The following is a 229,131-nucleotide window of genomic DNA, read 5'->3' as shown; positions in this document are numbered from 1 at the left end:
GTGAACTTGTCCATCTTCTTGCGCAGCAGCATCGCGTTGGTGCAGAGGAACACGTACTTCCTCTTCGCCACCAACTGCCGCACGATCTCATCGATCTGAGGGTGCATCAGCGGCTCGCCGCCCGCGATGGAGACCATCGGCGCGCCGGACTCCAGGACGGCGCCGACGGCCTGGGCGACCGGCATGCGCTGCTTGAGCACGCCCGCCGGGTGCTGGATCTTTCCGCATCCCTCGCATTTGAGGTTGCAGGCGAAAAGCGGCTCCAGTTCGACAATGAGCGGGAACTTGTCCCGCCTGCGGATCTTCTGTTCAGCGAGATAAGTCGCCACCTTGATGGACTGGCGAAGCGGCATGGCCATCTGGCTCACCTCCGAGGGAGCAGCAAAGAACGGTGCCATTCGAAAAATGCGGGAAGGACGGCACGAAGGACACGGAAAGCCGATAGTCCACCGCGCACCGTGCCGATCCGGACGAGTTCATGTTCTGGAGCGTCCACGACCACTCGGACGGCCGCAACCGGGCGCGGCCCGGCGGCCCGCGCCGTGCGCAGCGTGGCGGCCGACTCCATGTCGACGGCGACCGCGCCGGTGGCGAGCAGGTCGCCGCGTTCGTGGCCGCGTACGACGTGGTCGGAGCCGGTGAGCGGCCCGGTGTGCACGGTCCGCCCGGGCACCGCCTTCACCAGCTCCTTGACCAGCAGCTCCGTACCGGTGCACGGCGTGTGGCCCAGGGCGTCGCGGGTCTCCTCCGCGACGACCAGGTCGCCGGGGTGCATGCCGGGGGCGAGCCCGGCACAGAACCCGGTGGCGAGCACGGCCGCGTCGCGCAGGGCCGGCCCGCCGAGGGCGCGGGCCATGGCCCGCTCGGCGGCCCGGGGGCCCATGCCGGTGCGCAGCACGGTCACCGGGGACCGCGCGTCGCCCCGGCCGCCGGTGCGCAGCGCCAGGTGCTCGATGCCCAGGGCGCAGGCGACGAGCAGCGGCGCTCCGGCCGGCGGGCGGGCCGCCGGGCTCGCGGTCATCAGCCCCCCTCGGTGACGGGGGCGGCGCCCGGGGTGGAGAAGGGTTCGCCGTGGACGTACCGGCCGAGCGCGGTCAGCGGGAAGACCTGCCGGTACAGGTGGTAATTGATCGAGAAGTCCCAGGGGAAGCCGGTGCCGGTGAAGTACGGCTCCTCCCAGGTGCCGTCCGCCGTCTGGGTCTGCGCCAGATAGGCGACGCCCCGCTCGACGGCGGCGCTGTCCCGGCGCCCCGCCGCGAGGAGCGCCATCAGCGCCCAGCCGGTCTGGGAGGCGGTGGAGGCGCCGTGGCCCTTCCACTCCTCGTGCCGGTAGGAGCGCAGGTCCTCGCCCCAGCCGCCGTCCTCGTTCTGCACGGATTCGAGCCAGGTGACGGCGCGGCGGATCGCGGGGTGCGAGGCGGGCATCCCGGCGGCGATCAGCGCGGGCACCACGGAGCCCGTCCCGTATACGTAGTTGACGCCCCAGCGGCCGAACCAGGCGCCGTTCGCCTCCTGTTCGGCGAGGAGCCAGTCGATGCCGCGCCGGGTGCGCGGGTCGCCGGTCATGCCCTCGACGGCCAGCATCTCGACGACGTGCCCGGTGACGTCGGCGGACGGCGGGTCGATGACCTCACCGAAGTCGCAGAACGGCAGCCGGTTGGGGAACGGGCTGGTGTTGTCGACGTCGAAGGCGCCCCACGCCCCGTTCTTCGACTGCATGCCGAGGTTCCAGCGCACGCCGCGCTCGATGGCCTTCTCCACGCGCGCCCGGTCGGGGTGCGCGACGCGGCGCAGGGCGAGGACGACCTCGGCGGTGTCGTCGATGTCGGGGTAGTTGTCGTTGTGGAACTCGAAGGCCCAGCCGCCCGGTTCGAGCGCGGGCTTGCGCACGGACCAGTCGCCGGGCCGGTCGATCTGCTCGTCGAGCATCCAGCCTGCGGCCTTGACGAGCGCCGGGTGGTCGGCGGGCAGCCCGGCGTCGGCGAGCGCGATGGTGGCGAGGCACGTGTCCCACACCGGCGACTGGCACGCCTCGATCATGCGGGCGCCGTCCTCGCGCCATACGGCGAAGCGGTCCAGGGACTCCAACCCGGCCTTGAGCACCGGGTGTTCGAGGTCGTAGCCGAGCAGGTGCAGGGCGATGACCGAGTAGACGGCGGGGGGCTGGATGCCGCCCCAGCAGCCGTCGTTCTCCTGCCGCTCGATGATCCAGCGGGCGGCCGCGTTCATCGCGGCCTTGCGCAATCTCTTCGGGGCCACCTTGTGATAGCCGTGCATGACCTTGTCGAGCCGCTGGAACGCGCCGTCCCAACTGGCCACCCGCGCAAGGGGCTTGGCCGGGTCGGGGTCGCGCGGGTCGGTGTGCAGCTCGTCGAGCGGGAAGGGCGCGGGGCGCACCGGCCGCTTGGCGGAGACGACGGTGAGCGGCACGATGGTCTGCCGGGCCCAGCAGCCGAAGTCGTAGATGTTGAGCGGCGCCCACTTCGGGAACCAGATCAGCTCGGGCGGCAGTTCGGGCAGGTCCTCCCACTTCCACCAGCCGAACAGCGCGAGCCAGATCCGGGTGAAGACGCGGCTCGCGGCGATGCCGCCCCGCTCCCGGACCCAGGCGGCGGCGCGGGCCATGTGCGGGGCGTCGGGGGCGTCGCCGGCCAGCCGCAGGGCGACGTACGCCTCGATGGTGGTGGACAGTTCGCCGGGGCCGCCGTAGAAGGTGGCCCAGGTGCCGTCCTCGCGCTGCTCGCCGCGGATGAACAGGGCCGCCGCATCGGTGGTGGCCTTGTCGCGGATGCCCAGGAACTGGCGGAGCAGCAGGTCTTCGGCGTCCATCGTCACGTTCGTGTCGAGGTCGCCCTTCCACCAGCCCTGCGGGTCCTGCCGGGCCAGCAGGAAGTCGGTGGCGCGCTGTATGGCGCGGGTGGCGGCGTCGCGTGCGCGTGTCCCGGCCGCCTCGGGGGTCGTGTCGGTCGGTGGGGCAGTGGTGGCCGAGGTCGCCTCGGGAGCGGGGGCTCCGGTGCTTCCGTCGGTCGTCGCTGTCATGGCTATCCCTTCATGCAGTGGTTCATCTCTGCTGGGTAACCGTCGGCCGATGCCCTGGCGGGACATCGGCCGGCGACTGCGAGTCATATGCGGCCGATAGTGATCATCTCTTTCGTACGACGACGAAGTCGGCGAGCGCCGCGAACTGGGCGCGCACCGGTGCGGGCATCCGGACGGAGTCCAGGGCTTCGAGGGCGATCGTGTGCTGGCGGCGGGCCTCATCGGCGGTCCACTCGCGCCCGCCGGCCTCCTCGATGAGGGCGGCGCGGGCGGCGAAGTCGGCCTCGGTGAAGGCGTCGAAGTCGGTGGCCTTGGCGTCGGCGGCGAGGATCTCGCCGAGCCGCTCGGAGGCCGCGCCGCCGGCGCCGAGCGCGGCGACGACGGGCAGCGACTTCTTGCGCTGGCGCAGGTCGCTCCAGGTCTGCTTGCCGGTGGCGTCGGGGTCGCCCCAGATGCCGAGCAGGTCGTCGACGGCCTGGAAGGCGAGGCCGAGGTGGTAGCCGTAGCGCTCAAGGGCGTCGGCGGTGACGTCGTCGGCGCCGCCGAGTACCGCGCCGATGGAGGAGGCGCAGGCGAGCAGGGCGCCCGTCTTGTTGCCCTCCATCTCCAGGCACTCCTCGACGCTGACGCGCTCGCGGTGCTCGTAGGAGATGTCCTGGGCCTGGCCGTCGATCAGGGCGCGGCTCGCGGTGGTCAGGCGGCGGGTGGCGCGGCCCGCGTCGACGGTCTCCAGCTCCAGCAGCACCTCGTTGGCGAGGGCGAACAGGGCGTCGCCGACGAGGATCGCCTGCGCGGGCCCGTGCACCTTCCACACGGTGTCGCGGTGGCGGCGCTGCTCGTCGCCGTCCATGAGGTCGTCGTGCAGGAGCGAGAAGTTGTGGACGAGTTCGACGGCGACCGCGCCGGGCACGCCGACCTCGGGGGCGGCGCCCGCGGCCTGCGCGGAGAGCACGGCGAGCGCGGGGCGCACGGCCTTGCCGCCGTCGCCGGCGGAGGGCTTGCCGTCGGCGTCGATCCAGCCGAAGTGGTAGGCGGCGACGGTGTCCATCGGCGGCGCGAGACGGTCCACGGCCGCCTTCAGCTCCGGGGTGGCCAGCGTGCGGCCGCGCTCCAGAAGCGCGGTCACGTCCACCGCGTCGGCAGCCTCTTGGGCCGAGGGCACAGGTGGCACAGTCTCTCCTTGTTGTACGGATGTCGCTGGTTGCGCGGGGAAGACGCTCACGCCGCCTCCCGGAACAGATGGCCGCGGGGACGGCCGAGCGCGTCGAGCGCCGCGTCCGCGGCGCTGACCCCGCTGCGCACCGCGCCCTCCATGGTCGCGGGCCACCCGGTGGCGGTCCACGCGCCGGCCAGGTAGAGGCCGGGTGCCTTGGTGCGGGCGGTGGGCCGCAGGGCGCCGACGCCGGGGGTGGGCGCGAAGGTCGCGGTCCGCTCCCGGGTGACGAAGAAGTCGTGGATCTCGGCGCCGCGCGCGGCGGGCAGCAGCCGCTCCAGTTCGGGCAGGTAGCGCTCGCGCAGGGCGGCGACGGGCGCGTCGATGTCGTCCTGGGCGGCGGACTGCGAGACCGCGAGGTACTGAGCGGCGCCGCGCGCTCCGGCCGGGCCGTCGAGCAGGCCGGAGGCGTCGGTGCGGTCGAAGACCCACTGCACGGGCGAGCCGATCGCGGCGAAGAAGGGCTGCCTCAGCACCTTGCGGCCGTAGACGACGTGCAGGTTGAGGATGGGGGCGGTGTCGATGCCGAGCAGCCGGTCCGGCTCGTCGAGCGCGCCGTCCGGGAGCAGGTCGTGGGCCTCGCGCTGGGGTACGGCGAGGACGACGGTGTCGGCGTTCAGTTCCTGGCCGAAAGTGTCGCCTCCCTCGGGAACCCGTACGGTCCAACGTCCGTTCTCGGTACGGGAGATGGAGGTGACGCGTGTACGGAGTCCGATGCGCACGCCCGCGGAGTCGAGCGCCTTGCGGGCCAGGGTGTCGTGGAGTTCACCGAGGGGCGCCCGCGCCCAGCCGATGTCGGCGGCGCCCGGGTCGGAGAGCAGCCCGGTCTTGAACACCATGGCGGCGAGGGCGAGGGACGCCTCACCGGCGACCGCGTTCAGGGTGGCCACGCCGACCAGGTCCCACAGCGCCTCGACGGCACGCGGCGACTGGCCGTGCTCGGCGAGCCAGGAGCCGAAGTCGCGCCGGTCGAGCGCGGGGTCGTCGAGGTCGAGCCCCTTGAGCGCGAGGGCGGCCCGGCCGACCTTGGCGCGCTCGGCGAGCGAGAGGTGCGGGTAGGTGGCGAGGCTCTTGGCCAGGTGCAGGGGTACGGGCAGCGCGGTGCGGCGCAGGCGGCCGAGGCGGTGGCGTCCGGCGTCGAGGACGGGCACGTCGAGACGTTCCTGCAGCGGGGCGAGCGCGGTCGCGTCGATCCGGTCGAGGAACCAGCGGTAGGCGGTGCAGCAGCGCAGATAGACGTGCTGGCCGTTGTCGACGGTGAGGTCGCCGCGCCGGAAGGAGAAGGCGAGGCCGCCGAGGCGGGGCCGGCCCTCCAGGAGGGTGACGTCCATGCCGCCGTCGGCGAGGGCGAGCGCGGCGGTCACGCCGGCGATGCCGCCGCCGACGACCACGGCGGTGCGCCGCTCCCCGGTCCCGGTGTGCTGCCCGCCGACCGACTCGGCCGCGGTGGTGGTGCCGCTCATGCGCCCGCCTCCTCAAGCGTGCCGGTGGTGCCCGCGGTCCGCGTGGACCGGTGCGCGCCGGGGGCGAGGGTCCCGCGCGCGGCCGTCGCCTGCTGGGACGCCGCGCCGGGGCGCGGGGTTGCCCGCCGCGTCGCGTGCGTCGCCGTACCGGCGTGGGGGGTGGTGCGCATCAGGCACGCCTCCTGAGGGCGGTGCGGGAGACGGTGCGCGCGTCGAGGCCGGACAGGCCGCGCACGGCGACGTACGCCTTCTCGTGTCCGGGCAGCGAGACCCGGCCGCGCAGCACGGCCTCGGGTTCGCGCTCGATACGGTCGAGCAGGCGCCGGTAGATACCGGCCATGGCGGCGACGCAGGCGCCGGAGCGGCGGTCCAGCATGGGCAGCAGCCGGTAGCCCTCGGCGAACAGGGCGCGGGCGCGGCGCACCTCGAAGTGGACGAGCCCGTCGAAGTCGGAGCCGGCCGGCGGCACGGCCGCGTCGAACCCGGCGGAGCAGCCGAACTTGGCGAGGTCGTCGGCGGGCAGGTAGGTGCGCCCGTCGGCGGCGTCCTCGCGCACGTCGCGCAGGATGTTGGTGAGCTGGAGGGCGAGGCCGAGGGTGTCGGCGTACTCGGCGGCGCGCTCGGCGCCCCGCGCGCCGGGCTCGGTGCCGAAGACGCCGAGCGAGACACGGCCGATGGCCCCGGCGACGCACCGGCAGTACACCTTCAGCTCGTCCCAGGTCTCGTACGTCTGGCCGCGCAGGTCCATGAGGACGCCGTCGATCAGTTCGTCGAGCCCGCCGAGCGGGATGGGGAAGCGGTGGGAGGCGTGCGCGAGCGCGACGGCCACCGGGTCGGTGTCGTCCTCGGCGACGTCGCCGTCGCGGATGCGGCCGAGCAGCGCCCGGGTCTCCCCGAGCCGCTCGGCCTTGACGTCGGGCGCCAGCGTGCCGTCGCCGATGTCGTCGACGCGACGCGAGAACGCGTAGATCGCCGACATGGCCCGGCGCTTCGCGGTCGGCAACAGACGGATGCCGTAGGCGAAGTTACGGGCCTGCTGGCCGGTGACGGTCTCGCAGTAGCTGTATGCGGCGAGCACCGGTGCCGACACCTGCTGGTCCAACTCCACGGTCTTGCTCACCCCTCTCCTCGCAGAGTCGCTCCCACCTCGCGCAGCAGCCGGAGCTTGGTGGGTCTGGGCGGTCCAGGTAGCACGTCGTAGGTGACGGCGGTGATCGCGTGGACCGCCGCCTTCCCCCCTGACACGAACCCCGCGAGCAGCAGCTTCAGCCTGCCGGGGACGCTACCCACGAGGGGGGTGCCTTCATTCAGCAGCGCCAGGGCGCGTTCGGCCTCGTACGCGACCAGGGCGCGCACCGACGCGCCGGCGTGCGGCCGGGCGAGGTCCGCTTCCTGGACGTGGAACCTCTTCATGTCCTCGGCCGGCAGATAGATCCGGTCGTGGCCGAGGTCCTCGGCCACGTCCTGGAGGTGTTCGACGACCTGGAGCCCGGTGCAGACGGCGTCGGACAGGCGCACGCGCTCGGGGGTCGTGGTGCCGGTGATGGCGAGGACGAGGCGGCCCACGGGGTTCGCGGACAGCTCGCAGTAGGCGAGGAGGTCGTCCCAGGTCTCGTAGCGGGTGACGAGCTGGTCCTGCCGGTTGGCCGCGATCAGCCCGAGGAACGGCCCGGGGGTCAGTGAGCGGCGGCGGACGGTGGGCTGGAGGGCGCGCAGCAGGGGGTGGCGGGGCGTGGAGTCGAAGACGCGGCGCAGGTCTTCCTCGAAGGCGTCGAGCATGACGAGCCGGTCCTCGGCCTGCGCGGGGGCGACGCCGAGGTGGCGGGCGTCGGCGCCGCCGGGGGCGAGGTCGCCGTCGCCGATGTCGTCGACGAGCCGGGCGAAGCCGTAGACGGCCATCAGGTCCTCGCGCCAGGCGCGGGGCAGGAAGAACGGGGCCACCGGGAAGTTCTCGGCGGCCGCCTTGTCGAGGGTGGCGCCGCCCGCCTCGGGCGAGGGCGCGCCGTCCGTTGCCGTCACCGGGTGCGGCCCGCTTCCGCGACGACGGCAGGGGCCTCGTGGACCTGGGGCGTTTCCGTAGCCATTGCCGTCACGTCTCCCGTTCTACACTGCGGACCCAATACATCCTATTTCGGACACGCCGCCCGGCCGTCCGCGCCGCCGCCCCTCCCCCATCGGGCCGGGGTATCGCGCATTATCGCCCTACTTGCCGCGATTAAGCACCGGTACAGCTTACGTTGTACAACGACGCCCGCCACGGCGGGGTGTTCGGCAGATCACAACAACACACCGATTGGCGTCAAGATTCCTTCGGGGCAAGGAAGTTGACCCGCCCTTGACCGTGATCGCCCGACCGCGACGCCCAAGTAGTTGGCGAGTACAGGTATACCGGAGGCCCCACCGGTCCGACACCGGTGGGGCCTCACGAACGGCTCGCGCGGGAGCGGGGCTACTTGCCCGTGAACTTCTCGTACTCCTTGAGCACCTCGTCCGTCGGGCCGTCCATCCGCAGCTCGCCGCGCTCCAGCCACAGCACGCGGTCGCAGGTGTCGCGGATCGACTTGTTGTTGTGGCTGACCAGGAAGACCGTGCCGGCCTCCTTGCGCAGCTCGCGGATGCGGGCCTCGGAGCGCTTCTGGAACTTGCGGTCACCCGTGGCGAGCGCCTCGTCGATCATCAGCACGTCGTGGTCCTTGGCCGCCGCGATGGAGAACCGCAGCCGGGCCGCCATGCCGGAGGAGTACGTGCGCATCGGCAGGGTGATGAAGTCGCCCTTCTCGTTGATGCCGGAGAAGTCGACGATGTCCTGGTAGCGCGAGCGGATCTGCTCACGGGACATGCCCATGGCGAGACCGCCGAGGATGACGTTGCGCTCGCCCGTCAGGTCGTTCATCAGGGCCGCGTTCACGCCGAGCAGCGAGGGCTGGCCGTCGGTGTAGACCTTGCCCCGCTCGGCGGGCAGCAGGCCGGCGATGGCCCGCAGCAGCGTCGACTTGCCCGAGCCGTTCGACCCGATCAGGCCGATGGCCTCGCCCCGGTACGCGGTGAACGAGACGCCCCGCACGGCGTGCACCTTGCGCACCCCGCGCTCCTCGCCCCGCTTGACGATGCGGCTGAGCGCGGCGGTGGCACTGCCCTTGCCGGTCCTGGCGCCGTTCACCCGGTAGACGATGTGCAGCTCGTCGGCGATCACCGTGGGGACACGGGCGCCGCTCTTGTCGAGATCAGCCACGGCCGTAGCGCTCCTCGGACTTCCAGAAGTAGACGAAGCCGCCGACGGCGACCAGGACGGCCCAGCCGAGCGCCACCAGCCAGACGTGCGGAGGCAGGTTGGAGGACCCGTAGCCGTCGATGAGCGCGAAGCGCATCAGGTCCATGTAGATCGCCGCCGGGTTCCACTGGAGGATGTCCGAGATCCACTCCGAGCGGCCCTTGAGCATGATCGGGATGGAGAACATGACGCCGGACGCGTACATCCACGTACGCATCACGAACGGCATGAGCTGCGCGAGGTCCGGGGTCTTCGAGCCGGCCCGCGCCATGATCAGCGCGAGGCCCGTGTTGAAGAAGAACTGCAGCACGAGCACCGGGATGATCAACAGCCACGACAGCCCCGGGTAACTGCCGAACGCGCACGCCACGACGAACAGCACGATCATCGAGAACAGCAGCTGCTGGAGCTGCTGGAGCGCGAAGGAGATGGGCAGCGACGCGCGCGGGAAGTGCAGCGCGCGCACCAGGCCGAGGTTGCCGGAGATGGCCCGCACGCCCGCCATCACCGAGGACTGCGTGAAGGTGAAGACGAAGACACCGGTGACCAGGAAGGGGATGTAGACCTCCCTCCCCATGCCCCGGTCGGCGCCCAGGATCAGGCCGAAGATCAGGTAGTAGACCAGCGCGTTCAGCAGGGGCGTGGCGACCTGCCAGACCTGGCCGAGCTTGGCCTGGCTGTACTGGGCGGTCAGCTTCGCCTGCGAGAACGCGATGATGAAGTGCCGCCGGCCCCAGAGCTGGCGCACGTACTCCGCAAGGCCGGGCCGCGCCCCGCTGACGGACAGGCCGTACTTGGCGGCGAGCTCGGACGGGGACAGTCCGTCGTCGGGCGACGGGGCCGCGCTCACCGCGACACCGCCGTCATGCGTTGTCTCACTCACAAGGGGAACTTTCGTCTTCAAAAGCGCTGCCTGGTCGGGCACGGGAACGAGCCAGGGACCGGGGTCGGGCCGGTGCTCGCAGGCATGAGCTTGTCAGATGACAGGAGGTCGGCCCAGTCGGGTCAGGCGCCACACCGTACGCCACTTCATGGGACGCCGCGGGCCGCAGGGCGTCGTCCACCCTTCCTTGAAACCGCCGAGCCACGCCTTCAGGGCCGGGCCCGAGGGACGGCGCACCAGCGTCAGCAGCACCCACACCCCCAGGTACAGGGGGATGAGCGGCGCGGGCAGGTTGCGGCGCGCGAGCCAGACCCGATTGCGGGCCACCATGCGGTGGTAGACCGCGTGCCGGGAGGGCGCCGTCGTCGGGTGGTGCAGCACCATGTCCGCGCGGTAGTCGATCATCCAGCCCGCGTCCAGGGCGCGCCAGGCCAGGTCCGTCTCCTCGTGCGCGTAGAAGAACGCGTCGGGCAGCGGGCCGACCTCGGCGATGACCCGGGTGCGCACGGCGTTCGCGCCGCCGAGGAAGGTCGTCACGCGCGAGGAGCGCATCGGGTCGGCGGCGCGCAGCCTCGGCACGTGCCGGCGCTGCGTCTCGCCCGTGTCGGGGTCGGCGATGCGGAAGCTGATGATGCCCAGCTCCGGGTCGTCGGCGAACGCGTCCCGGCACTTCTGCGCGGTGTCCGTCAGCGGCAGCAGGCCGTCGTCGTCCAGGAACAGCAGGATGTCGACCTCGCACCCGGAGGGGCCGAACGCCTCGATGCCGACGTTGCGGCCGCCCGGGATGCCGAGGTTCTCCGGCAGCTCGACGGTGCGTACGCCCTCGGGCACGTCCGGCACCGGGGAGCCGTTGCCGACGACGACGACCTCGACCGGGTCGCCCTCCTGCTTGGCGACGGAGTCGAGCAGCGCCCGCAGCTCCGCGGGGCGGTTGCCCATGGTGATGACGACGGCGCCGACCTTCGCCGGCCTGTGCTCGGTACTCACTTCAGCCTGCTCGACGCGAGGATGGACACGAGGTGGAGCAGCGTCTGCAAGAGCGCGATCCCGGCGAGTACGGCGACGCCGAGCCGCGTGAAGAACAGATCGCCGCGGATCTGGTCGACGACGGCGAGGACCAGGATGAGCAGCGTCGCCTCGATGCCGAGGATCAGCCGGTGGAACTTGAGGGCGGCGGCGGCCCGGCGCGCGAACGCCATGCCGGATGAGCGCATCTCGGCGGCCGCCTCCTTGACCTGCTCGCGGCCGGTCTGCGCGCGGGCCACGCCGACCAGGTCCGTCTCGGACTTGATCAGGATGGCGCCGAGCGCGGCGAGCGTGCCGAGGAAGGCCCACAGCCAGTCGATACGGCCCGTACCCCACAGGTCGGCGGCGCGCAGGCCGAAGCCCACGAGGACGGCGGCGTCGGTGAGGTACGCGCCGACGCGGTCCATCCACACGCCGGCCAGTGAGTACTGCTTGCGCCAGCGCGCGATCTCCCCGTCGACGCAGTCGAGCAGCAGATACAGCTGGACGGCGACGACCCCGAGGACCGCGCCCCACACGCCCGGGACGAGCAGCGCCGGGGCGGCGAGGACACCGCAGACGGTCATCAGGTAGGTCAGCTGGTTGGGCGTGACCTTGGTGTTCACCAGATGGCGGTCCACACGCAGCGAGATCTCGCGCATGTAGAGGCGGCCCATCCAGTGCTCACCGCTCCTGCGGTCCTTCACCCCGGCGGGGTGGACGACCGGGCGGAGCTCAGCTACCGATGGCTTTTGCATAGTCGGCGTAGGCGTCCCTGATCTGGTCGGTGGACAGGTCGAGATGTTCGAGGATCGTGTAGCGGCCCGGACGGGTCTGCGGAGCGAACTCCACGACCTTGACGAACTCGTCCACGCTGAAGCCGATCTCCTGCGGGGTCACGGGCAGCCCGTGGCGGCGCAGCACCTCGGCCATGAACAGCGACTCCTCGTGGGCGCCGCGCAGGTGCATGGCGAAGGCCGCGCCGAGCCCGCACTGCTCGCCGTGGCTGGCGGCGCGCTTGGGGTACAGGAGGTCGAAGGCGTGGTTGATCTCGTGGCAGGCGCCGGAGGCGGGCCGCGAGTCGCCGGAGACGGACATGGCGATGCCGGTGAGGACCAGGCCCTCGGCGAGCACCTGGAGGAAGCCGTCGTCGCCGACGCCGCCGGGGTGGCGCAGCACGGCCTCGCCGGCCTGGCGGGCCATGGCCGCGGCGAGCCCGTCGATGTCCTCGCCGCGCTCGCGGGCGGCCAGCTCCCAGTCCGCGATGGCGGAGATGTTGGAGAGCGCGTCGCCGATGCCGGAGCGCACGAAGCGGACCGGTGCCTCACGGATGATGTCGAGGTCGATGACGACGGCGATCGGGTTCGGTACGCCGTAGCTGCCGCGGCCCGCGTCGTTGTCGAGGGTGGCGACGGGCGAGCACAGGCCGTCGTGCGACAGGTTCGTCGCGACGGCGACCAGCGGCAGGCCCACGCGCGCCGCGGCGAACTTGGCGCAGTCGATGATCTTGCCGCCGCCGAGCCCGACGATGGCGTCGTAGCGCCCCGCCTTCTTGACGTCGTCGGCCAGCTTGATCGCGTCGTCGAGGGTGCCGCCGCCGACCTCGAACCAGTCGGCGCGGGGCAGCGAGGGCTCCAGACGGGAGCGCAGGGCGGCGCCCGAGCCACCGCTGATGGCGATGGCCAGGCGCCCCTGGGACGACGAGATCCGCTGGTCGGCGAGGACACCGGCCAGGTCGTTCAGCGCCCCCGGCCGGATGTCGACGACGACCGGCGAGGGGATGAGCCTCGTCAGTACTGGCACGCGATCTCCCGGGCCTTGGCCAGATCGTCGTGGTTGTCGATCTCGACCCACGAGACATCGCCGATGGGGGCGACGTCGACCTTGAAGCCGCGGTTGACCAGCTCCTGGTAGCCGTCCTCGTAGTAGAGCTGCGGGTCGCGCTCGTACGTGGCCTTCAGGGCGTCGGCCAGCTCGTCGGCGGCCTCGCCCTCGATGAGGGTCACGCCGATGTACTCGCCGGTGGCCTCGGCCGGGTCCATGAGCTTGGTGATGCGCTGGACGCCCTTGGCGGGGTCGACGACGACCTTCATCTCCTCCTCGCCCAGCTCCTTGACGGTGTCGAGCGCGAGGATGATCTTCTTGCCGTCGCCGCGGGCGGCGAGCAGCGTCTTCTCGACGGAGACGGGGTGCACGGTGTCGCCGTTGGCGAGGATCACCGAGTGCTTGATCGCGTCACGGCCGCACCACAGCGAGTAGGCGTTGTTCCACTTCTCGGCGACGTCGTTCTCGATGAGCGTCAGCTTCAGGCCGTACTTGGCCTCCAGGGCCGCCTTGCGCTCGTACACGACCTCCTTGCGGTAGCCGACGATGATGCCGACCTCCGACAGGCCGATCTCGGCGAAGTTCTTGAGGGTGAGGTCGAGGACGGAGAGCTCGTTCTCGGTTCCCTCGCCCGCCACGGGAACGAGTGCCTTGGGCAGCGTTTCGGTGTACGGGCGGAGCCGACTGCCGGCGCCGGCGGCCAGGACGAGGCCGATCATGCGGGTTCTCCTTCATCGTGTACGGCGGGTGCTCCAGCAGAGACCCAGAAGCGGATGCTCTCGACGAGCACCACGAGTGCCACGAACACGGCGAGCGCCGTGAGCGCGAGCGTGAAATCTGTGGGGGCGAGCAGCGCGGCCAGCACCGTGACCACCAGCGTCCTGCCGTCGTGCCCGCCGATCGTCCGCACCAGCCACCGCGGCGGTGCCCCGGTGCCGCCGCGGATGCGGTACACCGTGTCGTAGTGATGGTAGGCGACCGCGGCGACGAGTCCGAAGGCCGCGGGAAGGGCACCGGAGACGTCGGAGCGGGCGGCGAGGACGAGCACGGTGAGGTACTCGGCGGCCCGGAAGAACGGCGGAACGAGCCAGTCCAGGGCGCCCTTGAGGGGGCGGGCGACGGCGAGCCCCGACGTGACGCAGTAGACGGCGGCGGCGACGACGGTCCACGGTCCGCGCACGTCCGTGAGAGCACTCACAGTGACGACCGCCACGCCGCCGAGGGCCGCGAGGACGGGCGCCGCGGCGGTCCGGCCGACGCGGCTGACCGCCCCGGCGAGCGGTCCGGTGTCCGCGAGGTCGGCGAGCGCGCGGGCGGCCCGGTCGGTGCGGTGGGCGCGGCGGGTCAGCGAGCGCAGGACGCGGCCGGCGGTGGTGTAGCAGGCGGCGAGGGCGCAGCCGACGAGCAGCACGTAGAAGGTGATGCGGGGCGTGGTGCAGGCGGTGAGGACCGCGATCAGGGCCCAGCGCTCGCCGATGGGCAGCACGATCATGCGGCGCACCCAGACCGTCCAGCCGACGCTGTCGAGCTTGTCGGAGAGGGCGGCGGTGGGGCTGGTGTTGGCGGTGGCGTCGTGGTTCGCCTCGTTGAAGGAGAAGTCCACGACGTGCCGGCAGGTCTGGAGCACCATGGCGCCGAGCGCGAGGGCCCACACGTCGTCGCCGTCGGCGCGGGCGGCGCCGAGAGCGAGGCCCGCGTAGTAGGCGTACTCCTTGGCGCGGTCGAAGGTGGCGTCGAGCCAGGCGCCGAGCGTCGAGTACTGCAGGGAGTAGCGGGCGAGCTGCCCGTCCGTGCAGTCGAGGACGAAGGAGGCGATGAGCAGGACGCCCGCGGCGATGAAGCCGGGGCGGGTGCCGGTGGCGGCGCAGCCCGCCGCGATCAGCGCGGTGAGCAGGGACGCGGTGGTGACCTGGTTCGGGGTCAGTCCGCGCCGGGCGCACCAGCGGGCGATGTAGCGCGAGTACGGGCTGATGAAGTGCGTGGTGAAGAAGCCGTCGCGGGCCTTGACCGCGGTGCGCAGCCGGATCGCCTCGTCGTCGACGGCGGCGACGCGCTGGCGGGCCTCGTTGCGGGCCTGCGGGTCTGCGGGCACGGCGGCGACGAGTTCGCCGAGGTCGGGGCGGTGCACACCGGTGCCGGACGCCTCAAGGGCGCCGGCCGCGCCGTCGGCGTGGCCACCGGCCTGGGCGAGCGCGCCGCGCAGTGCCGTACGGGCCTCGGGCTGGGCGGTGACGGCTCCGGTGATCGCCGCGAGGGGGAAGCGGGGGTCGGTGAGGCCGAGGCGCAGGGCGTGGACGTGGCCCACGAAGGCGGCGTCGACGACCGCGACCCGCTGGTCCGCGGGGACGCCGGCGAGCAGCGTCCCGGCGTCCGCCGGCTCGGGGGCGTACCGCACGTCGAAGCCGAGCGCCCGCAGGTCGCCCTCGAGGGACGACCCGGGCACCGGCTGACCGGTGACGATGGCGGTCGACAGACGAACTCACTCCTTGGGTGCCGGCGCGAGCGCGCCGTGCTCGGTGCATGGTGAAGTGCCCCTGACCCTCGGCTGGCGGGGTCGGCCGGGCGGCATGTCGGCAGAGGCTATCGGATGCGCAGAAGCGGGCGTTCACCGCCCGTTCACGGCCCGATCGACCGCCCGCCCCACGCGCGGCGGGGGCCTGCGGCCGGGTGGATCGCGCGCTCATCATTGTCGATCAAGGGGCCGGGCCACAAACCCGAGGCGGCCGGTGCAGGGCTTACGACCGGCTTAGGGTGGTGCGTCATGACATGGCTGATCACCGGCGGAGCCGGGTACATCGGGGCACATGTGGCGCGCGCGATGGCGGGCGCCGGCGAGCGCGTCGTCGTCCTCGACGACGTGACGTCGGGGGTGCCGGAGCGGCTGCCCGAGGACGTGCCCCTGGTGCGGGGTTCGGCGCTGGACGCGGAGCTGGTGCGCCGGGTGTGCGCGGAGCACGCGGTGAGCGGGGTCGTGCACCTGGCCGCGCACAAGCAGGTCGGTGAGTCGGTGGAGCGGCCCGAGCTGTACTACCGGGAGAACGTGGGCGGCCTCGCCACGCTCCTGGAGACGGTCGCGGACGCGGGCGTGCGCCGGTTCGTGTTCTCGTCGTCGGCGGCCGTGTACGGCGATCCGGCCGCCGAGCTGATCACGGAGTCGACGCCGTGCGCCCCGGTGAACCCGTACGGCGAGACGAAGCTGGCCGGTGAGTGGCTGGTACGGGCGGCGGGCCGGGCGCACGGCATGGCGACGGCGTGCCTGCGCTACTTCAACGTGGCGGGCGCCGCGGCCCCGGAGCTGGCGGACATCGGCGTCTACAACATCATCCCGATGGTCTTCGACCGGCTCACCCGGGGCGAGGCCCCCCGGATCTTCGGGGACGACTATCCGACGCCGGACGGCACGTGCGTACGGGACTACGTGCACGTCGCCGATCTCGCCGAGGCGCACCTCGCCGCGGCCCGCAGGCTGTCCGCGCCGGACGCGGCCGGTGATCTGACGCTCAACATCGGCACCGGCCGGGGCGCCTCGGTGCGGGAGCTGATCGACGTGATCACCGAGGTCACGGGGACGGAGCTGCGGGCGGTCGTCGAGCCGCGCCGCCCGGGGGACGCGCCGCGCGCGGTGGGGTCCTCGGAGCTGGCCGCGAAGGAGCTGGGCTGGACGGCGTCGCGCGGGGTACGGGAGATGGTCGAGACGGCGTGGGCGGGCTGGTGTCTGCGGCATCCGCAGGCGGCTCGACAGTCCGGACCGGCGCTCTGACCTGCGTACTTCCGGCGTGACGTTTCCGCAGGTCAGGGCAATGACAACGGTGTTCAGTGCAGTGTTTGCATATACCCCCCACCCGTAGTTCACTGTGATCGCCGCCCGGCCTCGGGCGGCGGGGCGAGCGATGCGGAGGGCGGTTGCGATGGGCGTCGGGCACAGCCACGACCATGGGCAGGGACCGACGACCGGGACCGCGGCGGCGGCACACCGCGGGCGGCTGCGCATCGCGCTGTCGATCACCTTGACGGTGATGGTGGTGGAGATCGTCGGCGGCATCGTGGCCGACTCGCTCGCCCTGGTGGCCGACGCGGCGCACATGGCGACGGACGCGCTCGGGCTCGCCATGGCGCTGCTCGCCATCCACTTCGCCAACCGTCCGGCCAGCGAGCAGCGCACGTTCGGCTACGCCCGCGCGGAGATCCTCGCGGCGCTCGCCAACTGCCTGCTGCTGCTCGGCGTGGGCGGCTATGTGCTGTACGAGGCGATCCAGCGGTTCATGGAGCCGGCCGAGACGGCGGGCGGACTGACGATCATCTACGGTCTGATCGGCCTGGTGGCGAACATGATCTCGCTGTCGCTGCTGGTCAAGGGGCAGCAGGAGAGCCTGAACGTGCGCGGCGCGTTCCTGGAGGTGGCGGCCGACGCGCTCGGGTCGCTGGCGGTGCTGATCTCCGCGGTGATCATCCTGACGACGGGCTGGCAGGCCGCCGACCCCATCGCCTCGATCCTGATCGGCCTGATGATCGTGCCCCGTACGGTGAAGCTGCTGCGCGAGACGCTGAACGTGCTGCTGGAGTCGGCGCCGAAGGGCGTGGACATGGCGCAGGTGCGGGCGCACATCCTGGCGCTGCCCGGCGTGGAGGACGTACATGACCTGCACGCGTGGACGATCACCTCGGGGATGCCGGTGCTGTCGGCGCATGTCGTGGTGACGCCGGAGGCGCTGAGCACCATCGGCAACGAGAAGATGCTGCACGAGTTGCAGGGCTGCCTCGGCGATCACTTCGACGTGGAGCACTGCACGTTCCAGCTGGAGCCGAGCGGACACGCTGAGCACGAGGCGAAGCTCTGCCACTGAGGGCTCCCGGATGAGGGCTGCCGGATGAAGGCTGCCGGACGAGGGCTCGTGAGGGCTCCCAAACGGCCCCGCTCGCGGCCCTGACGGGCGGTCGGTGGCCTTGCGTGATACTTTGGCCAGGATTTCGAGGAGGTGGGTCGATGACTGTCGTCGCGGTGAACGCTGCCCTGCGCAGCGACAGGTACGTCCCCACCGTTCCTCGGGCCCTTCACGGCTGATCCGCGCCGCACGCCCGCGTGCCGCGCCCCGCCGGGGCCCCGCATCGAAGGCATCGAGTTGACCGACTCCCGCACCACCTCTCTGTCCCGCCGCTGGCCGACCCGCCCCGAGGCACCCGGTGACCGCGCCGCCGTGCACGCGGTGAACGCCGCCGCGTTCGAGACCGAGGCCGAGGCCGACCTCGTGGACGCCCTGCGCGCCGACCCGGACGCCTGGCTGGAGGGCCTGTCCCACGTGGCCCTGGCCCCCGACGGCAGCGTCGCGGCGCACGCACTGATCACCCGCTGCACGGTGGACGGCGCCCCCGCCGCCGCCCTCGCGCCCGTCGCCGTACTCCCGGACCATCAGCGTCAGGGGGCGGGCGGCGCCGTCGTGCGCGCCGTCCTGGACGCCGCGCGCCGGTCCGGGGAACACCTCGTACTGGTGCTCGGACATCCCGCGTACTACCCGAGGTTCGGCTTCGTACCGGCGTCGGCGTACGGCATCAGAGCCCCGTTCGACGTGCCGGACGAGGCGATGATGGCGCTGGTCCTGGGCCCGGCGGACGATTCCCGTCCGGTGCCGATGGGCACGATCACCTACCCGGCCGCGTTCGGCGTCTGAGCCGTCCTCGCGTCCGTCCCCGCCCGGTGCGCGCCGGGCGGGGACATGCGGGGCGCGGCATGGGCCGGGAGAGTCTGTCCGGTACGGCAGACTTGGTGAAGGACCGAAGCGAAGGATGGGTATGCCGATCACACCTGCCACCGCGGCGCACAGTTCGTCGAGCGGCACCGGAGAAGCGATCTTGCTGGAACTCGTCGACGAGGACGGCAGGACGATCGGCACCGAGGAGAAGCTCACGGCGCACCAGCCGCCGGGCCTCCTGCACAGGGCGTTCTCCGTGTTCCTCTTCGACGAGCAGGGGCGGCTGCTGCTCCAGCAGCGGGCGCTCGGCAAGTACCACTCCCCCGGCGTGTGGTCGAACACGTGCTGCGGGCACCCCTACCCGGGCGAGGCGCCGTTCGCGGCGGCGGCCCGGCGCACGTTCGAGGAGCTGGGCGTCTCGCCGTCGCTGATGGCGCAGGCCGGCACCGTGCGCTACAACCACCCGGACCCGGCCTCGGGCCTGGTGGAGCAGGAGTACAACCACCTCTTCGTCGGGCTGGTGCAGGCCGCGCCGGACCCGGACCCGGAGGAGGTGGGCGCGACCGCGTACGTGACCGCGCGGGAGCTGGCCGAGCGGCATGAGAAGGACCCGTTCTCGGCGTGGTTCATGACGGTGCTCGACGCGGCGCGGCCCGCGATCCGGGAGCTGACGGGCTCGTCGGCCGGCTGGTAGCGGCTCGCCGTACGTTCCGCGGCCCCCGCGCGCCTCGGCGTGCGGGGGCCGTCGTCGTCACCGGGCGCGCGGCGGGCTCGGCTCTTGGCGGGCCGGTGTCAGAAGTGCTGGGCGGGCTTGAGGGGCAGCGCGGCCCAGATCACCTTGCCGCCGCTCGCGGTGTGCTCGACGTCGCAGACGCCGCCCGCCTCCAGCGTGATCTCGCGGACCAGGAGCAGGCCGCGCCCGCCGGTCTGGCCGCTGGTCGCCTCCAGGGCGGTCGGGCGGTAGGGGTGGTCGTCCTCGACGGAGACGCGGACCCACTCGGCGCCGACGGCGACCTCGACGGCGAGCATCGGCGAGAGCAGGGCGGCGTGCTTGACGGCGTTGGTGACGAGTTCGGAGACGATCACCAGCAGGCCGTGGACGAGGTCGTCGGACGCGGGTACGCCTTGACGGGCGAGGAGTTCACGGACCGCCCGGCGGGCCTGCGGCACGGAGGCGTCGACCGCCTGCGCCGTGAACCGCCACACTCCCTCGTACGGCAGCGCCCCGCCCGGTGGCCGCTGCGCGGGATCCGCCCCGCCGTCGTGAGGACGCGGGCGGTGCCCCCACCCGTGCTCGCTCATTGTCCGGTCGCCGCCCTTGCGCTCGATTGTCACCACCCTTCGAGTGTGGGAACCCACCGGTCGGCGCCGGTTCACTGACCAGAAGTCAGCGCCTATCGACGGAATTTGACCGCAGAAGCATCAAATGGTCAGCCCTGCGACCGACCCTGCCCCGGTTGTGTGCCTTTCGGTGCCTCTTCAGCTTGTTGTACGAGGTTGACGATGCGCCGCCCGCCCAGGCCGGTGGCGAGCAGGCCGAGCCCGTCGAAGAGCAGAGCCAGAGAGAAGAAGCAGCCGATGACATAGCGGCTGCTGTGCGGCCAGTTGCCGAGGACGAGGATGCCGAGCAGCAGGCCGAACGCGCCCTGCACGATGGTCCAGCCGAACTGCGGTCCCCGTACGACGACTCCGCCGACCAGCCGGAAGACGCCGCCCGTCAGGAAGAGCAGGGCCGCGAACATGGTCAGGGCCTCGGCGGTGCCCTCCGGGTGGCGGATGACGACGACGCCCGCCGCGAGGTTGAGGGCGGCGACGACGACGCCGAGCCAGAAGTAGTTCGTGCCGCGCGACTCGATCGCGTGCAGCAGTCCGATCAGGCCGCCGATGAGCAGCAGCCAGCCGAACAGGAGCATCGAGGTCAGCGTGGCGAACGCGGTGTAGACGAGGCCCACGAGCCCCGCGAGGACGAGCAGCCCGCCCAGCAGGGCGATCCAGCCGAGCCCCCGGCGCAGTCTGCGGCTCCGGTGGGCGGTGTCCCGCTCCCCCGGCGTGCCGGCCCGGCCCGCGAACGGGTCGCTTCCGTCGGTCTCGGCCATCGGTGACTCCTCCCGGCGACGCACCCCTTACCGATCGTACGTTCGCAGGTGCCGGATAGCATCCCGCGCATGGCTTCCCCCACCCCGCAGCGGCTCACGCACGAGAGCGCCGACGGTGTCGCCACCGTCGTCATCGACCATCCGGCCCGGCGCAACGCGATGACGGACGCGATGTGGTCCGCGCTGCCGCCGCTGCTCGACCGGCTCGCGGCCGACCCCGCCGTACGCGCCCTGGTGCTGACGGGCGCGGGCGAGACGTTCTGCGCCGGGGCGGACATCTCCACGCTCGGCCGGAGCGCGGGGGCGGCGCAGAAGCTGGCGGTCGCGGCGGAGGAGGCGCTGGCCGCGTTCCCGAAGCCGACGCTGGCCGTCGTGCGGGGGTACTGCGTGGGCGGGGGCTGCCAGTTGGCGGCGGCCTGCGATCTGCGGTTCGCGCAGGAGGGCGCGCGGTTCGGGGTGACGCCCGCGAAGCTCGGCATCGTCTATCCGGCGTCGTCCACGCGCCGGCTCGTGTCGCTGGTGGGGCCCTCGACCGCGAAACACCTGCTGTTCTCGGGCGAGTTGATCGACACCGCGCGGGCGCTGCGCACGGGCCTGGTGGACGAGGCCTGGCCGGCGGACGAACTGGACGCGCGGGTCGCGGAGTTCACCCGTACGCTCGTCTCGCGCTCGCAGTTGACGCAGGCGGCGGCGAAGGAGTTCGCGGCGGGCCGCACCGACCGGGACGAGCACTGGGCGCGGGAGGCGGACGCGAGCGCGGACATGGCGGAGGGCGTCGCGGCCTTCCTGGAGCGCCGGGCGCCACGCTTCACCTGGACGGTGTGAGAACGCGGGGCGGCGGCGTTCCACCAGGGCCGACCTCGACCATCTGCGGCCCGGTGGGGCTTCTCGCGCAGTTCCCCGCGCCCCTGAAGCATGCACTTCGTGCGGCTTCCCCCAGGGGGGAGGGTGCGACGCAGTCGCCCCTCCAGGGGCGCGGGGAACTGCGCGACCAGCCACGACGAGACGGTCGGACGAAAAGCCCACGGACCGCAACCCTCAGGCCCGGACGGGCAGAGGCGTTCCCAGGCGTACCGACTGGTCGGTAACGTACGGGCATGACCACTGACCCCCGCCTGCGGGCCGCACGCCGCTGTCACCACGTCCTCAACCCGTTCCACTCCACGCACTACTTCTCGCCCGACCTGCACAAGGAGCTGGCCGCCGTCGGGATCGGCGACCGGAACGCCGCCTACTTCGCGGCGCGCTCCGCCGCGCTCGGGGCGGTCGGCGCGGGCACGGTGACCGCCACCTTCTACAACTTCAGCCACGACCTGGTCGCCCGGCACGTGCCCGCCGTCTGGCAGGCCGCCTCCCCGGAGACCGTGCTCGACGCGCGGCTGCGGGCCGTCGACGCGACCCTGCGCCGGCTGATCGGCGACGACGCGCTCGCCTCCCCCGAGATGGCCGAGGCGGCACGGCTCGCGCTGCGCGCCACCGAGGCGTGCGCCCGGCCCGCGCGCCCCTTGTACGCGGCCCACGCCGACCTGCCCGTCCCCGCCGAGCCGCACCTCGCGTACTGGCACGCCGCGACCCTGCTGCGCGAGCACCGGGGCGACGGGCACCTCGCGGCGCTGCTCGCCGCCGGGCTCGACCCGGTGGAGGCGCTGGTCAGCCATGTCGCCACCGGCAAGGGCATGGCGCCGAAGTTCCTGCTCGCCACGCGCGGCTGGACGCGCCAGGACTACGACGCGGCGGCCGGCCGGCTGCGCGAGCGCGGGCTGCTCACCGAGGACGCGGAGCTGACGCTGACCGAGGAGGGCGCGGCGCTGCGGGCCCGTATCGAGGAGCAGACGGACCTCATGGACCGCGCGCCCTACGACCACCTCGGCGACGAGGGCGTGGCCCGGCTGACCGAACTGGGCTCCGTGTTCATCGGCGCGGCGCTCGAAGCGGGCGCCTTCCCCGCCGACCTGATCGGAAAGGCCGCCGCCTGACGTCTGAACCGGTCACAGCGGGTACCCGCTCGCCACGACGACCTCCGGCCGGCCACGGCCGGGGTCCGACGAGAGGAGTGCCCATGTTCCGTGCCATCGCCGATGTCCTGCGCCAGATCGGAGGGGCGGTCGCCACCGTGGTGACGCTGCCGTTCCGCGCGCTGGCCCGCCTCTTCGGCGGCGCCTCCTCGCACTGACGGGGTACGCGGCGCGCGCGGCGGCGACCTGCCCTGATCCCCCGTTGTCGGTGCCACCTGCCACAATTGCGGCGCAACGTCAGTCGACATAGGCGGTACGGGATCGTGGCGACACCCACTGTTGGGTCCATCGAAGGCAGGATTGCCGAGGAACTCGGCGTACGGGAGCGGCAGGTGAAGGCCGCCGTCGAGCTGCTGGACGGCGGCTCGACGGTGCCCTTCATCGCCCGCTACCGCAAGGAGGCCACCGAGTCCCTTGACGACGCCCAGCTCCGCACGCTGGAGGAGCGGCTGCGGTACCTGCGCGAGCTGGAGGAGCGGCGCACCGCCGTACTGGACTCCGTACGGGAACAGGGCAAGCTGACCGAGGAGTTGGAGGCCAGCATCCGGGCCGCCGACACCAAGGCGCGCCTTGAGGACATCTATCTGCCGTTCAAGCCGAAGCGGCGCACGAAGGCGCAGATCGCGCGCGAAGCGGGCCTGGAGCCGCTGGCCGAGGGCCTGCTGACCGACCCGACGGTCGAGCCCGCCGCCGCTGCCGCCGCGTTCGTGGACGCCGAGAAGGGCGTCGCGGACGCGCAGGCCGCGCTGGACGGCGCCCGCGCGATCCTCACCGAGCGCTTCTCCGAGGACGCCGACCTCATCGGTGAGCTGCGCGAGCGCATGTGGACGCGCGGCCGGGTCGCGGCCAGGGTCAAGGCCGGCAAGGCGGAGGCCGGCGCCAAGTTCGCCGACTACTTCGACTTCGCGGAGCCCTTCACCGAGCTGCCCTCGCACCGCGTCCTCGCGCTGCTGCGCGGCGAGAAGGAGGACGTCCTCGAACTGACGCTGGAGCCGGAGGAGCCCGTCGAGGACGGCGCGCCCAGCTCGTACGAGCCGATCGTCGCGGCCCGCTTCGGCATCCGCAACGAGGGCCGCCCCGGCGACAAGTGGCTCGCCGACACGGTCCGCTGGGCCTGGCGCACCCGCATCCTCGTCCACCTCGGCATCGACCTGCGGCTGCGGCTGCGGACGGCCGCCGAGGACGAGGCGGTCAGGGTGTTCGCGGCGAACCTGCGGGACCTGCTGCTCGCCGCCCCCGCGGGCACGCGCGCGACGCTCGGCCTCGACCCCGGTTTCCGTACGGGCGTGAAGGTCGCCGTCGTCGACGCGACGGGCAAGGTCGTGGCGACGGACGTCATCCACCCGCACGTCCCGGCGAACCGGTGGGACGAGTCGATCGCCAAGCTGGCGAAGCTCGCCAAGGAGCACGCGGTCGACCTCATCGCCATCGGCAACGGCACGGCCTCCCGCGAGACGGACAAGCTCGCCGGCGACCTCATCGCCCGCCACCCCGAGCTGAATCTGACGAAGGTCATGGTCAGCGAGGCCGGCGCGTCGGTGTACTCGGCGTCGGCGTTCGCCTCGCAGGAGCTGCCGGACATGGACGTGTCGCTGCGCGGCGCGGTCTCCATCGCCCGGCGTCTGCAGGACCCGCTGGCCGAGCTGGTGAAGATCGACCCGAAGTCCATCGGTGTGGGCCAGTACCAGCACGATCTGAGCGAGGTGAAGCTCTCGCGCTCCCTCGACGCGGTCGTCGAGGACTGTGTGAACGGGGTGGGCGTGGACGTCAACACCGCGTCCGCGCCGCTGCTCGCCCGCGTCTCCGGCATCGGCTCCGGCCTCGCGGAGAACATCGTGGCGCACCGCGACGCGAACGGGCCGTTCAAGAGCCGCAAGGGCCTCAAGGACGTCGCCCGGCTCGGCCCGAAGGCGTACGAGCAGTGCGCGGGCTTCCTGCGCATCCGGGGCGGCGACGACCCGCTGGACGCGTCGGCCGTGCACCCCGAGGCGTATCCGGTCGTGCGGCGCATCGCCCAGTCGACCGGCGGGGAGGTCGGCTCGCTGATCGGCGACACGGGGACGCTGCGCTCGCTGCGGGCGGCGGACTACGTGGACGACACGTTCGGTCTGCCGACGGTGACGGACATCCTCAAGGAGTTGGAGAAGCCCGGGCGTGACCCGCGGCCCGCGTTCAAGACGGCCACCTTCAAGGAGGGCGTCGAGAAGGTCTCCGACCTGGAACCCGGGATGATCCTGGAGGGCGTCGTGACGAACGTCGCCGCGTTCGGGGCGTTCATCGACATCGGCGTCCACCAGGACGGGCTGGCGCATGTGTCGGCGCTGTCCCGTACGTTCGTGAAGGACCCGCGGGATGTCGTCAAGCCCGGTGACATCGTCAAGGTGAAGGTCCTGGATGTGGACGTGCCGCGCAAGCGGATCTCGCTGACGCTCCGGCTGGACGACGAGAAGGGCTCCGCCCGGGGTTCGGGTGCCGGGAGTTCCGGTTCCGGTTCCGGTTCCGGGGATTCCGGTCGCCGGGGGCGTGGGGGTGAGCGGAAGCCGCCTCAGCAGAAGTCTCGTAAGGGGGCGGGGGCGGGGCGGTCTGGGCCGGCGCCGGCGAACTCCGCGATGGCTGACGCGTTGAAGAAGGCGGGCCTGGCGTGACGCTCCGCTGAGGTCGCCGGTCACCTTCTGCCCGGGGTTGGGCTTCTCGCGCAGTTCCCCGCGCCCCTGGGGAGTTCTTCAGCACAGGCTGCTTGCAGCTGAGGTTGCGCAGTTCCCCGCGCCCCTGAGGAGCGGGGCTGCGCCCCAGCTCCCCAGGGGAGGCGGTGGCGACGAAGTCGCCCCGACAGGGGCGCGGGGAACTGCGCGACCAGCCACCCACCCACCGTAAGACGACCACGCACAGAGACGAACCGTCAGACCACAGAGGTCACCGTCCCCGATGACACCTGTACCCGCCGAGTCGTACGCACCGCGTCCAACATGCGCCGGTCATGCGTCACCAGAAGCAACGTCCCCGCATAGTTCGCCAGCGCCGACTCCAGCTGCTCGATGGCCGGCAGATCGAGATGGTTCGTGGGCTCGTCGAGGACAAGGAGGTTGACCCCCCGCCCCTGGAGCAGCGCGAGCCCCGCCCGGGTCCGCTCCCCCGGCGACAGGGAGGACGCGGGCCGCAGCACATGGTCCGCCTTGAGCCCGAACTTGGCCAGCAGCGTCCGCACCTCCGCCGGCTCGGTCTCCGGCACGGCCGCGCAGAACGCGTCGAGCAGAGTCTCCTCCCCGTGGAAGAGCGCCCGCGCCTGATCGACCTCGCCGACGACGACCCCGGAGCCGAGCGTGGCGTGCCCCGCGTCCAGCGGCAGCCGCCCGAGCAGCGCGGCGAGCAGCGTGGACTTGCCGGCGCCGTTGGGTCCGGTGATGGCGACGCGGTCCGCCCAGTCGATCTGGAGGGTGACGGGCCCGAGGCGGAAGTCGCCGCGGGTGATCTCGGCGTCCCGCAGCGCGGCGACGACCGCACCGGAGCGCGGGGCCGCCGCGATCTCCATGCGCAGCTCCCACTCCTTGCGGGGTTCGTCGACGCTGTCGAGGCGTTCGATCATGCGCTGCGTCTGCCGGGCCTTCGCCGCCTGCTTCTCGCTCGCCTCGCTGCGGAACTTGCGGCCGATCTTGTCGTTGTCGCTCGCCTTGCGCCGGGCGTTCTTGACGCCCTTGTCCATCCAGGAGCGCTGCATCTGGGCGCGGCCTTCGAGGGCGGCGCGCTTGTCGGCGTACTCCTCGTACTCCTCGCGGGCGTGGCGGCGGGCGACGTCGCGCTCCTCCAGGTAGGCGTCGTAGCCGCCCCCGTACAGGTTGATCTGCTGCTGGGCGAGGTCGAGTTCGAGGACCTTGGTCACCGTGCGGGTCAGGAACTCGCGGTCGTGGCTGACGACGACCGTGCCGGCGCGCAGTCCCCGTACGAACGTCTCCAGACGCTCCAGGCCGTCGAGGTCCAGGTCGTTGGTGGGCTCGTCGAGGAGGAAGACGTCGTAGCGGGACAGCAGCAGGGAGGCGAGGCCCGCGCGGGCGGCCTGGCCGCCGGAGAGCGAGGTCATGGTCTGGTCGAGGCCGACGCGCAGGCCGAGCTGGCCGGTGACCTCCTCGGCGCGTTCGTCGAGGTCGGCGCCGCCGAGGTCGAGCCAGCGCTCCAGGCTGGTGGCGTACGCGTCGTCGGCGCCGGGCGCGCCGTCGACGAGGGCCTGCGTCGCCTCGTCCATGAGGCGCTGGGCCTCGGTGACGCCGGTACGGCGGGCGAGGAAGGCGCGGACGGTCTCGCCGGGGCGCCGCTCGGGCTCCTGCGGCAGATGACCGACGGTCGCGGTCGGCGGCGACAGGCGCAGCTCGCCCTCCTCGGGCGTCGCGAGCCCGGCGAGCAGTCGCAGGAGGGTGGATTTGCCCGCGCCGTTGGCGCCGACGAGGCCGATCACGTCGCCGGGGGCGACGACGAGGTCGAGGCCGGTGAACAGGGAGCGGTCACCGTGGCCCGCGGCGAGGTTCTTGGCTACGAGAGTGGCAGTCATCAGGCCGCCGATCCTAATGCGCCCGTGCGCCCCGCCGCCGTCGAGGCCGCGGCCGGACCCGGGGCGCCCCGCCGGGCCGCTGTGAGGATCCCCACCTCGCGCATGTGTTGAGTCCGGTACGGCACGTTCCGCTACGGTCCGCTGATGAACAGTGATGCGAACGCGGAAGTGATCGTGGTCGGCGGCGGGGTCAGCGGCCTGGCCACCGCCCTGGAGCTGGCGCGGCTGGGGCGCCGGGTGCGGGTGTGGGCGCGGGAGAGCGCGGCGCGGACCACGTCGGCGGTCGCGGGCGGCCTGTGGTGGCCGTACCGGATCGATCCGGTGGAGCGGGTCGGGCCGTGGTCGCTGCGCTCGCTGGCCGTCTACGAGGAGTGGGCGCGGCGGCCCGAGGTGACCGGGGTGCGGTTCGCGGACGGGGTGCTGGGCGGGACGCTGCTCGCGGGGCTCGGGCCGTGGGCGGAGCGGGTGGCGGGCCTGCGGGACACCCCGGAGGGGCTGGCGGCGCGGCTGCCGGTGCTCGACATGCCGGCGCATCTGGAGTGGCTGCGCGGCGAGTTGGCGGCGGCGGGCGGCGTGTACGAGGAGCGTGAGGTCGACGCGCTGGAGCGGGTGCCCGCGCCGGTCGTCGTGAACTGTACGGGCCTCGGGGCGAGGGAGCTGGTGCCGGATCCGTCGGTGCGGCCGGTGCGCGGGCAGTTGGTGATCGTGGAGAATCCGGGGATCACGTCGTGGTTCACGGCCGCCGACCCGGAGTCGGACGCGACGACGTATTTCATCCCGCAGCCGGGCGGACGGCTGCTGCTCGGCGGCACCGCGCAGGTGGACGACTGGTCGCTCGACCCTGACCCGGCGACGGCGGAGGCGATCGTGAAGCGGTGCGCGGCGATCCGCCCGGAGATAGCGGGGGCCCGGATCCTCGGGCACCGGGTGGGGCTGCGTCCGGCGCGGCCCGCGGTGCGTGTGGAGCGCGAGGTGCCGGCGCCGGGCCGGGTCCTGGTGCACAACTACGGGCACGGCGGCGCGGGCGTGACGGTGGCCTGGGGCTGCGCGCGGGAGGCGGCGGAACTGGCGGTCGCGGCCTGACCCGGACGCGGGGCGGGCGCCCGACGCGCCTGCCCCGCACGGGTGTTCAGCAGCGCTCGACCGGCTTCCCGGCCGTCAGCCGGTAGGGCGCCCGCGCGTCGAGCAGCAGGGTCACGAGCGCCCGCCGCGACTGCCGCACCGGCACGAAGGCACCCGCACCGGATCTCCGTACGGTGATGCCGTGCAGCGCCAACTCGTCCCCGAAATCGGCGACTTGGGCGGGGTCGAGGCGGTAGCCGCAGGGTGGGTGTTGCAGGATCTCGGCGGGGTCGGCGGGGTCGTTGTCGGCGCCGCCGAGATAGACCGGTCCGCCGCCGCGCAGCCCTGCCGTACGGGCCGCCGCGGTGGCCGCCGCCACCTGCTTCCCGCGCTCTCCCGCGAACCGGAACAGCCCGCCGAGTGCCGCGAGTTGGGAGTCACGGCGCCGCCGGTTGTTCCGCGCGGGGTCGGCGGCCTCGGCCGGGGTGCCGGGGTCGACGCGGCTCTCGATGAGCAGCCCTGCGCTGTGCTTGACGCCGGCCATGTTGCGCAGGACGCGTTCCTGGCCGTCGCCCGCGACCTGCTTGACCGGCTCCCCCGTCGCGGGGTCGGTCCAGATGCCGTACGTGCCCGTGGTGTGTCCGGCGCGGTGGGCGGCGGGCCTGACGTAGTGCGCGGACAGGGCGCGGGAGGCGTCGTGGACGGCGGGCGCGGTGTTGAGGTTGCGGGGCCAGAGGTCGAAGAGGTCCTTGTCGTAGGAGCCGGGGGTGGAGCCGTACTCGTGCAGGTCGTAGACGACGTCCGGGGCGCGGTCGCGCAGGACGGCGGCCAGGGCGCGGGCCTCGGGGGTCTTCAGGGCGAGATGGTCGCGGTTGATGTCGACACCTTCGGCGTTGCCGCGGGTGTCGGCGGCGCGGCCGTCGGGGTTGGCGGTGGGGACGACGAGGAGGGTGGTGCGGCGCAGGAACTTCTCGGTGGCCGGGTCCTTGGTGTAGGCGAGGTCGCGGACGGTGGTCAGGCACGCCTCGCGTCCGGCGGGTTCGTCGCCGTGCTGGCTGCACACGAGGAGGACGGTGGTGGTGGCCCGCGCGTGGCCGCCGACGCGGACGAGCCGCAGGGGGCGGCCTTCGCGGGTGGTGCCGATCCGGGACACCGACACGCGGTCGGAGTCCCGGTCGGCGGCGGCGAGGAGCCGCTGTTCCTCGTCCTGGCCGGTCCACCGCGCGCCGTGGCTCTGCTCGAACCCGGTGCGCGGCACGGCCGGCGCGGCGCCGGCCGGGGCCGGGGCGGACGCGCCGAGCGCCACCACGACCACGGCCGGCACGAGAGTGCGGGCGCGTGTCACGAACCGTCGCCCGGGACCGGACGCGCCCGGCGCAGGGTGCTCACGCCGTCGGCGCCCTTGGCGTGCGGGAGGGCGCGCGCGTGGCCCGAGGTGGCCTCGGCGACCGCGCCGGGGCCGCCGACGACCGGGACGCGGGCCGCGCTGCGGGCCAGGTCAAGGGTGAGGGTGGGGCGAGTGGCCGGCGGGTCGATGAGGTCCTTGTCGGTGCCGGCGACGATCAGCGCGAGCCGGTGGCCCTTGGGCACGACGTGGTCGGCGGCGGCCAGCGAGATCGTCAGCGTGTAGGGCTTGCCGGGGGTGAGCGGGCGGCCCTTGGCCGGGTCGGCGTAGGTGCCGAGGTCGGCCCAGCCGCGGCTGAACACGGTGGCGTTCACGTCGGCGGTCGCGGTCGCCGTCTTCAGGAAGCAGGAGCTGTCGCCCGCGGTGCTCGGGCCCCAGCAACTGCGGTCGGTGAGGGTGGTGATGCCCTCACCTGCGCCCGCGTAGTCGCGGATGGTCGCCGGGCCGAGGTCGACGAGGACGGCGCTGAGGTGGGCGCTCGCGGTCGTCGGGGTGGCCGTGACGGTGACCGTGGAGGAGCCGGACAGGCGCAGGTCCTCGCCGAGCGGGCGGCTGACGAAGCCGGTCTTGGCGGGGGTGGGGCTGTCGGCGGCCGCCGCCCAGTCGGTCTCGCTCAGGGCCGGGTCGTCGGTGAAGGTCTCGGTGCCGGAGCCGGTCTTCAGGCCGAGGGTGCCGACGCCGGGGGCGTCGCCCTGGCCGGGGCGCAGGGTGGTGGCCCGGGTGGCGCGCGGCGGCCAGACCTTCTCGGTGGTCCAGTGGTCGGGGGTGCGCTCGATGTCGGCCATCGGCTCGCGGTCGACGCCGTTCTCGTAACCGAGGAGTTCGTGGTCGAACCAGCGGTGCAGGGTGTCGACCCAGGCGCCGCGCCGGTAGTCGAACGGGTCGACGTGGCCGGTCTGGGAGAGCCAGATCTTGCGCTCGACGCCGTTCTTGGCGAGGGCGTCCCACCACTGGCCGAAGTGCTTGGCGCGGACGTTGAGGTCCTGCATGCCGTGGACGACGAAGACGCTGGCCTTCACCTTGCGGGCGTCCTTGACGTAGTCGCGTTCCTGCCACAGCCGGGTCCAGTCGCCGGTGCGGGGCGCTTCGTCGACAAGTCGCTTCTGTACGGCGGCGCAGCGGGCGCGGGCGGCGGGGCTCTCCACGTAGTCGGACAGCCACTCGGGGCCGGAGTCGTACAGCGGGGCGCCCTGCTGGAAGTAGTAGTCGTACCAGGAGGAGATGCCGCCGATGGGCACGATCGTCCTGAGGCCCTCGACGCCGGTCGCGGCGACGCCGTTGGCGACGGTGCCGTCGTAGCTCTTGCCGATCATTCCGGTGCGGCCGTTGGTCCAGCCGGCGGTGGCGCGCTGGGTGCCGGCGCGGGTGGTGTAGCCCTTGGCGCGGCCGTTGAGCCAGTCGACGACGGCCTTCGCGGACTGGATGTCAGAGGCGCCGCCGACGTCGACGCAGCCGTCGGAGCGGTTGGTGCCGGCGAGGTCGACGCCGACGAAGGCGTAGCCGCGGGGCACGAAGTAGTTGTCGTAGAACAGCGGCATCTGGACGACGTTCCCGGCCGCGTCGTACGTCTTCTTCTGGCTCTCGTTGCCGCGTCCGCAGCAGGAGTAGTACGGGCTGGCGTCCATGATCACGGGGACCTTGCGGCCCTTCGCGGCGGCCTCGCGGGGGCGGACGATGTCGACGGCGACGCGGTCGGTGCGGCCGTCGCCGTCGCCGTCGAGCCGGGTGTCGACCCAGACGGACTCGCGGATGGCGTTCTCATACGAGTAGACGGGCTGCGAGGCGCGGGCTGTGGGGGGCGCCGCCTGGGCGGCCGCGGGGGTGAGCAGCACGGCGAGCAGGGCGGCGACGGCCGCGGCGGCGAGGGTGCGCCAGGGGCGGCGGGTGCGTCTGACGGGTATCGGCATGGCGCGGAAGGTACACGGGTCGTCTCCCGCGCGACAGAGGGCCGCACGCACCGGTGTCAGGCGCGTGGGACATGTGGCGCATGTCGGCCGAATGGCGATCATGTGACAAGGGGTGCGGTGGACGTGACCGGGGCGGGCGGTGCTCAATAGGCTCGCGTACGAGAGCAACCCTCCGCGTGTTCCTACGACTTGGAGCTTCTTGTGTACCGCAGACTCATCGCCCCCGGCGCCCTCGCGGCCTCCCTCCTGCTGGCGATCCCGGCATCGGCGGCCGACTTCACGCCCGGGGCCGCGGGCATCGGCGACGCCTACTACCCGACGTACGGGAACGGCGGCTACGACGTCTCCCACTACGACCTGCGCCTGAAGTACCAGCCCAAGAGCGGGGTGTTGGAGGGCACGGCGACGCTTCTCGCCACGTCCACGCAGGATCTGTCGCGCTTCGACCTCGACTTCGGGCTCGCGGTGAGCGAGGTGCGGGTCAACGGCAAGCCGGCCGCGTTCGCCAAGGCCGGTGAGCAGGAGCTCCAGGTGACGCCGAAGGCGGGGCTGCCCAAGGGCACGCCGTTCTCCGTCGTCGTCAAGTACGCGGGCAACCCGACCGATCTGAAGCTGTGGGGCTTCACCTCGCCGCAACGCACGCCGGACGGCGCGGTGTTCGCCAACGAGCCGGAGTCCGCGGCCTGGTGGTTCCCCTCCAACGACCACCCGCTCGACAAGGCGACCTACGACGTGTCGGTCGCCGTGCCCGACGGGACGCAGGCCATATCCAACGGCACGCTCCAGTCGCAGAGTTCGAAGCTCGGGTGGACGCGGTACAACTGGCGTTCCAGCCATCCGCAGGCCAGTTACCTCACGACGCTCGCGGTCGGCAAGTTCGACATCACGACCGACACGACGGCCGACGGCATCCCCGTCGTCAACGCCTACAGCAAGGACCTCGGGGCGAACGCGGGTGCCGCGCGGGCCAGCGTCGAGCGCACCACCGAGGTCGCCGAGTGGCTGGAGTCCGTCTACGGCAAGTACCCCTTCGAGGCGCTCGGCGGATACGTGCCGAACGTCCCCTCGGGCTTCGCGCTTGAGACGCAGACCCGGCCGTTCTACTCCCCCAAGCAGTTCGCGAACGGCTCCAACGTCTCCGTCGTCGTCCATGAGCTGGCCCACCAGTGGTACGGCGACAGCGTCTCCGTGAACGGCTGGAAGGACATCTGGATCAACGAGGGCTTCGCGCGGTACAGCCAGTGGCTGTGGTCGGAGAAGGAGGGCGAGGGCACGGCGCAGGAGCTGGCGGACTACGTGTACGCGCAGCACCCCGCCGACGATCCCTTCTGGAAGGTCAAGCCGGGGGATCCGGGGGCCGACGACCAGTTCTCCGCGGCCGTCTACGACCGGGGGGCCGTCGCCATCCAGGCGCTGCGCAACGCCGTCGGCGAGAAGAAGTTCTTCGCCATCCTGAAGGGCTGGCCTCAGGCGCACGCCTACGGGAACGCGACCGTCGGTGACTTCATCTCCTACGCGGAGAAGGTCTCCGGCAAGAAGCTGCGCGGGCTGTTCGACACGTGGCTCTACCAGGAGTCCAAGCCGGCGGTGGCGTCCGCGCGCGGAATCGTGAACAAGGCGCCTGCGCGACCGGCATCCTGGAAAAAGATCGCCGCGACAAACACCCTCCACTGACAGCACCTCTCCGGCGGGGGCCGGGTATGCGGGTCCAGTGAAGCCCCCTTGCAGTACCGCTTTGCGCAGTTCCCCGCGCCCCTGGGTAAGTGGGTGGCCCCGGCCGGTGAGTGACCTCGACTTTCGTCGTGGTTGCTCGCGCAGTTCCCCGCGCCCCTGGAGGGGCGGCTTCGCCGCCACCTCCATAGGGGAAGCTGCACGCAGTGCATGCTTCAGGGGCGCGGGGAACTGCGCGAGAAGCCCCACCGGCCGAAAGGTGACGAACCACGGGCAGGCCCACCCACCCAGGGGCGCGGGGAACTGCGCGATCAGCCACGACGAGAGTCGAGCGCGAACGACCCGCCCGACGGGGCTGTCACCTCAGGGGCGCGGGGAACTGCGCAGCCCGCCTTGGCCGAGCGCAGCCGTCCGCGCCCGATACGCCAGAGGCAGATACCCGTACCGGGACGGAAGCCGCGGCACCGTCAGGCGTACGAGCGCCGCCACGCGCCGGAGCCGCCTCTCCTGCCGGGAAGACCAGGAAAGCCCCAGCGCCCCCCGCGCCTCCGGCGGCAAAAGCCCCACCGACAAGAACGCCATCCCCCGCGCCAGCACCCTCCGCACCCCGGGCCACACCACCCGCAGAGCCCAAGGCGCCCCCGGCGGAGCCGGAATCACCCGCCGAGGCGAGACCAGCTCGTCGACGACGGCGTTGCGCCCGACCTCCGCGGCCAGCATCTCGCGGTAGTACGGCCAGAACTCCGCGGTCGTCGCGGGCATGTCCCGGTCATGGATGCCGAGGATCCGCCCGACCATGAGCCACTCCGCGTAGAACCGCTCGTCCTCCTCCGCCGTGAAGGGCCGCGCGAAGTACCGCCGGGCGTAGCGGGCGACGGGATACCCGGTGGCGTGCACCCAGGCGTACGCGTCGGGCCGCAGCGCGTGATACCGGCGGCCCCGCGCGTCCGTCCCCTGGATCGTGCGGTGCAGCCGGCGCAGGCGGCGCCCTTCGTCGACGGCGCGCTCACCCCCGTACACCCACAGCAGGACGGACGTGAGGGAGCGGGCGCCGCGCCCCCACGGGTCCGTACGGAAGACGGAGTGGTCGTCGACGCCCGCGCCGACGGCGGGGTGGGCGACTTGGAGGACGAACGCGGCGGGCAGCGCCAGCAGCGAGCGGATGTCGCCCGCGGTGTCCCAGAGGATGCCGCCGGGCGGGGGCGGCTCGGGGTCGGGGTCGCTCTGTTTCATGCCACTTCCCGCGGGACGACGCCAAGGCGTACGGCACTGCCGTACCCCCGGGACCCCTGAGACCCCTGGGACGGATGTGCCGTACTCCCCAGTATGCGCCCGCCGCGTCCCCGGCTCCCGCCGGGGCGGGGTCAGCAGGGCTTGACGTACCAGACCGGATGCCAGTCGCCGGTCTCGTCGAAGACCTCGTAGTCGCGGCTCGCGGGGCGGGTCTGGTAGACGAGGTTGTAGCTCTTGCCGTACATGCGGGCGACCGTGCCCGGGGTCTGGTAGTTCCACCAGGAGCCGCCGCTGTTCCAGCCGTCGGGGATCTCGTGGTACGTGCAGCTCGTGCGCTCCCAGAAGCCGCCGGTGAAGTGCGCACCCGACCAGCCGCAGAAGTACTTGTAGTCGCACGAGTTGATGCCGGTCGCGGACCGGGGCGCGGCGAGGTCGCGGGCCCGCTTCTGGCCAGGCGCGGCGACGACCATGTGCCCGTCGGGCCAGTCGATGCGGTTGGCGGAGACCTGGGTGCCGCCCAACTGCCGCAGGTAGCCGCGTACCTCGTTCTGGAGCGTGCGCGTCTGCGCGGGGGTGAGCCCCGCCCGCTCTGCCTGGGCCTGGAACGCGGGAGCCCCCTGCCCCGCCGGAGCCGCGTGCACGGGCGCGGCCAGTGCCGTGCCCACGAGCGCCGCCCCCGCCGCGACCAGCGCGGCCTGCTTCTTCCACTCACGCATCCTGGTCATGTCTCTCCCCTGTCAGGGGAGCCCGCCGTGCTGGCCGGCTCCGTTCCTCCGGCCGTCCCGCGCGGCGGGCTCCGCCACCGGACGCGTCCGCCGTCCGCGGAGCGTCTGGGATCAGCCAACTACCGGAGCTATCGCGGCTGTGAGTGATTCGAGCCTCTTCGAATGCGCGGCGCGTCCCTACGATCCAGGGGTGATCTCGGTGACGCTCGACGCGACCAGCCTGAGCCGGGTCAGGCTCGCCCTCTCCCCCGCCTACGAGGCCGTGCTGTGGCTGCGGCTGGCAGCGGCGGGGCGACGGCATCCGGTGTTCGGGGACCCGGGACCGGCGGCGCGGTGGGCGCTGCGCCGGCCGGACGTGGCGTTGATCGCCCGGTGTCAGCCGGACGGGCGGGGCGGGCTGACGTACATGCCGGACCTGCTGACGCCCAAGCCCGCGCCGGGGCCCGCGGGGAGCGTGTTCGCCGAGCAGGTGGCGATGACGGCGGCGACGCCCGCGCCGGAGGCGGTGCGCCAAGTGGCCGGGGTGCGGTTCGGGGCGGGGCCGGTGCCCGCGCCGGTGCTGTCCGCGCTGGAGGCGGGCGACTTCGGGCGGCGGGCGGCGGGCGGGCTGCGGCAGTTCTGGGACGACGTCCTCGCCGACCAGTGGAGCGGTGTGCGCGCCACCCTGGACGCCGACCTGTCCGCCCGGGCACGCGTCATGGCCGCGCACGGCGTGGGGCACCTGCTGGAGACGCTGCACCCCTCGGTCACCCGCAGCGGTACCCGCCTCGATCTGCGCAAGGGCGGGTACCGCGAGACGCTGGCGACGGCGGGCGGCGAGGTCGTCCTCGTTCCCACCGCGCACGGCACGGGCATCGGCGTTCAGGTGGAGCCCGCGGGCGATCTGGTGCTGTTCTGTCCGGCGGCGGGCGCGGGCGCGCGGCCCGACGGGTCCGGGGCGCCGGCGATCGGGCGGCTGCTCGGCCGGAGCAGGGCCGCCCTCCTCGCGGACCTCGACCGCCCCCGTACCACCGGTGAACTGGCCGAACGCTGTGCGCTCGCCCCCGCCACGGTCTCGTACCACCTGTCGGTGCTGTATCGCAGCGGACTCGTGCTGCGCCGGCGGCAGCGTCACCAGGTGCGGTACTCGCGCACCGTGGAGGCGGACGCGCTGCTCGGCAGGTGAGCGGGACCGGGGCGCGCGGTCGCCGGCTCGCGGGGCGAGGGCGCCCCGGTCAGCGCGGGGGCGGCGGGTTCGGGGGGCGGCGGGCCAGGTCGGAGGCCAGTTCCGCCACGCAGGTGCACAGGTCCGTGACGGCGGCGGCGTGCCGGGGGTCGGCCGGGGCGGGATGCGGGGGCACGACGTGGGCGCGGAGCGTGGCCGGCGCCGGCGCGGGCCCCGGGGCGGGTGGTGCGGGAGCCAGGACGCGGGGCCTGCGGCGGACGGTGGTCAGCACGAGCGCCACCACCGCCGCCGCGTACAGGGCCAGGGGACCCGGCAGGAGGGGGACATCACGCGGTACGAGCGCCATGCCCCTGTCCTACCCGCCCGGCACGCGGCCCCAACGCGCGTGCCGGGACGGGCACTTCCCGCCTGCCCGGGCGGCGGGGACGTACACCCCGCGGATCAGGACTTGTCGCCGGGCTCCGACGGCTCCTGCTCGGTGCGGCGCGCGATGCGCTTGCGGGAGGTGTACCAGCCGATCACCAGGGCGAGGGCGACGATCGGGACGAGGGAGAGCGTCTTGCGGCCGGTCTCGGAGTCGTTCCACATCAGGGCCAGAACGAGCACCAGGAACGCGATCGTGACGATCTCGATCACCGGCGACCACGGCAGCCGGAAGGAGGGCCGCTCCACCAGGCCCTGCTTGGCGCGGCGGACGAACGCCAGATGCGCCACCATGATCATGACCCAGGTGCCGATGATGCCGATGGAGGAGATCTCGATGACGATCTCGAAGGCGTCGGCGGGCAGCAGGTAGTTCAGGCCGACGCCGAGGACGCCGACCCCGGCCGTGAGCAGGATGCCGCCGTAGGGGACCTGGCTGCGGTTCATCCGGGCGGTGAACTTCGGGGCGGAGCCCGTCATCGCCATGGAGCGCAGGATGCGGCCCGTCGAGTACAGGCCGGAGTTGAGCGAGGACATCGCGGCGGTGAGGACGACGAGGTTGACGATGTCACCGATGCCGCCGACGCCCAGCTTCGAGAAGAGCGTGACGAAGGGGCTCTCGCCCGCCTTGTACGTGGAGGAGGGCAGCAGCAGCGCGAGCAGCAGCACCGAGCCGCAGTAGAAGATGCCGACGCGCCACATGATGGAGTTCACGGCACGCGGGACGACCTTGTGCGGCTCGGCGGTCTCGCCGGCGGCGACGCCGACCAGCTCCAGGGCCGCGTACGCGAAGACGACGCCCTGCATGACGAGGATCACCGACATCATGCCGCCGGGCATCCAGCCGCCGTGGTCGGTGATCATGTGCAGGCCGGGTGTCTGGCCGTCGATCGGGTGCTGGGTGGCGACGAGGAAGATGCCCACGAACAGGAAGGCGACGAGGGTCGCCACCTTGACGATCGCGAACCAGAACTCCATCTCGCCGAAGTACTTGACGGAGACGAGGTTGACGCTGAGCACGACCGCGAGGGCGATCAGCGCGAGCACCCACTGCGGTATGGAGGTGAACGCGCTCCAGTACTGCGTGTACAGGGCGATGGCGGTGATGTCCGCGATGCCCGTCATCGACCAGTTCAGGAAGTACATCCAGCCGGCGACGTAGGCGCCCTTCTCGCCGAGGAACTCACGCGCGTACGACACGAAGGAGCCGGACGAGGGCCGGTAGACGACCATCTCGCCGAGGGCGCGCACGACGAAGTAGGCGAAGACTCCGCAGACGAGGTACGCGAAGACGAGCGCGGGGCCCGCGTCGTGGAGGCGACCGCCGGCGCCGAGGAAAAGGCCGGTGCCGATCGCGCCGCCGATGGCGATCATGTTGACGTGGCGGCTCTTGAGGTCCTTGCTGTAACCGGCGTCGCCCGCGTCGGCGGGCGCCTGGGCGGCGTCGGCGGGCGACGCGTCCAGGGCCGTGTTGACGGCGTCCTTGCTCACGTGGGGGTGTCCACTCTGTGGTGCCCGGGGCGTGGGGCCACCGGGGTCCGGATGTGCGCGGCCCGCGACACCCCTGACAGCGCGCGGACCGACTGTGCACCTTCCCCCACCCGTCACCGCACACGCGGTGGCGGAGATCACATAGCGGTTCTTCTCACAGGACGAGACGCCTCTGTACAGGCTCCCGTCGAGGGCGTATAAGCGCTGCCCGGGCCGTCGTGGACCGACCGGGAGGCTTTCACAACTTCGGTGTGTCAGCAATACTGTTGCACTGGACCGGCACGATCACGAGGCGGAGATGACGACGGACATCGACGGCGCCGAAGCGGCGCCGGGACCCACCCTGACCGTCGACGAACTGGCCGCGCGCGCGGGCGTCACGGTCCGCACGATCCGCTTCTACAGCACGCGCGGGCTGCTGCCGCCGCCGGTGATCGGGCCGCGCCGGGTCGGCCACTACGGGCAGGACCACCTCTCGCGGCTCGCGCTCATCGAGGAGTTGCAGCACCAGGGCATGACGCTCGCCGCGATCGAACGCTACCTGGAGCAGCTGCCGGCCGATCTGAGCGCCCACGATCTGGCCATCCACCGGGCGGTCGTGGCGAGCTGGGCGCCGGACGCGGCCGAGGACCTCGACCGCGCGGAGCTGGAGCGCCGGGCCGGGCGGGCGCTGTCGGACACGGACGTGGACCGGCTGACGGCCATGGGCATCGTCGTCGGGTACGAGGACGACCGCTACCGGGTGGACGTGGGGCTGCTGCGGCTCGGGGCGCAGTTGCTGGATGTGCCGATCGAGCACGAGGCGATCCTCGCCGCGCGCACGATCCTGCTGCGGCACACCCGGCAGGCCGCGCACGAGCTGTCGCGGCTGTTCCAGGACGAGGTGTGGGGGCGCGAGGCCGCCGGGGAGGCGGACCCCGAGCGGCTGGCGGCGATGAAGTCGCTGTCCGCGCACATGCAGCCGCTGGTGGCGCAGGCACTGGTCACCGCGTTCCAGCGGTCGCTGAGCGAGGAACTGCGGCAGGCGTTCCACCAGGGGGGCTGAGCGGCACCGACGGCGCCCGCCTCGGGGTGGAGGCGGTTTCGGGGCGCCGGCGGCCTCGGCGCGGCACGAGCGGGCCCTACGCGGCACGAGCGGCCCGACGCGGCACGAGCGGCCGGACGCGCGCGGGCCGGCGGGAGACCGCCCCGCTGAGGGGGCCGCCTCCCGCCGGCCGAGGGCGCAGGTGGCCGGGTCAGTCGGTGAAGGTCTCGCCCTTCTCCGCCTTCTCCACGAGCAGCGCGGGCGGCAGGAACCGGTCGCCGTACCGCTCGGCCAGTTCGCGGGAGCGGGCCACGAAGCCGGGCAGCCCGCCCTCGTAGCCGTTGATGTACTGGAGCACGCCACCGGTCCAGCCCGGGAAGCCGATGCCGAAGATCGAGCCGATGTTGGCGTCGGCGACCGATGTCAGCACGCCCTCTTCGAGCAGTTTGACCGTGTCGAGGGCCTCCGCGAACAGCATGCGCTCCTGCATGTCCGCGAACGGGATCTCGGTTCCCGGCTTGGTGAAGTGCTCACGCAGGCCCGGCCACAGCCCGGCGCGCTTGCCGTCCTCGCCGTACTCGTAGAACCCGGCGCCGCCGCTGCGGCCGGTGCGGCCGAACTCGTCGATCATGCGGTCGATGACGGCCTCGGCGGGGTGGGTGTCCCAGGTGCCGCCCGCCTCCAGGATCGCGGCCTTGCTCTCGTTGCGGATCTTGCGGGGCAGCGTGAGCGTCAGCTCGTCCATGAGGGACAGCACCTTCGCGGGGTAGCCGGCCTGGCCCGCCGCCTGCTCGACCGACGCCGGCTCGATGCCCTCGCCGACCATGGCGATGCCCTCGTTCATGAAGTGGCCGATGACGCGGGAGGTGAAGAAGCCGCGCGAGTCGTTGACGACGATCGGCGTCTTGTTGATCTGCCGTACGAGGTCGAAGGCGCGGGCGAGGGCCTGCTCGCCGGTGCGGGCGCCCTTGATGATCTCCACCAGCGGCATCTTGTCGACGGGCGAGAAGAAGTGCAGCCCGATGAAGTCGGCCTGCCGCTCGACGCCCTCGGCCAGCTCCGTGATGGGCAGCGTGGAGGTGTTGGAGCACAGCAGCGCGTCGGGCGCGACGATGCCCTGGATCTCCTGGAACACCTTGTGCTTGAGCGCCGGGTCCTCGAACACCGCCTCGATGACCGCGTCGCAGCCCGCGAGGTCCTGCGGGTCGGCGGTGGGCGTGATGCGGGCGAGCAGCGCGTCCGCCTTCTCCTGGGTGGTACGGCCCCGCTGCACGGCCTTGGCGCACAGCTTCTCGGAGTAGCCCTTGCCTTTGGCGGCCGACTCGGCGGACACGTCCTTGAGGACGACCTCGATACCGGCGCGGGCGCAGGAGTAGGCGATGCCCGCGCCCATCATGCCGGCGCCGAGGACCGCGACCTTGCGCACCTTCGTCGGCTCGATGCCCTTCGGGCGGTTGGCGCCGGAGTTGACGGCCTGGAGGTCGAAGAAGAACGCCTGGATCATGTTCTTCGCGGTCTGCCCGGTGACCAGCTCGGTGAAGTAGCGGGCCTCGATGGTCAGCGCGGTCTCGAAGTCGACCTGGGAGCCCTCGACGGCGGCGGCGAGGATGTTGCGGGGCGCCGGGTAGGGGGCGCCGTTGAGCTGCTTCTTCAGGTTGGCGGGGAACGCCGGGAGGTTCGCGGCGAACTTGGGGTGGGCGGGGGTGCCGCCCGGGATGCGGTAGCCCGGCTTGTCCCAGGGCTGCTGCGACTCGGGGTTCGCGTCGATGAAGGCGCGGGCCTTGTCGAGCATCTCCTCGCGGGTGGCGGCCAGTTCATGGACCAGGCCGTTGTCGAGGGCGCGCTTCGGGGTGTACTGGGTGCCCTGGAGCAGCACCTTGAGGAGGGCGTCGGCGATGCCCATGAGGCGGACGGTACGGGTGACGCCGCCGCCGGCCGGGAGCAGGCCGAGGGTGACCTCGGGCAGGCCGATCTTGGAGCCGGGGGCGTCGAGGGCGACGCGGTGGTGGCTGGCGAGGGCGATCTCGTAACCGCCGCCGAGGGCCGCGCCGTTGATGGCGGCGACGACGGGCTTGCCGAGGGTCTCGATGCGGCGCAGGGAGGTCTTGATGCCGATGCCGGTCTCGAAGACGGCCTGGGCGTCCTCGGGTCCTGCCTTGACCATGTCCTTGAGGTCGCCGCCCGCGAAGAAGGTCTTCTTGGCGGAGGTGTAGATGATCCCGCGGATGGAGTCGCGCTCGGCCTCGGCGCGGTCGGCGACGGCGGCGATGGACTCCTTGAACGCCTGGTTCATGGTGTTCGCGGACTGGTTCGGGTCGTCGAGGACGAGGGTGACGATGCCGGTGTCGTCCTGTTCCCAGCGGATGGTGGAGCTGGCGGTCATGTCGTGTCTCCGTGATGTCTTGTGCGGCGGGGTTGTGCGCGGCTACGGGGAAGGGGGGTGCGGGTGCGTCGCCGGGTGCGGGTGGTTCGTGGTTGCTCGCGCAGTTCCCCGCGCCCCTTCGGTGCGCACTGCGTGCGCGACCTCCATCGGGGGAAGCAGGGGCGAAGCCCCGCTTCCAGGGGCGCGGGGAACTGCGCGAGAAGCCCCACGCACCCGCACCCGGCGACGAAACCGGCGGAGCTACACGCGTTCCACGATCGTGGCGATGCCCATCCCGCCCCCCACGCACAACGTCGCCAGCCCGTACCGCAGGTCCCTCCGCTCCAGCTCGTCCACGAGCGTGCCGAGGATCATCGCGCCGGTCGCCCCCAGCGGGTGCCCGAGCGCGATCGCGCCGCCGTTGACGTTGACCTTGTCGAGGCTGAGCCCCATGTCCCGTACGAAGCGGAGCACGACCGCCGCGAACGCCTCGTTGATCTCGACGAGGTCGATGTCGTCGATGGTCAGCCCGGCCTTGGCCAGCGCCTTGCGGGTGGCGGGCGCCGGGCCGGTGAGCATGATGGTCGGCTCGGAGCCGGAGACCGCCGCGGAGACGATGCGGGCGCGCGGCGTGAGCCCGTACCGCTCCCCCACCTCGCGGGAGCCGACGGCGACGAGGGAGGCGCCGTCGACGATGCCGGAGGAGTTGCCCGCGTGGTGGACGTGGTCGATCTTCTCCACCCAGTGGTACTTCTGGAGCGCGACCGCGTCGAAGCCGCCGAGGTCGCCGATGTCCGCGAACGACGGCTTGAGCTTGGCGAGCGAGTCGGCGGTGGTGCCGGGCCGCGGGAACTCGTCGTGGTCGAGGACGGTCAGCCCCGCGCGGTCCTTGACGGGCACGACGGACCGCTCGAAGCGCCCGTCCTTGACGGCGGCGGCGGCCCGCTCCTGGGAGAGCGCCGCGTACTCGTCCACGTCGCGCCGGGAGAAGCCCTCGATGGTGGCGATGAGGTCGGCGCCGATGCCCTGGGGCACGAAGCCGGTCTCGAAGTTCGTCATCGGGTCGGCGAACCAGGCGCCGCCGTCGGAGGCCATCGGCACCCGCGACATCGACTCGACGCCGCCCGCGAGGACGAGGTCCTCCCAGCCCGAACGGACCTTCATCGCGGCGAGGTTGACGGCTTCGAGGCCCGAGGCACAGAAGCGGTTCTCCTGCACGCCCGCGACGGTGTCGGGCAGCCCGGCGGCGATGGCCGCGATGCGGGCGATGTCGGAGCCCTGGTCGCCGACGGGTCCGACGACGCCGAGCACGATGTCGTCGACGGCGGCCGGGTCGAGGCCCGGGAAGCGGGCGCGGATCTCGTGGATCAGGCCGACGACCAGGTCGATCGGCTTGGTGCCGTGCAGGGAGCCGTTGGCCTTGCCCCGGCCGCGCGGGGTGCGGATCGCGTCGTAGACGTACGCGTCTGTGGTCACGGAGGTGCCTTTCGAAGCAGCGGAACTACGAGGTGACGAGGGGTGGGTCAGGCGAGGAGGGAGCGGCCGATGATCTCCTTCATGATCTCGGTCGTGCCGCCGTAGATGGTCTGGATGCGTCCGTCCGTGAAGGCGCGGGCGACGCGGTACTCGGTCATGTAGCCGTAGCCGCCGTGCAGTTGCAGGCAGCGGTCGGCGACGCGCTTTTGCAGTTCGGTGGCCCACCACTTGGCCATGGAGGCGTGCACGGCGTCCAGGGTGCCCGCCGAGTGGTCCTCGATGCAGCGGTCGAGGAAGGTCCGGGTGACGGCGCACTCGGTGGCCATCTCGGCGATCTCGAACCGGATGTGCTGGAGCTTGGCGAGCGGGCGCCCGAAGGCGTGGCGCTCCTTGACGTACTCCGTGGTGATCTCCAGGAGGTGTTCGGCGGCGGCGATGGCGGCGACGGCGATGCCCATGCGCTCCTGCGCGAGGTTCGTCATCAGGTGGATGAACGCGCCGTTCAGCTCACCGAGCAGATTCTCCTTCGGGACGCGTACGTCGTGGAAGAACAGCTCCGCCGTGTCCTGGGACTTCTGGCCGATCTTGTCGAGGTTGCGGCCCCGCTCGAAGCCCTCCATGCCGCGCTCGACGACGAGCAGGGACAGGCCGTGGGCGCCGCCGTCGAGGGTCGTCTTCGCCACGACCACGACGAGGTTGGCGAGGATGCCGTTGGAGATGAACGTCTTGGAGCCGTTGAGCAGCCAGTGGTCGCCCTTGTCCTCGGCGCTGGTGCGGATGGCCTGGAGGTCGGAGCCCGCGCCGGGTTCGGTCATGGCGATGGCCGTGATCAGGGAGCCGTCGCAGAAGCCGGGCAGCCAGCGGCGCTTCTGCTCCTCGGTGGCGAGCGAGGTGAGGTAGGGGCCGATGATGTCGTTGTGCAGGCCGACGGCGAGCCCGGCGGCGCCCGCGCGGGTGAACTCCTCGGCGAGCACGGCGCTGTAGCGGAAGTCGGCGTTGCCGCCGCCCCCGTACTCCTCGGGCACCGCGAGCCCGAGCAGGCCCTGGCGGCCGGCGGCGAGCCAGGCCTCGCGCGCGACGATGCCGTCCTTCTCCCACTGCTCGTAGTGGGGGGTGACCTCTTTCGCGAGGAAGGTGCGGACGGTCTCGCGGAACGCCTCGTGCTCGGGGCTGAACAGGCGTCGTTCCATGCTGGTGATCAACTGCCTTTCGTGGCGGGCTCGGTGAGGGCGGGCACGTCCCAGTCGCGGGCGACGGCCTCGGTGTCGGCGCCGGGGCGGGCCGGGCCGGTGCGGACGGCGGTGGGGGTGCCCGAGAAGCGGGGGGCGGGGGCGGGCTGGGTGAGGCCGCCGTGGTCGACGAAGGTGCCGCGCGCGGCGAGATGCGGGTGGTCCGGCGCCTCGCGCAGCGACAGGACGGGCGCCACGCACGCGTCGGAGCCGTCGAAGACGGCCGTCCACTCGGCGCGCGTACGCTCCTTGAAGCGGGCGGCGACGGCGTCGCGCAGCTCGTCCCAGCGGCCGAGGTCGGCGCGGGCGGAGGCGGTGTCCGCAAGGCCCATCAGGCGCATGAACTCGTCGTAGAACTGCTGTTCGAGGGCGCCGACCGCCATGTACTGGCCGTCGGCGGTCTCGTAGGTGCCGTAGAAGGGGCAGCCGCCGTCCAGGAGGTTGGTGCCGCGCCGGTCCTGCCAGCTTCCGGCGGCGAGCATGCCGTGGATCATCGCGGAGAGGTGGGCGGCGCCGTCCACGATGGCGGCGTCGACGACCTGGCCGCTTCCGGTGGCGCGCGCGTGGTGCAGGGCGGCGAGGACGCCGACGACGAGGTAGAGCGAGCCGCCCGCGTAGTCGCCGACGAGGTTCGCGGGGACCGTGGGCGGCTCGCCGGGGGCGCCGATCATGCCGAGGGTGCCAGTGAGCGCGATGTAGGCGATGTCGTGCCCGGCGCGCGGGGCGAGGGGGCCTTCCTGCCCCCAGCCGGTCATGCGGCCGTAGACCAGGCGCGGGTTGCGGGCGTGGCACTCCTTGGGGCCGACGCCGAGCCGTTCGGCGACGCCGGGGCGGTAGCCCTCGATGAGCACGTCGGCCCGTTCGACCAGGCGCAGGACGCGCTCGGCGCCGTCGGCGGCCTTGAGGTCGACGACGACGGACCGCTTGTTGCGGTTGGTGATGTCGTACGCGGGGTCGATGCCGAGGCCGGCGCCGCCCGGGCGGTCGACGCGGACGACATCGGCGCCGAGGTCGGCGAGGAGCATCGCGGCGAAGGGCCCGGGCCCGATCCCGGCCAGCTCCACCGCGCGCACCCCGGCGAGCGGGCCCGGCTCGCGGCCCCCGCCCTGCGTTCCTGCCACGGTCATCCGGTCCGCCCCCAGTCTGTGACACAACTGATGTAACACCAGCGATGCTAAGAACCCGTTCCAGTGAGCACAAGACCTGGCGAGCAAGCGCTCAGTAAGGATCGTGTGCGGGGCGGGCGGGACGTAGCGGGTACGACCTGGGCGGGACCTGGGCACGGCCTAGGCTGGCGGCATGGAAGCGATCCTGGTCAGCGCGTGTCTGCGGGGTGTCCCGTGCCGGTTCGACGGGCGGGCGAAGGGCGACGAGGAGTCGGTTCTCGCGCGGCCCGAGGTCGCGGGCAAGCGGGTGGTGTCGTTCTGTCCGGAGGTCGCGGGCGGGCTCCCCACCCCGCGCGGGCCCGCCGAAATCGTGGGCGGCGACGGCCATGACGTACTGGACGGGACGGCGCGGGTCGTGGAGGACACCGGGCGGGACGTGACCGCCGCGTTCGTCGCCGGGGCCGAACAGGCGCTGGCCGTCGCCCGCGGGCACGGCTGCTCCGAGGCGCTGTTGATGCCGCGCAGCCCCTCGTGCGGGCGGGGCGCGGTGTACGACGGCACGTTCTCCGGGGCGGCGGTGCCCGGTGACGGGGTGACGGCGGCGCTGCTCGGGCGCGTCGGCATCACGGTCCGGCCCGCGTCGGACGTCTGAGCGCGGTCCGGGGACGCCCCCTGCCCGGCGCGCCCCCGGCACACGCTAGCCTCGGCCACCGACAACGGCGGCGACGCGGAGCGAGGGGTCTCATGGACGGGCCGGGCAAGGCGGAGAAGACGGGCGGCGACACGGGCGGCCGCGCCGAACGGGCTTATGACGTCGTGCTGTTCGGGGCGACGGGCTTCGTGGGCGCGCTGACGGCGGAGTATCTGGCCGCCCACGCGCCGAAGGGGCTGCGCTGGGCGGTCGCGGGCCGGGACCGCGCCAAGCTGGAGCGGCTGCGGGAGCGCCTGACCGGCATCGATCCCGCGTGCGCGGTGCTGCCGCTGGTGCACGCGGACGTCGCCGACCCGGCGTCGCTGCGCGCCCTCGCCGCCTACGCGCGCGTGGTGGCGACGACGGTCGGCCCGTATCTGGAGTACGGCGAGGACCTGGTCGCGGCCTGCGCCGACGCGGGCACCGACTACGTGGATCTCACCGGCGAGCCCGAGTTCGTGGACCGCACCTACGTCCGGCACGACGCGCGGGCCCGGGAGACGGGCGCCCGCCTGGTGCACGCCTGCGGGTTCGACTCCGTGCCGCACGACCTCGGCGCCTGGTTCACCGTGCGGCAGTTGCCCGCCGGGGTGCCGCTGCGCGTCGACGGGTACGTGCGCTCGAACGCGGCGCTGTCGGGCGGCACGTTCGCCTCGGCGCTCGGTCAGTTCGGGCGGGCGCGGCAGATGCTCGCGGCGCGGCAGGAGCGGCGGCGCCACCAGCCGCGCCTGGTGGGCCGCGCGGCGTACGCGCCGACGGCGGGCCCCCGGTACGCGAAGGAGGTCGGCGCGTGGGCGCTGCCGCTGCCGACCATCGACCCGCAGATCGTGCAGCGTTCGGCGCGGGCCATCGAACGCTACGGGCCCGACTTCCGCTACCGCCACTACGCCGCCGTCCGCACGCTGCCGATGGCCGTGGGCGGGGTCGCCGCGGTGGGCGCCCTGTTCGCGGCGGCGCAGGTGCCGCCCGCGCGGCGCTGGCTCGGCGGGCGGCTGCGGCCGGGCGAGGGGCCGGACGAGGCGCGCCGGGCGGCGAGCTGGTTCTCGGTGCGGTTCGTCGGCGAGGGCGGCGGGCGCCGGGTGTTCACGGAGGTGGCGGGCGGCGACCCGGGGTACGGCGAGACGGCGAAGATGCTCGCGGAGTCCGCCCTGAGTCTGGCCCTCGACGACCTGCCGCCGGTCTCGGGCCAGGTCACGACGGCGGTGGCGATGGGCGACGCGCTGATCGACCGGCTGCGGGCTGCGGGCCTGACGTTCCGGGTGGCGGCGGTGCGCTGAGCGCGGCGCCGCACCGTGGACACGCGGCCCTCCCGCGGGGGTTCACCCTGAGGCGAGGGCCGCCGTCAGCGCGTCGCGGCACAGCCGGTCCGCCCTGCGGGTCGTCTCCGGGAGCCGGAACGCGGGGGTGAGGGCCAGGGCGTGGGCGCAGGCATTGTCCAGGCTCACGCGGTGCCCGACGGAGACGTAGACCGGCTTGACGCCCGTACGGGTGCGCAGCGCGCGGCCGACCTCCTCGGTGCCGTCCATGAGGGCGGCCGCGCTGCCCCGCTGTGCGCCGAGCGGGCCGTGCGTGAAGCCGAACGGGTTCTTCGCCACGCCCATCGTGGGCAGCCCGGTGACCACCCCCAGGTGGCTGGCGAGGCCGAAGCGGCGGGGGTGGGCGAGGCCGTAGCCGTCGCAGACGACGAGGCCGGGCGGCGCGGTGAGGCGGCCCAGCGCGTCGAGGACGGCGGGCAGTTCGCGGAAGGCGAGGAGTCCGGGCACGTACGGGAAGGCGACGGGCCCGACCGCGGTCGCCTCCTCGACGACGGCGAGGGTGCCCGCGTCCAGGACGACGGCCGCCGCGGCGACGACCCCGGCCTCGTCGTCGTAGGCGACGTCCAGTCCGGTGACCGCCCCGGTGCCGGGCGGGGGCCCGGGCTCGTCGCGTACGACACGGCCGCGCAGGGCGTCCTGCACGGCGCGCGCCGCCTCCTCGTCGGCGGGCCACTCGGCCCCCGCCCCCTTGATCGTCATGCTGCCAGGGTAGACCGCCCCCTCTTGGGTGCACCCTGCATCGACTTGACGGTCCGATTGCCACGCGTTCGCGGCGCGTTCAACTCGGGGTCCCTGTGTGGGACTTGTGCGCTCCCTAGGGTCCAGGTGGCCCAGGAGGGGAGAGCGGATGGACCTCGGCGACACAGCGCCGGCCGTGCGGGCGCGCGGCATCACCAAGACGTTCGGGGACGTCGTCGCGCTCGACGGGGTGGGCCTCGACGTGGCGCGCGGGCGCGTGCACGGCCTGGTCGGGCCGAACGGCGCGGGCAAGACGACCCTGCTCGGGCTGCTCCTCGGCCTCGCGGCCCCCGACGCGGGCACCCTGGAGATCCTGGGCGTGCCGCAGGGCCGTACCCTCGCCGCGCCGGCCGGTGTCGCCGGGTTCGTGGACGGCCCCGGCCTGTACCCGTCGCTGACGGCCCGCCGGAACCTGGCCGCGCTCGCCGCCCTGCACGGCACCCCCGGCGCCGCGCGCGCCGTCACGGACGTCCTGGCGCGGGTCGGCCTCACCGATGTCGCCGACGAGCGGGTACGGGGCTTCTCCCTCGGCATGCGGCAGCGGCTCGGGCTCGCGGCGGCGCTGCTCGCACGGCCGGCGCTGCTGGTCCTGGACGAACCGGCGAACGGGCTCGACCCGGCGGGCAAGCGGCAGGTGCACGAGGTGCTCGGCGCGCTCGCGGCGGCCGGCACGGCGGTCGTCGTCTCCAGTCACCGCATGGACGACGTCGAGGCGCTCTGCGCCGAGGTCACGCTGCTCGCCACCGGACGCGTCGCGTTCTCCGGCCCCCTGGCCGGCCTCACCGCGCCCGACCGGGGCCTGGCGTACCGCCTGCGCACCGGGGACCCGGAAGCCGCGCGCCGCGTTGCCGCCGGGACGGAAGGCGTGCGGGTGGTGGACGGGGCGGGCGCGGGCTCGGGCGCGGGGAGCGGTGATCCGGCGGTGCTGGTGGTCGCCGCGCGGGAGCCGGCCCTCGACGACCTCGTGACGCGGCTGGTGAAGGCGGGCGTGGCGCTGCGCGAACTGGCGCCGGTCGTCTCGCCGTTGGAGGCGGCGTTCCTGGAACTGACGCGTACCGCGCCGGGTCCGGGCGCCGGGGTCGAGGAGGGACAGGCGTGACGCTCACTCTCGTACCGGACGGGGTGGTGGCCGCTCCCCCGCGGCCCGTGCCGGTGCGGCGCGGCTACCGGTTCGAACTGGTCAAGCTCGTCTCGCAGTGGCGGGTGCGGCTGCTGGTGCTGGTGTGCTGGGTGGTGCCGGGCGTGTTCGTCGCGGCCGTCGCGCAGCAGAGCACCCTGCCGTCGGACACGCTGTTCGGGCGGTGGATGCACGCCACCGGGTGGGCGGGCCCGCTGGTGATGCTGGGGTTCGCCGGGAGCTGGGCGCTGCCGCTGGTCACGTCGGTGGTGGCCGGTGACGTGTTCGCCGCGGAGGACCGGCTCGGGACCTGGCGGCATCTGCTGGTGGCCGTGCGCTCGCCGCACCGGATCTTCGTGGCGAAGGCGCTGGCGAGCCTCACCGTGATCCTCGTCCTGGTCGCCGGGCTCGCCGCCTCCAGCACGCTCGGGGGCCTCATGACCGTGGGCAGCCATCCGCTGGTGGGCCTGGACGGACATGTGCTGCCCGCGTCGGACGCGGCCCGGCAGGTGCTCCTCGCCTGGGTGTGCGCGCTCGCCCCGACGCTCGCGCTGTCGGCGGTCGGACTGCTCGGGTCGGTCGCGCTCGGCCGCTCCCCGATGGGCCTGCTGCTGCCCGCGTTCGTCGCCCTCGCCACGCAGCTCGCGCAGCTGCTGCCGCTGCCGGTGTCGGTGCGGCTCGCGCTGCCCGGCTACGCGTTCCTGTCGTGGAACGGCCTGTTCACCAGCCCCCGGCAGACCGGCCCGCTGCTCATCGGCGTCGCCGTGTCGCTGGTGTGGGCGGTGGCGGCGACCGCGCTGGCCCACGCCCTGTTCGTACGGCGCGACTTCACCAACCCGGCCGCCGACGCCGCCGGGCGCCGCGCGCTGACCCGGGGGGCGCTGCCGCTGCTCGGGCTCGGCGCGGCGAGCGTCGCGCTGCTGGCCGCGACGCTGCCCGCGGGCGGCTCCGGCATCACCCAGGACAAGGTGCAGCGGTCGGTCGCCACGGCGTTCGCGCATCTGTACCGCGTCCAGACCGACGAGCTGCACCGGCCCGCCGTCACCGAGGCGCGGCTGCGCGCCACCGCGTCCTGCGACAAGGGCAGCGCGCGGGTGGCCGCCGAGGGCCCCGGCAACGACTGGCGGTGTGTCGTGTCCTGGCATCTGCCGGGCACCGAGGCCGTCGGGCAGGCCGTGTACCAGCTCGACGTCACCGCTGACGGGCGGTTCGTCGCCGACGGCGACGGGCCGAAGGAGGTCAACGGCTACTTCCTGGTCCGCACCCCGACCGGGGACGGGCCGAACCCGCTGTGGCAGTTCGACGCCAACGTCGAGCTGCCGAAGGCCACTTCGAAGGGATGACTCCGATGCAGGTAACACGCCGCAGGCGTGCGCGGCCCCCGCTCGTGGAGGCGGCGACGCGGCCCGCGGGGCGGCGCAGACGGCTGCTCCTCGCCGGTGCGACGGCCCTCGCGCTGACCGCCGCGGGCACCGCGTTCGCGGCGACGGACCAGTTCGGCCGCGATCAGGTCGGCCAGGTCACCCGCGACGGGCAGGTGATCTCCAGCGACCAGTACCTCGCCCCGTACGGCGACCGGCTCGTGCTGAACGACGGCAAGATCATGTCGTCGTCGGTCAGCCCGGACGGCACCCGGCTCGCCGCGTCGGTGACGGACGGCGGCATGGCCCTGGAGATCGTGGACCTGAAGAACTGGAAGGTGATCCAGCGCGTCGGCGCCAACGCGGCGGCCGATCTGCGGATCCCGAACAACTCCGTGGGCCAGGAAGGCCCGACGTACTCCCCCGACGGCAAGCAGGTGTGGCTCGGGCAGACGGACGGCTACACCCGGTTCACCGTCGCCGACGACGGCACGCTGTCCGCCCCGGTGACGGTCCCGATCCCGGCGGACGGGCCCCGGCACTCGCTCGTCGGCGAGCCGGTGTTCTCCCCTGACGGCTCGACCGTGTACGCGGCGGTCAACGGGCAGAACCGGGTCGTCGCCCTCGACGCGGCCACCGGCGCGATCCGCCGCAGCTGGGCCGTGGGCAATGCGCCCCGCGACATCGCCCTCGCGGACGGCAAGCTGTACGTCAGCAACGAGGGCGGCCGGCCCGCGAAACCCGGGGACACGACCCTCAACTCGTACAACACGCAGGTGCCCGCCGACCCGAAGACGGCGGCGACGACCACCGGCACGGTCAGCGTCATCGACCCGGACAAGGCGGACGACGCGGTGACCTCGCTCGCGGTCGGTCTGCACCCGACGGCGGTGTACGCGAAGAAGGGCGCGGTGTTCGTGACGAACACCGCCACGGACGAGGTGTCGGTGATCGACACCCGCAAGGACAAGGTCGTCCAGACGATCTCGACCAAGCCGTGGCCCGAGGCGTCCGTGGGCTACGAGCCCGACGCGGTCACCCTCACCGACGACGGCCGGCTCCTCGTCACGCTCGGCCGGGCGAACGCCGTGGCCGTCTACCGCTACAAGTCGCCGCAGGAGCCGGTGAGTTACGTGGGTCTGCTGCCCACCGACTACTTCCCCGCCGAGATCACGACGGCCGGCGACCAGGTCGTCGTCTCCAACACGCGCGGTATCGACGCCCGCAGGCCCACCACGAAGGCCGGGCACGCCACGCACGACACGACGGCGAGCGTGCAGCACTTCACGCTGCCGGCCGACCGGGTGATCCGCGCGCAGACCGCCAAGGTGTTCCGGCAGAACGGCTGGACGCACGGAGCCGTCAAGAAGGGCCACGGCAAGGCGAAGCCGGTGCCGGTCCCGGCGCGGCTCGGCGACCCGTCGACCATCAAGCACGTCTTCCTGATCGTCAAGGAGAACCGCACCTACGACCAGGTCTTCGGCGACGTGGCGAAGGGGAACGGCGACCCGGCGCTCGCGGAGTTCGGCGCGAACGTCACGCCCAACCAGCACGCCATGGCGGAGCAGTTCGGCCTGTACGACAACACGTACGACATCGGCACGAACTCCGCCGAGGGCCACAACTGGCTGATGCAGGCGGACGATCCGGAGTACACGGAGTCCTCCGCCGGTGAGTACGCCCGCAGTTACGACACCGAGGACGACGCGCTCGGCCACCAGCGCTCCGGGTTCCTGTGGACCGGCGCGCAGGACGCGGGCCGGTCGGTGCGCGACTTCGGGGAGTTCCACCAGTTCCTCACCAAGCCGTCCGGGGCGAGCTGGCAGAACCTGTACTGCGACGCGAAGAACATGCGGGCGAGCGGCGACGACACCGCGTACAAGCTCGTGTCCTCCTCGCCGATCCCCTCGCTCAACGACGTGTCGGTGCCCGGCTTCGCCAAGTTCGACACGAGCGTGCCCGACGTGTACCGCGCGGAGATCTGGAAGCGGGACTTCGAGAAGAACGGGCCCGCCGACCTCAACATGTTCTGGCTCTCCAGCGACCACACCGGCGGCCCGGCGAACGCGCCCGCGCAGGTCGCGGACAACGACCTCGCCACGGGCCGGATCGTGGACCAGATCTCGCACAGCGCGTACTGGAAGGACTCCGCGATCTTCGTCGTCGAGGACGACTCCCAGGCCGGACTCGACCACGTCGACGGGCATCGCGCCCCCGTGCAGATCATCAGCCCGTGGGCCCGGCACGGCGCCGTCGACAGCCGCTACTACACGCAGATCACCATGATCCGCACCATCGAGCAGATCCTCGGCGTCCGCCCGATGAACCAGAAGGACAGCGCGGCGACCCCGATGGCCGGGGCGTTCACGACGAAGCCCGACTACACGCCGTTCACCACGCTGCCCAACCGCACGCCGTTGACGGACGGGCTGAAGACGCCCCCCTCGTGCGGTGTGGACGTCCCCGCGAAGCAGGACCCGAAGGCGGCGGCCGTGCCGTCGACGAAGGTCCCGCAGCAGCGCAGGGCGCTCGCCGCGCAGTGGGACGCGTGGAAGGCGAAGCAGCGGCTGACCGGCCCGCACGCGGTGCCGGACTTCGCCAACCCGGCGCAGATGAACCACTTCACGTGGTACGAGACGCACGGCTGGACCAAGCCGTACCCGGGTGAGAAGAAGCTGTACGCGCCGAAGGATGTCCCGGGCGCGTTCATCCCCTCGGCGGAGAACGACGGCTAGCCGCCCCCGCTGACGCGAGGCGCGCCCGTCCCGGACTGCCGGGACGGGCGCGTCTGTCGTGCGGACGGACGGGCGCGCCTGTCGTGCGGGCGGGCGGGCGGGTCAATGGGCGCGTGCCACGCGGCCCTTCTCGCCGGCCGCCCAGCACGCGCCGTCGCGTGTGCAGTCGACCGTGTCGTACGAGCCCGGGTCCACGGTGGTCCAGGTGCGGCCGGCGTCGGTGGTGAGGTCGGTGCCGGTCGGGCCGACGGCCAGCGCCGAGGTGCGGCTGTGCGCGAGCCAGGCGACGCCGGAGCGGTAGGCGGGCGGCGGCTGCGCCGAGGGGCGCCAGGTGCGGCCCGCGTCGGTGGTGGTCGCGGCGGCGCTCGGGGACGGCTCGCCCGCGCGGTAGTCGCCGCCTACGGCGAGGCCGTGGGTGCGGTCGCGGAAGGCGAGGCCGAAGACACCCCGCGCCGGGTCGCCGGCCGGGATCGGGGAGGCCGTCGCGCGCCAGGTCAGGCCCCGGTCGCCGGAGTGCAGGACGCGGGCGGTCGCGCCGCCGCCGGTGGCGATCCAGGCGTCGTCGCGGCCTGCGGTGACCAGGCACTGGCCGGACGCGGCGAAGCCGGCCTCGCCGCTCAGCGCGGGCACCATGCCCTTGGCGGGCAGCACCGACCAGGAGCGGCCGCCGTCGTGCGTGGCCAGCAGCCGGAACTTCCCGTCGACCGGGTCGCTCAGGGCGAGGCCGTCGCGGTGGTCGAAGAAGCCGACGCAGTCGTAGAACGCGTTCGGGTCCGTGTTGCGGAAGGACTCCTGCCAGGTCCGGCCGCCGTCGTCCGTGCGGTAGATGCGGGACGCCTCGCCCTCCCCGATGGCGAGCACGACGGCGCGGCGCGCGTCGAACGCCTCGATGTCCCGGAACTCCAGCGCCTCGGCGGCGGCGCCGGGCGGCGCGACGGAACGCCAGTGCGCTCCGCCGTCCGTGGTCCGCAGCACCGTCCCCTTGCTTCCGGCCACCCAGGCGGTGGACCGGTCGACGGCGGCGAGGCCCCGGAACCGGGCGTCCGTGCCGGTGTCGGTGAGCCGCCAGCCGGGCGCGGAGTGCGCCGGGTGGGCGCTCGCGGGCGCCGGGGCCGCGCCGAGGGCCAGCGCGGCGAGCGCCACCGCCCCGCACGCGGCGCCCAGGCGGCGCCGGGCCGTGCCCCGCGCCCCCGCCGGTGTCACCCGTCCCGGTGAACCCTGCGTGACCGTTGACCTCAATGACCTCGTTCTTGCCCGCTGTCCCCTCATGGCGCGGGAAGCTAGCCCAGTCACGGAGCCGCGTCCAGAGCGCGGGGGTTGAAACCGGTGACAGAGGTCACTCGTATTCCGTCCGGTTTCTGGTGCACGGATGCGCCCGTTCCGTCGTCTATTCATTCGAGGCCGTACGACCGTCCCGCGGTCCCGTCCAGCAGCAGTCAAGGGAGCAGGCGATGTCCACCGTCATCGAGCAAGCCGTCGAGGCCCGTCTCGTCGCCGCCGCGCCGCGGATGGCCAGCATCCCCGCGACCCTGCGCTACGACGTGAGCGACCCGTTCGCGGTCCGCATGTCGTTCCCCGCCCCGGCCACGCTCGAAGGCGTCGACGTGTGCTGGACGTTCGCCCGCGAACTGCTGGCGACGGGCCTGACCGAGACGGTCGGCTCCGGCGACGTACGGGTGCGGCCCTACGGCTACGACCGCACGGTCCTGGAGTTCCACGCCCTGGAGGGCACCGCCCTCGTCCACGTCCGCTCGGGCGAACTGCGCCGCTTCCTCGCCGAGTCGACGGACCTGGTCCCCTTCGGCGAGGAGTCCGCGTACCTCGACGTGGACGGCGACCTCGCGGAACTGATGCGGGACGCGTACTGAGCCGAGGCGGAACCCCGGCGCGCCGCTGCTCGGGGTGGCGCTGGCGTGTGCGGTAAATACGTTGACGCCCTCTCGCGGGGCCCGTAACGTCGATGACGGTTCTGTTGTCGTCGATCGGAGTAGGACGTTGCTCGTCTGAGGTCCTGAGACACCGCGCATGTCACGCCGTGCACGCTCTTCCGCCGTGCCCTGAGCCGCGTACATGCCGCCGTGTGAGACCTCGGCTTCGTGAGCCGTCCTCCCCGCCGGTACAGGCCCTTCTCTTCTGGCCGTGACCTCAGCGGTGTCTCGAACGCGTCGCATCCGCCCGTATCGAGCCACCGCGAGGCCCTCATGTCATCTCACCCCCAGCACTCCGCCGCGTCCGCGGCCACGTCCGTCGCCGTCAGCGCGCTCACCTACTCCTGGCCGGACGGCACCGAGGTCTTCGACGGCCTCGACGCCGCGTTCGGCCCCGGCCGCACCGGTCTGATCGGGCTCAACGGGTCAGGAAAGTCCACCCTGTTGAAGCTGATCGCCGGGACCCTGCCGCCCGCCGAGGGGTCGGTTCGGGTCGCCGGCGAGGTGGGGCTGCTGCCGCAGAACGTCACGCTCGACACCGCCCTGCGGGTCGACGAGGTCCTCGGCATCGCCGCGACCCGCGCCGCGCTGCACGCCATCGAGGCGGGCGACGCACGCGAGGAGAACTTCACGGCCGTCGGCGACGACTGGGACGTCGAGGAGCGCGCCACCGCCACCCTCGCCGGTCTCGGCCTCGGCCACATCGGGCTCGACCGCACGATCGGCGAGGTGTCCGGCGGCGAGTCCGTGCTGCTGCGGCTCGCCTCACTGCTCCTCGCCCGTCCCGACGTGCTCCTCCTGGACGAGCCGACCAACAACCTGGACCTGCCCGCCCGGCACCGGCTGTACGCGGCCGTCGAGAGCTGGTCCGGGGTGATGATCGTCGTCAGCCACGACCGTGAACTCCTCGAACGCGTCGACCAGATCGCCGATCTGCGCGGCGGCGGCATCACCTGGTTCGGCGGCACGTACTCCGCGTACGAGGAAGCGCTCGCCGCCGAACAGGAGGCGGCCGAGCGGATGGTGCGTGTCGCGGAGTCGGATCTGAAGAAGCAGAAGCGCGAACTGGCCGAGGCGCAGGTCAAGTTGGCCAGACGTAAGCGGTACGGGCAGAAGATGTGGGACAGCAAGCGTGAGCCCAAGGTCGTCATGGGTGAGCGCAAACGGCAGGCGCAGGTGTCGGCGGGCAAGCACCGCATCATGCACGAGGGCAAGCTCGCCGAGGCGAAGGGACGGCTCGACGAGGCGGTGGAGGCGGTGCGTGACGACGACGAGATCCGCGTCGACCTCCCGTTCACGGCCGTCCCGCCGGGGCGGGGCGTGCTCACCGTGCAGGATCTCGAACTGGCCCACGGGGCACGCGTGCCGGGCCGGATCGAGGTGCGCGGGCCGGAGCGGATCGCGCTCGTCGGGCGCAACGGCGCGGGCAAGACGACACTGCTGCGCACGCTCGCGGGGCAGCTCGCGCCGGTGGCCGGGGAGGCGACGGTCCTGGTCCCGGCGCGGTATCTGCCGCAGCGGCTCGACGTCCTCGACGACGAGGCGAGCGTGGTGGAGAACGTGGCGCGGTTCGCGCCGCAGGCCACGAACAACGCGATCAGGGCGCGGCTGGCCCGCTTCCTGTTCCGTGGCGCCCGCGCGGACCAGCGGGCGGGCACGCTGTCCGGCGGCGAACGCTTCCGGGCGGCGCTCGCCGCACTGATGCTGGCCGAGCCGGCGCCGCAGCTGCTCATGCTGGACGAGCCGACGAACAACCTGGACATGGCGAGCGTGCGCGGGCTCACCTCGGCCCTGGAGTCGTACCAGGGGGCGCTGATCGTGGCGAGCCACGACATGCCGTTCCTGCGCGCGATCGGGATCACCCGGGTGCTGCGGATGGGCGAGGAGGAGTGAGGCGGAGTGAGGGGGCCGTGTCGGCCGCGTGAGGGGGGATTCCGTCGCGCCGGGCGGGCTGGGCATGATGAGCCCGCCCGGCGCGTACGCCCCCGGGCGCACCGCCCGCGAACCCCCGATCCGCGATCCCCGATCCCCCGAACCGTCGATGGAGTACACCCGTGCCCAGCAAGAAGGCCCTCGTCCGCCGCCCCGGACCGCATGTCGCGCAGGGGCTCCTCACCCATCTGGAGCGCACCCCGGTCGACCCGGACAAGGCGCTCGCGCAGTGGCAGGAGTACGTCGCCGCCCTGGAGGCGCACGGTTGGGAGACGTTCCAGGTCGAACCGGCGGACGCCTGCCCCGACGCCGTCTTCGTCGAGGACACCGTCGTCGTCTTCCGCAACGTCGCGCTGATCGCCCGGCCGGGCGCCGGGGCCCGGCGCCCGGAGATCCCCGGCGTCGAGGAGGCCGTGGGGCGCCTCGGCTGCTCGGTGAACTGGGTGTGGGAGCCGGGCACGCTGGACGGCGGTGACGTACTGAAGGTGGGCGACACCCTCTACGTGGGCCGGGGCGGGCGGACCAACGCGGCGGGCGTGCGGCAACTGCGCGCGGTGTTCGAGCCGCTGGGCGCCCGGGTCGTCACCGTGCCGGTGAGCCGGGTGCTGCACCTGAAGTCGGCGGTGACGGCGCTGCCCGACGGCACGGTCATCGGGTACGAGCCGCTGGTGGACTCGGTCTCGCTGTTCCCGAGGTTCCTGGCGGTGCCCGAGGAGGCAGGGGCGCATGTGGTGCTGCTCGGCGGGGACCGGCTGCTGATGGCGGCGAGCGCGCCGAAGTCCGCGGAGCTGTTCGCGGACCTCGGGTATGACCCGGTTGTGGTGGACATCTCCGAGTTCGAGAAGCTCGAAGGCTGTGTGACGTGCCTCTCAGTCCGGCTGCGGGAGCTGTACGCGTAGAGGCGGCCTTTATCGGGGCCTTAACCTACGGCAACGTAACCTACGACACCGTAGGTAATACCGCTCGCTGTACCTCCGTCCCCCAGGAGCCCCCGTGACCGTCATCTCCCCCCGCCTCGGCTCGTCGACCGACTGGACCGACGCCCGGCTGCTCTTCGCGCTGGAGGAAGTGGTCGAGAAGGAGCTCAACCGGCATCTGAAGGTCGCCAAGGACTGGATGCCGCACGAGTACGTGCCCTGGTCCGACGCCCGTAACTTCCCCGGCCTGTTCGACGACGGCGAGGCGTGGGACAAGGAGCAGTCCAAGGTCACCGAGATCGGGCGGATCGCCCTGGTGGTCAATCTGCTCACCGAGGACAACCTGCCCAGCTACCACCACGAGATCGCGTCGCTGTTCGGCCGCGAGGGCGCGTGGGGCACGTGGGTGCACCGCTGGACGGCCGAGGAGGGCCGGCACGGCATCGTGATGCGGGACTATCTGCTCGCCTCGCGCGCCGTCGACCCGGACAAGCTCGAAGCGTTCCGCATGTCGCACATGAGCGAGGGCTTCGAGTCGGACAACAGCCACTCGATGCTGCACTCCATCGCGTACGTGGCCTTCCAGGAGCTGGCGACCCGCATCTCGCACCGCAACACCGGCCACCAGTCCGGCGACCCGGTCTGCGACCGGATGCTGGCGCGGATCGCCACCGACGAGAACCTGCACATGGTCTTCTACCGCAACCTGCTGAAGTCCGCGTTCGAGCTGGCGCCGGATCTGACCATGCGGGCGGTGCGGGACGTCGTCGTCGACTTCCGCATGCCCGGGCACGGGATCCCCGGGTTCGAGCGGGCCGCCGCGCAGATGGCGATCGGCGAGGTCTACAACCTGCGCATCCACCATGACGACGTGCTTCAGCCGGTGCTGCGGTTCCTGAAGGTCCTGGAGATCGACGGGCTCGGGCCCGAGGGGCTCAAGGCGCAGGAGGAACTGGGGCTGTTCATGAACGGGCTGGACGCGGAAGCGGCCAAGTTCGACGAGAAGCTTGCGGCTCGTAAGGCGCGGATGGCGTCCCGAACGAAGTAGCCTCCGGCTGGGTTGGGGGTTTCGCGGCGTTCCCCGGGCGGGCCCTCTCGGGCAGTCCCCCGCGCCCCTGCCCGGGCACGCCGGTGCGTGGCCATCCTCCGGCCGGTGGGGCTTCTCGCGCAGTTCCCCGCGCCCCTGACGGGGCGCACCCGTGCGTGGTCAGGCTCCGGCCGGTGGCCGGTTGCTCGCGCAGTTCCCCGCGCCCCTCACGGGGCGCACCCGTGCGTGACCATCCACCGGCCGGTGGCCGGTTGCTCGCGCCGTTCCCCGCGCCCCTGACGGGGCGCACCCGTGCCTGGTCAGCCTCCGGCCGGTGGGGCTTCTCGCGCAGTTCCTCGCGCCCCTGACGGGGCGCACCCGTACGTGGCCATCCTCTGGCCGGTGGCCGGTTGCTCGCGCCGTTCCCCGCGCCCCTGACGGGGCGCACCCGGGCGTGGTCAGGCTCCGGGCGGTGGCCGGTTGTTCGCGGGGGCTGCCGGGGCGGCCCCTATGGAGATAGCGCACGTAGTGCGCATCCCCAGCGCACCCGCCCGGACCCGGCGACCCGGACCCCGGCGGAGCCACCCGTTACCCGCGACGGAGTTCGAGCCGTTCTTTTTCGGAGAGGCCGCCCCAGACGCCGAAGCGTTCGTCATGGGTGAGGGCGTACTCCAGACACGCCGGACGGATCTCGCACATCCGGCAGATGCGCTTGGCCTCGCGGACGGAGCTGCCCGGTTCCGGGAAGAAGAAGTCCCCGCCGGTCTGGGCGCACAGGGCCTGCTCCTGCCAGGTGGGGCCGGCAGGCGTGAGGATCGTGTTCGCTTGCATGACCCCCACGGTGCCGGGTGACGCAAAACGTTCGATCAACGCCGGATCAATCCCGGGCCCGCACCCCCGTCACTCACTGCTGCTCAGGATCTCCCTTGAGGACGGCGAACCCCGCCCCGGAGGGATCCGCCAGCTTGGCGATGCGCCCGACACCCGCCACGTCGAACGGCTCGGCCCGCACCGACCCGCCCAGCTCCCGGGCGCGCGCGGCGGCCGCGTCCACGTCCGGCACGAGGATGTACGGCGTCCAGTGCGCCCCGGACGCGGACTCCACCGAGTCGGCACCGAGCGGCACGAGCCCGCCGAACATGCCGTTCTCGTCGGCGCCCGCCGGATGCACCGTCGTATAGCGCTCGCCGGGGAACTCCACCTCGAAGGCGCCCCAGCCGAACACCGCGCCGTAGAACCGCTTGGCGGCATCCACATCGGGTGCGTACAGCTCCACCCAGTCCAGGCCACTGTCGGCCCCGACGTGCCCGAGCCCCCGGTTGGTCCCCGGCTGCCAGATGCCGAAGCCGGCGCCGCCCGGGTCGGCGAAGATCGCCATGCGGCCCAGGTCGGCGACGTCCATCGGCTGGAACACGACGGTCCCGCCGGCCTGCTCGACCGCCTTGGCCGTGGCGTCGGCGTCCTCGCTGCGGAAGTACACCGTCCAGGCGGGAGCGCCCTGCTCCGGGGTGACGGTCATGCCGCCCGCCGCCGACTTCCCCTCGTACTGGAACGTGCCGTACCCGCCGAACTCCGGCCCCGCCGACACGAACCGCCAGCCGAACAGGCCCTCGTAGAACGACGCGGCGCCGTCCAGGTCCGGGGTGCCGAGGTCGAACCAGGTCGGCGCGCCGTTCACATACTCCGTGGTGATCATGGTGTTGCCCTCCTCGTCGAGGGTGTCGCCCCCTTGGAGTACCGAGTCTTCCACCGCCCACTGACAATCGCCGCTCCGGAGCGCCGCCCCGGCCCCCTCAATGGTGCGGCTCCTCGTACCCCGGTATCGAGCCGTCGGCCTTCCTGACGAGGAACAGGCCGGCCATGCCCATGTCGGAGTGGCTCTGGACATGGCAGTGGTACATCCAGGCGCCCGCACCGACCCCCTCCCCCGCGACGATCTGGAAGCCGAAGGAGTCGGCGGGCCCGCAGATCTTGTTGTCGAGGACCTGGGAGGGGTCGTCGGGGCCGGTCAGCATGCCGGTGCGGTTGTCGGCCCAGCGATGTCCGTGCATATGGAACGTGTGGTAGTACTCACCGTGCGTGATCATGACGATCTCCACCCGGTCCCCGACGGTCGCCTCGAAGGTGGGCGCCTCGTGCGCGGCCTTGTTGTTGATCGTCATGTCGTTGAAGACGATGGTGAACGTCTTGCCGGGGTCGGGCAGCAGATCGCCCTTGCGGCGCACGATCACCGGCCCGTACAGGCCCTTGCGGATGCCTCCCGTGCCGTGGTCCGTGCCGACGACATGGTCGTGGTAGTGCCAGTAGCCGGCCGTGCCGGGGCGCCAGGTGCCGTCCTTGCGGCGGCCGGGGGCGTGCGTGCGCCAGGTGTAGGTGCGGGTGCCGCCGGGCTCGACATGGCTGCGGTTCATGCGCGTACCGTCGCTGGAGACCTCGTAGTCCATGCCGTGCACGTGCAGGCTGGCGTCCGTGTCGGTGAGGTTCTCGAACTCGATGTGCAGGGTGTCGCCCTCGTTCAGCTCGATGAGCGGGCCCGGGATGCTGGCCTTGCCCTTCTCGAAGCCGTAGCCGAGCTGTCCGTCCGGCAGCTTCTCGGCGTACATCTTGATGCGTCTGACGTCGCCACCGGCGGGCGCGGTGCGCGGCGGGGTGTCGGCGCCTGCCGCCGGGGGCGCGGACGCTCCGATCGACAACGATGTCACCCCCGCCGTCGCCGCCACCGCGCCCCCGATGAGCATCCGGCGGCTCAGCGCCCGGCGGTCCCGCTCGCTCGCCCTCTCGTCCTGCGTCACGGCCGACTCCTCGCCCTCGTAAGGATGTTCGCGTCACACCTGAGCCGACCGAGCCGACGGGACCGGCCGACTGACGAGCACCGTAGCCAGAGGATCTTCGTTTATCCACAGTCAGGACAAAGTTCGTGCCATTGCGGTCATAGCTCTTGGCGAACCGGCGAAAGAGGTCTAGCTTCATCGGCGCTGTAGCTGCGTCCGACGAGGAATGGGTGGACACATGCGGCGCTCACCGCATCAAGGACCGTTGCCCGTACGAGAGTTCAGCGCGAGCAGACACAGACGGCGAAGGGCGTGGACGATCGGCCTCGCCGCAGGGGCGCTCGGAGCGGGCCTGCTGACCGGCCCCGCCGCCAGCGCCCGCCCGGCACCCGAACCGCCCCTGACAACGATGTCCCTGCCCTCTCCCCCGGGCGGCTCCACCGTGCGCGTCCTGGTGTTCTACGGCTCGGCCGCCGCCCAGGAGCCGCCCGAGGTGAACGCGGGCATCGAGGCGATCGAGAACATCGGCCTGACCGGCCCCACCGGCCGCCGCTTCAAGGTGGAGGCGACGGACGACGCGTCGGTGTTCACCGACGCGACGAGGCTCGGCCGGTTCAACTCCGTGGTGTTCCTGACCGGCGGCGGCGACGTCCTCGACCCGGACCAGGAAGCGGGCCTGGAGGCGTACATGGAGGCCGGCGGCGGGTTCGTCGGCGTGCACGACGCGGCGCGCGCCGAGCCGTACTCGGACTGGTTCACGGGGCTGATCGGCGCCCGGCCCGCGCCCGGCGCCCCGCCCGCCGTGCAGCGGGCGACCGTCGAGGTCGGCGACCGCCAGCACCCGGCGACCAAGGACCTGCCGGTGCAGTGGAAGCGGGCGGACCAGTGGCTGAACTGGGCGAAGAACCCGACCGGCGACGTGCACACCGTGGCCCGGGTGCGCGAGTCGACGTACAAGCCGGGCACCGGGGCGAGCGGCGCCGACCACCCGGTGAGCTGGTGCCGTGACTACGACGGCGGGCGCTCCTTCTACACCGCGATGGGCGGCACGGTCTCCTCGTACGACGAGGCGGACTTCCGCGACCATCTGCGTGGCGCGCTGCTGTGGACGAACCGGCTGGTGCGGGCCGACTGCAAGGCCGCGATCACCGGCAACTACAAGGCGGAGCGGCTGACGCAGCCCAACCAGCCCGGGCAGAACGACCAGATCGGCGAACCGCACGGCCTGGTGACGGCGCCGGACGGCCGGGTGCTGTACATCGGGCGCGGCGGCGCGGACTCCTCGCGGCCGGTCGTCACGGACTGGAACGACCCCGATGTCGGCAAGGGCAAGGGCCAGATCCACGTCTGGGACCCGAGGACGAAGAAGGTCACGCTCGCCGGTGAGCTGAGCGTCTTCGGCAACAAGGGCGGCGGGGACGAGCTGGTCAAGGTCGAAGAGGGGCTGCTCGGCATCGAGCTGGACCCCGGCTTCGAGCGCAACGGCTGGGTGTATCTGCACTACACACCGCACGACCGGCTCGACCGCGACAAACAGCTGGCCGAGCGGCGCGTCTCGCGCTTCACGCTGGACCTCGCCTCGGACAAGCTGGACCTCACGAGCGAGAAGGTGCTGCTCAAGTGGCCGGTGCAGGTGCACAGTTGCTGCCACGCGGGCGGCGGGATGGCCTGGGACTCCAAGGGCAATCTGTACATCGCCACCGGTGACAACAACTCCTCGCAGTTCAGCGACGGTTACTCGGGCAACAACCCGCAGCCGAACTACAAGGGGGTCTCGTTCGCGGACGCGCGCCGCACGGCCGGCAACACCAACAACCTCAACGGCAAGATCCTGCGCGTCCACCCCGAGCCGGACGGTACGTACACGCTGCCGCAGGGGAACCTGTTCACCGGCAAGGAGACCGCCGAGGGCGGCGGGAAGACACGCGGCGAGATCTACGTCATGGGCGTGCGCAACCCGGCGCGGATCTCGGTCGACAAGAAGACCGACACGCTGTACGCGGGCTGGGTGGGGCCGGACGCCGGTGAGCCGTCGACCACGTGGGGCCCGGCGAAGTACGACACGTTCGCGGTGATCACGAAGGCGTCGAACCGGGGCTGGCCGTACTGCATGGGCAACAAGCAGCCCTACCGCGACCGGAACCTGCCGGATCCGAGCAAGCCCCTCGGCTGGTACGACTGCGACCACCCGAAGAACGAGTCGCCGAACAACGACGGGCTGGTCAATCTGCCGCCGGCCACCGGGAACAACATCTGGTACTCGCCGCAGGGCGGGGCGCCCGACTACCCGCGTGACGCGAACGGCGTGCCGTCGTACAAGAAGGACGAGGCGACGTACCGGCTGCCGTGGCTCAAGGGCGGCGGTCAGGCCGCGATGAACGGTCCGGTGTACCGCTACGACGCGTCGGCGCCGGGCAGCGGGAAGTGGCCGAGCTACTGGGACGGCAAGTGGTTCGTCGGCGACTTCTACGACGGCGGCCAGCCGCGCGACGCGGTCCTCACCGACCCGGCGACGCACGGCGAGGGTTCGCTGCCGGTGCACGCGGAGTCGCTGAAGAAGATCGTCCCCGTCGGCAACGACGGCATCAAGAACCTCATGGACTGGAAGTTCGGTCCGGACGGCGCGCTGTACGTCCTCGACTACGGGCGTGGCTTCTTCACCTCCGACGCCAAGTCGGCGCTGTGGAAGGTCACGTACACCGGCGGCGAGGCGACCCCGGCGGCCGACGAGCTGGCCAGGAAGGGCTGACCATGCGCAGACACCGACTCCTCACCGCGCTGCTCGGCGCGCTGCTGATGTGCCTCGGGCTCGGGGTGACGCCTGCGGCGCAGGCGGCCCCGGCGCCGGGCGCGGCGGCCGAACAGGTGCTGACCTGGACGGCGGGCGACGACATCACGAAGTACGCGTCGGCGCCGGCGACAGCGGTCGCGGGCAAGGCGACGATCGTCTTCGAGAACAGCGCGGCGACCGGCAACACGACGGGCATGCCGCACACGCTGACGTTCGTGGTCTCCGACCCCGACTACAACAACGACGTGCCGGTCAACATCATGGCCAACCCGTTCGACGCGCAGAACGGCCGGCACACGGCGGAGGTCACCCTCTCCCCCGGCCGCTACCGCTACCACTGCACGATCCCGGGCCATGAGGCGATGACGGGCGTACTGGTGGTGACGGACGGCGCGGGCGAGGACACGACGGCGCCGGAGGCGTCCGCGAAGGCGGAGGGGCAGACGAACGCGGACGGCGCGTTCGTCGGCTCGGCCTCGGTCACCCTGAGCGCGAGCGACGCGGGTTCGGGCGTGGACCGGATCGAGTACGCGCTGGACGAGGGCCCGTACACGCCGTACACGACGCCCGTGGTCGTCGATCAGGTGGGCGAGCACACGCTGCGCTACAAGGCGACGGACAAGGCGGGCAACACCTCGCAGGAGAAGTCGCTGCGGTTCACGGTGGTCGCGCCGCCGACGGACGACACGACTCCGCCGCAGACGTCGGCGACGGTCAGCGGCGAGAAGGACGCCGACGGCGCGTACGTGGGCATGGCGACGGTCACGGTCAGCGCCTCCGACACCGGCTCCGGAGTCAACGCGGTGGAGTACGCGCTCGATTCCGGGGCCTGGCAGCCGTACACGGCGCCGGTGATGGTGCACGACCCGGGCGCGCACCGCGTGCGGTACCGGGCGAGCGACAAGGCGGGCAACGCGGCGCCGGAGAAGTCCGTGGAGTTCACGGTGGTGGCGACGCCGCCGAAGGACACGACCCCGCCGGCGGTGTCGCTGTCGGTGGGCGGCGACAAGAACTCCGACGGCGCGTACATCAACAGCGCGAGGCTGACGCTGAGCGCCTCGGACGACGGGTCGGGTGTCGACAAGGTCGAGTACTCGCTCGACGGCGGCCCCTATCTCGCGTACACCGCCCCCGTGGTGGTGGACCGGGTGGGCGCGCACTACGTGACGTACCGGGCGAGCGACAAGGCGGGGAACACCGCGCAGCCGCAGACGTTCGCGTTCGCGGTGGCGTCCGGCGGTGGGGTGCCCGCGCCCAACTGCCCCGAGTACGACGAGCGGTTGACGGTGTTCGTCGGCTCGGTGGACACGGGCATCCCGAACCGGGTGACCGACAACCGGTGCCGGATCAACGAGTTGATCGAGGACGAGAAGGAGTGGACCTCGCAGGCCCTGTTCCTCAAGCACGTCAAGGCGGTCACCGACCGGCTGCTGCGGGCCGGGGCGATCGACCAGCGCGAGTACAAGGCGATCAACAAGGCCGCGAAGGACTGCGGCATCGGCAAGCCCGGCCAGACCACGGGCTACCGACCGATCATGGACGGGACGCAGGCGTCGTTCGGGAAGTGGGAGCAGGTCGGCGGCGGCCGGTTCACGCTGAACGGCGACGGCACGATCACCAGCGACCCGAAGGTGTCCGGGATGGGCATGCTGTGGCTGCCCACGCGCAAGTACGGGAACTTCTCGCTGAAGCTCCAGTGGCGCGACGACGCGCCGGGCACCGGCAACGCCAACGGCGGGGTCTTCGTCCGCTTCCCGTGGGTGCACGACAACCCGGAGGAGTCGCGTCCTGAGTGGGTCGCCATCAAGTACGGGCACGAGGTGCAGGTGCTGGACCGGCCGGACGGCGACATGTACAAGACCGGTTCGATCTACGGCTTCGACCGGGTCGGGCTCGCGGGCGCGGGCGTCACCCAGAAGGGCACGTGGAACGACTACGAGGTGAAGGTGGTGGACCAGCACTACGCGATCTACCGCAACGGCGTGCTGATCAACGAATTCGACAACACCGGCGGGCAGTTGTTCGAGCCGCCGCGCTCGGACGACCCGGGCACGGACGGCCGGCGCTACGCCTCCGGCTACATCGGGCTCCAGGTCCACAGCACCACGGACGTCATCTCGTACCGCGACGTCCAGATCAAGGAACTGTGAGTCCCTTTCCGGGCAGGTGAGTTAGAGCCGGGTCAGTCCTCGTGTCTGGCCCGGCTCGGCTGTACGCGCTTGGGCTCGCCCGGCATCTTCGGGTACTCGGGCGGATAGGGCAGGTCGCCCATGCCGTGGTCGCGTTCGTCGCGGGCGGCGAGGTCGAGCAGGGCCTCCAGGCCGTAGCGCTTGTCGTCCATGGCGGCGTGCACGTCGCCACGTTCGGCGTAGCGCTTCGGCATGGTGACGATGTCGAAGTCGCGGGGCACCGCGTCCCCCAGCTCGTCCCAGGTCAGGGGCGCGGAGACGGGGGCGTGGGGGCGGGCGCGCACGGAGTAGGCGGAGGCGATGGTGCGGTCCCGGGCGGTCTGGTTGTAGTCGACGAAGATCTTCTCGCCCCGCTCCTCCTTCCACCAGGCGGTGGTGACCCGGTCGGGCATACGGCGCTCCAGCTCGCGCCCGACGGCGATGGCCGCGCGCCGCACCTGGACGAACGTCCAGCGCGGCTCGATGGGCACGAAGACGTGCAGACCGCGCCCGCCGGAGGTCTTGGGCCAGCCGACGAGCCCGCCGAAGTCGTCGAGCACGGAGCGCAGTTCGCGGGCGGCGCGGACGGCGTCGGCGAAGTCGGTGCCGGGCTGCGGGTCGAGGTCGATGCGCAGTTCGTCGGGGTGCTCGGTGTCGCCGCGCCGCACGGGCCAGGGGTGGAAGGTGAGGGTGCCGTACTGCACGGCCCACACGACGGCGGCGATCTCGGTCGGGCACATCTCGTCGGCGGTGCGTCCCGAGGGGAAGCCGATGGTCGCGGTGGGAATCCAGTCGGGCATGTTCTTGGGCGCGCGCTTCTGGTAGAAGGACTCGCCGCTCAGCCCGTCCGGGTAGCGCTGGAGGGTGGTCGGGCGGTCGCGCAGGGCCCGTACGACACCGTCGCCGACGGCCAGGAAGTACCGCGCGATGTCGAGCTTGGTGTACCCGGACGGGCCGCCCTCGGGGAAGAACACCTTGTCGGGGCTGGACAGCCGTACCGTCCGCCCGCCCGCCTCCAGCTCGACCGCCTCGCCCTTGCTCGCCATGCGCCCACGCTAGGCCGAAAGGACGTGACGCGCATACTGGACGACTTCGGGACACAGGGGACAGAATCGGGGCATGGACCTTCCCGTGATGCCGCCGGTGCGCCCGATGCTCGCCAAGTCCGCCGCCCGTATCCCGGCCGGGATGCACTACGAGGCGAAGTGGGACGGTTTCCGGGCGATCGTCTTCCGCGACGGCGCCGAGGTCGAGCTGACGAGCCGCAGCACCAAGCCGCTGACCCGGTACTTCCCCGAGCTGGCGGCCGCGCTCGCCGAGCGGCTGCCGCGGCGCTGCGTCGTGGACGGCGAGATCGTCATCGCGCGCGACGGGCGTCTCGACTTCGACGCGCTGACCGAGCGCATCCACCCGGCGGACTCCCGGGTCCGCACGCTTGCGGAGCGCACCCCGGCGTCCTTCGTGGCGTTCGACGTCCTCGCGCTCGGCGACGAGTCCCTGGTGGACGCGCCCCTGACCGAGCGCAGGCGGCGCCTGGAGGAAGCCCTCGCCGGGGCGTCGGCGCCGCTGCATCTGGCCCCGGCGACGACGGACGCGGCACTCGCGGAGCGCTGGTTCGAGCAGTACGAGGGCGCGGGGCTCGACGGGATCGTCGCCAAGCCGCTCGACCTGCGCTACCGCCAGGACGAACGCCTGATGATCAAGGTGAAGCACGAGCGGACGGCGGACTGCGTGGTCGCCGGATACCGCTTCCACAAGAGCGGCCCGGTTCTCGGCTCGCTGCTGCTCGGCCTGTACGACGACGCCGGCACCCTCCAGCACGTGGGGGTGTGCGCCGCGTTCACGATGAAGCGGCGCGCCGAGCTGATCGACGAGCTGGAGCCGCTGCGCATGGAGGACGCGGCGGGCCATCCGTGGGCGGCGTGGACGGACGAGTCGGCGCACGAGGCGAGCCGGATGCCGGGCGCGACGAGCCGCTGGACCGGCAAGAAGGACCTGTCGTGGGTGGCGCTGCGTCCGGAGCGGGTGGTGGAGGTGGCGTACGACCACATGGAGAACGGGGCGCGGTTCCGGCACACGGCCCGCTTCCGCCGCTGGCGCCCGGACCGCGCCCCGGAGAGCTGCACGTACGCGCAGTTGGAGGAGCCGGTCTCCTTCGACCTGGCGGATGTGCTGCGCTGAGCGGCCGGACGGGGCACGGAGGGTGCGTTCGGGCGCGGGGCGGGTAGGGATCGGTCCGTGAACGGGATGCGCAGACGGGCCGTGCTGGCGGGCGTTCTCGGGGCGGCCCTCGCGGCCTGCGCCCCGGGCGGGACGGGCGGCGGCACGCCCTCGCCGGGGGGCTCGGTACTCGCCGTGAAGATCGACAACGTGGCCGAGGCCCGCCCCCAGACGGGTCTGGACAGCGCGGACATCGTGTACGCCGAACAGGTGGAGGGCGGCCTGAGCCGGCTCATGGCCGTCTTCGGCAGCAAGCTGCCGCAGGCGGTGGGGCCGGTGCGCAGCGCGCGGGAGACGGATCTCGAACTTTTGCGGCAGTTCGACACGCCGACGCTCGCCTACTCGGGCGCCCAGAGCGCGCTCCAGCCGCAGATCGACGCGGCGCCGCTGCGGGCCGTGCCGCCGGGGAAGGCGCCGGCGGACGCCTATTTCCGGGGTACGGACCGGGCGGCCCCGCACAATCTGTTCCTGCGGCCGGGCAAGCTCGGTGACGTGAAGGCGGGCGCGGGGGCGGGTGAGGCCGCCGGGTACCGGTTCGCGGCGGCGGTGCCGGCGGGTGGGCAGCGGGTGGCGGAGAAGACGGTGCGCTTCCCCGCGGCCCGGTTCACGTTCGACTGGTCGGCGGGCGAGAAGCGCTGGCTGGTGTCGATGGACGGCGTCCCGGCGCGCACGTCGGGCGGGGCGCGGCTGTCGGCGGCGACCGTGGTCGTGCAGGAGGTGACGGTGGAGTCGTCGCGCTTCCACGACAAGCTGGGCAACGTTTCGCCGCTGTCGCGTACGGTCGGGGAGGGGCGGGCGACGGTTCTGCGTGACGGTCGCTCCTTTGACGCCCGCTGGCGGCGCGGGAGTTCGTCGGACGGTACGTCGTTCACGGCGGCCGGTGACAGCAGCGCACTGGCATTCGCCCCGGGCCCGGTATGGGTACTCTTCGCCCCCAAGTAGCCCGCAGGCCGGGGTCAGCGGCTGAGCCGGCCCCGCCAGGGGCGCGGGGAACTGCGCGACCAGTCACAACGCACCCGGCACTCTGGGGCCCTGCCCCAGGCCCCGCTCCTCAATCGCCGGAGGGGCTTGAATTACCGGCACTGAGATCAGCCCCGTAAGGGGCGCGGGGAACTGCGCGACCAGCCACAACGCACCCGGCACTCTGGGGCCCTGCCCCAGGCCCCGCTCCTCAATCGCCGGAGGGGCTTGAATTACCGGCGCTGAGATCAGCCCCGTCAGGGGCGCGGGGAACTGCGCGACCAGCCACAACGCACCCGGCACTCTGGGGCCCTGCCCCAGGCCCCGCTCCTCAATCGCCGGAGGGGCTGGGAGTCGGCGCTGAGCCCAGCCGCCGGGCCGGGCCGGGGCCGGACCTAGGGAGTTGGCGCTGAGCCCAGTCGCCGGCGCGGGACTGGGGAGCTGACGCTGAGCCCAGCGGACCCGCCGCCACGTCAGTGGAAGCCGCGGCCCGTGTCCAAGATCTCCCGGGCCCGCGCGGCAACCCCCTCCGCCCCGCAAGCCTTCGCCAAGGTCAACCCCCGATTCAACTCCGCCACGGAGCGCGCGGCGACCCCGTACTCCACCCGAGCCAGCGCATGCTCATACGCACAGGGCGACGCCTCCAGATACGTGACGGCCTGCGCGTACAGGGTGAGCTGCCGCTGCCCGCTCTCCAGCGCGGCAGCGCACCGCAACGCCTCCCCGATGGCCGTGTCGGTGCCGAACCGCTCGGCCTGCACCCGCGCCTCGGCGGCGAGTTCACCGGCCCGCACCGGATCGGTGGCGGCCAGCGCGCGGGCGAGGTCACAGGCCCAGGGCGCCATGATCGTGTTGTGCCCGCCCCGCGCCCCGGCGGCCTTCGCGGCGATCTCCAGTTCGCTGATCCCGCCCTCGACGTCCCCCGTGGCGAGCAGCAGCCGCCCCCGCACGGAGTGGGCATCGGGCAGCACGATCGTGGACGGATAGGGCGGCCCGAACCCGTACCGCTCGGCGATCTCCATGGCCTCGCCCGGCTTGCCCCGCGCGAGGAGCGTGTCGATGAGCATGCAGGCCGCGTCCCAGTGCATCGGCAGCCCGCGCCCGACCCGGTCGGCGAGCCGCAACGACTCCCGCAGGAACGCTTCCGCGTCGGTGAGCCGCCCGCGCCTGCGCTGCACGTACCCCACGAACGCGTGGGCCAGCGCGAGGTGGCCGCCGCTCCACCCGGCGGTCTCGTACTGTCGCACCGCCTCGTTGAACAGGGCTTCGGCGCGATCCAGCCGGTCGGAGAAGAGGTAGGCGCTGCCGAGCATGGCGAGGACCTCGAAGCCCCACTCGGTGTCGGTCCAGCCGAGGCCGGGGGCGAGCCGCCCGTTGACCAGGGCGCGGTCACAGCGCTCGACGACCTCCTCCGCGTTCTCCCCGCGGGTCATGGCGTCGAAGGCGCGCAGGATCAGCAGGACGCGCTCGGGGTTGTCGCGCCCGGCGAGCCGCTCGGCGATCGTGGCGAGGTTGCGGGAGCGGCCCGGGGAGTCCTCCTCGCCGGCGTGGATGCCCTCCCACATGAAGTGCATGGCCTGGAGCCGGAGCCGGGCGGGGCCCGGGTCGAGCCGTTCGGCCTCGGTGTCGATGAGGCGCAGCGCCTCTTCCAACTGGTCGTTGTGGACGAGCGCCTGGGAGAGCCGGCACACGGCGTCCACGCGCCGGTCGCCGTCGAGCCCGGGCGTCGTGTCGAGCGCGGCGTCGAGGTGCTTGATGGTGGTCGCGGGCGAGGTCAGCAGCGTCGCGCAGCCCAGCTCGTACAGGATCTCGGGCCGGATCTCGGGCAGCGGCGGCTCGTCGAGGGCCCGTTCCAGGCAGCGGCGGGCGGCGTCGGGGGCGCCGACGGCGAGGTGTTCGCGGGCGGCGGCGCGCATCTGCTCGACGAGTTCGGGGTCGTCGTCGGGGTGGACCTGCAGCAGGTGCCGGGAGGCGGCGGCCGCGCCGTGCCCGGAGGCGGTGACCGCCCAGGCGGCCTGGCCGTGCATGGCGGTGCGGGTGGCGGGCGGCATCGCTTCGTAGATGGCGGAGGCGATCAGCGGGTGGACGAACTCCAGGGTGCCGGGGGCGCCGTAGACCTCGTCGGTGAGGATGCGGGCGGCGAGCAGCCGCTCGGCGCAGCGGCCGGCCTGCTCGGGGTTCATGCCGGCGAGGAGCGCGGCGAGCCCGGGTTCGATGCGGGTGCCGAGGATGGCGGCGGCCCACGCGAAGCGGACCGCGTCGGAGCCGAGCCCTTCGAGGCGGGAGACGAGTCCGACGCCCCGCGCCTCCTTGTTGAGCGGGCGCAGTTCGGCGGCGGACTCCTCGACGGGGTCGAGTCCGCTGTCGCGCACCTTGGCCAGCAACTCGACGGTGTCGTACGGGTTCCCCGCGGTGACCGCCCACACCTCGCGGCAGAACGCGTCGTCGGCGTGGTTGCCGAGCGTGTCGCGGGTGAGGCCGGCGGTGGCGACGGGGGTGAGGGTACGCAGGGTCGTGGTGCCGGGGCGGGCGGCGGCGGCGACGGCTTCGAGGCACAGGGCCGCGCCCTCGTCCTCGGCCTCGCGCTGGGCGACGACGACGAGGACGGGCAGGTCGTCGAGGCGCTCGGCGAACGCGGCGAGCCACTCCAGGGTCTCGCGGTCGGCCCAGTGCACGTCGTCGATGAGCAGGACGAGCGGCCAGTGCAGGCGGGCGAGGCGGGAGACGGCGGCGACGAGTCCGTCGCGTACGCCCTGCGGGTCGGCCTGGCGGCCGGTGGGTTCGGCGATGCCGAGGGCGGGGCCCGCGATGTCGTACCAGTCGCCGAAGTACTCGCGGGCCTCTTCCTGGGTGAGCGCGAGCAGCGCGGGCTGGAGCAGTCCGCGTACGACGTTGAAGGGGACGGAGCGGACGGTCTCGCCGCCGCGCGCCGACCAGACCGTGGCGCGGCCCGCCGCCATCTCGCGCACGCGGGAGAGCAGGGCGGTCTTGCCGAGTCCCGCGTCGCCCTTGTAGACGACGAGGCTGCCGCCTCGGGCGGCGTCGGCGCACAGGTCGTCCAGGGCCCGTGCCGCCGCGTCGAGTTCGGACTCCCGCTCCCACAACGGCGGGCCCGAGGAGGCGGCGTCGGCCTGCCGTCCCTGAGTCATCCCGCACCCTCCCGGTGTCGCGCACATCGCTCGTTCGACGTACTTATGGCGTGCTGGTCATGAGACTAATGCGCGAACTCGGCGTGCGTAGGGGGGTCATGGCATCCGGCCACAACTGGCCGGAGACCGGGGTTCCGGTCTCACCGGGCCCGGCGGGCGATCCGCGTACGCCGGGTGGTGCGCCAGGGCGCGCGCTCCGGCGCACGCATGCCGGGCCGGGCGTGCGGAGTTGGGCGGGCCGAGTCGATCCTGCGGGGGTGGGCCCCGGAGATGGCCGGACCCTCTCATCGGCCTTTCAGGCGGGCCTCTTACTGTTGCGGACATGACGTCGCAGACTCCCGCAGGCTGGTACCCCGATCCCGGCCAGGTCCCCGGCGGCCCGCGCACCGAACGCTGGTGGGACGGCGGCCGCTGGACGGACCAGACCCGGCCCGCCACGACCCCGCCGCACCCCGCCCCGCAGCCGGCGGCCCCCGGCTCCGCGCCCGCCCACGCCCCGCAGGGGTTCGCGCAGCCGGCCGCGCCGGGGGCGTACCCCGCGTACGGTCATCAACCGGCGTTCCCGGGCCAGGCGTCCCCGAAGCCGCGCGGCAAGGCGCGGATCGCGGTCGCGGCGGCCGTCGCCGTCGTCGTGCTCGCGGGCATCGTGGGCGGGGTGTACGCGCTGACGTCCGACGGCGGTTCGGGCGGCGGCCGGGACGCCTCGGCGGGCGCCCCCTCGCACGGGTCGGGCGCGCCGAAGCACCCGGACGGGCCCGGCGGCGGCGCGGGCGGCGGCAGCCCCTCGCCGGACGCGCCGCGCGGCCCGCTCGACAAGGGGTACGCGACCGACGTGACGAACGGGATCGCGCTGCCGGTCCTCGACGGCTGGACCGGGACGGACGGCGCCGGTCTCGCGGGCCTGACGACGGGCCCGTACACCTGTCCCGACGACCGCGAGCAGCAGTGCGTGCGGGGCGGCGCGTCCACGTCGTCGGCGAAGGACCTGAAGGTGGACGCGGCGAGCGCGCGGGCGGCGGCCGAGGAGGACATCATCGCCAACGCCCGGCAGTCCTACGGGGGCAAGACGTACGGCGGCATCCTCAACCACGACGAGGTGCTGGCGGGGAAGGTCACGGTGGCCGGGCAGGAGGGCTACCGGGTGCGCTGGAACGTGGACACCAAGTCGCGGGTGGACGCGTGGGTGGAGTCGGTGGCGTTCCCCTCCCCCTCCGACCCGAAGACGCTGCTGGTCGTGCGGATCGGCGTGGACATACCGAAGACCGCCGCGCAGAAGGCGGCGGGGCCCGACGACACGGCGATCGACAAGATCGTGAAGGGGATCAAGAAGGCCGTCGTCACGGGTGGCGGCGGCACCGGCCAGGACGCCTGAGCCGCACGTCCGACCGCGCGCGGAGCGCGCCTGACCGCACGCGCGCGGAGCACGCCGACCGCACGCACGCGGGGCACGTCTGACCGCGCGGAGCACGTCTGACCGCCTGCGCGCGGAGCACGCCCGGCCACGCGCGCGGAGGGGCACACACAGGGCCGGGCGGGTCCCCCTCCGCTCGTGGAGGGACCCGCCCGGCCCGGGGGTGCGCGCCGCCCCCGTCCCCACGGTGCGGCGCGGGCAGACCGCCGGCCGGTCATCCCTGCGGCCGGCGGTCTCCCGATCAGGGGGCCTGGCCCGCGGGGGCCAGGCCGAGCCCGGGAAGCAGCACGTTCTCGACGAAGCCGACCAGGTAGTCGGTGTCGGCGTCGCGCCCTTCGAGGACCGGGCGGCTGCGCATCACTCCGAAGAGCTGCGCGGCCAGATACGGCAGGGCCGGGTGGTCGGCGGCGACCTCGCCGCGCGCCACGGCCCGGTCGACCATCGTCTGCAGGGCGGCCAGCTCCGGCTCGACGAGCGCCTCGCGCAGCGCGGACCTCAGCTCGTCGTCCTGGAGGACGGCGTGGCCGAGCGCCTGGAGCAGCGCGGTGTCGCGGCGGGCCTGGCCCGCCGCGTTGCGCGCGGCCGTCACGAGGTCGCCGGCGAGGCTACCGGTGTCGGCGGCGAGGAACTTCACGCACCGGCCGGCCCGCAGCGCGGCCGCCACGAGCTGCGGCTTGGTCTTCCACTGCCGGTAGAGCGTGGACTTGGAGCAGCACGCCTGCGCGGCGACGCCCTCCATGGTGAACGCCTCGTAGCCGTGCTCACGCAGTTGGTCGAGGACCGCGTCGAACAGCTCCTGGGCGCGCTCGGGCGAGATCTTGGAACGGCGCGAAGCGGTCGGCGCGGCGCCGGGTCCGGCACTGGGGGCCTTGTCTCGCGTGGTCATGCGGTCCGCTCCTCGCTCGGGTGGCGTCATCGGTCGGTGCCGTTGTCGATGAGATCACACTCGCTATCGATACGCCAGTGTACCGGTACGGCCGCGTATCGGTACACTGGCGTATCGATGAGCGCGGTTCAGCCGTGCTCAGCCGCGCCACAAGCGCGACCGAGAACCATCACGCACCACCCAGTCGTCATGAAAAGGGGCCGGGGGATGACTTCCCTTACCGAGCCTGCCGCACCGGAGCCGGACAGTCGTACTGCCCGACCGCCCCTGGTCCGCGAGCTCCTGCTGGTCGTAGGACTCTTCCTCGTCTACAAGTTCGGCCGGCAACTGGCCAACGGCCACACCGGCGAGGCGTTCCGCAACGCCGGCCACGTGTGGGATCTGGAGCGCGCCCTTCGCCTGCCCGGGGAGGGCGCGGTGCAGAGCGTGCTGCTGCACAGCGACGGCCTCGTGCACGCGGCGAACGTCTACTACGCGGCCGTGCACTTCCCGGCCACGCTCGCCTTCCTGGTCTTCCTGTACCTGCGCCGCCCGCGCCATTACGTGTGGACGCGCCGCGTGCTGGCCGCGCTGACCGGGGCGGCCCTCGTCCTGCATCTGACGTTCCCGCTGGCGCCGCCGCGGATGCTGCGCGCCGCGCACCTGGTCGACACCGCGCAGGTGTACGGGCCTTCCGTGTACTCCGCGCGCCCGGCCACCGACACGATGGCCAACCAGTTCGCGGCGATGCCGTCCCTGCACTTCGGGTGGGCGCTGATGCTCGCCATCGGCATGATCGCCGCGACCCGTTCCCGCTGGCGCCGGCTATGGCTGCTGCACCCGCTGCTGACACTGCTGGTGGTCGTCGGCACGGCGAACCACTACTGGCTGGACGCGATCGTGGCCACGCTGCTGCTCGCCGCCGCGCTCGCCGTCGTACGGATGCCGCGCACGGTCGGCGCCTCCCGGCTCGGCCGCCATCTGCTGCCGGCGCCCGAGCGCGTCGCCCTGCCCGGCACGGCGACCCCGCGTGCCGCGTCGGCCCCGGCGCCCTGGACCGCCGCCGACGTGCTTGCCGCCGGTGCCCCGGCACCGGTCCCGGCCACCGCGCGGGACGCCGGCGTCCCCGTACACGCGGGCATCCCCGTGCAGGTGTCGGCGTCGCCCGGTTCGACGTCGGCCGCGACCGCTCCCCGCTTCACCGCGCCCGTGGGGGCCCGGCGATGAGCGCCACGCTGCTGGCCGTCGGCCTCTCGCTGATCTCCGCGGTGGCGTACGCCGCTGCCGCCGTCGCCCAGGAACGGCTCGCCGCCCGCACCGCGCGCGCGGGCGCGGGCACGCTGCGGCTGCTCGGCACCGGCGCCTGGTGGTGGTCGGTCGGGCTGAACGCGACGGCGGCCCTGCTGCATGTCGCCGCCCTCAAGTACGGCCCCCTCACGCTGGTCCAGCCGCTCGGCGCGCTCACGCTCGTCGCCGCCGTGCCGCTGGGCGCCAGGCTCGCGGGGCGCCGGGTCGTGACCGGCGAATGGCGGGGCACGGCGCTGACCCTGGCCGGGCTCGGGGCACTGCTGGTCACCGCGTCAGGGCCCGCGCCGGACCACACGCTGACGCTGCCGCAGGCCCTCGCGGTCGCCGCCGCCACCTCGGCGCTCATCGCCGTGCTGTCCCGGCGCGGCGCGAAGCCCGGGCTGCGGCACGCGACCGCGTCGGGCGTCGCGTCCGGGGTCGCCTCCGCGCTCACCCAGACCGTCACCGTCGCCGTCACGGACCGCACGGGCCCGCTGCTGGACCTGCGGGTGATCGTGGTGGCGCTGCTGGTCGCGGCGTTCGCGGCGGGCGGGCTGCTGCTGTCGCAGACCGCGTACCGGGGCGGGCTCGGGGCGCCGCTCGCCATGGTGACGCTGTCCAACCCGGTGGCCGCCGCCGCGATCGGGCTCACGCTGCTCGGGGAGCACCTCCAGGGCGGGATCGCGGGGCTCGTGCTCGCCGGGGTCGGGGCGGTGCTCGCGGCACGGGGTGTGCTGCTGCTGACCCGTGCGACCGGCGCGGACGCGCCGAAGGCCACCGACGTCATGCCCCTGCCCGCGCTCCCGGCCCAGCAGGACGCCGAGATGCTGCGGGTCTCCTAGCGAGAGGCTGGGAGCCGGCGCTGAGGCCAGCCCCGCTCCTCAATCGCCGGAGAGGCTGGGAGTACGCGCCGAGGCCAGCCCCGGAAGGGGCGCGAGGAACTGCGCGACCAGCCACGACGAAACCCGCACCCGGCACCCCTGGGGACCGCCCCCGCAAACACCCGCAAGACTGAAACGGCAGGCGCGCCGACACGGTCACCCCAAGCCGCGCGAATCCTGCTTGAGCGCCGTGTCCACCGTCAGCGCCGTCGCCACGACAAGGCTGAGCAACGGCTCGGGCAGCTGGAAGTGAATCTGCAGGACATAGTTGTCGGCCGTCGTGAACATCGTCTTGGCCAGCCCCTCCCACGTCTTCGTGATCCGGGCGACCTCCTGATCGGCATGGTCGACGATGGCGAAGTTCCAGGCCCGCCAGTTCTCCGCCTTGATGGCGCCGACCTGCTGCCCGTTGACGTTCATCGCAAAGTTGATCTTCCCGATGACGTTCTGCTGCACGATCTCGCCGACCGGGCTGCCGTCGGGCCGCTCCACGACCACCCGCGACTTCATCAGCTTGGCCGGGCGCGTGAGCACGAGCTGCGGCTGACCGTACCCGTCGCGGATCTCCAGGCGGTGCGTCATGAACTGGTCGACGCTGGACACGAACCGCAGCGCCTTCTTCAGGCTGCTCTGGCCGACCTCGGTGACCGTACCGAGCGGATTGCCGTGTTGGTCCATGACGCTGTACTCGTTGGTCAGCTCGATCAGCTTGGCCTTCTGGTTCACGACGAGCACCGGCTCGGTGAACAGCGTCCCGCCGCCCTGCCCGGTGGGCCCGACCCCGGCCTGCCGCTGCACCTGATGCTGGACCCGGGCCGCGTCCGCGTGCTGCTGCGCCTGCCCGGCGTACGGCTGCTGCGGGCCGCCTCCGCCCGCGTACGGCTGCTGCGGCGCCCCCTGCTGCGGGGCGTGGACCGGCTGCTGCGGGGCGTGCGCGGGCTGCTGCGGCACCTGCGCGTGCGGCTGGGCCTGGGCGGGGGAGGCGGCCTGCGCGGGGGCCGCATGGGTGTGCTCGGTCCACTGGGAACCGTCCCACCACCGCAGGCTCCGGTCCGCCCCCTGCGGGTCGGGGTACCAGCCGGCGGGGGTGTTCGAATGCGTCGTCACCGGGGCACGATATCGCGGCCCCCTGTGAAGGGAAGGGCCTCGTCGGTGAACGTACGGCCACGCCCCCGCACCGGCACCCGGCGGGCGCCGACGCGGGGACGGGCCCGGGGACGGGCGCCGGGTCAGACGGTCAGGATCGCGGGGTCGCTGACGCCCGGCTGCCCGTTCTCGACGTGCCCGGCGAACCGGCGCAGATAGCCCGTGTCGCCCTCCACCGTGATCTTGAGGTCGTACCAGCGGCGGGTGCCGGACAGGTCGACGGTCTTCTCGACGCTGCCGCCCGCCGGGACGCTGTACGTGCTCGGCGTGCCGCCGTAGGCGTTGGCGACGGTGACCCGGGCGGCGGCCGTGCCCGCGTTGGTCAGGGTCAGGCGGAGATTGCCGGTGGCGGCGTCGTGGCGGGCGGTGACCTCGGGGCCCGCCTTCTTGTTGTCGCCCTGGAAGACGCGCAGGAAGCCGTTGGGCCCGTGCACGCTCAGGTCGTAACGGCCGCCGGAGTACACCGAGTTCCAGGTGTCGGAGACGGGCTTGGCCGGGGCCGCCGTGTACGTCCAGGGGCCGTCGGTGCGGCTGAGCGAGCGGACCTGGAAGGCGGCGCCCGCCCGGCTGCCGCCGCTGAACGTCAGCTTGTACTTGCCGCTCGTGAGGTCGGCGGCGCCGTCCACGTACGGCTCGTACGCGAGCGGACGGCTCGGCCGGGAACCGGCCTCCTGGCGCGGCAGGGCGCCCTGCGCGGGCGGCTTCGGCACATAGCTCGGGTGGCGCAGGCGGTCCGGCGGCGCGTACCCCGTGGTGTCGGGCAGCTTCGCCGGGTCGGTGACCTCCAGGGAGAAGTCGAACGCCGAGGTGAGGTCACCGCAGATGGCGCGCCGCCACGGCGAGATGTTCGGCTCGTTCACCCCGAACCGCTTCTCCATGAACCGCAGGATCGAGGTGTGGTCGAAGGTCTCCGAGCAGACGTAGCCGCCCGTCGACCAGGGCGAGACCACGATCATCGGCACGCGCTGCCCGAGTCCGTACGGGCCCGCCGCGTACGAGACGTTGCCCTTGAAGTAGTCGAGGCTCGTGTCGACGCTGGACAGGCCCTGACTCGCCGAGGCCGGCGGGTAGGGCGGCACGACGTGGTCGAAGTAGCCGTCGTTCTCGTCGTACGTGAGGAACAGGGCCGTCTTGCTCCACACCTCGGGGTTGGAGGTGAGCGCGTCGAGGACCTGCGCGATGTACCAGGCGCCGTAGTTCGCGGGCCAGTTGGGGTGCTCGGAGAACGCCTCGGGCGCCGCGATCCAGGAGACGCTGGGCAGTCTGCCTGCCTTGACGTCGGCCTTCAGTACGTCGAAGTAGCCGCCGCCCGCCTTGACGTTCGTACCGGTGCGGGCCTTCTCGTAGAGCGGGTCGCCGGGCTTGGCGTTGCGGTAACTATTGAAGTACAGCAGGGAGTTGTCGCCGTAGTTGCCGCGGTAGGCGTCATTGATCCAGCCCCAGCCACCCGCCGCGTCGAGGCCGTCACCGATGTCCTGGTAGACCTTCCAGGACACGCCCGCTTTCTCCAGGCGTTCGGCGTACGTGGTCCAGCCGTAGCCGGCTTCCTGGTTGCCGAGGACGGGGCCGCCGCCGGTGCCGTCGTTGCCGACGTGGCCGGTGAGCATGTAGTAGCGGTTGGGGTCGGTGGCGCCCATGAACGAGCAGTGGTAGTCGTCGCAGACGGTGAACTTGTCGGCGAGGGCGTGGTGGAAGGGGATGTCACCGCGCGTCAGGTACGCCATGGTGCCGGTGCCCTTGGCGGGGACCCAGTTGTCGTACTTACCGCCCGCGAAGGCGCTGTGGCCGCCGGCCCAGTCGTGGTCGAGGCCCGCGATGAACTGCATGCCGAGGTCGGCGGCGTCCGGATGGTACGGGAGCGTGACCTTGCCGGCGCTCGCCTGATGCCAGACGGGTTTTCCGCTGGGCAGGGTGACCGGGCGGGGGTCGCCGAAGCCGCGGACGCCTTTCAGGGTGCCGAAGTAGTGGTCGAACGAGCGGTTCTCCTGCATGAGCACGACGACGTGCTCGACGTCCTGGAGGGTGCCGCTGGTCCGCGTCGCGGGGATGGCGGCGGCGCGGTCGATGGAGCCGGACAGGGCGGCGAAGCCCGCGGTCGCGCCGGCGATCTGCAAGAAGCGGCGCCGGTTGAGGTCGGTCATGAGTGTGGGGGTCTCCTGTCGCGTCGTTGCACGAGGGGCACCGGGAGTGTCCACGACACCCCCACCCCACGGAAACCCTCCCCAAGTGACGATCACACAAAATCCCTCCGGGGGCCAGGAAGTACGCGCTGAGGCCAGCCCCGCCAGGGACGCGAGGAACGGCGCGCCCAGCCCCGGCTCCTCAATCGCCGGAGAGGCTGGATGTTGGCGCTCAGGCCAACCCCCTCAGGGGCGCGGGGAACTGCGCGAGAAGCCCCACCGGAGCTGCACCCAAGGCACAACAGTCACGCACCCGGCGCTGGGGTGCCGCCTTGCCCACCCGTGCCGCCCCAGGCGGCAGACTGCCCAAGGCGGCGGCGCCTAACAGGCACCGGGGTTGGCAGCCCCGTAAGGGGCGCGGGGAACTGCGCGAGAAGCCCCACCGGGGCTGCACCCGAGGCACAACGATCACGCGCCCGACCCGCAACGACAACCCGCCCCCACCTCACCGCACCCCCTCCCAAAGCCCCCGCTCCCCGCCCCGGGGATCCGCCACGACCCCCGATCCGCCCCCGCCGGAGGCCCCCGCGTCGAAGACCATCACCGCCCGCCCCCCGGCAGGGTCGTACGCCGGCCACCCCGGATCCCCGGTCGCGGCGAAGGACACCCACGCCTGATGCACCGTACGGGCCAGCTCCGCAGGCGCCCCCGCACCCGTCAGAGGGGTGTAGTCGGGATCTCCGAGCAGGTCGAAGACGAAGCCGAGTTCAAGAGCGTGGCACGCGCCGAGCCGCCCCCCGTACCGAGGCGAGCGCCAAGCGAACTCGTAGACGTGACTCCCGGGCACCGCCTCCGCCAGCCGCAGCGCGGGAATCCGCCAGAACCAGTCGGTGACGATCGCGTCCAGCAGCTCCCCGGCACTCGCACCGGGCCGCGCCTCCCGGTAGCCGTCGAGATCGGCCCCGTACGCCCGCGCACCGCGTTCGAGCCGGGCCTCGCTGATCGTGTCGAAGCGCCCGGTCGGCACCATGTACAGCCGGTTCTCCTCGCGGTTGGAGCCGACAAGGAGATCGACGCCGAGGTCGGGCCCGGGCAGCCTGCGCTCCTCCGCGACGGGCTCGAACAGCATGCCGTTGAGCGCCGCGTCCCCCCAGACGGCCGGATCGGGCCGCCGGGCGAATTCCGCCCGCGTCGCCTCCTGCGCGGCGATCAGCTCGGGCACCGCCACCGCGGCCAGCGCCTCGGCGGTGTACGGCACGCCGAGCCGGCCCGCGATCCGCTCACCGATGGTGCGCGCGGTGTCGGGACGGACGAAGTGGTGGCAGGCGCCGCTCTGGAGCACGGCCCGCCGGAACAGGCTGCGGGCGCTCGGCTCGGCGAGCAGCTGCCCGATGGCGACACCGCCCGCGGACTCGCCGAAGACGGTGACGCGGTAGGGGTCGCCGCCGAACTCCTCGATGTTGTCGCGCACCCACTCCAGCGCGGCGATCTGGTCGAGCAGCCCCCGGTTGTCGGGGGCGCCCGGCAGATGGAGGAAACCGTCCACGCCCAGGCGGTAGTTGACGCCGACGAAGACGACACCGTCACGGGCGAAGCTCGTACCCCGGTAACCGGAGGAGTTCGCGGAGCCGTTGGAGAAGGAGCCGCCGTGCAGCCACACCATCACCGGCAGCCGGGCGCCCGGATCGGCGGACGGCGTCCAGATGTTGAGGTTGAGGCAGTCCTCGCCCGGCGTGGACGTCTCGGGGATCAGGGTGTCGAAGGGCGGGGTGTAGGGCGCCTTGGGCGCGGTCGGACCGTAGGCGGTGGCGTCGCGGACACCGGCCCACGGCTCGGGCGGGGCGGGCGCGGCGAACCGGTGCGGGCCGAACGGCGGTGCCGCGTACGGCACGCCGAGGAAGGCGCTGATGCCGTCCGTGGTGCGCCCGCGGACGGCCCCTTGCCGGGTGGTGCGGACCAGGGGCGTGTCGTCACTCATGCGGGCCTCTCTTCGCGGGATGCTGCCGCCCGGGACCCCCGGGGGTACGGGGGTGCTTCCCCGGCGGCGTCGGGGCGGGCGGCGGGACGCCGGGTGCGGCGCCCTCGTCACTCGTACCCCGCCGCGCCCCGCCGCGTAAAGATCACCCCGGGGTGCCGCCCTCCCCCGGCCCGGGCGCGTCGAGCGGTTCCCCGGCGAGCCAGGAGGCGACGGCGCGGCCGATGGGCTGGCCGGTCTCGATCTCGACGAAGCCGAACTGGCCCGACTGGTTGCACTCCAGGAACCACCAGAGACCGTCGGTGTCCTCGGCGAAGTCGAAGGCGCCGTAGGCGAGTTGGGCGCGGGTGAGGTAGGCGCGGGCGGCCTCGGCGACGCGCCGGGGCACGTCGACGGGCCGCCAAGGGCCGACGTCGGGGTCGAAGCGCACGTCGACCACGCCCCCGTCGTCGCCGGCCGCCCGCTCCGGTTCCGCGGCGGCGCGGGCGGCGAACATCTCCTCGCCGACGCAGGTGAGCCGGATGTCGGCGACCTTGCGGACGCGGCGCTGGAGCAGCGTCGGCCCGTGGGCGACGTCCCGGAAGTCCTCCCCGGCCCGTACCCGCGTGGTCGGCACGGCGAGCCCGTCGGCGCCGGGGTGGGCGCCGGAGACCGGTTTGACGACGAGGTCGGGGTAGCGGCGCGCGAACTCCCGGGCCACGCCGGGGAAGGTGGTGATGAGCGTGGCCGGGACGGGCAGCCCGCAGTCCCTGGCGAGCCACAACTGCCAGGGCTTGTAGCGGGCTTGGCGGGCCGCGTCGGGGTGGTTCATCCAGCGGGCGCCGGTGCAGCGCAGCATCCCGTACAGCGCCTGCGTGGTCTCGGCGGTGAGCCAGGCCGACGCGGCGCGGGCGCGGGCGGCGGGTTTTCCGGGCCTGCGCACCCAGATGGAGCGCAGGCCGGCCATGCTGACGACCCGGCCGCCGACCGACAGATGACCGTGGAACGTACCGTGCGCGTATTCACCCGACACACCCACACCACCCGGAAGTTCGGCCGGGTCGAGGCGGATGACCGGGATTCCCCCGGCGTTCAATTCGACCACCGCCAGGTCGGCGGTCACGTCCTGTTCGCTCGTCAGGATCAGCACCGTCATATGCGGGCGGCCGCTCAGTCGTCGAAATGGGTTTTGGAGCCGGCGGTGGAGGTCGTCGCGGCATACTCCCGCAACACTGTGTAGTCACGCGCGGCCACTCCGCCGTCAGGCAGCACGTTCAACTGCAGTGCGGAGTCGTACGCGTACGGCGCGCTGACCTCTGCCTCTGGCACGGGACGCGCATAGTTCAGGGCGAACGGTCGCATGGGCACTCCTAGTTGGGGGGTCCACCAAGTCAAGCGCACGGTGACTCTCCGGCGTCACTGTCCAGTCGAATTTCCCAGACTTTCTCTGTAGAACGCATCACACCTGCGGAGGAGTTGCTTCCGCCACGCAGCGTGATGACGGCGCGTCAGACACGGAAAAGGGGCGGCTTTTCGGGCCGCCCCTGTCAAATACCGCCTTTACAAGCCTTTACACATCAGGCAGGGCTCCTCCATCACGGAGATAGGAGAGGCCCGGGTGCACCGCGGTGTAGCCGTCGAGCAGGCGCCGGGCGACCGACACGGAGTCCACGAGGGGGTGCAGCGCGAAGGCCCGTACGGCGGCCGCGCGCGAGCCGCTCTCGGCCGCGGCGAGCACGTCCCGTTCCACGGACTTCACCGCTTCGACCAGGGCCTGGGCGTGCCCGGGCAGCGGGTCGGCGGCGAGCGGGTGGGCGCCGTTCGCGTCGACGAGGCAGGGCACCTCGACGACGGCGTCGGCGTCGAGTCCGGCCAGGGTGTGCCGGTTGCGGACGTTGAGGATGAGTGTGGCGCGTTCGTCGCGGGCGATGGCCCGCATCAGGGCGAGCGCGACCTTCTCGTACCCGCCGGACTCCTCCAGGTCGGCGGCGTCCCGCTCGCCGGCGCCGGATGCTTCCCGGTTGTGCGCCATGTACGTGGCTTCGCGCTCGGCCCGCGTACGGTCCCAACTGGCGTACGAGGGAGCCGAGTAGAAGGCCTCCTGCTGCGCTTCAAGGAACGCGCCGCGGGTGCGTTCGGCGTCCTGGTAGGCGCGGACGGTCTCGCGGTTGAAGTAGTAGTAGTGCAGGTACTCGTTGGGGATCGCGCCGAGCGAGCGCAGCCAGTCGGTGCCGAACAGGCGGCCCTCCTCGAAGGAGCCGAGCAGCTTCTCGTCGGCGAGCAGCCGGGGCAGTTCGTTCCGTCCGTGCACGTACAGGCCGCGCAGCCAGCCGAGGTGGTTGAGGCCCGCGTAGTCGACCGTCACGTGCGCGGGGTCGGCGCCGAGGACGCGGGCGACGCGGCGGGCGAGCCCGACGGGCGAGTCGCAGATGCCGATGACGCGGTCGCCCAGGTGCCGGGACATGGCCTCGGTGACGAGCCCGGCCGGGTTGGTGAAGTTGATGACCCAGGCGTCGGGCGCCAGTTCCCGTACCCGGCGGGCGACGCGGTCGGCGACGGGCACGGTCCGCAGCCCGTACGCGATGCCGCCCGCGCCGACGGTCTCCTGCCCGAGGACGCCCTCGGCGAGGGCGACGCGTTCGTCGGCGGCGCGGCCCGGGAGGCCGCCGACGCGGATCGCGGAGAACACGAAGTCGGCGCCGCGCAGCGCCTCGTCGAGGTCCGTGGTGGCGTGCACGGCGGGCGCGTCGGGCACGCCGGTGGCTTGTTCTCGCAGTACGCCCGTCACGGCGCGCAGCCGGTTCGCGTCGATGTCGTGCAGTGTGACCTCGGTGACCCTGCCTGGCGCGCGGTCGGCGAGCAGCGCTCCGTACACGAGGGGCACCCGGAATCCGCCACCGCCGAGAATCGTCAGCCTCATGGCGCGATCGTAGGGCAGCCTGGTGGTCGACTTGACCTTCGACCTGCGAGGACCCCCACATGAAGCGCCGTACGCGACGTCATCTCCTCCCTCCGGCCGCGGCGCTCGGCGCGCTGGCCCTGTGCGCGAGCCCCGCGAGCGCGGCGCCCGCCTGGACCGAGACGGGCACGGCACATGTCTCGACGCTCACCGGCGGGCAGGGGCTCGCCAGCCGCGCGGACGGCTCGCTGGTGCACCGGGGTCTCGCGTCGATACCGCTGTCGCTGCGGATCGCGGGCTGGTCGCACGTCGGCGACCCGGACGTGGCGGGCGGGTACGTCTTCGACGCGTACCAGGGCGGCGACAAGGCGACGAGCAAGATGTACGCGGTGACGGCCCCGGACGGCACCCGCTCCACGTACGAACACGCCCTGGACCCGGGCGAGTTGCTGAACAACTCGTTCGCCGCAGTCTCCCCGGACGGGCAGTGGCTGGTCTCCGGCGAGTGGGGCACGATGCGGCGCCTCCAGGTCTTCCCGACGCCGAAGCTGAACCCGGTGGCGCCCGGGCCCGGCGCGAATCTCCCGCAGGCCGGGCAGATCGACCTCGACAAGCCGGTCGACGCGGTGCAGGGCTGCGACTTCACGGACGCCACGCACCTGATGTGCGCCTCGGACGACGCGGCGAAGGAGGTCCTCGACGTCACCCTCGACCGCCCGCTCGACGGCAAGCCGGTCACCGGACACGTCACGAGCGCCTTCCCGATCCCGCGCCGCAGCGTCTGCTCGGGCACGTACGAGGCGGAGGGGATCGACTACGACGCGGCGCGCGGGGTCCTGCGGGTGGAGATGGTGCCGCCCGCGCCGTGCCTGGTGACGACGGCGGTCGTGTCGTACCGGCGCGGGGCGGCGTCGTAGGGGCGGAGTGCGTGACGGGCCGCGCGCCCCCGGGGTCGCCGTCTGGTCCGTACGGGGCATATGCGCCGCCGGCGGGTACCTGGATGGTCGGCCTCGCCCTGGCCGCCGTGCTCCTCGGCACGGCGTGCGTGCGCTATGGGTTCCGCCGGGGTCAGGGGATCTGAGCGATGACGGGCCGGCACCTCGATCGGATCGCCCGGTGAGCGCGCCCCTGTCCGCCGCGCGACGCCCGCGCGCCGTGCTGCTGGCCGGAGTCGCCGCGTCAGCCGTCATCACCGTCGTCCTGTCCGCGTACGCGCTGCGGACCTGGCTGACCGCGCGGGGCGCGGCGCAGGGCTGGGCCATGTGGGCGTGGACCCCGCTGGCCGCGGTCCTGCTCATACAGACCGTTCTCTACCTGTGTGAACGGCCGGTGCGGGCCTCGGCCGACCAGCAGAAGGCCCTGGACGCCCTCCATGTCGCGGTCCTCGTCCCCGTGTTCAACGAGGACAACGGCTACCTGCGCGCGACACTCGCCTCACTGCTCGCGCAGACGCGCCCGCCCGACTCGGTGCACGTCGTCGACGACGGGTCCGAGCTGTCCCACGAGGAGGTGCGCGGCTGGTGGACCGCCGCCGCCCGCGAGCACGGCATCCGCGCCTCCTGGCAGCGCACCCCCGACCGCGGCAAACGACACGCCCAGGTCCTCGCGGCCCGCGACTGCCCCGAGGCCGACGTGTTCTCGCGCGCGGCCGCGTGGTCCAGCAGCCCACCGCCGTCGTGTTCACGGCCATGCCGGAGACCGTGAGTCACCACCTTCGCCAGTACCTGCGCTGGATGCGCGGATCGAGCCTGCGCTCCCTGTGGCGCTTGCGCTACCTGCCCCTGCACCATCCCGCGCTCGTCGCGCAGGTGCTGCGCTGGTTCCAGCAACTGGCCTCCACCGCGGCGCTGTTGTGGCTCCTCGCGCTTCACCTTCAGCCGGGGCCGCTGCCGCACCCCGCGCTCCTGGCCGTCCCCCTGCTGCTGACCGGCGGACAGACCTTGCGTTACCTCGTACTCGACCGGTCCGACCAGCGTCTGCGTTCCCAACTCGCCACCTGGGCGCTGACCCCGGCGGCGATGGCCTGGTCGTGGGCGGTGCTCAGGCCGCTGCGCTGGTACGGCGCCGCGACGTGCTGGAAGACGCAGTGGGGTACCCGCGCCGGGGGCGCGGAAGTCCGCCTCGCCCCTACCGAGGGCGCCGTCTCGGTCTGACGTCCGCCTGCGCGACGTACGCCTGCGCGATGCGCGCCTCCGCGGTGTGCGCCTCCAGGATGTGCGCCTGACGTGACGCACAGTGATCGATCGCGTACGGTGTGCTCGTGATCGGACAGCGCCTCGGCTCCTCCTCCCCCATCGGGCGGCGGAGCCGTGTGGCCGCGCTGATCGCCCTGGCGGTCCTGGTCGTCGCGCATCTGGCGGGGACCGTGCACGTGGCCACGGCCGGCGGCAGGCACGTGGAACTGACCGCGGCCGTGTGCGCCCACCACGCGCGGCAGCAGCCGCTCCCCCAGCAGGCCGACCCGCTCCCCGCGCACCAGCACTCCACCGGCGACGGCCACATCGACCATCTCGCCGACCGCCCACGGACGGCCGGCCCTGACGCGGGCGCCGTCGACGCGCCGGACGCCGCCGAGCCCGTACGGGTCCCTGTGCCGCTGCGGGAGTTCGGTCCCCGCCGGCAAGAGGACCGTCCCTCGGCCCGGCGCTCCCCCCTTCGTTCGCTCCTGTGCGTCTGGCGTCAGTAGCCGCCGCCGGCCCGCCCTCTCACCCGGCGGGCCCGCGCGCCACCGATCCCAGAACACCCGACGCCCCGCACCCACCCGTGCCGGGCGCGAAGGAGCCGTACCCCCATGGAACTCTCCCTGCTCGACACCGCCTTGCCCGCGGGCGCCCTCGCCCCCGCGCCGACCACCGCCCGCCGCCCGGCCCAATTGGTCGGCAACACCCCGGTGTTGTGGGTCGACGAGCCGTTCGCCCCGGCCGGTCTCGGCTTCCACGCCAAGCTGGAGGGCGCCAACCCCGGCGGCATCAAGGACCGGCCGGGCCTGCACATGGTCCGCGAAGCCCGCCGACGCGGCGACCTCGCACCCGGCGCCCCGGTCGTCGAGTCGTCCTCCGGCACCCTCGGCCTCGGTCTCGCGCTGGCCGGACTGACCTACGGCCACCCCGTCACCGTCGTCACCGACCCGGGCATGGAACCGGCCATGGTCAGCCTGCTCGCCGCCTACGGAGCCCGCGTCGACCACGTCGCCGTCCCGCACCCCGTGGGCGGCTGGCAGGAGGCCCGCCGCGCGCGCGTCGCCGAACTCCTCGCCGCCGCCCCGGGCGCGTACTGCCCGGACCAGTACCACAACCCCGACAACGTGGCCGCGTACGCGCCTCTCGCCACCGAACTGATCGCCCAACTCGGCCGTATCGACGTCCTGGTGGCCGCCGTCGGCACCGGCGGCCACTCGGCGGGCACCGCGCGCGTGCTGCGCCGCACGTTCCCCGGCATGGCCCTCATCGGCGTCGACGCGATCGGCTCGACCGTCTTCGGCCAGCCGGCCCGCCCCCGCCTGATGCGCGGCCTGGGCTCCAGCATCCACCCCGACAACGTCGACCACGCGGCCTTCGACCAGGTCCACTGGATCGCCCCCGCGGAGGCGGTGTGGGCCTGCCGTCAACTGGCCCGCCGCCACTGCACGTCCGGCGGCTGGAGCGTGGGCGCGGTCGCGCTGGTCGCGGGCTGGGCGGCACGGACGTACCCGCCGGGCACGCGGGTGGCGGCGATCTTCCCCGACGGCCCCCACCGCTATCTGGAGACCGTGTACAACGACGCCTGGTGCCGTGAGCACGGCCTGTTCGCCCACGAGCCGCCCGCCGAACCGGAGGAGGCGGCCGAGCAGGACGCGTACGAGTTCACCTCCTGGACCCGCTGCGACAAGGTCCGCGACCCGCTCAGCCGCACCGGAGCCACGCGATGAGGAGTTTCCGCACCCAGTACGCGTCCTTCGACCGCCCCGCCCGTCTCCTGATGGTGAATCAGTTCGCCATCAACCTCGGCTTCTACATGCTGATGCCCTACCTCGCCGACCACCTCGCGCACGGCCTCGGCCTCGCCGCGTGGACCGTCGGCCTGGTCCTCGGCGTACGCAACCTCTCGCAGCAGGGCATGTTCCTCATCGGCGGGACCCTCGCCGATCGTTACGGCTGCAAGCCGATGATCCTCGCGGGCTGCGCGCTGCGCACCGTGGCGTTCGCGCTGCTGGGCGCGGTCGACTCGCTGCCCGCGCTGATCGCGGCGTCGGCGGCCACCGGGCTCGCGGGCGCGCTGTTCAACCCGGCCGTGCGGGCGTATCTCGCGGCGGAGGCGGGGGAAGAGCGCAGGGTGGAGGCGTTCGCCACGTTCAACGTCTTCTACCAGGCCGGGATCCTCGTCGGGCCGCTGGTCGGACTGGCCCTGCTCGCCTGGGACTTCCGCGCGGTGTGCGCGTGCGCGGCCGTCGTCTTCGGGGTCCTCGCCCTGCTCCAGTGGCGCGCCCTGCCTGCCCGCCCGCCTCGCCCGAGCACGGCGGAACCCGCCTGGCGGGCGGTGGCCCGTGACTGGCGCACGGTCGCCGCGAACCGGCCGTTCCTGCTGTTCGCCGCCGCGATGACCGGCAGTTACGTACTCGCTTTCCAGGTCTATCTCGCGCTGCCGCTGCGCGCCCGCGACCTGTTCGGCGACCGTACGGGGACGGTCACCGGGGCGATCTTCGCGGTGTCCGCACTGGCGGCGCTCTCTGGACAGTTGAAGCTCACGGCGTGGGCGAAACGCACCATGCCCGGGCCGCGCGCGATCGCGTGCGGGCTCGCCGTGATGGGGGCCGCGTTCCTGCCGCTGCTGCCCCGCCTCGACGGGCCGGTGCCCGGCGTACTCGCGCTGACCGTGTGCGCGGCGCTGCTCGCCTGGGGCGGGGCGCTGCTCTACCCGTTCGAGATGGACACCGTCGTACGGCTCGCGGGCGGCGGCCTCGTGGCCACGTACTACGGCGCCTACAACACCGCCTCCGGCATCGCGATCTCCCTCGGGAACCTCGCCGTCGGCGCGCTCTTCGACACCGGCGTCGGCTGGCTGCCGTGGGCGGCGCTGGCCTGCACGGGGCTCGGCTGCGCGACCTCCGTCGCCTGGCTGCACCGGGCGGGCCTGCTGGACGCGCGGGCGGCACGGCGTCCGGTGGCGGTCGCCTGAGGCGCCTTGACGCGGGCGTGAGCGGGGCCTGACCTGGCGATCGGCAGGGGGTGGCGGGGGTGGAGCGAGAGGCCACTTCGCCCCACCCCCTGTAACGCCCACAAGAGCGCGCGCCGCGAGTTCCCGGACTGCCGAGGCGCCGACCTAGCAGGTGGTCCAGATCTCGATCTCGCTGCCCGCGGACACACTGACGCTTCCTGCGTCGCCCTCTGAGGAGCAGGTGAATGTCGTCTTGCCTCTGGGGCGGACCCTGAACTTCAGAAATGCGCCGCCACCGGACGCGTAGGATCCGATATTCAGCCCCAGGCTGGTGATGCTGTCCCCTGTGAGTCGCCATCTCGATCCCGTTGTCGAGTTCGAGATGTACGTGCTGCCCATGACGTATTCGGCCCCCTGCGGAATCTGGGCCTTCACGACAACATTGTCTTGCTGAACGCTCGTACCGTTCCTGTACTTCACCTTGTAGGTGACGATTTCAGGTGGATCATCTGGCGCTACAGCCAGGGAGATGATCGCGCTGACGACGGCGACGGCGGTCCCGCTGACCAGCGCGACCTTCAATTCGGAAGACCTCCACCATGAGGTGGACTCGCGGCTCGCCACTGCGCACACCTCCCTCCCTGTGCGGAGAGCATGACAGACAGGGGTCGCCGAGGCGTGCCCTTTGGCGAGTGTGCGCTCGCCCTCTAGTCCCGGGTGAAGACACCCTTGGACTTGCAGACGATCACCGCAGCCCTCGCCGGATGGGTCGCCTGGGACCTCGGCGAGCACGACAAGGCCACCTCCTGTTACGGCGTGACCTCGAAGTGCGCGAATAACGCCGACCCTCTCGGCGCGCGCCGGCCCTGGGCTACGCGAGCTACAGCGCCGCCACTGCGACCGGCCTTCTGCGCGGGGGCGACACAGATCGCAGGGCCTACGTCACGCACCTGTTCGCGGCAGCGGGCGGAGCCGAAGCCCCGCGCCATGAGCGGCAGCGAGCCCAGGCCATCGCCGCCGGGCTTCCCGACGCCGAGCGTGACCCGGCCAGCCATCTGCTGACGTCAGCGGCGCTGTGAAGCGCCCGAGCTGACCGGCTCGGTGAAAGTGAGGCGCTGTAGGTGTGATCTCAACTACGGGCGCGTCTCCTCGTCGACCCAGGACAAGTACGCCTCCGACCCTCCGGTCACAGGAAGCGTGACCCACTGTGGGACGTCGTACGGGTGTCTCTCGTGCAGCCACGCCTCCAGCTCAGGGAGCCGGTCCGACGACGTCATGTAGGAGATCCGCCACTCCTGTGCCGCTTCGACCTTGCCCTGCCACCAGTAGAAGGCGGTGAGGGGCGCGTCAATGTGAACGCCTGCGGCCAGTTTGTTCTCGACAGCGCCTCTGGCGAGGGCCTTCGCCTGCTCCTCGTCGTCACTGGTCGTCTGCGCGATCACGATGTCGTGGTCCATGCGACTACCTCTCCGGATCGGGTACGGCGACCCTACTGAGATGTCCGCCGCTGCTCAGCGGCCGATCGCTCCGTCGCCCTCACCGCATCACCTGCACCCGGAGGAGGACGGTGCGGCCGTCGCTACTGAGGGTGATCGTCGTTCCCGGCCGGGCAGAGGGGGCGATGGTCGCCCCGCAAGGCGTACTTCGGGTCGCGCACTGAGAGAGCTAGCCCACGCAGCCAGGGTGGTCGCCGCACAGTCCGGCGGGCGTCACGGCGAGGACCTTGAACACGGCGGTGGCCAGTCGATGTGTGCCCTCCGCACGGGCGCCACGGAGAGTAGTGCTCAACCGGAGCCTTCTCACCGATCAGAATTCGGCGCCTGGATCAGGGAAGTCGCCGGGGCGTGCGGAAGACGCGACGAGCACCGCGTGAATTGCCGCCCTCAAACCGTCGTCGTCGGCGACCGACTCCCAGCAGTCATGGCGTACGGGGCGCTCATCCCTGTCGAGGAGGGAGTGCAGGGCCGGAATGGCCGGCGTGACGGACGCCGGGTCGGCCACGGCAACGTCGTGGAGCAGGCGCAGGGGATCGAGGATGGTGGGATCGGTGCTCCCCGGCGGCGGACAGATGGCGAGGAGACCCACGAGGGCCGGGACGACGTCCTGCGGGTCTGAAGTGAGCTGCCAGAGAAGCCGGACGAGGGACATCGCTCCGAAGCGGTCATCTCGCCGGATCCGGGCTTGGACGGGGGTGCGGAGAAGGCCGGCGACGCGTTTCCTCGCTGGGGGGTGCGTGGCAGCGATCTCGGAGAGCAGCGCCAGGGCCTCGATGCCTCCCGGTGTCCCGCCCGCCGCATCACCGCCGCGCCTGGTCAACTCCTCTACTCCAGGAAGCACTTCACTTGGATCCCCCGTCTCCCCCCAGAGCGCTCGACCCCATCGGACGGCCCTCTTGGCCGCGTCGCCCGGGCGGTGCGACTCGCTGTTCAGCGCCTCGTGGAACTCGTCGCGCAGCCTGTCCGTTGCGACCGCCCCGGACGAGTCGGGGCGGGAGTTCGCCGGAGGCAGCGGGGCGCGCGAGGCCCCGCCGTCCTCGTCGGCAGGGACGCCACTGCGGCTCGTCGTGACATCGAGGCCCATTCCGCGCAGGGCGCTCGCGGCCATCGCCGCTGTCTCCTCACTGTCGAGCAGTTCGCGGAGCAGCGGCACGACGCGACCTCCGTCCCGGTGCCACCGCAGCAGGATCGAGTGATACGAGTCCGGAGGGCGGGCCGCGTTCTTCATGCGCGTCAGGAGAGGAGGCAGGAGCGTGTCGGCGTGTGCGGCGAACGGAGCGAGTGCCTCGGCGAAGGTGGGCTCGCCGGAGTCCCAACCCTGCCTGCCCGGGTGGCTCCGGCCGGGGGCGAAGATGCCGGGACGGGTGAGGAGGTCGGCGAGGGCCGGCACGCAGCGCGCATCGCCCATCCGGCTCAGCGCCCACACGATGTATTCGTACTCGGAACTGCGGTGCTCGTCCGGCGCGGTGAGGTGGACGGCGACACGGTCCGTCCAAGGGCGCGCCGCAGCACCACACATGGCGATGATCCGCAGCGCGAACGTGCGGTTCTCCGGATCGGTGTCGTCGTCCACGAGGTCGACGACGTCAGGCAGGAGTGCGCGGAGTGCGGAGCGCCAACGGGAGATCAAAGTCGCGGCAACTCTGAGGCCGCCCGCGCGTGTTTCGGCATCCTCATGCTTCAACAGGGCGCCGGCGAGGGCGAGTCGTCCCTCCAGGTCCGTACCGAGCCGCTGATCCGCGTCGGTGATGACGCGCACTCGTGAGCGGAAGTACCGGACAGGTCCGGAGTCCGCTGCTCGGGCGGTGGAGGTCAGGGCAGCAGTGGTGGCGGGGGCGTAGCGGGGGTCGGCGTGGTCGGGCAGCGCGCGGCGCAGCGCGGCGACGGCCTGTAGGCGGACATCGTGGCGGACCTCTTCCTGCCAGGCGATCCAGGCATCGATGTCGTCGTCCATGCAGGGCTCTTCGCCCTTGCCCTCTTCCGCCATACGCGACCGGAGCCATGCCAGTGCTCGGGCACGCTCCACCGTGGCATAGCGCGCGAGTTCGCCTACGGCCAGGACGAGACGTTCCGCCTGCCACAGATCGGGTTCGTTCTCCAAGCGTGCGCACAGCAGGGGAAGGAGAACGTCCGCGTGTGCCGCCGACTGCGCGAGTGCATCGACCGTGCCCGCCCTGATGTCCCCGTCCTCGTCGTCGAGCAGGGGAACCAGCCGGCGAGCCGCGTGCTCCCAGGCGGCCGGCCAGGACGGCGCGACCTTGTGCGCGGGAGCGGTATTGCCGACACGGGCCATGTCCGCGATCGCGCACAGGATGTCATCACGTACGGTCACGTCGGGATCCTGGGCGGCCTCGACCAGACACGGCACCACCTCTGCCGCAGCCGCGCCCACCCAACTCCCCTCGCCCACGGCCGTGATGTAGAGACCCCCGCACATCTCATGGGCCGTGCTGCGGTCGGGCGACCAGAGTTCCTCCAGCGCCTGGGGGCCGTAGCGGTAGGTGGTGTAGGGATCGACGACCTTCGACCAGTCGACCTGGGCGGCGAGCCGCGCGAGTCGTCGTGCCTTTGGTTCCTGTGCCGGCATGTCGCCGTTCGCCGCCTTCGTCAAGTCTGAGGGGTGGGGCCGAGCAACGCGCATGGCCCTACGCCGACGCCTCGCGCCGCATGGCCACCGCCGTCGCCGCCGCCGCGAACAGGGCGGCAAGGACGGTGAACTGCCATGGTGAGGCATCCCCGTTCGCCTTGGGCGCCACCTCTCCCGACGAGTCCAGGGCCACACTGATCTTGTCACCCGGGGCGCCGAGCCGCTCGCGTCTTGTCAGAGCCTTCGGGTGGCCGCCCACGCAGCGCAGCGCGTGAAAGTACACGGTGACCTCCGCGTCGCCTTCGCCGGCACCCCCCTGCTGCTGCTCCTGGACCTGGCGGATGACGCACGAGACTGTCGTGTCACGAGGAGTCCACTGGTCCACCGCCGCAACACACAGCAGCAGCGAGGCGGTGAGTGCGGCAGCGCCGAAGCACCCGACGGCGCCATCGACGAGCCGGAGGTAGATCACGACCGCGCCGACCAGCAGGGTCCCCCCGCCCATTACGGCAACCGCATGAGGCGGTGCGGACGAGCCGGCGAACGCCCAGGCCGCCCAGCCGGACAGCACTGCCACGGAGACAAGAGGCCATGCCATCGCGCCCCAGTAGTTCGACAGCCGCTTCCCGAGTTCGGCTGCCTGGTCGACAACACGGTTTCTCCAGCCGGCTCTTGGCATGAGCATCACCCCGCGGCTAGGACGCGTGCCGTTCCGGCCAGGGTTCCCTCGGGTCACAGGTGATTGTTCGGTTCACGCGTTGTTCAACAGCGCGCTACCCGGCACGCAAAGGGTCAGTCGCTACAGAGGTGTTGACCAGGATCGTCGTCGCATGAGCCAGTGCGATGTGATCTGGTGTACCAGCCGCTGGCCGCTGGTCGCTCCCCGCGCGGGGGCATCGGGCTGCCCGCGCGCGACGTCGCCGCGACCCCGCCCCGACGAGCGGGCGCCTTCCGATGAATCGAGGACCAGATGAGAGTGGACCGGGTGGCCGCCCACGCCGACCTGGTGACGGGAACCGACGGCCGACTTGAGTACCGAGGCGTCCCTTTCACCGGCGAACTGGTCGAGATGCTGGGCGACCGCGTGCTGTCAGAAGTCGGCTATGTGGACGGGATCGCGCATGGGATCGACCGGGAGTGGTGGGCCGAGGGCCCGCTGATGTCAGAGGGCGTTCTCGACGGTGGTCGGCCGGTCGGGGTGTGGCGGCGATGGCATCACAATGGCCGGCTCGCGGAGGAGAAGCGCTTCGACGAGGTAGGTGACGTGGAGGAGGTACGGACCTGGAACGGGGACGGCGAGCCTCACTGACGGGCTCGCCACGACGCGCGGAGCGGCCGGCCCGTCCGTACCCGTCCGGTGAGAACGAACCAGCCCCCGGTGCCGATGAGGAATACGGCCGCGACGATGGGAACGACCGCCCGCCAGTTCCCGGCTGAGGCATCGCGTATCCCGAGAACGAGCAGCAGAGCGCCGCAGCAGATTGCCCCTACGGAACCCGCTATCACTACGCCCCGTCGCATCCATGCCTCCTGGGTCGTGTGGGCGAGGACACTCGCAGCGACCTCACCCCCGTACGGTCAGGGTGCCCCCTTCACCGGCGACGAACACCACGGTCGCCGTGGGTTGCCTCGGGCGTGCGCGGGGGGCCGGATGGGAAGGGGTCAGGATCATGACAGAGATCATCGCCGACACGGGCCGCCCCGCTCACCCGCTGCGCCAGCTCCTCGCCGCCTCCGTCGGGAACGCCGTCGAGTGGTACGACTGGTACGCGTACACCTTCCTCGCCACCTATATCGCCGCCCAGGTGTTCCCCAAGGGCGCGGGCGGTTCGCTCGTGCCGTTGCTGTCGACGTTCGCCGTGTTCGCCGTGGGGTTCTTCATGCGGCCGGTGGGCGGGCTGGTGATGGGGGCGGTCGCCGACCGGCACGGGCGGCGGGCCGCGCTGACCGTGACGATCCTGCTCATGGGCGGCAGCAGTCTCCTGGTCGGGCTCACCCCCACGTACGCGGCGGCCGGGGTGCTGGCGCCGGTGGTGCTGGTGGTGGCGCGGCTGCTGCAAGGTCTGTCGGTGGGCGGGGAGTTCGCCGCGTCGACGACGTTCCTCGTGGAGTCGGCGGGGCCGGGCCGGCGCGGGCTGTTCTCGTCGTTCCAGTACGTGTCGACGTCGATCGGCCAGTTGCTCGCGTCCGGTGTCGCCGCGCTGCTCGTCGCCACGCTGGACAGCGGGCAGATGGACGGCTGGGGCTGGCGGGTGCCGTTCGTGCTGGGCGGGGTGCTGAGCCTCGTGGGGTTCTGGATCCGGCGCGGCGCGCAGGAGACGCGGGCGGAGGGGCACCGCAGGCCGGGGCTCTTCGACGCCCTGCGCCAGTACCCGCGGGCCTCGCTGCTGATCTGCGGGATCACGGCGGGCGGCACCCTCGCGTACTACACGTGGACGTCGTACCTGCCGACGTACGCGGAGCTGAACACCGGCATCGACAAGTCCGACGCGCTGCTCGCGGGCACGCTGTCGCTGGCGTTCTTCGCGCTGTTGCAGCCGCTGGGCGGGCTGCTGTCGGACCGGTACGGGCGCAAGCCGCTGCTGCTGTTCTTCGGGGTCGGGTTCGCGGTGCTGAGCGTGCCGCTGCTGCACGCGCTGACCGGGTCGTTCCTCTCCCTCCTGCTGGTGCAGTGCGGCGGCATGGTGCTGCTGACGGGGTTCACGTCGATCTCGGCCGCCGTCAACGCGGAGGTGTTCCCGGCGCGGGTGCGGGCGGCCGGGATCGGGTTCCCGTACTCGCTGACGGTGGCGCTGTTCGGCGGCACGGCCCCCTATATGGGCACGCTGTTCAAGCAGCTCGGGCACAGCGGTCTTTTCCCCTGGTACGTGGCCGCGCTGTGCGTCGTGTCGTCGGTCGTGTACGCGCGCCTGCCGGAGTCCGCCCACCGGGAACTGGACCGATGAGCAGCATCCCGGGCCCGCCCCGATCCCGAGCCGCTAGCCGCGTGCCTTCCAGTAGCCGCAGAACGTGACGCGGTCCTTGGGCACGCCGCCCGCCACCCAGTGCCGGCGCAGGCCCGTGGCGAGTGCCGACTCCCCGACGACCCAGCCGTAGAACTCGGCGTCGGGCAACGGCAGTTCGACCGCGCGGGCCAGTTCCGCCGCGCCCGGCCGCGCCGGTGCCCGCGCCGGCGTACGGTCCACCCAGACGATCTCGACGCCGGACGGCGCGGCCAGTGCCCGCCGGTCCTCGGGCGCGGGCACCTCGACGACCGCCGTGCCGGTGATGTCGCGGGGCAGCGAGGCGAGGACGCCGGCGAGCGCGGGGAGCCCCGACTCGTCGGCAGCGAGGACGACGTGGCGTACGCCTTCGGGCAGGCGGAAGCCGATGCCCTCGTCGACGAGGACGACGGTGTCACCGGTCGCGCAGACCTCGGCCCACGCGGTCGCCGGTCCGGCGCTCTCGCCCTCGGCGGGGCCGTGCAGGACGAAGTCGACGTCCAGCTCGGGGCCTTGGGGGCCGTCCGGGCGGTGGGCACTGACGGTGTAGTTGCGCAGGACGGGGCGGGCGCCCTTGGGCGCGGCGAGCATCTTGAGGTAGCCGAGGGCGGTGAGCCGGCTCGGCACCCGTTCCAGGGACGCGGCGCTGCCCTCGGGCGCGGGCAGGAACAGCCGGAACCACTGGTCGTAGCCGAGCGGTTCGAACCGTTCGATGTCACCGCCGCCGAGCGTGACGCGCGCGAAGTGCGGGGAGAGCCGCCGGCGGCGCAGGACGTGCAGGCGCAAGGCGCCTTCCGTGCGCGGGGCGGTACGGGCGGCGGTGAGATTTCCGCGCTGCATGGCGGGGCTCCTAGTGGTGCTGGGGGGCGAGGAGGTCGTGGATGCGGGGGCCGACGTCGCGGGGGCTGAGCGCGGGGGCGCGGAAGGCGACGCGTACGTCGTCGGGGGCGCCGGCGCGTTCGAGGCGCAGGACGAGCCCGGCGCGGTCGAGGCGGAGCGGGCGCACGTCGTGGACGCCGGTGAGGTCGCCGCGCCGGGCGTAGTAGGCGAGCTGGACGAGGAGGTCGCCGTGGCCGGTGTCGAGGTGACCGAGGAGTTCCGCCTCGTGGGCGGCGAGCGGGTCGGGCGCGGCGGCGGCGAGGGCGGCGACGTCGAGGGGGCGGACCTGGTCGCCGCGGGTGGACAGGGCGGCGCGGGCGGGCCGCAGCAGGAGTGTGCCGGGGCCCGCGACGGTGAGGCGGCCGCTGAGGGAGAGGCGGGCGCGGACGCGTTCGCGCAGGGCGACGGGCGCGACGTCGGTGAACTCGGCGAACACGGCGAGGCCGGACGACGGCCCCGCCGCGATCTCGCCGGCGAGGCGGGCGTCGGCGGGGTCGAGCAGCAGGAGGCGGGCCGCCGCGTCGACCGTGTGCAGGGTGACGCGGTCGAGGCGGCTGCGGGCGTCGGTGCTGGTCAGGGCGAGCGAGTCGGCGGCGGCGATGATCGTGCGGGCCCGCTCGGCGTCGGTGGGCTCCGGGGTCGGGGCCGGGGGCGCCGGGGTCGGGGGCGTCAGGGGGTGAGCCATCTCCACTCCTCAAGGTCAGGTAAGGCTTACCTTACTTAACGCGGAGTGGTGTGGACACCCGGGGTCCGTGATCAGGCGCCCGGCGCGGCCCCCGGCCGGGTCAGGCGCGCGGCCCCCGGCCGGGTCAGGCCAGTTCGCCGAGGACCTCCCAGGTGCGCAGCCGGGCGTCGGCGCCGCCCTGCTCGGACGCCGAGATCACCACCTCGGTGGCGCCCGCGTCCCGGTACCGCCGCACGGCGTCCACCAGCGTCTTCTCGTCCCCGACGACGGCGAGGTCCGCCGCGCCCGCGTGCCCGCCCTGCTCGATGACGCGCGCGTACGAGGGGATGGCGTCGTAGAAGGAGAGGTGCGCGGCGAGCTTGTCCCGTACGGAGTCGGCCTCGGCGCCCGAGGCGACCACGGCCGGGACGAACGCGACGACGCGCGGCGCCGGGCGCCCGGCCTCCTCGGCGGCCCGGGTCAGTTCGGGGACGATGTGCCGCTCCAGAGCGCGCGGCCCGGCGAGGTAGGGCAGGATGCCGTCCGCGAGCCGCCCGCTGACCCGCAGCGCCTGCGGGCCCATCGCGGCGACGTACACCGGCACGGCAGGCTCGGCGCCCGGCACGCGGGCGGGAAGCGGGGTGCGGGCGGTGAGGAGTTCACCCTCGAAGTCCACTTCGCCCGTCTCCAGGATGGGTCGCAGCGCGGTGAGGAACTCGCGCAGCCGGGCCACGGGCCGCTCGAATTCGAGGCCGAACGCGCCCTCGGTGAACAGCTTTGTGCCGAGCGCGAGCCCGAGCCGGTAGCGCCCGCCGGTCGCCGCCTGCGCGGTCTGCGCCTGGCTCGCCACGAGCAGCGGGTGCCGGCCGAAGACGGGCAGCGCCGAGGTGCCCACGTCCAGGCCGGGGACCGCGCGGCCGACGAGCGCGGCGACGGTCGGTGAGTCGTAGCCGAAGGTCTGGCCGAACCAGACGGAGGTCAGTCCGGCCGCCCGCGCCTCGCGGGCCTGGCGGACCGCGTCGTCGAGGAGGAGGGTGCCGCCGGTCGTGTCGAGAGTCGCTCCCACAGTCATACGGGCGTCAACACGGGCCGCGCGCCGGGCGATTCCTGCGATGCGTGAACAGCGTGTGACAGCTCGCGCGGGCGCCGGGAACGGACGCCGGAACACGGCCGCGGGTTGCCGTCCGGGGCCACCGGCGGAAACCTGCACAGCGGTTGCGCAGCGCGGTCACTTCGGTTCACAAAAATCCATTGCATGATGCAGCGGACGTCACCCATTGATGCGCGACTGTCCCCTTTGTTGAATGCCGTCGCCGCCTTCCCGCAATTCATGCGGTGAAGGTTGTGAAGGGTGTGGCACGGCCCGGTGAACAACCCGTCACGTGACCGCAATTGGGCTCGCACATCCCCTCTGACCGGCGACCTTCCGATTGGATGTGCGACGCGTCGGCGTGCTTTGATCCACGGCATCGCGGAACGGCGACGGATTCGGTTCCGCCCGGATCCGACGCGTCCCGCGTTTTTCGAAATACCCAGACATACCCATGAGAAGGGCGGCTCACATCATGAGCAACACCCCCCAGGTCGAGACCGTTGAGATTTCCGACGCCGAGCTGGACAACGTCTCCGGCGGCCTCGTCGGCGGTGTCGTCAGCTCCGTCACCGGCACGGTCGACTCGGTCGCCCCGGTCTCCGGCGTGGTCAACGGCCTGACGGGCACCGTCGAGGGCCTGACCGGCGTGAACACCGGCGCCGTCACCGGCCTGGTCGCCGGCCTCTGAGCACGATCCGACGGATCGTCGCGCCGCCCGCCTGACAGGGCGCCGCACCCCGGCCTCGGGACCAGCCAGGTCCCGGGGCCTTCCGGGCGTCCGGGACCCCTTTCCGTGCGCCCGGCCGGGCGTCCGGGACCCTTTTCCGCGCGCCCGGGCCCGAACGAAGCAAGGGATAAGACCGCGTGCAGTTCCGCCAGCAGGCTCTGTCCAAGCTGCAGTCCCCGGAGGAGCTGGACCTCCCGGTGCGCCTCGCCCGGCCGCAGGGGCTGCTCGTCCTCGCCGTCACCGTCGTCGTCATGGCCGCCGCGTGCGTGTGGGCCGTGACCGGTTCCGTCTCCTCGACGCTGAAGGCCGGCGGCATCCTCACCTACGGCAAGGGCAGTTACGTACTCCAGACCCCCGTCACCGGGCAGGTCACCGGCGTGTTCGTACGGGAAGGGCAGCGGGTCGCGGCCGACGCGCCGCTGCTGAAGGTGCGTACCGCGCAAGGCGTGCGCGCCGTACGGGCCATCGACGCGGGCCGGGTCACGGCGCTCGTCGCCCGCGTCGGCTCGGTCGTCACGACCGGCGCCGATGTCGCCACCCTGGAACGCACCGCCTCCCCGCGCGACCCGCTGCTCGCCGTCCTCTACGTCCCCGCGACCGGCGCGGCCACCGTGCCCCGGGGCGCGTCCGTCGACCTGAGCCTGCCCGCCGCCCAGCGGTACGGGGTGCTGCGCGGGCGCGTGCAGGAGGTCGGGCGCGGCGCGCAGACGCGGCGGCAGGTGAGCGACTTCCTCGGCGACCGGGAGCTGGCCGGGCAGTTCACGAAGGACGGGCCGCGCGTCCCCGTCGTCGTACGCCTCGATCCGTCGTCCGCGACGCGGTCCGGGTACGCCTGGTCCACGCCGGACGGGCCGCCGTACGCCCTGACCTCCATGACGCTCGCCTCCGGCGCCGTGCACCTCGCCGCGCAGCGCCCGATCGATTGGCTGCTGCCGTGACCGCGCCCGCCCCGACCCCGCTGCCGCCCGCGGGCCACGGCCGCCGCCGGGCCCGCCCCGCTCCCCCGCCGCCGGGTCGGCGCGGGCGGGTGCGCACGCCGACCGTGCTCCAGATGGAGGCCGTCGAGTGCGGGGCCGCAGCCCTCGCCATGGTCCTCGCCCACCACGGGCGGCACGTCCCGCTGGAGGAGCTGCGCATCGCGTGCGGGGTCTCCCGCGACGGCTCCCGCGCGAGCAACGTCCTGAAGGCGGCCCGCAGTTACGGTATGACCGCCAAGGGCATGCAGATGGAACCGGCCGCGCTCGCCGAGGTACGCGGACCGGCCATCCTGTTCTGGGAGTTCAACCACTACGTCGTCTACGACGGCATGGGCCGGCGCTTCGGGCGGCGCGGGGTGTACATCAACGACCCTGACAAGGGCCGCAGGTTCGTGCCGATGGAGGACTTCGACACGAGCTTCACCGGCGTCGTCCTCGTCCTGGAACCCGGCGACGGCTTCCGCAGGGGCGGGCGGAGGCCCGGTGTCCTCAAGGCGCTGCCCGGCCGGCTGCGCGGCACGACCGGAACCGTGCTCGCCGCGCTCCTCGCCAGTCTGCTGCTGGTGGCGGTCGGCGCGGCCGTGCCCGCGCTCAGCCGCACCTACATCGATCTGTTCCTGATAGGCGATCAGACCTCGCTGCTGGGCGCCCTGTTCGCGTCGATGGGCGCGATGGTGGCGCTGACGGCGGTGCTCACCTGGCTGCAACAGGCGAACCTGCTGCGCGGCCGGATCCTCTCCTCGACGCTGAGCAGCGCCCGCTTCTTCGGGCATCTGCTGCGGCTGCCCGTCACGTTCTTCGCACAGCGCAGCCCGGCCGACCTCGTGCAGCGCCTCCAGTCGAACGACGCGGTGGCCGAGACGCTGGCCCGCGATCTGACGGCCGCGGGCGTCGACGGCATCGTCGTCCTGCTGTACGCGGTCCTGCTGTGGACGTACGATCCGCAGCTCACGCTGGTCGGCGTCGGGATCGCGCTGCTCAACGTGGTCGCCATGCGGGTCGTGGTGCGGCTGCGCGCGACGGGTACGCAGAAGCTGCGCGCCGACACCGCGCGGCTGACCAACACCTCGTACACCGGGCTCCAGTCCATCGAGACGATGAAGGCGACCGGCGGCGAGAACGGCTTCTTCCGGCGCTGGGCCGGGCAGCACGCGACGACGCTGGAGGAGCAGCAGCGGCTCGGGGTGCCGAGCGCGTGGCTCGGGATCGTCGCGCCGACGCTGGCGACGCTGAACAGCGCGCTCATCCTGTGGATCGGCGGGCTGCGCGCGGTCGAGGGGCATCTGTCGGTGGGGCTGCTGGTCGCGTTCCAGGCGCTCGTGACCCGCTTCACCGCGCCGCTGACCAGGCTGAACGGTGTCGCGGGCCGCATCCAGGACTTCGCGGCCGATGTCGCGCGCCTCAAGGACGTCGAGAACTTCCCCGTGGACGCGCTGTACGCGCGGCCGGGCGCGGAGTCCGAGACGCGGCGGCTGACCGGGCACGTGGAGCTGACGGAGATCACGTTCGGCTACAGCCCGCTCGACAAGCCGCTGCTCGACGGGTTCTCGCTGACGGTCGGACCGGGGCAGCAGGTGGCCCTGGTCGGCGGCTCGGGCAGCGGCAAGTCGACGGTGTCGCGGCTGATCTCGGGCCTGTACGCGCCGTGGGAGGGCGTCATCCGCGTCGACGGGCGGCGCCTGGACGAGATCCCGCACGGGGCGCTCGCCGCGTCGGTGTCCTTCGTCGACCAGGACGTCTTCCTCTTCGAGGGCAGCGTCCGCGACAACGTGGCGCTGTGGGACCCGTCGATCTCCGACGAGGCGGTCGTGGAGGCGCTGCGCGACGCGTGCCTGTACGACGTGGTGGCGCGGCGGCCCGGCGGGGTGCACGGGCGGGTCGAGCAGGACGGCCGCAACTTCTCGGGCGGGCAGCGCCAGCGCCTGGAGATCGCGCGGGCGCTGGTGCGGCGGCCGAGCATCCTCGTCCTGGACGAGGTGACGAGCGCGCTGGACGCGCTGACCGAGCAGACGGTCATGGACAACATCCGGCGGCGCGGCTGCGCCTGCGTGGTCATCGCGCACCGCCTGAGCACCGTCCGCGACAGCGACGAGATCGTGGTCCTCGACCACGGCCAGGTCGTCGAGCGGGGCCGTCACGAGGAGCTGGTCGCGGCGGGCGGTGCCTACGCGGAGCTGGTCAGGGAGCACTGAAGTGACGTACGTGGAGCAACAGTTCGGCACGCCGCACGCGTCCGAGCAGGTCGTCGCCGCGTTCGGCGGGCTCGGCGCCGCGGTGGACTGCGCGGGGCTGCGGACGCTGCCGCTGGAGGGGCCGCACGTGCTGTGGCTCGTGACGGAGGGCGCGCTCGACCTGTTCGCGGTGGGCGCGCGGGGCGAGGGGCACTGGCACTTCCTCGGCCGTCTGGAGCCGGGCACGCTGCTGCTCGGGCCGGTCGAGGGCACCCGGCACACGCTGGTGGCGCGCCCGCTCGCCGGGTGCGGGGTGCGGCGCGTGCCGCTGCGGGAGCTGCCGTACCGGCCGGCCGCGCAGGACGGTGCGTACGACGTGGCGTGGAGCCTGTTGGAAGAGGCGTTCGCGCTGGGCGTGGGTCGCGGGCAGCGGGTGCTGTTCGAGGCGCCGTTCAACGAGCACGCCGGGCACGCGGCGGACGGTGAACTCCTCGGCGGGGACGAGGTTTTGTGGCCGCAGGTCGAGCCGGGCAGCGTGCAGTACGGGTCGGCGTACGCGGCGGACGCGGCCGCCGATCTGCTGGTGGACGCGGCGCTGTGGCAGCGGATGGTGAACCAGCAGTATCGGCTGCTGGCCACGTTGGACCGGTGGATCGAGCGGCTGGAGAGCGCGCACGAGGACCGGGCGGCGGCCGGCATCCGGGCGGGCGAGGCGGTGCGCGAGCAGGCGGACCGGACGCTGCTGGCGTCGATCGGCAGCGGCCGGCGGCGCGAACGGGGCGGCGGCGCCGGGGCGGACGCCACGTACGCGGTGTGCAAGGTCGTCGCGGACGCGGCCGGGATCACGCTGGTGGAGCCGGGGCACGGCGGCGCGGTCAGCGACCGCGTGGACCCGGTCGAGCGGATCGCGGTCGCCTCCCGGGTGCGCAGCCGCCCGGTGCGGCTCGCCGGGCAGTGGTGGAAACGGGACGCGGGCCCGCTCGTCGGGTTCCGGGCGGCGTCCGGGGCGCCCATCGCGCTGCTGTGGCGGCGCGGCGGATACGAGGTCGTACATCCGTCGGGCGAGCGGCGCACCCGCGTCGACGCGCGGCTCGCCGAGGACATCGAGGAGCGGGCGGTGATGCTGTACCGGCCGCTGCCCGAGGGCGCGTTGACGCCCGCGCGGCTGCTGCGGTTCAGCCTGCGGGCGGCGGGCGGTGACGTACGGCGGCTGCTGTTCGCGGGGCTCGTGACGGTGGGGCTCGGGGCGCTGGTGCCGGTGGCGACGGGCCAGGTGCTCGGCACGTTCGTCCCGAACGCCCGTACGGAGCTGATCACGCAGGTCTCCCTCGCGGTGATCGTGGCGGCGGTGGTGTCGGCCGCGTTCCTGCTGATGCAGAACCTGACCGTGCTGCGGGTCGAGGGACGCGTGGAGAGCGCGCTGCAACCAGCCGTGTGGGACCGGCTGTTGAGGCTGCCGACGCGGTTCTTCACGCAGCGTTCGACGGGCGAGCTGGCGTCCGCCGCCATGGGGATCAGCGCGATCCGGCGGCTGCTGTCGGGCGTGGGCCCTGTGGTGGTGCAGTCGGTGACGGTCGGCGCGGTCAACCTGGTGCTCCTGCTGCTGTTCAGCGTGCCGCTGGCGCTCGCCGCGCTCGGCATGCTGGCGCTGGTCGCGGCGGTCTTCCTCACACTCGGCCTGTTCGAACTGCGCTGGCAGCGACAGCTGGTGGAGCTGACGAACAAGCTGAACAACCAGGCGTTCCAGACGCTGCGCGGGCTACCGAAGCTGCGGGTCGCGGGCGCGGAGAGCTTCGCGTACGCGGCCTGGGCCAAGGAGTTCGCGCGCAGCCGCGAGTTGCAGCGCAGGGCGGGCCGCCTCAAGAACGCGACGGCCGTCCTCAACGCCGTGTACCTGCCGCTGTGTTCGCTGCTGATGTTCATGCTGCTGGCGGGGCCGGCGCGCGGGTCGCTGTCGGCGGCGGCGTTCCTCACGTTCAACACGGCGGTGACGATGCTGCTGACGTCGGTCACGCAGCTCACCGGGGCGCTGATCTCGGCGGCGGCCGTGCTGCCGATGTACGAGCAGATCAAGCCGGTGTTCGACGCGGAGCCTGAGGTGCGGGGCTCGGCGACCCAGCCGGGCGAGCTGTCCGGCGCGCTGGAGGCGCGGGGCGTGTCGTTCCGCTACACCGACGACGGGCCGCTCGTCCTGGACGACGTGTCGCTGTCGGTGCGGCCCGGCGAGTTCGTGGCGATCGTCGGCGAGAGCGGCTGCGGCAAGTCGACGCTCCTGCGCCTGCTCATCGGCTTCGACGCGCCGACCTCGGGCAGCGTCCTGTACGACGGCCAGGACCTCGCCGCGCTCGACCAGGCGGCGGTGCGGCGCCAGTGCGGGGTCGTCCTGCAGAACGCGCAGCCCCTGAACGGGTCGATCCTGGAGTGCATCTGCGGCGCCGAGTCGTTCACGCCGGAGGAGGCGATGGCGGCGGCGGAGATGGCGGGCCTCGCGGACGACATCCGGCGGATGCCGATGGGCCTGCACACGATGATCTCCGGCGGCGGCGCGATCTCCGGCGGCCAGCGGCAGCGGCTGATGATCGCGCAGGCGCTGGTCCGGCGGCCCCGGCTGCTGTTCTTCGACGAGGCGACCAGCGCCCTGGACAACGAGACGCAGCGCACCGTCATCGACAGCACGCGCGCGCTGAAGGCGACCCGGATCGTGATCGCGCACCGGCTGACGACGGTGCTGGACGCGGACCGGGTGGTGGTGATGTCGGGGGGCAGGATCGTGCAGGAGGGGCCTCCGGCCACGCTCCTCGCGGACCACCACGGCGCACTGCACGCCCTGGTCCGCCGCCAGCTGGCGCACTGACGTAGGGGAACGGCTCGCGCCTCGCGCGTTACCGATGATTCCCGGGCGGTGAAAGGGTCACTCTTCTTGGACGCGCCGACGCGCGCACGTACCGGCGCACGACGCGCCCGTCACGGAAGGGTGACCCCCATGAGCCACACCGCCGCCTTGGCCGAGATCCTCGCCCCGCACGTCACCAAGGGCCCGGTCCCCGGCGCCGTCGCCCTCGTCAGCGCCGGGGACCGGGCCGAGGTGGCGGTGGCCGGGCACGCCGACACCGAGGGCACGGCCCCGCTGACCCGTGAGTCGGTCTTCCGGATCGCCTCCCTCACCAAGCCGGTGATGGCGGCGGCCGTGCTGACGCTGGTCGAGGACGGCTCCCTCGCCCTGGACTCGCCGGTCGCGCACTGGCTGCCGGAGCTGACCGCGCCGCAGGTCGTGCGCGACCCGCACGGCCCGGTCGAGGACGTCGTCCCCGCCGCCCGCCCGATCACCGTGGCCGACCTGCTCACCTTCCGCTCCGGCTGGGGCTTCGACGCCGACTTCTCGCTGCCGGTCACGCAGGCGGTGTTCGCGCTGATGGACCCGTTCGCGCCGCAGCGCCTGCCGGACCCGGACACCTGGCTCGCCGCGCTCGCGGGCACGCCGATGCGCGCCCACCCGGGCCGGATGTGGCTCTACAACACGTCGGCCGACATCCAGGGCGTCCTGGTCTCCCGCGTGACGGGCACCCCGCTCCAGGACGTGCTGGCCGAGCGGATCTTCGCGCCGCTCGGCATGAAGGACACCGGGTTCGTGGTGCCGGAGGCGGCCCGCGACCGGTTCACCTCCCTGTACGCGCCGACGCCGGAGGGCGGGGCGCAGCTCGTGGACACGCCGGACGGGCAGTGGACGAGCCTGCCCGCGTTCCCCTCGGGCGCCGGCGGTCTCGTCTCCACGGTGGACGACCTCTGGGCGTTCGCCCGCATGCTGCTCGACGGCGGCGGCCCGGTGCTCCGCGCCGACTCGGTGCGCCGGATGACGAGCGACCACCTGAGCGCCGAGCAGCGCGCGGAGAGCGAGCTGTTCCTCGGCGGGCAGGGCTGGGGGTACGGGGGTGCCGTGGACGTGGCGCCGCGCGAGCCGTGGGAGGCGGTGGGCCGCTACGGCTGGACCGGCGGGAGCGGGTGCAGCATGCACGTCACGCCGCCCACCGGGGAGACGGTGATCCTGCTCAGCCAGTACACGATGACCGGGCCGACGGCGACGCGGCTGATGCGGGACGTGTGGGCGTACGCCGTCGCCGCGCGCTGAGCCGCTGGGCCGCCCAGGCGCTGAGGCGCCGAGCCAGGGAGCCACCGAAACGCTGGCTCCCTGAGCCGCTGGGCCTGAGCCGCTGAGCCCCGTGCGGCCCTTCCGGCCCAACCGTACGCGCCCCGGCCGTTGACAGAGCACCGTCACCCTAGGCATCGTCGTGCTCGAAGTTGCGTGAAATGAAGGATGTTCAAGCACAAGAAAACACACGCATCCCCCCACGGACACACGGCCCGGGGCCAGCGGCCCCCGACGGAGTGGAGTAGCACCGTGCACAGTTGGCAGAGGCGGCGCCGGCGCCGACGTACCAGAACCGTCCTCGGAGTGTGCGGCGCCGCCGCGCTGCTCGGCGCGGGCCTGCTGGCCGCCCCGGCGCAGCCGGCCCGCGCCGCGACCCCGGGCGGCGGCACTCTGGACGCCGACCACACGAGCGTGACCTGGCAGTCCCCCACGTATCCGGCCGGCACGGTCGACAGCCCCGCCAAGTGCCCGCCCCTCGCGGACGATCCGGACGGCAAGGTGTGCGACCGGTTCGAGCTGAAGGTGAACGTCCCCGAGGGGTACTGGGACGACAATCCCGAGGGCGGTGTACCCGTCTCCGTCGAGTGGGCGAAGCAGCCGAGCGACGACTTCGACATGTACGTGTACGACGACGCGGGCAAGCAGGTCGCCTCCAGCGCGGGCACCGCCGACCCCGAGGCGACCGTCATCCCGAAGGCGAACGGCACGTACCACGTGGTCGTCGTCCCCTACGACGTGCACGACAACTCCTTCGTCGGCACGGCCTATCTGCCGCGCACCACGGACGCGGGCGACCTGACCTCGTTCAAGGGCGGCAAGGGCCGCTACGAGATCGCGGCGGGCTCCCTGAGGGCACGCGCCGACTTTCTGACGGGTGGTCAGCTCCGGCTCCAGGCCGACCCGTCCGGTGACTTCAGCGATCCGGCGGCCGGGCAGATCGTGCGCAAGCAGCCCGCCCTCGACCCGCGCACCACATCGTTCGACGCGGGCTCCTACTACGGCATCCGGACGTCCTCGGCGGTGCTGCGCGTCTACAAGAAGCCGCTGCGGTTCGGGCTGTACAAGGCCGACGACCGCACCCGGATCTGGCAGGAGGACAAGCCGCTGCGCTGGTCCACCGGCGGCATGCGGCAGAGCCTCGCGCGCGGCGACGACGAGCAGTTCTTCGGCGGCGGCGAACAGAACGGGTCCTTCTCGCACCGCGACAAGACCGTGCGGGTCGCCAACAACACGGACTGGAACGAGGGCGGATACCCCAACTCCCAGCCGTTCTACCTCTCTTCGGCGGGCTACGGCGTCTACCGCAACACCTTCGCGCCCGGCGTCTACGACTTCGGCCCCTCGGTCCACACCGGGCAGCAGGAACGCCGCCTGGACGCCTACTACTTCCTCGGCGACGCCAAGCAGGTCATCGGCAAGTACACCGCGCTGGTCGGCAAGCCGTTCATGCCGCCGGTGTACGGGCTCGAACCCGGTGACGCGGACTGCTATCTGCACAACGCCAACCAGGGTGAGCGGCACACGCTCGACGCCCTGAAGGTCGCCGACGGCTACGTACAGAACGACATGCCGCTCGGCTGGATGCTCGTCAACGACGGCTACGGCTGCGGGTACGAGAACCTGCCCGAGGCCGCCAAGGGCCTCCAGGACCGGGGCGCGCAGCTCGGCCTGTGGACCGAGAACGGCATCGACAAGCTCGCCGAGCAGGTCAAGGCGGGCCAGCGCGTCGCCAAGCTGGACGTCGCCTGGGTCGGCAACGGCTACGGCATGGCCCTGGACGCCTGCGACAAGGCCAAGGCCGGCATCGAGGACAACAGCGACGCGCGCGGGTTCGTGTGGATGCCCGTGTCGTGGGCGGGCGCGCAGCGCTGCGCGGTGCTCTGGTCCGGCGACCAGAAGCTGTCGTGGGACTTCATCCGCTGGCAGATCCCGACCTACGCGGGCGCCACGATGTCCGGGATCGCGTACAACACGGGTGACGTGGGCTCGATCTACTCGCACGACGCGAAGATGTTCGCGCGGGACCTCCAGGCCAAGACGTTCCTCCCGGCGATCATGACGATGGACGGCTGGGCCCGCGACCTGACCACGGGCAAGAAGACCAACCAGCAGCCGTGGGTGGACGGCGAGCCGTACACGTCGATCAACCGCAAGTACCTCCAGCTGCGCGAGCGGCTGCTGCCGTACCTGTACACGCTGGCGCGGCAGGCCGCCGGCACCGGCGTCGGCGGGGTGCGCCCGCTGTGGCTGGAGTACCCGCACGACGCGAAGACGCTGGGCGCGCAGGCGAAGTACGAGTACCTGGCGGGCGACGACTTCCTGGTCGCGCCGGTCTACCAGGACTCCGACACCCGCGACGGCATCTATCTGCCGAAGGGCACCTGGACCGACTACTGGACGGGCAAGCAATACCGGGGCCCGACCACGATCGACGGCTACCACGCCCCGCTCGACACGCTCCCCCTGTTCGTCAAGTCCGGGGCGATCGTGCCGATGTGGCCGAAGGGCACCACGTCCTGGAAGTCCCGCGACAAGGGCGAACTGGGCTGGGACGTGTACGCGCCGGAGCACGGCAACAGCACGTACACGCTGTACGAGGACGACGGCGTGACCCGTGACTTCGCCAAGGGCGCCGCGGCCACCCAGAAGGTCACGCTCGACGCGCGGCCGGGCGCGGCGACCCTCGACGTCGGTGCCAGCAAGGGCAGTTACGCGGGGAAGGTGGCGGCCCGCGCCTACACCTTCACCGTGCACGGGCGGGAGCGGCCGCACCGGGTGACGGTCGACGGCCGTGCCGTACCGGCCGCCGACTGGTCCTACGACAGCGCGTCCGGGGTGACGACCGTGCGCACGGCGGCGCTGCCGACGGACCGCGGCTTCACCGTGCGGCTGCTCGGCTAGGCCCGTCCTCGGATCAGGCCGCATCAGGCCGGATCAGGCCGTGGCCCGGGCCCTGCCCCGCAGCTCCCCCTTGAGGATCTTCCCGGAGGGGTTGCGGGGCAGGGCGGCCACGGGCACGAAGCGGCGCGGCACCTTGAAGTTGGCGAGCCGCCGACGCGCCCATCTCGTCAACTCGTCCTGCCAGTCATCGAGTTCGGCGAGGTCCGGGGCGGTGCCCGGCGCGGGCACGACGAACGCGACGCCGACCTCACCGAGCCGTTCGTCCGGCGCGCCGACGACGGCGGCCTCGCTGATGCCGGGGTGGCCGACGAGGGCCTGTTCGACCTCGGCGGGATAGGCGTTGAAGCCGCCGACGACGTACATGTCCTTGAGCCGGTCGGTGATCGACAGATAGCCGCGCGCGTCGAGCACGCCGACATCCCCGGTGTGCAGCCAGCCGTCCGCGTCGACGGCCTCGGCGGTCGCGGCGGGGTCGTCGAGGTAGCCGCGCGTCACCGTGTAGCCGCGCACCTGGACCTCGCCTGGCGTGCCGGGCGGACAGGGCGTGCCGTCGGGCCCGGCGATCCGCAGTTCGGTGCCGGGCAGCGCGGGGCCGACGGTGCCGGCGAGGGTCGCCACGTCGGAGTCGACGGGGCAGATCGCGACGACGCCGCTGGCCTCGGTCAGTCCGTACGCGGTGAACACGGCCCGCACCCCGAGCACTTCGCGCAGGTCCGCGATGAGGCCGGTGGGGATGGTGGCGGCGCCGGTGCCGACCATGCGCAGCGAGGTCAAATCGCACTCCTCGCGGCGCGGGTGCCGCAGCAGGCCGTGAAAAACGGTCGGGGCGCCGGTGAGTACGGTGACGCGTTCCTCGGCGACGCGGCGCAGGACGCGGTCGGCGTCGTACACCTCCTCGGGGAGCATGGTCGCGCCGCGCAGCAGGCAGGCGACGACGCCCGCCTTGTAGCCGAAGGTGTGGAAGAAGGGGTTGACGAGGAGGTAGCGGTCGCCGCCGGTGAGGGTGGTGCCGGTGGCCCAGGCGTCGAAGGCGCGTACGGACTGGCCGTGGCTGGTCATGACGCCCTTGGGGCGGCCGGTGGTGCCGGAGGTGTAGAGGATGTCGCAGAGGTCGTCGGGGGTGAGGGCGGCGGCGCGCCGGGCCCGTTCCGCGTCGGGCACCGATTCTCCTGCGGCGAGGTAGTTCTCCCAGGTCAGCGGGTCGTCGGCGGTGCCGCCGCGCAGGACGACGGTCGCGGCGAGTGCCCCCATGTCCTCGCCGGAGGCGGCGAGCAGGTCCGCGTAGTCGGTGCCGAGGAAGCCGCGTTCGGTGAACAGCAGGCGGCAGCCGCTGCGGCGGACGATGTCGGCGGCCTCGGCGGCCCGGTAGCGGGTGTTGAGGGGGACGAGGACCGCGCCGGCCTGGACGGCGCCGAGCGCGGCGACGATCCAGTGCCGGCTGTTGGGCGCCCAGATGGCCACGCGGTCGCCGGGCCGTACGCCGTGCGCGAGGGCGGCGCGGGCGGCGGCGCGCACCCGTGCGGCGAGGTCGTCGAACGTCCAGCGGACCTCGTCGTCGACCAGCGCCTCGCGCGGCCCGAAAGCGCGGGCGGCGGCGTCGGGCAGGCTCGCCAGGGTCAGCGCGGCGACGTCGGTCACGGTGACGTCGGTCGGGGTGCTGGTGGTCATGTACGGGGCCTCCCGGACGCCGTCCGCCCCAGGCGGGGCGCGGGGTGTGCTGCGGTCACCGCGCCATCTCACGCCGGGGCGGGGCCGGGGGCGAGGGGGCGTTCCCGGTGAGCGGGAGCGCGCGCTCCCCGGCGGTGCGCGGCGCGCCTAGGGTCCCGGCATGACTCAGCACTGGGACCACACCTACGACGTCGTGGTGGTCGGTTCGGGCGCCGCCGGGTTCGCCGCGGCGCTCACCGCCGGACTGCGCGGACTGTCCGCCCTGATCGTGGAGAAGACCGAACTGTACGGCGGTTCGACCGCGCTGTCGGGCGGCGCCATCTGGGTGCCGGACAACTTCCATCTCAAGGCCGCCGGGCTGCCCGACTCGCGGGAGCGGGCGCGGCGCTATCTGGCGGCGACGGTCGGCGACCGGGTGCCGGGCGAGCGGCTCGACGCGTATCTGGAGTACGGGCCGCGCATGGTGCGCGAGTTCCACGACCGTACGCTGGTGCGCTTCATGTACACCGACGGGTACAGCGACTACTACCCCGAGCGGGACGGCGGTTTCGCGCGCGGCAGGTCCGTCGAGCCGCAGTTGTTCGACGTGAAGAAGCTGCGCCCCGGCCAGCGGGCGACGCTGCGCCGCAGCCATCTGCCGACGCGGGGTCTGACGATGACCTCGTACGACTTCCGGTATCTGAACATGGTGATGCGGACGGCGAAGGGCAAGGCGACGGCGCTGCGGGTGGGGGCGCGGTCGGTCCTCGCGCGGCTCGCGGGGCGTGAACTGATGTCGCTGGGCGGGGCGTTGATCGCGCGGATGCGGTATTCGCTCGACCGGCTCGGCGGGGACCTGTGGCTGGAGACTCCGGTGACGGGGCTCGTCGAGGAGGGCGGGCGCGTCGCCGGGGTGCGGGTGCGCCGGGAGGGGCGCGAGGTGACGGTCGGGGCGCGCGGCGGTGTCGTCCTCGCGTCCGGCGGCTTCTCGCACGACCAGCGGCTGCGCGAGAAGTATCTGCCGCACCCGACGGACACGGCGTGGACGATGGCGGCCGAGGGGCAGACCGGCGACGGCCTGGAGATGGCCGTGGAGGCGGGCGCGGCGACGGATCTGCTGGACAAGGTGTGGGGCGGGCCCGCGGTGCTGCCGCCGGGGGCGCCCTCACCGTTCTTCCTGGTCGCGGACCGCGCGATCCCCGGCATGATCATCGTGGACGGTGCGGGCCGCCGGTACGCCAACGAGTCGTTGCCGTACCACGAGTTCGTGGACGCGATGTACGCGCATCACACGCCGGAGGCGTCGACGGTCCCGTCGTGGCTGATCCTGGACGCGGTGTCGAAGGCCCGGTACGTGTTCGCGGGCCTGTTCCCCGGGCAGGCGCTGCCGAAGGAGTGGCTGGAGGCCGGGTTCGCCCATCGGGCGGACACCGTCGAGGAGTTGGCGGCGCGGGCGGGCATTCCCGCGGGGGCGCTGCGGGCGACGGTGGACCGGTTCAACGGGTTCGCGCGGGAGGGCGTGGACGGTGACTTCGGGCGCGGCGCGAGCGCGTACGACCGCTACTACGGCGACCCGACGCTGAAGAACCCGAATCTGCATCCGCTGGAGAAGGGCCCGTTCTACGCGATTCCCGTGCACCCGGGCGACATCGGCACGAAGGGCGGCGCGGTCGTGGACCGGGAGGCGCGGGTGCTGCGCGAGGACGGTTCGGTCATCGCGGGCCTGTACGCGTCGGGGAACGTGTCGGCGGCCGTGATGGGCGAGACGTATCCGGGCCCGGGGGCGACGATCGGCCCGGCGATGACGTTCAGCTGGGCGGCCGTGAACCGGATCGCCGCCGACCTCAAGGCGGCTGCCTCGTAAGGGCGTTGCGGAACTCCGTGGTGGTGGTGCGCGCTTCCCGTTGTACGGGAGCGCGCTCTGCCGTTCCCTGGCGCGGGCCCGCACAATCGCGCCCAACACCCGCTTACGGAAGGGCAGGGCGATGACAGAGGGACCGTCTGGGTTGTCGGGGAAGGTCGCGCTGGTGACGGGGGGTGCGCGCGGGATGGGCGAAGCCACGGCACGGATGCTCGCTGCGCGCGGCGCCCGCGTCGTCATCGGGGACGTGCTCACCGAGGAGGGCGAGCGGGTCGCCGCCTCACTCGGCGGTGACCGGGCCCGCTTCACCGCCCTGGACGTGGCACGCCCCGAGGCGTGGGACGCGGCGGTCGGCGTCGCCGTGGACGCCTTCGGCCGGCTCGACGTCCTCGTCAACAACGCGGCGCTCTACACGACATCGCCCATCGTGGACGAGGACCCCGCCCAGCTCGAACGCATCCTGCGCGTCGACCTGATGGGCCCCTTCCTCGGCATCCGCGCGGCGGCCCCCGTCATGCGGATGACCGGCGGCGGCTCCATCGTCAACGTCTCCTCGCAGGCCGGACTCCAGGGCATCTGGGGGCACGGCGCGTACGGCGCGGCCAAGTGGGGGCTGCGGGGCCTGACGAAGACGGCCGCGCTGGAACTCGGGCCGGACGGCATCCGCGTCAACTCCGTGCACCCTGGGGCGATCGCCACGGCCATGACCGCGCATCTGGAGGGCAAGGAGCATCCGGCGGCGCCGCTCGGGCGGATCGGGGAGCCGGAGGAGGTGGCGCGGCTCGTCGCGTTCCTCGCCGGCGACGAGTCCTCGTACCTGTCCGGCGCCGAACTCGCCGTGGACGGCGGGGCGTCGGCGGGCCGCATGCCGGTCTTCCCGCCGAAGGGCGGTGCGCGGTGAACGCCGTGCCGACGCCCGAGGTGCGGGCCGTCATCGACGCGGCGAGCGCCGCGTTCCCCGCGCTGGGCACGGAGGTCACGCGGATCGAGGACGTCCGCGCGTTCCTCGCGGCGCGGCCCGCCGCCCCGCCCTCCGACATCGCGGTCGCGCGCGTCGAGGACCGGGACGCGGACGGGGTACGGGTGCGGGTGTACGACCCGACGGACGGGGCGCCCGGCACTCCGGTGGTCGTGTTCGCGCACGGCGGCGGGTTCTGCCTGTGCTCCGTCGACTCCCATGACGGGTTCTGCCGGGCGATGGCCGTGGAGGCGCAGGCCGTCGTCGTCTCCGTCGACTACCGTCTCGCGCCCGAACACCCCTTCCCCGCCGCGCCGGAGGACTGCTATACGGCACTGCTGTGGGCGGCGCGGGAGTTCCCGGGGCGGGCCCTCGGGGTCGCCGGGGACAGCGCCGGGGCGAATCTGGCGACCGTCATGGCGCTCATGGCCCGGGACCGGGGCGGGCCGGCGCTCGTGTGCCAGGCCCTGTACTACCCGATGCTCGATCCCGACCGCGCCGGGGTCTCCCATCGGCGCAACGCCACCGGGTACTTCCTCACCGCGGATCATGTGCGCTGGTACTGGGACCGGTACGTGCCTTCTTCCGCGGGGCGGGGGGAGCCGTACGCGGCGCCGCTGGAGAACGCGGAGCTGGGCGGGTTGCCTGCGGCTCATGTGGTGACGGCGGGGTTTGATCCGCTGTGCGATGACGGGCTTGCGTATGGGCGGGCGTTGGCCGAGGCGGGGGTGGAGGTGCGGGGGGTTCATCATCCCGGGATGTTTCATGGGTTTCTGTCCATGGCCGGGGCGTTGCCTGCGGCGGGCGCTGCGCGCGCGGAAGCCTTCAACACCCTGCACGCCATGCTCCGCCCGGCACCCTGAACTCCGTCCCCTGCCCATGACCTGCGGCACCCGGCGACTCCGGTGAGGCCTGATCCCGCACTTCCCCGCGCCCCTCAGGTGGGCGGGTGGCCCCGGCCGGTGGGAATCCTCGACTCTCGTCGTGGCCGCTCGCGCAGTTCCCCGCGCCCCTGGGTGAGTGGGTGGCTCCGGCCGGTGGGTTTCCTCGACTCTCGTCGTGGTTGCTCGCGCAGTTCCCCGCGCCCCTAGGCAGGTGGGCCTGCCCGTGGTCTTGATCCGCGACTTTCGTCGTGGTTGCTCGCGCAGTTCCCCGCGCCCCTGGAGGGGCGACTGCGTCGCCACCTCCTCCCGGAGGCAGCGGGAGGGGCGACTACGTCGCCCGCCCCCGCCGGGAAGCTGGGGCCGGGCCCCGCTTCCCTCAGGGGAAGCTGCACGAAGTGCATGCTTCAGGGGCGCGGGGAACTGCGCGAGAAGCCCCACCGGCCGAAAGATGACCACGCACGGTCGTGCCCCGAAGGGGCGCGGGGAACTGCGCGACCAGCCACCCACCGGCCCGCAGGTGAACGACCACGACCAGGGGCAGCGCCCCCTCAGGGGCGCGGGGAACTGCGCGATCAGCCCCCACCGGGCAGGGGCGGCGGCCCGAACCCAAGATCAGGCGGTGAGGAACGTGAAGCCCTTGTAGCCCGCGGCGGCGACCTCGTCCAGGATGTCCTGGTAGACCTTGAACCCGCCGACGAACGGCATGAACACCCGGGGTTTCCCAGGCGTGTTGGCCCCGAGGTACCAAGAATCCGCCCGCATGAGAAGCGTCGCGGACGCCCGCTCCCCGCACTCCCGCACCCACGCCTCCACGGCGTCCCCCGTAGCCTCCACCCCGGCCAGCCCCCGCTCCCGCAGACACCCCAACAGCGCCGCCAGCCAGTCGACATGCTGCTCCCCGGCGAGGACCACGTTGACCATGACGCTGGGGCTGCCGGGCCCGGTGAGGTTGAAGAAGTTCGGGAAGCCGTCCGTCCCGAGCCCGAGATACGTACGCGGCCCGTCCGCCCACGCCTCCCTCAGCGTGCGCCCGCCCCGCCCCCGTACCTCGATCCGGTCCACGGAACCGGTCATCGCGTCGAAGCCCGTCGCGTACACGAGGACATCGAGGTCGATGCGGCTGCCGTCCGCGAGGACGACCCCGCCGGCGTCGATCCGCTCGATGGGCCGGTGCCGCAGGCTGACGAGCCGGACGTGCGGCTGGTTGAACGTCTCGAAGTACGCCGAGTCCGTCACGATGCGCTTGGTGCCGATCGGGTGATCGCGCGGGATGAGCAGGTCGGCGGTCTCGGGGTCGTCGATGCGGGCCCGCACCTTCTCCTCCCAGAACGCGCGCGCGGCGTCGTTCGCGGCGAGGTCGGTGACCTGGTCGGGGAACGTCTTGGAGTACAGGACGCCGCCGAGCCGCCACCGCTTCTCGTACGCGGCACGCCGCTCCTCCTCGCTCACCTCGAACGTCTTCTTCGGGTGCGTACGGAACGGCGAGCCGCCGCCGGACAGCCGGGCGAGGCGGCGCCGTTCGGCGTACCCCGCTTTCAGGGCGGCCCGCTCCGCGTCGTCCAGCGGCCTGTTCCCGGCGGGGATGGAGAAGTTGGCGCTGCGCTGAAACACCGTCAACTCCGCTGCCCGCGCCGCGATCTCGGGCACCGACTGGATGCCGGAGGACCCCGTGCCGATGACGCCGACCCGCAGGCCCGTGAAGTCGACGCCCTCGTGCGGCCATTCACCGGTGTGGTAGGCGGGCCCGGCGAAGCTGTCGGCACCCGGGATGTCGGGCCGCTGGGCGCGGGAGAGGCAGCCGACGGCGAAGACGACGTAGCGGGCGGTCAGTGTCTCGCCGGCGTCGGTGCGCACGGTCCACGTCAGGCTCGCCTCGTCGAGTTCGGCGCTGAGCACGCTGGTGCCGAAGGTGTAGGAGCGGCGCAGGTCGAAGCGGTCGGCGACGTGTGAGAGGTAGCGCATGATCTCGGGCTGGGTGGCGTACTTCTCGCTCCAGTCCCACTCCTGCTGGAGGTCCTCGTCGAAGGAGTAGGAGTAGTCGAAGGACTCCACGTCGCAGCGGGCGCCGGGGTAGCGGTTCCAGTACCAGACACCGCCCACGTCGGCGGCGCGTTCGAAGGCGCGGACGCGGTGCCCCTGGCCGCGCAGGGTGTGGACGGCGTACAGGCCGGTGACTCCGGCGCCGACCACGACGACATCGGTGTCCGTGTCGGTGCCGGTGTCGATGCGGGTGGCCTCGGTGTCGGTGGCGGGGCGGGGCTGATGGGACACGGGGCGGCTCCTCGGCGCGGGTCCGGCGGGCAGGGACAGCCGGTAGCGTCGCAGCGCCGCCCGCCCCCGGGCACGGCCCCCTTCCCGTTCACCGGGAACCCCCCGCTACCCCTCCCCCGCGCGCCGCCCCCGCTCCAGTTCCTCCAGGTCCGCGAGCAGCCCCGCCGCCAGATCGTGCTCGGCGCGGTGGTACCGCTCGGCCCACCGCATGATCAGCCGGGTGTACTCCCAGCCCCCGTCCTCGACGGCCTCCTCGACGCGCCCGGCGGCTTCCTCGGCGCGGGCCAGCGCGTCCTTCTGGTGCTGTACGAGGATGCCGCGCACGGTGTCCTCGTCGAGCAGGTGCCCGAGCCACACCCGCAGCATCGGCCCGTGTTTGAGGACCGGCGGCGGCACCGGTGTGCGCTCCGCCCAGCGCACGAGGGCGTCGCGGCCGGCGCCGGTGATGGCGTACACGCGTTTCTCGCGGTCGCCGGTCTCCTGGGCGACGAGGCGGGAGGTGGCGTAGCCGACGCGTTCGAGGCGTTTCAGCTCGCCGTAGACCTGGCTGACGGACGGGCTCCAGTAGAAGAACGTCAGCGCGTAGTCGGCCCACTGCTTGGCGTCGTACCCGGACAGTTCCTCCCCGAAGGAGAGCAGGCCGAGCATGGCCCAGCTCGTGGGCGGAAGCGCGGGCCCCTCGGCCGGTTTCTCGGGCATGCCCCCGAGTCTATGCACCCGCCGCGAGCTGCGATTTCGGGCCCCGGGCCGCCGTTCCCGCTCACCGGGAACGGCCGCTCGCCCCGCGCGGGACCGCTCCCCTACGGTCGGCCGCGTCACCGACCCACCAGACCTGGGAGCGCGCCCCATGCTCACCGAAGCCCAACGCCACGAGGCGGCGGACCGGCTGTGGACCGCCGAGGCGGACCGCGCGCCGATCCCGCCGCTCGTCCGGGACTGGCCGGCGGCCGACGCCTCCGACGCGTACGGCATCCAGCTCGTCACCATCGCCCGCAAGCTCGCCGATGGCGCCCGTGTCACCGGGCACAAGGTGGGCCTGTCGTCGCCGGTCATGCAGCGCATGATGGGCGTCGACGAGCCGGACTACGGGCATCTGCTCGACACGATGGAGCTGTCGTCGTCGGTGCCGGTCGCGCTCGACCGGTACTGCCGGCCGCGCGTCGAGGTGGAGATCGGTTTCGTGCTCGGCGCGGACCTGCCCGGCGAGGACTGCACGCCCGCCGACGTGCTCGCCGCGACCGAACGGGTCGTGCCCGCCATCGAGTTGATCGACTCGCGGATCGCCGACTGGGAGATCACGATCGTCGACACGATCGCGGACAACGCCTCCAGCGCCGGATACGTGACCGGCACCGGACGCGACCCGCGCGGCCTTGACCTCGGCGCCGTCGAGGCCCGGCTCACCGAGGGCGGCACGCTGCTCGCCGAGGGGCGCGGGGACGCGGTGCTCGGCGATCCGGCGGCGTCGGTGGCGTGGCTGGCGCGGACGGTGGCCCGGTTCGGTGTCGAGCTGAAGAAGGGGCATCTGGTGCTCCCCGGCTCGTGCACCCGCGCCGTGGACGTGGCCCCCGGACGCACGTACACCGCCGCTTTCTCGGACCTCGGTGCGGTCTCGCTGACCTTCGACTCGCCCCAATAGACCCAGGTGATACGGACCATGACGCAACGTCACACCGCTACGGCGGCCATCGTCGGCTCCGGCAACATCGGCACCGACCTGCTGTACAAGCTCCGCCGCTCCCCGCACATCGAGCCGCGCTGGATGATCGGCGTGGACCCGGCGAGCGAGGGCCTGGCCCGCGCCCGCGGGCTCGGGCTCGACGCCTCGCACGAGGGCGTGGACTGGCTGCTCGCCCAGGACGAACTGCCCGATCTGGTCTTCGAGGCGACCAGCGCGTATGTGCACCGGGCGAACGCGCCGCGTTACCGCGAGGCCGGCATCCGCACCATCGACCTGACGCCCGCGGCCGTCGGCCCCGCGGTCGTGCCGCCCGCGAACCTCACGGAGCACCTCGACACCGACAACGTCAACATGATCACCTGCGGCGGCCAGGCCACCATCCCCATGGTGTACGCGGTCTCGCGGGTGGTGCCGGTGGCGTACGCGGAGATCGTCGCGTCCGTGGCGAGCGTGTCGGCGGGGCCCGGCACCCGGGCCAACATCGACGAGTTCACGCGGACCACCGCGCGGGGCATCGAGGAGATCGGCGGGGCCGCGCGCGGCAAGGCGATCATCATCCTGAACCCGGCCGACCCGCCCGTCATCATGCGCGACACGGTGTTCTGCGCGATCCCCGAGGACGCCGACCGGGACGCGATCGCCGCGTCGGTGGCCGAGGTGGCGGCGCAGGTCGCCTCGTACGTGCCGGGCTACCGGCTGCGCGTGGAGCCGCAGTTCGACGAGGCGCGGCCGGAGAACGGGGGCATGGCGCGCGTCGCCCTGTTCCTTGAGGTGGAGGGCGCGGGCGACTATCTGCCGCCGTACGCAGGCAACCTCGACATCATGACGGCCGCCGCCACGAAGGTCGGCGAGGAGTTCGCGAAGGGGATCACCAAGTGAGCGGCTACTCGGCACAGTGGGACATCCGCGTCACGGACTCGTCGCTGCGCGACGGTTCGCACGCCAAGCGGCACCAGTTCACGACCGCGCACGTACGGGACATCGTCGGCGCGCTCGACGGCGCGGGCGTGCCCGTGATCGAGGTGACGCACGGCGACGGACTCGGCGGCTCCTCCTTCACGTACGGCTTCTCGCACACGCCCGAGCAGGAGCTGATCAAGGAGGCGGTGGCGACCGCGCGGCGGGCGAAGATCGCGTTCCTGATGCTGCCGGGCCTCGGCGTGAAGGACGACATCCGGGCCGCGCACGACAACGGCGCCGCGGTCTGCCGCGTCGCCACGCACTGCACGGAGGCCGATGTGTCCGTGCAGCACTTCGAACTGGCCCGTGAGCGGGGCCTGGAGACCGTCGGCTTCCTGATGATGGCGCACTCCACGACGCCGGAACGGCTGGCGGCGCAGGCCCGGAACATGGCGGACGCGGGCTGCCAGTGCGTGTACGTGGTGGACTCGGCCGGCGCGCTGCTGATGGACGACGTCACGGACCGGGTCGGGGCGCTCGTCGCCGAGCTGGGCGCGGACGCGCAGGTCGGCTTCCACGGGCACGAGAACCTGGGTCTCGGCGTCGGCAACTCGGTGGCGGCGATCCGGGCGGGCGCCCTCCAGATCGACGGTTCGACCCGCCGGTTCGGGGCGGGCGCGGGGAACACGCCGGTCGAAGCGCTGGCCGCCGTCTGCGAGAAGATGGGGGTTCGCACCGGCATCGACGTACTGAAGATCATCGACGCGGCCGAGGACGTGGTGCGGCCCGTGATGGACGACGAGTGCCTGCTCGACCGGATGTCGCTGACGATGGGGTACGCGGGCGTCTACTCCTCGTTCCTCAAGCACGCCTTCCGGCAGGCCGAGCGCTATGGCGTCTCCGGCGCCGAGATCCTCCTCGAAGCGGGCCGCCGCCGGCTGGTCGGCGGCCAGGAGGACCAGCTCATCGACATCGCCGTCACGCTCGCTCGGGCCGGCGCGTGACTCGCTCGCCTCTCTCGACAGCGGTTCTCTCACCAGGGTTCTCCGACAAGGGAGTTGTCGCCATGACGACACAGGATCGGCACGACGAGGTGCGGGTCATCGACGCGGGCACGGCGCCCGCCCGGTACGCGCGGGGCTGGCACTGCCTCGGGCTCGCCCGCGACTTCCGCGACGGCGGGCCCCACGAGGTCAGCGCGTTCGGCACCAAGCTCGTCGTCTTCGCGGGCGAGGACGACGACACGCTGCACGTGCTGAACGCGTACTGCCCCCACATGGGCGGCAACCTCGCGCACGGCACGGTCAAGGGCGACACGGTCGCCTGCCCGTTCCACGACTGGCGGTGGAAGGGCGACACGGGCCGCTGCGCCGCGATCCCGTACGCGCGCCGGGTCCCGCCGCGCGCCCGCACGCGCGCGTGGACGAGCCGGGAGCGCAACGGGCAGCTCTACGTGTGGCACGACCCGGAGGGCGCGGCGCCGCCGCCGGAGCTGGAGATCCCGGAGATCGAGGGCGTGCACGGCCCGGACGCGGGCGCGTGGTCGGACTGGTCGTGGAACGCGATCCACGTCTCCGGCTCCCACTGCCGCGAGATCGTCGACAACATCGTGGACATGGCGCACTTCTACTACGTGCACTACTCGTTCCCCACGTACTTCAAGAACGTCTTCGACGGCCATGTCGCCACCCAGTACATGGAGTCGGCGCCGCGCCCGGACGTGGCCATGGACACCCTGTCGGGGGCGGGCGGGCTGCGCTCGGACGCCTCGTACTTCGGCCCCTCGTACATGATCGACAAGCTGTGGAGCGATGTCGGGGGCGGGGTGGAAATGGAGTCGGTGCTGATCAACTGTCACTACCCGGTGGACGCCGACTCGTTCGTCCTCATGTACGGCGCGATCGTGAAGAAGCTTCCCGGGATGACCGACGAACAGGCCGCGTACGCCGCCGAGCAGACGTCGGTGGGGCTCGCCAAGGGCTTCGAGCAGGACGTGGAGATCTGGCGGAACAAGACCCGCATCGACAACCCGCTCCTGACCGAGGAGGACGGCCCGGTGTATCAACTGCGGCGCTGGTACGAGCAGTTCTACGTCGATGCCGCCGACGTCAAGGACGAGATGGTGCGCCGCTTCGAGTTCGAGGTGGACACCCGGCACGCCGGTGAGGCGTGGCGGGCCGAGGTCGCCGCGAACCTCGCGGCCCGCGAGGAGTGAGCGCCGTGGTCCCCGTCGAGTGCGGCGCCTGCGGTACGCAGGTGCTGTGCGAGAAGTTCAGTGACGTCCACCTCCAGGTGCAGTGGACGAGCGAGAGCGCGGCCTCCTGTCCCCGGATCGCGGAGCGGGGGGAACTGCCCGGCCGGGTGCGCGGGTGCGCGGAGCTGCGCGAGGCCGTCCGGGACGCGGTGGCGTGCGGCCGGCTGACCGTGACGGCGCGCCCCGCCGAGCCGGTGCCGGGGCGGTGAGCGGGGGTGCCTGAGCCGCTGCGCCTGACGGTGGCCGAGGTCGTACGGGAGACCGCCGACGCCGTCAGTGTCGTCTTCGACGCGCCCGATCTCCCGTACCGCCCGGGGCAGTTCCTCACCCTGCGGCTGCCGGGCGGCGGCGCCCGCTGCTACTCGCTGGCCGGGTCGCCGCACGCGGGGCGGCTGCCCCGGGTGACGGTGAAACGGGTGCCGGGCGGCGCCGGGTCCGGGTGGCTGTGCGAGCGGCTGCGCGCCGGTGACGAGGTGGAGGCGCTGCCCCCGGGCGGCACGTTCACGCCGGCGTCGCTGGACGCGGACGTGCTGCTGGTCGCCGGCGGTTCGGGCATCACCCCGTGTCTGTCGATCGCCGAGTCGGTGCTGTACGCGGGCGCCGGCCGGGTCGCGCTGGTGTACGCCAACCGCGACGAGGCGTCCGTCATCCACGCCGGGCGGCTGCGGGAGCTGGCGGCGCTGCGTCCGGGACGGCTGACGGTCACGCACTGGCTGGAGTCGCTCCAGGGCCTGCCGACGCGGGCGGACCTGACCGCGCTGGTCGCCCCCTACGCCTCCCGCGAGGCGTTCCTGTGCGGGCCGGTGCCGCTGATGGACGCGGCACGGGACGCGCTGACGGCGGCGGGCGCCTCGCCGCGCTCGGTGCACCGGGAGCGCTACTTCTCCCTCGGCGACGACGTGTTCGCCGCCGCGCCCCGGGAGCCGCAAGAGCCCCGGGAGGCCCAGGAAGCCGACGCGGACGCGGCCAGCGCGGACGTGCTCCTGGACGGGGAGCGGCACCGCGTGCCCTGGCCCCGGCAGACACCGCTGCTGGACGCGCTGCTCGCGGCGGGCGTCGGGGCGCCGTACTCGTGCCGCGAGGGGGCATGCAGCGCGTGCTGTCTCCGGGTGGAGTCCGGCGAGGTGAAGATGGCCCGCAACGACGTGCTCGACGACGAGGACATCGCGGACGGCTATGTCCTCGCGTGCCAGGCGCTGCCGCTCAGCGCCCATGTGGAGGCGACGTACGAGTAGCGCGCCGGTGGGCGGGGTGAAGGGGCGGGACGCCCGAAGACGCCCCGCCCCTTCACCCTGCCCTCACGCCGGACACCCTGCCCCGCACGGACACCCTGCCCCGCCCCCACCTATAACCGTCCCGCCCCTCACATCCAGTTGCCGGAGCGGGCCCAGCTCAGTACGGCGTCCATCGCGTCGGGCAGATGCGGCGCCGGCGTCTCCACGGGCTGCGCCGCGCGATGGGCGGCGCGTCCGGGACCGTAGAGCCGGCCCCAGATGGCGCGGGCGGTGGAGTGCAGCAGCGGCGCGAGGCGTTCGAGGGCCCGCTGCCCGCCCATGCCGGAGACGGAGACGGCGGCGACGGCCCGGCCCGCGCCGCGCAGCGGGACGGCGGCGCAGACCAGGCCGCGGAAGGTCTCCTCGCGGTCGTAGGCGATACCGCTCTCGCGCACCTCGGCGAGCTGCCCGCGCAGCAGGTGCGGCCGGGTCACGGTGCGCGCGGTGCGGGCGTGCAGCCCCGCGTCGATCACGCGCCGCACGTCGGCGGGGGCGCCGAAGCCGAGCAGGGCCTTGCCTGCGGCGGTGCAGTGGGCGGGCAGCCGGGCGCCGACGCGGCTGGGCAGCGCCTGGTCCTCCAGGGCGCCGATGCGCTCCAGGCAGACGACGTCGGTGCCGTCGAGTACGTAGAGCTGGACGAGGCGGCCGGTGGTGTCGTGGAGTTCGTCGAGGAGCGGGAGGGCCGCGCGGACCAGGCGGTTGTGGTGGACGGCGAGTCCGCCGTGCTCCAGGATGCGCATGCCCATGCGGTAGTCGCGGCCCTCGCGGTCCAGCCAGCGCAGTTGGACGAGCTGGTCGAGGATGCGGTGCGCGGACGAGCGGCTGAGCCCGGAGCGCTGGATGACCTGGGTCAGCGAGAGCCTGGGATGGGTGGCGTCGAAGGCCCCGAGGACTCTCTCCGCCTTCTGGAGCAAGGACAGCGGCGACGCCGCGACGGGCTGCTCGATGACGGCTTCAAGCACAGCAAACCCCCAGTTCAGCGGGTGTCCGGATGGTGAGCGGCCGCGTGGGGCGGCATGGTCCGGACGATGCCACGCCGCCCGGCGCGCCGGGAAGCACCGCGCACGAACTATTTCTATTAGAAATACCTTCGGGTGCGGCGCGGGCGGCCGGGAAGCGGCGGCGCGGCGGGCGCGGGGCCCTTCCCGCTCACCGGGAACGGCCGCTTCTGGCACCCGCGCCGCCCGCCGTACGTTCGCGGACACCGATCACCTCCACCCCGAGAACTCCCCTAGGGGGTCACATGAGTCAGGACTCCACCGCCGCCGTCCTGGACGCCGTGCGGGCGCTGCTGCCCGCGCTGCGCGAGCGGGTCGCCGACGCCGAGGCGCAGCGCAAGGTGCCCGAGGCCAGCATCAAGGACCTGGCCGCGGCCGGCTTCTTCCGGCTGCTCCAGCCCCGCAGGTTCGGCGGGTACGCGGCCGACCCGACCGTCTTCTTCGACGCGGTCCGCGAGATCGCGCAGGCGTGCGGCTCGACCGGCTGGGTCGCGTCCGTGGTCGGGGTGCACCCCTGGCACCTGGCCCTGTTCGACCCGAAGGCGCAGGCCGAGGTGTGGGGGGAGGACGGCGAGCGCGCCGACACCCGGATCTCGTCCTCGTACGCGCCGACGGGCAAGGTCACCGTCGTCGAGGGCGGCTTCCGGATCTCGGGGCGCTGGCACTTCTCGTCGGGCTGCGACCACTGCGAGTGGGTGCTGCTCGGCGGCCTGGTCCTGGACGCCGAGGGCAAGCCGGTCGACATGCGCACGTTCCTGCTGCCGCGCCCGGAGTACACCGTGGACGACGTGTGGGACACGGTCGGGCTGCGCGGCACGGGCTCCAACGACATCGTCGTGGACGACGTGTTCGTGCCCGAGCACCGCGCGCTCTCGTTCGGCCCGGTGACCGCGCTCGACGTGCCGGGCCACGCGGTCAACCCTGAGCCGGTGTACCGGCTGCCGTACGCGTCGGTGTTCACGACGACGATCTCCACGCCGATCACCGGCATCGCGCAGGGCGCGTACACGGCGTACGTGAACACGACACGGGAGCGCATCCGGGTCTCGTACGGGCAGCGGGTGGCCGAGGACCCGTTCGCGCAGGTGCGGATCGCGCGGGCGGGCAGCGACATCGACGCGGCGTGGGCGCTGCTGCGGCGCAACATCGCCGAGCTGTACGCGCACGCCGAGCGCGGCGAGGAGCTGCCGCTGGAGCTGCGCGGCCGCACCCGCCGCGATCAGGTGCTCGCCACCGAGCGGTGCACGGAGGCGGTGGACCTGCTGATGGAGAACGCGGGCGGCAACGCGATGCGGGTGGGCGGCAATCCGGTGCAGCGCGCCTGGCGGGACTGCCACACCGGGCGCGGGCACGCGGCGAACGACCCGGAGCGGGCGCTGATGATGCACGGCCAGATCACGCTGGGACTCGACGTTCAGGACACGATGCTGTGACGACGTATCAGGAAACCTCGCGGACCGTGAAAGCGAACGGTCTCACCGTCCACTACCACGAGGCGGGCCCCGCGGACGGGCCGGTCGTCGTGATGCTGCACGGCGGCGGCCCCGGCGCCTCCGCCTGGTCCAACTTCGGCCGCAACCTGGCCCCGTTCGCGGCGGCCGGGCTGCGCACGCTGCTGATCGACCAGCCCTGCTTCGGCCGTACGGACAAGCCCGAGCCGGACACCGACTACTTCACGTTCTCGGCCCGCACGGTCGTCGCCGCCCTCGACGAACTCGGCATCGCACAGGCGGACTTCGTCGGGAACTCGCTCGGCGGCGGTACGGCGACGCGGCTCGCCCTGGACTTCCCGGACCGGGCGCGCCGGCTGCTGCTGATGGGGCCGGGCGGCATCTCCGTGAACCTGTTCGCGCCGGACCCGACCGAGGGCATCAAGAAGCTGTTCGCGTTCAACGCGGCGGCCGAGCCGACCCGGGAGCAGATGCGGGACTTCCTGTCGACGCTCGCCTACGACACGGCCGTCGTCACGGACGCGTTCGTCGAGGAGCGCTATGCGCAGGCCGTCGATCCCGACGCGCGGCTCGGCGCGACCCGCATGGGCGCCTCGTTCGCCGACCCGGCGTGGGCCGAGCGGACGATGTTGTGGCGCGAGGCGCACCGGCTGACGCAGCCGGTGCTGCTGACCTGGGGGCGCGAGGACCGTGTGAACCCCATCGACGGCGCGCTGGTCGCCCTGAAGACCATCCCCGATGTGCGGCTGCACGTCTTCCCGCGCTGCGGGCACTGGGCGCAGACGGAGAAGTTCGACGAGTTCAACCGGCTCGCCGTCGACTTCTTCACGCACTGAGCCCCCAAACTCCCCCGCCCCTCCTTCGAGTTCAAGGGACCGACATGGACATCCGCGCGCTCGGCTATCTGCGCATCGAGACCACCGACCTGCCCGCGTGGCGCACCTACGTCCTGGACATCCTCGGCATGGTCGAGGCCCAGGGTTCGACGGACACCCAGCTCAACACGCGTATCGACGACCGTGTCCACCGCTTCCAGTTCGTGGCCGGCGCGAGCGACCGGCTGCTCGCCGCCGGGTTCGAGGTGGCGAACGCGGCGGCCCTCGCCGCGGCCCGCGCCGAGCTGGAGGGCCATGGCGTGGCCGTGAAGGAGGCGGACGCGGCGCTCCTCGCCGACCGGCGCGTGCAGGGCGCGCTCCTCTTCGACGACCCGGCCGGCAACCCGGTCGAGCTGTACTGGGGGCAGGCGCAGGACCACACCCCGCTCGGCACCCCGTACGGCAACCGCTTCGTGACCGGGACGCCGGACGCGCCGGGTTCGCTGGGCCTCGGGCATGTGGTGCTGCCCGCCGTGGAGGTGGAGGAGACGCTCGACTTCTACGAGCGGGTCCTCGGCTTCCAGCTCCGGGACTCGATGCGGTTGCCACCGGTGGCGGTGCCGACGGGCCGGCCCGGGCAGGACACGTACCGCATGCACTTCCTCTCCCCCAACCGGCGCCACCACAGCCTCGGCCTGTACCCGGGGGCGCTGCCGCCGGGGATCGTGCACTTCATGGTCGAGCTGGAGACCCTGGACGACGTGGGCTACGGCCTGGACCGGATGAAGCAGGCGGGCATCCCGATCGCGTCGTCGCTCGGCCGGCACTCCAACGACCACATGGTGTCCTTCTACGCGCAGGCCCCAGGCGGCTTCCAGGTCGAGTACGGCTGGGACGGCCTGGTCGTGGACCCGGCGACGTGGACGGCGAAGGAGATCACGTCGGACAGCCTGTGGGGCCACGAGTGGAACGGCTGACGGTGCCGTTCGCGGTACGGGACTTCCGCGACGCGCTCGGCCGGTTCGCGTCCGGGGTCACGGTCCTCGCGGGCCTCGACGCGTCGGGCCTGCCCGCGGGTCTCGCCTGCCAGTCGTTCGCGTCGCTGTCGCTCGACCCGCCGCTGGTGGTGGCGTGCGTGGCGCGGACCTCGACGAGCTGGGCCCGGCTGCGCCCGACGGGCCGGTTCACGGTGTCGATCCTCGCGGACGACCAGAAGGACGTGTGCCGCAAGCTCGGGCGGCCGGGCCCGGACAAGTTCGCCGGGGTGCGCTGGCACGCCGGTGAGGGCGGTGGCGTACGGATCGAGGGGGCGCTCGCGCATCTGGACTGCTCGGTGCACGACGCGGTCGGCGCGGGCGACCACGACATGGTGATCGGGCGGGTCGAGGAGCTGTCGGCGCGTCCGACGGGCCGTCCGCTGCTGTTCTACCGGTCGGGCTTCGGCACGGGGAACTTCGGGCGGGAGCAGGAGCGCGAGGTCCTCAGCGACTGGCTGTGAGCGTGACGTGGTGACCGACGTGCCGCGGTGAGGACGATGTACCTCGGTGAGAACGCTGTACCTCGATGAGGACGATGTGCCGCGGTGAGGACGCGGAGAGGGGCCGGACCCGGTGGCGGGTGCGGCCCCTCTCCGCGTGCCGTCAGGCGGCGCGGGCGGCCAGCACGTCGGCGCGGCAGCGGGCGGGGCTCCCCCAGGCGGTGCGCAGGGCGCGGGCCTTGGTCAGCCACAGGCTGAGGTCGAACTCGGCGGTGTAGCCGAGCGCGCCGTGCAGTTGCAGCGCGGTGCGGGCGGCGGCGTACGCGGCTTCGCTCGCCGCACATTTGGCGGCGGCCAGGTCGGCGGGGTCGCGGGTGAGGGCGGCGCCGAGGACGAGGGGGCGGGCGAACTCCAGGCCGACGAGGGTGTCCGCGAGGCGGTGTTTGACGGCCTGGAAGGCGCCGATGGGGGTGCCGAACTGGGTGCGCTGCTTGACGTAGGCGACGGTCCGCTCCAGCAGGGCGCGGCCGACGCCGAGTGCCTGGGCGGCGGTGGCGAGGCGGGCGAGGTGCGCGGCATCGGCGTAGGCGGCGCGGACGGCCTCGCCCTCGGCGACGAGCGTGCCGCCGGGCAGCGGGTCGGCGTGGCGGCGGGCGGCGTCGAGGCCCGGGCGCACGGGCCCGTGTCCGTGGGCGACGGCGAGCGTCCAGGCGCCGCCCTCTTCGCGCAGGTCGAGGAGGGTGTCGGCGGCGTCGGCGTCGAGGGCGCCGGGGCCGGTGCCGGGTGCGGCCAGGGTGGTCGGCGCGTCGCCGGCGAGCAGGGCGTCCAGGAGGTCCTTGCGGTCGAGCGCCGCGTACAGGCGGGCGGCGGCGACGGTCTCGGCGTAGGGGCCGGGGACGGCGTGGCGGCCCAGTTGTTCGAAGGCGACGGCGAGTTCGACGCGCAGGTCGCCGAGGCCGCCCGACTCCTCGGGGACGGCGAGGGCGAACAGGTCGGTGCCGGCGGCCCGCCGCCACAGCGCGCGGCCCGGGCCGGGGTCGCCGGCGGCCCAGGCGCGGGCGACGGCGGGGGTGTCGGCGCCGAGGAGGGCGTCGAGGGTGCGGGCGTAGTCCCGCTGTTCGTCGTCGAGCAGGAAACGCATCAGCGCCGTCCCTTCGGCAGGCCGAGCAGGCGCTCGGCGATGATGTCGCGCTGGATCTCGTTGGTGCCCGCGTAGATGGGTCCGGCGAGGGAGAAGACGTATCCCTCCGCCCAGGGGCCGTCCGCGAGATTCCCGGCCGGGCCTTCGAGGTCGAGCGCGCACTCGTGCAGGGCGACGTCGTACTCGGACCAGAAGACCTTGTTGAGGCTGGACTCGGCGCCGATGTCCTCGCCCGCGAGGGCGCGGCTCGCATGTGCCCAGGTGAACAGCTCGTAGGCGCGGGCGCCGATCACGGCGTCGGCGACCCGGTCGCGCAGGGCGGTGTCGGCGGGGTCGGCGGCCTCGGCCCACTGGCGGGCGAGGCGGTCGGCGGCGGCGAGGAAGCGGCCGGGCGAGCGCAGGGTCAGGCCGCGTTCGCTGCCGGTGGCGGACATGGCGATGCGCCAGCCCTGGCCGGGCTCGCCGATGACGTCGGTGTCGGGCACGAACACGTCGTCGAGGAAGAGTTCCGCGAAGGCGGGCTTGCCGTCGAGGCGTCCGACGGGCCGTACGGTGACGCCGGGCGCGCGCAGGTCGAACATGAGGTACGTCAGGCCGCGGTGGGGGCGGTCCGCGCCGGGGTCGCTGCGGAACAGGCCGAAGGCCCGGTCGGCGAACGCGGCCCGCGACGACCAGGTCTTCTGCCCGTTGAGCAGCCAGCCGCCCTCGGTGCGGCGGGCGGTGGAGCGCAGCGAGGCGAGGTCGGAGCCGGCCTCGGGCTCGGACCATGCCTGCGCCCAGACGGTCTCGCCGCTCGCCATGGCGGGCAGGACGCGGGCGCGCTGCTCCTCGGTGCCGTAGTCGAAGAGGGTGGGGGCGAGCAGGTTGATGCCGTTCTGGCTGACGCGGCCGGGGGCGCCGGACGCGTAGTAGACCTCCTCGAACAGCAGCCAGCGTACGAGGGAGGCGGCGCGGCCCCCGTAGCGCTCGGGCCAGGAGACGACGGACCAGCGGTCGGCGGCGAGGCGGGCCTCCCAGGCGCGGTGCGCGGCGAAACCCTCCTCGGTCTCCAGGGAGGGCAGCGGCTCCGCGGGCACGTGGGCGGCGAGCCAGTCGCGGGCCTCGTCCGCGAAGGCGCGGTCGGCGGGGTCGGTCGCGAGGTCCATCAGGCGCTCGCCTCCTTCTTCATACGGTCGACGTCCATGCCGCCGAGGGAGTCGGCGGCCGTCTCCGCGTTGTGGGCGTGGGCGAGGTGGTGGAGGCCGAAGACGGAGTCGAGGCCGCTGTGCAGGCCCTGGAGGTCCTCGGCCTGGTTGACGGCGCGCTTGGTGAGGGCGAGTCCCATGCGGGGCATCTTGGCGATGCGCAGGGCGAGTTCGCGGGTGGCGTCCGCGAGGTCGGCGCGGGGCACGACCTTGTTGACCATGCCGAGCTGGTGGGCGCGGTCGGCGGGCATGCGGTCGCCGGTGTAGAGGAATTCCTTGGCGATGCGCGGCGGCATGACCCAGGGGTGGGCGAAGTACTCGACGCCGGGGATGCCCATGCGGACGACCGGGTCAGCGAAGAAGGCGTCGTCGCTCGCCACGATCAGGTCGCAGATCCACGCGAGCATCAACCCGCCCGCCACGCACGCCCCTTGGACGGAGGCGACGACGGGCTTGGGCAGTTCGCGCCAGCGGCGGCACATGCCGAGGTAGACCTCGGACTCGCGGGCGTAGCGGCTCTCGGCGCCCTGCTTGTCGCTGTGGTCCCACCACAGGCCGGCCTTGCGCTCGAAGGGCAGATGGGCGTCGCGCCCGGGCGAGCCGATGTCGTGTCCGGCGCTGAAGTGGTCACCTGCCCCGGCGAGGACGACGGCCTTGACGTCCGGGTCGTCGGCGGCCCGGTAGAAGGCGCGGTCCAGGGCGTACGTCATCGCCGAGTTCTGGGCGTTGCGGTAGCGCGGGCGGTTCAGGGTGATCGTCGCCAGCGGCCCTTCGGTCGCGTACAGGACGACGTCGGCGTCCTCGGTGGTGGTCATGTGACAGCTCCCCTTCCCTAACAAGTGTTTGGTAGATTAACCTCCGGCTCGGACATCCGTCGAGCGCCCGGCCCCCACGAAGCGGGACGGGCGCGGACGGCAGGCTCGGGAAGAGGGCAGTCGATGAGCGGACCGCACGGCGGTGACGTGACACGCTTCAGGGCCGAGGCGCGCGCCTGGCTGGACGACCAACTCGCCGGTGAATGGGGCGCCTTGAAGGGGCGCGGCGGGCCAGGGCGGGAGCACGAGGAGTTCGCGGGGCGGCTCGCCTGGGAGCGGCACATGGCGGCGCACGGCTGGACGTGCGTGGGCTGGCCGGAGGAGTTCGGCGGCCGGGGCGCGACGCTGGAGCAGCAGGTTGCCTTCCACGAGGAGTACGCCCGGGCCGACGCGCCGGCGCGGGTCAACCACATCGGCGAGCAGTTGCTCGGGCCGACGCTCATCGCGTTCGGCACCGACGCGCAGCGTGCCCGCTTCCTGCCGCCGATCGTGACCGTCGAGGAGCTGTGGTGCCAGGGGTACAGCGAGCCGGACGCGGGCAGCGACCTCGCGGCCGTGCGCACCCGGGCCGAGCTGACCGATGGCCAGTGGGTGGTGCACGGCCAGAAGGTGTGGACGTCGCTCGCGCACGAGTCGCAGTGGTGCTTCGTCGTGGCCCGCACCGAGCCGGGTGCGCGCCGGCACGCGGGCCTGTCGTATCTGCTCGTGCCCCTCGACCAGCCGGGCGTCGAGGTCCGGCCCATCAAGCAGCTCACCGGGACAAGCGAGTTCAACGAGGTGTTCTTCGACGGGGCGCGCACCGACGCGGGCCACCTCGTGGGCGGGCGCGGCGACGGCTGGCGGATCGCCATGGCGACGCTGGGCTTCGAGCGCGGGGTCTCCACCCTCGGCCAACAGGTCGGCTTCCAGCGCGAGTTGTCCCGCCTCACCGAGCTGGCCCGCACCAATGGAGCCTGGGACGACCCGCTGCTGCGCGACCGTCTGATCCGCGCGGGCATCGGACTTGAGGCGATCCGGGCGACGGCCCTGCGCACGCTCAGCGGGGTCGCCGCGGGCGCGCCGGGACCGGAGGCGTCCACCGCGAAGATCTACTGGGCGACCTGGCACCGCGCCCTCGGCGAACTCGCCATGGACGTCGTCGGCGCGGGCGGCACGCTCGCGGGCGACGATGGCGAACTCGACGAGTGGCAGCGGCTGTTCCTGTTCACCCGCGCCGACACGATCTACGCCGGGTCCAACGAGATCCAGCGCAACGTCATCGCCGAGCGCGTGCTCGGTCTGCCCAAGGAGCCCAAGGGAGTACGCGCATGAGCGACAGCATGAGTGACGGCGTGAGTGACCGTGTGAGTGGCGCACCGCGCGGACAGCAGGCGGCCACCGGTGCGCGTACGGAGGTGAGCGCGCCGCCCGCGTACGAGCCCGGGCACGCGCTGCTCGCCGGGCGGACGGCGGTGATCACGGCGGCGGCGGGCGCGGGCATCGGCGGCGCGACCGCCCGGCGCTTCCTGGAGGAGGGCGCCCGGATCGTCGTCGGGGACGCCCACGCGCGCCGCACGGAGGAGACCGTGAAGGCGCTCGCCGAGGAGTTCGGCGCGGACCGGGTCGCGGGCGCCCCTTGCGATGTGACGGACGAGGAGCAGGTGCGGGCGCTGTTCGCGCTGGCGGACGAGGCGCACGGCGGCCTGGACATCGTCGTGAACAACGCGGGCCTCGGCGGCACCGCCGAGCTGACCGAGATGAGCGACGAGCAGTGGGCGAAGGTCATCGACGTGACGCTCACCGGCACGTTCCGCTGCACGCGCGAGGCGCTGCGCCGGATGCGCGCGACGGGCGGCGGCGGTGTCATCGTCAACAACGCCTCCGTGCTCGGCTGGCGGGCGCAGGCCGGGCAGGCGCACTACGCCGCCGCGAAGGCCGGCGTGATGGCGCTGACCCGGTGCGCGTCCGTGGAGGCCGCCCCGCACGGCATCCGGGTCAACGCCGTGTCGCCGTCGCTCGCCATGCACCCGCATCTGGTGAAGGTGACCTCGCCGCAGGTGCTGGACGAGCTGACCGCGCGGGAGGCGTTCGGGCGGTGGGCCGAGCCGTGGGAGGTCGCCAATGTCATCGTGTTCCTGGCGTCGGGCTACTCCTCGTATCTGACGGGCGAGGTGCTCTCCGTCAGCGACCGGCATGCGTGAACGGGCCGCGCGCCGCGCCGAGTTGCTGGCCGTCGCCGCCGGGGTCTTCGCCGAGCAGGGCTACAGCGCGACGACCGTACGGGTGATCGCGGAGCGGGCGGGGCTGCTCGCGGGCAGCCTCTACTACCACTTCGACTCCAAGGAGGCGATGCTGGAGGAGATCCTGCGGACCTTCCTGACGGACCTGTGGGCGGGCTACCGCACCGTCCTCGACGACCCGGCGCTCGGGCCGCGGGCGACGCTCGCGGGCCTGGTCACCGAGTCGTTCCGGGAGATCGACCGGCACGGCCCGGCCGTCGCCGTCTTCCAGAAGGAGGCGCGGCAGCTCGCCGCGCACGAACCCTTCACGTTCCTCGGGGAGGCGCAGCGCGGGTTCGAGCGGGCCTGGCGCACGACGCTCGAACGGGGCGTCGCCGAGGGCGACTTCCGCGCCGACCTGGACGTACGGCTCGCCTACCGCTTCCTGCGCGACACGGTGTGGGTGGCGGGCTCCTGGTATCGGCCGGGCGGCCGCTACACCGCCGAGGCCGTCGCCGCGCAGTACCTGGCGATGGTCCTGGACGGCATCTCCGACCGCGCCGCGCGGCTCGCGGCAGCCACCGAACCTTCCACGAAAGGCAGTTGACGATGACCGAGGCATACATAGTCGATGCCGTCCGTACCCCGGTCGGCCGGCGCAAGGGCGGACTGTCCGCCGTGCACCCGGCAGACCTGGGCGCGCATGTGCTGACCGCGCTGGTCGAGCGGACGGGCATCGACCCGGCGGCCGTCGAGGACGTCGTCTTCGGCTGCCTGGACACGGTGGGCCCGCAGGCCGGCGACATCGCGCGCACCTGCTGGCTGGCGGCCGGACTGCCCGAGGAGGTGCCGGGCGTGACCGTGGACCGCCAGTGCGGCTCGTCCCAGCAGGCGGTCCACTTCGCCGCGCAGGGCGTCCTGTCCGGCACGCAGGACCTGGTGGTCGCGGGCGGCACGCAGAACATGTCGATGATCCCGATCGCGTTCGCGTCCCGGCAGGCCGCCGAACCGCTCGGGCTCACGGAAGGCCCGTACGCGGGCAGCGCGGGCTGGCGGGCGCGGTACGGGACGCAGCCCGTCAACCAGTTCCACGGCGCGCAGCTCATCGCCGAGAAGTGGGGCATCTCCCGCCGCGACATGGAGGAGTGGGCGCTGCGCTCGCACCAGCGGGCCGTCCGCGCCATCGACGAGGGCCGCTTCGCGCGCGAGACGGTCGCGTACGGAGAGGTGACGGCGGACGAGGGGCCGCGCCGGGACACGACGCTGGAGAAGATGGCGCAGCTCGCGCCGGTCCTGGAGGGCGGCACGATCACGGCGGCCTGTTCCTCGCAGGTCTCGGACGGCGCGGCGGCGATGCTGATCGCTTCTGAGCGGGCCGTACGGGAACACGGGCTGACCCCGCGCGCCCGTATCCACCACCTCTCGGTGCGCGGCGAGGACCCGATCCGGATGTTGTCGGCGCCGATCCCCGCGACGGCGTACGCGCTGAAGAAGACCGGGATGAGCCTCGGCGACATCGACCTGGTCGAGATCAACGAGGCGTTCGCGCCGGTCGTCCTCGCCTGGCTGAAGGAGACGGGCGCGGACCCGGAGAAGGTCAACGTCAACGGCGGCGCCATCGCGCTCGGCCATCCGCTCGGCGCGACGGGCGTGAAGCTGATGACGACCCTGCTGAACGAACTGGAGCGTACCGGGGGCCGGTTCGGCCTCCAGACGATGTGCGAGGGCGGGGGCCAGGCGAACGTCACGATCATCGAACGCCTGTAAGAACCGGAGGGGGCGTGGCCTGGGGCGCCACCCCAGCCCCCGCTCCTCAATCGCCTGAGGGGCTGGAAATTGGCGCTCAGCCCAGCCCCTCAGGGGCGCGGGGAACTGCGCGCCCAGCCACGACGCACCCCGCACTCTGGGGCTCCGCCCCAGGACCCGCTCCTCAATCGCCTGAGGGGCTGGAAATTGGCGCTCAGCCCAGCTCCTCAGGGGCGCGGGGAACTGCGCGGCCAGCCACGACGCAAGCCGGGGACGAAGAACCCACCCGAAGGGGCTGCCACCCAGGGGCGCGGGGAACTGCGCGGCCAGCCACGACGTACCCGCACCCGCAAAGTTCCGCCGCACCCCCCTCATAGCCCCCGCAGACGGCCCAACGCCTCACCGGCCTCAGCCATGACCCGGTCCACCAACTCCTGGCAGGACGGCAGGTCAACGAGCAGCCCCGCCACCTGCCCCGCGGCCATGACCCCACCGCGCGGGTCCCCGTCCACCATCGCCCGCTTCAACATCATCGGCGTATTCGCGGCAAGCAGCACCTGACTCCACGTCAGTTCCTTGCCGTGCCGCATGGCGAGCCCGTCGCGGACCATGCGGGCCCAGTTCATCCCGGACACCTTCCGAAAAGCCGAAGCGTGCCGCACCGCCCGCACCAGCGCCGCCGGCCGCCCCGCCCGCTCCAGTGAGGCGACGAGTTCCGTACGGAGCATGCGGTGCGGGAGCCCGTCGACAGCCGTCGTCACCGTGATGTCCTTGACCCCGGCCTTCAGGTACCGGTCCTTCACCGCGTCCGGGACCGTCGAGTCGGACGTGAGCAGGAACCGCGTACCCATGGCCACACCCGCGGCACCGTGCGCGAGCGCGGCGACAAGCCCCCGCCCGTCCCGGAAGCCGCCGGCGGCGACGACCGGGATGTCGACGGCGTCCACGACCTGCGGCAACAGCACGGTCGTCGCCACCTCCCCGGTGTGCCCGCCGCCCTCGCCGCCCTGGACGACGACCGCGTCGGCGCCCCACGCGGCGACCTTCTCGGCGTGCCGGCGCGCACCGATGGAGGGGATGACGACGACGCCCGCGTCCTTCAGCTCGGCGATCAGCTCGCGGGAGGGCGCCAGCGCGAACGAGGCGACCTTGACGCCCTCGTCGATGATGACGCGGACCCGCTCGCGGGCGTCCCCGGCGTCGGCGCGCAGGTTCACCCCGAAGGGCTGATCCGTACGGGACTTCACCTCCCGTACAGCGGAACGGAGTTGGTCGACGGTCATGGTGGCGGAGGCGAGGACGCCGAGGGCGCCCGCGTTCGCCGACGCCGACACGAGACGCGGGCCCGCGACCCAGCCCATGCCGGTCTGCACGATCGGGTGCCGGACGCCGACGAGCTTGGTCAGCGGGGTCTCCAGCACGACCGGCCCGCCGCTCACGCGGGCACCTCGCGGTGGCGCAGCCCCTTGGGGTCCAACTCCTCGCGGATCAACCGCAGTTCCTCATCGCTCGGAGAGCGGGTGACGGGTACGCCGTCGGGGACGACAAGGTCGAATCCGGTCGCCGCGCGCACGTCGTCGACGCTGACACCGGGGTGCAGGGAGGCGATCCGCATGCGGCGGTCCGGGGTCTCGAAGTCGAGGACGGCGAGGTCGGTGACGACGCGCGGGATGCGGTGGAAACGGGTCGCGGAGGGCCCGGCCGCCGTCGCGCTGTCGTAGCCGACGCCGCTGACCATGTCGACCTTCTCCACGAAGACGCGCCGGGAGTGTTTCGGCACCCAGTAACTCGTCGCGCTGTTCAGGGTGTTGACGGGTCCGCCGCGTACGCCGAGGAGCTGGCGGGTGGGGCGGGCCCAGTCGCCGATGCAGGAGATGTTCTGGTTGCCGTGCCGGTCGAGCTGGCTGGCGCCCATCATCACGTGCCGGTGCCCGCGTGTGACGAACTCCAGGTGCTGGCGGTACGGCAGCCAGCCCTCGGCCTCGCCGCCGGGCCCGACGAGGGTGGCCTCGCCGTCCGTGAGGAGCAGGCCGGGGGCGAAGGTGCGGCGGGCGAGCCGGGCGCCGATGCCGGGGATCAGGCCCATGGGGCTGGCGAGGATCTCGCCGCTGCCGCGCCACGCCTCGGCGCAGGCGATGACGCAGTGGTCGGCGCGCGTGACGCCTTCGGTGGTGGTCGCGGTCATCGGGCGATGCCGCCTTCCTGCTCCTCGTGCCAGGCGCGTACGGCGTCCTGGTACGCCTGTTCGTCGCCGTCGAGGAACCGCGCGCGGAACTCCTCGTACGGTGTGGTCGCGTACAGCTTCTGGAACGCCTCGTCGCGGTCGTGGTCGGGCGCGCAGGACGTGAAGTGGGCGCCGTTCGGGGTCTCGACGACGCCGGTGACGCGGTGCCGTTTGATCAGCAGGGACTGCGGCGGGCCGCCCTTGGCGAGTTCGGCGGGGCCGACGATCCGCTCGCAGGACAGGTACGTCTCGTCGGCGGCCTCGCAGAACAGGTCGTCGAAGTACGGGTCGGGCCCGAGGTAGCGGCCGTTGCCGTGGGCGTCGGCGCGGTTGACGTGGACGAGCGCGGCGTCGAGGCGCAGGGCGGGCATGGCGACGAACGTCTCGCCGTCCTCGTACGGTGAAGTGACCGTCCGCAGCTCGGGGTTGACCCGCATGACGTCCGAGCCGAGTCCGGCCCTGACCGGCATGAACGGCAGGCGGTTCGCGGCGGCGCGCAGCCCCCACATGAACATCGCCTCGTCGATCTCGGTCAGTTCGATACGTCCCTGCTCGCGTGCGGCGCGGAAATGCGGCTCCAGGGGGATGGTGTCGAGGGTGACGAAGGCCGCGACCAGGCGGCGTATCTTGCCCGCGGCGGCGAGCAGGCCGACGTCCGGGCCGCCGTAGGAGACGACGGTCAGGTCGGTGACGTCGCTGCGCAGCAGGGCGCGGACCAGCGCCATCGGCTTGCGGCGCGAGCCCCAGCCGCCGATGCCGAGGGCCATGCCGCTGCGCAGCCGGCTCACGACCTGCTCGGGGGTCATGACCTTGGTGGGGCGGGTGTCGTCGCTCATGCGGATGCGCCTTCCTTGCCGAAGGTGTCGCGGACGCGGTCGGCGACGCCGCTGAGGTTCGCCTCGAAGGTGAAGCCCTGCTCGAAGCGGTAGCTGCGGCGTACGTCGACGGGGTCGATGCCGTTGATCGCGGCTTTGGCGAGCCGCAGCAGGTATCCGTCCTTGGCGGCGATCTCGCGGGCGAGGCCGAGGGCGGCGGCGGGCAGTTCCGCGCGGGGGACGACCTGCCAGACCGAGCCGTGGGCGTGCAGGTCGGCGGCGGTCGCGGTGCGCGAGGTGTAGTAGAGGGTGCGCATGAGGTGCTGCGGGACGAGCCGGGCGAGGTGGGTGGCGGCGCCGAGCGCGCCCCGGTCCAGCTCGGGCAGGCCGAACACGGCGTCGTCGGAGGCGACGATGGCGTCCGCGTTGCCGACGAGGCCGATGCCGCCGCCGAGGCAGAACCCCTGCACGGCCGCGACGACGGGGACCTCGCACTCGTAGACGGCGGCGAACGCCTCCGCGCAGCCCCGGTTCGCGCCGATCAGCGCGGCGTGCCCGGGCTCCCGCTGGAGTTCCTTGATGTCGACCCCGGCGTTGAAGCCCCGGCCGGAGGCGGTCAGCAGTACACAGCGCACGTCGGGGTCGCGGCCGGCGGCGCGCAGCGTGTCGGCGAGGTCGTGCCAGCCGGCCACCGGCAGGGCGTTGACCGGCGGGAAGTCGACGTCGACGACCGCGATCGCCTTGTCCGCCGGGGAGCCGGGACCGGCGGCCCCGGAGCTTTCCGCGTACGAGAGGGAGACAGGCATCAGCGAATCCGCTACCTTCCTACCAAACATTTGTTAGTTGACGAGAAGGTAGCAGTGATGACGCACGAGCAACAGACGGTGGTCGTCACCGGCGGCACGCGCGGCGTCGGCGCCGGGATCGCCCGCGCCTTCCTCGCCGAGGGCGCCCGGGTCGTGGTCTGCGCGCGCACCCCGCCCGAGCGGCCGGTCCGGGCGCCGTGCGGCGCGAGCGCGGAGTTCCGCAGGCTCGACGTACGGGACCTGGAGGCGACCCGCGACCTGTTCGCGGAGGTCGCGCAGGCGTACGGGAGCCTGGACGCGCTGGTCAACAACGCGGGCGGCGGCCCGTACGGACTCGCCGCCGACCAGAGTCCCGAACGGATGCGCAGGATCGTGGAGTTGAACCTGCTGGCGCCGATGCACGCGGCCGTCGCGGCGCACGCGGTGATGCGCGAGCAGCCGGGCGGCGGCTCGGTCACGATGATCGGCAGCGTCAGCGGCAGCCGTCCCTCGCCGGGCTCGGCCGCGTACGGGGCGGCGAAGGCGGGGCTTGAGCATCTGGCCCGCTCGCTGGCCGTGGAGTGGGCGCCGGCGGTGCGGGTCAACACGCTCGTCCTCGGCATGGTCCGCACCGAGAGCACGCATCTGCACTACGGCGACGAGGAGGGCGTCGCGGCGGTCGCCCGCACGGTGCCGCTCGGGCGGCTCGCCGAACCGGAGGACGTCGGCGCGGCCTGCGTCTTCCTCGCCTCGCCGCGCGCCGCGTACGTCACCGGCGCATCGCTCCAGTTGCACGGCGGCGGGGAGCGCCCCGCGTTCCTGGCGGCGGCGACCGTCAACCACTGAGCCGAATTTAGGGAGTTGGACATGAGCGAGAAGCTGTGCGAGGGGCGCGTCGTCGCGGTCACCGGCGCCGGGCGGGGCCTGGGCCGGGCGCACGCGCTGGCGTTCGCGGCGCAGGGCGCGAAGGTCGTCGTGAACGATCTCGGGGTCGGCCTGGACGGCGCGAAGGACCCGGACTCGCCCGCGCGGAAGGTCGTCGCGGAGATCGCGGCGGCGGGCGGCGAGGCGGTCAGCCACCACGGGGACATCGCGTCGGAGGAGGGCGCGGCCTCGCTCGTCGCGGCGGCCCTGGACACGTTCGGGGCGCTGGACACGCTGGTCAACAACGCGGGGTTCCTGCGCGACCGGATGCTCGTCAACCTCGACGAGGACGCCTGGGACGCGGTGATGCGCGTCCATCTGAAGGGCCACTTCCTGCCGATGCGGCACGCGGCGGCGTACTGGCGGGCGGAGTCCAAGGCGGGCCGCCCGCGCGCCGCCCGCGTCGTCAACACCACGTCCGGGGCGGGCCTGTTGGGCAGCGTCGGCCAGGGCAACTACGCGGCGGCGAAGGCGGGCATCGTCGGTCTGACGCTGGTCGCGGCGGCGGAGTTCGCGGCGTACGGGGTGACGGTGAACGCCATCGCGCCGGCCGCGCGGACGCGGATGACGGAGGAGACGTTCGCGGCGACGATGGCAGCGCCGGAGGCGGGCAGCGGGGCGTTCGACGCGATGGCCCCGGAGAACGTCTCCCCCCTCGTCGTCTGGCTCGGCTCCGCCGCCTCCGCCGACGTCACGGGCCGCGTCTTCGAGGCGGAGGGCGGCCGCATCACGATCATGGAGGGCTGGCACCCCGGCCCCACGGTCGACAAGAACACCCGCTGGACCCCGAAGGAAGCGGGCGAAGCGGCCAACACCCTCTTGTCGAAAGCCCGCCAGCCGTCTCCGGTCTACGGGGCGCGGTAGGACGCCGGGAGGAACGCCCCGGGCCAGGAGAGGCCACCACCTTCCAGGCGCGACCCGCTCCTGCGGCCCCTGGGATCTACGCCCCCAGGGGCTCCCGCCCGCCTCTTAGGCCCGGGGCTCTCTACGCCCCCAGCAACTCCCCCGCGTCCAGCCGTCCCCGATGCCACCTCGGTGTGCCGAATAGGTGGGTGAGGGCGTGTGAGCGTTTGAAGTAGCGGTGGGACTCGTGTTCCCAGGTGATCGCTATGCCCCCGTGGAGCTGGATCATCTCGCCGGTGGCCGTCGCGCACGCCTCCGTCGCCGCCGACTTCGCCGCCGCCGCCAGCATCCGCGCGCGGGCCGGGGACTCCTCGTCGGCGGCGTGGGCCGCGGCCAGGGCGAGGGAGCGGGCCGCCTCCACCTCCACGTACAGGTCCGCGAGGCGGTGCTTGACCGCCTGGAACGAGCCGATGGGGCGTTCGAACTGCACCCGCGTCTTCGCGTAGGCGACGGTCGCGTCCAGCGCGTGCGCCGCGACGCCCACCGCCTCCGACGCCAGCGCCCGGCACGCGTCCGCGAGCACGCTCTCCAGCAGGTCGGCGCCCGTGCCGAGGAGCCGCGCCCGCGCTCCCGTGAGCGTCAGCGTGGCCTGCGGTCGGGTCGCGTCCATCGCCGGTACGTGCGTCACGCGTACCCCGGGCGCGTCGGCGGCGACGCGGAACAGGGCCGGCCCCTGCTCGGTGCGCGCGGCGACGAGGAACAGGTCGGCGCCCTCGGCGTCCAGGACGTAGTTCTTGACGCCGGTCAACTCCCAGGTGGCGCAGCCCGGTTCGCGGTCGGCCCGGGCGGTGAGCGCCGCGGGGTCCCAGCCGCCCGCGTCCGCCCAGGCGAGCGCCGCTCCGAGCGTCCCGTCGGCGAGCCTCGGCAGCAGCTCCGCGCAGGCGTCGTGCCCGCCGACGGCGAGCAGGGCGCGGGGCGCGAGCACGGCCCGGGAGAGGAAGGGGACGGGGCTCAGCACCCTGCCCAACTCCTCTCCCACCACGTGGAGTTCGACCGCTCCGGCGCCCGCTCCCCCGTACTGTTCGGGGATGCCGAGCGCGCCGACGCCGATCTGCTCGACCAGGGGGCGCCAGGCCGCAGCGCCCTCGTGCCGCGCCAGCAGCGACCGTACCGCGACCGCCAGTTCCTCATGCTCCTCGGCGAGTCTCACCGCTGCCGCCCCTTCTTCTCCAACGTGCATGTTGGACCGTGAACCGTGAATCGCCCAGGCAAGCAGAGGTGCCGCGCGGGCGCCGCCGCCCGTTCCCGGCAGCCGGGAACAGCGGGCGTCAGTCGACGCGTTCGGACTCGTGCCAGCCCGCGTGCAGCGCCCGGTACTCCTCCGCGGTCACCTTCGGTACGTACGTGCCGGGCCCGTACATCGCGCGGGCGAGCCGGGCCCGTAGCCGCTGGCGCACGGTGAACCGGCGGGCCACGCCGTTCTCGTCGACGCGCGGCCCCAACTCGTAGGGCACGGGCTGCTCGTGGGAAGTCAGGGTGTACAGCTCGCCGCGCGTCAGCGGCTCGTGGACCTCGATGAACTCGCCGTGCGGCAGCATGCGGATCATGCCGGTCTCGCGGCCGTGCAGGGTCTTCTCGCGGTCGCGGAGCTGAAGTCCGTTGCACACACGGTGCGTCACGAGATAGGCGAGGGCGGGGACGACGAAGAACCCGATCCGCACCGACCAGGTGATGGCGTTGATGGACAGGTGCAGGCGCGTAGCCACGATGTCGTTGCCGCCGCCGACGAGCAGGACCCCGTACAGGGCGAGCCAGGCGACACCGAGGCCGGTGCGCACCGGGTGGTTGCGGGGGCGGTCGGCGACGTGGTGCTCGCGGCGGTCGCCGGTGACCCACGCCTCGACGAACGGGTACACCGCCATCACCATCATGATCAGCGGGAACAGGGCGAAGGGGAGGAACACGCCGAGTTCCAGCGTGTGGCCCCACAGATTGATCTCCCAGCCGGGCATCACCCGGATCAGGCCCTCGGAGAAGCCGAGATACCAGTCCGGCTGGGCGCCGGTGGTGACCAGATCCGTACGGTACGGGCCGAACGCCCACACGGGGTTGATCGTGGCGACGGCGGCCATGACCGCGAGGACGCCGAGGACGAGGAAGAAGAAGCCGCCGGCCTTCGCCGCGTACACCGGCAGGAACGGCGCGCCGACCACCTTGCGCTCGCCGCGCCCGGGCCCCGCGAACTGGGTGTGTTTGTGGTGGAAGACGAGGATGAGGTGCGCGGCGACCAGGCCGAGCATGAGCCCGGGCAGCAGCAGGATGTGGATCGGGTACAGCCGCGCGATGAAGTCGTCGCCGGGGAACTCGCCGCCGAACAGGAACATCGACAGGTACGTACCGACGACGGGCACCGCGAGGACGGCGCCCTGCGCGAACTTCAGGCCGGTGCCGGACAACAGGTCGTCGGGGAGCGAGTAGCCGGTGAGGCCCGTGACGATGCCGAGCATCAACAGGGTCCAGCCGAACAGCCAGTTCAGCTCGCGCGGCTTGCGGAACGCGCCGGTGAAGAAGACCCGCATCATGTGCGCGAGCATCGCGGCGACGAACACGACCGCGGCCCAGTGGTGGAGCTGCCGGATGAGCAGCCCGCCGCGCACCTCCATGCTGATGTCGACGGTCGAGGCGTACGCCTGCGAGACGACGACGCCCTTGAGCGGCACGTACGTACCGTCGTAGACGACCTCGGCGGTGCTCGGCTGGAAGTAGAGGGTGAGATAGACGCCGGTGAGGACGAGGATCAGGAAGCTGTAGAGGCAGATCTCGCCGAACATGAACGACCAGTGGTCGGGAAACACCTTGCGCATCTGGGACTTGGCGATCGTGTAGAGCCCGAGCCTGCTGTCGGCCCAGTCGGCGACGCGCTCGCCGGCGGGCCTGTCTCCTCGGGCGCGTCCGCGTTCCTCGCTCATACCGCCCCCCTTGTCGGGTCCTCGTCACAGGACGAGGTCCTGTCAGCGTAGAGCGGGGCCCGCGGCTCGGACAGAGGGCGTTCGGGGGTGCTTTCGGGGCTCTCGGGGGGTGCCTTCGGGGTGTGCGTTCGGGTGTGCCTTCGGGGCGTGCGTTTGGGGGTGCCTTCGGGGTGCTTCCGATGCGGGCCGTCGGGCGCTTCGGGCGGGGACGCTGAGGGGGGCGGAGGCCGGTCGCGGCGGGCGGGTGCGTCACCGAGCGCATCGATCTTGTAACTGTGCCCGCGACCGCGCTACCCGGCCCCCGTCCCCCTCGGCACAATGAGCCGCATGTCTGCCTCTACGGAGTTACCGGACCTGGAGTTGTCCGACGGCACCCGCGTGCGCTTCCTGCTGGACGCGCCGGGGACACCGGCCGCGCCCGGCGGCGGCGCCCCCGACCCGGGCGCCCCCAACCCGGGCGACGACGGGCCCGATCTGCCGGAGGGCATGGGCGCCGCGGTGCCCGTCTCGCGCGGCGGCCAGGCGGTGGCGTCGTTCGCCACGAGCGCGCTGCGCCAGAGCCTGCGCCCGCTCGGGCCGCTCCTCGAAGAGGTGCACGACGCGATGACCGGCACCGCCAACCCGCCCACGGAGATCACCGTCAGCTTCGGCGTCCAGGTCGGCGGCGACCTCAAGATGGGGATCGTGGGCGGCTCCTCGCAGGCCCATCTGAGCGTGACCGCCAGCTGGTCCCCGGCGGCGCGGACGGACTGACGGCGTGGGGCACTGGTTCCGGCCGCCGACCGCGGCCGGCGGGAGGGAGCGGGCCGCGATCCCGGTCACCGTACGCGGCCCCGAGGGCGGCAAGGCCAGCGGCGCGGGCCTGATCATCGGCCCCGGGCTCGTGCTGACCTGCGCGCATGTCGTCAACGACGCGCTCGACCGCGACCAGTTCGACATGCGGCAGCCCGCACCGCGCCCGGTGCAGGCCGTCGTCCACGGCGAGCAGGCACTCCCGTACGCGGCGCACGTCGCCTACTGGGTGCCGCCGCGCCGCGCCGACGGCGGTCCGGTGCGCGCCGGCGTGGACCCCGAGTGGCGGGGCGATCTCGCCGTGCTGCGCCTGGACACCCACGAGCGGCTGCTGCCCGCACCGCCGCACCGGACGGCGATGCGGGCCGGGCAGGAGGTGCGCGCCTGGCACGGCGGCGGCCACGACAGCACGTTCGCCGACGGCACGGTCACCGCCTGCGACGGGCGGATCGGCTACGTCGACGGGCAGCCCACCGGCATGGCCATCGGGCCCGCCTACAGCGGCGGCCCGCTGTGGAGCGACGACGAACGGGCCGTCGTGGGCCTGGTCGTCGCCGCGTTCCTGCCGGCCGGCGGCGCGACGGCGCGGCACCATCCGCAGCACGTCGTACGGCGGAGCTGGGCCGTCCCCTGGCAGCAGGCGGAGCGCGAACTGCGTGCCGTGGGCGCGCTGATCGACGTGCCCGGTCCGCGGCCCGAGGTGGACGAGACGGCGTTCGCGCTGCTGTCCTCGGCGCTGGACAGCGCGCTGCCGTCCGGGATGAGCCGGCTGGAGGCGGCCCGGGACATCGCGCAGGCGTGCGATGTGTCCGTGGGCAGTGAGGTGACGCCGCCGAGCGTGTCGGAGTTCGTCGGGTTCCTGCTGTCGGCGCCGCGCGCGCTGCCCGCGTTCAGCGAGTGGCTGCGCCGCCGCTATCCGACGATGGCGGACGCGGTCCTCGACGCGGGCCGGCTCGCGTCGGGCCCGCTGCTGCTGACCCGCCGTGAGCACACGCAGTTGCACCAACTGCTCTCGGCGCTCGGCCCCGGCACCCCGGCGCGGCTCGCGGAGGCGGTGCGGGCGGCGCTGCCCAAGGCGGCGCGGCTCGACGGGACCGGGCTCGACGCGCTCCTGGACCGGATCGAGCCGCTGGACGGCGACAGCCGCTCCGAGGAGGGCTCGCCCCGCGTGCCGGGCCTGCTGCGGGTCGTGGAGTACCTGGCGGCGATGCACTCGGAGACCCAGCGCTCGGGCCTGCACCTGTGGAACGGGGCGGTGGCCGGGCGGCTCGGCATCCCGCACTCGGCGCTGGCGGAGCGCCGCTCGGACGCCCGCGAGTGGGCGCAGTCGCAGCGCAGGCGGGCGGCGCGGGCGCGGCTCCTGGTGGAGATCGGGCAGGTCGCGCACGAACGGTTCCGGATGCGGGTGTGGTGCGACGAGGGCGCGGGCCCGCGCCAGGTGTCGACCCAGTCCACGACCACGTACACGGGCACCGAGGCGGCGCGCGAGATCCTGCGCACGCTTGAGGCGCTGGCACTGTCGTGCCCCGACGAGAGGCGGCCGATGGTGGAGGTGCTGGTCGACCGGGCCGGGCTGAACCTGCCGGTCGACGAGTGGGAGGGCAACCCCGACGACCTCGTGCCGGGGGTGCTCGGCGCGGAGTTCCCGCTGACGGTCAACTGCCCTGAGATCAGGCGCCAGTACGAGCGTTTCACGCCGGACTGGCGGCGGCGCTGGCAGCGGATCGACTCGGGCGGCACCCTCGTCGTGCGCGGCCCGGACGCCGACGCGCGGTCCGTGTACGGCACGCTCCTGGAGGACTCCGAGGCGGTGCGGGTCGCGGTGGACGTGCCGCGTGAGGCGCGGGAGGCGATCGTGCAGGTGTGTCTGGCGGTGGGGGTGCCCGCGGTGGTGTGGGACCGGCATCCGGCGCCCGAGTCGCACGCCGTGCACCATGTGGGTCCCGTGCCGACGCGGGAGTTGCCCGACGGGGTCCGCGCCTACCGCGCGAAGACGGTCTCCAGCCCCGCCGACCATCCGGGGCGGCCCGTGCTGGCGTGGGCGGACGCCGACCGGTCCGTGCCGCGGCTGCATCTGTCGGAGCCGCAGGAGACGACGCCATGAGGGGGCCGGCCCGAAATCCGGTGCGGCGCGGTGTCAGGTGGCCGGGGCGTGCCGCGCGTCCTTGTCCGTGGGAGCCGGCCCGGCGCGGGCCGGGAGTCCTGTCGTGCAGCCCCTGTTCCCCGGTCGTGTCCGTCCAGCCCGTGCGACGAAAGGACCGCGATCCGCGATGACCCACCAACCCGGCGCTGAATGGCGGCTGTTCAAGGGCGACGGCGTGCCGCGTGAGGTGACGCTGCCACCCGCGCCGCCCTGGCGCGGTTTCGCGTCCGCCGAGCAGACCGGCGAGGGGAGCGGTGAGAGCGGGCCCGCGCGCCCCGAGCCGTATCTGATCAGCCAGGAGCACGCCGACGTGGTCAACGCGGCGCTGCATCTGCGCCGCCCGCTGCTCGTGACGGGTCCCGCGGGCACCGGCAAGTCCTCGCTCGCGCGGGCCGTGGCGAGCGAACTGGGCCTCGGCGAGCTGCTGCGCTGGCCGGTCAACTCCCGTTCCACGGTGCGGGAGGCGCTGTACCAGTACGACGCGATCGGCCGGCTGCGCGAGACGTCGCTGAGCCGCGACCGGGGCGAGGCGGAGCCGTCCATCGGTACGTTCGTGCGGCTCGGGCCGCTCGGCACCGCGCTCGTGCCCGCCGACCGGCCCCGCGCGCTGCTCATCGACGAGATGGACAAGGGCGACATCGACCTGCCCAACGACCTGCTGACCGTGTTCGAGGACGGCGTCTTCGAGATCCCCGAACTGGTCCGGCTGCCCGAGGGCACCGACGAGGTACGGGTGCACACCGCCGACCACCGCGAAGTGGTGACGGTACGTCACGGACGGGTGCGGTGCACGGAGTTCCCGGTCGTCGTCATCACGAGCAACGGCGAGCGGGACTTCCCGCCCGCGTTCCTGCGCCGCTGCATCCGGCTCGACCTGCCGGTGCCGGACGAGGACCGGCTGCGGGCCATCGTGGAGGCCCATCTGCCCGGACAGCTCGCCCAGGTCGATGAGTTGCTCACCCAGTTCCTCGACCGGCGGGCCGCGCAGGAGCTGGCCACCGACCAGTTGCTCAACGCCGTGTTCCTGCGCAAGGGCGGTGTGGACGTCGGCGCCCGCAGCCTCCTCGAAGCGGTGCTGCACCGGTTGACGGGCTCGGTATGACCGCGCCGGGCGCGGATTCCGGGCACGGCGCGGGCGAGCGGATCGCCGCCGCGCTGCGTGTGCTCGCCGCGTCCGGCGCCGATCTCGACGCGCAGGAACTCCTCGACGTGCTCTGGCTCGCGCCCCGGCTGCCGGCCACGGAGGCGGCGCCGCTGCACCCGTACGCGATGCCCGAGGCGCCGCCCGACGAGGACGCCGGGCCCCGTCCGAGCCCCGCGCCCGGACCGGATGCGCCGCCGGGCGAGCGGCCGCCGGTGACGCGATCCCCGTACACGCAAGGCGAGTTGTACGCCGCCGCGCTGCCGACGCCCGATCTGCGGGCGCCGCGCGCCGGGACGGGCGACGGCCGCAGCGGGCGGGGCGGTGACCGGCCCGGGGGCGGTGCGCAGAAGCCCGCCAGGCCGGTGCGGGTGCCGCAGAGCCGGTCGGCGGTCGAGCAGCTGGCGGTCGGCCGGTCGCTGCGGCCGCTGCGGCGGCGCCAGGACAGCGCGCACCGCTTCGAGGTGGACGAGGAGCGCACGGCGGCGGCGCTCGCCGAGTCCCGGCTCCCGGACGCGGTGCTGCGGCCCGCGCGGGAGCGCTGGCTGCGGCTCGTCCTCGTCGTCGACGACGGCCTGTCGATGCTGCTGTGGCACCAGGTGGCGACGGAGGTCAAGCTGCTCATGCAGCGCCTCGGCGCGTTCGCCTCCGTGCGCACGGTCGGGCTCGACAGCCGCGCGGCGGGCGGCCCGCACCTGCACACCCGGCCGTTCCAGCGAGGCGGCGTGCCCGTCTCACCGGCCTCGCTGCTCGACCACTCGGGCCGCACCCTGATCCTCGTCGTCAGCGACGGCATGGGGTCCGCGTGGCGCGGCGGCGCCCTGCACGCCGTACTGGACCGCTGGGCGCGGCGCGGACCGGTCGCGCTGCTGCACACGCTGCCGCCGCCGCTGTGGGAGTCCTCCGGGATCCGGGCGGAGCGCTGGCGGGCCACGACGCGGCGGGTCGGCGGCGCGAACACGTCGTGGGAGATCACCGACCCGCTGCTGCCGCCCGACCTCGCCCGCTTCGAGCGCGCGCCCGTCCCCGTCCTGGAGCCGACCGCCGGTTCGCTCGGCGCGTGGGCGGCGCTGCTCGCGTCGCCCGGCGGCAGCGCCGACCTGCCGCTGCTGGCGCCGCCCGCCCGGCACACGCCCGCGCGGGCGGCCCGGGGGCGGGACAGCGTGCAGCACTTCCGGGACTCCGCGACCCCGGAGGCGTACCGGCTCGCCGCGCATCTGGCGGCCGTCGCACCCGTGTCCGTGCCGGTGATGCATCTCGTGCAGCAGGCCGTGCCGTGGCAGGCCCGCACCTCGCATCTGGCGGAGGTGTTCCTCGGCGGCCTGGTGCGCCCGCACCCCGCGCCCGAGACCGATCCGCTGCCCAAGCACCGGGTGTTCGAGTTCACCGACGAGGCCCGCACCGCGCTCCTGGACGCCGTGCCGCACGCCGAACTCCTGCGCACAGGACGCCGGATCGGGCGGCAGCTCGAACAACTGGCGGGCCGCAACGCCGACTTCCCCGCCTGGCTCGCACAGCCCGACGGTTCGGCGGTCGTACCGCCCGCGCACCGCCCCTTCACGACGGTCGAGCAGCGGCTGCTGCGCCGCTTCGGCGTCGGCACAGGACCGGGCACCGGCGCCTCCCCCGCCACGGCCGCGCCGGACACCGACCGCACCGACGACTGGGCCCCGCTCGCCGCCGACGACCCGCGCAGGCTCGGCGCGTACCGCCTGGTGGGGCGCAGGCGCGGTGTGCGTACGGTGGTGTATCTGGCCCGCGACGAGAACGGCGACCCGCTCGCCGTGCGCACCCCGCGCACCGGCGGGCCGCCCGGCGGCGAGGCCGCGCTGCGGGTCGAGGCGGAGGTCCTCACCCGGCTCGCAGGGCGGTGCGCGCCCCGGCTCATCGGCACGGGCACCGACGCCGGGCGGCCCTGGCTCGCCATGGAGCTGCTCGCCGACGACGACGCGCCGAACGCCCAACCGCCGCGCCTGACCGACCTGTTCACCCGGGCGCTCGCGGCGGGCGCCACCCCGTTCGACACGCTCCAGTCCCTCACCGTCGGCCATCAGCTCGCCAGCGCGGTGAGCACCTGCCATCTCGACGGGGTGGTGCTCGGCGAGTTCGGCGCGCAGAGCGTCATGGTGCTGCGCCGCAACGTCGTCCTGTGCGATGTGTCGGACAGTGTCGTCGACGGCGCGTACGAGGGTTCCGGTCACCGGCCGACACGGGCCGACGACGTGCGGGCGCTCGGGGAGGTGCTTCAACTCGTCGGCAGCAGACGGCAGTCCAGCCTGCCGGGCCTGTCGGACGGCATGCATCTGTGGCGGGGCGACACCTGGGAGCCGCTGCGGCGCATGGTGCTGCGCTGCCTGGCCGAAGATGCCGCGCGGCGGCCGTCGGCGGGCGAGGTCGAGGACATCTTCGCCCGCTATCTCGCCCTGCAGAACCCGACCGAGCCCCTGGCTGGTGAAGTCCCTTCCACCACTGTTCCGTTGGCGGTCCCCCGCACGGACGCGCCGCCCGTCGACAGCGCCGAGGTGCCGAGGCTGCGCCGGCGCGGGCGTGGCCGGAACGTCGAGGCGATGGTCGGCACGGTGTGCGCGCCGCGCCAGTACACGCGGCGCGTCACCCTGATCGGCGCCCACCCCTACAGCGGCCGCTCCACGGTGACGGTCGCGCTCGGCTCGCTCGTCGCGGTGCTGCGCGGCGAGCCGGTGCTCGCGGTCGACGGGGCGCCCGAGCGCGGCTCGCTCGCCGAGTACCTGCCCGGCGACCGCAACCGGGCGACACTGCGCGACATCGCCGCCCTGCCCGGCGGCGCCCCGTACGAGGAGATCCGCGCATGCACGACACGGCTGCCCTCGGGCCTGGAGGTCGTCGCCCACCGGCCCGGCCACTTCGCACCCAGCACCACGCATCCGATGCAGTACGCGCGTCTCGTCGCCGCCGCCGCGCCCTACTACCCGGTGCTGCTCACGGACTGGGGCGGGCGGCGGCTGCACTCGGGCGCGGACCCGGTGCTCGGACTCACGGACCGGCTCGTCGTGTGCTGCACGACGAACGAGGAGTCCACCTGGTCGGCCGCGAGACTCCTCGACGAGCTGCGCGAGCGCGGGCACGGGACCCTCGTGGACCGCGCGCTGGTCGTGGTCTCGCAGACCGAGGGTCCTGGCGCCCCGAGCGAGGCGACCCTGACGTGGCGGCTCGAAGTGCCGCGGGACCGCTGGCTGCTGCTCCCCTTCGAACCGGCCTTCGCGGGCCCCGGGTTCCCCGCGCTGCGCCGCCTCGGCCGCAAGACGGTCACCGCGTTCACCCAGCTCGCGGCGCGGCTGCTGGGTCCGGGGTGAGCGGGGCCGCGGGTTAGTCTTTTGCGTCCCGCGGCCGGTGCGCCACGGGACGTACGTGTCCGCGCAGACAGAACGGTTCGGGGGCTGAGGATGAGGGACGGCGTGGTGGCGGGGTCGGCGACGGGCCCGTGGGCATGGTGAGCGCCGCGGACGGCACCGCCGGGGGCCCGTCCGGGTCCGCCGGGCCATCCGGTCCGCCCGGATCGCCGGGCGGGTCGCCCGACCTGCCGATAGCCGGGGCCGGTACGGGGACTGCCTGGTCGTCCGGTACGGGGACTGCCGCGTCCGGGGCGGTCGTGGTGCCGCCGATGCCGAGTGAGCCGCCGGGGGTGGTCGGGCCACCGCCCGCTGTTCGGCTGCCGGAGCCGCCCGCGCCGTTCGCGGGGGCGCGGGGGGCTCAGGGGGCGGATGTGGCGCGGCGGGCGGAGGCGGCGGCGCCCGTGTTCCCGGCGCCGGAGCCGGTGGCGACCGTGGATCCCCGGCTGGCGGGGGCGGCCGGGAAGGCGGTGCACGGCGACTCGGTGGCCCGGCGCACCGGACGGTCCCTGCTGCGGCTCGCACCGGTCGCGCACGGCGAGGGCGAAGAGAGCACCCTCGTAAGGGAGTTGCGGCAGCCGGTCGGGATCGGGCGGGTCGTCGCGGTGACGTCCATCCGGGGCGGCGTCGGGAAGACGACGGCCGCCGCGCTGGTCGCCAGGGCGCTACAACAGGCGCGCCAGGACCCGGTGTTGGCGCTGGAGGCGGACGCGGCGCTCGGGACGCTCGCGGTGCGGATGGGCGCGGAGTCGGTGCGCTGGTCGTGCGCGGACCTGGCCCGCATCCTCACGCCGAAGATGCATCTGCTGGACATCACGGGCTACTTGGTGCCGTTGCCGGACGGCGGCTGGCTGCTGCCCGCGAGCCAGGGGCGGGTCGGGCCGCCACTGGACGTACGCACCTACCGGACCGTCACGCTCGGGCTGCGCCGCCACTTCGCGGTGACCGTCGCGGACTGCGAGACGCTGCCGGGCGAGGTGGCGCGTACGGCGATGGACACCGCGCACGCCCGGATCGTGGTCGCGCCGATGACCGTGGAGGGCGTCGGCGGCACGCGCGTCGTCCTCGACTGGCTGGCGGGGCTGCCGCACGCGGCGCTGTCCTCCACGGTCGTCGCGCTCACCTCCGCCGCGCCCGACCAGAACCTGGACCTGGCGTCGGCGGCCGCGCACGTACGGGAGACCGGCGTCGGCGTGGTCCATCTCCCGTACGACCGGCACCTCGCGGCCGGCGGCCCGATCCGTGACGACCTCGTCGCCACGGGCACGCGGCGGGCGGCGCGGCGGCTGGCGGCGGAGGCGCTGCGGCGGGCGGTACGGGGGCGCTGAGCGCGCGGGGCGGTCGGGCTCAGCAGCCCTTCGCCAGGGGTTCCACGCTGACGCGGGCGTGGTCGTCGGCGCCGTGGACGCGGCTGTAATCGGCGGGGCGGACGCGGAACCAGACGTCGTCGGCGCCCTTGTGGCCGCCCACGTCGTCGAGGCGCACGCACCAGCGTTCCCTGCGGATGACACGGCGGTACGTCTCGGTGCCGTGGCGCTTCTTCGCGCAGTGGCGGCGGTGTTCGGTGCTGTACCAGGTGCGGGTGCGGCCGTGGGTGCGCTTGGTGTGCCTGACCTTGCGGTTCGTTGTCGTGCAGGTCCTCACCAGGTGGGGGCGGCGGGAGCGGGTGGTGCGGCGGGTGACGTGGCGGACGGTGTCGCGCAGGCCCGTCACCTTGGTGGGCTCGTCCGGGTGCCGGTCGGTGTTCTGGCTGGTCGCCGAGCCGTTTCTCGCGCCGGGGTGTGGGGGGTCGGTGGTGTCCGGGGTGGTGCCGCAGGCCATCAGCACGGCCGCCAGCACGATCGTCAGTCCGGCGAGCACCGGACTCCGCTTCCTGGACATAGCTCCTCTTGGTGTACATGCCATGGGGTGAACGGGCAGGGTATCCGATCCCCCGGGCGCCAGGGTGAGCGGGCGGCGCGGGGCGGTTCCAGTGCCCCTGGGTGTGAACGAGTGCCTCCGCCGGCGGACCCCCTCTGCTCTCGTCGCGGCTGATCGCGCAGTTCCCCGCGCCCCTGGGGTGAGTGGGTGGCTCCGGCCGGTGGACACCCTCGACTCTCGTCGTGGCTAGTCGCGCAGTTCCCCGCGCCCCCGGGTGAGTGGGTGGTTCTGCCGGTGGGTCTCCTCGACTCTCGTCGTGGTTGCTCGCGCAGTTCCCCGCGCCCCTGGAGGGGCGACTACGTCGCACCCTCCTCCTGGGGAGCTGGGGCGAAGCCCCGCTCCCTCAGGGGCGCGGGGAACTGCGCGAGAAGCCCCACGCACCCGCAGAAAACAACGCACGATCGTGCCCCGAAGGGGCGCGGGGAACTGCGCGGCCAGCCCACCGCCCGGCGAAGGTGAACGACAAGCCCAGGTGGCAGCCCCGTAAGGGGCGCGGGGAACTGCGCGACCAGCCACCACCGGGCCGCAGGTGAACGACGACGACCAGAGGCCGGCCCGCGATCACCCCGTTGCCGAAACGCTGAAGTGCCCCCACATGCGACGCCCGCCCCCAACAACCCGCCCCGCCCCGCGAACCCGTACCGCCACCACATGGACGACCCGCCCGCTGGAAGCGCAGAGCCGGAGTTCGAGGTCCCCCGGGTCCACGACGCGCTGCCCGTCGGCCCCGGTGTAGGCCGCGAGATCCGCCGGCACCCTCATGTCGACCCGCGCCGACGCCCCCGCGTCCAACCGCACCCGCGCGTACCCGATGAGCCGCATCTCGGGCCGGGCGACCGAGCCCACGGGGTCATGGAGGTACATCTGCACGACCTCCGTACCGGCCCGCGCCCCGCGATTGCGTACCGTCATGCTCACCTCCACCTCCCCGTCGGCCGTCATGTCCGGCACGTCACACCTCGGCGCGTCCCACGTGAACGTCGTATAGGACAGCCCGTGCCCGAACGGGTACAGCGGCGTCGGGTCCACCGAACTGGCCTGCCCATGCTGTCCGAGCGGCGGCACGAGATAGGGCGCGGGCTGCCCGCCGGGCTCACGCGGTACGGCGACGGGCAGCCGCCCGGACGGTTCGACGCGCCCGGAGAGCACCCCGGCGACGGCCGCCCCGCCCTCCTGCCCGGGGAAGAACGCCTGGACGACGGCGGCGGCCCGCTCGGCCCACCGCCCGAGCGCGTACGGCCGCCCGCTGAGGACCACCAGCACGACCGGCACCGGGCCTGCCAGCACCTCGTCCAGCAACGCCCCTTGTTCATAGGGGAGTTCGAGGTCGGGCGCGTCGCAGCCCTCGCCGGACGAGCCGCGTCCGAACAGGCCGGAGCGGTCCCCGACGACGGCCACGCACACGTCGGCGTCCGCGTCGTCGTCGACGAACCTGGCGCCGGGGAACTCCGCCCGCAGCGCCTCGGCGAACGTCGGCACGTCGACGCCCAGCGGCAGCCCGGGATGGTCGACGCCGACGTGCCGGGGGAAGGTGTAGCAGCCGAGCATGGCGGCCTGCTCGTCGGCGAGTTGTCCGCGTACGCGGATGCGCGCGCCGCCGGGCAGGGGCAGCACCCCGGAGTCGTTGGCGGCGAGGACGACGGACTCCTCGGCGACCTCACGGGCCAGCTCCCGCAGGTGCGGCGGGTCGAGGTCGACGGCGCCGGTGGGCGCGGGCGGCTCCCAGTCGGGGTCGAGGAGCCCCAGTTCGCACTTCTGCGTGAGGACGCGCAGCGCGGCCCGGTCGAGCGGCCCGGCGGGCAGCGGATGCGCGGGGTCGTAGCAGCGGGCGGTGGGCAGTTCGACGTCGACGCCCGCTTCGAGGGCGATCCCGGCGGCGGCCCGCGCGTCGGCGGCGACCTTGTGGGCCTCTTCGAGCAGGGAGATGCCGAAGTAGTCGGAGACGACGGTGCCGGTGAACCCCCACTCCTCGCGCAGCACCCGCGTCAGCAGCGCGGTGTGGGCGTGGGCGGGCAGGCCGTCGATGTCGTTGTAGGCGGGCATGACGGACCGGGCGCCGCCCTCGCGGACCGCCATCTCGAACGGCGGCAGGACGACGTCGGCGAGTTCGCGCGGTCCGATCGGCGCCGGAGCGTGGTTGCGGGCGGCGCGCGAGGCCGCGTACCCGGCGAAGTGCTTGAGGGTGGCGACGATCCCGGCCGACTGCAGTCCCCGTACGTACGCGGTGGCGACGGTGGCGACGAGGTGGGGGTCCTCGCCGATGGTCTCCTCGGTGCGGCCCCAGCGCGGATCGCGTACGACGTCGAGGACGGGCGCGAGCCCCTGGTGGACGCCGGCGGCCCGCATCGAGGCGCCGATGCCCGCGGCCATCCGCTCGATCAGGCCGGGGTCGAAGGTGGCGCCCCAGGCGAGCGGGGTCGGGAAGACGGTGGCCTGCCAGGCGGTGAACCCGGTCAGGCACTCCTCGTGGACGAGGGCGGGCAGCCCGAACCGGTTGCCCGCGCGGACGGCGCGCTGGATGCCGGCGAGGCGGGCGGCGCCCTCGGCGGGGGCGACGGGCGCGGTGCCGTAGGGCCGGGTGAGCTGGCCGAGGCCGTACGGCAGCAGCGCGTCGAGGGCGGCACTGCGGGAGGCGAAGTCGTGCTGGCCGGGGGCGACATCGGCGCCTTCGGTGTCGGCGCCGAGCCAGACGCTGGTGAGCTGGGCGGTCTTCTCCTGCGGGGTCATCCGGGCGAGCAGGTCCGCCGCCCGGACGTGGGCGGGCAGGGTGGTGTCCTGCCAGGGCTCGGCCATGGATCTCCTCAAGTGCGCTGCGGGTACGGGGAGTCGGTGCGGGGCACACGGTCAGCCCTTGGTGGCGCCGAGGGTGATGCCGCCGATCAACTGCCTTTCGGCGACGGCGTAGAAGGCCAGGGCGGGCACCATGGCGAGGACGAGGTAGGCGAAGACGCGGGCGACGTCGGTGGCGTACTGGCCCTGGAACTGCTGGACGCCGACGGGGATCGTCCACCACGTCTGGTCGCTGAACACCAGGAGCGGGAGCAGGAAGTTGTTCCAGCTCCCGACGACGGAGAGGATGGAGACGGTGCCGAGCGCGGGGCGCGCCATGGGCAGCAGGACGCGCCAGAAGAAGCCGAACGGGGTGCAGCCGTCGAGGGTGGCGGCCTCCTCCAGTTCGCCGGGGATCTCGCGGAAGAAGCCGCGCAGGATGACGAGGGTCATCGGCAGTCCGAACGCGGCTTGCGGCAGGATCACGCCCCACGGGTTGTCGAGCAGCCCGAAGGTGCGCAGGAGGACGAACAGCGGAAGGATCGCCACCGCGAACGGGAACATCAGCCCCATCGTGAACAGGGTGAACAGCAACTCCCGCCCACGGAAGGCGAACCGGGCGAGCGGATAGGCGGCGAGCGCGGCGGCTCCGACGGTGAGCAGGGCCGTACCGAGGGCGATGAGCGTGGAGGAGCCGAGCATGCGCCAGAACGCGCCGGAGGCGAGCACGTCGGTGTAATGGGAGGTGACCCACGGCGAGGGCAGGCCGAGGGGGTCGGCGGAGAGCTGGTCGGTGGTCTTGAACCCGGAGACGACCGCGTAGAGCAGCGGGGTGACCATGACGGCGCCGACGAGCCACACGGTCACGTACAGGGGCAGGGAGCGCAGGCGGCGGCGCGGGCCCGCGCTCATCGGGCGGCTCGCATGGTGGTGAGGGCTCCTTCGGTGTCGCGGCGCAGCACGGCGCGCTGGTAGACGATTCCGAAGACGAGGCTGATGAGGAACAGAGCGATGCTGAGGGCGCTGGCGTAGCCGATCTCGTACCGCTTGAACCCGTACTGGAAGAGGGTGACGGCCATCGTCTCGGAGTGGTGGTCGGGGCCGCCCTGGGTGACGACCCAGACCAGGTCGAAGAGCTGGATGGCGCCGATCACGGAGAGGAACGCGCTGACGCGCAGGGTGGGGGCGAGCAGCGGCAGGGTGATGTGGCGGAAGCGCTGCCAGGGTCCGGCGCCGTCGATGCGGGCGGCTTCGTGGAGTTCGGCGGGGACGCCTTGCAGTCCGGCGAGGTGCAGCATCATGTGGAAGCCGAAGTACTTCCAGGTCATGACGAGGAACAGGGTCGGCAGGACGTGCCGCTGGTCGGCGAACCACAGGCCGCCGAGCCCGTCGAGTCCCACGGCGCCGAGGACGTGGTCGGCGAGACCGTCCTGCGGCGCGAAGATCATGGAGAAGAGGACGCCGGTGATGACTTCGGAAAGGACGTACGGCGCGAAGAACAGGGCGCGGTACAGGGCGCGTCCGCGCAGCCGCTGGTTGAGCAGGACGGCCATGGCGAGGGCGAACGGCAGTTGCAGCCCGACGGAGAACGCGACGAGCAGCGCGCCGCGTGTGAGGTCGCCGAGGAAGACGGGGTCGCGCAGCAGCCGGCTGTAGTTGCCGAGTCCGGTGTAGTCCGAAGGGGCCCCGAAACCGCCCCAGTTGAAGAGGGAGACGTACAGGGCGTACAGGATCGGGACGAGGACCAGCGCGCCGAACAGGACGAGCGCGGGCAGGGTGAAGGCGTAGGCGGTGAGCAGGTCGCGGGCCCGGCGCCGCCTGCGGGACGCGGTGGGCGCCGGTGGCGCGGCGGTGCTCGTCGCGCGCGCGGTGGCGTACGGGGTGGCCGTCCTCGTCACTGGGACTTCGCCACCTGGGTGACGGAACGGGTGACCTGCTCGGGCGACTTGGAGCCGGCGATGAGCGCGGCGACCGAGTCGTTGATCTCCTGGCCGAGTGCCGGCGGGTACGCCTGGTCGAGGTAGAGCTGGAAGCCGGTGGCCTTGCCGAGCGCGTCGGAGACGGACCGCAGGTTGGGGTCGGTGAGGGCGTCGGTGGCGGCCTTGGCGACGGGCATCATGGCGCCCTTGGAGACGAGGACGCGGTCGGAGGCCGTGGAGACGAAGAAGGTGAGGAAGTCGATGGCGGCCTTGGGGGCGCCCTTGCGGACGGCGTAGCCGTTGCCGCCGCCGAAGATGTCGCTCCGGGCGCCTTTGCCGCCTGCGACGCCGGGGAAGGGGAAGAAGCCGAGGTCCTTGCCGATGCCCTTGCCCGCGTCGGACTCGACGGAGGGCGCCCACTGGCCCATGAGTTCCATGGCGGCCTTGCCGTTGCCCATGGTGGCGGCCTGGCCGTCGGGGCTGGAGTAGGCGGCGCCGAGGAAGCCCTTCTGGAACGGCTGGAGCGCGACCAGCTCCTTCAGGTGGCGGCCCGCGCGGACGAAGGCGTCGCCGGTGAAGTCCTTGGCGTCGGCGGCCTTCTGCATGGCGTCGACGCCGGCGATGCGCATGGCGAGGTAGGCCCAGTAGTACATGCCGGGCCATTTCTCCTTGCCGGCGAGGGCGAGGGGCGTGATCCCGGCGCGCTTGAGGGCGCGGACGGCGTCGAGGAAGTCGGCCCAGGTGGCGGGCGGGGCCTTGACGCCGGCGCGGGCGAACAGCGCCTTGTTGTACCAGAAGCCGACGGCGCCGATGTCGAAGGGGACGCCGTACGTCCTGCCGTCGAAGCGGTACGCCTTGAGGGAGACGGGGACGAGGGAGGCGTCGAGCGCGCCGACGTGCGGGGTGAGGTCTTCGACGAGACCCGCGTCGATCTGCTGGCGCAGGACGCCGCCACCCCAGGTGTGGAAGATGTCCGGCAGTTTTCCGGAACTGGTCAGGGCCGTCAGTTTCGCCTTGTACGCGTCGTTCTCCAGCGGCACGATCTTGATCCGTACGTCCGGGTGCGCGGCCTCGAACGCTCGCGCCCGCTCGGGCCAGACGGTCTTGGAGGGCTCGGTGGTCTGGATGTGCCACCACTCCACGACGGTCCTGCCCTTGCTGTCGGTGGTGGCGGACCCGGAGCCCGAGCAGGCGGAGAGCCCGGCCGCGCCGAGGCCCGCGGCGGAGGCCGCCTGGAGGAAGCGGCGGCGGGACGGGGCGTGCGGGGCGGCGGCTCGTTCGAAGGACGGCATGGCACACCTTCCGGAAGTGTTCCGAAATATTTCGGTGAACGGCCTCGGAAGTTACGGACATGCGAAGGGGGTGTCAACGGCCCTGACAGAAAAGGCCGTCGACACCCCCGGGGCCGGTCCGCTACGCCTCGCGCGGCGCCGCCGTGCTCGCCCGTACCACCAGCTCGGTCGCCAACTCCACGCGCGGCGAAGCGGGTTGCACCGCGCGTGCCAGATCGAGGACCGAGCGCGCCGCCAACTTGCCCATGTCGGCCAGTGGCTGACGGACCGTCGTCAGCGGCGGGGCGCTCCAGCGGACCTCGGGCAGATCGTCGAAGCCGACCACGCTCATGTCCTCCGGCACGCGCAGCCCCCGGCGGCGCAGCGCCTCGATCGCGCCGAGCGCCATCTGGTCGCTGGCCGCGAAGAGGGCGGTCGGCGGCTCGGGCAGCTCCAACAGGCGGTTGCAGCCGGTGAATCCGGAGGCGTGGTAGAAGTCGCCGGGCACGATGAGCGCGTTGTCGACGGGGACCGCGGCGGCGTCGAGCGCGGCCCGGTAGCCGTCCAGGCGGGCCCGCGAGCACAGCAGCCGGGGCGGCCCCTCGATGAAGCCGATCCTGCGGTGGCCGAGGCTGAGCAGGTGCTCGGTCGCCGCCATGCCGCCCGCCCAGTTGGTGGCGCCCACGGTCGGCGCCTCGCCCGCGGGAGCGCCGGCCGGGTCCACGACGACCAACGGCACGCCCAGGCGCCGCAGTTCGTCGTGCAGGCCGACCTCCAGGACGGACGTCACGAGGATCACGCCGTCGGAGGCGCGGGCCCGCAGATTGGTCATCCACTGACGGGCGGCGCCCGCGCGGTCGTGGATCGCGGAGACGACCGTGCCGACGCCGGCCTCGTGGGCGACCTCCTCGACGCCCCGGATGATCTCGACGGCCCAGGGGCTGTCCAGGTCGTTGAAGACGAGGTCGAGCAGGGCGGCGCGGTCGCCGGGCGCTGCGGGGCGGCGCCGGTAGCCGTGCCGGTGCAGCAGGTCCTCGACGCGGGCCCGGGTCGTCGGCGAGACGTCCGAGCGTCCGTTCACCACCCGCGACACGGTCGGTACGGAGACGCCGGCCTCCCGCGCGATCTCGGTGATCGTCACCTTGCCCGGCCCGTCCGGGCCCCCTGCTGCGGCCTTGCGCCGAGTGACTTCCCGGGCCACGTTCCCCACCTCCGTACCGAAAGCCTCCGGACGCCTTCCGGAACCGGTAGCACACGCCGAAACCCCCACCCAGGTCAACCCCCACCCCCACCCCAGCCCCGCCAGGGGCGCGAGGAACGCCCCAGCCCCGCCAGGGGCGCGAGGAACGCCCCAGCCCCGCCAGGGGCGCGAGGAACGGCGCGACCAGCCACACCCCACCCGCACACAACAAACAACCACCCGGGGCAGCCGCCCACCCCCAGCCCCACCCGGGAGAACCCTCCACAATTCCTCCGCACACCCCCGCCCCCCAGGCGATAGATTCACCCGGTCGAGGGGCCCGCCAGGGGGGGCGGCCCGCACACCAGGGGGCCCACCATGCGCATCCGTACCGCCACCGCGACCACCGCTCTCCTCCTCTGCGCCCTGGGCGCCACGACCGCCTGCTCGTCCACCCCGGACACCCCGGACACCCCGGACGCCTCCCACGGCAGACCGGCTACGAATTCCACGTCCGCCCCGAAGGACAAGCACCCCGGAGCCGAAGCCGCGGACGGCACGTCCGCCAAGCCGTCGATCGACCCGTCCGCCTGCGCGACCGACGCCGCCCACATGCCGAAGGGATGCGAGGTCGACATCGACGCCGCCAAAGTCGAACTCGGCAAGCTCGCCAAGCACGGCCCCTCCATAGAGCGAACCCCGTAAGAACCGCCCGCATAAGAACCGCCCGCGCAAGAACCAACCCCGTAAGCCAACCCCCGCCCTCGACGGAGTCCCCCACACCCGGAATGTCCGCCTTGCCGCTAGCGTTGACCTCGCGGGAGACACCCGGGCTGAACTGGCGGAAGGCGACACAGTGCACGGCGAGTACAAGATCCCCGGCGGCAAGCTCGTCGTCGCGGACGTGGACGTGGCGGGCGGCGTACTGCGCGGCGTACGCGTGGCGGGCGACTTCTTCCTGGAGCCGGACGACGCGCTCCAGGCGATCAACGCGTCGCTGGAGGGCGCGCCCGCCGGCGCCGACACGGCGACGCTGGCCGCCCGCGTCGAGGCGGCCCTGCCCCCGGGCACGGTGATGCTGGGCCTGAGCGCGGAGGGCGTGGCGACGGCCGTGCGCCGCGCGGTGGCGCAGGCGACGGACTGGCGGGACTACGACTGGCAGCTCATCCACGACGCGCCGCAGTCGCCCGTCCTGCACATGGCGCTGGACGAGGTGATGACGGAGGAGGTCGCGCTCGGCCGCCGCCCGCCGACGCTGCGCGTGTGGGAGTGGGACCGGCCCGCCGTCATCATCGGCAGCTTCCAGTCCCTGCGCAACGAGGTGGACCCCGAGGGCGTCGAGCGGCACGGCGTGACCGTGGTGCGCCGCATCTCCGGCGGCGGCGCGATGTTCGCCGAGCCGAAGTCGACGATCACGTACTCACTGGCCGTGCCCGAGTCCCTCGTCTCGGGGCTCTCCTTCCAGGACTCGTACGCCTATCTGGACGACTGGGTGCTCGGCGCGCTCGCCGACATGGGCATCAAGGCGTGGTACCAGCCGCTCAACGACATCGCCACCGAGGTCGGCAAGGTCGCGGGCGCCGCGCAGAAGCGGGTCGTCGCCGGGCAGGGCGCGGTGCTGCACCACGTGACCATGTCCTACGACATCGACGCGGACAAGATGGTCGAGGTGCTGCGCATCGGCCGCGAGAAGCTGTCGGACAAGGGCACGAAGAGCGCCAAGAAGCGCGTCGACCCGCTGCGCCGCCAGACGGGCCTGCCGCGCGAGGAGGTCATCGCCCGCATGATCGAGTCGTTCCGCGGCCGGTACGGGCTGACGGAAGGCGCGGTCACCGACGCGGAGATGGCCCGCGCCGAGGAACTGGTCCGCACGAAGTTCGGTACGCAGGAGTGGACGGCCCGCGTCCCCTGACGGACCCCCTCCCCCACCGAGCCGCGGCGGCCTACTTGCAGGCGACGGAACTGCTGCTCCCCGGCCAGCGCTCGACGTGCCCGTCACGCCCGCCGTGCCCGCCGTGACCCCCGTGCCCGCCGTGACCCCCGTGCCCGCCGTGCCCGCCGCCACTCCGCACGTACGCGACGCGCTTGTCACGCGCGAGCCACAGCTCCCGCCCGCCCTGCCGGTACCCGGTGTCGACCGCATCGCGCGGCAGCGGCACATCGCGCGCGTAGGTGCCGGTCAGGGTGGCGAGACCGGCCAGTTCGCCGCGCGGGTCGCCGTAGAACTGCCGGCCGAGGCGTGCGGCGCCGGGGCCCGAGCCGAGGGTCAGGAACTCCACCGAACGCCAGTCGCAGTGCGCGGGCCCGAACGTGCTGGACACCTCCGCGAGGGGCACGGGCCGCCCCGACCGGTCCGACCAGACGCGTACGCCGAGCCGTTCGCGGGCGGCGCGCGCGAACTCGGACGGATCGCACTGCGCGGACGTCTCCACCGTCCAACCTCCCTCCCCCGCCGCGTTCTTGACGACGACCACCGTGGCGCGGGCCCGGCCTTCGACCTCGTACCCGTACAGGACGCGCTTGCCGGTGCGGCGCTCGGCGCGGTAGCCGCGCGGGGGCATGGTGCCGGCGAAGTCCTCCCCTGTGTCCGCGCCGGCGACGGCCGCGAGCGCCGCGTCGGGCGAGGCGTGCCCGCCGCCGTACAGGCCCCGGTCGGCGCCGCCCGCCGCGTACGGCTTCCCCGTACAGGCGAGCGCGCGCAGGGCCGCTCCCCCGCCGGCGAGCGGCCCCTCGCGCCCGGCCCAGGCCGGGGTGGACGCCTTCAACGGCCCCCGGTATCCGGCGCGCGCGGCCGGTGACCCCTTGAGCACCAGGCCGTCCGGCACCGGCTCACCGCCCGCGCCGCATCCGGCCAGCAGCGCGCCGAGCACTCCGCACACCACCGCGATTCCCGCCCCGCGTCCACGCATCCGTCCCCCGCCTCCCTCGCACGGCCGCCCGTGCGTACGCCCCTTCGACGCCGGAGCGGGCAGGAACGTTCGGGCAGGGGCCCGGCCGGGTCACAACGGGCGGTCGGGCCAGTCGAGGAGGCGAGCGCCGATGACGGCCGTCTGGAGGGTGTAGCGGTGGTCGGGGTCGGCGGGATCGGCGCCGGTCAGCCGGTGGATGCGGTCGAGGCGGTACGTCGTCGCGCGCACGCTCAGCGCCAGCCTGCGGGCGGCTTCGGCGGCGACGCAGCCGGAGTCGAAGTACACGGCGAGCGTGTCGAGGAGGGGGCGGGCGCCGCCGCGGGCCTCGCGCAACGGGCCGAGGACGCTGCGCACCAGGTCCTCCATCGCCTGCCGGTCGCGGGTGAGCACGGGGTAGACGAGCAGGTCGGTGGCGTGCAGGACGGGCGCGTCGAGTCCGAGCCGGTCCGCGAGATCGAGGACGCCGACGGCTTCCTCGTAGGACTGGACGACGCCCCCGGGCCCCGGCTGGGGGCGGCCCACGGCGACCTGGCCGCCGTCCGTGGCCGCGCCCGCGTGCCGGGCGAAGTGGGCGAGGACCTCGTCCTGGTCGCCGGGCGCGACGCAGACCAGGCGGCCGTCCTTGGTGGCGAGGAGGATGTCGCGGTCGCCGAAGCGTGCGGTCAGGGCGTGTTCGACGGCGCGCGGCACCCGGTCGCCGTCCTCGTACGGTCCGGCGCCGCGCGCCACGGCGACGACGTGCGCGTGGGACAGGCGCAGCCCGAACCGTTCGGCGCGCTCCGCGATGCGGCCGAGGTCGCCGCGCCCGTGCAGCAGGTCGTCGATGAACTCGCGGCGCGCGGCCTCCTGTTGGCGCACGGCGTTGCGCAGGGCGCGCTCGTGGCCCTCGGCGAACGCGTCCACGGCCTGCGCGGCGACGTCCAGGACCGCGCCCGGCCCGGCGGTGCGGGCGGGGCGCTGGGCGCGGGTGGCGCGCAGATGCGCGGCGACGAGGTCGCGCAGGCCGAGCCCGGCCTCGGCGGCGCGTTCGCCGAGGGCGCGGCGCGCGTCGCGTTCGTCGCGGGTGAGACGGCGGCCGGTCGCGGCGGCGTCGCGGAGCAGTTCGGCGTAGCCGTCGAGGTAGCGCGCGCAGGGGTCGTCGGCGCGGTGCGGGTCCGCGCCGGGGGCGGCGGGGCGCTCGGCGGAAGGGCGGTGCGGGTTCATGTCGGTCGGTGGCGCCCCGGGGTGTGAGTGTGGCGGCGGAGCGCGTGGACGGCTCCCGTCCGCATCATCGCGGGGCGCCCGGCCGCCCACATTGCCCCCTTCCGGCAACTTCCGCGCATCTTCGATGCCGTATTACGTCACTGCCCGCACCCGGCGTCGGTGCCGTGGCCGGGGCGTCACCCAGGGGCCGGGCCCGGCCCGTGGCCAGGCGTCTGGGCGGGGGCGGGCGACTGGGCGGGGGCGGGCGCCTGCGCGGGGGCGGGGCCGGGACCGGGACCGGGAGCACGGCCGGGGCGGCGGGTGAGGGCGGCCTCGATGCCGGCCGCGCGGTCCGCCAGCAGCCCGAGCGCGGCGACGGCCCGCACGGCGGGGTCCTCGTCGGCGCCGCCGAGCGCCTGATGGCGTACGTACGCGCTCTTGAGGGCGCTCCAACGGGCGGCCTGCCCGGCGTCGAGGGTGCCGCGCAGCTCCGCGAGGCGCAGCAGGGCGGCCTCGGCGCCGGTGGTCAGGGTCTGGGCCTCGGCGCGGTAGTGGTCGTCGATGACGGCGGCGCGTTCGCTGTCGTCCATGGCCGCGTCGAGGCGCTGGGCGATCTTGTTCATGTCGCGGTACGAGCCTTGGAGGCGGAACGGCGGTTCGGTACGGGTCGCGTCACTCTGGCCCGCGGAGGCGATATAGGCGGCGTTGACCGCGAGGACCGTGTCGCGGGCGGCGAGCAGATGGCGCAGGACGGCGGTGACGCGGCCCAGTTCGGCCTGGCTGTAGGGGTGTTCGAGGTCGGCGGGGCGGGCGGTCGGGTCGGCGGCGGCGAGCCGGACGAGCAGGTCGAGGTCGGTGCGGGAGCGGCCGGCGAGGGGCGCGAGGTCGGGGTGCGAGGTGAGCGCGTTTTCGACGAAACTGAGGGCGAAGGCGGCTTCCTTGCCGGTGAGGACGTCGCCGAGGTTCCACACGTCGGCGCGGTTGGCGAGCATGTCGGGGACGCGGAAGCGGGTGCCTGACTCGGTGTAGGGGTTGCCGGCCATGCATACGGCGAACCGCTTGCCGCGCAGCGAGAACGTCCGGGCCTCCCCGTCGACGACGCCGTCGATCCGGCGGGTCGCATCGCACAACGGGATGAACCGCTGGAGCAGTTCGGGCGACGTGTGCTGGATGTCGTCGAGGTGGAGCAGGGTGTTGTTGCCGGCCGCGAGCGCGAAGTTGATCTTCTCGACCTCGCGCCGGGAGGCCGCGTCCGGGGCCCGGTCGGGGTCGAGCGAGGTGACGCCGTGGCCGAGGGCCGGGCCGTCGATCTTGACGAGGAGCAGGCCGAGGCGCTGGGCGACGTACTCGACGAGGGTCGTCTTGCCGTAACCGGGCGGCGACAGGAGCAGCAGCAGTCCGGAGGTGTCGGCACGGCGGGAGGCGTCGGCGGTGCCGATCTGGCGGGCGAGGCTGTCGCCGACGAGCGGCAGGTACACCTCGTCGACGAGCCGCCCGCGCACGAACGAGGCGAGGGCGCGGGGCCGCAGTTCGGGCAGCCGCAGCCGCTCGCGCTCGGCGGCCATGAGCGCGCCGCGGCGCTGCTGGTAGGCGCGGAACGCGGGCACGGTCCGGGTGCGGAACGCGCGCGTGCGGGCCAGGAACTCGTCCACGCGCACCGTGAGCGTGCCGTCGCGCCCGATGCGCGGATGGTCGCCGAGCAGGCCCTCCACGGTGACGGTGACGGGCGCGGCACTCGGGTAACGCGGCAGGTCCGGGCAGAGGGCGGCGGCGACGGCCTCGGCGAGGTCACCGTCGTCGAGCGGGGTGCCGTGCGCGGCCGCGTGGGCGCCCAGCCAGGCGTGCGTGACGCGCAGCCGGGCGCCGAGATCGTCGCCGAGCGCGGCGACCCCTTCGTCGTACGCGGCACTGCCCTCGCTGTGCCGGAACTTGTCGAGGAACGCGCGCGTCGACTCGGGCAGCACGAAACCGCCGTGCGGCGCGGTGAGTTCATCGACGAGATAGGCGGCGGCCCGCCTGCTGTCGTCTCCGATGACGTCGCCGGGGCGGGGGTCGCCGGGGCGGGGGTCTGCGGGGCGGGGGTCGCCGGGGGCGGGTACGGGGGTGCCGGTACGGGGGGTGGCGGTGTCGGTGCCGGTACGGGGGCCGGCGGTGTCGGCCGTGGGGGTGCCGGTTTCGGCACGGGGGCTGGCGGTGACGGCCGTGCGGGCGCCGGTGTCGGTTTCGGCGCGAGGGCCGGGGACGCTGGTACCCGTACCTGTAGCCGTCCCTGTGCCGCTGCCGGTGCCGGTGCCGGTGTGCGGGTGGGTGGCGATGGCGGCGGCCAGTTCCGCTTCGAGGTCGGCGAGGGCCGCGTCCGGTGCGGTGCTCGCGCCGGGGCCCGAGGCGTACGTGTCGCGGGCCCGGGCGAGGGTGACGGCGCGGGCCTGCCAGGCGTGCCGCTGGGCGGGCGTGGTGCCGTGCGCCCAGAACAGTTGGGCGGCGGCCCGGGCGGCGGGCAGGTGCCGCAGCGCGCCCGCGTCGGCGGTCAGCCGCAGCAGCGCGCGCAGGACGAGCGTGGCGTCGTGGTCGTGGACACCGCGCTCGTGCCCTTCGTCGTACGCGTCCTGCGCCGCCCGGCGTACGAGGCCGGGCAGGTCGTCGGCGGCGGCGAGCGCGGCGGACCCGTGCTCGTGGAGCAGCCGCGCGGCGAGGTGTTCGGCGCGGTACACGTCGGCGTTCTCGGAGGGGAGGTGCTGGTTCCAGAAGGGGCGGGTGTCGGCGAAGGCGGGGTCGGTGACGGGTGCGCGGTAGTCGGTGCCGGTGAGGGTGAAGGCGAGGCCGTCGCCGTCGGGGACGAGGGTGAGGTCGAGGGGCTGTGTGTTGACGGCGAAGCGGTGCCGGCCGAGGCGGATGGTGGTGCCGTCGGCGTCGTAGAGGTCGGCGCGGTCGCGGAGCGCGCGGGTGGCTTCCTGGCGGGCCGCGGTGAGCCGCGCGGTGAGGTCCTCGGCCCGTACCTGGGCGCCGAGTTCGCGCAGTTCGCCGGTGACGGCACGGACCTTGGCGACCATCGGGTCGGACGTGAAGAACACGGCGACGGCGTCCGCGTCGGGCAGGGCGGCGGCGCGCCGGGCGAGGGTGTCGAGGACCCTGCCCCCGGACGCGGCGAGCTGGTCGGCGCGCCGGGCGCGGGCGTCGGCGAGCGTTTGTTTGCGGGCGGTGAACGTCTCGTGGATCTCGGCGCGGCGGGCTTCGAGCCGCTGGAGGAAGTCGTCGTGCTCGGCGAACCGCGACTGGAGGTCTTCCACCTGGACGAGGAGGCGGGCGAGCTGGTCGTCGCAGGCGTCGGGGGTGTCGGCGGCGGCTAGGGCCCCGGCGACAGCCTGCCCGAGCAACGCGCTCTCGGCGGCGAACGCGGCGCGGCCCTCGTCGTCCAGCAGGGCGCGGCGGCGGGCGTCGAGGGTGGCGCGGGCCCGGTTGACGGCGCCGAGGGCTTCCGCGACATGTTCGAGGACGGCGGTGCGCACGGTGGCGTCGGCGATGTCGAGGGCGCCGACGACATCGGTGACGGTGCGCAGGGAGTCGGCGAGCGCGGTGAGCCGCTGGGCGACGGTGTCGGCCTCGGCGGTGGAGGCCAGCGCGGCGCACTGCTCGGTGAGCCGGCGGGCCTCGTCGAGCTGGGGTGCGAAGGCGTCGGGGCGGGCGAGGAAGGCGACGGCGCGCCGTCCGAAGTCGGCGAGGTCGGCGGCGGCCTGCGCGTCGAGGGCGTCGATGCGCGCGGTGTCGGCGTACCGGACGTCCTTGAGCGTGAGCAGATGCCCCTGCGCGTGCCGCAGTTCGGTGAGCCCGCTGACCCACTCCCCCGGCCCGCGCGGCATCTCGCCCCGCAGCCGCCGCACGACTCCGGTGACGCGGTCGGCGGCCTCGTCCAGCCGCCGGGCGGCCTGCGCGGTCAGCTCGCGCACGGTGGCGAACTCGGTGACGATCTGCTCGGCCGTCGCCCGCATCCGCCCCAGCGGCTCGGCGAGGTCGCCGGTGTCGGGGTCGGCGAGCCAGGGGTGGGTGTCGGCGGCGCGGACGCAGCCGTCGAGGAGCGCGGCGTACCCCTCGCCGGTCGGGGTGGTCGTGGTGGCGGCGCGGACGAGGGCGAGGCAGTCGGAGATGCCGCGGACGAGGTCGGCGTTGCCGATGCGGGCGAGCGGTCCGTCGCCCACGGGCCGGGCGGCGGCGTGCACGTCACTGACGAACGGCGACCCGTAGCGCTGCACGAGGTGGGCCCGGCCGGGCCCGTCGCTCTCGGCGCCGCGCAGCAGCAGGAGCGTGCCGTCGTCGAAGAGTGCGTGCCCGTGGCAGGTGAGCGGGGCGTCGATCTCCTTCCGGATGAGGTTGTACGGCAGCAGCAGTTCGCGCTGTTCGGCCGGGTCGTGGAAGACGTACAGGATGTCCTCGCCGTTGGGTGAGCGCACGGTGCGCGCGTACCGCAGGCCGCTGGTGTCGACGGCGTCGAACGTCTTGTGCGTGCCGTCGGCGAGGCAGTAGCCGCCGGGGAAGACGATGCCCTGCCGGTCGGGCAGCACCCGCCCGGCCTGCCCGATCGCGTCGAGGCGTACGAGGTCGTGGGTGAGGGTGGAGTGGACGAAGTAGCGGTCGGTCTCCTCCTTGTAGGGGCGGACGCGCAGCAGCAGGAGCGCGCCGAGGCGGGCGTAGGCGACCTCGGCGTCCGCGAGGGCCTGCAACGGCTCGTCGACGGGCTCGCGGTGGAGCGCGTCGTCGGTCTCGGTGTCGTCGTCGGTCTTGAAGGTGAGGGTGCCGCCGGCGGTGGACACGTACAAGGTGTCGTCGACGGCGATGTGCGGGCGGCGGCCGAGGACGTGGTGTTCGCGGCCGACGCTCTGCCAGGTCAGGTCGTGGGCGGGTGGTTCGGTCAGGTCGCGGTCGCCGCGTGCGTCGAGGAAGCGCACGGTGCCGTCGGCGGACAGCGACCAGCGCAGCACGCGGATGTCGGCGGCGCGCTCGCCGGTGCGGAAGACGGCGAGCAGCTTGCCGTCGGCGAGCCGCAGGCTCAGCAGGCGGGCGTCGGCGTAGTAGCGGTGCAGGGCGGTGAACTCGCGGACGAGCTCCGGGTCGTCGAGCAGCCCGGGGACGGCGCTGTCGGGGAGCGCCGTGAGGTCCCGGTCGTAGAGCGCGAGCACGTCCCCGACGCGGGTGTCGGCGCCCGCGGCGGTAGCCGGCTCGAAGCCGACGAGCAGATGTCCGGCGACGGCGACGAGGTCGCGCGCGGTGCCGGGGGTGTCCGTGCGCAACCGGTCGCTGCCCGTCAGACGCAACTGCTCGGAGGCGAACTCGGTGATCCGTCGCTGGTTCAACGCCTGGGCACCGGCGCCGAGTTCCCGGGCTTGCCGAAAAAGTCGGTCGCGCAGCAATTCGTAGGTGCCGGTGGGCTCGGGGGCGCCCGTGGCCTGGTCGTTGCCCGAGGCTTGGTCGTTGCCCGTCGCCTGGTCGTTGCCGGTGACTGGGTTGTTGCCGGTGACCTCGTCCCGGGAGTCCGTGCCCGTAGCCATCGTCGTCCAGCGTCCTTCCGGTCGTGCGCGCGATCTCGGCGGTGTCCTCGCCACCGTCCCGGAAGAGGGCCCGGGGCGGCGACGAGAGGAGGCGGGGGAAGAAGAGGGGTGAGGAAGGTGCGGCCGGGGCCACCGACCCCCGTACGGTGTCCCCGGCCGGTCCCGGTGCTGGCTCAGGCGTGTGCGGCCGAGCCGTTCAGTGAGGTCAGCGGCAGGTCGGCGAGTCCCAGCTGACCGGCCTTGTCCAGCAGTTCCCGTACCTGCGCGGCCTGGTCGCCGCCGCCCTTCATGAGCTTCATGAGCAGCGCGGAGACGGTCAGGTTCTGCATGTCGGCGGTGGAGACCGAGCTGAGGACGGCCGTCAGGTCGTCGGTGAAACTGGCCGTGCCGTCGAGCCAGGGGCCCGCGAGTTGCTGGGCTGTGCGGGAGTTCTGCACGAAACCGTCGACGCTCTTGCCGAGCGCGATCGAGGACATGAGCCGGTCGAAGAAGACGGACTCGCCGCCGACGATGTTGATGTCCGCGTTCTCCAGACCGGTGGCGAGCACGGTGGCCTGCGCCTCGGCGACCTGCCGCTGCACGTCGAGGCCCGCGAGCCGGATGTCCTTCTCCGCCTCCAGGCGCAGCCGGTACTCCTCGTGACCGCGCGACGCCTCGTCGAGGGCGGCCATCGCGGCGGCCTTCTTCGCGATGCCTTCGGCTTCCGCCTTCAGCTTCTCCCCGATGGCCGTGGCCTGCGCGAGCGCCTTGGCCCGCTCGCCCTCCGCCTCGGCGCGCAGCCGCGCCTCGGTGGCCTCGGCCTCGGCACGGCCGGTCTTCTCGATGACCTCGGCTTCCCTGTCGCGCACCTCGATGTCGGCGAGGCCGGGCGCGGCGCTCTCCGCGCGGATGCCGTCGGCGAGCTTCCGCTTGGCCTGCGCCTGAAGGTCGGCCGCCTGCAACTGGGCCTGCGCCATGGTGAGCTGCTCGGCGGCGCGGTGCGTGGCGGCCTGCTCGGCGGCCTCCGCCGCCTTGATGTCCTTGACCAGCTTCTCCTGCGCCTCGGCCTCGGCGGCGATGACGACGGTCTGCCGTCCGCGCTCTGCCTCCTCGACCGCGCGCAGCTTCTTGATGGACTCCTCCTGCTCGGCGACCGTACGGTCCACGGCGACCCGCTCGCGGATGACCTCGGCGATCTCGCGGCGCTCCGCCTCGACCTCCTTCTCGGCGGCGATGCGGGTCAGTTCGGTCTCCCGGTCGCGGGCGATGACTTCGAGGAGGCGGTCCTTCTCGATGCGCTCGTTCTCGACGGCGATGACCCGCTCACGGTTCTTCTGGGCGACGGCCACCTCGCGCGCCTGGTTCTCGCGCTGCACGCCGAGCTTCTCCTCGGTGGCGAGGAACGCGCCCTGCGCCCGCAGCCGCTCCTCCTCCACCACGCGCGCCGTCTCGGCCTCCTCACGCGCGCGTACGGTGTCGATCTCGCGCTTCTGCTTGATCTCGGCGTCCGCCTGCCGGCGCTCCAGCTCCAGGATGGTCTCGCGGGCGTCGACGTTCTGCCGCGTGATCTCCTTCTCCTCCGTGCGCTGGAACTCGTTGGTGCGCACGTGCTCGACGGTCGTCAACTCGGTGATCTTGCGGATGCCCTGGGCGTCGAGGACGTTGTTCGGGTCGAGCTGGCTGAGCGGCGTCTGCTCCAGGTAGTCGATCGCCGCGTCCTCCAGGTGGTACCCGTTGAGGTCGACGCCGATGACCTCGATGATCCGGTACCGCAGTTCCTCACGCTTGGTGTAGAGGTCGGTGAAGTCGAGCTGCTTGCCCACGGTCTTGAGCGCCTCGGAGAACTTCGCGTGGAACAGTTCTTGGAGCGTCTTCTGGTCGCTGGCGCGCTGCGTGCCGACGTTCTGCGCGACCCGGATCACATCGTCGACGGTCTTGTTGACCTTCACGAAGAACGAGATGCGGATGTCGGCGCGGATGTTGTCCTTGCAGATCAGCCCGTCGCGGCCGGTCCGCGTGATGTCGATGGTCTTCACCGAGATGTCCATGATCTCGGCCTTGTGCAGCACGGGCAGCACGATCTGCCCGGTGAACGTCACATCGACCTTGCGCATCTTGGAGACGATGAGCGCCTTGCCCTGCTCGACCTTGCGGAACAGGCGGGTGAACACGAGCAGAGTTACGACGATGACGAGGAGGGCGGCGGCGACGGACACGCCGATGCCCACGGTGGTGGCATCCATGGTGAAGTCCTCGGGATCCGGATGGAGAAGGGCGCGCAGGGCGCGCGGAGCGCGCGAGCGACGAGGAGAACGGGGCGGCGCCGGAGGGCGCCGTTACGCGGGACGGCGCCGGGCCGCGCCGGGTTCGTCAGGGGCGTTGAGGCCGTGAGGGCCGTGGGGGCCGTCAAGGGGACGGACGGCACTGCGGGCATGGGGCGTGCTCGGGGTGCGGCCTGCACCGACGGCGAAGGTCAGCCCCGGGGCGCGGCCCGTGCCGGTGGGGCGCCCGGCGCGGGGGCGGCCTGTAGCGCTCAGGCGGCCCGTGGGGATCGGGCGGCCCGTGGGGCTCAGGCGGTCCGTGGGGCTCAGGCGGTCCGTGGGGCTCAGGCGGTCCGTGCGACGCGCGAGGGCCTCTGGAGCCTCGGGGCTCAGGCCATCCATGCGTCGCAGGGGCGTCTGGAGGCTCGTGCGGGCCGTGGCCGCCGCAGGGTTCGGTTCTCCGGCGTGGGAGCCCGGCGGCGCGGCGGCCTGTGTCGGCCGCCCCGCCCCGGCGCTCTCCCCCGTGTCGGCAGTCGGCGCGAAAAGGGTGTCCCCCGTGTCCCCCATGACGCTCCCCCGTCCGCTTCGTAGGCTCGGCCCCGGCACGGTCCCCACTTCCGGAGACCGGCACCGGGGCCGACCCCCCGTTTCTGCCAGGACGATCCTCGCTCAGCGCACGCGTGCCGCGCATTGCCGTGTTCCGGCAATCTTTACGCCGCCTTGATGCCGGACGCGCGACGCTCCGCCCGCCGCTTCCGCGCGTTCCGCTGGGACGGGGCGTCGCGCTCTCAGGCGAGCCCCAACTCCCGCTCGCCCAGAGGCGCGAAGTACCGCTCGACGTCCTCGGGCCGGACCTCGCCGAGCGTCGCGGGGCTCCAGTGCGGGTCGCGGTCCTTGTCGATGATCTGGGCGCGGACGCCCTCGGGCAGGTCGGCGGTGTGCAGGGCGGCGCAGGAGACGCGGTACTCCTGGTCGAGCGCCTCCTCCAGGCTGGTGAACCGCTCGGCGCGCCGGAGCGCGGCGAGTGTCGCCTTGAGGGCGGTCGGGGACTTCGCCAGGAGGGTGTCGGCGGTCTCCTTGGCCTCGGGTTCGCCGTACGCCTGAAGCCGGTCGACGATCTCCTCGACGGTGTCGGCGGCGTAGCAGGCGTCGATCCAGGGCTGCTGCCGCGCGAGCCGCCCCTCGGGCGCGGGGCGCGCGTGCCGGGCGAGTGCGTCGGGCGCCTCTCGGGTGGCGAGGTCGTCGAGCAGCGCCGGCAGCGCGTCGGACGGTACGTGGTGGTCGGCGAGCCCGCACAGCAGGGCGTCGGCCGCTCCCACGGCGGCGCCGGTCAGCGCCAGGTGCGTGCCGAGCCTGCCGGGCGCCCGCGACAGCAGCCAGGTGCCGCCGACGTCCGGCACGAACCCGATGCCCACCTCGGGCATGGCGACCTGGGACCGCTCGGTGACGACGCGGTGAGCGCCGTGCGCGGACAGGCCGACGCCGCCGCCCATCACGATCCCGTCCATGAGGGCGACGTAGGGCTTCGGGTAGTGGGCGATGCGTGCGTTGAGGCGGTACTCGTCGCGCCAGAAGGCCTCGGAGGCGGTGCCGTCGCCGCTGCGGGCGTCGTCGTGGAAGAGTCGGATGTCAGCGCCCGCGCACAGGCCGCGCTCGCCCGCACCGCTGAGCACGACGGTCCGTACGGCGGGGTCCCGCTCCCAGCGGTCCAGCGCGTCGGCGACGGTCCGCACCATGGGGTGGGTCAGTGAGTTCAGCGCGCGGGGCCGGTTGAGCACGAGGTGGGCGGCGTGGCCCCGAGTGGACAGCAGCACGGGTTCGGGGCGGGCGTCGGGGGTGGTCAACGGTCTTCCTTCCGATCACGAGCGGTGAGCACGGCCATCTGTATCACCGGGTGCCCCCGGGCTGCGGGGCGCGGACGGGCCGACGCGGCGCCGCCGGCGCAGAAGACGGCGGGACCGGGACAGCGGGGCGCGGGACGGCGGGTTGGGGACAGCGGACCAAGATTTTCGGCCAACCCGGGACGATCACCGTATGGCGGTCGTACCCGGGGGTAGCCGATGGGTGCAGATCAGCCCCGACGCCGACTTCAGGGGCTGGCCTGCCCGCTCCCAGGGCACCCGCGGCAGACCCGCCGCCCGGAGCCCGTGGTCGAGGCGGGGCGACCGCGCCCGCGGGGGGTAGCGCGGCGCGCGGTCCCCCTGCCCGAACCCCGCGGCCCGGCCGAGCCGTCCGCGCCCGCACCGAGGCAACGAAAAACGTCGCCCGGGAAGTTCCCGAGCGACGCTCTGTGCGGTGTTGCGATGCTGCCGTGTTCCTACTGTGTGTCCGAGGGGGGACTTGAACCCCCACGCCCGATAAAGGGCACTAGCACCTCAAGCTAGCGCGTCTGCCATTCCGCCACCCGGACCAGGTGTCTGCCGTTCGCGGAGTGTTCCCCGCGGCGACATGGACAACAATACCAAGGTTTCGGAGTGCGTTTCACCTGCGTATCCGTCGGGCGGCGGGAAGCCTCCGAGGCCTCACTATGAGTGAGGTTTCACTTACGGGAGCGTATGGAAAGGTGCGGCGACCTCGGACGTTGTCCCGACTGCTGCGGGAGCACCACACGCTGCGCTGACGCGCGTGGGCTACGGCTACGCCCTCGACCGGCTCAGCCTTCGTCGGTTTTCGCCGCGCACGCGCGCGTAGGGGCCCGCCGCCGGGACGGGCCCCTGTCCGGTCACTCAGTGCTTGCGCAGGGCGGCCATGTTGGCGTAGCCGATGCGGGCGTACTTGAGGGACTGGGCGAGGTCGGTGGAGCTGGGCGCGTTGTCCTGCTCGACCATGGGGTTGTGGTAGTTCTTCGCGCCTACGCGGCCGAAGAACGTCGTGTAGTCGATGACGCCCTCACCGAAGGGCACCATGTCGTAGCCCATGCCGTTGGTGTCGTTGTGGGTGCCGTCCTTGGCGTGGAACAGCGGGTAGCGCTTGGTGTGGGAGCGGACGAGGGCGGCGGGGTCGAAGACGTCCTCCCGCACGCTGCCGTCGTGGGCGGTGTAGGTGTGGAACTTGTACTGCGCGACGTGCGCCCAGAAGATGTCCATCTCCAGCCACACGCTGCGCGGGTCGGTGACCTTCAGGAAGTACTCCAGCTTGCGGATGCCGGAGCTGCGGGTGGGGCGGCCCTGAGCGTCGAGGGGGCCGCCGTCGAGCAGGAAGCCGTACGCCGCGTCGTGGTTGTGGGTGTAGAGCTTGATTCCGGCCTTGCGGGCGATGTCGCCGAGCGCGTTCCATTTGTCGGCGGCCACGTCCCAGTCGGCCCGGTAGGCGCTGCCGGTGGGGTCGCCGCCGGTGCCCATGTGGTCCATGCCGAGGATGTTGGCGATCTCCAGGCTCCGCTTGAACTTGTCGAGGTCCGCTGAGGACAGCGGCCACGACGAGGGGATGAAGCCGTGGTTGCCCTGGGCACGCAGGCCGTACTCGTCGAGCCAGGAGCGCAGGAGCCGCGCGCCCGCGACGGTTTCGAGGTCGGCGCCACCGGGGGCGTTGGGGTGCTGGCCGTAGCCCGCGAACTCGACCTGCTTGTAGCCGTACCGGGCCAGCTCCTTGAAGACCTCGCGGAACCCGGAGGGCAGATCGGAGGCGAGGGGGTCACGGCCGGTCGCGTCGCGGACGGTGTAGAGGATGATGCCGCGCTTGTCCTCGGGAACCAGGGCGTTGCCACGGCCCGGGGCGCCGGAGGGGGCGGCCTGCGGCAGCGCGAAGGAGGGGGCGGCGCCAAGGACGGGGGCGGCGATCGCGCCGGCGGCCACGGCGGTGCAGGTGCTCAGGAAGCGCCTGCGGTTGATGCCGAGGCGGTTTCTCAGGGATTCGTCGGCGGCGGGGGTGTCGTGGAACTCGGTCACGGGATCCTCTTTTCGGGGTGCGGGCCTGCGGCGGGAGTGATTTCGGACGGTGATCACTGGCGCGTCGCCGGTGACCTGTGCTTCACTCTCTGTAATCGATCCTGGTGGCGAGGGGTTGGGTCGAGGTGTGTCTCAGCCCAGCCCCGCGAGGTCCAGGAGCAGGGATTTCACTTCGGTGGCCGCCACGCGGCCGGGAAACGCATGGGGGGTGGAGCTGATGATGAGCGGAGCGTTCTCGCTGTCGTCGCTCGTGGGGAGGCGGCCGTGGCTCCCGCGAATAGGTGACGGGTCCAGGGGCACGACCGCCATGCGGTAGCGCATGCCCAGCTTCTTGCGGGCGAGCGCGGCGGCCGCTTTGACCTTGACGTAGGGGTCCTGGGGGTCCATGAACAGTTCGACCGGGTCGTAGCCGGGTTTGCGGTGGATCTCGACGAGCTGCGCGAAGTCGGGCGCGCGGGCGTCGTCGAGCCAGTAGTAGTACGTGAACCAGGCGTCGGGTTCCGCGACGGCGACGAGTTCGCCGGAGCGGGGGTGGTCGAGGTGGTGGGCCTTCTTGCCCTCGTCGTCGAGGAGTTGCTCGATGCCGGGAAGTCCGGCGAGGGCGGCGCGGGTGGCGTCGAGGTCCTCGGGCCTGCGCACGTAGACGTGGGCGATCTGGTGGTCGGCGACGGCGAAGGCGCGGGAGGCCATCGGGTCGAGGTACTCCATGCCGTCCTGGGTGTGCACATCCAGCAGGCCGGCCCTGCGCAGCGCGCGGTTGATGTCGACGGGCCGGTCGGCGCGGGTGATGCCGTACTCGGACAGGGCGACGACGGTGCGGCCCTGGGCGCGAGTGTCGTCGAGGAGTGGGGCGAGTGCCGCGTCGAGTTCGCGGGCGGCGCGGTGGGAGCGGGGGTCGTCGGGGCCGAAGCGTTGCAGGTCGTAGTCGAGGTGAGGGAGGTAGCACAGGGCGAGGTCGGGCCGGCGGGTGTCGAGGACGTGCCGGGTGGCGTCGATGATCCACTGGCTGGAGACGAGGTCGGCGCCGGGCCCCCAGAAGTGGAAGAGGGGGAACGTACCGAGTTTTTCCGTGAGTTCGTCGTGCAGGGCCGGGGGCCGGGTGTAGCAGTCGGGTTCTTTGCGGCCGTCGGCGTAGTAGACGGGGCGGGGGGTGATGGTGATGTCGGTGTCCGCGCCCATGGCGTACCACCAGCAGATATTGGCGACGGTGTAGCCGGGGTGGGCGCGTCGGGCGGCGTCCCAGAGTTTGTCGCCGGCGACGAGTCCGTTGTGCTGGCGCCACAGCAGGACGTCGCCGAGTTCGCGGAAGTACCAGCCGTTGCCGACGATGCCGTGTTCGCTCGGCATCGCCCCGGTGAGGAACGTGGACTGGGCGGCGCAGGTGACGGCCGGCAGGACGGTCTCCAGCGGCGCCTTGGTGCCGGAGGCGGCGAGCCGGCTCAGGTGAGGCATGTGGGCGAGGAGCAGGGGCGTCATGCCGACGACGTCCAGGACGAGAAGGGGGGTCGGGGCCCGGTCGGCGTCGGTCATGGCAGCTCCTTGAGGCCGAGGTCGGTCAACAGGTCGCGGGCGAGGGTGAGTTCGGCGGCGATGCCGTCGGCGAGCTGGGCCCGGGCGCGGGGCCGCAGGTCGGGCGGCAGGGCCTGCCAGGTGTAGGTCTCGACCTCCAGATGCCGGGTCAGGGGGTGGGGTCCTCCGACGAGGCGGGCGAGGGTGTCCTTGAGGACGGGGAGCGTGGAGGTGAGCGGGGCGGCGGGGGCCGCGTGCAGGGGGACGTGGAAGTGGGCGCGCCAGGGGCGGTCGTCGGGCAGGGCGGCGCCGCCGAGGGCGGGGCCGAGGTCGTCGGTGCCGAGCAGTTCGCCGGCGGTGCCGAGGGCGCGGGTCTGATGCAGGAAGCGCGGTTCGTCGAACGCGGTGAGGGCGGCGCGGACGTCCGGGTCTGCCGGGTGTTCGGCGTGCAGGGCGGCGGAGAGCTGCGACTTGATGACAGGGATACCGGCGGCGGCGAGTCCGTCGAGGGCGTTCCGTGGATCTTCGAAGGAGGTGGCGAGATGACAGGTGTCCAGGCACAGGCCGATACGGTCGGTGCGGGCGACGGCGGTGAGCGGGGCGAGGGCGTCGGCGGTGGTCTCGACGGCGCAGCCCGGTTCGGGTTCGAGGCCGACGCGGATCGAGGTACCGGTGAGTTCTTCCAGCGCGTCGAGGCGTTCGGCGAGGGTGACGAGGGCGGTGCGCGCTGTCTCGGCGCGGCCGGTGTCGTAGGCGGTGCGCCAGGCGAGCGGCAGCGTGGAGACGGTGCCCTCGATGACGTCGGCGGGCAGCAGCGCGGCCAGCAGGTGGGCGAGGTCGCTGGTGTGGGCGAGGCGTTCGGGGTCGGCCCAGTCGGGGCGGTAGACCCGGTACTTGACCTCTTCGGCGCCGAAGCCCTCGTAGGGGAAGCCGTTGAGGGTGACGACTTCGAGGCCCCGCCGGTCGAGTTCGCCGCGCAGGCCGCGCAGCGCGACCGGGTCGGTGATCAGGGCGCGGGCGGCGTCCTTGGCGAGCCACAGGCCGATGCCGAGGCGGTCGCGGCCGAGGCGTCTGCGGACGGGTTCGCAGTGGTCGCGGAGCTGGCCGAGGACGCCGTCGAGGGTCTCGGCGGGGTGGACGTTCGTGCAGTAGGCGAGGTGGACGGTGGATCCGTCGGGGTGGCGGAAGCGCATGGGTCACGCTCCGCCGCGCAGGATGGAGTTGCCCTCGTGGGTGGCGGCGGGCGGGGGCGGCGCGTCGAGCTGGAGGCGTCCGCTGAGTCCGTAGAAGGCGACGGGGTTGCGCCACAGGACCTGGTCGACCGTGTCGGCGTCGAATCCGGCGGCGAGCATCGCGTCGCCCACCTTGCGGGTCTTGAGGGGGTCGCTGCGGCCCCAGTCGGCGGCGGAGTTCACGAGGACCTGTTCGGGACCGTAGGCACGCAGGATGTCGACCATCCGGTCCTCGTCCATCTTCGTGTCGGGATAGACGGAGAAGCCGAGCCAGCAGCCGGCGTCCTTGGCTTCCTTGACGGTGGTCTCGTTGAGGTGGTCGACGAGGACGTGGTCGAGGGGCAGCGCGGACTCCCGGACGACGTCGAGGGTGCGGCGCAGCCCGGCGAGCTTGTCACGGTGGGGGGTGTGGACCAGCGCGGGCAGGTCGTGGTCGGCGGCGAGCTGGAGCTGGGAGGCGAAAGCGGTGTCCTCGGCCGGCGTCATGGAGTCGTAGCCGATCTCGCCGACGGCGACGACACCGTCCTTGACGAGGTAGCGCGGCAGTTCGTCGAGGACGGGGGTGCAGCGCGGGTCGTTGGCCTCTTTGGGATTGAGCGCGAGGGTGCAGTGGTGCGCGATCCCGTATTGCGCCGCGCGGAACGGCTCCCAGCCGAGGAGCGCGTCGAAGTAGTCGATGAAGGAGGCGGCGGAGGTGCGCGGCTGGCCGAGCCAGAACGCGGGTTCGACGAGGGCGCGGACGCCGGCCTCGTACATGGCCTGGTAGTCGTCCGTGGTGCGCGAGGTCATGTGGATGTGGGGGTCGAAGATGCGCATCAGGACTCCGTCTCCTCGGTGCCGCGGGGCGTGTGGGGTGCGGGCGCGGTCAGGGCCAGGACGCGGTACAGGTCGTCGGGTACGGGGCGGCCGGCGGCCGTGCGCTCCTCGGCGAAGTCGCCGAGCATGCGGGCCAGTTCGGCGTCCCCGCGGGCACGGTCGGCCAGGCCGGCGACGGCGTCGACGGGCACCTGGGTGAACAGGCACTTGAGGACGGCGTGCCGCCAGGCGTGGGCGGGCAGATGGGCCGCGCCGTACGTGCCGACCGCTGCGGCGACGAGTCGGGTGTCGTTGGCGCGCAACGCGTCCTCGATCAGCGGCAGGGCGTCGGCGCCGGTGACGAGGTGGGGCAGGGCGTGCAGGACGGCGAGGCGTTCGGCGGCGTTGCCCTGGGCGTACAGGCGGGTGAGGACGGCGGTGTCGGCGCGGGCGGCTTCCAGCAGCAATACGCGGGCAGGCGTCGCGTGGTCCTGGCCGACGCGCCGCCCGGTCTCGGCGAACCGCCTCTCCCAGACGGGGGCCGCGCCGGTGCCTGCCGGGCGGGCGGCCGGTCCGGCTCGGCCGGGGTCGTCCGGGGCGACGGAGCCTGTCGGGACGGGGGTTCCCGGAGCGATGGTGGCACCCGGGGCGGCGGTGGCTTCCCGAGCAGCGGCTTCCGGAACGACAGCGGTCTTCGGAGCAGCGGTGACTTCTGGAGCGGCGGCTGTCGCTTCCGCGAGGGCCTGGTCGAGCCAGGCGCGTCCCGCCGCGGTGAGGGCCTGGTCGAGGCGGGCGCGGAGCGCGGCGACGGTGGTGGGGGTCGTCATGGTCTGCCTCCTCGCGCGGCTGCTCGCAGGAATCGCAGGGAGCGGGCCGCCAGTTCCGGGCCGGCGTGGGAGTGGCGGGGCAGTTCGACGACGGTCAGGCCCTGGTAGCCGGTGGCCGCGAGAGCGTCGAGGACCGGCGGAAAGTCGATCTCCCCGTCACCGAACGGCAGATGCTCGTGGGTGCCGCGCCGCATGTCCTCGACCTGGACGTGCCGCAGCCAGGGCGCCGCCGCGCGCACGCAGTCGGCGGGCGGGTCGGGTTCCAGGCACTGGCAGTGGCCGATGTCGAGGGTGAGGCCGAGCGCGTCGGGGCTGCCGAGCATCCGGCGCAGATGGTGGAAGTCGGCGAGGGTTTCGAGGAGGTGGCCGGGTTCGGGTTCGATGGCGAGCGGGATGCCGGCGCCGGTGGCGGCATCGAGGACGGGGCCGAGTTCGTCGGCGAGCCGCTTCCAGGCGGTGTCGGGCTCGGTGCCGTCGGGAGTGATGCCGCTGAAGCAGTGCACGGCGTGCGCGCCGAGGTCGGCGGCGACCTGGACGGCCCGGACCAGCAGCCGGGCGCGGGCCGCGCGGGCGTCGGGGTCGGGGTCGAGAAGGGAGGGGCCGTGCTTGCGGCGCGGGTCGAGGACATAGCGGGCGCCGGTCTCGACGGTCGCGGTGAGCCCGTGGTGGTCCAGGGCGCGGGCGATCTGGCGGGTGCGGGCGGCGAGGTCGGGCGTCAGCGGGTCCAGGTGCATGTGGTCGAGGGTGAGGCCGACGCCGTCGTAGCCGAGGTCGGCGAGGAGGGCGAGGGCATCGTCGAGACGGAGGTCGGTGAGGCCGTTGGTGCCGTAACCCCAGCGCGGGGAGGAGCCGGCCGAGCCGTGGGCGCCGGGTCCGCCCGAGGTCGCCGGGGCGCTCGTGGGGAGGTTCATGTGACGCTCACCTTCTTCGCGAAGCGGCGGGCGGCGGGGGCGAGCGCGGCGGTGACGAGCGCCGTGCCGGGGGCGCCGGAGCGGGCGGCGAGGGCGGCCTGGAGCGGGATCATCGCGCGGATGCCGGCGCCGACTGCGCGTTGGGTCAGCGGCGGGGACGGATTGAGCGTGGCGTGCAGAAGGGGGCGAGTCGTGGTCAGGGAGTACAGGGCGGGGCCCGGCAGGCCGAGGGGGGCTGCGACGCCTCGGCCCGCCGGAGTTCGGAGGAGATGCGCGGCCAGCGCCGTGGTGAGGGCGAGGGCTGTGGCGGGGGCGAGCGGGGTGCCGCCGGTCGTCTCGTCGCGGGAGACGCCGGTGACCGCGGTGGTGTGGGCGGCCAGGGTCAGCGCGGCGGGGGCGGCGGCGCTGAGCGGGCGCGGGCCGGGGCTCTGGGCGCGGGGCGCGGTGGGAGCGGTTCGAACAGCGGCCGACGCCGTGGCGTTGCGGGGTGCGCGGAGAGTTCGGGCGCTGTGGGGGCTGCTGCCTGAGCCGGGGGGGCCGGTGCGGGCCCTGTTCCCTCGGCGGGGGCGGTCGAGGCCGGTGCGGGTGCGGGACCCGGCCGGGCGGTCGGCCGCCGCGCCGAGCAGGACGTCCAGGCCCCGGGCGGCGCCCATGGCCAGGGGGCCCGCGGGTGTGTGCTTGAGGCCGAGGTCGTACGCCCAGACCGTGGCGGCCAGTGCCGTGCCGACGGCACCCGCTGTGCGGCCCGCGCGGAAGGCGAGTCCGATACCGGCGGCGGTAAAGGCACCGGCGGCGGTCAGGGCCGCCGCCGGGCGGATGCGGCCCGAGGGCAGCGGGCGGGAGGGCCGTTCGACGGCGTCCTCGGCACGGTCGGCCCAGTCGTTGAGCGCCATGCCCGCTTCGTACAGACATAGGGAGGAGCCGATGGCGAGGAATGTGCCACGGTGCGGACGTACCCCGCGTGCGGCGGCGCCGGCGAGGGCGTCACCGGGCACGGTGAACAGGGCGGGCAGACGCAGGAGTTCGGCCCAGGCCCGCAGCCATCCGCGTCGCCTACCCGACCGGCGACCTGTGCTCATGGCGGCGGCCGGACCGGGAGTCCGGGCGGCCCCGCTCCCCGTGGCCCGCTCGGAGACGACGGCACCGGCGGCACCGGCTGCGCCGGACGAGGCGATACCCGCGCCGCCCGTCATGCGTCCCCCCGGGAACCACCGACACCGGCACCGCCTTGGTCGCCGCCACCCTCACGGGCCACGCCACCCTCACGGTCCCCGCCGTCACCGCCGACCCCGGGGCCCTCGCCCCGCAAGCGCGTGGCGAAGTTCATCAGGGCTGTGTGTTGGTCGCCGAGGGATGCGGGGGCGGTCGGGTCGGGGTCCTTGAAGTAGAAGCCGAGTTCGGGGCGCGGGCCGGTGAGGCCGAGGGCGTGGGCGCGCAGGAGGAGGCGGGCGAGGTCGAGGACGAGGGGCGCGGCGAGAGCGGAGTCGCAGCCCTGCCAGATGGTCTGGAGGATCATGCGGGCGCCGAGGAAGCCGTCGAAGGCGATGTGGTCCCAGGCGGTCTTCCAGTCGCCGAGCGCGGGCACGTCGTCGATGTGGACCTCGCCCTCGGGGGCGGAGCCGAGGGTGTCGGCGAGGACGCGTTCCTTGCCGGCGTTCTTGGCGGCGGCCGCGGCGGGGTCGGAGAGGGCGGCGCCGTCGCCGCCGCCGAGGAGATTGGTGCCGGACCAGGCGCGTACGTCGAGGGCACGCTGGTGGAACATCGGGCCGAGTACCGAGCGCAGCAGGGTCTGCCCAGTCTTGCCGTCGCGGCCCGCGTACGGGACGGCGGCGCTCGCCGCGAGGGGGGCGAGGGCGGGGTGGTGCAGGCCCGTGGAGGGGGTGAAGTTGACGTAGGGGCAGCCGGCGCGCAGGGCGGCGGCTGCGTAGAGGGAGCTGGGCGGGAGCGTGCCGTCGGTGGAGGCGGCGGGTTCGGTCGAGGCCACGTTGACGACGACGGTTCCGGCGAGGACGTGGGCGTCGGTGAAGGCGCGGATGTCGGCGGCGAAGGCGTCGATCAGTTCGTCCTGGGTGCGGCCCTCGTCGCGGCCGGGCAGCGGACCGCCGGGCCTGATCTCGCGGTCGGCGGCGGCGAGTTCGCCGTGCACGGCGGCCGGGAGTCCGGGCAGCAGGACGCCTCCGGCGGCGAGGTGTTCGGCGCGCTTGGGCAGCGGGCAGTCGACGGTGTCGTGGCCGCCGAAGACGAGGGAGGACAGCGCGGGCAGGCGGGAGTCGGTGAAGGGAGGGGTCTCGGTGACCATGCCGGTCGGGGGGTGGAGTCCGGCGGCGACAGCGGCGCAGCCGGCGACGGCGGTGGTGGCGACGGAGCCGCGGGCGCCGATGAGCCAGACGCCGTAGCGGGGGGCGGTGGAGGGGGACGGTTCGGCGGACATGGGCAGCCTCCTTGTCGTACGCGAACCGGGGGTACGGGCCGGGTGGTGCGCGGGGTGGTGCCGGGGTGAGGCGGCGGGAGGGGGTCCGGCGTCCCCCGCCCGCCGCCGCTCGGGGGCCTCTCGTGCGGATCGTGCCGGGCGCGGGCCGTGGTGCGGCGCCGTGGCCGGCCCCGATCCGGGCGAGGAGGCGCGGGGCTCTCGTCCGGAGCGGGCCGGGCCCGTGGCGTCCGGGGCCGCCGGGGCCCGGACCGCCCTGGCCCGCTCCGGACCGGGAGCCAACCTGCCTTTCCTTACTGCCTTGCCGTACTGCCTTACTGACTTGCCGTACTGCGTTGCCGTACGGCCTTACGGCCTTTCCGTCGGAACTGCCGTGCCTTACTGACTCTCCGTCGGATCGGGCGGGACCGGGGAGCGGTGGCCGGGCCTCGGGAGTCCGGCCCGCGCGATCCGAAGGAGTGGCGTCAGTCGGCCGTGCCGGGCAGGGCCTGGGAGGGCCGGGGTGCGGCCTTCGCGGTGCCTGGGGGCGGGGGCAGTTCCTTGAGGCGGATGTTGCGGAAGGCGACCTGGTCGTCGGGGCCGTGGTTCTGGAGGCCGATGTAGCCGTCGGTCAGGCTGCGCGCGGGGTCCTTGTTGGTGAAGTCGTTGATCTTGACTCCGTTGAGGAACACCTGGAGGCGTTCGCCCTGGACCTTGATCTCGTACTGGTTCCACCGGCCCGGCGGCTTCAGGGCCCGGTCGCGGGCCTTGATGTCGGCGGACTGGAAGGAGTAGACGGCGCCGGTGGTGCGGTCGGGTGCGTCGGTGGCGTCGATCTGGATCTCGTAGCCGTGGTCGACGGCCGACCAGGGGTCGTCGGAGGCCGGGAAGCCGACGAAGACACCGGAGTTGTCGTCGCCCTCCATCTTCCAGTCCAGTTTGAGGGAGTACGAGGACAGTTCCTTGGCCTGGTACCAGAGCAGGCCCATGCCGCCGGTGCTGTGCAGGGTGCCGGTGGCCTTGTCGACGGTGAAGCCGCCGGGGCCCGCCTGCCTCCAGCCCTCCAGGGTCTCGCCGTTGAAGAGGCTGCGGTAGCCGGTGTCCGGCTTGCAGTCCGCCGCGACCTGACCCGCCGCGTACTTCAGTCCGCCCAGCAGATGGCTCCGGAAGGCGGGGTCGGCGTAGGACTCCTTGGTGTGGCCGCCGCCGGTGTAGAAGGCGCGCCCGCCGCCGTAGTTCTGGCACCAGGCGATCGGATGGTCGCCCTTCATGGTGCCGCCGCTGTACGTGGTCTCGTCGAGGGTGGCGAGGACGTGGACGCGGTCGCGCGGGTTGGAGCGGTAGTTGTACCACTCGTCGGTGCGCGGCCAGGCGGCGGGCAGGCCGGCGGTGGCCGGGTGGTGGCGGTCCTCGACGCGGACCGTCGCCGGCTGGATCGCCGGGTGGGACTGGAACCAGGCGCCGACGAGGCCGCCGTAGTAGTCCCAGTCGTACTCGGTGTCGGCGGCGGCGTGCACCCCGAGGTAACCGCCCCCGCCCGCGATGTACGCCTCGAACGCCTTCTGCTGGTCGGCGTCGAGCACGTCGCCGGTCGTCGAGAGGAAGACGACGGCGCGGTAGCGGGCGAGGTTGGCGGGGGTGAACGCGGTGGCGTCCTCGGTGGCGTCGACGGTGAGCCGGGCGTCGGCGCCCAGTTGCCTCAGCGCGGCCACGCCGTCGGGGATGGAGTCGTGCCGGAAGCCGGCGGTCTTGGAGAAGACCAGGACGCGGTCCTTAGCCGCGCCCTTGTCGGGGGCGGAGGTGGCGGGTGCCGTGACCCCGCCGGTCAGCAGGGCCGCGGCAGCGGCCGCGAGCGCGACGCGTGTGGTGGTGCGCATGGTGACCTGCTCCTTCCTCAGCCCGTGGTGAAGGTGAAGTCGTCGACGTCGTACAGGGCGCCGGTGCCCGCTCCCTTGAAGACGAGGTAGAGGGTGGTGGTGGTCTTCGGCGCGTTGCTGATCGGCGTGCTCACGTCGGTGAACGTCTCCCAGGAGCCGGTCGGGGCGACGGTCGCCTTGCCGATGAGCTTGCCCGTGGGCGAGCCGGTGCGGACTTCGAGGGTGCCGCCGGAGCCGGCGGAGGAGACGCGCGCGGTCAGCGTCTTGGCGTTGGAGAGGAGGTAGGGCTTGAAGGAGATCCAGTCGCCGTTGTTGATGTCGCCGACGGTCCGGCCGCCGTTCGCCGGGGTGTGGGCGGCGACGGAGACGCCCTTGGAGTCGCCGAAGTGCTCGGCCTGGCGGTGCTTCTGCTGGGTGACGTGCTGGTCGTGCGTGGTGAGGGCCGGCTGGCCGTTCGCGCCCTTGTCGGTGTACTCGGCGTCGAAGACTCCGAAGACGTTGGCGTTCGGGTCGTGCTCGCTGTCGGCGCTGGTCTTGATGGTGCCGGAGCAGCCGTTGGCGGAGGTGACGGGGTGGCCGTGGCTGTCGTGGCCGAGGATGTGCGTGACCTTGACCTTGGAGCAGTCGATGGCGCCGTCCTCGGGGTCGGTCACCTTCACCTTGAAGGGGACCTCGTCGCCGAAGGTGAAGAGCTGGCCGTCACCGGGCAGTTCGAGGGTGACCTTGGGCGCGGTGTTGCCGACGACGAGATGGACGTCGGCGCTGCCGGTACGGCCCGTGGAGTCCTTGACGGTGACAGTGGCGGTGTAGGTGCCGTTCTTCTTGTAGACGTGGCCGGGGGCGGCTCCGGTGCCGGAGGTGCCGTCGCCGAAGTTCCAGCTGTAGGCGAGGGTGCCGCCGTCCGCGTCGCTCGCCGTGGCGGAGAACTTGACCTTCAGCGGTGCCTGCCCCGAGGTCTTGTCGACCTTGGCGTCGACCGTCGGGGAGTGTCCGTCGGTGGCGTTCTCGATGCGGTACAGGCCCGAGTTCTCGTCGCCGCCGAACCAGGCGGTGCCGTAGTCGAGGACGTACAGCGCGCCGTCCGGGCCGAAGGCCATGTCCATGACCTGGGTGCCGGTCCACGGGAAGGGGTTGATGGACGTGACCTTGCCGTCGGCGTCCTGCTCGATGCGCTTGATCCAGCGGCGGCCGAACTCGCCGGCGAAGAAGTCGCCGTCGTACGCCTCGGGGAAGCGGACCGGGGAGGTGTTGGCCGGGTCGTAGCGGTAGACCGGGCCGCCCATCGGGGACTCGGAGCCGGAGCCGAACTCGGGCACGGAGCCGTCGTCGTAGGGGATCCAGGCGGGCTGGGCGGGCGGCAGGTCGACGAGGCCGGTGTTGTGCGGCGACTCGTTCTTCGGCGCGTCGCAGTCGAAGGCGGCGCCGGAGGTCTTGGTGGCGAAGTCGTAGTCGACGTAGGGGTCGTTGGCGCCGGTGCAGTAGGGCCAGCCGAAGTTGCCGGCCTTGGTGACACGGGCGAACTCGACCTGGCCCGCCGGCCCGCGCTTCGGGTCGGCGGCGCCCGCGTCGGGGCCGTAGTCACCGACGTAGACGATGCCGGTGGGCTTGTCGACGCTCATCCGGAAGGGGTTGCGGAAGCCCATGGCGTAGATCTCGGGCCGCGTCTTCGCGGTGCCCGGCGCGAACAGGTTGCCCTCGGGGATCGTGTACGAGCCGTCGTCGGCGACCTTGACGCGCAGGATCTTGCCGCGCAGGTCGTTGGTGTTGCCGGCGGAGCGCTGAGCGTCGTAGGCCGGGTTGCGCGAGGCCCGCTCGTCGATGGGGGTGAAGCCGTCGGAGGCGAACGGGTTGGAGTCGTCGCCCGTCGACAGGTACAGGTTGCCGTCCTTGTCGAAGTCGATGTCGCCGCCGACGTGGCAGCAGATGCCGCGCGAGGCGGGGACGTCGAAGACCTTCTTCTCGGAGGCGTTGTTCAGGGTGCCGTCCGCGTTGAGGGTGAAGCGGGACAGGCGGTTGACGCCGTCGAAGGGGGCGAAGTCGGCGGCGGTGCCGTCGTTGGGGGCGTCGCCCGCGGGGGTGTTCAGCGGGGGCGCGTAGTAGAGGTAGATCGCGCGGTTCTCGCTGAAGTGCGGGTCGACGCCGACGCCCTGGAGGCCCTCTTCGTCGTGGCTGTAGACGTCGAGCTTGCCGGCGACCTTGGTGGTGCCGTTCTCGTCGGTCAGGCGCAGCACGCCGTCGCGCGAGGTGTGCAGGACCTTGCGGTCGGGCAGCACGGCGAGGCTCATCGGCTCGCCGACCTCCGCCGCTCCCTTGGCCAGGGTGACCTGCTGGAAGTCTTCGGCGACCGGGGCGGCCGCGGCGGTGCGCTCGGGGGCGGGCGCGGCGTGGGCGCTGACGCTGAGGCTCGCGCCGGCCAGCAGGGTGCCGGTGAGCAGCGCGAGCGCCTTGCGGGTTCTGGGGCGTTCTCTGTGCACGGGTTCCTCCGGAAAGGGGGGTGGGTCGTGCCGCGGGCGGGGTGCGCCGTCACCCCGAAGGAATGCGCTTGCCATGTACGCAGCAAGGAAGCTAGCCGTCTTTGTCCGGCTGGGATAGCCCTTGTGCGGCTGATTGTTGACTCTTTTTCCCGGCGGAGGACAAAGCCGGTTCCGGGCAGGCCGGAGCGGACTCCGTGCCCTGCCGTCCTCGGCCCACTCCCCCGCCGCCCCGGCCCGCGCGGACATGCCGTACGGACGGGCGGGGAGGCGGTGGATCGGTCCCCGACGACCCGCGCGGCCGTGCCGTACTCGGCCGTGCCGTGCGGGCCGGGAGGCGATCGTCGTCTACGAGCTGAACGCCGCGTCGAAGGAAGCCGTAGGCGGCTCGTAGTCGAACGCCTTCAGCCGCGCCAGCGCCTCCGGCGCGCCCTGGAGGCGGTCCATGCCCGCGTCCTCCCACTCCACGGAGACGGGCCCCGCGTAGCCGATGGAGCGCAGCATCCGGAAGACGTCCTCCCACGGCACGTCGCCGTGGCCGGCCGACACGAAGTCCCAGCCGCGCCGGGGATCGCCCCAGGGCAGATGGGAGCCGAGGCGCCCGCTTCGGCCGTCGAGGCGCTTGCGGGCCTCCTTGCAGTCGACGTGGTAGATCCGGTCGCGGTAGTCCCACAGGAAGCCGACCGGGTCGAGGTCCTGCCACACGAAGTGCGACGGGTCGAAGTTCAGCCCGAACGCGGGCCGGTTGCCGACCGCGTCGAGGGCGCGGCGCGTCGTCCAGTAGTCGTACGCGATCTCGCTCGGGTGCACCTCGTGCGCGAACCGGACGCCCTCGGCGTCGAACACGTCGAGGATCGGGTTCCAGCGGGTGGCGAAGTCCTCGTAGCCGCGCTCGATCATCGCCTCGGGCGCGGGCGGGAACATGGCGACGAGGTGCCAGATGGCGGAGCCCGTGAAGCCGACGACCGTGTCGACGCCGAACGCGGCGGCGGCCCGTGCCGTGTCCGCGATCTCGGCCGCCGCCCGCCGCCGCACGCCCTCGGCCTCGCCGTCGCCCCAGATGCGGGCGGGCAGGATCGCCTCGTGGCGTTCGTCGATGATGGCGTCGCAGACCGCCTGTCCGACCAGGTGGTTGGAGATCGCGTGGCAGGCCAGGCCGTACCTGTCGAGCAGGGCGCGCCTGCCCTTGACGTAGTCCGGGTCGGCGAGCGCCTTGTCGACCTCGAAGTGGTCGCCCCAGCAGGCGAGTTCGAGCCCGTCGTAGCCGAAGTCGCGGGCGAGGCGGCAGACCTCCTCCAGGGGCAGGTCCGCCCATTGGCCGGTGAAGAGGGTGAACGTGCGGGGCATGGCGGTGGGTCTCCTTCCGGGTCAGGCGGCGGGGACGGCGGTGTACACGGAGTTCTTCTCCGCGCTCTCCTCGACGGCGGCGAGCACCCGCTGCACCTGGAGTCCGTCGGCGAACGAGGGCGCGGGCGTGGCGCGTTCGGCGATGGCGTGGACGAGGTCGCGGGCCTGGTGGACGAAGGTGTGCTCGTAGCCGAGGCCGTGACCCGGCGGCCACCACGCCTCCAGGTAGGGGTGGCCCGGTTCGGTGACGAGGATGCGGCGGAAGCCCGCGCTGTCGCCCGGCTCGGTCTGGTCGTGGAAGAGGAGTTCGTTGAGGCGTTCGAGGTCGAAGGCCAACGAGCCCAGCTCGCCGTTGAGTTCGACGCTCAGCGCGTTCTTGCGGCCGGTGGCGAACCGCGTCGCCTCGAAGGAGGCGAGGGCGCCGGAGGCGAACCGGCCGGTGAACAGCGCCGCGTCGTCCACGGTCACCTCCCCCGTGCCAGGACCCGCCCCCGTCGAGGCGAGCCCGCTGGAGGCCCCCCCGGGCAGCGGGCGGTGCCGTACGAACGTCTCGGTGAGGGCCGAGACCCCGGCGAGCGGCTCCCCCGTGAGGTACTGGGCCAGGTCCACGGCGTGCGCGCCGAGGTCGCCGAGCGCGCCGGAGCCCGCGTACGCCTTCTGCAGCCGCCACGTCAGCGGGAACGCCGGGTCGACGAGCCAGTCCTGGAGGTAGGAGACCCGCACATGGCGCAGGGTGCCGAGGCGCCCCTGCTCGATCATGCGGCGGGCGAGCGCGAGGGCGGGCACGCGCCGGTAGTTGAACCCGGTCATCGCCACCTGGCCGCGGCCGGCCGCCGCCCGGGCCGCGCGGACCATGGCCTCGGCCTCGGCGACCGTGTTGGCCAGCGGCTTCTCGCACAGGACGTGCTTGCCGGCCTCCAGGGCGGCGATGGCGATCTCCGCGTGGCTGTCGCCGGGGGTGCAGATGTCGACGAGGTCGACGTCGTCGCGGGCGATCAGCGCCCGCCAGTCGGTCTCGGCGGCGGCCCAGCCGAGCTTGTCGGCCGCCGCGCGCACGGCCCGCGCGTCCCGGCCGCAGACCGCGGCGAGCCGGGGCGTGAGCGGCAGGTCGAAGACCCGGCCGACGGTCCGCCAGCCCTGGGAGTGGGCGGCGCCCATGAACGCGTAGCCGACCATGCCGACGCCGAGGACGGGCGGCGCCCCGCTCCCCCGCCGCCCGGCGACCGCCTCCGGGCCGCCCGAACTGTCCTGGTCGTGCGGTGTGTTGCTGCCTGCCATGCGGAAGTCCTCCTCGTCCACGCCGTGTTCGCCGTCCACCTCGCCCGGGCGGGCCGCGTCACTTGAAGCCGGTCGGCATGTACTGGTCGACGTTGGTCTTGTCGACGACCGCCGAGAACAGGGTCACGTGGGCGGGGATCTCGAACTCCGCCATGCCGCTGATGCCCCGGCCCTGGCCGAGCGCGCGGGCCAGGTCGATGGCGGAGGCGGCCATGGTCGGCGGGTACAGGACCGTGGCCTTGAGCACGCCCCGGTCCTGCTTGATCTCCTGGAACGCGGAGAGGGCTCCCGCGCCGCCGACCATCATGAAGTCGTCGCGGCCCGCCTGCTTGATGGCGCGCAGCGCGCCGACGCCCTGGTCGTCGTCGTGGTTCCACAGCGCGTCGAAACTCTTCTGCGCCTGGAGCAGCTGCGCCATCTTGGCCTGCCCCGACTCGACGGTGAACTCGGCGGCCTGGCGGGCGACTTTGCGGATGTTCGGGTAGTTCTTCAGGGCGTCGTCGAAGCCCTGGGTGCGCTGCTTGGTCAGCTCCAGGTTGTCGAGGCCGGCCAGCTCGATCACCTTGGCGTTCTTCTTGTCCTTGAGCTTCTCGCCGATGTAGTTGCCGGCGCTCAGGCCCATGCCGTAGTTGTCGCCGCCGACCCAGCAGCGGTACGCCTGCGGGGTGTTGAAAATGCGGTCGAGGTTGACGACGGGGATCCCGGCGCGCATCGCCTTGAGACCGACCTGGGTGAGGGCCTTGCCGTCGGCGGGCAGGATGACGAGGACGTCGACCTTCTTGTTGATGAGGGTCTCGACCTGGCCGATCTGGGCTGCGGTGTCGTTGGAGCCCTCGGTCGCGGCGAGGGTGACGTCGGCGTACTTCTTCGCGCGGGACTTGGCGTTCTCGGTGATGGCGTTGAGCCAGCCGTGGTCGGCCTGGGGTCCGGCGAAGCCGATGGTGACGTGCTTGCCCTTCTTGTCGTCGGCGACGGCCTGGTCGGCGGCCTTGTCGGCGCCGTCGCCCTTGTCGCTGGGCTCGTTGCTGGTGCAGGCGGTCAGCAGGCCGCCGGTGGTGACGGCGGCGGCCCCGAACAGCAGTCGTCTGCGGCTCGCCATCTGGCTCGTGATCTCTGGCATGGCGTCGTCCTTTCCCGAACAACGGTCGTTCCCGAACGAAGGTCTTGACGTAGGAGGGGGCGGCGGGGGCCCGACCTCAGGCGGAGGAGCGTGCGGTGCGGCGCTGGACGAGGACGGCGGCGACGATGATCGCGCCCTTGGCGATCTGCTGGACGTCGCTCTGGAGGTTGTTCAGCGCGAAGATGTTGGTGATGGTGGTGAAGATCAGGACGCCGAGGACGGAGCCGGTGATGGTGCCGCGCCCGCCGGTCAGGAGGGTGCCGCCGATGATGGCGGCGGCGATGGCGTCGAGCTCGTACAGGTTGCCGTTGGTGTTCTGGCCGGAGCCGGCGAGCACGATCAGCAGGAACGCGGCGATGCCGCAGCACAGCCCGGACAGCAGGTAGAGGTACAGGCGTTGACGGCGTACGTCGATGCCGGCGAGGCGGGCCGCCTCCGCGTTGCCGCCGACCGCGACCGAACGGCGGCCGAACGTCGTGCGGTTGAGGACGAGCCAGCCGATGACGGTGACGGCGGCGAAGACGAGGACGAGCGGCGGGATGCCGAGCAGGTAGGAGTCGCGTTCACCGAGCTTGAGGACGCTGTCGACGGTGACCATCTGCGTCTTGCCGTCGGTGATCTGCAGGGCGAGGCCCCGGCCGGAGGCCAGCATGGCGAGCGTGGCGATGAACGGGACCATGCCGCCGTACGCGATGAGCAGCCCGTTGACGAGACCGCAGCCGACGCCGACGACGACAGCGGTGAACAGGATGCCGAGGAAGCCGTACTCCTGGGTGGCGACCGTCGTGGCCCAGACGCTGGCGAGGGCGACGATGGCACCGACGGACAGGTCGATGCCGCCCGAGATGATGACGAAGGTCATGCCGACGGTGACGACGCCGATGACGCTGGCCTGGGTGAGCACGAGTTGCAGGTTGTCGGTGTCCAGGAAGCTGTCGGGCTGCGTGATGCCGCCGATGACGACGAGCACGGCGAGCACACCGAGCAGCGACAGGGTGCGGACGTCGAACCGCAGACCGCGCGGGACGCCGGGGCGCGGGGCCGGGGCGCTGGCGGGCGGTGCAGGGCGGGCCGGTGAGGCGGGTTGCGTCATGGCGCCGGGGTCCCTTCTGGGCGTTCGGGGATGCGGGGGCGGACGGACGGGCGTGGGGATACGGGCGTGTGCGGGTGCCCGGGGTGTACGGGCGTGCCTGCCCGGGTGCGTACGGAGGTGCCGCCTGGGGCGCCTTGCCGTACGGGGAGGCCGGCGGGGGCGTAAAGGAAGCACGGGCGGCGCGTCACGCCGGGGCCCCTTCGGGGGAGGCGTGCAGGACGAGGTCGAGGACCTTGTGCTCGGTCAGTTCGGCGGCCGGCGCCTCGTGGACTACCTGACCCTCGCGCAGCACGAGGACGCGGTCGGCGAGGCCGAGCACCTCGGGGACCTCGCTGGAGACGAGCAGGACGGCGAGCCCGTCGTCGGCGAGCCGGCGCACCACGGCGTACAGCTCGGCGCGGGCGCCGACGTCGACGCCGCGCGTGGGCTCGTCCAGCAGCAGCACCTTGCAGCCGCGCAGCAGCCAGCGGGCGAGCACGGCCTTCTGCTGGTTGCCGCCGGAGAGGGTGCGGACGGGCACGGACGGGTTGTCGGGCCGCAGCGACAGGGCGCGGATCGCGTCGTGCGCGGCCTCGCGCTCGCGGCGCCGGTCGAGCCAACCCCCGTAGGAGAAGCGGGACATGGAGGAGACGGAGACGTTGCGGGTGACGGACTCCAGCATGAGCAGGGCCTGCGCCTTGCGTTCCTCGGGGGCGAGGCCGAGCCCGGCGCGGATGGCGGCGCGGACGCTTCCGGGGCGCAACGCGGCGCCGTCCACGGTGATCTGACCGGACGTCGGCTTACGGGCGCCGTAGATCGTCTCCAGGATCTCGGAGCGGCCGGAGCCGACGAGCCCCGCGAGCCCGACGATCTCGCCGGGCCGCAGCTCCAGGTCGAGCGGCGCGAACTCCCCCGCACGCGCGAGGCCGCGCACCTCCAACACCGGTCGCCGGTCGGCGCGTTCATCGGTGAGCGGGGGCCGGTCGGGGAAGACGTACTCGACGTTGCGTCCGGTCATCAGGGCGACGACCTCGCGCGTCGGGGTGTCCTTGGCGGGGAGTCCGCCCGCGACCGCGCGCCCGTCCTTGAGGACGGTGACGCGGTCGCCGATGCGGCGGATCTCCTCCAGGCGGTGCGAGATGTAGACGACGGCGACCCCGTCGGCGGTGAGGTCGGCGACGATCCGAAAGAGGTTGTCGACCTCGTCGGGGTCGAGGGCGGCGGACGGCTCGTCCATGACGATGAGGCGTACGTCGTGGGAGAGCGCGCGGGCCATCGACACGATCTGCTGCCCGGCGGCGGACAGGTCGCCCACGAGGGTGGCGGGGTCGATCCCGCCATGGCCGAGACGTTTCAGCAGGGCGCGGGCGGCGTCCCGCGCGTCCTTGCCGCGTACGACGAAGCCGCCGGCGGTCGGTTCATGGCCGAGGAAGATGTTCTCGGCGACCGACATGCCCTCCACCAGGTCGAGTTCCTGGTAGATGGTGGCGATGCCGAGGCGCATCGCGGCGATGGGCGAGCGCAGGACGACCTGCTCGCCGCGCCAGGTGATGGCGCCCTCGTCGGGCTGGTGGGCGCCGGCGAGGACCTTGATCAGCGTGGACTTGCCCGCGCCGTTCTGGCCGAGCAGGCAGTGCACCTCCCCCGCCGCCACCTCCAGGTCGACGCCGTCGAGGGCGCGGACTCCGGGGAACGACTTGGTGATGCCGGACATGGTGAGCAGCGGTGCGGGTGAGGCCGAAGGTGCCATGGCGGGTCCCCTAGCAGCGGGTGCGGGCCGGTTTCAGGGCAGGGCGGAGCGTGAGGCGGGCACGGTGCGGTGCCCGGCAGGGCGGGGTTCGGTGTGTGCGGGGCGCGGTTCGGGCGGGCGCGGAGCCGGGGCGGGGGGGGTGCGCGCTGTCGTGCGTCGGGGCGTGCGGGGGTAGGGAGCCGGCGGTGCCGGGTGCGAGGTGCCGGGTGCGCGGGTGTGTCGGGGCGGGGGTACGTCGGTATGTCGGTGCGTGGATACGTGGGTATGTCGATACAGCGGTGCGTGGTGCGTCGGTGCGTGGGTGCCGGTGGGACGGAACCGGCGTACGGGAAGAGGGCTACAGGGAGCGGGCTACGGGGTCAGGGCGTACGGGTGCCGTGGTGCGGGCGTGACCAGGAGCTTGCGGTGGTGCGGCGGCGCGGGGCGCGGGCGCCCTACGCCGGGGAGAACAGGTGGTCGCTGATGAGCCGGGCGCCGCCGATGACTCCGGCGGCGGGCCCCAGCTCGCCGAGGACGATGGGGAGGTTGCCGGTCGCCAGCGGCAGGGACTGGCGGTAGACCTGGGTGCGCAGGGCGGCCAGCAAAGTGTGGCCGAGTCCGGTGACGCCGCCGCCGATGACGACGAGCCCCGGGTTGAAGAAGCTGACGAGGGAGGCGATGACCTGCCCGGTGCGGTTGCCGCCCTCGCGGATCAGGTCGAGGGAGGTCGGGTCGCCGGCGGTCGCGGCGACGGCCACGTCCGACGCGGTGAGCCGGCCGGTCGCGTCGAGGCGTGACGCCAGCTCCGGCGAGCGGCCGTCGCGGGCGGCCTCCTCGGCGTCGCGGGCGAGTGCCGCGCCGCTGAAGTACGCCTCCAGGCAGCCCCTGTTGCCACACGCGCAGGGGCGGCCGTCCGGCTCGACCTGGATATGGCCGATGTCGCCCGCGGAGCCGGTGGTGCCGCGGTAGACGTCACCGCCGACGACGATGCCGCAGCCGATGCCGGTGCCGATCTTGACGCAGAGGAAGTCGCGGGCCTGGCGGGCCACTCCCGCGTGCTGCTCGCCCATCGCCATCAGGTTCACGTCGTTGTCGACCATGACCGGGCAGCCCAGCTCCTGGCTGAGCGCCTCGCGGACGGGGAAGCCGTCCCACCCGGGCATGATCGGCGGGGCGACGGGCACGCCCTCGGGGAAGCGGACCGGGCCGGGCACGCCGATGCCCGCCCCGTCGAACCCCTCGGCGAGCCCGGACGCCTTCAACTTGGCGGCCATGGCGAGGACTTGCTCGAAGATGGCGACCGGGCCCTCACGGACGTCCATGGGCTGGGTGATGTGCCCGAGGACCTCCAACTCGGCGTTGGTGACGGCGACGTCGACCGAGGTCGCGCCGATGTCCACGCCGAGGAACCGGAGTTCGGGGGCGAGCCGGATGTTGTGGGAGCGGCGGCCGCCGCGCGAGGCGGCGAGTCCGTCGGCGACCACGAGTCCGGTCTCCAGGAGCCGGTCCACCTCGACGGCCAGCTTCGACCGGGAGAGGTCGACCTGATCGCCGAGCTGGGCGCGGGAGTTGGGCCCGCCGTCACGCAGCAGTCGCAGCAGCCGCGCCTGGTGCGCGTTCGCGGGTCGAGCCGTCATGCGTCTCACGTGCCCCTCCCCGCCTCTTCGGGCTCCGGTCGTCGTGCTTTCGATGGGGAACGTAGCAGCGGCCGCCGGGTGTGGGAAGAAGTTGCGCAGGAATTACCCTCGACTTTTTCCCCTCACAGGACAAAGGCCGTCGCGCGAACCCTCGTATCGAGGACGACCCCCGTATCGAGGACCACCCCCGTATCGAGGACGACGGCCCGATCAGGGGACGCGGACGACCTGGCCCGCGTAGGAGAGGTTGCCGCCGAAGCCGAAGAGGAGCGCGGGGGCGCCGCTGACGAGTTCGCCGCGCTCGATGAGCTTGGACAGGGCCATCGGCACGCTCGCCGCCGAGGTGTTGCCGGAGTGGACGACGTCCTTGGCGACGACCGCGTTGACCGCGCCGATCTTCTCGGCGAGCGGCTCGATGATCCGCAGGTTGGCCTGGTGCAGCACGACGGCCGCGAGGTCGGCGGGGGTCAGTCCGGCGCGTTCGCAGGCGGCGCGGGCGAGCGGCGGGAGCTGCCGGGTGGCCCAGCGGTAGACGGACTGGCCCTCCTGCGCGAAGCGCGCGGGCTCGCCCTCGATGCGCACGGCGTTGCCCATCTCAGGGACGGAGCCCCAAAGGACCGGGCCGATGCCGCTCTCCTCGCCGTCGGCGCACCGCTCGACGACGACGGCTCCGGCGCCGTCCCCGACGAGGACGCAGGTGGAGCGGTCGCTCCAGTCGGTGACGGCGGACATCTTGTCGGCGCCGACGACGAGGGCGCGGGTGGCGGCCCCGGCGCGCAGGGTGTGGTCGGCGGTGGCGAGGGCGTGCGTGAACCCGGCACAGACCACGTTCAGGTCGAGGGCGGCCGGCGCGGGGACGCCCAGGCGGTGGGCGACGCGGGCGGCGGTGTTCGGGGAGCGGTCGACGGCCGTGGAGGTGGCGACGATCACGAGGTCCACGGCGTCCGGGGTGAGGCCGGCGGCGGCGAGGGCCTTGGCGGCGGCGTGCGCGGCCAGCTCGTCGACGGGCTCGTCGGGGCCCGCGATGTGGCGGGTGCGGATGCCGACGCGGGAGCGGATCCACTCGTCGCTGGTGTCGACCATGCCGGCGAGGTCCTCGTTGGTGAGGACGCCTGCGGGCTGGTAGTGGCCGACGCCGGTGATGCGCGAACCGTTCATGGGGCCCCCTCGGGTGAGCTGCGAATCATCAGTGTGCGCAGCGAGTGGCGCGTACGAGGTGACGGACAGCTACAGGATCCGGGCGCGGCTCTTGGAGAGTTCCGAGTATTCCGCCAGGTCAGGCGGTGAACGCCCGAACGCCCGCGCGACCGGCGTCACGTCCGCCGTCCGGCCCCGCCTCCCCGCGCCTCCCCCCGCACCGGCCGCCGTCCGCCCAGGTCGCCGCACCGCCCGTGACCCGCCCGGTGACCCCGCGCCGCCGCGCCCCACCCCCCGTACAGGACAATGAAATGGCCCGAGGTCGCCGCCGTTCACGGGAAGTCGGCGGCTCGCGGCGCATTCCGTAACAAGGGCCGCATCGGCTGCCAGGACGTACAGAACCGGGACTGATCAGGACATGGGACGAGTCACGGAACGGCGCAAGGTCATCCGGATCAGGGACGGGCACGTCTCCGTACGGCCGGACACGCTGGTGGCCGAGGAGCCCCTGGAGATCCGGCTGAACGGCAAGCCGCTCGCCATCACCATGCGCACCCCGGGCGACGACTTCGCGCTGGCGGCCGGGTTCCTCGTCAGCGAGAGCGTGCTCGGCTCCGGCGCCGACCTCCAGAACATCGTGTACTGCGCGGGCGCCACCGAGGACGGCTCGAACACGTACAACGTCGTGGACGTGCGCACCGCGCCCGGCGTGGAACTGCCCGACATCACGCTGGAGCGGAACGTCTACACGACCTCCTCGTGCGGGCTGTGCGGCAAGGCCAGCCTGGACGCGGTGCGCACGACGGCCCGCCACCCGATCGCGGACCGGCCCCCGGTGCGCCTCTCCCCCGAGCTGCTGGCCTCGCTGCCGGACCGGTTGCGCGAGTCGCAGCGGGTGTTCGACCGGACGGGCGGGCTGCACGCGGCGGCGCTGTTCGACGAGGACGGCACCCTGCTCGAGATAAGGGAGGACGTGGGCCGGCACAACGCGGTGGACAAGCTGGTCGGGCGGGCCCTCCAGGACGACCGGCTGCCGCTGTCGCGGGCGGTGCTGCTCGTCTCGGGCCGCGCCTCGTTCGAGCTGGCGCAGAAGGCCGTCATGGCGGGCATCCCGGTCCTCGCGGCGGTCTCGGCGCCCTCGTCGCTGGCGGTGGACCTCGCGGCGGAGACCGGCCTGACCCTGGTCGGCTTCCTGCGCGGCGCGTCCATGAACGTCTACGCGGGCGAGCAGCGGGTGATCACGGATACGAGGGAGCCGGCCTCCCAGGACTGACGGGTACGAGGGTGCCGGCCCTCAGACGTACGGGTACGAGCGTGTCGGCCTCCCAGGACTGACGGGTACGAGCGTGCCGGTCCCCGGGACGGACCGGTCGGCCCGCGCTCAGGGCGACGCCGGTGCCGCCGACCGCCGGGAAGGCCCCGCGTCCCCGTCCCGCTCGTCGGCCAGGTCCGCCGCGCGGGCCTCCGGGTCGCGGGAGCGGCGCTTGGCGATGACCGCGCAGACCATGAGCTGCATCTGGTGGAACAGCATCAGGGGCAGCACGGCGAGCGAGGCGTGGGCGCCGAACAGGACGCTCGCCATCGGCAGCCCCGACGCCAGGGACTTCTTGGACCCGGCGAACTGGATGGCGACGCGGTCCGCGCGGGAGAAGCCGAGCGCCTTGGAGCCGTACCAGGTGACCGCGAGCAGCACGGCGAGCAGCACCGCCTCCACGCCGAGCAGCCCGGCCAGCCGTACGGCGCTGACCTGGTGCCAGATGCCCTCGACCATGCCCTCGCTGAACGCCGTGTAGACGACGAGGAGGATCGAGCCGCGGTCCACGTACCCGAGGACCTTCTTGTGGCGGGCGATGAACCCGCCGATCCAGCGCCTCAGCAGTTGCCCCGCGAGGAACGGCACGAGGAGCTGGAGCACGATCTTCACCAGGGAGTCCGCGGAGAAGCCGCCCCCGCTGTTGCCGAGGAGGAGCGCCGCGAGCACCGGCGTCAGGACGATGCCGGCGAGGGAGGAGAAGGACCCCGCGCAGATCGCCGCCGGCACGTTGCCCCGGGCGATGGAGGTGAACGCGATGGACGACTGGATCGTGGACGGCACCAGCGTGAGGAAGAGGAAGCCCTCGTACAGGTTGCGCGGCAGCAGCACCGGCACCAGGCCGCGCGCGGCGAGCCCGAGCAGCGGGAAGAGGACGAACGTGCAGGCCAGCACGGTCAGATGGAGGCGCCAGTGGCGCAGCCCGTCCATCGCCTCACGGGTGGACAGGCGGGCCCCGTAGAGGAAGAAGAGGAAGGCGACGGCGGCGGTCGAGGCGCCGGACGCCACGTCGGCCGCGGTGCCGCGCGCGGGCAGGAGCGCGGCCAGGCCCACGGTGGCGATCAGCGCCAGGATGTAGGGGTCGGCCGGTATCCAGGACGGCAGGCTGGGGCGCTTCATCGGTTCCTGGTTCCTAGCTCTCGGGTCTTGTCGTGCCGTCTTCCATGGTGGACGCGATCATCGTCATCGGGAATCCCGTATACCGCTCTGACTGTCATCGCGCTCCGTGATGACCGACCTTAGGGCCTGATCCGAAGGACAGGCCCTAAGGTCGGAGCATGTACGACCCCGGGCAGTTGCGGACGTTCCTCGCGGTGGCGCAGACGCTGAGCTTCACGCAGGCGGCGCGGCGCCTCGGGCTGCGGCAGTCCACGGTGAGCCAGCATGTGCGGCGCCTGGAGGACGCGGCCGGCCGGACCCTGTTCGCGCGGGACACGCACGGGGTGGAGCTGACGGAGGACGGCGAGGCGATGCTCGGGTTCGCCCGGCGCATCCTCGACGTCCACGAGCAGGCGGCCGCGTTCTTCACGGGGACGCGGCTGCGCGGGCGGCTGCGGTTCGGGGCGTCGGAGGACTTCGTGCTGACGCGGCTGCCGGAGATCCTGGAGTCGTTCCGCGCCGAGCACCCCGAGGTCGATCTGGAGCTGACGGTGGAGCTGTCGGGGACGCTGCACGAACTGCTCGACGCCGGTGAGCTGGACCTCGTCCTCGCCAAGCGGCGCCCGCAGGACCCGGGCGGGGAGTCGGTGTGGCACGACCGGCTGGTGTGGATCGGCTCGGAGCGGCTGCGGATCGACCCGGAGCGGCCGGTCCCGCTGATCGTCTACCCGCCGCCGGGGATCTCGCGGGCGCAGGCGATGGCGGCGCTGGAGCGGCACGGGCGGGCCTGGCGGATCGCGTGCACGAGCGGTTCGCTGAACGGGCTGATCGCGGCGGCGCGGGCGGGCCTCGGCGTGATGGCGCACTCGCGCGGGCTGATCCCGCCGGGGCTCGTGCGGGTGCCGGAGCGGGCGGGGCTGCCGCAGCTCGGCGAGGTGGACTTCGTCGTACGGCAGGCGCAGGACCGGCCGCGAGAGGCGCAGGAGCCGGCGCGGGCGCTCGCGGCGGCGATCCTGGCGGGCGGCGACCGTCTGCACCGATGAGCGGACCCGCGGACCCCGCGGCTGGTACGGTCACCCCCGCGCACCGTTGCGGAACCGACCGCTCCGCCCAAAAGGCCGGGCGGTGGCCCCTCGTGACCCCGTCGTACAGATTCGGTGGAGAGGGGCGGGAAACGGTGAAGAGGGCCGGGAGATTACGGCACCGAAACTTACTCATCCGTAAGAATTCTGTCCCGCGCCTTCCGTTGTGGCCGGATTTCTGCGGCTGACCTGTGGGTATGACGCCCGCTTCGCGCCCTTTGACGCCCCTCCCGCGGGGCCGCCCGGTCGGGTACCGTCACCGACGCTGCGGAGCGCCACAAGGAGCAACTTTGCGCGAGTTCACCCACCCCCCTCTGGCGTCGGCGCCGCCGGTGGGCGGCCTGGCCGACGCCGTCTTCGACCACGCCCAGGACGACCCCGGCCACATCGCCTTCGGGCGCAAGGACGCCGAGGGCCGCTGGCAGGACGTCACCTCGGCCGCGTTCAGGGACGAGGTGCTCGCCCTCGCCAAGGGGCTGCTCGCCCAGGGCATCCGGTTCGGCGACCGCGTGGCGATCATGTCGCGCACCCGCTACGAGTGGACCCTGTTCGACTTCGCGCTGTGGACCATCGGCGCGCAGGTCGTGCCGGTCTATCCGACCTCCTCGGCCGAGCAGGTCTTCTGGATGCTCTACGACGCCCAGGTCTCGGCAGCGGTCGTGGAGCACGAGGACCACGCGATGACGATCGCCACCGTCATCGGGCGGCTGCCGCATCTGCACCGGCTGTGGCAGCTCGACGGCGGCGCCGTGGCCGAACTGACCGCGTCCGGCACGCACGTGGACGACGAGACCGTGCACCGCCACCGCCGCGCGGTCACCCCGGAGTCGGTCGCCACCGTCATCTACACGTCGGGCACGACCGGCCGCCCCAAGGGCTGCGTGATCTCGCACGGCAACTTCATGTTCGAGGCGGACACGGTCGTCGAGCGGTACGAGACGGTCTTCTCGACCAAGCGGGACCGGGTGCCGTCCACCCTGCTCTTCCTGCCGCTCGCGCACGTCTTCGGGCGGATGGTGGAGGTCGCCGCGGTCCGCGCCGGCGTGAAGCTCGGCCACCAGCCGCAGTTGAACGCGGCGGCGCTGCTCCCCGACCTCCAGGCGTTCAAGCCGACGTTCATCCTGGCGGTGCCGTACATCTTCGAGAAGGTGTTCAACGCGGCGCGGCGCAAGGCGGAGAAGGAGGGGAAGGCCGGCCCCTTCGAGAAGGCCGTCGACTGCGCGGTCAAGTACGCGGACGCGCAGGAGGCGAGAGCCTTCGGCACCGGGCCCGGCCCCTCGGCGTCGCTGCGCGTGCAGCACTCCCTGTTCGACAAGCTCGTGTACGCGAAGGTCCGCGAGGCGATGGGCGGCCGGGTGCGGTACGCGATGTCGGGCGGGTCGGGGATGGACCGGCGGCTCGGGCTGTTCTTCGCGGGCGCGGGCGTCACGATCTACGAGGGGTACGGACTGACCGAGTCGACGGCCGCCGCGACCGCGAACCCGCCGGAGCAGACCCGCTTCGGCACGGTCGGCAAGTCGATCCCCGGCACGACCGTGCACATCGCGGAGGACGGCGAGGTCTGGCTGCACGGCGGCAACGTCTTCCAGGGCTATCTCAACGACCCGAAGGCCACCGACGCGGCCCTGCACGACGGCTGGCTCGCCACCGGCGACCTCGGCGCGCTCGACGCCGACGGCTATCTGACGATCACCGGCCGCAAGAAGGAGATCCTCGTGACCTCCGGCGGCAAGAGCGTGTCGCCGCAGCAGCTCGAGGAGCGGGTCCGCGACCATCCGCTGGTCGCCCAGTGCATCGTCGTCGGCAACGACCGGCCCTACATCGCCGCGCTCGTCACCCTCGACTCCGAGGCCGTCGAGCACTGGCTCGGCATGCGCGGCAAGCAGCTCATGACCCCCTCCGACCTCGTGCGCGACCCGGATCTGGAGACGGAGGTCCGGCGCGCGGTCGTCGCCGCCAACACCCTGGTCTCGCAGGCGGAGTCGATCCGCACCTTCCGCATCCTGGCCCATCAGTTCACCGAGGAGCACGGCCTGCTCACGCCGTCCCTCAAGCTCAAGCGCAAGGCCATCGAGACGGTGTACGCGGCCGAGGTCGACGCCCTCTACCAGGGCTGACCGGCGCCCGGCGGGTCGGTGCGGGCACACATGACGGTCCGATCCTGCGCACAGGATTCACATACGTGACTGGCATGCTGGAGTGCGGTGCTCGTGGAATGCGGGCGGACCCGTGATCGTTGACCATGGGAGTACCGAGCAGGACCGGGCATCGCCCGATGACCAGACGACGTAAGGACCGACACCTCGTGAGCAAGGTTCCCCCGATCATCCTGAACAACGGCGTCGAGATGCCGCAGCTCGGCTTCGGCGTGTGGCAGGTGCCGGACGACGAGGCAGAGAAGGCGGTGGCGGCGGCCCTGGAGGCCGGGTACCGCAGCATCGACACGGCGGCGATCTACGGCAACGAGGAGGGCACCGGCAAGGCCGTCGCGGCCTCCGGCATCCCCCGCGCGGAGCTGTTCGTCACCACGAAGCTGTGGAACGCGGACCAGGGCCACGACGCGACGCTGCGCGCCTTCGACACGTCGCTCGACAAGCTCGGCCTCGACTACGTGGACCTGTACCTCATGCACTGGCCGCTGCCGTCCAAGGACCTGTACGTGGAGACGTACAAGGCGATGGAGAAGCTGTACGAGGAAGGCCGCGCCCGGGCCATCGGTGTCTCCAACTTCCTTCCGGAGCACCTGGACCGGCTGACCGAGCACACCTCCGTCATCCCCGCCGTCAACCAGATCGAGCTGCACCCGCACCTCCAGCAGCACGCCTCCCGCGAGAAGCACGCGGAGCTGGGCATCGCCACGGAGGCGTGGTCGCCGCTCGGCCAGGGCAAGGGCATCCTGGAGGTCCCGGCCATCGTCGCCATCGCCCAGAAGCACGGCCGCACCCCGGCGCAGGTCGTCCTGCGCTGGCACGTGCAGCAGGGCAACGTGGTGATCCCGAAGTCCGTGACGCCCTCGCGGATCCGGGAGAACATCGACGTGTACGGCTTCGAACTGGACGCCGAGGACCTCGGCGCGATCAGCGCGCTCAACGAGGACCGGCGGCTCGGCCCGGACCCGGCCACGTTCGACGTCGCCTGACGCCACCCGCGCCCCTCACGCCCGTGCCTCACCCGTACGGGCGAAGCCGCCGGCCCGGACCTTCACACAGGTCCGGGCCGGCGGCGTTCCCGGGGCGGTGCCGCCCGGGGTGACCGTGCTACGCGGGCCGGTGCGCCACGTGGACGGTGTGGCCCGTCAGCAGGAACAGGTCGGAGCGCCGGTGCAGGCTCTCCGGATCGGCCGGGTCGAGCAGCCGGTCCAGCGTGGCCAGGTCGTCGGCGTCGAGGCCCTCGGCGAGACCCTCGCGGCGTCGCGTCCACAGCTCGACGACCAGCTCACGGGCGGTCGGCGCGAGCGGCGCGGGCAGGTCGAGCAGGAACGTACGGTTCGTCGCGCCGCTCAGGCCGGCGTCCGCGAGCAGCCGCGTCCAGTTCTCCGTGTCCTTCCGCGTGCCGGGCAGGGACTCGCGCATTCCGGCGAACCAGTCCTCCTCCAGCGCGTCGGCCCGCGCCTGGAGCCCGGGCCGGCCGATGCCGAAGTCACGCGGCAGGCTGCGCCAGGGCAGGCCGCCCTCGACGAGCGCGAGGGTGCCGCCGGGGGCGAGGCGCCCGGCGAGCCCGGCGACGGCCGCCGCCTGGTCTCCTACGTGGTGCAGGGAGCGCGCCGCCCAGACGAGATCCGCCTCCGGCAACTTGTCCGCGTCCTGCGGGAGTTCGGCGCGCAGCGTCTCGAAGCGGTCGGCGATGCCCGCCTTCTCCGCCTGTCCGGCGGCGCGGGCGAGCAGGGTCTCCTCCGGGTCCGCGGCGACGACCCGTGCCATCGGGAACGCCGTCGCCAGGTGGCGGGAGACCGCGCCGGGGCCCGCGCCCGCGTCCACGATGAGGTCCGTGCCGGCGGGGCGGGACTGGCGCAGCCAGTCCAGGGCCTGGGTGTACAGGGGCGTGTAGACCTCCGCGTTCCGCTCCAGGTGGGGGATCATCGTCGCCCAGTCCAGATCGCCGTGGTCGTGCCCGTGCGCGTGCCCGTGCTGGTGATGGCCGTGTGCCATGACTGAGATCGCCGCCCTTCGTTCCTGCAACCGGAGTCCCTCCAGAGTGCGGCCCCCTCCCACAGGGGGCAACTAACTTTGCCGTTCAAGCAAACCCCCTTAGGGGCGCGGGGAACTGCGCGAGAAGCCCCACCAGGGCTGCACCCGAGGCACAACGATCACGCACCCGGCGCTGGGTGCCGCCTTGCCCACCCGTGCCGCCCCAGGCGGCAGACTGCCCAAGGCGGCGGGCGCCTGAGAAGTGCCGGCGCTGATCGCCCCCTCAGGGGCGCGGGGAACTGCGCGACCAGCCACGACGAAACCCGCACCCGGCGACAACGCCTGGGGCTCCGCCCCGGACTCCGCTCCTCAATCGCCGGAGGGGCTGGGAGTTGGCGGCGAGGCCAGCCCGCCAGGACCCAGCGCCGGAGGCCGGGAGTCGGCGCTGAGGCCAGCCCCCTCAGGGGCGCGGGGAACTGCGCGACCAGCCACGACGAAACCCGCACCCGGCGGCCAGCCGCCCCGCGCTTGACCTCGCGTGCGCTCCAACGCGTTGAATCGCTGCCCTCAGCCCGACGCACCTCAGCCGTCGAGCACGACGAGGGAGCCCCCATGCGATATCGCACCATCGGCACCGACCCGGCCACCCGCCGCGAGGTCAGCGCACTGAGCCTCGGCGCCATGCTGTTCGGCACGGCGACGGACGAGGCGACGGCGTTCGCACTGCTGGACCGGTACGTGGCGGCGGGCGGCACGTTCATCGACACGTCCGACAACTACGCGTACTGGCACACCGGCAGCGTCGGCGGCGAGAGCGAACGCGTCCTCGGCGCCTGGCGGCGCAGCCGGGGCGTCACCGACGAGGTGGTGATCGCCACCAAGGTCGGCGCCGCCCCGCGCTCCCCCGGCACCGGCTTCGTCGACAACGCGGAGGGCCTGTCGGCGGCGGCGATCCGGGCCGCGGTGGCCGGCAGCGCGGAGCGGCTCGGCGTGGCGAAGCTCGACCTGCTGTACGCGCACATCCCGGACCCGGCCGTCGAACTCGCCGAGACGGTAAGGGCGTTCGGAGCGCTCGTGGCCGAGGGGACGGTCGGTCTGCTCGGCGTCTCGAACCACTGGGCGTGGCAGGTGGAGCGGGCGCGGGCGCTGGCCAGGGCCGAGGGCATCGCGGGGTACGAGGTGCTCCAGTACCAGCACAGTTATCTGCGGCACCGCACGGATCTGCGCAGCGCGCTGTCCCCGGACGGGGAGCTGGGCACGGTCGAGGGCAATCTGCTGAGCATGGTGCGGGCGGAGCCGGACCTCGCGCTGGTGGCGTACTCGCCGCTGCTCGCGGGCGCCTACGTCCGCGCCGACAAGCCGCTGGGCCCGGGCCACGACCACGGCAGCCGTGCGGCACGGCTCGCGGCGCTGCGGGACGTGGCGAAGTCGGCGGGGGCCACGGTCAACCAGGTGGTGCTCGCCTGGCTGATGGGCGCGGACGTCCCCGCGATCCCGCTGGTCGGCGCGTCGTCGCCGGCCCAGCTCGACGAGAGCCTCGCAGCCGTCGACCTGGAGCTGACCCCCGAGGAGCGCCACCGTCTGGACACGGCCTGACCCCACGCCCGCTCACAACCGGTAGGCGCGGACCTCGTACGTGGGATCGGGGCGCCGCTCGTCAGGGTCGGGCAGGGCGTCGAGGCGGGTCGCCAGCGCCTCGCCGCCCGTCGCGTACACGCGGCCCTGACGCACGTCCCCGGCGAGCCGGTGCGGGCTGCGGCCCTGGCCGTACCCGGTGAACCGGGTCAGTCCGGCGGGCCGCATGCCGTGCGCCGCGGCGAGCGCGGTGATCCGGTCGGCGGCGTCCGTGACGGGCTCGACGGCGAAGGGGGCGACGAGGGCGCACAGGTCGCTGCCGACGAGGTGCGCGGCGTTCTTGTCGACGGTCGTCACGAGGACCCCGCCGGGGCGCAGCACCCGTGCCGCCTCCGCGACGACCGGCGCCGCGTCGTCCACCAGGTGCAGCAGCCAGATCGCCGTCACCGCGTCGAACGTGCCGGAGCGGAACGGCAGCCGCCGCGCGTCGGCGCGTGCCACGGCGCCGCCCAGGCGGTCGGCGGCGGCGCGGAGCATGCCGGGCGCGAGATCGACGCCGAACGCGCGTACGCCGGCGCCGCGCAGACGCCGGGTCACAAGCCCGGTGCCGCAGGCGAGGTCCAGCAGGGTCCGGGTGCCGGGCGGCAGCAGTGCGCGTACGGCGTCGGCGGCGGCCCGCGCCCGGGGCTCACCGCCGCGCGTCGTGTCGTACCGGGCGGCTTCCTCGTCGTAGTCGAGCACACCCGGAACCTTAGAGGCTGTCAGCTCGCCAGGTGGGCGGGGGCCAGTTCCTCCACGCGGCGGGCGAGGGCGAGGTCCTTGCCGGTGACGGCGCCGCCCGCGTCGTGGGAGTGCACGGCGAGGGTCACCGTGTTGTAGCCGAGGGTCAGTTCGGAGTGGTGGTCCATCTCCTCCTGGGTCTGCGCGATGTGCACGACCAGCGCGGTCGCCGCGAAGTGCGAGGCCAGCCGGTAGGTGCGGGTGATGCGGTCGCCGTCGAGGGACCAGCCGGGCAGCTCCGCGAGGCCGGCCTCGATGTCGGTGCGGGAAAGGGGTTCACTGGACATGCCCCCAGCGTGCCACCGGAGCCGGGATACCGTCGTGCCATGACGACTGTGGCGCGCGAGAACACGTCGGAAGTGGGCCGTCTGCTGCGCGGCTGGCGGGAGCGGCGGAAGGTCAGCCAGCTCGAACTGGCGCTGCGGGCCGACTCCTCGGCCCGGCACATCAGCTTCGTGGAGACGGGCCGCTCCCGCCCCAGCGAGGAACTGGTCCTGCGGCTCGCGGACCGTCTCGACGTGCCGATGCGGGAGCGCAACGCCCTGCTGCTGGCCGCCGGATACGCGCCGCGCTATCCGCAGACCCCGCTGGACGACCCGGCGCTGGCCGTGCTGCGCGAGGGCCTGGAGCAGTTGCTGCGCGGCTTCGAGCCGTATCCCGCGCTGATCGTGGACGCGGCCTACGACGTGGTCGCCGCCAACCGGGGCATCGCCCTGCTGATCGGCTCGGTGCCCGAGGAACTGCTGGCCGGGGGCCGGATGAACACCATGCGGCTCACCCTGCACCCCAGGGGCCTCGCGCCGCGCATCCGCAATCTCGCCGAGTGGCGGGCGCATCTGCTGGCCCAGATGGAGCGCCAGCTCGCCCTGGTGCGCTCGCGTGAGCTGCGGGAGCTGTACGAGGAGGTCGCCGCGTACCCGGCACCTGACCCGGCGCCGGACGCGACGGGCGGTCAGGACCCGGGCGGTCAGGACCCGGGCGGGCCGGTGACGTCGTGGTGCTTCGCGCTGCCGATGGTGATCGAGCACGAGGGGCACGTGCTGTCGTTCGTGTCGTCGATATCGACGTTCAACACACCGATGGACGTGACGGTCGCCGAGCTGGCCGTGGAGACGCTGCTCCCGGCGGACCCGGCGACCGCGAAGTACCTGCGCTCGGCCCTCGGCTGACAAGAAGCCGCTCCCCGCTGCCCCGCGCCCCCTCCGAACGGCCCCCGCCCGGATGCGGGGACCCCGGCCCGCTCCTAGCGTGCGCAGGAAGGGATCAGCGAGGGAGCAGACGGTGACCGACACGACGCGCACCCCGACCGAGCCGGACGCGGCGCTGCTGCGCGCGGGCCGGTTCTTCCGGCGGGGCACGGCCTCCGCCGACCTGCACAGCGTCCGCATCGAGGGCGGCCGGGACGGCGACGTCTTCTACCGGGACCGCTGGAGCCACGACAAGGTCGTGAACTCCACCCACGGTGTGAACTGCACGGGCTCGTGCCGGTGGAAGGTGTACGTCAAGGACGGCATCATCACCTGGGAGACCCAGCAGACGGACTATCCGAGCGTGGGCCCCGACCGCCCCGAGTACGAGCCGCGCGGCTGCCCGCGCGGCGCCGCGTTCTCCTGGTACACGTACTCCCCGACGCGCGTGCGCTACCCGTACATCCGGGGGGTGCTCCTGGAGATGTACCGGGAGGCGAAGGCCCGTCTGAAGGATCCGGTGCTCGCGTGGGCCGACCTCCAGGCCGACCCGGAGCGCCGCCGCCGCTACCAGCAGGCGCGCGGCAAGGGCGGGCTGGTGCGGGCCACGTGGGACGAGGCCGTCGAGATCGTCGCCGCCGCCCATGTCCACACCATCAAGACGTACGGGCCCGACCGCGTCGCCGGCTTCTCGCCGATCCCCGCGATGTCGATGGTGTCGCACGCGGCGGGCGCCCGCTTCATGTCGCTGATCGGCGCGCCGATGCTGTCGTTCTACGACTGGTACGCGGACCTGCCCGTCGCCTCCCCGCAGGTCTTCGGCGACCAGACGGACGTGCCCGAGTCGGGCGACTGGTGGGACGCCGCGTATCTGATGATGTGGGGCTCGAACGTGCCGGTGACGCGGACGCCGGACGCCCACTGGATGGCGGAGGCCCGCTACCGGGGGCAGAAGGTCGTCGTGGTGGCGCCGGACTACGCGGACAACGCCAAGTTCGCCGACGAGTGGCTGCACCCGCACCCCGGCACGGACGGCGCGCTCGCCCTCGCCATGGGGCACGTCATCCTGAAAGAGTTCTTCGTCGACCGGGGCACGCCGTTCTTCACGGACTACGTGAAGAAGTACACGGACCTGCCGTTCCTCGTGACGCTGGAGGAGCGCGACGGCGCGTTCGTCCCGGCGAAGTTCCTGCGCGCCGCCGACCTCGGGCAGGGCGGCGAGGGCGCCGAGTGGAAGACAGCGGTGCTCGACGAGGGCACGGGCCGCGTCGCCGTCCCCAACGGCTCCCTCGGCTTTCGCTGGACCGAGTCGGGCAAGGGCAAGTGGAACCTCGAACTGGGCGCGATCCAGCCCCGGTTGAGCCTGTACGGCAGCGAGGTCGCCCGGGGCGTGGAGGTACTGCTGCCCCGCTTCGACACCGACGGCGGCACGCACGGGCAGGGCCGGGGCGACATCGTGCGGCGCGGGGTCCCGGCGACCCAGCTCGGCGGCGCGGGCGGCCCGCTGGTGACGACGGTCTTCGACCTGCTGCTCGCCCAGTACGGGGTGGGCCGCGAGGGCCTGCCGGGCGCCTGGCCGCGCGGGTACGAGGACGCCTCGACGCCGGGTACGCCCGGCTGGCAGGAGGCGCACACCTCGGTACCGGCGGCGAAGTGCGTGAAGATCGCCCGGGAGTTCGCCGCGACCGCCGAGAAGTCGCGCGGGCGGTGCATGATCCTCATGGGCGCCGGCACCAACCACTGGTTCCACTCCGAGACGATCTACCGCGGGTTCCTCTCCTTGCTCCAGCTCACCGGCTGCCAGGGCAGGAACGGCGGCGGCTGGGCGCACTACGTGGGCCAGGAGAAGTGCCGCCCGGTGACCGGCTGGGCCTCGCTTGCGTCGGCGAACGACTGGTCGCGTCCGCCGCGCCAGATGATCGGCGCCGCGTACTGGTTCCTCAACACCGACCAGTGGCGCTACGACCGGTTCGGCGCCGACGTGCTGGCCTCGCCGCTCGGCAAGAGCGCCTTCGCGGGGATGACGGGCGCCGACTGCCTGGCCCTGTCGGCGCGGTCCGGCTGGATGCCGTCGTACCCGACGTTCGACCGCAATCCGCTGGCGCTCGGCGAGCAGAGCGTCGAGGACACGGTCGCCGAACTCAAGGCGGGCACGCTGAAGTTCGCCTGCGAGGACCCGGACGCGCCCGAGAACTGGCCCCGGGTGCTGACCCTGTGGCGGGCGAACCTGCTCGGCTCGTCGGCGAAGGGCGCCGAGTACTTCACCAAGCACCTGCTGGGCACGCAGTCCTCGCTGCGCGCCGAGGAGGCGGCCCCCGGCGAGCGCCCGACGACGGTGACCTGGCGCGACGAGGCGCCCGAGGGCAAGCTCGACCTGCTGCTGTCACTGGACTTCCGGCAGACGTCCTCGACGCTCCTGTCGGACGTGGTGCTGCCCGCCGCCACCTGGTACGAGAAGCACGACCTGTCGTCCACGGACATGCACCCCTACGTCCACTCCTTCACGCCCGCGGTGGACCCGCCGTGGCAGGCCCGTACGGACTTCGACACGTTCAAGGCGCTCGCGGTGCGGCTGAGCGAGCTGGCGGCCGGGCATCTGGACACGCGGCGCGATCTGGTGGCGGCGCCGCTCCAGCACGACACCCCGGGCGAGATCGCGCAGCCGGGCGGGGTCGTCCTCGACTGGCGCAAGGGCGAGTGCGAGCCGGTGCCGGGCAAGACACTGCCGAACCTCGTGGTCGTGGAGCGGGACTACACGGCGATCGGCGCGAAGTTCACCGCGCTCGGCCCGCTGGTCGAACAGCTCGGCCTGCCCGCGAAGGGCATCGTCCTCAAGCCCGACCAGGAGGTCGAGGAGCTGCGGGCGCGCAACGGCACGGTCCGCGGCGGGGTCGCCGACGGCCGCCCGGCACTGGACACGGCCGTCAAGGCGGCGAACACGATCCTCGCCCTGTCCGGCACGACCAACGGGCGCCTCGCCACCCAGGGCTTCCACACCCTGGAGGCCCGTACGGGACAGGAGATGGCGCATCTGGCCGCCGAGCACGAGGGCAAGCGGATCACGTACGCGGACACGCAGGCCGCGCCGGTGCCGGTCATCACGTCGCCGGAGTGGTCGGGCAGCGAGGCGGGCGGCCGGCGCTACACCGCGTTCACGCTCAACACCGAACACCTCAAGCCCTGGCACACCCTGACGGGACGTCAGCAGTTCTTCCTGGACCACGACTGGATGCACGAACTCGGTGAGGCGCTGCCCGTGTACCGGCCGCCGCTCGACATGAACCGCCTGTTCGGCGAGCCGCGCCTCGGGCCTGACGGCGAACGCGAGGTGACGGTCCGCTACCTCACCCCGCACAACAAGTGGTCGATCCACTCCGAGTACCAGGACAACCTGTTCATGCTGGCGCTCTCGCGCGGCGGCCAGTCGATCTGGATGGCGCCGCAGGACGCGGAGGCGATCGGCGTGCAGGACAACGACTGGATCGAGGCCGTCAACCGCAACGGCGTGGTCGTGGCCCGCGCGATCGTCTCGCACCGCATGCCGCAGGGCACGGTCTACATGCACCACGCGCAGGAGCGGACGGTCGGCGTGCCGAAGGCGGAGGCCAGCGGCAAGCGCGGCGGCATCCACAACTCGCTGACCCGGCTCATCCTCAAGCCGTCCCATCTCATCGGCGGCTACGCGCAGTTGAGCTGGGCGTTCAACTACCTCGGCCCGACGGGCAACCAGCGCGACGAGGTCACCGTCATCCGGCGCCGCAGCCAGAAGGTGGAGTACTGAACTCATGCGCATCATGGCCCAGATCGCAATGGTGATGAACCTCGACAAGTGCATCGGCTGCCACACCTGCTCGGTCACCTGCAAGCAGGCGTGGACGAACCGCGACGGCATGGAGTACGTCTGGTTCAACAACGTCGAGACCCGCCCAGGGCAAGGCTATCCGCGCCGCTACGAGGACCAGGACACCTGGCGCGGCGGCTGGGAGCTGAACAAGAAGGGCGCCCTGAAGCTGAAGGCGGGCGGCCGGTTCAAGAAGCTCACGGGCATCTTCTCCAACCCCAAGCTGCCCGGCATCAAGGACTACTACGAGCCCTGGACGTACGACTACAAGAATCTCACCGAGGCGCCGCTCGGCGACGACTACCCGGTGGCCGAGCCGCGTTCGCAGATCACCGGCAAGCCGATGAAGATCGAGTGGTCCTCGAACTGGGACGACAACCTGGGCGGCGCGCCCCGCTACGGCGACCTCGACCCGATGGTGGAGAAGACCAGGCAACAGGCCTCCGAAAAGGTGAAGTTCGCGTTCGAGCAGACCTTCATGTTCTATCTGCCGCGCATCTGCGAGCACTGCCTGAACCCGGCGTGCGTGGCGTCCTGCCCGTCCGGCGCGATGTACAAGCGCGAGGAGGACGGCATCGTCCTCGTCGACCAGGACCGCTGCCGGGGCTGGCGGATGTGCGTGACGGGCTGCCCGTACAAGAAGGTGTACTTCAACCACCGCACCGGCAAGGCCGAGAAGTGCACGATGTGCTACCCGCGCGTCGAGGTGGGCCTGCCGACGGTCTGCTCGGAGACGTGCGTGGGCCGGCTGCGCTATCTCGGCGTGATCCTCTACGACGCCGACAAGGTGACCGCTGCGGCCGAGACGACCGACGAACAGGGCCTGTACGAGGCCCAGTTGGGCGTCTTCCTCGATCCGGAGGACCCGGGGGTGCGGCGGGCCGCCGAGGAGGCCGGCATCCCGTACGACTGGATGGAGGCGGCCCGCCGCTCCCCCGTCCACGCGCTCATCAGCAAGTACAAGGTCGCGCTTCCGCTGCATCCTGAGTACCGGACGATGCCGATGGTCTGGTACATCCCGCCGCTCTCGCCCGTCGTCGACGCGCTGACCGAGACGGGGCACGACGGCGAGGACCACGCGAACCTGTTCGGCGCGATCGACACGCTGCGCATCCCCATGGAGTACCTGGCGGAACTCTTCACCGCGGGCGACGTGGGCCCGGTGCGGGCGTCGCTGGAGAAGCTGGCCGCGATGCGCTCCCACATGCGGGCGATCAACCTGGGCGAGCGCCCGGACCCCGGCATCGCCGCGTCGGTCGGCATGGACCCGGCGACCGTCGAGGAGATGTACCGGCTGCTCGCCATCGCCAAGTACGAGGACCGGTACGTCATCCCGACCGCCGCCGTCGGCGACGCGCGGCGCCTGGAGGAGAGCGCGGTGCCCGACACCTGCTCGCTCGACCACGCGGACGGGCCCGGCATGGGCGGCGAGGGCCCCTTCGGCGGCGACTCCGGCAACCCGACGGCCGCCGGACGCAAGCTGCTTCCGGTGGTCGCCGTCGAGAACTTCCACCTCAGCAAGCGCCGGCAGACCGCGGACAAGCAGGAGGAGACCCCATGACGGACCGGACCTCGCTGCTGTACCAGGCGGCGGCGCTCTGTCTCACGTACCCCGACGCGGAGCTGTACGAGCGACTGCCGCTGGTGCGGGCCGCCGCGCCCGCGCTCGCGCCCTTCGTCGACCACGCGGAGGCGGCAGGGCCGCGTGAGCTGGCCGAACACTATGTGCGCGTCTTCGACTTCAAGAACCGGCACAGCCTCTATCTGACGTGGTGGCGCGACGGTGACACGCGCAGGCGCGGCATGTCGCTGGTGCGCATGAAGGAGGTGTACCGGGAGCACGGCCTGGAGTTCACGGGCGAGGAGCTGCCGGACTTCCTCCCCGCCGTCCTGGAGTTCTCCGCGCAGGCGGGCCCGTTCCTGCTGACCGAGCACCGCAGCGGCCTCGAACTGCTGCGGATCGCGCTGGGCGAGCACGGCACCCCGTACGCGGGCGTGCTTGAGGCCGTCTGCGCGACCCTGCCGGGGCCCTCCCCCAAGGACCGGGCCGCGGCCCTCGCGCTCGCCCGCTCGGGCCCGCCACGCGAGGAGGTCGGCCTCGAACCCTTCGGCGCCGAGGGGTTCGGCCTGGCCGAAGGGCGCGAGCAACTTCCGCTGCTGGTCAAGGAGGACGCCCGGTGACCACCCTGCTCTGGGGCGTGCTGCCCTACGTCGCCTTCGTGCTGCTCGTCGCGGGCACGCTCTGGCGCTTTCGCTACGACAAGTTCGGCTGGACGACGCGCTCCTCCCAGCTCTACGAGTCGAAGCTGCTCAACATCGCCTCGCCGATGTTCCACTACGGCATCCTCTTCGTCCTCGTCGGCCATCTCGTGGGCCTGTTCATCCCGCAGTCGTGGTCGGACAGGGCGGGCGTGAGCGAGCACACGTACCACCTGTTCTCGCTGTACGGGGGGACGGCGGCGGGGCTGCTGCTGGTGGCCGGGATCGTGCTGCTGCTGTTCCGCCGCCGCACGCGGACCTCGGTGTTCCGGGCGACGACCCGCAACGACAAGCTGATGTACCTCGTCCTGTTCGCCGCGATCGTGCTCGGCATGGTCGCCAAGCTCACGCACGCCTCCGGCGACGGCTACCACTACCGCGAGACGATCGCGCCGTGGGCCCGCAGCCTGTTCACGCTGAGCCCGGACACGTACCGGATGGACGGCGTGCCGGTGCTCTACCAGGTGCACGCGGTGGTGGGCATGCTGCTGATCGCACTGGTACCGTTCACCCGGCTCGTGCATATGTTCAGCGCGCCGGTGCAGTACCTGTTCCGCCCGTACGTGGTCTACCGCAGCCGCGACCAGCGGCGCCTCGGCCCGCGGCCGGAGCGGCGGGGGTGGGAGCGCACCGGGTCGTAGCCGCTGCCTGTCGCCGCCGGCACGTGGGGAGACGTGTGACGTGAGTGAACGACGGCCGGCCCCCACGGTGGGCCAGGTCGTCCTCGGCCGCCGCCTGCGCGACCTGCGGGAAGCCGCGGGTCTCAAACGGGACGAGGCGGCCCGCGCGCTGCGCGTGACGGGGGCGACCATCCGCCGGATGGAGACCGCCGAGGTCGCCCTGAAGATCCCCTACGCGCAGATGCTCCTCGAACTGTACGGCGTGCCGGACAAGGAGATCGCGGCGTTCGTCGCGCTCGCCGAGGAGGCGAACCTGCCCGGCTGGTGGCAGCGCTACCACGACGTGCTCCCCGACTGGTTCAGCCTGTACGTGAGCCTGGAGGGCGCCGCGGAGATGATCCGCGGCTACGAACCGCACTTCGTGCCGGGCCTGTTGCAGACGGAGGGCTACGCGCGTGCCGTGTTCGACGCGGGCACGGTCGGGCGCTCGCGGCCCGCCGAGGTCGAGCGGCACATCGCGCTGCGCATGGCCCGCCAGTCGCTGCTGACGCGCGAGGACGCGCCGCGGCTGTGGGTGGTCGTCGACGAGACGGCGCTCGTACGGGTCCCGGGCGGGCCCGGGGTGATGCGCGAGCAGGTGGACCGGCTGATCGAGGCGGCGGCGCTGCCCAACGTGACGCTCCAGATAGCGGAGTTCGGCTCGGGCCCGCACCCGGGCACCTTCGGCCCGTTCACCCTGTTCCGCTTCCCCGTACGGGAGTTGCCGGACATGGTCTACAGCGAGTACGTGACCGGTGCCCTGTATCTGGACTCGCGCGACGAGGTGGGCGCGCATCTGGAGGTCCTGGACCATCTCGTGGCGCACGCGGCGAGCGCGGAGCGCAGCCTGGAGATCCTGCGGGCGGCGCGGGCCCGGCTGGACTGAGCCGCCGGACCCGCACCCCACCCGTGCTCAGACCAGCTTGGCCGTGAGCGTGATGGTGGTGCCGGTCAGCGCCTGGCTCACCGGGCAGTTCTTCTTGGCGTCCTCGGCGGCGGCCTGGAAGCCCTGCTCGTCCAGGCCCGGCACGGTGCCCTCGACGATGAGGTGGATGCCGGTGATGCCCTCGCCCGGCTGGAACGTCACGTCGGCCGAGGTGACGAGCTTGGTGGGCGGGGCGCCCGCGCCGGCGAGGCCGTGCGAGAGCGCCATGGAGAAGCAGGACGAGTGCGCGGCGGCGATCAGCTCCTCCGGGCTGGTCTTCCCGTTCGCCTGCTCGGCGCGCGAGGGCCAGGAGACCGGCTGCTGCGGGATGCCGGAGGAGTCGAAGGTGACGGTGCCGCTGCCCTCCAGGAGGTTGCCTTCCCAGACGGTGTGGGCGGAGCGCGTGGTGGCCACGGTGGTTCCTTTCGTGACGGTGGGGACCTGTCGGCCCCCATCCGACCACATCCGCGGGCGCGCGTCGCACCGAGCGCGCGGACCGGCCGGGTCAGGCGTCGGCGCGGGCGCGGGCGGCCCGGCGCCGGCCCGCCATGCACGCGTACACGAGGACGCCGGCGAAGAGGAACAGCACGCCCTGGTAGACGGCCTGGTACCCGGCGCCGCCGACCAGCCACATGGAGAAGCCGAACGCGGCGAGCGCGAGGACGAGGTCGCGGGCGAAGCGACCGGGGCGCACCCGGTGTCCCTGTCCGGAGAGCAGGAAGTAGATCTGCGCGGCCGTGGCGAGGAGGTAGGGGACGGTCGCCGTGAACGTCGTGACGAGGACCAGCGTCTTGAAGACCCCGCCGGAACCGACCGTGTAGTTGTAGACGGTGAGCAGCGAGGCGAGGGACACGGCGACGAGGACGCCGACGGTCGGCACCCCGCGCCGCTTGCGGGCGAACGGCGCGGGGAACAGGCCGTCCCGGGCCGCCGCGTAGGGCGTCTGGGCGCTCAGCAGGGTCCAGCCGTTGAGGGCGCCGACCATGGAGACGAGCGCGGCGACGGCGACGGCGGTGCCGCCCCAGGTGCCGCCGAACATGGCGTCGACGGCGTCGGAGAAGGGCGCGCTGGACTTCACGAGGGTGTCGTGGGGGACGGTCCCGAACACCGAGAGCGTGCCGAGCAGATAGAGGAGGGCGGCGAGCCCGGTGCCGAGGACGGTGGCGCGGCCGACGTCGCGCCCGGGGTCGCGGACCTCGCCGGCGCTGACGGAGGCGGACTCGACGCCGAGGTAGCTGAACAGCAGGATCGCGGCGGACGCGGAGACCGCGCCGACGGTCGAGTCGCCGCTCGCGCGGAACGGGCCGAGGTTGTCGGCGTGGAAGAAGAACAGGCCGCCGACGGCGACGAGCAGCAGCGGCGCGAACTTCAGCACGGTCGACACGAGCTGGACCGCGCCGACGTAGCGGGACCCGGCGAGGTTGGCGAGGGCGGGCAGCCACTGGCAGGTCAGGGCGGCGAGGAGGGTCCACAGGGTGGAGCCGTGGATGGGCAGCAGCACGTCGAGGTAGCCGACGGCGGCGACGGCGAGCGCCGCGTTGGAGACCCAGGTGGTGATCCAGTAGCTCCAGGCGGCGAGGAACCCGGCGAAGTCACCGAACGCCTCGCGCGCGTAGACGTACGGGCCGCCGGTCATCGGGTGGCGGTGCGCGAGCCGCCCGAAGACGAGGGCGAGCGCGATGGCCCCCGCGGTCAGGACGCCGAACGCGACGAGACTGACCGTGCCGTACGGGGCGACGGAGGCGGGCAGCAGGAAGATGCCGCCGCCGATGATGTTCCCCATGACCAGCGCGGTCGCAACGGAAAGGCCGAAGCGGCGGGCATGCCTGCTGTGCCGGTCGTCGCCGGGGCCCGCGCCGCCGTCCAGGGCCGGGTCGGGGGCGGTGGCCGGAGCCGTGGCGGGTGCGGTCCCGGTGTCGTGCATGGGGTGGTGCGCCTCTCGGTCGTGCGGGCGGCGCCACGGGATCGCCGGGCGCGCACGACCATGCTCGGGCGCGGCACGGGCCCCCTCCAAATCGCCCGAATTCATCCCGCGCGGCGCGGCTCGTGACGTAAAAAACGCCGTACGGGGCCCTTGTGCGCCGGAAGATCCGGCTCAGGCCGATTCGTCGAGCTGTTCCTCCGCGGCGGGCGCGGGCACCTCGGGTCCGGCGCCCGGGGCGGCTGTGAGGGGCACTTGGGGGCCGGAGCGGTTCTCCTCCAGCCAGCGGCGCAGGACGTGGTGGATCTGCTCGGCTCCCACGAGGGGTTCGCCCTCGGGCACCGGGGCGGAGAGGGTGCGCGGGGAGAGGAGGAAGGGGTGGCCCTGCTCGCCGCCGAGGCCGCCGTGCGAGCCGATCTGCTCCTCGAAGGCGAGCACTTCGCCGCTGTCCGGGTCGTACCAGGAGTTGACCATGATGTCGGCGGTGTGCGGGAAGGAGTCGGTGCGGCGCACGGCGTCGGCGGCGCCGGGGCCGAAGTCGGCGAGCGGGCCCTCGCCGTCGCGCAGGTCCGCGAGGGGGACCTCGGCGCCCCGCGCGCCGAGGACGACCGCGCCGTGGCGTTCGCTGCGCACCAGGAGGAAGCCGACGCCGGGGTGGTTGGCGAGGGTGGGCAGCAGCGCCGGGTGGCGGGCGTCGATCTCCTCGGTGCTCATCCGGTGCGGCACGTCGGGGAAGGAGACGAGGCCGAGGTTGCCGGAGGCGAGGACGACGGGCTCGCTGCGTCTGCCGCTGCCCCGGGTGCTCTCCTCGACGGGCCGGTGCAGGGCGGTACGGACGGCGGCGCGGGCCTCGGCGCCGCTGTGGGTGCGGCGCACCTTGCGCGGCACGGGCAGTCCGCAGCCGGCGCGCACGAGGTCCTGGAGGGTGAGCCCGTAGCGGGCGTGGAAGGTCTCGCCGGGGCTCTGGCCGTGGTCGGACAGGACGACGAGGCGGTAGGGGCGGGGGGCGTGCTCGGCGGCCTTCTCGATGAGGGCGAGGGCGCGGTCGAGGCGGCCGAGTACCTTCTCGGCGTCGCGGCTGCGCGGCCCGGAGTGATGGGCCACCTCGTCGTAGGCGACGAGGTCGGCGTAGACGGCTCCGCGTCCGGCGAGCATGTCGCCCAGGACGGCGGCGACCACGACGTCCCGCTCGACGACCGTGGCGAACGCGCGGATGAACGGATACAGGCCCCCGCGGCCGACGCGGGGCCGGCGGCGCTCGATGCGGGCGCGTAGTCCCTCGCCGATCTCGCGGCCGACCTCGGCGAAGAACGACAGGGCGGTGCGCACGGCGTTGGCGGGGTCGCTGAAGTAGGCGAAGTACCCGGCGCGGGAACGGTTCTCCTTGCCGCGTCGCGCGGCGACCGACAGCACGAGGGCGACCTGTTCGGCGCCGCCGCTGAAGAGGTTGCCGCGGCTGGCTCCGTCGAGGGAGAGCAGCCCGGAGTCCCCGGTGTGCTCGACGGCCCTGCGCTGGAGTTCGGCGGCGCTGGTGGGCCGGTTGGAGACCTGGATCTCGCCGGTGTCCTTCTCGTACCAGCGGAAGGCGGGCACGTCGTGGTTGGAGCCGTGCAGGATGCCGAGCTGGCTGGCGCCGGTCTGGCTGGACCAGTCGGTGCGCCAGGGGGTGAGGCGGTGGCTGCCGTCGCGCAGCCAGGCGGCCACCGTGGGCAGCACGCCGTCGCGGGCGGCGCGCACCAGGACATCGTGGCCGACGCCGTCGAGCTGGAGGAAGACGATGCCGGGGGTGGGCGGGCAGACGGCCCCCGGGCGCTCCTTGCGGCGGCGCCGGTCGGCGAGCCGGTACAGGCGGCGGCGGTAGGCGTCGTCGTCGCGCACGGCGAGCGCGCCGCCGGTCGCGGAGGCGACGGCGGACATGACGGCCGCGACGACGACCGCCGTCTCGGGGCTCGCCTCGCCCCGCCCGTCGGGGATCAGCCGCAGCGCGAACAGCAGCAGCGCGCCGTTGAGGAAGAAGACGACGAGGCCGAGGACGAGGGCGGGCACGAGCAGCAGGGCGCGCACCAGCAGCGGCCACACCAGCGCGGACAGGAGCGCGAAGGCGCCGGCGCCGAGGGCCGCGGTGTAGGCGACGCGGGTCATGCTGTCGCCGGTGTCGGCCTTGAGCTGGAAGTCCGGCAGGATGCCCGCGAGGATCATCATCGTGAGCGTGCTCGCCGCCCACACGGTCAGCGAACGCCACACCGTGCTCGCCGCCCGCCGCCATCGGCCCTCGGCCACCGTCCCGACTCCCCTCGCCCTGTCCCGCCGCGCTCTGCCCGGCCAGGGTTTCACACCTTTTGCGGCGCTCCGGGCCGGGCGCCGGGTCAGCGGCCGTCGTAGCCGGCGGTGGGCATCGACAGGCGGCGGTGGACGCGGGCCTTCATCTCCGTGTCGTACGACGGTTCGGCGAGCCCCGCGGTCTCCCAGCGCACCCCGCGCCGGGCGCACTCGGCGTCGAACGCCTCGACCGAGCGCAGGGCGGCGCGCAGCACCCGGTCGCTGGGGGCGACGAAGAGGTCGGCGAGGCCCGCGTCCACGTCGGACCAGAGCGCGTCGTGGTCGGGGCGCAGGGCGTGCAGCAGCAGCTCGCGGGTGATGACGTAGCCGCGCTCGGCGGCCCAGCGGGCGCACATCGCGTACTGGCTGCGGGAGTCGACGAGGAACGGGTCCGCGTCCAGCTCCTCCAGCGGGATCAGACTGGCGATGGCCACGACCCGTACGGGAGCGCCGGGGGCCGCCCGCTCCCCCGGACCGTGTGCCGGTCCGTGCGCTGCGCCCATGGTGTCCCCCTCACCGCCGTTCCCGGCCCCGACCCTACTCCTGCACGTAGGCTCGGGGCAGTCGCACGAAGGAGGCAACGGGTGCCGGTCGAGATCACCTGGTGGGGTCATGCCACCTGCACGGTCGAGGACGCGGGCATCCGGGTGCTGACGGACCCCGTCTTCACGCGCCGGCTCGCGCATCTGCGCCGGCGCAGGGGCGCGCCGCCGCCGCTGCGGGCCGCCGTCGCCGACGTGGTCCTCGTCTCGCATCTGCACGCCGACCATCTGCATGTGCCGTCCCTTGCGCGGCTCGCGCCGGGCACCCGCGTGCTGGTGCCGCGCGAGGCGCCGCGTGCCGTGCCGGCGCTGCGCAGGCTGCGCACCCTCGACGTCACCGAGGTCGTCCCCGGCGACCGGATCGACGCGGGCGGCGTGACCGTACGGGCGGTGCCGGCCGCGCACGACGGACGGCGGCTGCCGGTGGGCCCGCACCGCTCCCCCGCGCTCGGGTACGTCGTCGAGGGCGAGGCCCGTACGTACTTCGCGGGCGACACCGGGCTGTTCGACGGCATGGCGGGCGCGGTCGGGGACGTGGACGTGGCGCTGCTGCCGGTCGGCGGCTGGGGCCCGTTCCTCGGGCCGCACCATCTGGACGCGGGCCGGGCCGCCGAGGCGCTGACCCGGCTCGGCCCGCGCAGCGCGGTGCCGGTGCACTACGGGACGTACTGGCCGATCGGGCTCGACGCCGTGCGCCCGCACGAGTTCCACACGCCGGGCGAGGAGTTCGTGCGGCAGGCGGCGCTGCGCGCGCCGGAGGTGGCGGTGCATCTGCTGGGGCACGGCGAGAGTGTGCGGGCGGAGGCCACGCGGTGATAGCGGACGCGCTCGCGCAGGTGACGCCGGACGCGACGCAGCAGGCGGTCGGCTATCCGTCGCTGTTCGTCCTGGTGTTCCTCGGCGCGCTGGTCCCGGTGATCCCGACGGGCGCGCTGGTCAGTTCGGCGGCGGTGGTGGGCCTGCACCGCTCGGCGCCGCTGTCGCTGCTGCTCGTGTTCGCCACGGCGTCGCTGGCCGCGTTCCTCGGGGACCTCGCCCTGTACGGGCTGGGGCGGCGCGGCATGGGGTCGAAGAACGGCTCGCGGTGGCTGGAGGCGCTGCGGGCGCGGGCGCCCCGGGACCGTCTTGAGCAGGCGCAGGACAAGCTCGCCGACCACGGCGTGATGGTCCTCGTGCTGTCGCGGCTGGTGCCGGCCGGGCGCATCCCGGTGATGCTGGCGTGCCTGATGGCGAAGATGCCGCTGCGCGGCTTCGCCCGGGGCAACGGTCCGGCGTGCCTGGCCTGGGCGGCGACGTACCAGGTGATCGGGGTGCTCGGCGGCTCGCTGTTCGAGAAGCCGTGGGAGGGCGTCCTCGCGGCGGTCGCGCTGACCGTGGTGATCAGCGCGGCCCCCGGGGTGTGGCGAAGACTGCGCGGCGGGGAGTCAGACGGGCAGCACGCGTGAGGCGCCGACCGGCAGGTCCCACAGCGCGGAGCGGGCCAGTCCCGCCTTCTCCCACGCGGCGCGCAGCCGGGTCAGCGGCTCCATGACGGGCTCGGCGGAGAGCAGGAACGTGGCCCAGTGCATGGGCGCCATGTTCCGTGCGCCGACGTCCTGCGCGGCCCGCACCGCCTCCTCGGGGTCGCAGTGCACGTCGCTGAGCCACCAGCGCGGGTCGTAGGCGCCGATGGGCAGCAGCGCGAGGTCGATGCCGGGGTAGCGGCGGCCGATCTCGGCGAACCAGTGCCCGTAGCCGGTGTCGCCCGCGAAGTAGACGCGCCGGCCGTCCCGGTCGGTGAGCACCCAGCCGCCCCACAGGCTGCGGCAGGTGTCGAACAGGGTGCGCTTGGACCAGTGGTGGGCGGGGACGAAGTCGAAGCGGACCCCGCCCAGTTCGGCCGCCTCCCACCAGTCCAGCTCGGTGACGCGGGTGAAGCGGCGGCGGGTGAACCAGCGGCCGAGCCCGGCGGGCACCAGGACGGGCGTGTCGCGCGGCAGCCGCTTGAGGGTGGGCCAGTCGAGGTGGTCGTAGTGGTTGTGGCTGATGACGACGGCGTCGACCGGCGGCAGCGCCTCCCAGGCCACGCCGACGGGGGTGACGCGGGCCGGGGTGCCGAGGATCTTGCGGGACCAGACCGGGTCGGTGAGGACGGTGAGGCCGCCCACGCGCAGCACCCAGCTCGCGTGCCCGGCCCAGGTGACGGCGACGGCGTTCGCGTCGGCGCGGGGCAGCGGGCCCGGCTCGTAGGGCAGCCGGGCGATGTCGGCGAGGCCCTCGCGGGAGGGGCGCACCTTGCCCTCGCGGGCGAACCGGGCGAAGGCGCGCAGCCCCGGCAGCGGCGCGGTGAGCCGGTGGGCGAAGCTGCGGGGCCAGCGTCTGGGGACGGCGGCGGGGGCGCCCTCGTCGAGGGGCCTCGGCTCGACGAGGGGGCGCGCGGCGGCACTGGTGCCGCCGCGCCGGGTCGCCGTCGATTCGGACGCCTGGGTCATCGCTCGCTCTCCCGTTCCTCGCCTGCCGGACCGTTGCCTGGTGAGACCGCGGGGCCCGCGTCGTCGCGGAGTACGCCGAGCACCGAGCCCACCGTGCTCAACAGCCGTGCCACGTGCGGCAATTCCGTGGGCTCCGGCGAGGTGAGGGCCGCGGCGCGCTCCGGCGCGCTCGCGCCGAGCAGCGGGCCGGTGGCGAGGCGGACGCGCAGCGCGGCCGGGTCGTCGCCGAAGCGGTGCCCGCCGGGCGCCGGCATGCCGAGCCGGGCGCTCAGGTACTCCTCCAGGTCCTGGGAGTCGCTGACGCCGCGCGCGGCGAGCGGCACGCGCCAGCGGCCGAGGTCGGCGTAGAGGTGGCGCCCGGCGCGCGGCGGCCGGGCGAGGCCGCCCGCGGCGAGGACGGCGCGGTGCAGCGCCCCGGCGAGGCCGCCGTGCAGGGCGGCGGCGCGGGCGCGGTGGGCGAGGACGGCGGCGCTCTCGTCGAGGGCGTACGTCGCCGCCGCGGCGGCCGGGGCGGCGAGCACGGCGCCGGTGGCGGTGAGGACGTCGAGGACGCGGGCGGCGAGCCGGTCGCCGCGCGTCCCGGCGGGGAAGCGGGCGCAGGCGGCGGGCAGCGACGGCGGCAGCAGCGCCCCGGCGAGATCGGTGAGGACGGTGATGTGCTCGGGGAACATCTCGGCGGGGCTGAACAGCAACGTCTCGGCCTGCCCCGGGTGCAGGGTGTCGCGCCAGGTCTCGTCGCTGACGACGTGCAGGCCCTCCCCCACGGCGGCCTCGACGGCCTCGTGCAGCACCTCGGGCGGTGCGACGGTCCCTGTGGGGTCGTCGGCGAGCGCGAGGACGAGCAGCCGGGGGTCGCCGCCCTCGGCACGCAGCCGCCGCACGGTCTCGAGCAGGGCGTACGGGTCGGGCACGCCGCCGCACTCGGCGGGGATCGGCACCGGGTAGACGGCGGCGCCCAGCAGCCGGGCCTGCGCGGTCCACCAGGCGGCGCGGGGGCGCGGCACGAGGACGTCACCGCCGACGGCGGCGGTCAGGGCGTGCAGCAGCGCGGCGCCGCCGGGCGCGCCGACGACGTGTCCCCGGTCGGCGGGCAGGCCCCGGCGCTGCCAGTAGCCGCGGGCGGCCTCGGCGAGCCCGGGCGGACCGCCTGCGGGTTCGGCGTGCGCGCGGTGGGCGGCGCCCGCGACGACGGCGGCCAGGTCCTCGGGGACGCCGAGGCCGGTGCCCGGCAGCAGGGGCCCGAACCGCACCGCGTCGCCGCCCTCGGGCACGCGCGGGGCCGCGTCGTGGGGCGTGGGGTCCGATGGGCGCATGCTGCCTCCGTGCCTGTCCGTCGCGTACCGGTAGGGCTCGTACCCCTCCAGCGTCACATCCAGGCGGGGGTGCGCGCGCGGCGTGGCGGTGCGGGCGGGGCCGTGCGGGCGGCGGGCGGGCGGCACGTCAGGGGGTGAGGGCGGCGAATTCGCGCTCCAGACCGCGCCCGCGCCGCTCGACGACGGCGGCGGCGACGTCGGACAGTTTCCGGTTCGTGGTCTGCGATATGCGGCGCAGCACGCCGAACGCGGCGTCGGAGTCGCAGGCCAGTACGTGCATGACGATGCCGCACGCCTGGTCGACGACGGGGCGGGTGCGCAGCGCGGCGTCCTTCTGGTCCAGCTCGGTGAGCGCGAGGCGGTAGGAGCGGTCGCGTACGAGACAGGTCGCGGCGAGGTCGCCGAGGGCGCGGACCGGGCCGTGCGGGGCGTCGCTCAGGAGACCGGGGCGGAATCCGAAGAGGGTGAGCGTGACGGTCAGGTCGGCGCTGCGGAAGGGGATGGTGACGCTGGTGCGCAGGCCCGCGTCGAGTGCCATCGCCCGGTACTGGGGCCAGCGCTCGTCGGTGAGCAGGTCGGCGAGGTCCACGGGCAGCCCGCTCTCCTCGGCGCTGAGGAGGGGGCCCTCGCCGGACAGCAGTTGCACGGAGACGAGCGCGGCGAGGTCGGGGTGCGTGGTGGCGCTGGCCCGTTCGGCACTGTCGTCGCTCGCGGTGGCGACGGCGCCGCAGCACTCGGCGGTGCAGCGCACGGCCTGTTCGGCGAGGTCCGCGAGGCGCCGGGTGGGCAGCCCCGCCTCGGGCGTCTGGGGCGCGCCGCGCCCGGGATCGGGCGGGCTCCAGTCGTCGGCGGTCCGCTCGTCCGCCTCGCGCGTGGCGGACGTCGCCTCGCACGTGGCGTCGTACGAGGTGTCGTACGCGGCGGCGTTCGGGCCGCCGTCCGGGGTGTCCGGGGTGCGCGGCTCGGGCGCGGTGGCGTCGTCGCGGTCGGGCTGTGGCATGGTGGCGCCTCCTTCCCCGTGGGCGGCTTCCCCCGGCGGGCCCCGGAAAACGACCGCAGCGGATACGTTCTCCCGTATGGCGCAGACCGAGGAATTCGAGGAAGAGCTGGCGGACTTCGAGCGGCGGGTGTCCGAGCTGCGGGCCGCACGCTCGGTGCCGGGGCAGGAGCTGCCCGCGGTGCTGGACGCCGCCCTGTTCGAGCTCGACCACGCGGTGAGCACGCTGTGGCCGCTGTGTCAGCGGACGAGCACGGGCGGGGGCGGCGGCGAGAGCCGGACGAGCGCCGCGGACCGGCAGGAGCAGCAGTTGCTGCGGGCGGTCTTCCAGCGGTTGCCGCTGCCGCTGGCCCTGGTGGACCGGGAGTGCGTGGTGCGGCGCCTGAACTTCGCGGCGACGGCGTTCACCGGGGTCCGCGCCGGTTACGCGACGGGCCGGCCGCTGGCCGGGCTGCTCGCGCACGCGGACCGGGCCGCGTTCCGCTCGCAGGTCGCGGCGGTGGCCAGGGGCGAGGGCGACCGGGGGCTGACGGTGCACCTCCAGCAGACCCCGCAGGCGCCCGTACGGGCGGTGCTGACCGGGGTGCGGCCGGGCAACGAACCGCGCACCACCGTCCTCGTCGTCCTCCAGCCCGGTGACGACGTACCCGCCGTGCCGCGTCCGGCGGGGCCCGCGACGGTGCCCGAGCTGTCCGAGGCGACCCGGCACGCGGCGCTCACGGACCTCGGCGACGCGATGACCAGGGAGCTGCTGGCCGCGCCCGCGGGCGATCCGGCGGGGGTGCTGCGCCGGGCGGCGCGGGTGCTGCACGGGCGGTTCGCGGACTGGGCGGTCGCCGACCTCGGGGCGGCACGGCTGCGGCGCACGGCGGTGTTCGGGCTGGACGAGGAGGTCCGCGCGGACATGGCGGCACAGGACCCGGCGGAGAGCCCGCTGGTGGCGGAGGCCTCGCGGGGCGGCGCGCCGGCGCTGCTGGTGCGCCCGGAGGACCCGCTGGTGCTCGGCAAGGACGCATCGGGCGCGCCGGTCCTGGTGCGGGCCGACATCACCTCGCTGATCTGCGTCCCACTGCTGACGGCGCCGGACGAACCGGTGCGCGGGGTGCTCACGCTGTGCCGGTCGGCGGGCCGGCCGGCGTTCTCGATGGCGGAGGCCCGGACGCTGGACATGCTGGCGCGGCACATAGCGCTGGCCATGTGCCGCGACAGCTAGGGCGTGTCCGCAAAGTCCCGCCTGCCCCACGACGCCTGGCACGCTTCCCCAAGCTCTCGAACTTCGCTCGAGCAGGGGAGACCCCATTCGCCGCACCGGGCGTAAGGCCAAGTACATCCAGTACGAGGCCTTGCACCCGGCACTCCCCCAGCCTCCGGCCGGGGGCACCCCCAGAGCACGCACCAGACGCCGCGGGGCCGTCCTTCGGACGACGACGGGACTTTGCGGACACGCCCTAGGTGTATTGATCACGAGCGTTGTTGACACCGGTGGGTCTTGAACATGGCGAAGACCTCCGATGTGGTGGAGCTGTCTAGGAACACACCGCAC

General features: G+C 73.1%; 183 protein-coding genes and 1 tRNA gene (1 of these 184 only partly in view). 82 read left to right on the top strand and 102 right to left on the bottom strand.

Annotation, left to right across the window (positions count from 1 at the left end):
• The 15 genes from hpnH to ACZ7LY_RS17790 all read right to left on the bottom strand — a co-directional run.
• Positions 1 to 359: the 5' end (the start) of an adenosyl-hopene transferase HpnH gene (gene hpnH, locus ACZ7LY_RS17860; RefSeq protein ID WP_471625542.1), read on the bottom strand. It extends 664 nt beyond the left edge of the window; the window shows 359 of its 1,023 coding nt (coding positions 1-359); its start codon is at positions 357 to 359; the stop codon falls past the left edge of the window.
• Between the two features lie 5 nt (positions 360 to 364).
• Entirely contained in the window at positions 365 to 1,021 is a 657-nt protein-coding gene (locus tag ACZ7LY_RS17855) for a phosphorylase family protein (RefSeq protein ID WP_471625541.1), read from the bottom strand.
• Positions 1,021 to 3,039, bottom strand: coding sequence for a squalene--hopene cyclase (gene shc, locus ACZ7LY_RS17850; protein ID WP_471625540.1), 2,019 nt, complete (start codon positions 3,037 to 3,039; stop codon positions 1,021 to 1,023). Before shc ends, ACZ7LY_RS17855 begins: the two co-directional genes overlap by 1 nt.
• Positions 3,040 to 3,142: 103 nt before the next feature.
• Complete coding sequence (locus tag ACZ7LY_RS17845) at positions 3,143 to 4,210, bottom strand: polyprenyl synthetase family protein (RefSeq protein WP_471625539.1); 1,068 nt, start codon at positions 4,208 to 4,210, stop codon at positions 3,143 to 3,145.
• A gap of 47 nt (positions 4,211 to 4,257) precedes the next feature.
• Positions 4,258 to 5,715, bottom strand: coding sequence for a hydroxysqualene dehydroxylase HpnE (gene hpnE, locus ACZ7LY_RS17840; protein ID WP_471625538.1), 1,458 nt, complete (start codon positions 5,713 to 5,715; stop codon positions 4,258 to 4,260).
• Positions 5,712 to 5,885: a hypothetical protein gene (locus ACZ7LY_RS17835; RefSeq protein ID WP_471625537.1), complete on the bottom strand. Its 174-nt coding sequence runs from the start codon at positions 5,883 to 5,885 to the stop codon at positions 5,712 to 5,714. Before ACZ7LY_RS17835 ends, hpnE begins: the two co-directional genes overlap by 4 nt.
• Positions 5,885 to 6,835, bottom strand: a complete 951-nt coding sequence (gene hpnD / locus ACZ7LY_RS17830; RefSeq protein WP_471625536.1) for a presqualene diphosphate synthase HpnD — start codon at positions 6,833 to 6,835, stop codon at positions 5,885 to 5,887. The genes ACZ7LY_RS17835 and hpnD overlap by 1 nt, the downstream gene beginning before the upstream one ends.
• Entirely contained in the window at positions 6,832 to 7,734 is a 903-nt protein-coding gene (gene hpnC, locus ACZ7LY_RS17825; RefSeq protein ID WP_471625535.1) for a squalene synthase HpnC, read from the bottom strand. Before hpnC ends, hpnD begins: the two co-directional genes overlap by 4 nt.
• Positions 7,735 to 8,164: 430 nt before the next feature.
• Positions 8,165 to 8,947: an ABC transporter ATP-binding protein gene (locus tag ACZ7LY_RS17820; RefSeq protein ID WP_471625534.1), complete on the bottom strand. Its 783-nt coding sequence runs from the start codon at positions 8,945 to 8,947 to the stop codon at positions 8,165 to 8,167.
• Entirely contained in the window at positions 8,940 to 9,869 is a 930-nt protein-coding gene (locus ACZ7LY_RS17815) for an ABC transporter permease (protein ID WP_471625533.1), read from the bottom strand. Before ACZ7LY_RS17815 ends, ACZ7LY_RS17820 begins: the two co-directional genes overlap by 8 nt.
• Positions 9,870 to 9,962: 93 nt before the next feature.
• Positions 9,963 to 10,808, bottom strand: a complete 846-nt coding sequence (locus tag ACZ7LY_RS17810) for a glycosyltransferase family 2 protein (RefSeq protein ID WP_471625553.1) — start codon at positions 10,806 to 10,808, stop codon at positions 9,963 to 9,965.
• 44 nt (positions 10,809 to 10,852) lie between these two features.
• Entirely contained in the window at positions 10,853 to 11,632 is a 780-nt protein-coding gene (locus tag ACZ7LY_RS17805) for a CDP-alcohol phosphatidyltransferase family protein (RefSeq protein ID WP_471625532.1), read from the bottom strand.
• Positions 11,610 to 12,677 carry an iron-containing alcohol dehydrogenase family protein gene (locus ACZ7LY_RS17800; RefSeq protein WP_471625531.1) on the bottom strand — a complete coding sequence of 356 codons (1,068 nt, stop codon included), beginning with the start codon at positions 12,675 to 12,677 and terminating at the stop codon, positions 11,610 to 11,612. Before ACZ7LY_RS17800 ends, ACZ7LY_RS17805 begins: the two co-directional genes overlap by 23 nt.
• The gene (locus ACZ7LY_RS17795; protein ID WP_471625530.1) at positions 12,665 to 13,417 is read right to left on the bottom strand and encodes a phosphocholine cytidylyltransferase family protein; all 753 of its coding nucleotides are present in this window, start codon (positions 13,415 to 13,417) and stop codon (positions 12,665 to 12,667) included. The genes ACZ7LY_RS17800 and ACZ7LY_RS17795 overlap by 13 nt, the downstream gene beginning before the upstream one ends.
• On the bottom strand, positions 13,414 to 15,171 hold the full coding sequence (locus ACZ7LY_RS17790) for a DUF5941 domain-containing protein (RefSeq protein ID WP_471625552.1): 1,758 nt from the start codon (positions 15,169 to 15,171) through the stop codon (positions 13,414 to 13,416). The genes ACZ7LY_RS17795 and ACZ7LY_RS17790 overlap by 4 nt, the downstream gene beginning before the upstream one ends.
• Before the next feature lie 288 nt (positions 15,172 to 15,459).
• Between ACZ7LY_RS17790 and galE the strand changes: the two genes are divergently transcribed.
• From galE to idi, 4 genes are all read left to right on the top strand, one after another.
• A complete protein-coding gene (gene galE / locus ACZ7LY_RS17785) occupies positions 15,460 to 16,458 on the top strand; it encodes a UDP-glucose 4-epimerase GalE (RefSeq protein ID WP_471625529.1) in 999 nt (332 codons plus the stop codon).
• Positions 16,459 to 16,606: 148 nt separating this feature from the next.
• Positions 16,607 to 17,542: a cation diffusion facilitator family transporter gene (locus ACZ7LY_RS17780; protein ID WP_471625528.1), complete on the top strand. Its 936-nt coding sequence runs from the start codon at positions 16,607 to 16,609 to the stop codon at positions 17,540 to 17,542.
• A 276-nt stretch (positions 17,543 to 17,818) separates the two neighbouring features.
• Positions 17,819 to 18,364 carry a GNAT family N-acetyltransferase gene (locus ACZ7LY_RS17775; RefSeq protein ID WP_471625527.1) on the top strand — a complete coding sequence of 182 codons (546 nt, stop codon included), beginning with the start codon at positions 17,819 to 17,821 and terminating at the stop codon, positions 18,362 to 18,364.
• A 121-nt stretch (positions 18,365 to 18,485) separates the two neighbouring features.
• On the top strand, positions 18,486 to 19,079 hold the full coding sequence (idi, locus tag ACZ7LY_RS17770; protein WP_471625526.1) for an isopentenyl-diphosphate Delta-isomerase: 594 nt from the start codon (positions 18,486 to 18,488) through the stop codon (positions 19,077 to 19,079).
• Positions 19,080 to 19,177: 98 nt separating this feature from the next.
• On the opposite strand, the gene ACZ7LY_RS17765 is transcribed toward idi, so the two are convergent.
• Both ACZ7LY_RS17765 and ACZ7LY_RS17760 read right to left on the bottom strand, forming a co-directional pair.
• Positions 19,178 to 19,687, bottom strand: a complete 510-nt coding sequence (locus tag ACZ7LY_RS17765; RefSeq protein ID WP_471625551.1) for an ATP-binding protein — start codon at positions 19,685 to 19,687, stop codon at positions 19,178 to 19,180.
• Between the two features lie 128 nt (positions 19,688 to 19,815).
• On the bottom strand, positions 19,816 to 20,481 hold the full coding sequence (locus ACZ7LY_RS17760; protein ID WP_471625525.1) for a DUF308 domain-containing protein: 666 nt from the start codon (positions 20,479 to 20,481) through the stop codon (positions 19,816 to 19,818).
• A 69-nt stretch (positions 20,482 to 20,550) separates the two neighbouring features.
• Between ACZ7LY_RS17760 and ACZ7LY_RS17755 the strand changes: the two genes are divergently transcribed.
• The 4 genes from ACZ7LY_RS17755 to ACZ7LY_RS17740 all read left to right on the top strand — a co-directional run bounded on the left by ACZ7LY_RS17755 (position 20,551) and on the right by ACZ7LY_RS17740 (position 25,141).
• Positions 20,551 to 21,306 (top strand): enoyl-CoA hydratase/isomerase family protein, encoded by a 756-nt coding sequence (locus tag ACZ7LY_RS17755; RefSeq protein ID WP_471625524.1) that lies wholly within the window; start codon positions 20,551 to 20,553, stop codon positions 21,304 to 21,306.
• Between the two features lie 272 nt (positions 21,307 to 21,578).
• Positions 21,579 to 22,457 (top strand): SCO6745 family protein, encoded by an 879-nt coding sequence (locus tag ACZ7LY_RS17750; RefSeq protein WP_471625523.1) that lies wholly within the window; start codon positions 21,579 to 21,581, stop codon positions 22,455 to 22,457.
• An 83-nt stretch (positions 22,458 to 22,540) separates the two neighbouring features.
• Positions 22,541 to 22,654, top strand: a complete 114-nt coding sequence (locus tag ACZ7LY_RS17745; RefSeq protein ID WP_471625522.1) for an LPFR motif small protein — start codon at positions 22,541 to 22,543, stop codon at positions 22,652 to 22,654.
• Positions 22,655 to 22,759: 105 nt separating this feature from the next.
• Positions 22,760 to 25,141, top strand: coding sequence for a Tex family protein (locus tag ACZ7LY_RS17740; protein WP_471625521.1), 2,382 nt, complete (start codon positions 22,760 to 22,762; stop codon positions 25,139 to 25,141).
• A gap of 254 nt (positions 25,142 to 25,395) precedes the next feature.
• On the opposite strand, the gene ACZ7LY_RS17735 is transcribed toward ACZ7LY_RS17740, so the two are convergent.
• Positions 25,396 to 27,036 (bottom strand): ABC-F family ATP-binding cassette domain-containing protein, encoded by a 1,641-nt coding sequence (locus ACZ7LY_RS17735; RefSeq protein ID WP_471625520.1) that lies wholly within the window; start codon positions 27,034 to 27,036, stop codon positions 25,396 to 25,398.
• Positions 27,037 to 27,180: 144 nt separating this feature from the next.
• On the opposite strand from ACZ7LY_RS17735, the gene ACZ7LY_RS17730 reads away from it, so the two are divergent.
• Positions 27,181 to 28,119, top strand: a complete 939-nt coding sequence (locus ACZ7LY_RS17730) for an FAD-dependent oxidoreductase (protein WP_471625519.1) — start codon at positions 27,181 to 27,183, stop codon at positions 28,117 to 28,119.
• A gap of 46 nt (positions 28,120 to 28,165) precedes the next feature.
• On the opposite strand, the gene ACZ7LY_RS17725 is transcribed toward ACZ7LY_RS17730, so the two are convergent.
• Positions 28,166 to 29,443: a M14 family metallopeptidase gene (locus ACZ7LY_RS17725; protein ID WP_471625518.1), complete on the bottom strand. Its 1,278-nt coding sequence runs from the start codon at positions 29,441 to 29,443 to the stop codon at positions 28,166 to 28,168.
• Positions 29,440 to 31,410: a Xaa-Pro dipeptidyl-peptidase gene (locus ACZ7LY_RS17720; protein ID WP_471625517.1), complete on the bottom strand. Its 1,971-nt coding sequence runs from the start codon at positions 31,408 to 31,410 to the stop codon at positions 29,440 to 29,442. Before ACZ7LY_RS17720 ends, ACZ7LY_RS17725 begins: the two co-directional genes overlap by 4 nt.
• A gap of 201 nt (positions 31,411 to 31,611) precedes the next feature.
• Between ACZ7LY_RS17720 and ACZ7LY_RS17715 the strand changes: the two genes are divergently transcribed.
• Positions 31,612 to 33,084: a M1 family metallopeptidase gene (locus ACZ7LY_RS17715; RefSeq protein WP_471625516.1), complete on the top strand. Its 1,473-nt coding sequence runs from the start codon at positions 31,612 to 31,614 to the stop codon at positions 33,082 to 33,084.
• Between the two features lie 360 nt (positions 33,085 to 33,444).
• Here the strand turns inward: ACZ7LY_RS17715 and ACZ7LY_RS17710 are convergent, their stop codons facing one another.
• Complete coding sequence (locus ACZ7LY_RS17710) at positions 33,445 to 34,314, bottom strand: oxygenase MpaB family protein (RefSeq protein ID WP_471625515.1); 870 nt, start codon at positions 34,312 to 34,314, stop codon at positions 33,445 to 33,447.
• A 131-nt stretch (positions 34,315 to 34,445) separates the two neighbouring features.
• Positions 34,446 to 35,039 (bottom strand): peptidase inhibitor family I36 protein, encoded by a 594-nt coding sequence (locus tag ACZ7LY_RS17705; RefSeq protein ID WP_471625514.1) that lies wholly within the window; start codon positions 35,037 to 35,039, stop codon positions 34,446 to 34,448.
• A gap of 190 nt (positions 35,040 to 35,229) precedes the next feature.
• Here ACZ7LY_RS17705 and ACZ7LY_RS17700 point away from each other — a divergent pair, with 190 nt between their 5' ends.
• Positions 35,230 to 36,204, top strand: coding sequence for a winged helix-turn-helix domain-containing protein (locus ACZ7LY_RS17700; protein WP_471625513.1), 975 nt, complete (start codon positions 35,230 to 35,232; stop codon positions 36,202 to 36,204).
• Positions 36,205 to 36,253: 49 nt separating this feature from the next.
• Here ACZ7LY_RS17700 and ACZ7LY_RS17695 read toward each other — a convergent pair whose 3' ends face one another.
• Both ACZ7LY_RS17695 and ACZ7LY_RS17690 read right to left on the bottom strand, forming a co-directional pair.
• Positions 36,254 to 36,550, bottom strand: a complete 297-nt coding sequence (locus ACZ7LY_RS17695; protein WP_471625512.1) for a hypothetical protein — start codon at positions 36,548 to 36,550, stop codon at positions 36,254 to 36,256.
• A 95-nt stretch (positions 36,551 to 36,645) separates the two neighbouring features.
• Complete coding sequence (locus ACZ7LY_RS17690) at positions 36,646 to 38,118, bottom strand: amino acid permease (protein WP_471625511.1); 1,473 nt, start codon at positions 38,116 to 38,118, stop codon at positions 36,646 to 36,648.
• A 298-nt stretch (positions 38,119 to 38,416) separates the two neighbouring features.
• On the opposite strand from ACZ7LY_RS17690, the gene ACZ7LY_RS17685 reads away from it, so the two are divergent.
• The gene (locus tag ACZ7LY_RS17685) at positions 38,417 to 39,163 is read left to right on the top strand and encodes a MerR family transcriptional regulator (RefSeq protein WP_471625510.1); all 747 of its coding nucleotides are present in this window, start codon (positions 38,417 to 38,419) and stop codon (positions 39,161 to 39,163) included.
• Between the two features lie 190 nt (positions 39,164 to 39,353).
• On the opposite strand, the gene ACZ7LY_RS17680 is transcribed toward ACZ7LY_RS17685, so the two are convergent.
• The 4 genes from ACZ7LY_RS17680 to ACZ7LY_RS17665 form a co-directional block, all read right to left on the bottom strand.
• A complete protein-coding gene (locus ACZ7LY_RS17680) occupies positions 39,354 to 41,525 on the bottom strand; it encodes a 3-hydroxyacyl-CoA dehydrogenase NAD-binding domain-containing protein (RefSeq protein WP_471625509.1) in 2,172 nt (723 codons plus the stop codon).
• Positions 41,526 to 41,765: 240 nt separating this feature from the next.
• Positions 41,766 to 42,980 (bottom strand): acetyl-CoA C-acetyltransferase, encoded by a 1,215-nt coding sequence (locus tag ACZ7LY_RS17675; protein ID WP_471625508.1) that lies wholly within the window; start codon positions 42,978 to 42,980, stop codon positions 41,766 to 41,768.
• Positions 42,981 to 43,027: 47 nt separating this feature from the next.
• Entirely contained in the window at positions 43,028 to 44,170 is a 1,143-nt protein-coding gene (locus tag ACZ7LY_RS17670; RefSeq protein WP_471625507.1) for an acyl-CoA dehydrogenase family protein, read from the bottom strand.
• 8 nt (positions 44,171 to 44,178) lie between these two features.
• Positions 44,179 to 45,336, bottom strand: coding sequence for a CaiB/BaiF CoA transferase family protein (locus ACZ7LY_RS17665; protein ID WP_471625506.1), 1,158 nt, complete (start codon positions 45,334 to 45,336; stop codon positions 44,179 to 44,181).
• 172 nt (positions 45,337 to 45,508) lie between these two features.
• Here ACZ7LY_RS17665 and ACZ7LY_RS17660 point away from each other — a divergent pair, with 172 nt between their 5' ends.
• The gene (locus tag ACZ7LY_RS17660; RefSeq protein WP_471625505.1) at positions 45,509 to 45,967 is read left to right on the top strand and encodes a 2-thiouracil desulfurase family protein; all 459 of its coding nucleotides are present in this window, start codon (positions 45,509 to 45,511) and stop codon (positions 45,965 to 45,967) included.
• Positions 45,968 to 46,059: 92 nt separating this feature from the next.
• Complete coding sequence (locus tag ACZ7LY_RS17655; protein WP_471625504.1) at positions 46,060 to 47,283, top strand: saccharopine dehydrogenase family protein; 1,224 nt, start codon at positions 46,060 to 46,062, stop codon at positions 47,281 to 47,283.
• A 42-nt stretch (positions 47,284 to 47,325) separates the two neighbouring features.
• Here the strand turns inward: ACZ7LY_RS17655 and ACZ7LY_RS17650 are convergent, their stop codons facing one another.
• A complete protein-coding gene (locus ACZ7LY_RS17650) occupies positions 47,326 to 48,021 on the bottom strand; it encodes an endonuclease V (protein ID WP_471625503.1) in 696 nt (231 codons plus the stop codon).
• Between the two features lie 148 nt (positions 48,022 to 48,169).
• Here ACZ7LY_RS17650 and ACZ7LY_RS17645 point away from each other — a divergent pair, with 148 nt between their 5' ends.
• From ACZ7LY_RS17645 to ACZ7LY_RS17635, 3 genes are read left to right on the top strand one after another with little or no spacing between them, the layout of a single operon-like run.
• On the top strand, positions 48,170 to 49,159 hold the full coding sequence (locus ACZ7LY_RS17645) for an ATP-binding cassette domain-containing protein (protein ID WP_471625502.1): 990 nt from the start codon (positions 48,170 to 48,172) through the stop codon (positions 49,157 to 49,159).
• Positions 49,156 to 50,520: an ABC transporter permease gene (locus ACZ7LY_RS17640; RefSeq protein ID WP_471625501.1), complete on the top strand. Its 1,365-nt coding sequence runs from the start codon at positions 49,156 to 49,158 to the stop codon at positions 50,518 to 50,520. Before ACZ7LY_RS17645 ends, ACZ7LY_RS17640 begins: the two co-directional genes overlap by 4 nt.
• 5 nt (positions 50,521 to 50,525) lie before the next feature.
• On the top strand, positions 50,526 to 53,273 hold the full coding sequence (locus ACZ7LY_RS17635; RefSeq protein ID WP_471625500.1) for an alkaline phosphatase family protein: 2,748 nt from the start codon (positions 50,526 to 50,528) through the stop codon (positions 53,271 to 53,273).
• Positions 53,274 to 53,375: 102 nt separating this feature from the next.
• Here the strand turns inward: ACZ7LY_RS17635 and ACZ7LY_RS17630 are convergent, their stop codons facing one another.
• On the bottom strand, positions 53,376 to 54,476 hold the full coding sequence (locus ACZ7LY_RS17630) for a WD40/YVTN/BNR-like repeat-containing protein (protein WP_471625499.1): 1,101 nt from the start codon (positions 54,474 to 54,476) through the stop codon (positions 53,376 to 53,378).
• Between the two features lie 248 nt (positions 54,477 to 54,724).
• On the opposite strand from ACZ7LY_RS17630, the gene ssgD reads away from it, so the two are divergent.
• The 4 genes from ssgD (at position 54,725) to ACZ7LY_RS17610 (ending at position 59,098) form a co-directional block, all read left to right on the top strand.
• Positions 54,725 to 55,141, top strand: a complete 417-nt coding sequence (gene ssgD / locus ACZ7LY_RS17625; RefSeq protein ID WP_471625498.1) for a spore wall synthesis regulator SsgD — start codon at positions 54,725 to 54,727, stop codon at positions 55,139 to 55,141.
• Between the two features lie 333 nt (positions 55,142 to 55,474).
• Positions 55,475 to 57,094 (top strand): ABC-F family ATP-binding cassette domain-containing protein, encoded by a 1,620-nt coding sequence (locus tag ACZ7LY_RS17620; protein ID WP_471625497.1) that lies wholly within the window; start codon positions 55,475 to 55,477, stop codon positions 57,092 to 57,094.
• A 161-nt stretch (positions 57,095 to 57,255) separates the two neighbouring features.
• Positions 57,256 to 58,032 carry a dimethylargininase gene (ddaH, locus tag ACZ7LY_RS17615; RefSeq protein ID WP_471625496.1) on the top strand — a complete coding sequence of 259 codons (777 nt, stop codon included), beginning with the start codon at positions 57,256 to 57,258 and terminating at the stop codon, positions 58,030 to 58,032.
• 94 nt (positions 58,033 to 58,126) lie between these two features.
• Positions 58,127 to 59,098, top strand: coding sequence for an acyl-ACP desaturase (locus ACZ7LY_RS17610; protein WP_471625495.1), 972 nt, complete (start codon positions 58,127 to 58,129; stop codon positions 59,096 to 59,098).
• Positions 59,099 to 59,665: 567 nt separating this feature from the next.
• On the opposite strand, the gene ACZ7LY_RS17605 is transcribed toward ACZ7LY_RS17610, so the two are convergent.
• The 3 genes from ACZ7LY_RS17605 to ACZ7LY_RS17595 all read right to left on the bottom strand — a co-directional run bounded on the left by ACZ7LY_RS17605 (position 59,666) and on the right by ACZ7LY_RS17595 (position 61,815).
• Complete coding sequence (locus tag ACZ7LY_RS17605) at positions 59,666 to 59,908, bottom strand: WhiB family transcriptional regulator (RefSeq protein WP_471625494.1); 243 nt, start codon at positions 59,906 to 59,908, stop codon at positions 59,666 to 59,668.
• Positions 59,909 to 59,981: 73 nt separating this feature from the next.
• On the bottom strand, positions 59,982 to 60,773 hold the full coding sequence (locus tag ACZ7LY_RS17600; RefSeq protein ID WP_471625493.1) for a VOC family protein: 792 nt from the start codon (positions 60,771 to 60,773) through the stop codon (positions 59,982 to 59,984).
• A gap of 97 nt (positions 60,774 to 60,870) precedes the next feature.
• Positions 60,871 to 61,815, bottom strand: a complete 945-nt coding sequence (locus ACZ7LY_RS17595; protein WP_471625550.1) for a multicopper oxidase domain-containing protein — start codon at positions 61,813 to 61,815, stop codon at positions 60,871 to 60,873.
• 271 nt (positions 61,816 to 62,086) lie between these two features.
• On the opposite strand from ACZ7LY_RS17595, the gene ACZ7LY_RS17590 reads away from it, so the two are divergent.
• Positions 62,087 to 64,597 carry a ThuA domain-containing protein gene (locus tag ACZ7LY_RS17590; protein WP_471625492.1) on the top strand — a complete coding sequence of 837 codons (2,511 nt, stop codon included), beginning with the start codon at positions 62,087 to 62,089 and terminating at the stop codon, positions 64,595 to 64,597.
• 2 nt (positions 64,598 to 64,599) lie between these two features.
• Positions 64,600 to 66,789: an OmpL47-type beta-barrel domain-containing protein gene (locus ACZ7LY_RS17585; RefSeq protein WP_471625491.1), complete on the top strand. Its 2,190-nt coding sequence runs from the start codon at positions 64,600 to 64,602 to the stop codon at positions 66,787 to 66,789.
• 32 nt (positions 66,790 to 66,821) lie between these two features.
• Here ACZ7LY_RS17585 and ligD read toward each other — a convergent pair whose 3' ends face one another.
• Positions 66,822 to 67,853, bottom strand: a complete 1,032-nt coding sequence (gene ligD, locus ACZ7LY_RS17580) for a non-homologous end-joining DNA ligase (RefSeq protein WP_471625490.1) — start codon at positions 67,851 to 67,853, stop codon at positions 66,822 to 66,824.
• Positions 67,854 to 67,926: 73 nt separating this feature from the next.
• Between ligD and ACZ7LY_RS17575 the strand changes: the two genes are divergently transcribed.
• Complete coding sequence (locus ACZ7LY_RS17575; RefSeq protein ID WP_471625489.1) at positions 67,927 to 68,988, top strand: ATP-dependent DNA ligase; 1,062 nt, start codon at positions 67,927 to 67,929, stop codon at positions 68,986 to 68,988.
• A 66-nt stretch (positions 68,989 to 69,054) separates the two neighbouring features.
• Entirely contained in the window at positions 69,055 to 69,969 is a 915-nt protein-coding gene (locus ACZ7LY_RS17570) for a DUF3048 domain-containing protein (RefSeq protein ID WP_471625549.1), read from the top strand.
• A 491-nt stretch (positions 69,970 to 70,460) separates the two neighbouring features.
• Here ACZ7LY_RS17570 and ACZ7LY_RS17565 read toward each other — a convergent pair whose 3' ends face one another.
• Positions 70,461 to 73,136, bottom strand: coding sequence for an ATP-binding protein (locus ACZ7LY_RS17565; RefSeq protein WP_471625488.1), 2,676 nt, complete (start codon positions 73,134 to 73,136; stop codon positions 70,461 to 70,463).
• A 322-nt stretch (positions 73,137 to 73,458) separates the two neighbouring features.
• Here ACZ7LY_RS17565 and ACZ7LY_RS17560 point away from each other — a divergent pair, with 322 nt between their 5' ends.
• Positions 73,459 to 74,508, top strand: coding sequence for a DUF2510 domain-containing protein (locus ACZ7LY_RS17560; protein ID WP_471625487.1), 1,050 nt, complete (start codon positions 73,459 to 73,461; stop codon positions 74,506 to 74,508).
• A 280-nt stretch (positions 74,509 to 74,788) separates the two neighbouring features.
• Here ACZ7LY_RS17560 and ACZ7LY_RS17555 read toward each other — a convergent pair whose 3' ends face one another.
• Complete coding sequence (locus tag ACZ7LY_RS17555) at positions 74,789 to 75,433, bottom strand: TetR/AcrR family transcriptional regulator (protein ID WP_471625486.1); 645 nt, start codon at positions 75,431 to 75,433, stop codon at positions 74,789 to 74,791.
• A gap of 207 nt (positions 75,434 to 75,640) precedes the next feature.
• On the opposite strand from ACZ7LY_RS17555, the gene ACZ7LY_RS17550 reads away from it, so the two are divergent.
• On the top strand, positions 75,641 to 76,639 hold the full coding sequence (locus tag ACZ7LY_RS17550; protein ID WP_471625485.1) for a phosphatase PAP2 family protein: 999 nt from the start codon (positions 75,641 to 75,643) through the stop codon (positions 76,637 to 76,639).
• Complete coding sequence (locus ACZ7LY_RS17545; protein ID WP_471625484.1) at positions 76,636 to 77,541, top strand: DMT family transporter; 906 nt, start codon at positions 76,636 to 76,638, stop codon at positions 77,539 to 77,541. The genes ACZ7LY_RS17550 and ACZ7LY_RS17545 overlap by 4 nt, the downstream gene beginning before the upstream one ends.
• 195 nt (positions 77,542 to 77,736) lie before the next feature.
• On the opposite strand, the gene ACZ7LY_RS17540 is transcribed toward ACZ7LY_RS17545, so the two are convergent.
• The 6 genes from ACZ7LY_RS17540 to ACZ7LY_RS17515 all read right to left on the bottom strand — a co-directional run bounded on the left by ACZ7LY_RS17540 (position 77,737) and on the right by ACZ7LY_RS17515 (position 85,720).
• Positions 77,737 to 78,687, bottom strand: coding sequence for an LURP-one-related family protein (locus ACZ7LY_RS17540; protein WP_471625483.1), 951 nt, complete (start codon positions 78,685 to 78,687; stop codon positions 77,737 to 77,739).
• Between the two features lie 122 nt (positions 78,688 to 78,809).
• A complete protein-coding gene (locus ACZ7LY_RS17535) occupies positions 78,810 to 80,867 on the bottom strand; it encodes a phosphocholine-specific phospholipase C (protein WP_471625482.1) in 2,058 nt (685 codons plus the stop codon).
• A 484-nt stretch (positions 80,868 to 81,351) separates the two neighbouring features.
• Complete coding sequence (locus ACZ7LY_RS17530; protein ID WP_471625481.1) at positions 81,352 to 82,824, bottom strand: carboxylesterase/lipase family protein; 1,473 nt, start codon at positions 82,822 to 82,824, stop codon at positions 81,352 to 81,354.
• A gap of 142 nt (positions 82,825 to 82,966) precedes the next feature.
• Positions 82,967 to 83,956, bottom strand: coding sequence for an ATP-grasp ribosomal peptide maturase (gene tgmB / locus ACZ7LY_RS17525; RefSeq protein WP_471625480.1), 990 nt, complete (start codon positions 83,954 to 83,956; stop codon positions 82,967 to 82,969).
• A gap of 14 nt (positions 83,957 to 83,970) precedes the next feature.
• Positions 83,971 to 84,162 (bottom strand): putative ATP-grasp-modified RiPP, encoded by a 192-nt coding sequence (gene tgmA / locus ACZ7LY_RS17520; RefSeq protein ID WP_471625479.1) that lies wholly within the window; start codon positions 84,160 to 84,162, stop codon positions 83,971 to 83,973.
• Positions 84,163 to 84,370: 208 nt separating this feature from the next.
• On the bottom strand, positions 84,371 to 85,720 hold the full coding sequence (locus ACZ7LY_RS17515; RefSeq protein ID WP_471625478.1) for a 6-phospho-beta-glucosidase: 1,350 nt from the start codon (positions 85,718 to 85,720) through the stop codon (positions 84,371 to 84,373).
• A 59-nt stretch (positions 85,721 to 85,779) separates the two neighbouring features.
• On the opposite strand from ACZ7LY_RS17515, the gene ACZ7LY_RS17510 reads away from it, so the two are divergent.
• The 6 genes from ACZ7LY_RS17510 (at position 85,780) to ACZ7LY_RS17485 (ending at position 90,853) form a co-directional block, all read left to right on the top strand.
• Positions 85,780 to 86,616, top strand: coding sequence for a hypothetical protein (locus ACZ7LY_RS17510; protein ID WP_471625477.1), 837 nt, complete (start codon positions 85,780 to 85,782; stop codon positions 86,614 to 86,616).
• A gap of 199 nt (positions 86,617 to 86,815) precedes the next feature.
• Positions 86,816 to 87,403 carry a glycosyltransferase family A protein gene (locus tag ACZ7LY_RS17505; protein WP_471625476.1) on the top strand — a complete coding sequence of 196 codons (588 nt, stop codon included), beginning with the start codon at positions 86,816 to 86,818 and terminating at the stop codon, positions 87,401 to 87,403.
• The gene (locus ACZ7LY_RS17500) at positions 87,400 to 87,852 is read left to right on the top strand and encodes a hypothetical protein (RefSeq protein WP_471625475.1); all 453 of its coding nucleotides are present in this window, start codon (positions 87,400 to 87,402) and stop codon (positions 87,850 to 87,852) included. The genes ACZ7LY_RS17505 and ACZ7LY_RS17500 overlap by 4 nt, the downstream gene beginning before the upstream one ends.
• Positions 87,853 to 87,959: 107 nt before the next feature.
• Positions 87,960 to 88,385 (top strand): hypothetical protein, encoded by a 426-nt coding sequence (locus ACZ7LY_RS17495; protein WP_471625474.1) that lies wholly within the window; start codon positions 87,960 to 87,962, stop codon positions 88,383 to 88,385.
• A 105-nt stretch (positions 88,386 to 88,490) separates the two neighbouring features.
• On the top strand, positions 88,491 to 89,606 hold the full coding sequence (locus ACZ7LY_RS17490) for a PLP-dependent cysteine synthase family protein (RefSeq protein WP_471625473.1): 1,116 nt from the start codon (positions 88,491 to 88,493) through the stop codon (positions 89,604 to 89,606).
• On the top strand, positions 89,603 to 90,853 hold the full coding sequence (locus ACZ7LY_RS17485) for an MDR family MFS transporter (protein ID WP_471625472.1): 1,251 nt from the start codon (positions 89,603 to 89,605) through the stop codon (positions 90,851 to 90,853). Before ACZ7LY_RS17490 ends, ACZ7LY_RS17485 begins: the two co-directional genes overlap by 4 nt.
• 144 nt (positions 90,854 to 90,997) lie before the next feature.
• Here ACZ7LY_RS17485 and ACZ7LY_RS17480 read toward each other — a convergent pair whose 3' ends face one another.
• The 4 genes from ACZ7LY_RS17480 to ACZ7LY_RS17465 form a co-directional block, all read right to left on the bottom strand.
• Positions 90,998 to 91,456 (bottom strand): hypothetical protein, encoded by a 459-nt coding sequence (locus ACZ7LY_RS17480; protein ID WP_471625471.1) that lies wholly within the window; start codon positions 91,454 to 91,456, stop codon positions 90,998 to 91,000.
• Between the two features lie 509 nt (positions 91,457 to 91,965).
• Positions 91,966 to 92,289 (bottom strand): divalent-cation tolerance protein CutA, encoded by a 324-nt coding sequence (gene cutA / locus ACZ7LY_RS17475; protein WP_471625470.1) that lies wholly within the window; start codon positions 92,287 to 92,289, stop codon positions 91,966 to 91,968.
• 349 nt (positions 92,290 to 92,638) lie between these two features.
• Positions 92,639 to 94,939 carry a hypothetical protein gene (locus tag ACZ7LY_RS17470; protein WP_471625469.1) on the bottom strand — a complete coding sequence of 767 codons (2,301 nt, stop codon included), beginning with the start codon at positions 94,937 to 94,939 and terminating at the stop codon, positions 92,639 to 92,641.
• 34 nt (positions 94,940 to 94,973) lie between these two features.
• The gene (locus ACZ7LY_RS17465) at positions 94,974 to 95,420 is read right to left on the bottom strand and encodes a hypothetical protein (protein WP_471625468.1); all 447 of its coding nucleotides are present in this window, start codon (positions 95,418 to 95,420) and stop codon (positions 94,974 to 94,976) included.
• A gap of 480 nt (positions 95,421 to 95,900) precedes the next feature.
• On the opposite strand from ACZ7LY_RS17465, the gene ACZ7LY_RS17460 reads away from it, so the two are divergent.
• Entirely contained in the window at positions 95,901 to 96,224 is a 324-nt protein-coding gene (locus tag ACZ7LY_RS17460) for a toxin-antitoxin system YwqK family antitoxin (protein WP_471625467.1), read from the top strand.
• 361 nt (positions 96,225 to 96,585) lie between these two features.
• Positions 96,586 to 97,860, top strand: coding sequence for an MFS transporter (locus ACZ7LY_RS17455; protein WP_471625466.1), 1,275 nt, complete (start codon positions 96,586 to 96,588; stop codon positions 97,858 to 97,860).
• Positions 97,861 to 97,893: 33 nt separating this feature from the next.
• Here the strand turns inward: ACZ7LY_RS17455 and ACZ7LY_RS17450 are convergent, their stop codons facing one another.
• The 3 genes from ACZ7LY_RS17450 to ACZ7LY_RS17440 all read right to left on the bottom strand — a co-directional run bounded on the left by ACZ7LY_RS17450 (position 97,894) and on the right by ACZ7LY_RS17440 (position 100,511).
• Complete coding sequence (locus tag ACZ7LY_RS17450; protein ID WP_471625465.1) at positions 97,894 to 98,736, bottom strand: siderophore-interacting protein; 843 nt, start codon at positions 98,734 to 98,736, stop codon at positions 97,894 to 97,896.
• 10 nt (positions 98,737 to 98,746) lie between these two features.
• Positions 98,747 to 99,460, bottom strand: a complete 714-nt coding sequence (locus tag ACZ7LY_RS17445) for a DUF2470 domain-containing protein (RefSeq protein ID WP_471625464.1) — start codon at positions 99,458 to 99,460, stop codon at positions 98,747 to 98,749.
• 124 nt (positions 99,461 to 99,584) lie between these two features.
• Entirely contained in the window at positions 99,585 to 100,511 is a 927-nt protein-coding gene (locus ACZ7LY_RS17440; protein WP_471625463.1) for a TIGR03564 family F420-dependent LLM class oxidoreductase, read from the bottom strand.
• 493 nt (positions 100,512 to 101,004) lie between these two features.
• On the opposite strand from ACZ7LY_RS17440, the gene ACZ7LY_RS17435 reads away from it, so the two are divergent.
• From ACZ7LY_RS17435 to ACZ7LY_RS17410, 6 genes are all read left to right on the top strand, one after another.
• Positions 101,005 to 101,220 (top strand): type A2 lantipeptide, encoded by a 216-nt coding sequence (locus tag ACZ7LY_RS17435; protein WP_471625462.1) that lies wholly within the window; start codon positions 101,005 to 101,007, stop codon positions 101,218 to 101,220.
• 176 nt (positions 101,221 to 101,396) lie between these two features.
• The gene (locus ACZ7LY_RS17430) at positions 101,397 to 102,197 is read left to right on the top strand and encodes a biotin/lipoyl-containing protein (protein WP_471625461.1); all 801 of its coding nucleotides are present in this window, start codon (positions 101,397 to 101,399) and stop codon (positions 102,195 to 102,197) included.
• A complete protein-coding gene (locus tag ACZ7LY_RS17425) occupies positions 102,194 to 104,428 on the top strand; it encodes an NHLP family bacteriocin export ABC transporter peptidase/permease/ATPase subunit (protein WP_471625460.1) in 2,235 nt (744 codons plus the stop codon). The genes ACZ7LY_RS17430 and ACZ7LY_RS17425 overlap by 4 nt, the downstream gene beginning before the upstream one ends.
• A gap of 1 nt (position 104,429) precedes the next feature.
• Complete coding sequence (locus tag ACZ7LY_RS17420; RefSeq protein WP_471625459.1) at positions 104,430 to 107,261, top strand: NHLP bacteriocin export ABC transporter permease/ATPase subunit; 2,832 nt, start codon at positions 104,430 to 104,432, stop codon at positions 107,259 to 107,261.
• Between the two features lie 129 nt (positions 107,262 to 107,390).
• Positions 107,391 to 108,533: a serine hydrolase domain-containing protein gene (locus ACZ7LY_RS17415; protein ID WP_471625458.1), complete on the top strand. Its 1,143-nt coding sequence runs from the start codon at positions 107,391 to 107,393 to the stop codon at positions 108,531 to 108,533.
• A 270-nt stretch (positions 108,534 to 108,803) separates the two neighbouring features.
• Positions 108,804 to 111,455, top strand: coding sequence for a glycoside hydrolase family 31 protein (locus ACZ7LY_RS17410; protein ID WP_471625457.1), 2,652 nt, complete (start codon positions 108,804 to 108,806; stop codon positions 111,453 to 111,455).
• A 33-nt stretch (positions 111,456 to 111,488) separates the two neighbouring features.
• Here ACZ7LY_RS17410 and ACZ7LY_RS17405 read toward each other — a convergent pair whose 3' ends face one another.
• A complete protein-coding gene (locus ACZ7LY_RS17405; RefSeq protein ID WP_471625456.1) occupies positions 111,489 to 113,123 on the bottom strand; it encodes a FadD3 family acyl-CoA ligase in 1,635 nt (544 codons plus the stop codon).
• A gap of 160 nt (positions 113,124 to 113,283) precedes the next feature.
• Between ACZ7LY_RS17405 and ACZ7LY_RS17400 the strand changes: the two genes are divergently transcribed.
• From ACZ7LY_RS17400 to ACZ7LY_RS17390, 3 genes are all read left to right on the top strand, one after another.
• Positions 113,284 to 114,966 (top strand): FAD-binding protein, encoded by a 1,683-nt coding sequence (locus tag ACZ7LY_RS17400; RefSeq protein ID WP_471625455.1) that lies wholly within the window; start codon positions 113,284 to 113,286, stop codon positions 114,964 to 114,966.
• A gap of 121 nt (positions 114,967 to 115,087) precedes the next feature.
• The gene (locus tag ACZ7LY_RS17395) at positions 115,088 to 115,864 is read left to right on the top strand and encodes an SDR family NAD(P)-dependent oxidoreductase (RefSeq protein WP_471625454.1); all 777 of its coding nucleotides are present in this window, start codon (positions 115,088 to 115,090) and stop codon (positions 115,862 to 115,864) included.
• Positions 115,861 to 116,784 (top strand): alpha/beta hydrolase, encoded by a 924-nt coding sequence (locus ACZ7LY_RS17390; RefSeq protein WP_471625453.1) that lies wholly within the window; start codon positions 115,861 to 115,863, stop codon positions 116,782 to 116,784. Before ACZ7LY_RS17395 ends, ACZ7LY_RS17390 begins: the two co-directional genes overlap by 4 nt.
• 633 nt (positions 116,785 to 117,417) lie before the next feature.
• On the opposite strand, the gene ACZ7LY_RS17385 is transcribed toward ACZ7LY_RS17390, so the two are convergent.
• Positions 117,418 to 119,076, bottom strand: coding sequence for a flavin-containing monooxygenase (locus ACZ7LY_RS17385; protein ID WP_471625452.1), 1,659 nt, complete (start codon positions 119,074 to 119,076; stop codon positions 117,418 to 117,420).
• Positions 119,077 to 119,181: 105 nt separating this feature from the next.
• Positions 119,182 to 119,775, bottom strand: coding sequence for a PadR family transcriptional regulator (locus ACZ7LY_RS17380; protein ID WP_471625451.1), 594 nt, complete (start codon positions 119,773 to 119,775; stop codon positions 119,182 to 119,184).
• 148 nt (positions 119,776 to 119,923) lie between these two features.
• Between ACZ7LY_RS17380 and ACZ7LY_RS17375 the strand changes: the two genes are divergently transcribed.
• From ACZ7LY_RS17375 to ACZ7LY_RS17350, 6 genes are all read left to right on the top strand, one after another.
• Positions 119,924 to 120,715, top strand: coding sequence for a 2-keto-4-pentenoate hydratase (locus tag ACZ7LY_RS17375; RefSeq protein ID WP_471625450.1), 792 nt, complete (start codon positions 119,924 to 119,926; stop codon positions 120,713 to 120,715).
• An 18-nt stretch (positions 120,716 to 120,733) separates the two neighbouring features.
• A complete protein-coding gene (locus ACZ7LY_RS17370; protein WP_471625449.1) occupies positions 120,734 to 121,636 on the top strand; it encodes an acetaldehyde dehydrogenase (acetylating) in 903 nt (300 codons plus the stop codon).
• Positions 121,633 to 122,661 (top strand): 4-hydroxy-2-oxovalerate aldolase, encoded by a 1,029-nt coding sequence (dmpG, locus tag ACZ7LY_RS17365; RefSeq protein WP_471625448.1) that lies wholly within the window; start codon positions 121,633 to 121,635, stop codon positions 122,659 to 122,661. The genes ACZ7LY_RS17370 and dmpG overlap by 4 nt, the downstream gene beginning before the upstream one ends.
• Positions 122,662 to 122,723: 62 nt before the next feature.
• Positions 122,724 to 123,872, top strand: coding sequence for a Rieske 2Fe-2S domain-containing protein (locus tag ACZ7LY_RS17360; protein WP_471625447.1), 1,149 nt, complete (start codon positions 122,724 to 122,726; stop codon positions 123,870 to 123,872).
• Positions 123,873 to 123,877: 5 nt separating this feature from the next.
• Complete coding sequence (locus ACZ7LY_RS17355; protein WP_471625446.1) at positions 123,878 to 124,120, top strand: hypothetical protein; 243 nt, start codon at positions 123,878 to 123,880, stop codon at positions 124,118 to 124,120.
• Between the two features lie 6 nt (positions 124,121 to 124,126).
• Positions 124,127 to 125,146: a 2Fe-2S iron-sulfur cluster-binding protein gene (locus ACZ7LY_RS17350; protein ID WP_471625445.1), complete on the top strand. Its 1,020-nt coding sequence runs from the start codon at positions 124,127 to 124,129 to the stop codon at positions 125,144 to 125,146.
• 128 nt (positions 125,147 to 125,274) lie between these two features.
• Here the strand turns inward: ACZ7LY_RS17350 and ACZ7LY_RS17345 are convergent, their stop codons facing one another.
• The gene (locus tag ACZ7LY_RS17345; protein WP_471625444.1) at positions 125,275 to 126,147 is read right to left on the bottom strand and encodes an IclR family transcriptional regulator; all 873 of its coding nucleotides are present in this window, start codon (positions 126,145 to 126,147) and stop codon (positions 125,275 to 125,277) included.
• A gap of 281 nt (positions 126,148 to 126,428) precedes the next feature.
• On the opposite strand from ACZ7LY_RS17345, the gene hsaA reads away from it, so the two are divergent.
• From hsaA to ACZ7LY_RS17325, 4 genes are read left to right on the top strand one after another with little or no spacing between them, the layout of a single operon-like run.
• Entirely contained in the window at positions 126,429 to 127,616 is a 1,188-nt protein-coding gene (hsaA, locus tag ACZ7LY_RS17340; protein ID WP_471625443.1) for a 3-hydroxy-9,10-secoandrosta-1,3,5(10)-triene-9,17-dione monooxygenase oxygenase subunit, read from the top strand.
• 26 nt (positions 127,617 to 127,642) lie between these two features.
• Positions 127,643 to 128,470 carry a 4,5:9,10-diseco-3-hydroxy-5,9,17-trioxoandrosta-1(10),2-diene-4-oate hydrolase gene (gene hsaD, locus ACZ7LY_RS17335; RefSeq protein ID WP_471625442.1) on the top strand — a complete coding sequence of 276 codons (828 nt, stop codon included), beginning with the start codon at positions 127,643 to 127,645 and terminating at the stop codon, positions 128,468 to 128,470.
• Between the two features lie 44 nt (positions 128,471 to 128,514).
• The gene (locus tag ACZ7LY_RS17330) at positions 128,515 to 129,426 is read left to right on the top strand and encodes a VOC family protein (protein ID WP_471625441.1); all 912 of its coding nucleotides are present in this window, start codon (positions 128,515 to 128,517) and stop codon (positions 129,424 to 129,426) included.
• Positions 129,414 to 129,947 (top strand): flavin reductase family protein, encoded by a 534-nt coding sequence (locus tag ACZ7LY_RS17325; protein WP_471625440.1) that lies wholly within the window; start codon positions 129,414 to 129,416, stop codon positions 129,945 to 129,947. Before ACZ7LY_RS17330 ends, ACZ7LY_RS17325 begins: the two co-directional genes overlap by 13 nt.
• 142 nt (positions 129,948 to 130,089) lie before the next feature.
• Here the strand turns inward: ACZ7LY_RS17325 and ACZ7LY_RS17320 are convergent, their stop codons facing one another.
• From ACZ7LY_RS17320 to ACZ7LY_RS17310, 3 genes are read right to left on the bottom strand one after another with little or no spacing between them, the layout of a single operon-like run.
• The gene (locus ACZ7LY_RS17320) at positions 130,090 to 131,067 is read right to left on the bottom strand and encodes an acyl-CoA dehydrogenase family protein (protein ID WP_471625439.1); all 978 of its coding nucleotides are present in this window, start codon (positions 131,065 to 131,067) and stop codon (positions 130,090 to 130,092) included.
• Complete coding sequence (locus ACZ7LY_RS17315; protein WP_471625438.1) at positions 131,067 to 132,212, bottom strand: acyl-CoA dehydrogenase family protein; 1,146 nt, start codon at positions 132,210 to 132,212, stop codon at positions 131,067 to 131,069. The genes ACZ7LY_RS17320 and ACZ7LY_RS17315 overlap by 1 nt, the downstream gene beginning before the upstream one ends.
• Positions 132,212 to 133,066: an enoyl-CoA hydratase gene (locus tag ACZ7LY_RS17310; protein ID WP_471625437.1), complete on the bottom strand. Its 855-nt coding sequence runs from the start codon at positions 133,064 to 133,066 to the stop codon at positions 132,212 to 132,214. The genes ACZ7LY_RS17315 and ACZ7LY_RS17310 overlap by 1 nt, the downstream gene beginning before the upstream one ends.
• Positions 133,067 to 133,189: 123 nt before the next feature.
• Here ACZ7LY_RS17310 and ACZ7LY_RS17305 point away from each other — a divergent pair, with 123 nt between their 5' ends.
• From ACZ7LY_RS17305 to ACZ7LY_RS17290, 4 genes are read left to right on the top strand one after another with little or no spacing between them, the layout of a single operon-like run.
• Positions 133,190 to 134,377, top strand: coding sequence for an acyl-CoA dehydrogenase family protein (locus tag ACZ7LY_RS17305; RefSeq protein ID WP_471625436.1), 1,188 nt, complete (start codon positions 133,190 to 133,192; stop codon positions 134,375 to 134,377).
• Positions 134,374 to 135,246 carry an SDR family oxidoreductase gene (locus tag ACZ7LY_RS17300; RefSeq protein ID WP_471625435.1) on the top strand — a complete coding sequence of 291 codons (873 nt, stop codon included), beginning with the start codon at positions 134,374 to 134,376 and terminating at the stop codon, positions 135,244 to 135,246. Before ACZ7LY_RS17305 ends, ACZ7LY_RS17300 begins: the two co-directional genes overlap by 4 nt.
• Positions 135,239 to 135,871 (top strand): TetR/AcrR family transcriptional regulator, encoded by a 633-nt coding sequence (locus ACZ7LY_RS17295; RefSeq protein ID WP_471625434.1) that lies wholly within the window; start codon positions 135,239 to 135,241, stop codon positions 135,869 to 135,871. Before ACZ7LY_RS17300 ends, ACZ7LY_RS17295 begins: the two co-directional genes overlap by 8 nt.
• 2 nt (positions 135,872 to 135,873) lie before the next feature.
• Positions 135,874 to 137,031 (top strand): acetyl-CoA C-acetyltransferase, encoded by a 1,158-nt coding sequence (locus ACZ7LY_RS17290; protein ID WP_471625433.1) that lies wholly within the window; start codon positions 135,874 to 135,876, stop codon positions 137,029 to 137,031.
• Positions 137,032 to 137,381: 350 nt separating this feature from the next.
• On the opposite strand, the gene ACZ7LY_RS17285 is transcribed toward ACZ7LY_RS17290, so the two are convergent.
• Genes ACZ7LY_RS17285 through ACZ7LY_RS17270 form a run of 4 tightly spaced genes read right to left on the bottom strand, consistent with a single transcriptional unit; the run spans position 137,382 to position 140,855 of the window.
• On the bottom strand, positions 137,382 to 138,428 hold the full coding sequence (locus ACZ7LY_RS17285) for an NAD(P)H-dependent flavin oxidoreductase (protein ID WP_471625548.1): 1,047 nt from the start codon (positions 138,426 to 138,428) through the stop codon (positions 137,382 to 137,384).
• 17 nt (positions 138,429 to 138,445) lie between these two features.
• Positions 138,446 to 139,195 carry a CoA-transferase subunit beta gene (locus ACZ7LY_RS17280; RefSeq protein ID WP_471625432.1) on the bottom strand — a complete coding sequence of 250 codons (750 nt, stop codon included), beginning with the start codon at positions 139,193 to 139,195 and terminating at the stop codon, positions 138,446 to 138,448.
• Positions 139,192 to 140,070: a CoA transferase subunit A gene (locus tag ACZ7LY_RS17275; protein ID WP_471625431.1), complete on the bottom strand. Its 879-nt coding sequence runs from the start codon at positions 140,068 to 140,070 to the stop codon at positions 139,192 to 139,194. Before ACZ7LY_RS17275 ends, ACZ7LY_RS17280 begins: the two co-directional genes overlap by 4 nt.
• Positions 140,067 to 140,855, bottom strand: coding sequence for an enoyl-CoA hydratase family protein (locus ACZ7LY_RS17270; RefSeq protein WP_471625430.1), 789 nt, complete (start codon positions 140,853 to 140,855; stop codon positions 140,067 to 140,069). The genes ACZ7LY_RS17275 and ACZ7LY_RS17270 overlap by 4 nt, the downstream gene beginning before the upstream one ends.
• A gap of 57 nt (positions 140,856 to 140,912) precedes the next feature.
• On the opposite strand from ACZ7LY_RS17270, the gene ACZ7LY_RS17265 reads away from it, so the two are divergent.
• Positions 140,913 to 141,680 (top strand): SDR family oxidoreductase, encoded by a 768-nt coding sequence (locus tag ACZ7LY_RS17265; protein ID WP_471625429.1) that lies wholly within the window; start codon positions 140,913 to 140,915, stop codon positions 141,678 to 141,680.
• A gap of 21 nt (positions 141,681 to 141,701) precedes the next feature.
• A complete protein-coding gene (locus ACZ7LY_RS17260) occupies positions 141,702 to 142,622 on the top strand; it encodes an SDR family oxidoreductase (protein WP_471625428.1) in 921 nt (306 codons plus the stop codon).
• Between the two features lie 121 nt (positions 142,623 to 142,743).
• On the opposite strand, the gene ACZ7LY_RS17255 is transcribed toward ACZ7LY_RS17260, so the two are convergent.
• Both ACZ7LY_RS17255 and qcrB read right to left on the bottom strand, forming a co-directional pair.
• Entirely contained in the window at positions 142,744 to 143,811 is a 1,068-nt protein-coding gene (locus tag ACZ7LY_RS17255; RefSeq protein ID WP_471625427.1) for an acyl-CoA dehydrogenase family protein, read from the bottom strand.
• Positions 143,812 to 143,929: 118 nt separating this feature from the next.
• Positions 143,930 to 145,570: a cytochrome bc1 complex cytochrome b subunit gene (gene qcrB, locus ACZ7LY_RS17250; protein ID WP_471625426.1), complete on the bottom strand. Its 1,641-nt coding sequence runs from the start codon at positions 145,568 to 145,570 to the stop codon at positions 143,930 to 143,932.
• 327 nt (positions 145,571 to 145,897) lie between these two features.
• Here qcrB and ACZ7LY_RS17245 point away from each other — a divergent pair, with 327 nt between their 5' ends.
• The 5 genes from ACZ7LY_RS17245 (at position 145,898) to ACZ7LY_RS17225 (ending at position 154,342) form a co-directional block, all read left to right on the top strand.
• Positions 145,898 to 146,323 (top strand): CU044_2847 family protein, encoded by a 426-nt coding sequence (locus tag ACZ7LY_RS17245; protein WP_471625425.1) that lies wholly within the window; start codon positions 145,898 to 145,900, stop codon positions 146,321 to 146,323.
• A gap of 4 nt (positions 146,324 to 146,327) precedes the next feature.
• Entirely contained in the window at positions 146,328 to 148,466 is a 2,139-nt protein-coding gene (locus ACZ7LY_RS17240) for a VMAP-C domain-containing protein (protein ID WP_471625424.1), read from the top strand.
• A 166-nt stretch (positions 148,467 to 148,632) separates the two neighbouring features.
• A complete protein-coding gene (locus ACZ7LY_RS17235) occupies positions 148,633 to 149,607 on the top strand; it encodes an AAA family ATPase (RefSeq protein WP_471625423.1) in 975 nt (324 codons plus the stop codon).
• Entirely contained in the window at positions 149,604 to 152,978 is a 3,375-nt protein-coding gene (locus ACZ7LY_RS17230) for an SAV_2336 N-terminal domain-related protein (protein WP_471625422.1), read from the top strand. The genes ACZ7LY_RS17235 and ACZ7LY_RS17230 overlap by 4 nt, the downstream gene beginning before the upstream one ends.
• Before the next feature lie 308 nt (positions 152,979 to 153,286).
• A complete protein-coding gene (locus tag ACZ7LY_RS17225) occupies positions 153,287 to 154,342 on the top strand; it encodes a nucleotide-binding protein (protein WP_471625421.1) in 1,056 nt (351 codons plus the stop codon).
• Between the two features lie 19 nt (positions 154,343 to 154,361).
• Here ACZ7LY_RS17225 and ACZ7LY_RS17220 read toward each other — a convergent pair whose 3' ends face one another.
• The 6 genes from ACZ7LY_RS17220 to ACZ7LY_RS17195 form a co-directional block, all read right to left on the bottom strand.
• Positions 154,362 to 154,895, bottom strand: coding sequence for a hypothetical protein (locus ACZ7LY_RS17220; RefSeq protein ID WP_471625420.1), 534 nt, complete (start codon positions 154,893 to 154,895; stop codon positions 154,362 to 154,364).
• 600 nt (positions 154,896 to 155,495) lie between these two features.
• Entirely contained in the window at positions 155,496 to 157,727 is a 2,232-nt protein-coding gene (locus ACZ7LY_RS17215; RefSeq protein WP_471625419.1) for a beta-glucosidase, read from the bottom strand.
• 51 nt (positions 157,728 to 157,778) lie between these two features.
• Entirely contained in the window at positions 157,779 to 158,615 is an 837-nt protein-coding gene (locus tag ACZ7LY_RS17210; RefSeq protein ID WP_471625418.1) for a carbohydrate ABC transporter permease, read from the bottom strand.
• On the bottom strand, positions 158,612 to 159,601 hold the full coding sequence (locus ACZ7LY_RS17205; RefSeq protein ID WP_471625417.1) for a carbohydrate ABC transporter permease: 990 nt from the start codon (positions 159,599 to 159,601) through the stop codon (positions 158,612 to 158,614). The genes ACZ7LY_RS17210 and ACZ7LY_RS17205 overlap by 4 nt, the downstream gene beginning before the upstream one ends.
• On the bottom strand, positions 159,598 to 160,914 hold the full coding sequence (locus ACZ7LY_RS17200; RefSeq protein WP_471625416.1) for an extracellular solute-binding protein: 1,317 nt from the start codon (positions 160,912 to 160,914) through the stop codon (positions 159,598 to 159,600). The genes ACZ7LY_RS17205 and ACZ7LY_RS17200 overlap by 4 nt, the downstream gene beginning before the upstream one ends.
• A gap of 121 nt (positions 160,915 to 161,035) precedes the next feature.
• Complete coding sequence (locus tag ACZ7LY_RS17195) at positions 161,036 to 162,094, bottom strand: LacI family DNA-binding transcriptional regulator (RefSeq protein WP_471625415.1); 1,059 nt, start codon at positions 162,092 to 162,094, stop codon at positions 161,036 to 161,038.
• 357 nt (positions 162,095 to 162,451) lie between these two features.
• Here ACZ7LY_RS17195 and ACZ7LY_RS17190 point away from each other — a divergent pair, with 357 nt between their 5' ends.
• Positions 162,452 to 162,778 carry a hypothetical protein gene (locus tag ACZ7LY_RS17190; RefSeq protein WP_471625414.1) on the top strand — a complete coding sequence of 109 codons (327 nt, stop codon included), beginning with the start codon at positions 162,452 to 162,454 and terminating at the stop codon, positions 162,776 to 162,778.
• Between the two features lie 151 nt (positions 162,779 to 162,929).
• A complete protein-coding gene (locus tag ACZ7LY_RS17185) occupies positions 162,930 to 163,985 on the top strand; it encodes a lipoate--protein ligase family protein (RefSeq protein WP_471625413.1) in 1,056 nt (351 codons plus the stop codon).
• 31 nt (positions 163,986 to 164,016) lie between these two features.
• On the opposite strand, the gene ACZ7LY_RS17180 is transcribed toward ACZ7LY_RS17185, so the two are convergent.
• The 23 genes from ACZ7LY_RS17180 to ACZ7LY_RS17070 all read right to left on the bottom strand — a co-directional run bounded on the left by ACZ7LY_RS17180 (position 164,017) and on the right by ACZ7LY_RS17070 (position 199,201).
• Positions 164,017 to 164,982 (bottom strand): hypothetical protein, encoded by a 966-nt coding sequence (locus ACZ7LY_RS17180; RefSeq protein ID WP_471625412.1) that lies wholly within the window; start codon positions 164,980 to 164,982, stop codon positions 164,017 to 164,019.
• A 90-nt stretch (positions 164,983 to 165,072) separates the two neighbouring features.
• On the bottom strand, positions 165,073 to 166,185 hold the full coding sequence (locus tag ACZ7LY_RS17175; RefSeq protein ID WP_471625411.1) for a PucR family transcriptional regulator: 1,113 nt from the start codon (positions 166,183 to 166,185) through the stop codon (positions 165,073 to 165,075).
• 176 nt (positions 166,186 to 166,361) lie between these two features.
• The gene (locus ACZ7LY_RS17170) at positions 166,362 to 171,704 is read right to left on the bottom strand and encodes a DNA repair ATPase (protein ID WP_471625410.1); all 5,343 of its coding nucleotides are present in this window, start codon (positions 171,702 to 171,704) and stop codon (positions 166,362 to 166,364) included.
• Between the two features lie 173 nt (positions 171,705 to 171,877).
• The gene (locus tag ACZ7LY_RS17165) at positions 171,878 to 173,926 is read right to left on the bottom strand and encodes a flotillin family protein (RefSeq protein WP_471625409.1); all 2,049 of its coding nucleotides are present in this window, start codon (positions 173,924 to 173,926) and stop codon (positions 171,878 to 171,880) included.
• Between the two features lie 806 nt (positions 173,927 to 174,732).
• A complete protein-coding gene (locus tag ACZ7LY_RS17160; protein ID WP_471625408.1) occupies positions 174,733 to 175,788 on the bottom strand; it encodes an enoyl-CoA hydratase/isomerase family protein in 1,056 nt (351 codons plus the stop codon).
• A gap of 481 nt (positions 175,789 to 176,269) precedes the next feature.
• Positions 176,270 to 176,354 (bottom strand) — tRNA-Leu (locus ACZ7LY_RS17155).
• A gap of 316 nt (positions 176,355 to 176,670) precedes the next feature.
• Positions 176,671 to 177,831, bottom strand: coding sequence for a sugar phosphate isomerase/epimerase family protein (locus ACZ7LY_RS17150; RefSeq protein WP_471625407.1), 1,161 nt, complete (start codon positions 177,829 to 177,831; stop codon positions 176,671 to 176,673).
• Positions 177,832 to 177,963: 132 nt separating this feature from the next.
• Entirely contained in the window at positions 177,964 to 179,361 is a 1,398-nt protein-coding gene (locus ACZ7LY_RS17145) for a nucleotide pyrophosphatase/phosphodiesterase family protein (protein ID WP_471625406.1), read from the bottom strand.
• Complete coding sequence (gene eboE / locus ACZ7LY_RS17140) at positions 179,358 to 180,533, bottom strand: metabolite traffic protein EboE (protein WP_471625405.1); 1,176 nt, start codon at positions 180,531 to 180,533, stop codon at positions 179,358 to 179,360. The genes ACZ7LY_RS17145 and eboE overlap by 4 nt, the downstream gene beginning before the upstream one ends.
• A 3-nt stretch (positions 180,534 to 180,536) precedes the next feature.
• A complete protein-coding gene (locus tag ACZ7LY_RS17135; protein WP_471625404.1) occupies positions 180,537 to 181,388 on the bottom strand; it encodes a TatD family hydrolase in 852 nt (283 codons plus the stop codon).
• Positions 181,388 to 182,194, bottom strand: a complete 807-nt coding sequence (locus tag ACZ7LY_RS17130) for an EboA domain-containing protein (RefSeq protein ID WP_471625403.1) — start codon at positions 182,192 to 182,194, stop codon at positions 181,388 to 181,390. Before ACZ7LY_RS17130 ends, ACZ7LY_RS17135 begins: the two co-directional genes overlap by 1 nt.
• Entirely contained in the window at positions 182,191 to 183,105 is a 915-nt protein-coding gene (locus ACZ7LY_RS17125) for a sugar phosphate isomerase/epimerase family protein (protein WP_471625402.1), read from the bottom strand. Before ACZ7LY_RS17125 ends, ACZ7LY_RS17130 begins: the two co-directional genes overlap by 4 nt.
• The gene (locus ACZ7LY_RS17120) at positions 183,102 to 184,184 is read right to left on the bottom strand and encodes an SCO3242 family prenyltransferase (RefSeq protein ID WP_471625401.1); all 1,083 of its coding nucleotides are present in this window, start codon (positions 184,182 to 184,184) and stop codon (positions 183,102 to 183,104) included. Before ACZ7LY_RS17120 ends, ACZ7LY_RS17125 begins: the two co-directional genes overlap by 4 nt.
• Positions 184,185 to 184,294: 110 nt before the next feature.
• Entirely contained in the window at positions 184,295 to 185,536 is a 1,242-nt protein-coding gene (locus tag ACZ7LY_RS17115; RefSeq protein WP_471625400.1) for an inositol-3-phosphate synthase, read from the bottom strand.
• A gap of 461 nt (positions 185,537 to 185,997) precedes the next feature.
• Positions 185,998 to 187,389 (bottom strand): ThuA domain-containing protein, encoded by a 1,392-nt coding sequence (locus ACZ7LY_RS17110; RefSeq protein WP_471625399.1) that lies wholly within the window; start codon positions 187,387 to 187,389, stop codon positions 185,998 to 186,000.
• 17 nt (positions 187,390 to 187,406) lie between these two features.
• Positions 187,407 to 189,863, bottom strand: coding sequence for a PQQ-dependent sugar dehydrogenase (locus ACZ7LY_RS17105; RefSeq protein WP_471625398.1), 2,457 nt, complete (start codon positions 189,861 to 189,863; stop codon positions 187,407 to 187,409).
• A 345-nt stretch (positions 189,864 to 190,208) separates the two neighbouring features.
• Positions 190,209 to 191,207 (bottom strand): sugar phosphate isomerase/epimerase family protein, encoded by a 999-nt coding sequence (locus ACZ7LY_RS17100; RefSeq protein WP_471625397.1) that lies wholly within the window; start codon positions 191,205 to 191,207, stop codon positions 190,209 to 190,211.
• Between the two features lie 21 nt (positions 191,208 to 191,228).
• Positions 191,229 to 192,383 carry a Gfo/Idh/MocA family protein gene (locus ACZ7LY_RS17095; protein ID WP_471625547.1) on the bottom strand — a complete coding sequence of 385 codons (1,155 nt, stop codon included), beginning with the start codon at positions 192,381 to 192,383 and terminating at the stop codon, positions 191,229 to 191,231.
• Positions 192,384 to 192,543: 160 nt separating this feature from the next.
• Entirely contained in the window at positions 192,544 to 193,605 is a 1,062-nt protein-coding gene (locus tag ACZ7LY_RS17090; RefSeq protein WP_471625396.1) for a substrate-binding domain-containing protein, read from the bottom strand.
• A gap of 76 nt (positions 193,606 to 193,681) precedes the next feature.
• Positions 193,682 to 194,698, bottom strand: coding sequence for an ABC transporter permease (locus ACZ7LY_RS17085; protein WP_471625395.1), 1,017 nt, complete (start codon positions 194,696 to 194,698; stop codon positions 193,682 to 193,684).
• Between the two features lie 184 nt (positions 194,699 to 194,882).
• Entirely contained in the window at positions 194,883 to 196,391 is a 1,509-nt protein-coding gene (locus tag ACZ7LY_RS17080; protein WP_471625546.1) for a sugar ABC transporter ATP-binding protein, read from the bottom strand.
• A 470-nt stretch (positions 196,392 to 196,861) separates the two neighbouring features.
• The gene (locus ACZ7LY_RS17075) at positions 196,862 to 198,043 is read right to left on the bottom strand and encodes an ROK family transcriptional regulator (protein WP_471625394.1); all 1,182 of its coding nucleotides are present in this window, start codon (positions 198,041 to 198,043) and stop codon (positions 196,862 to 196,864) included.
• Between the two features lie 210 nt (positions 198,044 to 198,253).
• Positions 198,254 to 199,201, bottom strand: coding sequence for a beta-ketoacyl-ACP synthase III (locus ACZ7LY_RS17070; RefSeq protein ID WP_471625393.1), 948 nt, complete (start codon positions 199,199 to 199,201; stop codon positions 198,254 to 198,256).
• Positions 199,202 to 199,598: 397 nt separating this feature from the next.
• Between ACZ7LY_RS17070 and fdhD the strand changes: the two genes are divergently transcribed.
• Complete coding sequence (fdhD, locus tag ACZ7LY_RS17065; protein WP_471625392.1) at positions 199,599 to 200,453, top strand: formate dehydrogenase accessory sulfurtransferase FdhD; 855 nt, start codon at positions 199,599 to 199,601, stop codon at positions 200,451 to 200,453.
• 108 nt (positions 200,454 to 200,561) lie between these two features.
• On the opposite strand, the gene ACZ7LY_RS17060 is transcribed toward fdhD, so the two are convergent.
• The gene (locus tag ACZ7LY_RS17060; RefSeq protein ID WP_471625391.1) at positions 200,562 to 201,611 is read right to left on the bottom strand and encodes a bile acid:sodium symporter family protein; all 1,050 of its coding nucleotides are present in this window, start codon (positions 201,609 to 201,611) and stop codon (positions 200,562 to 200,564) included.
• A 158-nt stretch (positions 201,612 to 201,769) separates the two neighbouring features.
• Here ACZ7LY_RS17060 and ACZ7LY_RS17055 point away from each other — a divergent pair, with 158 nt between their 5' ends.
• From ACZ7LY_RS17055 to ACZ7LY_RS17045, 3 genes are all read left to right on the top strand, one after another.
• On the top strand, positions 201,770 to 202,633 hold the full coding sequence (locus ACZ7LY_RS17055) for a LysR substrate-binding domain-containing protein (RefSeq protein ID WP_471625390.1): 864 nt from the start codon (positions 201,770 to 201,772) through the stop codon (positions 202,631 to 202,633).
• Positions 202,634 to 202,962: 329 nt separating this feature from the next.
• Positions 202,963 to 204,789 carry an AMP-dependent synthetase/ligase gene (locus tag ACZ7LY_RS17050; protein WP_471625389.1) on the top strand — a complete coding sequence of 609 codons (1,827 nt, stop codon included), beginning with the start codon at positions 202,963 to 202,965 and terminating at the stop codon, positions 204,787 to 204,789.
• 230 nt (positions 204,790 to 205,019) lie between these two features.
• Positions 205,020 to 205,811: an aldo/keto reductase gene (locus ACZ7LY_RS17045; protein ID WP_471625545.1), complete on the top strand. Its 792-nt coding sequence runs from the start codon at positions 205,020 to 205,022 to the stop codon at positions 205,809 to 205,811.
• Between the two features lie 118 nt (positions 205,812 to 205,929).
• Here ACZ7LY_RS17045 and ACZ7LY_RS17040 read toward each other — a convergent pair whose 3' ends face one another.
• On the bottom strand, positions 205,930 to 206,820 hold the full coding sequence (locus ACZ7LY_RS17040) for a class I SAM-dependent methyltransferase (RefSeq protein ID WP_471625388.1): 891 nt from the start codon (positions 206,818 to 206,820) through the stop codon (positions 205,930 to 205,932).
• Between the two features lie 591 nt (positions 206,821 to 207,411).
• On the opposite strand from ACZ7LY_RS17040, the gene ACZ7LY_RS17035 reads away from it, so the two are divergent.
• Positions 207,412 to 208,395 (top strand): aldo/keto reductase, encoded by a 984-nt coding sequence (locus ACZ7LY_RS17035; RefSeq protein WP_471625387.1) that lies wholly within the window; start codon positions 207,412 to 207,414, stop codon positions 208,393 to 208,395.
• A gap of 12 nt (positions 208,396 to 208,407) precedes the next feature.
• On the opposite strand, the gene ACZ7LY_RS17030 is transcribed toward ACZ7LY_RS17035, so the two are convergent.
• Both ACZ7LY_RS17030 and ACZ7LY_RS17025 read right to left on the bottom strand, forming a co-directional pair.
• Entirely contained in the window at positions 208,408 to 209,115 is a 708-nt protein-coding gene (locus ACZ7LY_RS17030; protein WP_471625386.1) for a class I SAM-dependent methyltransferase, read from the bottom strand.
• Positions 209,116 to 209,135: 20 nt separating this feature from the next.
• A complete protein-coding gene (locus ACZ7LY_RS17025) occupies positions 209,136 to 209,441 on the bottom strand; it encodes a 4a-hydroxytetrahydrobiopterin dehydratase (protein ID WP_471625385.1) in 306 nt (101 codons plus the stop codon).
• A 39-nt stretch (positions 209,442 to 209,480) separates the two neighbouring features.
• On the opposite strand from ACZ7LY_RS17025, the gene ACZ7LY_RS17020 reads away from it, so the two are divergent.
• The 6 genes from ACZ7LY_RS17020 to ACZ7LY_RS16995 all read left to right on the top strand — a co-directional run bounded on the left by ACZ7LY_RS17020 (position 209,481) and on the right by ACZ7LY_RS16995 (position 217,986).
• Complete coding sequence (locus ACZ7LY_RS17020) at positions 209,481 to 210,323, top strand: helix-turn-helix domain-containing protein (protein ID WP_471625384.1); 843 nt, start codon at positions 209,481 to 209,483, stop codon at positions 210,321 to 210,323.
• A gap of 112 nt (positions 210,324 to 210,435) precedes the next feature.
• Entirely contained in the window at positions 210,436 to 214,122 is a 3,687-nt protein-coding gene (locus ACZ7LY_RS17015; protein WP_471625383.1) for a nitrate reductase subunit alpha, read from the top strand.
• 4 nt (positions 214,123 to 214,126) lie between these two features.
• The gene (narH, locus tag ACZ7LY_RS17010; RefSeq protein WP_471625382.1) at positions 214,127 to 215,743 is read left to right on the top strand and encodes a nitrate reductase subunit beta; all 1,617 of its coding nucleotides are present in this window, start codon (positions 214,127 to 214,129) and stop codon (positions 215,741 to 215,743) included.
• Positions 215,740 to 216,363 (top strand): nitrate reductase molybdenum cofactor assembly chaperone, encoded by a 624-nt coding sequence (gene narJ / locus ACZ7LY_RS17005; RefSeq protein WP_471625381.1) that lies wholly within the window; start codon positions 215,740 to 215,742, stop codon positions 216,361 to 216,363. The genes narH and narJ overlap by 4 nt, the downstream gene beginning before the upstream one ends.
• Positions 216,360 to 217,082: a respiratory nitrate reductase subunit gamma gene (narI, locus tag ACZ7LY_RS17000; protein ID WP_471625380.1), complete on the top strand. Its 723-nt coding sequence runs from the start codon at positions 216,360 to 216,362 to the stop codon at positions 217,080 to 217,082. Before narJ ends, narI begins: the two co-directional genes overlap by 4 nt.
• Before the next feature lie 40 nt (positions 217,083 to 217,122).
• Complete coding sequence (locus ACZ7LY_RS16995; RefSeq protein ID WP_471625379.1) at positions 217,123 to 217,986, top strand: helix-turn-helix domain-containing protein; 864 nt, start codon at positions 217,123 to 217,125, stop codon at positions 217,984 to 217,986.
• Between the two features lie 27 nt (positions 217,987 to 218,013).
• On the opposite strand, the gene ACZ7LY_RS16990 is transcribed toward ACZ7LY_RS16995, so the two are convergent.
• The 4 genes from ACZ7LY_RS16990 to ACZ7LY_RS16975 all read right to left on the bottom strand — a co-directional run bounded on the left by ACZ7LY_RS16990 (position 218,014) and on the right by ACZ7LY_RS16975 (position 222,768).
• Positions 218,014 to 218,439, bottom strand: coding sequence for an OsmC family protein (locus ACZ7LY_RS16990; RefSeq protein ID WP_471625378.1), 426 nt, complete (start codon positions 218,437 to 218,439; stop codon positions 218,014 to 218,016).
• Between the two features lie 91 nt (positions 218,440 to 218,530).
• A complete protein-coding gene (locus ACZ7LY_RS16985) occupies positions 218,531 to 219,949 on the bottom strand; it encodes an amino acid permease (protein WP_471625377.1) in 1,419 nt (472 codons plus the stop codon).
• Positions 219,950 to 220,120: 171 nt separating this feature from the next.
• Complete coding sequence (locus ACZ7LY_RS16980; RefSeq protein WP_471625376.1) at positions 220,121 to 222,226, bottom strand: alkaline phosphatase family protein; 2,106 nt, start codon at positions 222,224 to 222,226, stop codon at positions 220,121 to 220,123.
• Between the two features lie 86 nt (positions 222,227 to 222,312).
• Complete coding sequence (locus ACZ7LY_RS16975) at positions 222,313 to 222,768, bottom strand: hypothetical protein (protein ID WP_471625375.1); 456 nt, start codon at positions 222,766 to 222,768, stop codon at positions 222,313 to 222,315.
• A gap of 81 nt (positions 222,769 to 222,849) precedes the next feature.
• Between ACZ7LY_RS16975 and ACZ7LY_RS16970 the strand changes: the two genes are divergently transcribed.
• Positions 222,850 to 223,623, top strand: a complete 774-nt coding sequence (locus ACZ7LY_RS16970) for an MBL fold metallo-hydrolase (protein WP_471625374.1) — start codon at positions 222,850 to 222,852, stop codon at positions 223,621 to 223,623.
• The gene (locus ACZ7LY_RS16965; protein WP_471625544.1) at positions 223,623 to 224,252 is read left to right on the top strand and encodes a DedA family protein; all 630 of its coding nucleotides are present in this window, start codon (positions 223,623 to 223,625) and stop codon (positions 224,250 to 224,252) included. Before ACZ7LY_RS16970 ends, ACZ7LY_RS16965 begins: the two co-directional genes overlap by 1 nt.
• Here the strand turns inward: ACZ7LY_RS16965 and ACZ7LY_RS16960 are convergent.
• From ACZ7LY_RS16960 to ACZ7LY_RS16950, 3 genes are all read right to left on the bottom strand, one after another.
• Positions 224,232 to 225,278, bottom strand: coding sequence for an MBL fold metallo-hydrolase (locus ACZ7LY_RS16960; protein ID WP_471625373.1), 1,047 nt, complete (start codon positions 225,276 to 225,278; stop codon positions 224,232 to 224,234). The two genes, ACZ7LY_RS16965 and ACZ7LY_RS16960, sit on opposite strands and share 21 nt — an antisense overlap.
• Positions 225,275 to 226,591 carry an aminotransferase class I/II-fold pyridoxal phosphate-dependent enzyme gene (locus ACZ7LY_RS16955; protein WP_471625372.1) on the bottom strand — a complete coding sequence of 439 codons (1,317 nt, stop codon included), beginning with the start codon at positions 226,589 to 226,591 and terminating at the stop codon, positions 225,275 to 225,277. Before ACZ7LY_RS16955 ends, ACZ7LY_RS16960 begins: the two co-directional genes overlap by 4 nt.
• Before the next feature lie 127 nt (positions 226,592 to 226,718).
• On the bottom strand, positions 226,719 to 227,591 hold the full coding sequence (locus ACZ7LY_RS16950) for an ANTAR domain-containing response regulator (RefSeq protein ID WP_471625371.1): 873 nt from the start codon (positions 227,589 to 227,591) through the stop codon (positions 226,719 to 226,721).
• Between the two features lie 76 nt (positions 227,592 to 227,667).
• On the opposite strand from ACZ7LY_RS16950, the gene ACZ7LY_RS16945 reads away from it, so the two are divergent.
• Positions 227,668 to 228,801 carry a GAF domain-containing protein gene (locus ACZ7LY_RS16945; RefSeq protein WP_471625370.1) on the top strand — a complete coding sequence of 378 codons (1,134 nt, stop codon included), beginning with the start codon at positions 227,668 to 227,670 and terminating at the stop codon, positions 228,799 to 228,801.
• Positions 228,802 to 229,131: the final 330 nt, after the last annotated feature.

This window comes from Streptomyces sp. NPDC107550 (genome assembly GCF_055639095.1).
The sequence above is the reverse complement of the archived record's forward strand: the minus strand, read 5'-3'. Positions and strand labels throughout refer to the sequence as shown.

Coding starts and splice junctions, on each gene's coding strand:
- ACZ7LY_RS17855 (WP_471625541.1), bottom strand. CDS start 1,021: ATGACCGCGAGCCCGGCGGCCCGCCCGCCGGCCGGAGCGCCGCTGCTC.
- shc (WP_471625540.1), bottom strand. CDS start 3,039: ATGACAGCGACGACCGACGGAAGCACCGGAGCCCCCGCTCCCGAGGCG.
- hpnE (WP_471625538.1), bottom strand. CDS start 5,715: ATGAGCGGCACCACCACCGCGGCCGAGTCGGTCGGCGGGCAGCACACC.
- ACZ7LY_RS17835 (WP_471625537.1), bottom strand. CDS start 5,885: ATGCGCACCACCCCCCACGCCGGTACGGCGACGCACGCGACGCGGCGG.
- ACZ7LY_RS17810 (WP_471625553.1), bottom strand. CDS start 10,808: ATGGGCAACCGCCCCGCGGAGCTGCGGGCGCTGCTCGACTCCGTCGCC.
- ACZ7LY_RS17805 (WP_471625532.1), bottom strand. CDS start 11,632: ATGCAAAAGCCATCGGTAGCTGAGCTCCGCCCGGTCGTCCACCCCGCC.
- ACZ7LY_RS17795 (WP_471625530.1), bottom strand. CDS start 13,417: ATGATCGGCCTCGTCCTGGCCGCCGGCGCCGGCAGTCGGCTCCGCCCG.
- galE (WP_471625529.1), top strand. CDS start 15,460: ATGACATGGCTGATCACCGGCGGAGCCGGGTACATCGGGGCACATGTG.
- ACZ7LY_RS17780 (WP_471625528.1), top strand. CDS start 16,607: ATGGGCGTCGGGCACAGCCACGACCATGGGCAGGGACCGACGACCGGG.
- idi (WP_471625526.1), top strand. CDS start 18,486: ATGCCGATCACACCTGCCACCGCGGCGCACAGTTCGTCGAGCGGCACC.
- ACZ7LY_RS17765 (WP_471625551.1), bottom strand. CDS start 19,687: ATGAGCGAGCACGGGTGGGGGCACCGCCCGCGTCCTCACGACGGCGGG.
- ACZ7LY_RS17760 (WP_471625525.1), bottom strand. CDS start 20,481: ATGGCCGAGACCGACGGAAGCGACCCGTTCGCGGGCCGGGCCGGCACG.
- ACZ7LY_RS17755 (WP_471625524.1), top strand. CDS start 20,551: ATGGCTTCCCCCACCCCGCAGCGGCTCACGCACGAGAGCGCCGACGGT.
- ACZ7LY_RS17750 (WP_471625523.1), top strand. CDS start 21,579: ATGACCACTGACCCCCGCCTGCGGGCCGCACGCCGCTGTCACCACGTC.
- ACZ7LY_RS17745 (WP_471625522.1), top strand. CDS start 22,541: ATGTTCCGTGCCATCGCCGATGTCCTGCGCCAGATCGGAGGGGCGGTC.
- ACZ7LY_RS17735 (WP_471625520.1), bottom strand. CDS start 27,036: ATGACTGCCACTCTCGTAGCCAAGAACCTCGCCGCGGGCCACGGTGAC.
- ACZ7LY_RS17730 (WP_471625519.1), top strand. CDS start 27,181: ATGAACAGTGATGCGAACGCGGAAGTGATCGTGGTCGGCGGCGGGGTC.
- ACZ7LY_RS17720 (WP_471625517.1), bottom strand. CDS start 31,410: ATGCCGATACCCGTCAGACGCACCCGCCGCCCCTGGCGCACCCTCGCC.
- ACZ7LY_RS17710 (WP_471625515.1), bottom strand. CDS start 34,314: ATGAAACAGAGCGACCCCGACCCCGAGCCGCCCCCGCCCGGCGGCATC.
- ACZ7LY_RS17705 (WP_471625514.1), bottom strand. CDS start 35,039: ATGACCAGGATGCGTGAGTGGAAGAAGCAGGCCGCGCTGGTCGCGGCG.
- ACZ7LY_RS17695 (WP_471625512.1), bottom strand. CDS start 36,550: ATGGCGCTCGTACCGCGTGATGTCCCCCTCCTGCCGGGTCCCCTGGCC.
- ACZ7LY_RS17685 (WP_471625510.1), top strand. CDS start 38,417: ATGACGACGGACATCGACGGCGCCGAAGCGGCGCCGGGACCCACCCTG.
- ACZ7LY_RS17680 (WP_471625509.1), bottom strand. CDS start 41,525: ATGACCGCCAGCTCCACCATCCGCTGGGAACAGGACGACACCGGCATC.
- ACZ7LY_RS17670 (WP_471625507.1), bottom strand. CDS start 44,170: ATGGAACGACGCCTGTTCAGCCCCGAGCACGAGGCGTTCCGCGAGACC.
- ACZ7LY_RS17665 (WP_471625506.1), bottom strand. CDS start 45,336: ATGACCGTGGCAGGAACGCAGGGCGGGGGCCGCGAGCCGGGCCCGCTC.
- ACZ7LY_RS17660 (WP_471625505.1), top strand. CDS start 45,509: ATGGAAGCGATCCTGGTCAGCGCGTGTCTGCGGGGTGTCCCGTGCCGG.
- ACZ7LY_RS17655 (WP_471625504.1), top strand. CDS start 46,060: ATGGACGGGCCGGGCAAGGCGGAGAAGACGGGCGGCGACACGGGCGGC.
- ACZ7LY_RS17650 (WP_471625503.1), bottom strand. CDS start 48,021: ATGACGATCAAGGGGGCGGGGGCCGAGTGGCCCGCCGACGAGGAGGCG.
- ACZ7LY_RS17645 (WP_471625502.1), top strand. CDS start 48,170: ATGGACCTCGGCGACACAGCGCCGGCCGTGCGGGCGCGCGGCATCACC.
- ACZ7LY_RS17635 (WP_471625500.1), top strand. CDS start 50,526: ATGCAGGTAACACGCCGCAGGCGTGCGCGGCCCCCGCTCGTGGAGGCG.
- ssgD (WP_471625498.1), top strand. CDS start 54,725: ATGTCCACCGTCATCGAGCAAGCCGTCGAGGCCCGTCTCGTCGCCGCC.
- ACZ7LY_RS17620 (WP_471625497.1), top strand. CDS start 55,475: ATGTCATCTCACCCCCAGCACTCCGCCGCGTCCGCGGCCACGTCCGTC.
- ACZ7LY_RS17605 (WP_471625494.1), bottom strand. CDS start 59,908: ATGCAAGCGAACACGATCCTCACGCCTGCCGGCCCCACCTGGCAGGAG.
- ACZ7LY_RS17600 (WP_471625493.1), bottom strand. CDS start 60,773: ATGATCACCACGGAGTATGTGAACGGCGCGCCGACCTGGTTCGACCTC.
- ACZ7LY_RS17595 (WP_471625550.1), bottom strand. CDS start 61,815: ATGCTCATCGGGGGCGCGGTGGCGGCGACGGCGGGGGTGACATCGTTG.
- ACZ7LY_RS17590 (WP_471625492.1), top strand. CDS start 62,087: ATGCGGCGCTCACCGCATCAAGGACCGTTGCCCGTACGAGAGTTCAGC.
- ACZ7LY_RS17585 (WP_471625491.1), top strand. CDS start 64,600: ATGCGCAGACACCGACTCCTCACCGCGCTGCTCGGCGCGCTGCTGATG.
- ligD (WP_471625490.1), bottom strand. CDS start 67,853: ATGGCGAGCAAGGGCGAGGCGGTCGAGCTGGAGGCGGGCGGGCGGACG.
- ACZ7LY_RS17575 (WP_471625489.1), top strand. CDS start 67,927: ATGGACCTTCCCGTGATGCCGCCGGTGCGCCCGATGCTCGCCAAGTCC.
- ACZ7LY_RS17570 (WP_471625549.1), top strand. CDS start 69,055: ATGCGCAGACGGGCCGTGCTGGCGGGCGTTCTCGGGGCGGCCCTCGCG.
- ACZ7LY_RS17565 (WP_471625488.1), bottom strand. CDS start 73,136: ATGACTCAGGGACGGCAGGCCGACGCCGCCTCCTCGGGCCCGCCGTTG.
- ACZ7LY_RS17560 (WP_471625487.1), top strand. CDS start 73,459: ATGACGTCGCAGACTCCCGCAGGCTGGTACCCCGATCCCGGCCAGGTC.
- ACZ7LY_RS17555 (WP_471625486.1), bottom strand. CDS start 75,433: ATGACCACGCGAGACAAGGCCCCCAGTGCCGGACCCGGCGCCGCGCCG.
- ACZ7LY_RS17550 (WP_471625485.1), top strand. CDS start 75,641: ATGACTTCCCTTACCGAGCCTGCCGCACCGGAGCCGGACAGTCGTACT.
- ACZ7LY_RS17545 (WP_471625484.1), top strand. CDS start 76,636: ATGAGCGCCACGCTGCTGGCCGTCGGCCTCTCGCTGATCTCCGCGGTG.
- ACZ7LY_RS17535 (WP_471625482.1), bottom strand. CDS start 80,867: ATGACCGACCTCAACCGGCGCCGCTTCTTGCAGATCGCCGGCGCGACC.
- ACZ7LY_RS17530 (WP_471625481.1), bottom strand. CDS start 82,824: ATGAGTGACGACACGCCCCTGGTCCGCACCACCCGGCAAGGGGCCGTC.
- tgmB (WP_471625480.1), bottom strand. CDS start 83,956: ATGACGGTGCTGATCCTGACGAGCGAACAGGACGTGACCGCCGACCTG.
- tgmA (WP_471625479.1), bottom strand. CDS start 84,162: ATGCGACCGTTCGCCCTGAACTATGCGCGTCCCGTGCCAGAGGCAGAG.
- ACZ7LY_RS17515 (WP_471625478.1), bottom strand. CDS start 85,720: ATGAGGCTGACGATTCTCGGCGGTGGCGGATTCCGGGTGCCCCTCGTG.
- ACZ7LY_RS17510 (WP_471625477.1), top strand. CDS start 85,780: ATGAAGCGCCGTACGCGACGTCATCTCCTCCCTCCGGCCGCGGCGCTC.
- ACZ7LY_RS17490 (WP_471625473.1), top strand. CDS start 88,491: ATGGAACTCTCCCTGCTCGACACCGCCTTGCCCGCGGGCGCCCTCGCC.
- ACZ7LY_RS17485 (WP_471625472.1), top strand. CDS start 89,603: ATGAGGAGTTTCCGCACCCAGTACGCGTCCTTCGACCGCCCCGCCCGT.
- cutA (WP_471625470.1), bottom strand. CDS start 92,289: ATGGACCACGACATCGTGATCGCGCAGACGACCAGTGACGACGAGGAG.
- ACZ7LY_RS17465 (WP_471625468.1), bottom strand. CDS start 95,420: ATGGGCGGGGGGACCCTGCTGGTCGGCGCGGTCGTGATCTACCTCCGG.
- ACZ7LY_RS17455 (WP_471625466.1), top strand. CDS start 96,586: ATGACAGAGATCATCGCCGACACGGGCCGCCCCGCTCACCCGCTGCGC.
- ACZ7LY_RS17450 (WP_471625465.1), bottom strand. CDS start 98,736: ATGCAGCGCGGAAATCTCACCGCCGCCCGTACCGCCCCGCGCACGGAA.
- ACZ7LY_RS17445 (WP_471625464.1), bottom strand. CDS start 99,460: ATGGCTCACCCCCTGACGCCCCCGACCCCGGCGCCCCCGGCCCCGACC.
- ACZ7LY_RS17440 (WP_471625463.1), bottom strand. CDS start 100,511: ATGACTGTGGGAGCGACTCTCGACACGACCGGCGGCACCCTCCTCCTC.
- ACZ7LY_RS17435 (WP_471625462.1), top strand. CDS start 101,005: ATGAGCAACACCCCCCAGGTCGAGACCGTTGAGATTTCCGACGCCGAG.
- ACZ7LY_RS17415 (WP_471625458.1), top strand. CDS start 107,391: ATGAGCCACACCGCCGCCTTGGCCGAGATCCTCGCCCCGCACGTCACC.
- ACZ7LY_RS17405 (WP_471625456.1), bottom strand. CDS start 113,123: ATGACCACCAGCACCCCGACCGACGTCACCGTGACCGACGTCGCCGCG.
- ACZ7LY_RS17400 (WP_471625455.1), top strand. CDS start 113,284: ATGACTCAGCACTGGGACCACACCTACGACGTCGTGGTGGTCGGTTCG.
- ACZ7LY_RS17395 (WP_471625454.1), top strand. CDS start 115,088: ATGACAGAGGGACCGTCTGGGTTGTCGGGGAAGGTCGCGCTGGTGACG.
- ACZ7LY_RS17380 (WP_471625451.1), bottom strand. CDS start 119,775: ATGCCCGAGAAACCGGCCGAGGGGCCCGCGCTTCCGCCCACGAGCTGG.
- ACZ7LY_RS17375 (WP_471625450.1), top strand. CDS start 119,924: ATGCTCACCGAAGCCCAACGCCACGAGGCGGCGGACCGGCTGTGGACC.
- ACZ7LY_RS17370 (WP_471625449.1), top strand. CDS start 120,734: ATGACGCAACGTCACACCGCTACGGCGGCCATCGTCGGCTCCGGCAAC.
- ACZ7LY_RS17360 (WP_471625447.1), top strand. CDS start 122,724: ATGACGACACAGGATCGGCACGACGAGGTGCGGGTCATCGACGCGGGC.
- hsaA (WP_471625443.1), top strand. CDS start 126,429: ATGAGTCAGGACTCCACCGCCGCCGTCCTGGACGCCGTGCGGGCGCTG.
- ACZ7LY_RS17330 (WP_471625441.1), top strand. CDS start 128,515: ATGGACATCCGCGCGCTCGGCTATCTGCGCATCGAGACCACCGACCTG.
- ACZ7LY_RS17320 (WP_471625439.1), bottom strand. CDS start 131,067: ATGCGTTTCCTGCTCGACGACGAACAGCGGGACTACGCCCGCACCCTC.
- ACZ7LY_RS17315 (WP_471625438.1), bottom strand. CDS start 132,212: ATGGACCTCGCGACCGACCCCGCCGACCGCGCCTTCGCGGACGAGGCC.
- ACZ7LY_RS17310 (WP_471625437.1), bottom strand. CDS start 133,066: ATGACCACCACCGAGGACGCCGACGTCGTCCTGTACGCGACCGAAGGG.
- ACZ7LY_RS17305 (WP_471625436.1), top strand. CDS start 133,190: ATGAGCGGACCGCACGGCGGTGACGTGACACGCTTCAGGGCCGAGGCG.
- ACZ7LY_RS17300 (WP_471625435.1), top strand. CDS start 134,374: ATGAGCGACAGCATGAGTGACGGCGTGAGTGACCGTGTGAGTGGCGCA.
- ACZ7LY_RS17295 (WP_471625434.1), top strand. CDS start 135,239: ATGCGTGAACGGGCCGCGCGCCGCGCCGAGTTGCTGGCCGTCGCCGCC.
- ACZ7LY_RS17290 (WP_471625433.1), top strand. CDS start 135,874: ATGACCGAGGCATACATAGTCGATGCCGTCCGTACCCCGGTCGGCCGG.
- ACZ7LY_RS17280 (WP_471625432.1), bottom strand. CDS start 139,195: ATGACCGCGACCACCACCGAAGGCGTCACGCGCGCCGACCACTGCGTC.
- ACZ7LY_RS17275 (WP_471625431.1), bottom strand. CDS start 140,070: ATGAGCGACGACACCCGCCCCACCAAGGTCATGACCCCCGAGCAGGTC.
- ACZ7LY_RS17270 (WP_471625430.1), bottom strand. CDS start 140,855: ATGCCTGTCTCCCTCTCGTACGCGGAAAGCTCCGGGGCCGCCGGTCCC.
- ACZ7LY_RS17265 (WP_471625429.1), top strand. CDS start 140,913: ATGACGCACGAGCAACAGACGGTGGTCGTCACCGGCGGCACGCGCGGC.
- ACZ7LY_RS17260 (WP_471625428.1), top strand. CDS start 141,702: ATGAGCGAGAAGCTGTGCGAGGGGCGCGTCGTCGCGGTCACCGGCGCC.
- qcrB (WP_471625426.1), bottom strand. CDS start 145,570: ATGAGCGAGGAACGCGGACGCGCCCGAGGAGACAGGCCCGCCGGCGAG.
- ACZ7LY_RS17245 (WP_471625425.1), top strand. CDS start 145,898: ATGTCTGCCTCTACGGAGTTACCGGACCTGGAGTTGTCCGACGGCACC.
- ACZ7LY_RS17235 (WP_471625423.1), top strand. CDS start 148,633: ATGACCCACCAACCCGGCGCTGAATGGCGGCTGTTCAAGGGCGACGGC.
- ACZ7LY_RS17230 (WP_471625422.1), top strand. CDS start 149,604: ATGACCGCGCCGGGCGCGGATTCCGGGCACGGCGCGGGCGAGCGGATC.
- ACZ7LY_RS17225 (WP_471625421.1), top strand. CDS start 153,287: ATGCCGAGTGAGCCGCCGGGGGTGGTCGGGCCACCGCCCGCTGTTCGG.
- ACZ7LY_RS17220 (WP_471625420.1), bottom strand. CDS start 154,895: ATGTCCAGGAAGCGGAGTCCGGTGCTCGCCGGACTGACGATCGTGCTG.
- ACZ7LY_RS17215 (WP_471625419.1), bottom strand. CDS start 157,727: ATGGCCGAGCCCTGGCAGGACACCACCCTGCCCGCCCACGTCCGGGCG.
- ACZ7LY_RS17210 (WP_471625418.1), bottom strand. CDS start 158,615: ATGAGCGCGGGCCCGCGCCGCCGCCTGCGCTCCCTGCCCCTGTACGTG.
- ACZ7LY_RS17200 (WP_471625416.1), bottom strand. CDS start 160,914: ATGCCGTCCTTCGAACGAGCCGCCGCCCCGCACGCCCCGTCCCGCCGC.
- ACZ7LY_RS17190 (WP_471625414.1), top strand. CDS start 162,452: ATGCGCATCCGTACCGCCACCGCGACCACCGCTCTCCTCCTCTGCGCC.
- ACZ7LY_RS17180 (WP_471625412.1), bottom strand. CDS start 164,982: ATGCGTGGACGCGGGGCGGGAATCGCGGTGGTGTGCGGAGTGCTCGGC.
- ACZ7LY_RS17175 (WP_471625411.1), bottom strand. CDS start 166,185: ATGAACCCGCACCGCCCTTCCGCCGAGCGCCCCGCCGCCCCCGGCGCG.
- ACZ7LY_RS17170 (WP_471625410.1), bottom strand. CDS start 171,704: ATGGCTACGGGCACGGACTCCCGGGACGAGGTCACCGGCAACAACCCA.
- ACZ7LY_RS17165 (WP_471625409.1), bottom strand. CDS start 173,926: ATGGATGCCACCACCGTGGGCATCGGCGTGTCCGTCGCCGCCGCCCTC.
- ACZ7LY_RS17145 (WP_471625406.1), bottom strand. CDS start 179,361: ATGACCGACGCCGACCGGGCCCCGACCCCCCTTCTCGTCCTGGACGTC.
- eboE (WP_471625405.1), bottom strand. CDS start 180,533: ATGCGCTTCCGCCACCCCGACGGATCCACCGTCCACCTCGCCTACTGC.
- ACZ7LY_RS17135 (WP_471625404.1), bottom strand. CDS start 181,388: ATGCGCATCTTCGACCCCCACATCCACATGACCTCGCGCACCACGGAC.
- ACZ7LY_RS17130 (WP_471625403.1), bottom strand. CDS start 182,194: ATGACGACCCCCACCACCGTCGCCGCGCTCCGCGCCCGCCTCGACCAG.
- ACZ7LY_RS17125 (WP_471625402.1), bottom strand. CDS start 183,105: ATGAACCTCCCCACGAGCGCCCCGGCGACCTCGGGCGGACCCGGCGCC.
- ACZ7LY_RS17120 (WP_471625401.1), bottom strand. CDS start 184,184: ATGAGCACAGGTCGCCGGTCGGGTAGGCGACGCGGATGGCTGCGGGCC.
- ACZ7LY_RS17115 (WP_471625400.1), bottom strand. CDS start 185,536: ATGTCCGCCGAACCGTCCCCCTCCACCGCCCCCCGCTACGGCGTCTGG.
- ACZ7LY_RS17110 (WP_471625399.1), bottom strand. CDS start 187,389: ATGCGCACCACCACACGCGTCGCGCTCGCGGCCGCTGCCGCGGCCCTG.
- ACZ7LY_RS17100 (WP_471625397.1), bottom strand. CDS start 191,207: ATGCCCCGCACGTTCACCCTCTTCACCGGCCAATGGGCGGACCTGCCC.
- ACZ7LY_RS17095 (WP_471625547.1), bottom strand. CDS start 192,383: ATGGTCGGCTACGCGTTCATGGGCGCCGCCCACTCCCAGGGCTGGCGG.
- ACZ7LY_RS17090 (WP_471625396.1), bottom strand. CDS start 193,605: ATGCCAGAGATCACGAGCCAGATGGCGAGCCGCAGACGACTGCTGTTC.
- ACZ7LY_RS17085 (WP_471625395.1), bottom strand. CDS start 194,698: ATGACGCAACCCGCCTCACCGGCCCGCCCTGCACCGCCCGCCAGCGCC.
- ACZ7LY_RS17080 (WP_471625546.1), bottom strand. CDS start 196,391: ATGTCCGGCATCACCAAGTCGTTCCCCGGAGTCCGCGCCCTCGACGGC.
- ACZ7LY_RS17075 (WP_471625394.1), bottom strand. CDS start 198,043: ATGACGGCTCGACCCGCGAACGCGCACCAGGCGCGGCTGCTGCGACTG.
- ACZ7LY_RS17070 (WP_471625393.1), bottom strand. CDS start 199,201: ATGAACGGTTCGCGCATCACCGGCGTCGGCCACTACCAGCCCGCAGGC.
- fdhD (WP_471625392.1), top strand. CDS start 199,599: ATGGGACGAGTCACGGAACGGCGCAAGGTCATCCGGATCAGGGACGGG.
- ACZ7LY_RS17060 (WP_471625391.1), bottom strand. CDS start 201,611: ATGAAGCGCCCCAGCCTGCCGTCCTGGATACCGGCCGACCCCTACATC.
- ACZ7LY_RS17055 (WP_471625390.1), top strand. CDS start 201,770: ATGTACGACCCCGGGCAGTTGCGGACGTTCCTCGCGGTGGCGCAGACG.
- ACZ7LY_RS17045 (WP_471625545.1), top strand. CDS start 205,020: ATGCCGCAGCTCGGCTTCGGCGTGTGGCAGGTGCCGGACGACGAGGCA.
- ACZ7LY_RS17040 (WP_471625388.1), bottom strand. CDS start 206,820: ATGGCACACGGCCATCACCAGCACGGGCACGCGCACGGGCACGACCAC.
- ACZ7LY_RS17035 (WP_471625387.1), top strand. CDS start 207,412: ATGCGATATCGCACCATCGGCACCGACCCGGCCACCCGCCGCGAGGTC.
- ACZ7LY_RS17025 (WP_471625385.1), bottom strand. CDS start 209,441: ATGTCCAGTGAACCCCTTTCCCGCACCGACATCGAGGCCGGCCTCGCG.
- ACZ7LY_RS17020 (WP_471625384.1), top strand. CDS start 209,481: ATGACGACTGTGGCGCGCGAGAACACGTCGGAAGTGGGCCGTCTGCTG.
- narH (WP_471625382.1), top strand. CDS start 214,127: ATGCGCATCATGGCCCAGATCGCAATGGTGATGAACCTCGACAAGTGC.
- narJ (WP_471625381.1), top strand. CDS start 215,740: ATGACGGACCGGACCTCGCTGCTGTACCAGGCGGCGGCGCTCTGTCTC.
- ACZ7LY_RS16985 (WP_471625377.1), bottom strand. CDS start 219,949: ATGCACGACACCGGGACCGCACCCGCCACGGCTCCGGCCACCGCCCCC.
- ACZ7LY_RS16975 (WP_471625375.1), bottom strand. CDS start 222,768: ATGGGCGCAGCGCACGGACCGGCACACGGTCCGGGGGAGCGGGCGGCC.
- ACZ7LY_RS16960 (WP_471625373.1), bottom strand. CDS start 225,278: ATGACCCAGGCGTCCGAATCGACGGCGACCCGGCGCGGCGGCACCAGT.
- ACZ7LY_RS16955 (WP_471625372.1), bottom strand. CDS start 226,591: ATGCGCCCATCGGACCCCACGCCCCACGACGCGGCCCCGCGCGTGCCC.
- ACZ7LY_RS16950 (WP_471625371.1), bottom strand. CDS start 227,591: ATGCCACAGCCCGACCGCGACGACGCCACCGCGCCCGAGCCGCGCACC.
- ACZ7LY_RS16945 (WP_471625370.1), top strand. CDS start 227,668: ATGGCGCAGACCGAGGAATTCGAGGAAGAGCTGGCGGACTTCGAGCGG.